Origin of the sequence: Providencia sp. PROV073 (genome assembly GCF_033688125.1) — a bacterium.
GTDB classification, from domain to species: Bacteria; Pseudomonadota; Gammaproteobacteria; order Enterobacterales; family Enterobacteriaceae; genus Providencia; species Providencia hangzhouensis.
Genome location: NZ_CP096353.1, coordinates 1,499,458 through 1,730,143 on the forward strand (window position 1 = coordinate 1,499,458; position 230,686 = coordinate 1,730,143).

Below are 230,686 nucleotides of genomic sequence, written 5' to 3' on the forward strand. Positions count from 1 at the left end.
AACTCATTTGGCCATCTTGTGGAAATCTTTTCTCCGCGATATTCATTTTTGCCAATATTTTTATACGAGCAATAATTTCACTATTAATTTCGTAAGGTGGAGAAGGAATAAAATATAACTTTCCATCGACACGTAATCGAATTTTTAACCCTTGCTTAGTCGGCTCAAGGTGTATATCTGATGAGCGTTTATGAACTGCTGTTTTTAATAGCTCCTCAACAAAACTAATCGCAGGAGATGAAGTGCTTAATAGTTCGGGTTCTGGAGATTGATAACTACTTTCTTCCTCTTTTATTTCATGTATTGTATTATTAAAATAATGGTCTATTTTTTCTTTTGGCCAAATATCATAGCATACAGGGACACTAGCAATAAATTTTAATGTGGCTATCAAGTTGTCATCTGGTTTTTTAACAACAGCTATAGATAACCGTTTTTGATTATAATCGATGATTATAATGTAATTTCTATCACATATACTCTTAAGTTCTTTATAAATAAACTGCTCGTTTTTAGTCATGTTCATATAAATACTTCCAGTTAAAACACAAAGGTTTTATTACATAATGACTTCAATTTGGCATTATCTTTGTTTTCGCAAACAACTGTCCAATTAAAGGGGTTGCCTATGCTAGGAAGGGTTGGTGTTAATGTGACTTTTAAGCCTGATAATGATTTGTCAGTAGAAAATGTAATAACCCCAGATTTAACTTCTATTTTACTAATGTATTTTCCAGTTATATTGGTAGGGATATCATCATTGCCTCCATTACATTGTGATAAACTCCCTCGATTAAAGCTACATATTTCAACACTGTTTTTATATGGGATAACAGTCTGGAGTACATCAGTAATTGCTGCTTTTTGCATATAGCTTTGATAGCCAGGGATAGCAATAGCACTTAGAATTGATATAATTGCAATTACTACCATAATTTCAATGAGTGAAAATCCTTGTTGATTCATAAATAAAACCTCCGTTGTTAAGTGAGGTTTCATCATAATTGTATTTTTAAGTTAAAATTAGAGTTTAAAAAAGGTAGTGCGAAACGATTTGTGATTTTTTATTGAAATGTACGTGGGGTTTCATTTTTCTTCGAGCAGCTTCGCAAAAAAAATAATAAAGAAAAATAGAGGCTGGAGTTCAGTTATAAATTAAGAGAAGATAAGTTTATATATTTTTTATTAGCGGGTAAATTGAATAAAGATATTATCCGCTAATAATTATAAAGTTAATAATTGTTTAATTTATTCTTATAATATCCCCAATCAAAAAATGGGCCAGGATCCGTTTTACGACCAGGAGCTATATTACTATGACCAGTAATATTATTTTTAATTAGTGGGTATTCAAGTATAAGTAAATTAGTTAAATAAGTAAGGGATTGATATTGTTCTTCTGTAAATGGTTCAAAATCAGTGCCTTCTAGCTCAATACCAATAGAAAAGTCGTTACATTTTTCTTGGCCTTGGTAGGAAGACTGCCCAGCGTGCCAAGCCCGTAAATGAAAGGGGACATATTGAATGATTGCACCATCACGGCGTATTAGGCAATGAGCTGAAACTCGAAGATGTCTGATTTCATTAAAAAATGGGTGTTCATCAGGGTTTAAAGTCCCTGTAAATAATTGGTTTATATAAGGGCCACCAAATTGTCCTGGAGGAAGGCTGATATTATGAATAACTAGAAGAGAAGGTATGGTATTAGAGGGGCGCTCATCATGATGTGGAGAAGGGATATGAGTCACATTATTTAGCCAACCATTGTGTATTTTCATATCGTTATCCATAGTATTCTCTTTTCTTTTTTGTTAACACTCGTTATCTGCGAACGAAAAGATTAGCATAGATGAAACAAAGCGAGTGCATATTTTGGAGTTAAAATGACTATACGGCGATATGATGAACAACAAAGACGTAAAATGCTTCTTGAGCGGTTACAGGTTGACATTCCTTTTATGGTCAGTGTTGCTTTGAAAGAAGATTTAGGTCAATCTGTTGATTATAAAAAAGATATTACTGGTCAGCTGTTAAATGTAGGTACACAAGCGAGTGCTCGAATTATTACTCGTGAACATGGCGTTTTCTGTGGGAAACAATGGTTAGATGAAGTTTTTCTTCAACTTGGTGGGCAAGTCAACATTGATTGGAAAGTTCAAGATGGTGAAACCGTTACCCCTAACCAAGTTCTCTGTGAGATGCATGGCCCATCACAAATTTTATTAACAGGTGAACGCACCTCTTTGAATTTCATTCAAACGCTTTCTTCTGTTTCAAGTATAACTGCCGAATATGTAAAACAAATCACAGGTACAAGAGCGAAGTTACTTGATACCCGTAAAACTATCCCTGGTTTAAGAACCGCTTTAAAATATGCGGTATTGATGGGGGGAGGGTTTAATCATCGTCTAGGTTTATCTGATGCTTACTTAATAAAAGAAAACCATATTATATCTGCAGGTTCAGTCGAGCGAGCTGTTGAATTAGCGCGTAGCGCCCATCCGGATGTCCCAATTGAAATTGAAGTAGAAAGCTTAGATGAGCTATTACGAGCTTTAAAAGCGAATGCTGATATCATTATGTTGGATAATTTTACTCCAGTTATGATGAAAGAAGCGGTAGTGTTAACGGCAGGAAAAGCGGCACTTGAAGTTTCTGGCGATGTCACATTAGAAACGATAAAAGAGTTCGCAGAAACAGGGGTTGATTTTATTTCTGTTGGGGCGCTAACCAAACATATTAAAGCCATGGATTTGTCTATGCGTTTTATTGATAAGAATAGGTAAGTGATCTGGTTAATACACTCAGGGTGCCTTAACTGGGCTCATTAATCTTAGTGTTATTGATGAGACCTATACATTAGTCACCTATTTACGTTAATGCGTTAAATAGGTGACTAACATCTGACTCACTCGTTACCAAATTGTATTTTGGCATTGATTTAACTATTTAATGGGTTACAACGAAATATTTTGTAGCTCCTAGCTAATCGAATCTCGAAACCTTATCGCATTTTCCGTGCCACCTATAAATTGAAATATTACAGTGCTATTTTATTTTCGACATCAATTTTATTCTAAAATAATAGATAGGCTTGAGTGTAATTTAATCAATAAAATTTGAGTTAAATTTAAAACCACTTGCAATTTTAACATTTCATTAACGTTGTTGTGTTCCAAACGAGTAAAGACTGCAATTAATGAGTTAATTTGATTTTAAACGCACTTATTTTAAATTTAAATTCATTATATTGGTTGCTTTAACGGTTCAGTTTTTGCATTTTAGCATAAAAAATCGTTTTTAATGTTAAAATATGTCATGTCAAATTGCATATTAAGTTATCAATTCATGCTAAATTTTAAAAAAAATTGTTAAGATTTGCAGGATTTTATGATTTAGCGCAAGGTCTTTATGGACAGATAGTGAATACTTTGTTACTTTATTAACCCATAAATAAATTGGTATTACCAATTAACACTGGGTAATACGTAATCAATAATTACTCACTCATGAATATGGCAGATTATGACTTACGGTAAAATTCGCCAACCAAAGTTATCAGATGTAATAGAGCAGCGTCTCGAACATCTTATTTTCGAAGGGACATTACGCCCTGGCGAAAAGCTGCCTCCTGAGCGCGAACTTGCAAAACAGTTTGACGTATCTCGACCATCAGTGCGTGAAGCAATTCAAACATTAGAGGCGAAAGGCCTTTTATCTCGCCGCCAAGGTGGTGGAACATTCGTGCAAAAGAAAATGTGGCAAAGCTTTAGTGACCCTTTAGCTCAGCTACTTGAAGGCAATCCAGAATCTCAATTCGATCTTCTTGAAACTCGTCATGCCCTTGAAGGTATTGCTGCGTATTACGCGGCACTCCGTGGTACAGATGAAGATCTCGAACGGATTCGCCAAAGCTATGAATTAATTAAGACAGCGCAAGAAAATGGCGGATTAGAAGCAGAGTCAGATGCAGTATTACAATATCAATTAATTGTCACTGAAGCTGCTCATAACGTCGTTTTGCTACATCTATTGCGTTGTATGATCCCGATGTTAGAACAAAATATTCGGCAGAACTTTGAGTTCTTATATACCCGTAAAGAAATGTATAAAGCAGTTAGTGAACATCGAGCACAAATTTTTGCCGCTATAATGGCAAGAGAACCAGAAAAAGCACGTGAAGCTTCTCATCGCCATTTAGCCTTTATTGAAGATTTACTGTTGGATATTAGCCGAGAGCAAACTCGCAGAGAACGTTCTTTACGTCGGTTACAGCAACATCCTGATTTGAATTGATAATATAGATCCTGACTGCTGCGTCTATATTATTGTGAATACTCTAATTGAGAGTTAAAGCGGCAACTACATCAGGGCCTATCTTCCCGCTGTTTTATAGCGACTGGGAAAATAGCAGGAAGATAGGCTCCACATAAACATATAAAATAGATAACAGATAAGGAATACACCATGTCAGATATGTTAAAAAATGACGTGGATCCGATTGAAACTCGCGACTGGCTACAGGCGATTGAATCGGTCATCCGTGAAGAAGGTGTTGATCGTGCTCAGTTTATTATCGAACAGGTATTAAGCGAAGCGCGTAAAGGCGGTGTTAATATTGCCGCTGGTGCATCTGGTCATTCTGATTACATCAACACAATTGCTGTTGAAGATGAGCCGGCATACCCTGGTAACATGGATTTAGAGCGCCGTATTCGCTCTGCAATTCGTTGGAACGCAGTGATGACTGTTTTACGCGCTTCCAAAAAAGACTTAGAACTGGGTGGCCATATGGCTTCTTTCCAGTCATCAGCAACTTTATATGAAGTGTGCTTTAACCACTTCTTCCGTGCACATAATAACAATGACGGCGGGGATTTAGTCTTCTTCCAAGGCCACATCTCTCCAGGTATTTACGCACGTGCGTTCTTGGAAGGCCGCTTAACTGAAGAGCAAATGAACAACTTCCGTCAAGAAATTGGTGGAAATGGTCTGTCTTCTTATCCACACCCTAAATTAATGCCTGATTTCTGGCAGTTCCCTACGGTATCAATGGGTCTGGGTCCAATTAATGCTATTTATCAAGCGAAATTCCTGAAATACCTTGATAACCGCGGACTGAAAGATACATCAGCTCAGCGCGTATATGCATTCCTTGGTGATGGTGAGATGGATGAGCCAGAGTCTAAAGGTGCAATTACTATCGCAACTCGCGATAAATTAGATAACTTAGTATTTGTTATCAACTGTAACCTGCAACGTTTAGATGGACCAGTTACAGGTAATGGTAAAATTGTTAATGAACTAGAAGGTATCTTTAATGGTGCTGGCTGGCAAGTTATCAAAGTTATGTGGGGCGACCGTTGGGATGAATTACTGCGTAAAGATACAAGCGGTAAACTTGTTCAATTAATGAACGAAACCTTAGACGGCGACTACCAAACCTTTAAATCACGTGACGGTGCATACGTTCGTGAACACTTCTTTAATCGTTACCCAGAAACTGCAGCATTAGTTAAAGATATGACTGATGATGAAATTTGGGCACTGAACCGTGGTGGTCACGATCCGAAGAAAGTGTACGCAGCGTTCAAAAAAGCACAAGAAACTAAAGGCAAACCAACTGTTATTTTAGCTCAAACCATTAAAGGTTATGGCATGGGTGAAACTGCAGAAGGTAAAAACATTGCTCACCAAGTGAAGAAAATGAACATGGATGGCGTTCGTCATTTCCGTGATCAATTCAATGTACCCGTTGCTGATGAGCAAATTGAAAAACTACCATACATTACGTTTGAAAAAGATTCCGAAGAGTACAAATATCTGCATGAGCGCCGTCAAGCGTTAGGTGGTTATTTGCCAGCTCGTCGTTCAACCTTTGATGAAAAATTGGATATCCCTGCACTGGCAGATTTCAGCCAATTATTGGAAGAACAATCTAAAGAAATTTCAACAACTATCGCGTTCGTTCGTGCGTTGAACGTTATGTTGAAAAACAAATCGATCAAAGAGCGTTTAGTACCAATCATCGCTGATGAAGCGCGTACATTTGGTATGGAAGGTTTATTCCGCCAAATCGGTATCTATAGCCCTAAAGGTCAGCAATATACTCCGCAAGACCGTGAGCAAGTTGCTTACTATAAAGAAGACTCGAAAGGTCAAATTCTGCAAGAAGGTATCAATGAGCTGGGAGCGGGTTCTTCTTGGCTAGCGGCTGCGACATCATACAGCACTAACAACTTGCCGATGATCCCGTTCTATATCTACTACTCAATGTTTGGTTTCCAACGTATTGGTGACTTGATGTGGGCAGCGGGTGACCAACAAGCACGCGGTTTCTTAATTGGTGGTACTTCAGGCCGTACAACACTGAATGGTGAAGGTCTACAGCATGAAGATGGCCATAGCCATATTCAATCACTGACTATCCCTAACTGTATTTCTTATGACCCAGCTTTCGCTTACGAAGTTGCGGTGATCATGCAAGACGGCTTAGAGCGTATGTACGGTGAGAAACAAGAAAACGTTTACTACTACATCACGACGCTGAACGAAAACTACCACATGCCAGCAATGCCAGAAGGCGTAGAAGAAGGTATCCGTAAAGGTATCTATAAACTGGCTTCGGTTGAAGGTAGCAAAGGTAAAGTTCAGCTGTTAGGTTCAGGTTCGATGATGCGCCACGTGCGTGAAGCCGCTGACATCTTGTCTGCTGAATATGGAATTGGTTCTGATGTCTATAGCGTGACTTCATTCACTGAATTGGCACGTGATGGCCAAGATTGTGAGCGTTGGAACATGCTGCACCCATCTGAAGCACCACGTGTTCCATACATTGCTCAAGTTATGAATGATGCACCAGCAGTTGCATCAACTGACTATATGAAACTGTTTGCAGAACAAGTTCGTACTTATGTTCCTGCAAGTGATTACCGTGTTCTGGGTACAGATGGTTTCGGTCGTTCAGACAGTCGTGAAAACCTGCGTCACCACTTTGAAGTGGATACATCCTATGTGATCGTTGCAGCGTTAGGTGAATTAGCTAAACGTGGTGAGATTGATGTAAAAGTCGTTGAAGAAGCGATTAAAAAATACAACATCAACCCAGATAAAGTTAACCCACGTTTGGCATAAGAGGTAAAAATCAATGTCTATTGAAATCCAAGTGCCTGATATCGGTGCTGATGAAGTTGAAGTCACCGAAGTGATGGTTAAAGTTGGCGACAAAGTAGAAGCTGAGCAATCGCTTATTACCGTTGAAGGTGATAAGGCTTCTATGGAAGTCCCATCTCCACAAGCGGGTGTGGTAAAAGAAATTAAAATTGCTGTTGGCGATAAAGTGACAACAGGCAAATTAATCATGGTATTCGAAGCGGAGGCGGGTGCAGCAGCGCCTGCTCCTGCAGAAGCCCCTACGGCTCCAGCGGCAGCGCCAAGCGCAGCTGCATCTAAAGATGTTGCTGTTCCAGATATCGGTGGCGATGAAGTTGAAGTTACTGAAATCATGGTTAAAGTCGGTGACAAAGTAGAAGCTGAGCAATCTTTAATTACTGTTGAAGGTGACAAAGCTTCAATGGAAGTTCCTGCACCATTTGCTGGAACGGTTAAAGAAATCAAAATTGCAACCGGTGATAAAGTTAAAACCGGCTCATTGATTATGGTCTTTGAAGTTGCAGGCGCAGCACCTGCGGCGGCACCAGCTGCACAAGCTGCTGCACCAGCGGCTCCAGCAGCATCAGCAATTAAAGATGTTAACGTTCCAGATATCGGTGGTGATGAAGTTGAAGTCACTGAAGTCATGGTAAAAGTGGGTGATACCGTTTCTGCTGAGCAATCAATCATTACCGTTGAAGGTGACAAAGCGTCAATGGAAGTTCCTGCGCCATTTGCTGGAACAGTTAAAGAAATCAAGATTGCGACTGGCGATAAAGTGAAAACTGGCTCGCTGATCATGACTTTTGAAGTGGCAGGTGCAGCGCCTGCAGCGGCTCCAGCAGCTCAACCGTCTGCTCCGGCTCCAGCGGCAGCTCCTGCACAAGCAGCGCCAGCGAAAGCAACTGACAGCAAAACTGAATTTGTTGAAAACGACGCATATATCCATGCAACACCGGTTATTCGCCGCTTAGCGCGTGAATTTGGTGTTAACTTAGCGAAAGTTAAAGGTACAGGTCGTAAGGGCCGTATCCTGCGTGAAGACGTTCAAGCTTACGTGAAGGATGCCGTAAAACGTGCGGAAGCTCCTGCAGCTGCGGGTGGTGGTTTACCAGGTATGCTGCCATGGCCGAAAGTGGATTACAGTAAATTCGGTGAAGTTGAAGAAGTTGAACTGGGTCGTATCCAAAAAATCTCTGGTGCTAACCTGAGCCGTAACTGGGTAATGATCCCGCACGTTACGCTGATGGAAGAAGTGGATACCACTGAAGTTGAAGAATTCCGTAAGCAACAAAACAAAGAAGCTGAGAAGAAAAAACTGGATGTGAAAATCACACCATTAGTTTTTGTCATGAAAGCTGTTGCTCGTGCTCTGGAAGAAATGCCACGCTTTAATAGCTCCATTTCTGAAGATGCACAGCGTCTGTTCCTGAAAAAATATATTAACATCGGTATTGCCGTAGATACTCCAAATGGCTTAGTTGTTCCTGTCTTCAAAGACGTTAACAAAAAAGGCATTTTAGAGCTATCTCGCGAACTGATGGAAGTTTCTAAGAAAGCGCGTGCAGGTAAACTGACTGCGTCTGATATGCAAGGTGGTTGCTTCACGATTTCAAGCCTTGGTGGTATCGGAACTACCGGTTTTGCACCTATCGTGAATGCACCAGAAGTTGCAATTATGGGACTGTCACGTTCTTCAATGAAACCTGTTTGGAATGGTAGCGAATTTGTTCCTCGCCTAATCCTGCCAATGTCACTGTCCTTTGACCATCGTGTAATCGATGGTGCTGATGGAGCTCGCTTCATCACCCTAGTAGGGCAATTAATGAGCGATATTCGCCGTTTAGTGATGTAAATAATAAGACCGGCGAATAGGCCGGTCTGTTTTATTTAGGCTGAGGCAGAATTTTTTGCTGCTGCTACGAAAGGTTGGGAGTTACATCACGAAATGAGCCTTTTCAGGGTGTTAACAATTCTGTAAACTGCTCTCGGTGTGTACTTTTCCAGTGGAAGATCGTTTATTCAGCAGTACCGCTGGACAAAACAAAAAGAGGTCATGATGAGTACTGAAATTAAAGCCCAAGTCGTTGTGCTTGGTGCAGGCCCTGCAGGCTATTCTGCGGCTTTCCGTTGCGCTGACTTAGGTTTAGAAACTGTTTTAGTAGAACGTTATTCAACCCTTGGTGGTGTTTGTTTAAACGTTGGTTGTATTCCTTCTAAAGCTTTACTCCATGTTGCAAAAGTGATCGAAGAAGCAAAAGCTTTAGCAGAACACGGTATCGTTTTTGGTGAGCCAAAAACTGACATTTCCAAAGTTCGCTTATGGAAAGAAAAAGTGATTAATCAGCTGACGGGTGGTCTGGCTGGTATGGCTAAAGGCCGTAAAGTTAACGTAGTTAACGGCTTCGGTAAATTTACAGGTGCCAACACGCTGGTTGTTGAAGGTGAAAACGGCAGCACAACTATCAATTTCGATAACGCAATCATTGCTGCGGGTTCCCGTCCAATTCAATTACCATTCATTCCACATGAAGACCCACGTATTTGGGACTCAACCGATGCATTAGAACTGAAAGAAGTTCCTGAGCGTCTGCTGGTTATGGGTGGGGGTATCATCGGTTTAGAAATGGGAACTGTGTATCATGCACTGGGTTCTCAAATCGATGTGGTTGAAATGTTTGACCAAGTCATCCCAGCGGCTGACAAAGATGTGGTTAAAGTATTCACTAAACAAATCAGTAAAAAATTCAATCTTCTGTTAGAAACTAAAGTAACAGCCGTTGAAGCGAAAGAAGACGGTATCTACGTTTCTATGGAAGGCAAAAAAGCTTCCGCAGAGCCGCAACGTTACGATGCTGTATTAGTGGCAATCGGCCGTGTTCCTAATGGTAAAAACTTGGATGCAGGCAAAGCTGGCGTTGAAGTTGATGACCGTGGCTTTATCCATGTCGATAAGCAAATGCGCACTAACGTTCCTCATATCTTCGCTATCGGTGATATCGTTGGCCAGCCAATGTTGGCTCACAAAGGTGTTCACGAGGGGCACGTTGCCGCAGAAGTTATCTCTGGTCTGAAACATTACTTTGACCCGAAAGTGATCCCATCAATCGCTTATACTGAGCCAGAAGTTGCATGGGTTGGTTTAACTGAGAAAGAAGCGAAAGAACAAAATATCAGCTACGAAGTTGCGACTTTCCCATGGGCAGCATCAGGCCGTGCAATTGCATCTGATTGCGCCGAAGGTATGACTAAGCTGATTTTCGACAAACAATCTAACCGTGTTATCGGTGGGGCTGTTGTCGGTGTGAACGGTGGTGAATTACTGGGCGAAATCGGCCTAGCAATTGAAATGGGTTGTGATGCTGAAGATTTAGCATTAACTATCCATGCTCACCCAACACTGTATGAATCAATCGGTATGGCTGCTGAAATTTACGAAGGTAGCATTACTGATTTACCAAACGCAAAAGCGAAAAAGAAAAAATAATTTTCTTTAATCGCATAGATAAATAGTATCTCTAGTATGCTGTTTATCACTAAAGCGAATTGAAGCCAATGTGGAAACTCATTGGCTTTTTTTGTTTTTGTGAATATAAACAATTAGTCACATGTTTCTGTTCTATTATTGATTAAAATAGATATTAATCATTTTATAAGTAATACGTTTTTAATTTTAAATGGCCGAATCTTTATTAATGATAACGGTTAGTTGACTATAAAAATATTAAATTCTAATTTCTTTATTCTGTTTTTTATAACTAATAAGGAAGTTAGTTTATGGATGGTGTGACAGACCTAGGTACAATAACGGTATGGGGAAGTAACTCTAGACCGCATTTCAATGATTGTTTTAATAATTATGATAATGCTCATGAAGATATTGATTTAACTGGGAGGTATGAAAAATTAAAAAGTATTTTACATGAAAATCTTTATGATAATATAAAACTAGCTGATATCCATGATGATGTTAATAATCACAAAATCGATACTTTTCAAGATTATTCTACTACAATTAAAAATGATTTAAAATCTAAACAAATATCAATTGAAAATAATTTAATTACCTTAAGAAAGGATATTGCGGAGATTGAAAAATCGCCTGGCTGGAAATTTATCATTGATCCACAAAAATATCCTTGTACATACAAATGGCATTTTCAATCTTCAGACTCCTCAGATTTAAAAATTTCAGCAATCTTTAAATTTCGCACAATTGAAGATAGGGACAGGCTCCTCGCAGAGGATTTTGACGATAATATACCCGGTATACCGAGATTTCCTTTTGATAATATAGATCTATATATAGATGCGGTTAATAAGCGAGCTGACCGTGATGCTAGAAATCAATTGCTCGAAATTAAGAGGCAACATAAAAGTATCACGGATAAAATTCAGTTTAATATAAATGAATTAAATAAGCTGAAAATAGCTCAAAGTAGTGTATTTGCCGTTCCCACACCGAATGTTCCTACATTACCTCATGGTGTTGGTTCAAACTCACAAGTAACACAAACAGCAGATAGCAGTATTGCAAAAGGTATCGAAAAGGCATTAGGTAATATTCGTGATGGCCTAGCGGAAACGTTTGATTGCTCTTTTGGTATGAGCTGCTCAAATGATTTAGATAAAGCAGCAAAAAATCCAAATGTTGGGAAACCTCATACTGGTGGCGACCAAATACCTGAGCAAGGGCGGACGGATACTGGCGGAGATCAAATACCTGAACATATAGATAATACGCATATAACCCCACTGCCTAATCAGATTACAGTAGAAGATATTGCCTATTTATCTGAAAACAAAAATAATATTAAAAATAAATGGCATCAGGGTAGTTTTAACTCTCCTGACGAATCATTACAGAAGCATTATGAAAAACATGGAAAAGAAGTTGGAGCGGGTAGTGTTGAGCAGTACAGAAACAAAGCTGAAGAATTTATCAAAAACTTAAAAGGTGCTAGAACAGTGAAAGTAAGAGGTGCGACTAATAATGTGACTCGTTATTATAAAAACGGGAAATATTTAGATAGAACATCCGAAGGAAAAATAATATCTTTTGGAAAACAATAATATAGAGGGATATGTTATGTGGCATGATTTAAATATTACAAAAGTGAGCTGTATAGAGAAAACAGTTGCTGAATTCACAGTTACTATGATCCCTATTTTGCCTTATGCCAAAATGAAGATAAAAATTTATGAAGATCAGTCGGGTTTTTTTACAGGTATGACGGATTTAGCAATAAAAAGAAAATTTGATGGTTGCCCCGAGTGCGCCATTGGACGTGGAAGTACCATTGAAAAAGCGTTAGAAGATACTATCCTCTATTTTAAAGAAATGTTGAGTCAAGATGGTTTTACTGAATTAACCGAAGATGATATTAGCTATACAGAGTGGTCTGATTTTTAAAAGTTTAAAGATCCCAGTTCGGTACTGGGATCTCTGCTAACAATTTTACTCATCCTCAGCTAACTGGATGATTAGCTGTCCGGTTTGGCTCGTGAGGGGTAGTGGCTACCTTAGGCAATATTCGGTATGGCTGCTGAGATTTACGAAGGTAGCATTACTGATTTACCAAACGCAAAAGCGAATTGAAGCCAATGTGGAAACACGTTGGCTTTTTTTGTTTTTGTGAATATAAACAATTAGTCACATGTTTCTGTTCTATTATTTATTAAAATCGATATTAATCATTTTATAAGTAATACGCTTTTAATTTTAAATGGCCGAATGTTTATTAATGATAACGGTTAGTTGACTATAAAAATATTAAATTCTAATTTCTTTATTCTATTTTTTATAACTAATAAGGAAGTTAGTTTATGGATGGTGTGACAGACCTAGGTACAATAACTGTATGGGGAACTCGATTACCTGTTGATAATAATACCGCTTTATATTTCGGTGATGGATATTATGAAGGATATAACAGTTATCTTGAAAGTTATAGACATGATATTTCACCTGAATGGTATCATTCCCTAAATGATTTTATGGATTACATGTCATATTGTGAATACATGGTTACTCCCATAGATATTGAGCCTTTATTAGACAAAAATGGAAAGGTTGATTTATCATCAAAAGAAAATATTGAAACAAAAAAGGGAATAATTAAAGAGCATATCGAGAAACAAAAATTATTTTTGGAAGAAGTTGAAGGATTTAATGAATGGAAATTTTTAAATAATCCAGAGAAATATCCTTTTGAACAAGAAATAATAATATCAGGCAGATTAATCAGAAAAGAGTATAAAACCTCAGCTGAGCTAGATAGCTTTTTAGTTGGATATAATGAGAATACCTATCTAGACAGTTTGAATGACAATTATAAATATGGAGATGGAGATGAAGAGATACTTGATAAGTCGGCAAGAGAAAGTATTGTTTCTGTTAAATATCTACATAGCAGATTAATTAATGCCATTGATGTTAATACAGAGAATTTGAATAAACTCAACTTTACTCAAAGTAGCATGTTTGCTATTCCCTCTCCGAATGTTCCTACATTACCTCATGGTGTTGGTTTAAATACGCAAGTCACACAAACGGCAAATAGCAACATTGCAAAAGGTATCGAAAATGCCTTAGGTAATATTCGTGATGGCCTAGCGGAAACGTTTGATTGCTCTTTTGGCATGAGTTGCTCAAATGATATAGATAAAGCAGCAAATAATTCAAATGTTGAGAAATTTCATACTGGTGGCGACCAAATACCTGAGCAAGGCCGGACGGATACAAGCGGAAACCAAATACCCGAACAAGGAAAAATTGATACGGGTGGAAACCAGCTTCCAGAACCGATCGAAAAACTGCCTGGAACATCTATTCCTGATACTCTATCTTTAGATAACCTCGCCTATTTAAACAAGATTACACAAGGTGAACATGCGGGAATCAGAAATAAAGAGGGGCGTCCAGTCAGTTCAGTCATTAATGATGTTCAAAAATCGAGGCCTTCAGATATCTTAATACAAGATGATGGTCGTTGGGTTGTAAAAGGTAATGACGGAAGAATACATCTAATTGAGCCTGATGGAGAAGTGGTCTCGTCATTTAAAAATAGTGATAAAAATACGGCTCAACGTACTAGAGATGGGCGATGGAATAGACCTAGTAATGAAAAACTAGATGAATTTAAAGAAAAATTTTCTGATTATGTGAGGTGGTAGGATGGATACATTAAAAATTAATTACATACCAGAAGCGGATGTAACTTTATTTGATATTCGTTTATCTGAATCGGAAATTGTAATTTATACAGATTGCTTAAATTACGTTTTAACTCATTTATCTGATGAGCAAATATATGAAAAAACGGAATGTTCAAATAAACAAGAGTTATCACATTACTTGACAGATCTAAAAAATTTAATGAAATCAATGGAACATAGAAGATACCTTCCTAATAGGTACAAAAATCTATAAAAAATAATGGCATAGTGGCTATTTAAAGAGCCACTATGCCAACAAATTTTAGTCTCTTACCTCAATCATTTTACTCGCTCTCAGCCAACCGGATGATCAACTGTCCGGCTTGGCGAGTGAGAGTATGTGGTTACTCACCTTAAACCCAAACTCACTCAATCACTTGCCGCTTAACGTGAGTTGTGGGCTGGGGTTTGGTTTACCTCGGTTGGGGGGAACCCATTGTATACTTTCTGGTTTTGACCACTGCTTCTTTAGCCGTCAGTGTTTTTACACTACAATCGTGCTTATTCTCAGCTGTGAGAGCATGGGACAAACATGTAACTAGGCCCGATGGCGTTTTTGAACCCTTAAATGATAATCCAGCACAAAAAAATGCTGCTGCCGAGAATTTCATCCGAGAAATCTTTAAAGATCCTAAAGTAGTTCGAAACGATTTAGGTGGTGGTGCATTTGAATATCGTTTGCCTAGTGAAAAAGGCGTTAGATATAATGCGGATGGCTCATTTAATACTGTGTTAGACCCAAAGAAGGCAATAAAATGAAAGATAATAAATTAGAACTATTTTTTTCAAGTCCAATGGAATATGAGAATCTAACGTTAGAGGTTCAATTAAATTGGGAGCGGGTTGCAGAAATTAATCAAGATAAAGGTGTAGATAATTTAGAAATTGAACTATTTGGTTCAGATTTATCCCACGGTTTTACAGCTAAAATGCCTTTAGATGATCTAATTTCAATATTGATTGAAGCCAGAGATACATTAAAGAAACAATGAATTTTTACTGAATGAGTAAAAATCCTTGCTCTACACAGGGATCTGAATTAACGGTCTTACTCGCTGTCAGCTAATGGGATGATTAGCTGTCCGGTTTGGCTCGTGAGGGGGAGTGGCTACCTTAGGGAATATTCGGTATGGCTGCTGAGATTTACGAAGGTAGCATTACTGATTTACCAAACGCAAAAGCGAAAAAGAAAAAATAATTTTCTTTAATCGCATAGATAAATAGTATCTCTAGTATGCTGTTTATCACTAAAGCGAATTGAAGCCAATGTGGAAACTCATTGGCTTTTTTTGTTTTTGTGAATATAAACAATTAGTCACATGTTTCTGTTCTATTATTGATTAAAATAGATATTAATCATTTTATAAGTAATACGCTTTTAATTTTAAATGGTCGAATCTTTATTAATGATAACGGTTAGTTGACTATAAAAATATTAAATTCTAATTTCTTTATTCTGTTTTTTATAACTAATAAGGAAGTTAGTTTATGGATGGTGTGACAGACCTAGGTACAATAACGGTATGGGGAAGTAACCCTAGACCGCATTTCAATGATTGTTTTAATAATTATGATAATGCTCATGAAGATATTGATTTAACTGGGAGGTATGAAAAATTAAAAAGTATTTTACATGAAAATCTTTATGATAATATAAAACTAGCTGATATCCATGATGATGTTAATAATCACAAAATCGATGCTTTTCAAGATTATTCTACTACAATTAAAAATGATTTAAAATCTAAACAAATATCAATTGAAAATAATTTAATTACCTTAAGAAAGGATATTGCGGAGATTGAAAAATCGCCTGGCTGGAAATTTATCATTGATCCACAAAAATATCCTTGTACATACAAATGGCATTTTCAATCTTCAGACTCCTCAAATTTAAAAATTTCAGCAATCTTTAAATTTCGCACAATTGAAGATAGGGACAGGCTCCTCGCAGAGGATTTTGACGATAATATACCCGGTATACCGAGATTTCCTTTTGATAATATAGATCTATATATAGATGCGGTTAATAAGCGAGCTGACCGTGATGCTAGAAATCAATTGCTCGAAATTAAGAGACAACATAAAAGTATCACGGATAAAATTCAGTTTAATTTAAATGAATTAAATAAGCTGAAAATAGCCCAAAGTAGTGTATTTGCCGTTCCCACACCGAATGTTCCTACATTATCTCATGGCGTTGGTTTAAATACGCAAGCTACACAAACGGCAAACAGCAACATAGTCAAAGGTGTCGAAAATACCTTAGGTAATATTCGCGATGGCCTAGCTGAAACGTTTGATTGCTCTTTTGGCATGAGTTGCTCAAATGATATAGATAAAGCAGCAAAAAATCCAAATATGGGAATGGAGTTATCTAATTCAGAAAAAGCAAAATTAGGTGGTAGTACTTCTGGTACACCGGATGGTTGGGAGCCAGAGGATGAGGAACATGCTCGCCATAAGGAACAGCAACAAAAGAATTTTGAAGAATTAGCGAGGGTTTATGATAAAGACTCGCCTTCTCAGACTATAACTATTGACGGTCAAACAATTAAACAAGGTGTAGGAGGAAATCGTTATTCAACGAGGATTTATGATAGTCAAAACTTAACAGGCCAACAGATATATAATTATGCTGAACAATTAGCTGCTCAACCCCTAACTAAGGTAAAAGATGGTATTTATACTGCCAAACTAACTGATGGTACAATGATAACCCTTAGGAGCGTATCTAGTTCGGCAGAACAAACAGGTGCTCGCTGGACAGTCCAAATAAGAAATAATCCAACTTTACGCCAAGTAGAGAACGGTCTTGGAAGAAACGCAGAGATCAAGTTTAGGTAATAAATAAGATGATATCAAATATTGAATATAAAACTATTGCTGAATACGCTGAAACCCAAGCCCTTGATGGGTTATGGGCGTATCTCACGCCAGATATGCTTCCTTCGCTCCATGCTATGTATGATAATTTTCCTTTTCAGGAAAGGAAAAAAATATTTTTTTGGTTCTTAGACAAGTTACTACGTGATGGAAAGTTAAAATTAGCTAAGTATGGTAAATTTTTAAGTGGTTCAATAGATGAACAATTACAGTGCTTCTATACTGCATTTCCAGAAACAGAAGAGCAATTAATTGATCAGTTTTGGTTTTTTGATGAAGAATGCCCTGGCGGAGCCGTTTGGATACTTAAAGATGGGACAGTAGAATGGACGTAGAACCATCAAGGGCAGATTCTATCTATGGAATGTTTAATTCCAGAACGGCTCCAAGCGAGCATTGATGAGTTAATACAGAAAAGCATCACCGTAATTTCACAAAGTGAAACCTTTGGGCGGCTGGTTGATAGAGAAATTAAAGTCGTGGAAGGCTAGTTTTGAGGCTGCAATTAACAGGTTATCCTCTAATATGGAAAAAGTTGTGCATTTTGATGAAATTATTAGTGATGCAAAAGGGCTATGGCTATCAGGGTTGTTTGGTTCAATCGTTGGTTGGAATCCAAACAAATCTTTCTATGAACATAGGATTATATTTTTCTCTATGATAAAAGCGTTATTAGATGAGCAAGTAATTAAATTTTGTTCTCCAGATGACCCTTTAGGTAGAGTTGTTCCGTATTGGAATGCTAATAGTCAAGAAATTGTTAATTATCTTGAACAGCACTGGCCTGAAAATGCTAAAGCAAAAGATGATGACGACTTGAACTTCTATTTTTATGAAATGCCAGCGATTTTATGGAAAGATGAATCTGGAAAATATATGGGATCCTAAATTTTCTATCTGAGCTGGTTTAAGTTCGTTCCTCTCATATACAAAGAATTGCTTAATTATCCAGATAATCAACTGCCTGTAAGGCATCTTTAATTTATTTAAACTGAATAGCCACCGACTTGATAGACACCTTTAAGTTAGACGATATAGCTCTTCTTTCAGAAAAACCACAGGTACCTAAACCGGGAATTAGTGGTAAAGAAGGAGCTAAAGATGTACCTAGTTGGGCTAAAGGAGAAAAACTATTAGTGGGTGAAAATGGCAATAAATTTGCCGAAAGGTTACTAGATGCTAAATACGGAAAAGGTAATTCATTGGAATTTATTCAAGTTTTGAACTTGCTCAAAAGGCTCAAGACAAGGTATCTAATCAACCTGGATTCATAGATTACCCTGATGGGTTTAGTATTAGTGAAGAAGTTCTAGATAGAGATGGTTGGGTTGATGGTTTTGTAGTTTAAAGTAATTAAAGAGAGAGTCCAGTTCTGTGCAGGGATCTCCTTAGCCGCTTTACTCCCCCTCAGCTAGCCGTATAATCAACAGTCTGGAGGGGGAGTGGCTACCTTAGGCAATACGTGATGGCCTAGCGGAAACGTTTGATTGCTCTTTTGGTATGAGCTGCTCAAATGATTTAGATAAAGCAGCCACAAATCCAAATGTTGGAAAAGAGTTATCAAATTCAGATAAAGTAGAGGTAGGGGGCTCTAAGGCAGGAGGACCGGAGGGGTGGGAACCTGATGAGTTCTCTATAAAAAATAATGGTCTTCCTTCTAAAGAAGAACTAAAGCAAGCAGCATCAGAAATCAATCGCAATGGTTTAACAAATGCCGGCAGATCGCTCCAAAAGCATGGAGGTAGGGAAGGATCTGCATACTCATATTCCAACCAAAAAGCTTCAGTATTGAATCAGGAAGCTAGAGCATTAATCGATGAAATATTAGATAATCCAAATGTAATAATAAGACCTAGAACTATTTATGAAAATAGGAAAAGAATTGAAGTGATTGATGCTAAATCACCTGATGGTCGGGTATTAAGATTTAGTATAGACGGTAAGAAATTTATTGGTTTTAGAGAGCCATAATGTTTGTAAATGATTGATGGGGGGATTTTATGTTGGAATACAGTGTTGGAAGTTCTTTAAGCCGAGATGATTTATATGCTGAGCTTTCCTTTAATGATGTTCAGTGGGGGGAAATTTCACTGTCTGAAGATAAAAAAGAGGTAAAAATTATTATTTATCCTGACTCGGATTTTTTAGAATTTAATTACAGTGAATTTTTATTATTGATAGAGAAAGCTAAAGATCATCTTTTACGTTTAGAACCTTTAGTTTAATTTCCGCATAAGCAGGTTGGTTCCTCCATTTTTTTGCGTGGGGGAACCAAAGTGGCAGAGTCATTAATGTGAAAATCAAACGTGGTTGGAGTAATAGGTGACTAGACTTAATTATAGTATTAGTGATAAACAGACTAGCAAATTTATAAGCTTATTAACGTTAGGTGTATTAACTGCATTAGATAAAAATTTGATATCGATTGATGAGGCAGAAGGATTTGTTTTCAAACCTTATTTGGCTAAATTCCTCGAGCAAATAGATTCTGATGAAAAATTAATAGAGATAATTAACCTAGGTTGCGAGTTGGAGGATGTTGAATGTTTAATTCCAGAACAACTTCAAGCTAGTATTGAGGAGTTAATACAGAAAACCATCACAGTAATTTCACAAAATGAAGATTTTGATCGGTTAATTGATAAAGAAATTAATATTGTTGATGACTAATTAAATGTTTAGAAAAAAATTAAAATACTTGATGAAAATATAAATATAAATATAAATATAAATATAAATATAAATATAAATATAAATATAAATATAAATATAAATATAAATATAAATATAAATATAAATATAAATATAAATATAAATATAAATATAAATATAAATATAAATATAAATATAAATTAGGGGTGGTCAAGGTTTAACTATGAAAATAGAACTGAGTCTACTGGAAGAGGCTATAGTAGCCATTTTCAAAGAGATGAAAGTACAGGGAATGGATAATATAGACTTAGATGCAGATTTTTATTGGAATGTGCCTTCTGAATCTATTTATGATATTTACAATGAGCCTACTCAGTTAGATATTGGGCAGTTAGAAGCTGATTATGAGATGCTATGTAAAGCTAAAGAAAATGAATTACTTATAAAGTATAACTTAAAAAATATATCAGCCATTCTTCGTTATTTATCAGAAAAACACGCAATATGATCTGACTTGATGATACTAAAGGTGTAAGCAAACGCTGGTTTGGCTATTGCTTACACCTTATCTACATCTACTAACTTTCAATCATGCGTGTAAGCTAAAACAAAATAATAGATATCAATAAGAAATCGCTATGCAACTAAAACCCTCTGCAATTTTAATTCATGTACCTGATGTTCAAGCGGGTTTGGCTTGGTATCAGCAAGCTTTTCCACAAGCAAAGGCAGAATACTTGCCTGACTTTGATTTCACCTTACTACATGTCGGAGACTTCACGATAGAAGTGGTGCAAGCGGATGAAAAAGTCAGTGAGGGTAAAAAAGGGACTGTATTGTATTGGCAAGTCGATGATTTTGATTTGGCTTTTGAGCATTTCACTCAACTAGGGGCAAAACTGTATCGCGGGCCAATGTTAATAGATGGTAACAACCGAATGTGCCAACTTGAAGACCCGTTTGGCAATTTAATTGGTTTAAAAGGGCAGTAAAATCCATTAAAACATTTAAAAAAATTAAAACCAATCGCAATGATTTACCTTATCAATTAGTAATATAAATAAAATTGCGATAAAAAATATAATTTGTGATAGCTGATGAAAAAAGGCACTAATTAGGGTGCTTTAAATTTTAAAATGCATTATAAAAAGTATGGTTTTTTCGGCGTTTTACGATGATTAATAGTATCTTAAGCTGAAAAATAACCAGTAATGAAGTGTTAAGGCGTAAAGTTAGTAGTTAAATGTTGCTTTCTTGTGAATGAATTAACATTACGTTTAAATTCTGCTATGCTGATCGCCCGAAGCTGGGCATAATTTTACCGCCATTGAGATTATGCGAGCAAATTCCTCTGACCTGGCACCGGATGATAATTTTGTCAGTATGGTGCAGAGAGCCGGGTATATAAATAACAAAGAAGCGAGGAGAACGTCGTGCTAGAAGAATACCGTAAGCACGTAGCCGAGCGTGCCGCTCAAGGGATTGTCCCTAAGCCATTAGATGCGTCACAAGTAGCTGCACTGGTAGAGTTACTGAAAAACCCACCCAAAGGTGAAGAAGATTTCCTGTTAGACCTGCTGACCAACCGCGTCCCCCCTGGTGTTGATGAAGCAGCGTACGTAAAAGCTGGATTTTTAGCCGCGATAGCTAAAGGCGAAACTTCCTCCCCTCTTATCTCCCCTGAAAAAGCCATTGAACTGTTAGGTACCATGCAGGGCGGATATAACATCCACGCACTGATTGATGCGTTGGATGATGAAAAACTGGCGCCAATCGCCGCTAAAGCACTTTCTCACACCTTACTGATGTTTGATAACTTCTACGACGTAGAAGAAAAAGCGAAAGCGGGAAATATTCACGCTAAACAAGTTATTGAATCATGGGCAGATGCTGAGTGGTTCAAAGAGCGTCCTGCGTTAGCTGAAAAAATGACCGTAACTGTGTTCAAAGTTACGGGTGAAACTAACACAGATGACTTATCGCCAGCGCCTGATGCATGGTCACGTCCTGATATCCCATTACACGCATTAGCAATGCTGAAAAACGCACGTGATGGTATTGAACCAGACGATGCGGGTAATGTTGGTCCAATCAAGCAAATTGATGCATTAAATAAAAAAGGCTTCCCATTAGCTTACGTGGGTGACGTCGTCGGTACCGGTTCTTCTCGTAAATCAGCGACTAACTCCGTGCTGTGGTTTATGGGGGACGATATCCCATTTGTACCAAATAAACGTGGCGGTGGGGTGGTATTAGGCGGCAAAATTGCACCAATCTTCTTTAATACGATGGAAGATGCGGGCGCATTACCGATTGAAGTGGATGTTTCTAAACTGAATATGGGCGATGTGATCGACATCTATCCATTTAAAGGTGAAGTTCGTAACCACGAAACCGGTGAACTACTAGAAACATTTGAATTAAAAACAGATGTGCTGATTGACGAAGTCCGTGCAGGTGGTCGTATTCCACTGATTATCGGCCGTGGTTTAACCAATAAAGCACGTGAATCACTGGGCTTAGAAGCGACAGATGTATTCCGTCACGCGAAATCCGTTGCACAAAGCAACCGTGGTTTCTCATTAGCACAAAAAATGGTTGGTCGTGCTTGCGGTCGCCCAGGTATTCGCCCTGGCGAATATTGTGAGCCAAAAATGACCTCTGTAGGTTCACAAGATACAACCGGGCCGATGACCCGTGATGAACTGAAAGACCTAGCTTGCCTTGGTTTCTCAGCAGATTTAGTCATGCAGTCATTCTGCCATACAGCAGCGTATCCAAAACCTGTTGATGTGACAACACACCATACCTTACCTGATTTTATCATGAACCGTGGCGGTGTTTCTCTTCGTCCGGGAGATGGTATTATCCACTCATGGTTAAACCGTATGTTACTGCCAGATACCGTTGGTACAGGTGGTGACTCACATACGCGTTTCCCAATTGGTATTTCATTCCCTGCGGGTTCAGGTTTAGTCGCATTTGCTGCGGCGACAGGTGTTATGCCACTGGATATGCCTGAGTCAGTATTGGTTCGCTTTAAAGGTGAAATGCAGCCGGGTATCACTTTACGTGACCTCGTTCATGCAATTCCACTATATGCAATCAAAGACGGCCTATTGACCGTAGAGAAAAAAGGTAAGAAAAACATTTTCTCTGGCCGTATCTTAGAAATTGAAGGCTTACCTGAGCTGAAAGTCGAACAAGCGTTTGAATTAGCGGATGCGTCAGCAGAGCGTTCAGCGGCGGGTTGTACTATCAAATTAGATAAAGCGCCAATTATCGAATACCTGCAATCGAATATCGTTCTATTAAAATGGATGATAGCAGAAGGCTATGGTGATCGTCGTACTATTGAACGCCGTATCAAAGGGATGGAAAACTGGTTAGCGGATCCACAACTGCTGGAAGGTGATGCAGATGCGGAATACGCGGCAGTGATTGAAATTGACCTCAATGATATCAAAGAGCCAATTCTGTGTGCACCAAATGACCCAGATGATGCACGTTTATTGTCTGATGTGCAAAACGAGAAAATTGATGAGGTCTTCATCGGTTCTTGTATGACAAACATTGGCCACTTCCGTGCAGCAGGTAAGTTATTGGATTCTCATAAAGGCCAATTACCAACACGTTTATGGGTTGCGCCTCCAACTAAGATGGACGCAGCACAGTTAACCGAAGAAGGTTATTACAGCGTATTTGGCAAGAGTGGTGCGCGCATTGAAGTCCCAGGTTGTTCTCTGTGTATGGGTAACCAAGCACGTGTAGCTGATGGGGCGACAGTCGTTTCCACTTCAACGCGTAACTTCCCTAACCGTTTAGGAACAGGTGCAAATGTTTACCTCGCATCAGCAGAGCTGGCAGCGGTAGCTTCTTTGTTAGGTCGTTTACCAACGCCAGCAGAATATCTGCAGTTTATGGATAAGGTTGATGAAACAGCGGCGGATACATACCGTTACCTGAACTTTGACCAGTTATCACAATATACCGAAAAAGCGGATGGCGTGATTTTCCAAACAGCGGTGTAATAAGGTAATATTAATAACGGAGGCTCCTAATGTTAGGGGCCTTTTTTAATTGGGTGTGTTCGCTAAATATATTCAGAAATTTCGATTAAATTTAAATCGACATCACGTAAGTAAATAGATCTAATTGCTCCAGTTGCACCAGTCCGATTAACTGGCCCTTCGATAATTTTTACACCTTGTTGTTCAATATGCTTTTGCACATCACACAGCGGTATATCACTAATAAAACATAAATCGAGCGCATCTGGTACAGGCAAGTGGGCTTTGGGTTCAAATTCTTTTCCATATTGGTGGATATTGATTTTTTGCTGCCCAAAACATAACGCATAACGCTGTTCACCAAAGGTAATAACTTCCATTTTTAACACCCGTTGGTAAAAGTCAATGCAGGCATCAAGGTTAGTTGTGGTTAGCACTATATGGTCTAAGCGATCGATCATTAGAGCTCCTATTGTTTTAATTATGACTATTTTAATTATTTTCTTATTTAATATTAAGTGAATTACGTGGCTTATGTGTTGAAATCGGTGCTTTACTCAATTTTATTTTTTCTGTTGGTAATACCTCTCAACAAAGCGGTTTGACTCGCGTTATACTAGGTTCAATAACGCAAGAGTAGAGGGACTGCATATGGACTACCAATTTTTCCAAGATATCACCGGAGCTATCTCCGCTAAATTCTCGATGGATCATGAGGCTATTGGATATTGGCTTAATGAAGAGGTTAAAAATAACCTTAGTCTGTTAGATGCTATTGAAGAAAACTATGAAAAAATCAAAGGAAGTGAAAAACAATGGGAGCTTATTGGCCACGAATATACATTGTTGCTTGATGATGAAGAAGTGATGATCCGCGCCAACCAATTATCATTTGAAACTGAAGGGTTGGAAGAAGGAATGAGTTATTATGATAATGAAAGTGTTGCATTTTGCGGCACTGATGACTTCTTATTAATGCTAAAAGATTATCGAATTTTTGTTATAGAAAATAGATAAAATAATTTTATTTAGTGATTTGTTTTGTGTTTTAATGAATCATCGCTATTATTTGCAATGTACGGCCAGCCATTAAACGTTTCGTTAAAGATTTATTGGTTGGGGTTAATATTGATAATTGGATCCTAAAGGGCATATATATATGAATACTGATGATGTTACAGGCGCGTTGAATGATGCAACGAATTGGTTTGTGGCGAACCAAGATCTGTTAGTTCAGTATGCTGTGAATATCGTGTCTGCTATCGTTATCTTGATTGTCGGGATGATGATTGCAAAATGGGTCGGGCGTGGTTTACATCGCGTGATGACCATGAAAGGCATTGATTCAACAGTGAGTGACTTTTTATCAGCGATAGCGCGCTATACCATTGTTGCATTCACCTTAATTGCTGTATTAGGGAAAGTTGGCGTACAAACAGCCTCTGTGATTGCGGTAATGGGGGCGGCCGGTTTAGCTGTTGGCTTAGCATTACAAAACTCGCTGGGTAACTTTGCCGCAGGTGTGTTGCTGGTGGTATTTAGGCCACTAAAAGCGGGGGAGTATGTCTCAATCGGTGCTGTTGAAGGTACAGTGCAAAATGTACAAATATTTTCAACTACGCTAAGAACCGCAGATGACCGTATTATTGTTATTCCTAATGGAAAGATCATTGCCGATAACATTATTAATACCAGTCGTGAGCCTAACCGTCGTCAAGATATTATTGTAGGTGTTGCTTACGATTCTGATATTGATGTGGTGAAAAAAGTATTAGGTGATATCGTCGCCGCAGATAGCCGTATTCAGCATGCTAAAGGCGTTACTATCCGTTTACATGATATGGCACCATCGTCATTAAATTATTTAGTGCGTTTTTGGACCACCAATGGTGATGCATGGCCTGTGTATTGGGACTTGCTAGAAGAGTTTAAGCGAGCATTGGATAAACATAATATTGGTATCCCATTCCCACAAATGGACGTTCATGTTCATAAACAAAATGCGCCTATCAAGCAAGATGCTGCAGAGTAATATTTAGAAAGTCATATTCAGCAGTTTCACTGAAAATAAGAGCCTGTCTTCGATGGGCTCTTATTCATTTCTCACTCCTATATTTTTCTTACCGAACCGTTTTTAGTTATAAGTCATACTTATGACCTATTAGACTTAATCATTTCCACTAATAATTTTTTCTCGTTAATATCCATGCATATTAATTGAATAAAAAGTTGGGATTAATGCATGTTTTCGATCTATTTACAGGGTGCACTGTTGGGTGCAGCAATGATATTACCTTTAGGGCCGCAGAATGCTTTTGTCTTACAACAAGGAAGCCGAAAGCAGTTTCATTTAATGAGTGCATTATTATGCGCTTTAAGTGATACCGTTTTAATTATCGCAGGTGTTTTTGGTGGGAGCGCTTTATTAAGCCAGTCTGAAATATTAATGCAATTGATTACATGGGCAGGCGTAGCATTTCTTCTATGGTATGGCTATGGTGCGTTTCGGACAGCACTCAGCCCTGATGAGGTCATACTTCAAACAGAAAGCCGTGCTATCACAAGATGGAAAGTGATTGTCACATTATTTGCCGTCACTTGGCTGAATCCTCATGTTTATTTAGACACTTTCGTTGTATTGGGTAGTGTGGGAGGCCAATTAGAAAGCCAGCTGAGACCTTGGTTTACGGCTGGAGCATTAACGGCTTCTTTTGTGTGGTTTTTTGCGTTAGCGATACTTGCAGCTTGGTTTTCACCCGTGTTAAATAAACCGCGTTCACAGCGTATTATTAACATTTTTGTGGGGAGTGTGATGTGGTTTATTGCATTTCAACTTGCAATACAGGGGCTTAAGGGACTCGGTTTGATTTCTCAATAACAATATATCTTCAACAGACAAGCAATAAAGTTCAATTTCTCATTATTCTGACTGTACTTTTTGTTTCATGTGTTACTGTTAAATTGAGCTCAGGGATAGTTTATTACCAATTATCCCTTTTTTAGCGATAAATAATTGCCTTGGGAGGTTCTGTGAAATTAAAATCTTTAGTTTTAGCTGCGATGGTAGCAGGTGCTGCGGTTCCTACCATGTCATTGGCTGACCCGTTACCTAATGGTCCACACATTACGACTTCGGGTAATGGAATAGTGAAAGCGACACCCGATATGGCGACGCTGAATATTCAGGTGGAAGTGACTGCTAAAGATGCGGCGGCTGCGAAAGCTGGGGTCGATAAGCGAGTTGCGGAGTATTTTGAGTTTCTTAAGAAAAACGGTATTGAAAAAGAAGATATTAATGCAGCAAATGTGCGAACTCAGCCTAAATATGATTACAGTAGTGTGAAACAAAAATCAACCATCGAAGGCTACACGGCAACACGTTCTGTTGAAGTGAAAGTGAAGAAATTAGACCAACTTAATGTCTTGTTAGATGGTGCTTTAGCCGCAGGTCTCAATGAAATCAACTCAGTACAGTTTGGTGTGGCTAATCCGCAACAGTATCGTGATGAAGCACGGTCTCAAGCGATTAAAAATGCGACAGAACAAGCTAATCTCTTAGCGAAAGGCTTTAATGTTCAGTTAGGCCCAGTGTATAGCATTAACTATAATGCGCCAGCTGCGGTGCCATATCCAATGGCAACAAGAAATTATGGTGGGGCGATGAAAGCCTCTGTTGCTCAAGACCTCAAGATTGATGAGACTTATGAACAACAGAGTATTGATTTTAATGACCAAGTTGATGTGGTATTTGAATTAAAACGCTAGTTTTTTGCGGGTTCATCTTCTTGTTTTAACATCTGGCGCCCAGTTTTTAATAGGGCGTCAGTCACTTTTTTCATCGTACGGCTTTCAGGTGCGAAGCGGTGCCAATAAAGCATGCGTCGCTGACATAGCCCTGGCGTTAAATCAACCAACTCACCATTCGCTAATTCACTTGCTATCTGCAAATGTGGGATCATACAGCAGGTAGAACCTTGTTTCGCTAACTGTACAAAGGCCTCTGAGGAGTTCACGATATGGCATGGAACACTGCCGGGCGACAACCCAAAGTTTTGTTGCACAAAGGCTTGGTGCATATCGTCTAAATGGTCGAAAGCAACCGCAGGCGCTTTTAATAACGAAGAGCGAGTCACCCCATCGGGGAAATATTTCGCTGCAAAGCCAGGTGATGCGACAAAAATATAGTCCAGCGCGCCAAGTTTATCGACCAAGCAACCCGGTAAGGCTTGGGGTTGAATACTGATAGCGCCTACCACTTCACCACGTCTTAAACGTTCTTGAGTTCGAGTTTCATCTTCTACCTGAATATTTAGCCGAATAGGGCTGTTGCCTAATACAGGGTTTAGGGCTGGAAGAAACCAAGTTGCCAAGCTGTCGGCGTTGACGGCAAGTGAGAGCAATAAAGGGGTGGAGCCACTATTTTCATCACCTAACCATTGTTCTTCTAACAATTCGACTTGATGAAGCAATGCTAGCAGTTTTTGCCCTTGTTCAGTTGGGTGTGGCGGAACGGTACGCACAAGTAGTGGCTGCCCAAATAGGTTTTCTAACTGCTTTATACGTTGTGACACAGCAGATTGCGTGATGCAGAGCTTTTGAGCTGCGCGCTCAAAGCCGCGTTCACGGATAACGGCATCCAGTGCTTGTAATGCGCGATAGTCAGGGCGCTTCATCAAAAAGATCTCCTTGTTGTTATTCTACCAAGCACTATGCCATATTTTTACAAATAACACTTAAAAATATTATTGTTGTGGCCTAAATCCCAAGAACCGTGACATAAATACAGCGAACAAAGCTGCAACTTATTGGGTGTCCGGTATATACTAGTTATTAATAACCTTAATCACGACTCAATTAAATCTTAAAAGGCATGAGCATGACTCAGGACGAATTAAAAAAAGCGGTAGGTTGGGCAGCACTTGATTACGTAAAACCGGGCACTATTGTTGGTGTTGGAACGGGCTCGACAGCTTCACACTTCATTGATGCATTAGCAACAATGAAAGGTCAAATAGAAGGTGCGGTATCAAGTTCAGAAGCATCAACTCAAAAATTAAAATCATTGGGTATTACGGTATTTGATTGCAATGAAGTGGATTCCTTAGATGTTTATGTTGATGGTGCTGATGAAGTTGACCATCACCTGAATATGATCAAAGGCGGTGGTGCGGCATTAACACGTGAAAAAATTGTTTCTGCAATTGCAAAAACCTTTGTTTGTATCGTTGACGAATCTAAGTTAGTTGATGTGTTAGGTAAATTCCCTCTGCCTGTTGAAGTGATCCCAATGGCGCGTAGCTATGTGGCACGTGAATTGGTTAAACTGGGTGGCACGCCAGAGTACCGTCAAAATGTGATTACAGATAACGGTAATGTGATTTTAGATGTCCATAATTTAAATATTATTGACCCAGTGGTATTAGAAAATACCATTAATGGGATTGCAGGTGTTGTGACCGTTGGGTTATTCGCGAATCGTGGTGCAGACGTCGTCTTGATGGGAACTGCAAACGAAGGCGTTAAAACCATCAAGTTATAATCTATATCGTATTCAATTTTTTAATAAGCCAGTGGAGTTATACCCACTGGTTTTTTTGTCTTACTGGTATTTTGTCATTAGTTTATGATTTGATAGAAGCTAAATTAATTAACCAGTTTTATTAATATCACCAATTTGAAATTTATTTTATTTTTTTTAATATCTAGCTATTTTGGTGATATATCTCACACAAATAGGCATTGTGCAGGAAAAATCCTTATTTTGTGTTATCACCCCTGATTTTCTACCATTTAACTTCTTTTTCTTCGCGCTTTTTAGCATCCATTAAGCAAACGGTTGTATTGCTACTGCGCTATTTTTTGCTATGTTGGTATACGCTTCATAGCTCAAGGTAGATGGATGTCATCTCTCTTGAGCTATGTTAGGCAAACACATATGTTCATCTGTTATAAATCTTAAGTACGTTCACGATAGGGTAGGGAAATGGTTAAGGTATCTTTGCAAAAAGACAAAATTAAATTTTTACTGCTAGAAGGTGTGCACCAAAGTGCGGTTGATAACTTAAAAGCTGCGGGCTACACCAATATTGAATATCACAAAAGTGCGTTATCCGACGAAGAATTAAAAGAAGCGATTAAAGATGCACGTTTTGTAGGTATCCGTTCCCGTACTCATCTTACTGAAGAAATTTTTGCAGCAGCAGAAAAACTTGTTGCAGTGGGTTGCTTTTGTATCGGCACCAACCAAGTTGATTTAGATGCTGCGGCAAAACGTGGTATCCCTGTATTTAACGCACCATTTTCGAATACACGTTCCGTTGCAGAAATGGTATTAGGCCAATTATTACTTTTACTACGTCGTATTCCTGAAGCTAATATGCAAGCCCACCGTGGTATTTGGGAAAAACAAGCGAAAGGCTGTTTTGAAGCACGCGGTAAGCGTCTTGGTATTGTTGGATATGGCCACATTGGTACTCAGTTAGGGATCTTAGCTGAGGGTATCGGTATGAATGTTTTCTTCTATGATATTGAAAACAAACTACCATTAGGTAATGCAACTCAAGTTCGTTCTTTAACTGAACTTTTGAATATGAGCGATGTGGTTAGCTTACATGTCCCTGAGACCCCAAGTACGAAGAATATGTTTGCTAAAGAACAATTCGACCGTATGAAGCCTGGTTCTATTTTCATTAACGCATCACGTGGAACAGTTGTGGATATTCCTTCACTGGCAGCCGCGTTGGAAAGCAAACATTTATCAGGTGCTGCGGTGGACGTATTCCCAAGTGAGCCAGCTGCAAATAATGACCCTAATGACCCATTTATCTCTGAATTAATTAAGTTCGATAATGTGATTTTAACGCCGCACATTGGGGGCTCTACAGAAGAAGCTCAAGAAAATATTGGGTTAGAAGTGGCTAGTAAGTTGGCGAAATACTCAGATAATGGTTCAACACTATCTGCGGTTAACTTCCCCGAAGTTTCCCTGCCTGTCCATACTGAAGATACCAACCGTTTCTTGCATATTCATGAAAACCGTCCAGGTATTTTGAACAGCATCAACCAAGTATTTACTGAAAATAACATTAACGTTGTTGGCCAGTATTTACGTACATCAGGCAACGTAGGTTATGTGGTTATTGATGTATTAATGCAAACGCCAAACCAAACAGATGAAGCACTCCAGAAATTAAAAGATTTGCCTGGAACCATTCGTGCGCGTTTACTGTTCTAAGTTACGCTAAAAATTGTGTGAAATAATGGCGCGGGTGTTTATGACCAGCGCCATATTTTTTGCGGCGTAATAATTTCGGGTAAAGGAATATCCCAGTGTGCGATGGGGAGTTTTTCTACTTGCTGGCAATTATGGGCAAGACCTATCGGATAAAAACCGGTTTTTTGCCAATTTGCTAGAGTCCTATCATAGAACCCACCTCCCATACCTAACCGTTGCCCTTGAGTATCAAAAGCCACTAATGGGATAAGCATGATATCCAGTTTCTCAAGTGGTAGCACATCTCTAACATCAAGCGGTGGTTCATCAATATTAAATCTGTTTTTAACGAGTTGGCTATCGGGGCGATAGTGAAGAAACAATAAATGGTGGCGACTAAAAGGATGCAAAACAGGGAGATAGACTTGTTTGCCTTCAGCCCAGAGCGCCTGAATAAGCGGTTTAGTATCAATTTCACCATCAAAAGAAAGAAACAACGCAATCGTGTTGGCTTGTGCTATTTTCGGGTGGTTTAATGCATTATGCATGAGTTGTTCCGCAGCGTCATATTGCTGCTGAGCGCTTAATTGACGACGTGCTTGGCGGATTGTTTGACGTACCTGCTGGCGTTGGGTCGAGAGGGAGTCTTGCATGTGATAACCTGTTATATATGCGATAAAAAACAGTTAACCAAGAAAGTAAATTACTTAAAGTATATCGCAAGATGAAAGGTTATGTAGAAAACAAATGAAAAATAAACAGGAACTTAATTGAGGGTCTCCAAGATGCCGTTGTAGGCTGTAACCCTTGAACCCTTGGTTCAAGGTGAACGCAGTTTAGCAACCTTTAGGCTTCCTGAGCGAATCAGGCATGCTCACCAGCGCCATAACCACATTCTATTTAGTTGAAATATCGGCTCAGGGGACTCGCCCACTCACGCGCATCTCAGAGAAATTTGGTTTGAGAACTTATCGTTACTCAGTGATTTCATTGTACGAAACTAGATTTAAAATGCAACCTTAATTTTGTATATTTTTTTCTACTAGTGTCTGATTAATAAGCAGATTTACTCTAGGGGCAATACCTGCCTCTCAGTAATTTTCACCTGATCGTGCAACGCTTGTTCGATTGTGTGCTGCAACATTTTTATTTTCTCTTCCATATTATAAGCATAATCACGCGTTTTTGTCTTTTCTTGTGCTAATTCGTGACAGACGTTCAATGCTACGATAAAAATAAGTTGTTCCATATTGGTCACACCGCTTCTATCTTTCAGATTTTGCAAGCGTTGTTCTAATTCTTTAGCCGACTCAAGAAGGGCTTCTTTTTGTTCTGATGGGCAGTTAACTCGCATTGAACGCCCGAAAATCTGGATGTCGACAGGTTGTGCGGACATGATACCTCCATACTGAATAATACTCGCCATAAATACATCATATTTGGCGCAATTAATAGATAAGACAAAAGCATACTGGTCTAGCGGCTATCCTTGATGGTAGCATATCACGAATCATAAGCTAACATGACGAATTCAGATGTCTATACAAAAATCTTTACCAAACTATGAATCACTGGACAAACTACTGCAACAGCACTCAATCGCACTTACTGCCGCGGAGATCCATGGTCTAATAACTGGGTTGATCTGTGGTGGGGGACGTGACCAAAGCTGGCAAACGTTAGTCCATGACCTTGCTAACGATGGTTTAGCTTTTCCACAAACCGTTTCACAGCCACTGCGAGAACTTTTTGATACCACGTTTGAAGCACTTGATGATAGCGAGTTTGCATTTACTATGCTATTTCCTGACGAAGACGCTTCTGTTTTTGACCATGCTGATGCGCTAGCTGGCTGGGTAAATCACTTTTTATTAGGTGTTGGTGTTACACAACCGAAACTGGCTGATAAAAAAGAGATAAGCGAGGTTATCACAGATTTACGCAATATTGGTATGCTTGGTTATGATGAAGACGAAGACCAAGAAGAACTCGAGCAAGCGTTAGAAGAAGTGGTGGAGTATGTCAGGGTGGCGGTGCAATTATGTTACATTGCATTGATTGAGCCAACTAAAGGCCAAGGCCCAACCGCAGTAGAAAATGATAAGCCAGTTCTTCATTAGTTTCTTTTAACGTGTAACGTGAGTTTTCAAAGCCACTTAACTTTATCGGACGATATTATATTATTGATAAAATTAAGTGCTTGAAAACGGGGTGTATCCAGTTTTAAGTCATTTCGCCAGTGTATGTTGTTATGTGATTGGTTAAACACAAGCAATATATTCAGCAATCTAATTATTCTGATAATAAGGCAAAAACGGTATGAATAAACAGGAATTTATTTCTCGTCGCAATGCATTATTGGCTCAAATGCAACCAGGCAGTGCAGCAATTATTTTCTCAGCGCCTCCTGCGCAGCGTAATGCGGATTGCGAATACCCGTACCGTCAACACAGTGATTTCCTTTATTTGACGGGGTTTAGCGAACCTGAAGCCGTATTAGTGTTGATTAAGAGCGATGAAAAACATAGCCATTCTGTTCTTTTTAACCGTGTTCGTGATTTAACTGCTGAAATTTGGTTTGGTCGCCGCCTTGGCCAAGACGCCGCACCTGAAAAGTTAGGTATCGACAAAGCGTTACCTTTCAATGAAATAGAAGAACAACTTTATCAATTACTGAACGGCCTCGATGTGGTTTATCATGCACAGGGGGAGTTTGCCTATGCCGATAAATTAGTATTTGATGCCTTAGATATTTTACGTAAAGGCAGCCGCCGTCACTTACGAGCGCCACAAACATTGGTAGATTGGCGGCCGATTGTCCATGAAATGCGCTTATTTAAGTCAGAAGAAGAAATTAATACTCTGCGTATGGCTGGGCGAATTTCTGCTCTCGCACACGTTAGAGCCATGGAAACTTGCCGACCTAATATGTATGAATACCAACTTTGTGGTGAGTTAGAACACGAATTTACTCGCCATGGTGCACGTTTCCCTTCGTACAACTCCATTGTGGGTAGTGGTGAAAATGCCTGTATTTTGCATTACACCGAAAATGAGAGCCTAATGAAGGATGGCGAATTAGTCTTGATTGATGCGGGGGCAGAATTTGAAGGCTATGCAGGGGATATCACGCGTACTTTCCCAGTAAATGGTAAATTTAGCCAAGCGCAACGTGAAATTTACGATATCGTCCTTAAAGCGTTAAATACCGCGTTAGAGCTATACCGCCCGGGAACCAGTATCCATGAGGTGACTCGTGAAATTGTTCGTATCAAAACAGAAGGTCTCGTCGCACTTGGAATTTTACAAGGCGATGTGGATCAATTGATCGAAAACAAAGCATATCAGCCATTCTTTATGCATGGTTTAAGTCATTGGTTAGGGTTAGATGTACATGATGTAGGTTTTTATGGCACAGACCGCGACCGTACACTTGAAGTGGGGATGGTATTAACTGTTGAGCCCGGTTTATATATTGCTCCAGATGCCGATGTGCCACCACAATATCGCGGTATTGGTGTACGTATCGAAGATGATATTGTTATCACCGAAAACGGAAATGAAAACTTAACAGATTTAGTCGTGAAAGACCCTGATGAAATTGAAGCCCTAATGGCGGCAGCAACGCACAATTTAGGGTAGCTGTCAGTCATCATAGAAAGGTAATAAACAACGCATGAATGTGATCATCGTGGGGGGCGGTATGGCGGGTGCAACATTAGCACTGGCGATATCATCCCTTAGCCAAGGAAAATTATCGGTTTCATTAATCGAGGCAGCTTTGCCTGATGGCAAACATCCGGGATTCGACGCACGTGCGATTGCGCTAGCCCACGGTACTTGCCAGTCGTTAGCAAAAATAGGCATTTGGCCTGCTTTAGCGGATTGTGTGACCCCCATTAATCATGTTCATGTGTCTGATAGAGGCCATGCTGGTTTTGTGAATATCGCAGCCGATGATTATCATATCGATGCTCTAGGCAATGTTATTGAACTGCACGAAGCTGGTGCCCGCCTATTTTCATTGTTACGTAAAGCCCCCGGTGTAACCCTTTATTGCCCTGCAAAAGTAGAAAATGTTTATCGTGAACAAGAGATTGTGACGGTCACCTTGGATAATGGAGATAAGGTGACAGGGGAATTACTGATTGCTGCGGATGGCAGCCATTCCGCGATTGGTAAAGCCTGCCATATGCAATGGCAACAGGACGATTATGGGCAAGTGGCTATTATCGCGAATGTGAAAACCGCCATAGACCCACAAGGCCAAGCCTTTGAACGCTTTACGGAATTTGGCCCATTAGCCTTGTTGCCAATGTCACAAGGCCGTAGTTCATTGGTTTGGTGCCATCAGCAAGAACAAGCTGACACAATCAGGTCTTGGGATGATGAGACATTCAAGGATAAATTACAGCAAGCATTCGGCTGGCGGCTAGGCGAAATCGTCATGGCCGGTAAGCGTCATTGTTATCCATTGGTATTACGTAAGGCGCTTAACCCTGTTAGTCATCGAGTCGTGTTAGTGGGGAACGCTGCTCAGACCCTGCATCCTATTGCGGGGCAAGGCTTTAATTTAGGTATCCGTGATGTGATGCAACTGGCTCACATTGTGGTAGATGCAAACGCGAAAGGGCAAGACATTGGCCGTTATTCATTACTCAGTCAATACCAGCAAGCCAGAGCGTTAGATAGAGACAAAACGGTTACGATAACCGACGGTTTGGTTCGTTTATTTGCGAATCGCTGTTTACCGCTTATTGTCGGGCGTAACTTAGGTTTAATGGCAATGGAAATGTTACCGCCAGCTCGTGATGTTTTGGCTCGCCAAACATTGGGTTGGGTTGCACACCAATAACCACGAAATAAAGAGGAATAAAAAATATGCAATCATTTGATGTGGTTATCGCCGGTGGTGGTATGGTTGGGTTGGCACTCGCTTGTGGGCTTGAAGGGAGTGGGCTCCGTGTTGCGGTAATTGAGACTCATCCACCCAAGGTACCATTTAGTGTAGCAGAGCCGCATGCATTAAGGGTATCTGCTATTAATGCGGCAAGTGAAAAGTTACTGACCCACTTAGGTGTATGGTCAACTATTAAAGGAATGCGAGCTTCTGCATATAATGGCATGGAAGTTTGGGATAACGATAGCTTTGGGCGTATTTCTTTTACCGCTCAAGAACGTAACCTGACGCATTTAGGGCATATTATTGAGAATAATGTTGTACGTGATGCACTATGGCAAAAGGCGTCTCAGCTTCGCGATGTGACATTATTAGCCCCCGCAACAATTAAAAAAGTGGTGTGGGGAGAAAATGATGTTTTCATTACGTTAGATGATGAAAACATGTTAACGGCACGGTTGATTGTGGGGGCTGATGGGGCAAACTCGTGGTTGCGTAGCCATGCTGATATCCCATTAACCTTTTGGGATTATGAACATACCGCGTTAGTTGCTACGATCCGAACCGAAAAACCTCACGAAGGCGTTGCTCGACAAGCTTTTGATGGTGAAGGTATTTTAGCGTTTTTACCATTAAGTGACCCACATCTTTGTTCAATTGTGTGGTCTCAATCTGCCACTGAAGCAGTTAGGCGTCAATCTTTAGAACCTGCTGATTTTAATAAAGAACTGGCGGTTGCATTTGATGTTCGTCTGGGTCTTTGCCAAGTGGAAAGTGAGCGATTAACCATTCCTCTCACAGGGCGTTATGCAAGGCAATTTGCAGCTCAACGCTTAGCTTTGTTGGGGGATGCGGCACATACCATCCATCCATTAGCAGGCCAAGGGGTTAACCTTGGGTTTATGGATGTGGCTATGTTGATTGGTGAAATTAAGCGTTTGCACCGCGAAGGTAAAGACTTTGGTCAATATTTATACTTGCGTGATTACGAGCGCAGCCGTAAGCACAGTGCAGCGTTGATGCTAGCTGGTATGCAAGGTTTCCGTGAATTGTTTGATGGCAATAACCCTGCGAAGAAATTACTTCGTGATATCGGGCTGGTTTTAGCGGACAGCTTACCGGGTGTTAAACCGCAATTATTGAACCATGCGATGGGGCTGTTTGATATGCCGAAGTGGCTGGAACAGTTACAAGTCGAAGACACTCTCTAAATCCCTTTCTGCAAAGGCACAATCTTATAAATTGTGTCTTTTTCTTTTTTAATTTCAATATACAAAGTGTCATCACTGGTTTCTGTATACGAAATAACCCTGCCGATCTTGTTTTAGTATGAATAGCAGACTTTTCTCTTTTTATCATGACTGAAAAAAACTAATTACATTCATTTTTCGCATTAGTTTTATTTATATTGGTGTGATGAGTTTTATTGGCGAAGCTATCATTTAAATTCTTTAATTGATGATATTTTGAGCTTCTAGACGCTAAATGTAAGGGTTTTGAGTGATCATTCTCAATTATTTAACAAAAAGCACTGGCAAAATCAGAGCGCAATCAGTAATACAGATGGATGGTCGCCCTATTTTTTTTTATAGAATAGAACTGCAAACAGTGGTAGGTTTTTTAAAAGTTATCGTTTGCGTCGGGTTAAAATTATCTCGCGACTTTGTTGCAGATGGGTAATTTTCACTACGCAATCACCCTGTCATATTAATTAATAATGTAAAGAGGGTATTCATGGTAAAGCAAACAACGCTATATGATGAACATATAGCCTGCGGTGCAAAAATGGTCGATTTTCATGGTTGGATGATGCCGTTGCATTATGGTTCGCAGATCAATGAACATAATTTTGTCAGAACCGAAGCAGGGATGTTTGATGTTTCCCATATGACTATTGTCGATTTACACGGGGAAGGCTGTCGCGATTTTCTCCGTTATCTTCTCGCCAACGATATCAATAAACTTACAGAGCAAGGTAAAGCCTTATATACATGCATGCTGAATGCTTCAGGTGGTGTTATTGATGACCTGATTGTGTATTACCTCGCTGATGACTTTTATCGTCTCGTCGTCAACTCAGCAACACGCGATAAAGACCTCGCTTGGATTGAACAACATGCTAAAGGTTATGCCGTTGAAATTCGTGTTCGCGATGACTTAGCGTTATTAGCTGTCCAAGGGCCGCAAGCACCAGAAAAGGTTCATTCATTACTGAGTTCGGAACAAAATAGCGCCATTGAAGGAATGAAACCATTTTATGGTATTCAAACTGGAGATTTGTTCATCGCAACCACGGGCTATACCGGCGAAAAAGGTTATGAAATTGCTATGCCTAAAGAGCAGGTCGTTGAATTTTGGCATAAACTGCTTAAGGCGGGGGTACACCCAGCGGGCTTAGGGGCGCGGGATACTTTGCGCCTTGAAGCCGGTATGAACCTATATGGGCAAGATATGGATGAAACGATTTCACCATTAGCCGCGAATATGGGCTGGACGATCGCTTGGAAACCAGAAGATCGCCAATTTATTGGCCGTGAAGCATTGGAAAAATTACGTGAACAAGGTACTGAAAAACTTGTCGGTATTGTGATGCGTGAAAAAGGTATACTGCGTGCAGGGCAAGTTGTCCGCTTTACTGATGAACTGGGGAAACTACAAGAAGGGGTAATAACCAGTGGCTCTTTCTCGCCAACCCTTGGCTTCAGTATTGCGTTAGCGCGTGTCCCGAACGGAATTCAAGACAAAGCAATTGTTGAAATCAGACAAAGAGAAATGCCAGTTGAAGTTGTTAAACCGGGCTTTGTCCGTGAAGGTAACTGCTTAGTGTAATTTGGGCGAATCTGATTAATAAATTTAAAAATTGAGAGGCTAATGATGAGCAATACACCTAAAGAATTAATGTACACCCGTGAACATGAGTGGCTGCGCGATGAAGGTAATGGTGAATTTACAGTTGGTATCACCGAACATGCGCAAGAAACGTTGGGTGACATGGTGTTTGTTGATTTACCCGAAGTGGGGACGGCGGTAAGTGCAGGTGATGACGTTGCAGTCGTCGAATCAGTTAAAGCAGCATCTGATATTTACGCACCACTGAGTGGCGAAATTGTGGCGGTTAATAGTGAGTTGAATGACGCGCCAGAACTCGTAAATGAACAGCCGTATCAAGAAGGTTGGATTTTCCGCATTAAAGCATCCGATACCGCAGAGCTGGCGGATTTGATTGATGCGGCGGGGTATACTTCTATGATTGAAGCCGAAGAATAGTTTATTCGTCATATTTTGTGTTGTGGCGGTGTTGGCTGCACTCGACAACTCGGGTCACATACTTGTGTATGTTCCCCAAGATTGTCTACGTTTGCCGCCTAGCCACAACGCAAACTATTTAGAATAAACACTTTTTAGTGATAGCCATAAGATGAGCTATTTAGAGGATTGATAAAATCTAATTAGTTAGAAACAAGAAACAACCGCAATATCATTGATTTTAAGCGTTATCTCGCAAGTTCCGTAATAACCGCCCTACAACTTATGCATAGCAGACAAAGGATGGGAACACAGATATGTCGATGTCACTGAGTCAATTAGAAAATCGTTCAGAATTCATTTCGCGCCACATTGGTTCATCAGAACAACAATTAAAAACCATGTTAGACACCGTGGGTGCAACGTCATTAGATGCCTTGATGGGCAAAATTGTCCCCAAAGCCATTTTGCTTGCAGAGCCGCCAAGAGTGGGAGGGGGAGCAACTGAACAAGAAGCTTTAGCGGAATTAAAAGCAATAGCGTCACTCAATAAACGCTACAAAAGTTATATTGGTATGGGATATGCCCCTGCTGTGCTTCCGCCAGTTATCTTGCGTAATTTATTAGAAAACCCGGGTTGGTATACCGCTTATACGCCATATCAACCGGAGGTGTCACAAGGCCGTTTAGAATCATTACTGAATTTTCAACAGTTAACTATCGACCTTACGGGGTTAGACCTTGCTTCTGCATCGTTATTGGACGAAGCCACCGCTGCGGCAGAAGCTATGGCGATGGCAAAACGGATCAGCAAACTGAAAGATGCAGAACGTTTCTTTGTGGCGGATGATGTTCATCCGCAAACTCTGGATGTTGTTCGCACACGTGCGGGGACTTTTGGTTTTGAAGTGATCGTGGATAGCGCAGAGAAAGCACTGGAACACGAAGGTGTTTTTGGTGTGTTACTTCAACAGGTTGGCACGACAGGTAATGTCCATGACTACAGTTCGCTATTTGCCCAATTAAAAGAGCGTAAAATTGTCAGTTGCGTTGCAGCAGATATGATGGCGCTAGTATTGCTCACTGCACCGGGTAAGCAAGGGGCGGATATTGTCTTCGGTTCAGCGCAGCGTTTTGGCGTCCCGATGGGGTATGGTGGGCCACATGCGGCCTTCTTTGCTTGTCGTGACGAATTTAAACGGGCAATGCCTGGACGTATTATCGGTGTGTCACGGGATGCAGCAGGTAATACCGCACTGCGTATGGCGATGCAAACCCGTGAACAACATATTCGCCGTGAAAAAGCGAACTCGAATATTTGTACATCCCAAGTGCTGTTAGCCAATATCGCAGCCATGTATGCGGTTTATCATGGGCCAAAAGGGCTGAAAATAATTGCAGAGCGTATTCATCGCTTCAGCACTATTTTTGCCAAGGCATTAGCAGACGCAGGTTTTACATCACGCCATAAAACTTGGTTTGATACGTTATGTATTGAAGTCGCTGACAAAACAGCGGTGCTAGCGCGTGCTGAAAAAGCCAAAGTGAATTTACGTACTGATATTCGTGGTGCAGTTGGCGTGACTTTTAGTGAAATCACGACTCGCCAAGATTTAAATGAATTGTTTGCGGTGATCACAGGTGTTGAAGCTAAGTTAGATTTTGAAAAACTAGACCAATCTGTTTCAGCGACAGAGCAAGCGATCCCAAGCTCTATGTTACGTGATGATGAAATTTTAGCTCATCCAAATTTTCATCGTTACCATAGTGAAACCGAAATGATGCGCTATATGCATAGTTTAGAGCGCAAAGATTTAGCCTTAAACCAAGCTATGATCCCTCTGGGTTCTTGTACGATGAAGCTTAATGCGGCTGCGGAAATGATCCCAATTACTTGGCCTGAATTTGGCGAGCTACACCCATTCTGCCCACCTGAGCAGGCTCAAGGTTATCACCAAATGATAGAGCAACTTTCCCATTGGTTAGTGCAATTGACCGGTTATGATGCTGTTTGTATGCAACCTAACTCAGGGGCTCAAGGTGAATATGCCGGTTTATTGGCTATTCGTCGCTATCATGAGAGTCGCAATGAAGGGGAGCGAAATATTTGTTTGATCCCGGCTTCTGCTCACGGTACCAATCCTGCCTCTGCGCATATGGCAGGTATGGAAGTGGTGGTAGTGCGTTGTGATGATGAAGGTAATATCGATTTAACGGATTTACGTGAAAAAGCTCAGCAACATAGCGAAGCTCTTTCTTGTGTGATGGTAACTTACCCATCAACCCACGGGGTATATGAAGAAAGTATTCGTGAAGTGTGTGAAATTATTCACCAATATGGTGGTCAAGTATATCTTGATGGTGCAAATATGAATGCTCAAGTTGGGTTAACAACACCGGGCTTTATTGGTGCGGATGTTTCTCACCTGAATTTGCATAAAACATTCTGTATCCCTCACGGCGGTGGCGGACCAGGTATGGGGCCTATCGGTGTGAAAAAACACTTGGCACCGTTCGTACCGGGGCATTCTGTGGTTGAGCAAGAAATGTTAACTGACCAAGGTGCGGTATCTGCAGCCCCATTTGGCAGTGCATCAATTTTGCCAATTAGCTGGATGTATATTCGGATGATGGGCTCTTATGGTCTACGTAAAGCTAGCCAAGTTGCTATTTTAAATGCGAATTATATTGCCAAGCGTCTTTCTGGCCGTTATGACATTTTATATACAGGGCAAGAAGGCTATGTTGCCCATGAATGTATTGTCGATTTACGCCCAATTAAAAGAGATACGGGTATCAGTGAGCTCGATATTGCTAAGCGCTTAATTGATTATGGTTTCCATGCGCCAACCATGTCTTTCCCTGTAGCAGGGACATTAATGATTGAACCGACAGAGTCTGAAAGCATAACTGAAATTGATCGGTTTATTGACGCCATGTTAGCGATACGCGATGAAATTGACCAAGTTGTGAAAGGGCAGTGGACACTAGAAGATAACCCTCTCGTGAATTCGCCTCATGTGCAAACGGAGCTAGCCGGGGAGTGGCCTCATAGTTATAGCCGTGAACTCGCAGCATTCCCAACAGCACAAACGAAAGCGAATAAATACTGGCCAGCAGTAAAACGGCTTGATGATGTGTATGGGGATCGTCATTTACACTGCTCATGTGTGCCGATTGAAGATTATATGTAGGAATATATCGCACACTTCCATTATATAATGTGAATTAAATACTCTTTAGGCTTGATTTCGGTGAGTTACTGAATTCAAGCCTTTATTTATTTAGGATTTATTTAACCTAAATATTGTGAGATACCCGTATAATTTTTACCTTGGTGTAGCTTTTCCACAGCACCTGTTTCTATAATGACTCGGTAAACCCCTCCATTAAGGTCAACCACATACATCAGTTGTGCAGGCTTATCATATGTGAGTCCAATAGCCTCTTTAAAACCACGGCTTATCACCTTGTAATGGCTTAATCCATCAGCAGAAATATTGGCACAATTTAAGCTATTACCATCGGGCTCAGCGCCTCTATCTGTCCAATATAAAATATGGTTTTCTTCATCAAGCAATAAATCAATAGGTTCGGGGAGGTCTTGAAGGAGCAATTGAATATCAGTTCGTTGATTGGCCGATTGTTGGATTTTAGGCGTTAATGGCACCCTAAAAATACGACCTAAATTACCTTTAGGGGTCCCTTTCTGAGTCCAGTAGATCCAATTATTTGTGACATCAACAGTAATGCCAACACATTGGTCTAATATATCTACTTTATTGTGTTTATCTCGGGGTCTTGCTACATGGACGAATAAATCAGAACCATCAATATTACATGATGAAACCATACCTCCTTCACGATCACACCAATATAATCGTTGATTTACTAAATCAAGATGCAATTGTTTTGGCGTTCTTATCTTTCCGTTGCCCAATAGTATTTTTCTGCCAGTACCATCAAAATTCATCACATTAATGGAGCCATCGTCAGCCTCATAATCTTCACCCATATTACTCCAATAAATTAATCGGTTAGCAGGGTCAACGGCAATACCATCAGGGGTTCCACCGAGTCCTTCGATAATTGGAATTGTTTGATGTGTTGATTTATTGAATTGAATTATAGCGGGTGAATGGACATCTAGAAGTAAAAGGTAAGGATTTGAATATTCATTGAATTTTTCCATTTTAAACCTCTTTGGCAAATGTTCAATGATAAAGATAGGAGCGATATTAATAATTGGCAAGTTATTAATATTGGTATTTCTATATAAGTCGAGATTAATAATTATTAAAAAATATAAAGTGGTTTATTATTTAAATCAAAATAATGAATTAGTGAAAAGTATATCTTGCTGTGGGTAATACACATAGATTAGATGAGTGTAACACGTTAAATAAAGCGGCTTTGTAGCCGCTTCTGACATAAATTACAGTAACCAGCCTTTTTGCTGAGCGAGTTCCAATTGTAATTTAAGTTGTTGATAAAATTCAGGTAGGATCTGCTGAATATAATCACATTTACTGAGGACTTGTTCCAGACGAATGTGGTTTTCGACCCAACTTTGGCCTTGATTATGCAGGTTCATCAGCATCGGCATCGCTCGGTCAATGGCATTCGCATAGACAGATTCCGGGGTTTCTAATGCATCATATTCATTCCACAGCGCTAACAGCGTTTCATTTTGCGGGCTAGGCAGTAAGTTAAAAATACGCTTAGCCGCTTTAACTTCTTCTTCATGAATAGCATCACGAGCGGCATTATCAAATACCAATACATCGCCTGCATCAATTTCAACAATGTCATGAACGAGGGCAAGTTTTATCGCATGTTCGATATTAATGCCTTGAACATAAGGTGCAAAACTCATTGCTGCAACGGCAAATTGCCAACTGTGTTCTGCTGTGTTTTCTTGGCGTTCACGGTTCAATAATTTATTCTTACGATAAACACTTTTGAGTTTATCTAATTCCATCAAAAATTGGACGACTTCGGTAAAAGCCCCAAAATTAACCACCTCTACGGGCTTGCTACCTAATGCAGATGACATAAAAACTCCAATTAATTCTCTTCTAATGAATAAGGTAATGGGGCGATAGCTAGATGACTTTGCTCATCACCCATAACACGGAAAACGCTATCCGCTTCCATATCGTTATTCATAATGACTTGCACATAGATTTCGCCGCTACCTAAGCGAATAGCAGCTAAAACAGTTCCTGTACGGCGCCATTTATCACCAAGCTGCCACTCCACACCTTCACCAACGACAGGAATAGTGGTACCTGTACCTTTTAAGGTGTACATCGCACGTTTATTTGCACCACGGAATTTTGCACGGGCAACCATTTCTTGACCGGTATAACAGCCTTTTTTAAAGCTAATACCATCAGGTAGGGCTTGTAAGTTGGTTGCTTGAGGTAAATGTTGGGCACTATTTTGTTGATCGATAACCGCAAAACCGGCTTCGATATCAAGGGCTAACCATTGTTCATCGTTGACCTGAATAGCACCTAAGGTTTGGGCCATTTTTTGTGCCGTTTCTTCGTTCGTGATCACTAAAAAACGCTCTGTGGGTAATGCAAAATGTAATATTGTGGAGGCGTCGTCTGTAACCACTTGGTTTTGAGCGTCAGGTAATGCAGTAAATAATGTTGCCAGTGCTTCTCTAGCGCCTTTACCCGCGACTCCGACTAATTTCAGTTCTGGTTTTTTTTCAAAGGTGACTTTCGAAAAAACAGCATATTTTTTCAGTTCGGCGAGTTGTGAGTCGGCAACGCTGGTTCTTAATAAATATGAGTAGCCATCTAAATGATGGAATAGGCGGAGGTCGCTCCACATCTTACCTTTAGGATCACAATGTGCTGTTAATGCATGTGATTGCTTGAGTGTGGCGATATCTGCGGTTACTTGGCCTTGCAGGTATTTTTCTGCATCGGCGCCGTGGAGGTGAATAAGTTCCCAGTTTTCCAGTGAAATCAAAACGAGTGGTAAAGACTGAGATCCGAGAGGGAATTGCTGTGTACTATCAATTTGGTTAGTCATGATTTCACCTGTTGTTCTTTGATAGATAAAGGTGCCTAATGGTAAAATAGCTAGATAACATTGCAAGTAGTTATTATGATGAAGCTGTATTATCTAATAGTTTTTTATCATCTGTTTGTAGAAAAACGGTATTTTACTACTAAAATTACAACAATGTAGTCTATAACATGTTTTCTTAGCGGATAATCTGTTAGAGTATGGAAAATAATCAATCTAATCAGTTAACTGCAAAAAAGGCCGTAGTAGAATGGATATTGAGAATAAAGCGCGAATTCATTGGGCATGCCGCCGTGGTATGCGTGAATTAGATATTTCAATCATGCCGTTTTTTGAGTATGAATATGATGACCTAACAGCTCACGATAAGCAGGTATTTGTCCGTTTATTAGAATGTGCGGACCCTGATTTATTCAATTGGCTAATGAATCACGGTCGTCCAGATGATGACGAACTTTTTCGTATGATTAAACTGATTCAGGAAAAAAATAAAAATCGTGGTCCTGTGGAAATCTAATCTCTCCATTTCATGGAAAACCCAACTGTTCTCAACCTGTGTTCATGGGGTCATTGGGATGTTTTTACTATTGGCTCCATGGTCCCCTGGTAACTCAATGATATGGTTGCCGCTATTAGTGGTTGTCGTTGCGAGTTGGGCAAAGAGCCAGAAAAATATCAGTAAAATAAAAGGGGTTGCTGTACTGGTTAATGGCAATAAGGTTCAGTGGAAGAAAAATGAATGGAGAATACTGAAAGCACCTTGGCTTACCCGCTATGGTATATTACTGACACTAGAAGCGTTACAAGGTAAACCACAAAAGCTCCATTTGTGGGTTGCAAAAGACGCATTGTCGGAAGAGAATTGGCGTAATTTAAACCAATTATTGCTGCAATACCCTGATATTTAGGCTACCAAAATCATAGGTGATAAATAAAATTGGTAGCCTGGTGTAGGGTAGGTAACCCTCACTTTGGGGGTTCACTGAGCAAGTACATATAAACTTGCATCATAATAGCGCTTCAATTTCCTGAAAAATCTGCACACACCACTGCGCAATACGTTCATCGGTCTGTTCAAACTGGTGGACTTCATCTAATGCCAGCCCAACAAACATATCACCAGTTTCATTGAGTGGTTTAGGGCTATCAAAGGTATAGCCTTCAGTTGGCCAGAAACCGACAAATTTAGCGCCAGTTGGTTTTAGTTGATGATAGAGCATGCCAAGGGCATCAAGAAACCACTCGCCATAATCTATTTGGTCACCCAGTCCATACATCGCAATGATTTTATTTGCGAGGTTAAGATTGGGAAGCGCTTCCCAAATTTCAAGCCAATCTTCCTGTATTTCACCAAAATCCCACGTAGGTATTCCCAAAATAAGAACATCATACTGTTCCATTTCTGTTGGCGGTGTATCGTTAACGTTATGCAATGTGACTAAATCATCGCCGAGAATATCACGTATTTTTTCTGCAACCATTTCGGTATAACAGGTACTAGAACCGTAAAAAAGACCTATTTTCATATATATTATTACTATGTCCAGCTATGGTTTTCATCACAAGAGAGATATTGTAACAGAAGCAGCCACATTCAGGCATAATAGAATCGTGTGGTATTATCTAAAGGAAGCTTATTTGTCGTGGAAACAAAACAACTTAATCCATTAATTGAACAATTTCTTGATACAATTTGGCTTGAACAAGATCTAGCCGAAAATACATTGGCTTCTTATCGTAATGACCTTCAACTATTAGATAAATGGCTTGATGCGCATCAGTTGCATTTAGAAAGTGTTCAATCAATTGACTTACAATCTTTTTTTGCAGAACGTATTGATTGTGGATATAAAGCAACCAGTTCAGCACGTTTATTAAGTGCGATGCGTAGGTTATTTCAATATTTGTATCGGGAGAAAATCCGTCTGGATGACCCTTCTGCGGTGATTGCTGCCCCCAAAATTCCGCAGCGTTTACCCAAAGATTTAAGTGAAAAGCAAGTTGAAGATTTATTAAATGCCCCTGCTACAGAAGATGCTTTAGAACTACGTGATAAGGCCATGTTGGAAGTGCTATATGCTTGTGGTTTGCGTGTTTCTGAATTAATCGGCTTAACTTTTTCAGATATTAGCTTGCGGCAGGGGGTTATTCGCGTTGTTGGTAAAGGCGATAAAGAAAGATTGATTCCCTTGGGGGAAGAGGCAATATATTGGCTAGAGAAATACATTGATGAAGGTCGCCCAGATTTATTAAATGGCAAAACTAGCGATATTCTATTCCCGAGTAAGCGTGGCACGAAAATGACTCGGCAAACGTTTTGGCATCGAATAAAATATTATGCAGTACTTGCACATATTGATAGCGAGCTACTCTCACCGCATGTTCTTAGACACGCATTTGCAACCCATTTACTCAATCATGGGGCAGATTTACGCGTGGTACAAATGTTGTTAGGTCATAGTGATCTTTCAACCACCCAAATTTATACTCATGTTGCTACTGAACGGTTACGAGTATTGCATGAGCAGCATCATCCAAGGGGGTGATGCATGATTAAAGGACTATCTATGAAACGCAAATTGTTATTATTGGCTGCTGCATGTATTGCGACTGTGACTTCCACGGTCTATGGGGCAACAGAAGAAAAAGTTATCCGTGATACTTTGGAAAAATACAACATGGTTGTTGAGGTAATTAAACCTTCGCCAATCGTTGGGCTGAATGTTGTTGAAACCACAACAGGGGTTGTTTATATCACTGATGATGGCAAATATTTATTGCAAGGGCCAATTTATGATATGAGCGGTAAAAACCCAGTCAATATCAGTAATCAGCCATTAATGAAAAAAGTAGAAGCGCTCAAAGATGAAATGATTATCTTCAAAGCCCCTCAGGAAAAGCATGTTGTGACAGTTTTTACCGATATTAGCTGTGGTTATTGTAAAAAATTACATGAATCTGTTGGTGAATTAAACAGCCAAGGTGTCACGGTGCGTTATCTGGCTTATCCACGCCAAGGTGCAGATAGCGACGTAGGAAAGAAAATGGCATCTATTTGGTGCAATGGCCTACAACAAAAAGCATTAACTCAAGCGTTTAAAGGTGAAGAAGTTGCCATGATTGAAGATTGCAAAATTGACCTAAGTAAACATATGAGTGTGGGTAATTTATTCAAAGTGACGGGAACACCAGCAATCATCCTACCGGATGGGCAATTACTGCCTGGCTACATGAAACCGGATGCCCTTGTTCAATTCCTCAACGAAAAATAGTTAATTATTGTGAATGTAGAAACACTCTTACAACAAAGACAGCAGCAAAGTTCTGCCGCTCAACTTCCTGGCTTGCCTGAGCTATTACAACGAATTTACCAGCATCGGGGCATCACGGATATCACTCAGTTAGAGCGCAAAGCAGCTAATTTATTGGATTATCGGACATTATCGGGTGTTGATAAGGCATTGCCCCTACTTTATCGTGCGTTAAATGAACATGAAGCTATTACTATTGTTGGGGATTTCGATGCAGATGGAGCAACCAGTACGGCATTAGCTATTAGAGCTCTAAAATCAATGGGATATAGAAATATCAATTATATCGTTCCGAACCGTTTTGAAAATGGTTATGGATTAACGCCATTGGTTGTTGAAGAAGCTCGTAAACGCGGAACGAATCTCATTATTACCGTTGATAATGGCATCTCATCCCATGAAGGGGTTGCAGTAGCTAATCAATATGGAATGAATGTAATTATTACCGATCACCATCTGCCGGGGGAAACTTTGCCTGCTGCGGATGCGATAATCAACCCGAACTTAAATGAATGTTGCTTTGCATCTAAATCATTAGCCGGGGTTGGTGTCACATTTTATTTAATGTCTGCCTTACGTGCATATCTACGTCAGCAAGGGTGGTTTGTGCAGCAAGGGCTAGCAGAGCCTAATTTAGCCGAGTACTTTGATTTGGTTGCATTAGGAACTGTTGCAGACGTGGTTCCTCTTGATACAAATAACCGCATTTTAGTTCACCAAGGGCTAAATCGTGTTAGAGCTGGGCGCTGTTGCGCGGGTATTAAAGCCCTCATTGAGGTTTCCAAACGTGATTTACCAAGACTAGTGGCAAATGATTTTGGGTTTGCGCTTGGCCCTAGGCTAAATGCGGCAGGCAGATTAGATGATATGTCAGTGAGCATTGAATTATTACTGACAGACGATATGGCGTATGCAAGGGAACTGGCAAATGAGTTAGATGGGCTGAATCAAACTCGCCGTGAGATTGAAGCGGGTATGCAGCAAGAAGCGCTCGTGCTTTTTAATCAATTCGAATACGGTGAAAGCCAGTTACCAAATGGCTTAGCCATTTATCATCCTGAATGGCATCAGGGGGTTGTCGGTATACTCGCCTCAAGGATCAAAGAACAATATCATCGTCCTGTTATCGCTTTTGCTCCTGCGGGTGATGGTTTATTAAAAGGTTCTGGGCGTTCCATTCAGGGTGTCCATATGCGGGATGCATTAGAACGGTTAAATACATTACAACCCGGGATTATGCAAAAATTTGGTGGCCATGCAATGGCAGCAGGCTTAACTTTGCATGTTGATCAATTTGACGCTTTTAAACATCACTTTGAATTATTGATGGGTGAATTAGTTCAACCTGAGCAATTGGCTGGGGTAATCTGGAGTGATGGCGAACTTTCACGCAATGAGTTTTGTTTAGAAACTGCGGAACTTATTCGAGAAAGTGGCCCATGGGGACAAGCATTTCCGGAACCTATATTTGATGGTGAATTCCAATTATTACAGCAAAGGCTTGTTGGTGAGCGCCATTTGAAACTTATGCTGGAACCTGTGAATGGTGGGCCAATGTTAGATGCAATTATGTTTAATATTGATGTTCGTCGATGGCCAGATAACAGCATCAAAAAAGCGAAAATAGCCTTTAAATTAGATGTGAACGAATATCGTGGACAAAAAAACGTCCAGCTAATGATTGAGCATATTTGGCCTGATTAAGCCTATCATAAACGGCGGAATAACCAGCAAATAGCGTTTGATGGCGCTATAAACATGAGATAAATTCCGCTATACTAAGCGGTTTGTGAATAAAAAATTATTTTTGACTAACCATAAGATATTGAAAAATGACGTTTGAAATAAACCCAGTAAAAAATAAGATTCAGGACCTGTCTGAACGGACAGTGGTTCTGAGGGGGTATCTTTGACTATGATGCCAAGAAAGAACGCTTAGAAGAAGTCAATGCTGAGCTTGAACAGCCTGATGTGTGGAATGAACCCGAGAGAGCGCAAGCCCTTGGTAAAGAGCGCTCATCTCTTGAAGCAATTGTTGAAACGATTGACCAGATGACGCAAGGCCTTGAAGATGTTGAAGGTTTATTAGAGCTTGCGGTTGAAGCTGATGACGAAGACACATTCAATGAAGCTGAAGCTGAACTAGAGCAATTAGAAGGCAAATTAGAGCAACTTGAATTTCGCCGTATGTTCTCTGGCGAATACGATAGTGCAGATTGCTACATTGATTTACAAGCGGGTTCTGGCGGTACTGAAGCTCAAGATTGGGCAAGTATGTTATTGCGTATGTACTTGCGTTGGGCTGAGTCAAAGGGCTTTAAAACCGAGATTATCGAAGAGTCTGATGGTGATGTTGCTGGGCTAAAATCGGCAACAGTCAAAATTATTGGTGACTATGCCTACGGATGGTTAAGAACGGAAACTGGTGTTCACCGTTTGGTGCGTAAGAGTCCGTTTGACTCAGGTGGGCGTCGCCATACTTCTTTTAGTTCTGCGTTTATTTATCCTGAAGTTGATGATGATATTGATATCGAAATCAATCCAGCGGATTTGCGTATTGATGTATACCGTGCATCTGGTGCGGGTGGTCAGCACGTAAACAAAACGGAATCAGCGGTACGTATCACACATATTCCAACCAATATTGTGACGCAATGCCAGAATGACCGTTCGCAGCATAAAAATAAAGACCAAGCTATGCGCCAGTTAAAAGCGAAGCTATACGAACTGGAAATGCAAAAGAAAAATGCAGACAAGCAAGCGATGGAAGAGAACAAATCTGATATTGGCTGGGGAAGCCAGATTCGTTCTTATGTCCTTGATGATGCAAGAATTAAAGATTTACGTACTGGTGTGGAAACGCGTAACACGCAAGCCGTACTGGATGGTGATTTGGATAAATTCATTGAAGCTAGTTTAAAAGCTGGCCTGTGAGGAAAAAATGTCTCAGGAACAACAAGGTGTTGAACAAGCACCTGATTTGAATAACGAACTTAAAGCACGTAAAGAAAAATTAGCGGCACTGCGTGAGAAGGGTATTCCATTTCCAAATGATTTTCGTCGTGAAGATATTTCCGATAAAATTCATGCACAATATGATGATAAAAACTCAGAAGAGCTTGAAGACCTAAATATTGAAGTGTCGATTGCTGGCCGTATGATGACTCGTCGTATCATGGGTAAAGCTTCGTTTGCAACGTTACAGGACGTTGGCGGACGCATTCAAATTTATGTATCGCGTGATGATTTAGCGGAAGGTATCTATAACGAACAGTTTAAAAAATGGGACTTAGGCGATATTTTAGGTGCTAAAGGTCGTTTATTTAAAACCAAAACGGGTGAGTTAACTGTTCATTGTCATGAAGTTCGTTTATTAACCAAAGCGTTGCGTCCATTGCCTGACAAATTCCACGGTTTATCAGACCAAGAAACACGTTATCGTCAGCGTTACCTTGACTTAATTGCGAATGATGAATCTCGTCATACTTTTATTGTTCGTTCTAAGATCCTAGCTGAAGTACGTAACTTTATGGTTAGCTACGGTTTTATGGAAGTGGAAACACCAATGATGCAGGTTATCCCTGGTGGTGCTTCTGCACGTCCATTTGTGACTCACCATAATGCATTAGATATCGATATGTATTTGCGTATTGCGCCTGAATTGTACCTCAAGCGCTTAGTTGTGGGTGGTTTTGAACGTGTATTTGAAATCAACCGTAACTTCCGTAATGAGGGGTTATCCCCACGTCATAATCCAGAGTTCACAATGATGGAACTCTATATGGCTTATGCGGATTACCGTGACTTAATCGCATTGACTGAAGATTTGTTCCGTACACTGACACAAAAAGTGTTAGGCAATACTGTTGTTCAGTATGGGGAACAAGAGTTCGATTTCGGTAAGCCATTTACTAAAATGACGATGAAAGAAGCTATTTGCAAATATCGTCTAGAAACGAATGTTGCTGATTTGGATGATATGGATAAAGCGGTGGCGATAGCTCAGTCTATCGGTATTAAGATTGAAAAGAGCTGGGGCTTAGGCCGCGTACAGTGTGAAATCTTCGAAGAAGTTGCAGAAAGCCACTTGATTCAGCCAACATTTATTACTGAGTACCCAGCTGAAGTTTCACCGTTAGCGCGTCGTAATGATGACAACCCATTTATTACCGACCGTTTTGAATTCTTCATTGGTGGTCGTGAAATCGGTAACGGTTTCTCGGAATTAAATGACGCAGAAGATCAAGCTGAGCGTTTTGCTGAGCAAGTACGTCAAAAAGATGAAGGTGATGACGAAGCAATGTTCTATGATGAAGACTATGTCACCGCATTAGAACATGGTTTACCGCCAACAGCAGGTTTAGGCATCGGTATTGACCGTATGGTGATGTTATTCACTAACAGCCATACTATTCGCGATGTTATTTTATTCCCCGCTTTACGTCCTAGCAAAGCTTAAATACCATTATGCCCGGTTAATTCCGGGCATATATTTACATTTATAAGCAATCAATATTACTCTCCTCATGTTTTATTCAAATGCTTCATTTTAGGTTAAAGATAAAACACCATTTACTAGACGTTAAATGAGTAACATGGAATAAAATCACTGAATAGTGTTTTTTGAGTGATTACGGCTATGTGAACGCTATATTTTTATTAAAAATAAATTTGAGTTACGAATCGTATCAATTTAATATAAGTAATTCCGACAGATAACTGCTATGCTTTATTACGTAGTTGGAAATTATGTAGCTGAAATGCCGATAAATTCGCTTTTTTATAACTGGCTGATTTTGCTTGTAATTTTTAATTGCTGTTAGTTTTTGGAATTGAATTAAGCAGGTTACCCATATTTTGAATGATGGCGGTTATTGCCATGTCACAGGTTTAAAGTGTGTCAGCAGCTTGATAAATGAAAAGTAGGTGTGTTTATTGTTAGCCATCATTTTATTTGTTAACAATTGTTACAGGGACAGAACTAAAATGAGAATTTACTTGAAAGGTATCTAATTGTTAGCAAGGTTTATTGAGCAACCTAATCGTTATCTGACATAAAATAATAAAAAATTCCGGTAAAGGTGTTAATTTGTCTCTTTATAAGGACTGCTAGCGGAAATTAGCTCATAAATTTAATAGAAATGTAGCAATAAAATAATTTTAAAACTAAAGTTAAGTTAATCTAAATTTATGAGATGACTCTATTTCTACATTCGGGCTTATAGAAAATAGCTAATTTTTAGCTTACACTAAGTTTTTTGGACATCATTATAATAGCGAAGAAAAGTGCTGGTAAGGTAACCATATGTTTTTAAAAAATAAATTTCATGTTGCATTTTTGCTTATAGCAGGTACAGCTCTTCTTTCAGGTTGTACATTTGGTTCAGACACATACAATACAGCAACACCGAATACCCCAAGTAAACAAACAGTCAATACGAGTACCACTCAGCCGGTAACACAATCGACTGTTGCTACCAATCCAGATCAGGTTGATAACTCTTATCCTGAATCTCAAAAAGTTTTAAACAGCGCAATTAACCGTACACCAGTTGCTTCTACAACTTATGGTGAAGCGGGTGCTGACCAGCAAACATTTGCTCATTTGAATACGTGTGTTAAAGAATTAAACGCGCTCAAAACACTATCACCAAAAGATTACAATCGCTTAGTAGGTTCATTTAAAGAAGTTAGCGAAATCAACCGTCTATATCGACAAGTTGAAGGGACTGCTAGCCCTGACACAATTGAACTCTTACAAATGGCAATAGAGTCTAAAACTAAAGTGTTGTGTGCAAAAGTTCGTTATAACTCAGTATTGTCTACCGAATCAACATTGAAGAAAATTAGTGGATTATGAGAATAAACCTTAGGCTTTGTGTGTCACTGGCACTTGTTACGACTTTTTTTAGTCATGCTCCAAAAGCAGAGCGCTTTAACAATGTAATTGATGATTTTGATACCTACCTTCAAATGGAAAAAGAAGGCAAAGTACAAGAGCAAAAACAACAATTGCCAGTTAATACACAAAACCAAGGTTATGATATCTTTTCTTCGCTATCTACCGTTCCTGCGCCAAAAGAGAAGCAAAAATCTGCGGCAGCGAATAAAGGAACTAAAGGCAAAACTACAGGGAAAAGTAAATCTGCTGCTACATCAACGAAGAAAGCAGATGTAGCGAAAGCAGACCCTGTAGAGCCAGAAAAAACGACTTTTCCTGAAGTGTGTGCGGTGGCGACAGAAAATGGCGTAGCGCCTATTTTATTGTCGTCTTACCCTTATTTTTTTCAAAGCAACCAATGGGATCCAGCTTATCTAGCAAAAGATTTTGCAAAGTATCAATTGGTTCTTGACCCACTCGGCTTATATTCATCTAAATTTGCTAAGCCAACAGGTATTAATACCTCTGCTTATCTTGAGCAACTGGCGCAATTAATTGAACGCCAGCAATTAACACATCTATATAAGTTTGGTATTGCTCAAGGAGTAGGCCAGCTTATTGCTTATAATCATTTACTCAATGATGATCAACTCGTTTCTGAACTCATTAATCATAATAAGAGTATTGCGCAATTAACGCAGACAATTACCGAAAAACAATTTGAGATTGATAAACTAAACGACGAAGTTCTGAAGAGTAAAGAGCATATAGCCCAGCTACAGGCGGTTGTAAATTCATCAGATGATCAGTCTTTAATTGACACGTTAAAGGCTAAATTGGCGGATGCCCAAAAAACAATTGAGCAAAAGCAAAATAGTCTTGAACAATTAAGTCAAGAAAATCAGCAAACCCAAGAAACGATTGCCCAGCTTGAGAAACAATTAAATGAAAGTGTTGTCGAACAAGCCCAACTTAAACAGCAATTAGCAGAGAAAGAACAACAATTTGCTACCGCAAATTTGAAAATTGAGCAATTAACCGCTGATATTGCAAAATTGGAGTCAGAGGCTAAAAATCAACTGCAACTTGTTGGTAATACTGATGAACAAATGAAGTCAGTGACAGCTGAACTTTTACAGCAAAAAGAGTTGTTAAAACAGAAAGAAAATGAATTAGCTACGGCTAAAAGTGAAAAAGATGATGTCCAATCTTCTTTGGTCGCTCAGCAAGAGAAAAGTAAATCATTAGAGTCACAAAACCAGCAACTACAAGCCCAGTTAGTCGAAAAAGAACAATTAGCGAAAAGCATTCAAGCTTCTTTGGCGGAAAAAACTGAACAAGCTGAGCAAAAAGTTGCATTAGAAAATGCCTTAAAAGTTGCCCAGGAACAGCTGAATTCATATCAAAGTACGCAAAATACGTTAGAAAAACAGTTAGCTCAAAGTGAAAAACAGCAAGCCGAGTTGCAGGCAAAACTCCGCCAGCAAGAGCACGATTACGTTACGGCACAGGCGCAACTGAAACAAGCGAACGCAGATCTACAAAAGCTCCAAGGGGAGATGGAAAAACAGACCGCCTTGATGAGCCAAGCCAGCGACCAACAAGTTAAAGCGTTGACCGCGGATTTAAACAAACAACTCGCTTTGCTGAAGCAAAAAGAAGACGGGTTGAAGAAAGCTGAAACGGAGAGCCAAACCACCCGTGAGGCGCTAGCCAAACAGCAAGCGGACGCAAAAGCGTTAGCGGAGAAAAACCAGCAGCTTGCTGCCGAATTGCAACAAAAAGCGCAACAAGCGGAAAAAATTCAAGCGTCCTTAGCCGAGCAGACGGCGAGGGCTGCCGAGCAGACGGCGAAGGCTGCCGAGAAGGTGGCGTTAGAAGCCGAACTGGCTGAGGCGAAAAAACAGTTAGCCGAGCACCAAACGGCGCAAAATGCGTTGTCCAAACAGTTTGCGAACAGTGAAAAACAGCAAGCCGAGTTGCAGGCGAAGCTCAACCAGCAAGAGCACGATTACGTTACGGCACAGGCGCAACTGAAACAAGCGAACGCAGATCTACAAAAGCTCCAAGGGGAGATGGAAAAACAGACCACCTTGATGAGCCAAGCCAGCGACCAACAAGTTAAAGCGCTGACGGCGGATTTAAACAAACAACTCGCTTTGTTGAAGCAAAAAGAAGACGGGTTGAAGAAAGCTGAAACAGAGAGTCAAACCACCCGTGAGGCGCTCGCCAAACAGCAAGCGGACGCAAAAGCGTTAGCGGAGAAAAACCAGCAGCTTGCTGCCGAATTGCAACAAAAAGCGCAACAAGCGGAAAAAATTCAAGCGTCCCTAGCCGAGCAGACGGCGAAGGCTGCCGAGAAGGTGGCGTTAGAAGCCGAACTGGCTGAGGCGAAAAAACAGTTAGCCGAGCACCAAACGGCGCAAAATGCGTTGTCTAAACAGTTTGCGAACAGTGAAAAACAGCAAGCCGAGTTGCAGGTGAAACTCCGCCAACAAGAGCAAAATTACGTTACGGCACAGGCGCAACTGAAACAAGCGAACGCAGATCTACAAAAGCTCCAAGGGGAGATGGAAAAACAGACCGCCTTGATGAGCCAAGCCAGCGACCAACAAGTTAAAGCGTTGACCGCGGATTTAAACAAACAACTCGCTTTGTTGAAGCAAAAAGAAGACGGGTTGAAGAAAGCTGAAACGGAGAGCCAAACCACCCGTGAGGCGCTCGCCAAACAGCAAGCGGAGGCAAAAGCGTTAGCCGAGAAAAACCAGCAGCTTGCTGCCGAATTGCAACAAAAAGCACAACAAGCGGAAAAAATTCAAGCGTCCTTAGCCGAGCAGACGGCGAAGGCTGCCGAGAAGGTGGCGTTAGAAGCCGAACTGGCTGAGGCGAAAAAACAGTTAACCGAGCACCAAACGGCGCAAAATGCGTTGTCCAAACAGTTTGCGAACAGTGAAAAACAGCAAGCCGAGTTGCAGGCAAAACTCCGCCAGCAAGAGCACGATTACGTTACGGCACAGGCGCAACTGAAACAAGCGAACGCAGATCTACAAAAGCTCCAAGGGGAGATGGAAAAACAGACTGCCTTGATGAGCCAAGCCAGCGACCAACAAGTTAAAGCGTTGACGGCGGATTTAAACAAACAACTCGCTTTGCTGAAGCAAAAAGAAGACGGGTTGAAGAAAGCTGAAACAGAGAGCCAAACCACCCGTGAGGCGCTCGCCAAACAGCAAGCGGAGGCAAAAGCGTTAGCCGAGAAAAACCAGCAGCTTGCTGCCGAATTGCAACAAAAAGCACAACAAGCGGAAAAAATTCAAGCGTCCTTAGCCGAGCAGACGGCGAAGGCTGCCGAGAAGGTGGCGTTAGAAGCCGAACTGGCTGAGGCGAAAAAACAGTTAACCGAGCACCAAACGGCACAAAATGCGTTGTCCAAACAGTTTGCGAACAGTGAAAAACAGCAAGCTGAGTTGCAGGCGAAGCTCAACCAGCAAGAGCACGATTACGTTACGGCACAGGCGCAACTGAAACAAGCGAACACGGATTTGCAGAAGCTGAAGAATGAAGTTGAAACAAAAACAGCTTTAATGAATCAAGCCAGCGACCAACAGATTAAAGCGCTGACGGCAGATTTAAACAAACAACTCGCTTTGCTGAAGCAAAAAGAAGACGGGTTGAAGAAAGCTGAAACAGAGAGCGAAACCACCCGTGAGGCGCTCGCCAAACAGCAAGCGGAGGCAAAAGCCTTAGCCGAGAAAAACCAGCAGCTTGCTGCCGAATTGCAACAAAAAGCACAACAAGCGGAAAAAATTCAAGCGTCCTTAGTAGAGCAGACGGCGAAGGCTGCCGAGAAGGTGGCGTTAGAAGCCGAACTGGCTGAGGCGAAAAAACAGTTAGCCGAGCACCAAACGGCACAAAATGCGTTGTCCAAACAGTTTGCGAACAGTGAAAAACAGCAAGCCGAGTTGCAGGCGAAGCTCAACCAGCAAGAGCAAAATTACGTTACGGCACAGGCGCAACTGAAACAAGCGAACACGGATTTGCAGAAGCTGAAGAATGAAGTTGAAACAAAAACAGCTTTAATGAATCAAGCCAGCGACCAACAGATTAAAGCGCTGACGGCAGATTTAAACAAACAACTCGCTTTGCTGAAGCAAAAAGAAGACGGGTTGAAGAAAGCTGAAACGGAAAGTAAAGTAACTCGTGAGGCGCTCGCCAAACAGCAAGCAGATGCAAAAGCGTTAGCGGAGAAAAACCAGCAGCTTGTTACGCAACTGAAACAGAAAGCGCAGCAAGCAGATAAGATCCAAGCATCTTTAGCAGAGCAAACTGCCAAATTAGCACAAAAAATTACGTTAGAGTCTGAATTAGCAACAGCGAAAAAACAGTTGGCTGAGCAGCAAGCAGCACAGAATGTTTTATCAAAACAATATGTTGAGAGCCAAAAGCAACAGCAACAATTGCAAGAAAACTTAAAACAAAATGAACAAAATTTTGTTAATGCTCAAAAACAATTGGAACAGGCTAATGCAGAACTGCTGAAATTACAAAAAGATGTTGAAAAACAAACAGCGCTAGTAGGTCAAGCAAGTGACAAGCAAGTTAAAGCGTTAACTGCGGACTTAAATAAACAAGTTACATTATTGAAAGAAAAAGAAAGCGCTATTGCCAAGTTAGAATCTGAGAAAAAATCAATTAGTGACGCTCTTGCTGCCCAAGAAAGTGAGAAGAAAAAACTTGACCAGCAAAACCAGCAATTTACTAAGCAGACTAAGGCTCAAGAAGACAAAATCAGCAAACTTGAAAGTGATATTGCGGCTAAAACAAAGAAACAGTCTGAAATTGAGCAAAAACTGACAGACACGAATAAACTTCTTGGTGATTTAAAAGCGAACTCTCAAAAAGAGTTGGCATTAGCACAAGAAAAATTGAAAAAACTACAAACGGAATTGGATTCAAGTAAATCCATTTCGAGTGATGAAGCTTTAAAATCACAAATTATGGCGTTAAATCGACAGATAACTCAATTACAAAATGAAAATGATGCATTAAAAGCAAGAGGTGGTTCGAAATCGAGTACTGGTCTGGCTGGGCGAATTCCTCCTAGCAAAGATGCAAAAGTGATTGCCGCAGAAAATGCGAAGAAAAACCAAAAAATTATTGAGCAAATTACCGCTCAAAAATACAGTAAGCTCGATAGCAATACTTACTATAAAATCATTCAAGTTGGCTCACCGATAAAAGACGTGAAAAACAAAGACGTGACTTTTATTATGAGAGAGCAATTAACTGACGGTAAGGTTACGGTGTTGTATACCGATCAAAACCCTGTCACATTACCTTATAATCAGTTACCTGCACCATTAAACTCCTTTGTCGAACGAGCAGGGGAAGGGGGAATGGTTAAAGTCTATATTAAACCTGAAGGTGGGTATGGCGTTGAAGGCATACCAGGTGAGGTACCACCAAACTCCATGTCAATTATTGATTTAAAAATAATCAAAGCGAAATAGCATAGCTTTTATTTAAGGTTATCTTAAAGGTAATTTGTCACTGAAAGGCAAATTACCTTTTTTGTGATGTATCAATCTGAAAGAAGTATAAGAAGTATAAGAAGTATAAGAAGTATAAGAAGTATAAGAAGTATAAGAAGTGAATGTGAATATTTAAAGGAAGGATTTGATGTTTGCCTTTCTGCCAGATTATAGTGAAGTTTAAACTTCTATAACTGACAGGGCATGAGTTAGAGTCTTACTGAGCGGTTAAGCTGCTATTCTTGACCGACTCGGTGTGTAGCCAAACCGTTTTCGATAAGTTTGGGTGAAGTAAGATTGACTTGAAAAGCCTGCTTCCATAGAAACCTCTACAATACTCATTGTAGTATTAATTAACAACTGGTGTGCATACATAATACGTTTTTCACTGATCCATGCGCGTGGTGACGTTGCATAAACGGTATTGAACAGTTCTTTAAATGTTGTTAATCCCATACCAAAAGTACGTGCGAACTCACTTAATTTCCACTCTTTAAGATAATTATTTTCCATAAACATTTGTAGACGTTCTATTTGGCGACTACTTAGCTGTCTAAAATTAGATAGCAATAAAGCACCTTGTTCACTGTAGCTTAGTAATAACAGTAATTCACTTACTCGGAGTGAGAAAATGACGTCAGGGTATTCGTTATTAACAAATGTATTTAAGCTTGATTTGATTTCTTCAATGAGAGGGGATGAATTAAATTTAATAATATCAGAGGGTAAGCCTTCATTGCGGTCTATTTCGCTTAATTCAGTGCCATGATTGGTGATGAAACTACGCAAAAAGTTATCATCCAAGGATATCCAAAGTAATTTGCAACTTGTTGTTTCAGTGAGCTGTAGTGAGTAAGCTCCCTGTTTGTGATATAAGATATCGCCTTCATTTAAAGATTGTGAGTTAGCTGGGGTTTCTAGTAACACAGAGCCTTGTTCTATGATTAAAAGCCCTTTAGTTTCTAAGTCAATAATGTTATGGGCCGCGTTACTATCAATGTTTATCTGTTTAATGAAGTGTCGATTTGGTGAGTTTATTGCTTGCATGACTATACCTTTTTAATCGTATTTAAATATAAATTCAAAATAAAATATTCAACTATTCCTATCTGGTGATATAAAGCATGGATGTTATTAGTATGATTGAAATTATATAAATCGATTAATTTTGTGTCACATTATAATTCTAAATATAAATAAATGTTTCTAAATATACTTTTTTCGAGTTGTTTGTGTGAATTGCTCGGTATTTTTTGTGTCATTGGTGGGGTGATTTAATTATTATACTTATAATTTTAATTAGTTTGGATTTTTAATCTGAATTGATAAAATTAGTCGTATGTTAATATGTTATCGTTTTTTACACCTAAACCGTGTTTTTTTTCTACTTTCTTCTTACTTATCATTTTTAGCATAGTAATATGAATTTTAGCTATGCTAATGATGATTCTAGATTTCGGCAAAACCATCATTTATTAATTTTATTAATGTAATTAATGGTTATTAATCTAAGTTATTTATTTTTTCAATCGATATGATTGATTTTGTTTGTTAAAATGTGAGGGGATTGCTGTTTATTTGTGACTTTAGTCTCATTTTTTAATTGATAGGTTTCTGTAATTGCTTTAATAGGTATTTTAAATATATATTTTTATAAATAGTTCCTTAGAGTTACTACTTGTTGTTCGCCATTTTTCAACATCTTTGTGCTTTATTATTTCTCCTCATGTTGTACTTTGCTTTAAATAGAGGACTAAGCTTGAGCTATAGGCTCACTAATTATGGCTCTTGTTTCTGAGTTGCTCGCTTGCTTACTTTAGCTGGTAAATCAGGGACTGGTTTACGATCATCAAGTAAATGACGTATAGCGAGAATTGGGTGATGGATTAACATCTTCGGGCCAGCCCAGCGCATAACTAGCTTCATCTGCTCTCTCATTTTGGGTTGGTAACAATGGATTGGACATTGTTTACATGCTGGTTTTTCTTCTCCATATCGGCATTTTTCTAATCTATTAACGGCATAGGAAAATAGTTTTTGATAAAAATCAGGTGATTCTGCTGGTGCTGGATAGGCTTTCTCATAGATTTTTATCATTTTTTCAATCGTTTTAATTTCACGGTGAATGCGTTTGCCAACCATAGAAACTTCTCTATAAAAACAAAACATATATTTAATATACAACTTATAACTGATTAATGATAATTTTTTTGTATTTTTATTGATGGGACTCAATAAAGTGGTGAGTTCTCGACGTAACAAAAGAGGGTAATAAAAAATTACCCTCTTATATTAGTGTGAAACAACACTAGCTAACGTTAAATGATCGATAAAATATCATTATCTTTTAGGATGTTAGCCCAGTTTTTGAATTTCATTATGTGTGAAAAACAACTAATACTATTATCGTGATAACCTATTGACTCGAGAGCATTATTTTTTGCATTTCATCTTTAAGATGTAATTTTTCTTTTTTTAGCTTAGCGACATGCTCATTGTAACCAGCACCAGAAGGCCCTTCTAATTTGCTGATTTCTTTGTCGAGTTGATGATGTTTTTCATAAAGAGTTTGAAAACGGGGATGTGTAGAGATTAATTTTGAAACTAAATCTTGATCTGCTGATAACATACTACCTCCTCAGAATATATTAAGCCTCAGTTTCAGTATAAACAGTGCATGCATTTTGTACATCCAAATAGCTTGTAATTTACATAATTTTTATTAGTTTTATGATCCTTCTACTAGAATTAAGTAGTATTACATGGCTTTTACCTGAGTTATCTATATTTTTGTAATTAAGAATCATCTATAGTGATAATTGCGGTGTAAATGACTTAACATGGATAAAAGACTGGTTTTAAAAATTAGTTTTGTGTTCTTAAATAGGAATAAATAATGAAAAAAGCGATTTTATCTGTAATGGCGGCGGCACTAATTTCATCTTGTGCAGTAGCAACGGAAGATTTGGAAAAGATCGCGCCATACCCAAAAGCAGAATCGGGTATGACTCGTCATGTGATTGAATTAACCAAGCAACAAAATGAAAATGACTTTATGGTTGAGTTAGTTATTGGAAAAACGATCAAAGCAGATTGTAACCGCCAATGGTTTATGGGTGATCTAGACAGAAAGACGTTGGAAGGCTGGGGCTATGATTATTATAAACTCGACGAAGTAAAAGGCCCTGCATCTACTATGATGGGATGCTCTGAGCCTGCAAAAGACCGTTTTGTGACGACTCAATTAGGCGATGATGCATTTGTGCGTTATAACAGCAAATTACCGATTGTGGTTTATGCTCCGAAAGATATGCAAGTAAAATATCGTATCTGGTCTACAGACGATAAATTAATTGATTCAGTTACAAAATAAATATTAAAGAAAATGCCGCATTTAGCGGCATTCAGACTGCTGACAAACATATTATGTTTGGCGGTAAGTCTAATAGGTTTTGAAAATAAATCAGGAAAATCAATTTATTGATTTTCGGCTGATAACACAAAGCGGGAAAAACCACGCTTTTATCCCGCTTTGTCAACAACCTCAAATGCCGCATTTAGCGGCATTTTTTATAGAAACCAATTTAGCGAATAACGAAGACAGATGTTTTCGCATGGCGCACGATTGCAGAGGCTGTTGAACCTAATAAATAGGTTGAAGTGCTTGGGTGATGGGAGCCTACAACAATGAGATCTGCGCTAATTTCTTGCGCATAATCTAAGATTTCATCTTTAGCTGAACCAATACCAATTTTGCAGTTAATCCGTTCATCAGCAACTTTGATATCTTTAATGACTTCTTCTAACGCACGCATTGCAAGGATTGAGCGTTCCGCAGAATCTTTGTTGCTTTCTGGTAATGCGGCAATTTCAATACCAAAAAATAACTCAAGGCTCGGAATAACGGATAGAAAATGAATTTCAGCTGAGCTTAGTTGCGCTAGTGCCTCAACGTGTTTGATGATCTCTTGGTTTAATTCATCTTCTAACAAATCAATAGGGACTAGGATTTTTTTATACATAGCTACCTCATTTTCGTATTATTTAAAATTAATTACAAAAGGTTATCTACAATATACTATAAGTTAAATGAAAAGTAATAAATGCTATAACGTGCGCATTTATAGCGATAATCTAAAAATGACATAGCTTCTTCTTTGAAAAGAAAGAATAATTATTATCAACTCTCAGTGTTATTTACAAATCACACAGAGACTTTTAACAAAATATATGCGAAGATTGCGGCAATTTGCTTAACTAATTGATTTAAATGTATTATTTGAATGATAATTGTTTTGTTTTTCATTAAAGAACCCATTTTATGACTATGAATAATGCTTCAACACAGAAAAAAAGTGATTTTGAAATCCAACAAATAAAATTTAAAGCCGCAAAAAAAAGTACCTTAGTCAGTGTTGTCGTAAATATTTTCTTATCGATTTGGCAGATAATTGTTGGTATTTTTTCTCATTCTTCCGGGTTAGTCGCTGACGGTATTCATACATTATCGGATTTGGTCGCTGATTTTGTGGTGCTGATAGCCAATAAGAAAAGCCACAAGAAGCCAGATGAAGACCATCCATATGGTCATTTTCGTTATGAAAATGGCGCTTCATTAATATTAGGTATTATTTTATTAATTGTGGGCGTGGGAATGGTTTGGTCAGCGATTGAAAAATTACTGAAACCTGAGTTAATTCCTGAAGTTCACTCAATTGCATTGATTGTTGCACTGATTGCTTTAGTCGCAAAAGAGGGGCTGTTTCGCTATATGTTGCATGTCGCGAAAAAAGTAAACTCCAGTATGTTAGTGGCGAATGCATGGCATGCTCGTTCCGATGCTGCTTCCTCCCTAGTGGTGGCCATTGGTATTGTTGGTAGCCTGTGTGGGTTTAAAATTTTTGACCCACTGGCCGCGTTGATTGTAGGGACATTTGTTTTTCGGATGGGGTTTAAATTCACCAATCAATCCATGCAAGATTTAATGGATAAAGGCGCAGACGAAGAAACTTTGCAGGAAATCCGTTCTGTTTTGGATAATATTAGTGAGTTATCGGGATACCATGATTTAAAAACACGTAAATCGGGTGACTTTTTATTGGTGGATGTGCATTTAGAGCTTGATGGAAATATGAGTATTACTGTTGGCCATGAAATTGCGGTAAATGTGCGTAAAAAATTGATGGAAAACCCATTAATTTTGGATGTTATGACCCATCTTGACCCGTATGACAAAGACGCTAAGCATTAATCACACATTTATTTTATTTTTCGATAAAAACCGAGCTTTAAAGTGGCTCGGTTTTTTATTGCAAGCTATTATGTAAAATCAACACATTAATTATTGCACCTGATTGATAACAAGGCGAAAATTAATAAGCAGTTTCAAGATGGCACAATAAGGTATTTGTTTCAAAATATAGGGCAAATGTAGCAAACCCCAAAAAATGCTCTCTATAGTGATTATTGAACGATTGAGGAAAAAATGCGGTTAACTCAAGAACAATGTCAGACATTTCGCGCCCCAAAGGTCATTGCCCTTACTAATCAAAATGGTATGAAGGTTATTCTCAGTAGCCTAGGAGCTAGTTGGGTTAGCTGTATACTTCCGCTAGCAACAGGAAAACGAGATGTTGTTTTAGGTTCACCCAATATGGCTAAACAGATGGAACAGGGGGTATACCTTGGTTCAATCGTTAGGCGAGTCGCTAACCGCATAAATAATTCACGATTCACGCTAAATGAACAGTACTATCAGCTTGCGAATAACCAAGGTGTACATTGCTTGAATGGTGGAAAACATAGTTTTAGCCATCGCATATGGGGTATTTTTCAACCAACACCTCAAAAAGCTGTTTTTTCTTTGACGTCGCCTGTTGGTGATCAAGGCTTTCCGGGGCAGTTAGACGTTGAAGTGAGCTATGAACTCACAGAAGATAATCAAGTCGTTATTCACCATACTTATCAATCGACAGAAGCTTGCCCTGTTAATCTTGCGAATCACATCTACTTTAACTTAGCGGGGGAGGACTCGGTCAGAACGGCTTTGGAACATGATTTATATATTGATGCAGACCAATATTTGCCGACATATATGGACGGTATCCCAACGGGAGAGTGGTATAACGTTGCAGATACAAATTTTGATTTTCGCCAAAGTAAACGGATTGGCCGAGATTTCTTACAAGATGATGACCAACGTCGAGTTGGGGGGTATGACCATACGTTTATATTAAACAATACATTAACCGATGGTCTGCAGACGGTGGCAACCCTCGGGGCACCAAGTGGTGATGTGCGGCTAAATATCGCAACCACGCAGCCTGCATTACATGTGTACAGTGGAAATAACCTGCTTGCAACGTCGGGGAAAACACGAACGTATGTCCCTTATTCAGGGGTAGTGATAGCAACTCAGTTTCCAGCAGATGCAATCAATCACCCTGAGTGGGGAGAACAATACAGTTCGATTGCATTTCCTCAACAAATGTATCAAAACCAAACGCGTTACCAATTTGTTTTCTAATAAAATAGTGAATATTCAGCGCCTCTATATTAAGGCGCTGAATTACTCGCCAGTTAATGCTCGCCAGTTAATAATTTCCTTAGTCTTAAATAACGAATAGATCCATATATTCATTGACGGGCATTTTTTCTAGCATTGGCTTATCGAGAGAGGCTTTTAGAATTCGAATTTGTTGAGCCTCTGGGAATTGCCTTGCTAAATTAATTCTAAATTTATTTAATAACAATGGTATCCCTTCTTTACGGCGGCGTTTATGGCCAACAGGATATTCGATAACAACTTCATCAAGCACTTGCCCATCCTTCAATGTAATGGTTAACCCATTGCTAATCGAACGTTTTTCAGGGTCATGATAGTCTCGGGTAAACTGTGCATCTTCAGTGCAATGCATTTTTGCACGTAATGCATCAATACGCTCATCTTTGGCAATATTATCTTCATAATCAGCAGCCGTTAAACGACCAAAAATTAATGGGATAGCGACCATATATTGAATGCAATGGTCACGATCTGCCGGGTTATGTAATGGGCCTTTTTTATCAATGATACGAATACAAGCTTCATGAGTGCGTATGGCAATAGACTCAATATCTTGAGCCGTTTTTCCTAATTTTTCGAGGGTTTGGTGGAGTTGTAACGCTGCCTCTACTGCTGTTTGGGAATGAAACTCAGCAGGGAAAGAAATCTTAAACAACACATTTTCCATAACATAGGAGCCATAAGGGCGTTGAAAACGCAGAGGTTGTCCATTAAATAAAACATCGTAGAAGCCCCAGGTTTTAGCCGTTAGCGCCGTTGGATAGCCCATTTCCCCTTTTTGAGCCATTAAAGCCAGCCGTACAGCACGGGAGGTGGCGTCACCTGCCGCCCATGACTTGCGAGACCCTGTATTGGGGCTGTGGCGGTAGGTACGTAAGCTGTGACCATCAATCCACGCTTGGGAAACAGCATTGAGAATTTGTTCTCTTTCCAGCCCCAATAGATGAGAAACAACCGCAGTTGATGCCACTTTGACTAAAATAACATGGTCGAGCCCGACTTGGTTAAAGGCATTTTCTAGTGCGATGCAGCCTTGAATTTCATGCGCTTTAATTAATGCAGTCAAAACATCTCTAATAACTAGCGGGGGCTTGCCTTTCGCAATGTTTTCACGAGAAAGCCAATCCGCAGTGGCTAAAATACCACCAAGGTTATCCGACGGGTGGCCCCATTCGGCAGCCAGCCAAGTGTCATTAAAGTCGAGCCAACGGCACATTGTGCCAAGATTAAATGCGCCTTGCACTGGGTCTAATTGAAATTGGGTGCCTGGGATTTTTGTGCCATTTGGCACAATCGTACCTGGAACGATAGGCCCTAATAATTTTTTACATGCAGGGTATTCAAGGGATTCCATACCGCAACCAAGGGTATCGAGCAGGCAATGATAAGCCGTATCATAGGCGAGGTCAGAAATAATTGGGTAATCCATTACATAATCAACAATATCGCTGATCACTTTATCAAATTCAATTTGTTGCGAACGCACGGTTTGTGTTGTCATTAGGTTACCTTTTAACGCTGTTCTATAGGAGTAAATAATTGATTTTCAGGACCAATATAGTTGGCTGAAGGACGAATAATTTTATTATCTTGTCGTTGCTCAATAATATGTGCTGACCAGCCAGCGGTACGTGCCATAACAAATAATGGGGTAAACATGGCGGTGGGAATCCCCATAAGGTGATAAGCCACAGCAGAAAACCAATCTAAATTTGGAAACATGTTTTTTTCACGTTTCATTACGGATTCAATTCGATCTGCGACGGTATAAAGGTGTCGATTTAGGCTCTGTTCTGATAACTGTAAAGCGACAGATTTGATAATAGGGTGGCGGGGGTCTGCGAGGGTATAAACGGGGTGGCCAAACCCAATGATAACCTCACTATTTTTAACGCGTGCTGTAATATCTTGCTCTGCTTCCTCCATTGAGGCATAACGTTGCTGAATTTCTAATGAAACTTCATTTGCCCCCCCGTGTTTTGGGCCACGCAAAGCGGCAATTGCACCTGTCATCGCAGAGTAAAAATCCGTGCCTGTTCCCGCAATAACCCTTGCTGCGAATGTCGATGCGTTAAATTCATGTTCTGCGTATAAAATTGCCGCAATATGCATAAATTTTTTCCATTGAGCAGGGGGCTTTTTACCGTGTAATAGATGCAAGAAATGCGCACCAATTGAATCATCATCAGTTTGGGTTTCAATACGTCTTCCATGGTGGCTAAAGTGATACCAATACAACAACATCGAACCCAGTGACGCTAATAAGCGATCTGCTATATCCCTAGCACCGGAAAAAGGGTGAGATTCTTTTTCGGGTAACACGCAGCCCATCATTGATACGCCTGTGCGCATGACGTCCATTGGGTGCGCGTTCGCGGGTATGGATTCTAACGTTTGTTTAACACTTGCCGGTAACCCTCGAAGAGATTGCAACTTTTCTTTATATGCAACGAGTTCGGTTGCTGTCGGCAGCCTTTCATGGATGAGCAAATGCGCGATTTCTTCAAATTCACATTGTGTGGCTAAGTCGTGAATGTCAAACCCGCGATAATGCAGGTCATTACCATTACGCCCAACGGTACAAAGTGCAGTATTTCCGGCTGTAATACCTGAAAGTGCAACGGATTTTTTAGGTTTAAATTGAGGTGTTTCAGTACGACTAAGTTGTTCATTCATCATTTATTCCTTGTAGGGACAGAGGCGATGCAACTTTTAGTAATGATAATTGCCTAAAAATTAAGATTTATTCTTGGAAAATAACGCATCCAGTTTTTGTTCATAATCGTAATAATGAATACTTTGATACAGCTCTTCTCGAGTCTGCATAAGTGGAATGACACTTTTTTGAGTGCCTTCTTTACGTAATGTTGTATAAACCTGTTCAGCGGCTTTATTCATGGCTCGAAACGCAGACAGCGGATACAGCGCAATGGCAATGTCAACACTGCGTAGTTCATCAAGAGTAAATAAAGGGGTTTGACCAAATTCAGTTAAATTGGCCAGTACGGGAGCGGAGGTATTACTTGTAAACTGTTGATACATAGAAAGCTCAGTAATTGCCTCTGGAAAAAGCATGTCCGCACCGGCTTCTAAGTAGGCTTGTGCACGTTCCAGTGCGGCATCAATGCCTTCGACCGCTAATGCATCGGTTCGAGCCATAATGACAAAGCTGCCATCGGTTCGTGCATCAACAGCCGCCTTGATGCGGTCGACCATCTCTTGTGTCGAAACAATTTCTTTATTAGGGCGATGGCCACAACGTTTTGCACCCACTTGGTCTTCAATATGCAACCCTGCCGCACCGGCTTTACAAAAGGATTTCACCGTGCGGGCGACATTAAAAGCAGAAGGGCCAAAGCCAATATCGGCATCGACCATAAGTGGTAAGTCACATACATCAGTAATGCGTCGAATATCAATTAAAACATCATCTAACGTTGAAATACCTAAGTCCGGCATGCCCAGTGACCCCGCAGCGACGCCACCTCCAGATAAGTAAATAGCTTTATAGCCAGCTTGTTTTGCAAGGAGCGCGTGGTTGGCATTGATAGTTCCAACGAGCTGCAATGGAGATTCTTGCTTGATAGCCTCACGAAATTTTTGTCCTGCACTAAATGACGACATAATAGCCTCATATGATGTTAATTAATTGTAATGAAATTGAGATAACTATAGTCATATAGCAATTGACGTGCCAATTTGGCTCTAAATTACATGGGTATGCAAATGTGTTTAAAATCAAACTGATATTGTTTTTTTTGATTTGTGACGGGAAAAACAATTTTAAAATAATCGGTTGGTGTGTTTCGTTGAAACAAGATATTGTCAATTGAAACATAAATGAAACATGGTAAGAAGGTATGGCGATGATGGAAAAACCGATTATTTGGACTGTTTCAGTGTCTCGGTTATTTACACTATTTCGAGATATCAGCCCTGAATTTAGTGAACAAGCGGAAATCACCCCACTAAACCTTGGTTTTGAGCAGGCGGTAGAGGCCGTGCATCAACGATTACAGGGTGGACATTGTGATGCCATCATTAGTGCAGGTTCAAATGGTGCTTATTTAAAAAGCCATGTTTCAGTTCCTGTTATTATCGTGAAAATTAGCGGGTTCGATGTCATGCAAGCATTGGCCAAAGCCCGAGAGATTAGCGATAAAGTCGGGATCATTAATTATAAAAAAACACTTTCCTCATTAGATGAATTTCAGCAACGTTTTGGTTTGCAAATTGAACAGCGTAGTTATGTCACCGCAGAAGATGCAAGATCTCAGCTTAAAGCATTAAAAGCAATGGGAATTTCCGTTGTTGTAGGGGCTGGGCTCATCATGGATTTAGCTGATGAAATGGGGATGACAGGGGTTTTTGTCTATTCCACACAAACCATACGACAAGCATTCTCAGACGCTATCGAATTAAGCCGAATGTCGAGGCGTGAAAACCATTCGCAAGACAAATATCTCCCTCCTAATCCCGCAAAAGTCCGTTATACCATTAATGACCTGATTGGTTCGTCATTACCGATGGAACGTGTTAGGCAAACTATTATGTTGTACGCACGTTCTGATGCAACAGTATTGATTCAAGGTGCGAGTGGAACTGGGAAAGAGATGGTGGCGCAAGCGATTCATCACGAATATACCTTATTTAATCAACATAAGCGCAGTAAACAGCAAATGCCTTTTGTGGCCGTGAATTGCGGGGCGATCCCTGAAACATTATTAGAAGCCGAATTATTTGGCTATGAAGAAGGTGCCTTTACTGGCTCTCGCCGGGGTGGCCGAGCAGGGCTATTTGAACTGGCGAATGGGGGAACACTGTTCTTAGATGAAATTGGTGAAATGCCGATTGCATTACAAACAAAATTATTACGAGTGCTCGAAGAGCGTTCTGTCGTGCGTGTTGGGGGGTATAAACCGTTAAAAGTCAATGTACGAGTCATTTGTGCGACTCATTGCGATTTAGATCGTTGGGTAAGAGAAGGGCATTTTCGTGCCGATCTATTTTATCGGCTTGGGGTATTGAGAATGCGAGTTCCAGCGCTCAATGAACGTGGCGATGATATTTTTGTATTAGCGGAGCGGTTACTTAAGTTAGCCTTTGCAGGCTTAATGCTGCCGTTGCCTTCTTTTCGTGTACAGCAGTTAATTGCGTGTAAACGCTTTTTTGTTGAGTATTCATGGCCCGGTAATGTGCGAGAACTTAGAAACTTAATGGAACGAGTTGCACTTTATTGTAGCGCATACCCCGAAAAGGCCATTAGTGAGGAAATGTTGGCGAGTCTATCTCCTGAGCGCAAATGGGATGCAATAAGCCATGAGGTTGTTATTGATAAAAATAAGGAACCGCTTACTGACGTGATGAATAGGTTTGGTGGTGATCGTAAAGCCGTAGCTCAGTACTTAGGTATTAGCAGAACAACCCTATGGCGACGTCTTTCTTTATTAGAGAAAGCAAATCAGGTAAATCATGATACTAAATAATAATTAATTTGTATTTATTCAGGGGGGATTTTGATTAAAAGGTAATGGATTAGTGAGAGTGCCATTAAGGAGATAATTAGGTTGTTTTTATTCATGGAATCATTGAATACTACTTGTTGAATTAAATTCATTCAGTCGTGTTCAGTGACAAATAAATTATTTTGTTATTAAGTGCTTTTAGGATTTTTTCCATATGACTTAAGTTGTATCAAATCGTAACAAAAAAAAGAGATGTTTATATCTATCTATTGGTTTGATTTTTAAGTGTTATTTTTGTTTTTCTTGTTGTTCTTTCACTAAATTCACCATCGTAAAAAACGTGATTTTTCTCACATAAATTATTTTGCTAGTCACCATTAGATTTTCTCATTTTAACTTCATGATTGAACGTTCTATATTGCGCTCAAATTAGTCCTATCTTTGTTTTTTTACTACTGCACTAATCGCCGAAATGTGTTCTTTCTTGGGAGCACAATGCTGTCGTATTCAACGATGTAGTTGCAGCGCATATTATTTATTTTGTTAGTTGGAGAGTGGGGCGTGAATCAGTCCACTACTATCATGCGCAAACGCGACAATGCATTCGTTCCTGTTGCAGGGTTAACGATTTTTGCTATTGCATCGGGTTATTTAATGAGCTTAATCCCATTATCGATGGGAAGTTTTGGTATTGATACGCAATATGCGGGTTGGTTAGCGAGTGCGTATTATATTGGTTTATTAATTGGCTCAATGTTAATTGAACCAATTATTGCCAAAATAGGCCATCGTCTTGCCTTTATTGGCTTTTTATTGATGCTTGCCGCGACAGTTATTGTACTGCCGTGGACCCCGACCATTGAAGCTTGGTTGCCAAACCGCTTAGTTGCAGGGGTTGCAGTGGCGGGGATTTTTGTGGTTGTCGAATCTTGGTTATTGATTGGCGATAATCCGAAAGAGCGTGCTAAACGTTTAAGTTTTTATATGACGTCATTGTATGGCGGAACCACTCTTGGCCAGCTTGCTATTGGTGTTATTGGAACCCATGGCGCTTATCCGTTTATGGTGGTATTAGGGTTATTATTATTAGCGGTAATGCCACCGTTATTAGTACGTCAAGGCCAGCCAGAAAGTGGTTCGCATCAAAAACTGTCGTTGAAAAAAATTGCTCGTTTAAGTAAACCTGCAATTATCGGTTGTATGGTTTCTGGTATTACCATGGGGACTATCTATGGGTTAATGCCGTTATCATTGAAAAAAGACCAATTCACCACCGACCAAGTCGGTGTGTTGATGGCTTCAATTATTCTTGGTGGGATGTTAATACAGCCAGTTGTTAGCAAATTATCTGTCTTAATGAGTAAAACCTTATTACTTGCGATGGTTTCATTATTAGGTGTTTTTGCTATGGGTGTTATTTATATTTCGAGTGACTACTTAGTTATGATTGTCGCTTTAGCGCTACTCGGTATGTCAACTTTTGCCTTATATCCTGTGGCGATAACGTTGGCATGTGATAACTTAGATTCCTCCTATATCGTCGCAGCAACACAAGTGATGCTGTTTAGTTACAGTATAGGTTCAGCAATGGGGCCTATCGCAGCAGGGACGTTTTTAGGCCAACATAATGGTTTAGTGAATTTCTTCTTTATTGTGCTGTTAGTGACTGCGATTTATATGTTAATTGCGAGCTTACGTCGTAAAGCCAGTGTGTTAGCAAATTAATTTTATCGACAAATAAAACTGCTAAATAAAAGGCTCTGTGAATTACTTACAGGGCCTTTTTGTCGTTCTAATTATTTCTTTTTATTGACGGTTGAAGGTGACAGTTGTGCTTCAATGGGTGAATGCTTTGTATTACGTACAATGCGTTGCTCCCAAAGCTCCCCTAATTTGAAATCCCATGATAGCGGTGATATTTCTGTTCTACCTGCATTTGGGGCAAATGTAAGTTCGCTGAAATACAAGGTATTTTCATCAGACATCAAAAAATCCGCACGGCAATAATCAAAAGGTGTGACGAGTATTTCCGCTAACCGTAACATTTCTTTGAATAGTGGTGGCTCAGATACGGGTTCCAACATGTTCGGATAACCAAAAGTCACGGGTTGTAACTGCCAGTTGATATCATAAATATTAATAAATTCATTGCCAAATTCGTCTGAGTAGTCAATCTCTGCATAGGCAGGCTTACCAGAGAAGCAATGGATCCTGCATGTTTCTGGTACTAACTTCCGGTTTTTATTAGCGAATAAATCAATATATTCTTCACACATAATTTGTGCGGGAATAGTTTTATAATGACGTTCTCGAGTAATATAGTAAAGGTTTTTAGTTAAATGAAAATCTAATTTATTTTTGGCTTTTAGCCAGTCAAAGTGTGCTTTATCGCGACAAATAATGCTACTACCACTGTCGTGATTGCATTTTAAAACGAAACGCTCTGGCAGTTTGTTTAGATCAATTTCATCGACACTTTTATAAGTGGCGATGATAGGTACTAAATATTCATTTCCTATTGTTCGTGAGATATATTCCCTTACCGCGAGTTTATCTGCAAATTGTGAATATAATGGATTTTTATCTCGCAACATTCTAAAATTTACTTTCTCATTAAAGCTTTTTGGGGCTTTAAAATCAGGGCGGTAATTGAGTTTTTTAGTAAATTTATTAGTGAGATATGTTTTGTCACTCATTATAAGTGTACGTAATTTTTTTATAAAATACTCTGCTTTTTTCATGCGAGCACCAACCATTCTAAAATTGTAGTGTGTAATTAAAATCTAATTTTTATTTGATTATATTTTTTATAACTTAAATAAAGCATCAATAAATGTAACGGTCAATTTAATAATTTCTTAATAAATAAATATTAAACAAAAGATAAATAATGTTCATTTTGTTAATAATAGCCGGATATCCGTACACTTTTATATCAATAATTCAATCGATCGTTTTAATTATTCGTCATTAATAATAAGGGTATTGTTTATTTAAAGTGTAACAAAAGTAAAGAAGATAGACCTTAAGGATTTATTTAGATAATGTCCCTCCTAAAATAAGGGAATAGAGGGGACATTTGAGAGAATTGTTATTTATAACTTACTAAGATGACTATTTTAATGGCGGCTGCCCCATCTTTTTTAGGAATCGTATTTGGGCCGCAACGAGTTGTTTGTAATCAATACAACGATATGGCATATCATATTGCTGCGCCAATTGGGCTAAGATGCGAGCTAAAGCAGGGTAATGGCGGTGATGCCAATGAGGAAAAATATGATGTGTAAGATGGTAGTTTAGTCCCCCAGTTAAACGCCATAAATAATGGGGGGTCGGTAGCCAGTCACAAGCCGTGACAAAATTATGATGGTACCAACCATGCTTGATCTGTTTATCTTCAGGCGCAGTGAAAAACTGCGTCTCTGCCCAATGTGTACCGAGTAATAAATAAATGACAAAAATGGATGCAATCATTTGGCTCAATAAGTAAGTGATAAGTATTGTTGTTAAGCTGATCCCATGGCTGTGAGCCACTAGCAGTGGGGTGCCAATCATTAATATTAAGTGACATACTTTGCTACCTAAAAATAGCGTCCAACCCAGTTTACCCTGTAAAACTTTCTGTGTTTTTAAGCGTGTTTTCCCTGTTCTGTCCGACCAATCAAAAACCAGTGCTATCCATGTGAGTGATAATGATGCAACGAAAGGCCAATAAATATGTTGATATTTCATGAAAGGCCGCCAGCGTTGAAATGGCGTTTGGCGGAATATACCATTTTCTTCAGTATCTAAATCATAATGCTCAATGTTGGCATAGTGATGGTGATAATGAACATGGCGTGTACGCCAAAACTCTGGCTCTAAACCTAAAGGTAATGTCACTAAACGGCCAAATAACCGATTTTTCCAGCTTGATTTAAATAAGGTATTATGACAGGCATCGTGCTGGCCAATCACATTCAATAGCATGATGAGTAAAACAAATACAAAATAGGATAATATGTAAATTGAGGTAGATGTTGTTATGAGTGTTGGCAGGTAACTCAGAAGAGCAAAAATAAACAAGATAGCAATTGCAGTAAGATCATATCGGCTGGCAAATACGTGATCTTGCTTAGTTTGCAGATATTCTTGACTAGCTTGTTTTAATGCAGCATGAAATTGTTGTTCGTTAGCATTTGCGAACTTGAGTTCGAAGTCAGTGTGATGCATGCTACTCTCATTTGAGGTTGTCTTCTTTTAATTAAAGAGTATATCTTCACTAAGTAAAGCGTCGCAAAATAAATATGAAGGGGGAGAAATATTTCGACTTATTCTGAATCAATTTTTATCAAGAATAATAATTTTTGGTATTTTGGACGAATATTTTTGAGAAATATCGATATAAATTGAGAATTTGTGCAAAGTAAACAATTAAATACGAGTTATCCATTAATTAAACTGATATATATTCTATAAAGTATTTGGTCAAAACACGTACTTATTAACTTTCTAAAATATAAAAACTAGCTACATCCTTGTAGAGTGATCCTTTAATATTAAGGTATCAGGGAAAAATGTGTCTGTCTGTAATAAATTATGTAAAAAGAATACTCAATCTAGTTTACTATGTTAATAATAAAATATAGTTATCATTTTAGATGGGTTTGTTTTAATTATTCATTATATTTATTTTGCCTAAGCTAAATTAGGAGCTTACCTATATTAATAATGTGTCAAAATGATGAAATAGTCACAGATAAATTATTTTTCGAATAAGGAATGTTATATGAAAAAAATACTGTTAATAATTTTATCAACACTGATTATTCCTGTGTCCGCTCAAGCAGGTTATCAATATTATGGTTGTGATAAAAAAATCTATCAACTAGAGAAACAGCTAAAATACGCCAAAATGCATGGTAACCGAAATAGAGTTGCGGGGTTAGAGCGCGCTATTTCAAATGTACAAAATAACTGTTACGACCATTATTCGGGGGCGACTGGGCCAACAAAATTAAATCATCGTTATAGCTTTACTGAAGCAGATCGTTTAGAGCAGCAGATAGAAGCATTACAAGATGAAATAGAACGCTTAAAAGCGGCTAAAAATTAACTCAATACGTAATATTAAAATCAAATATTATTTATAAGCTAAAAACCGTGTTGGATGAATTTAGCGCTATAGCTGCTTGTCGTAATTATTGTCATATTCACTTTAATTGTTGTCTAGCTATAGCGCATTGAATTAATCAGTGAAATAATAAGTTAACGTCGTTTTTTAATATTGTATACTTTTTATTATGGTTATTCGTCCTCATCAACACTGGTTTTTTCGGTTATTCGACTGGCATGGCTCTGTACTGTCAAAAATAACATTTCGGCTTTCTCTAAATATAATGATATCAATCGTAGCAGTACTAAGTTTCCAATGGTACGAGCGATTAGGTATACACTTAACAATAGCCCCCTTTAGCTTACTAGGGATTGCCATCGCAATATTCCTAGGTTTTCGCAATAATGCATGTTACAGCCGCTTGATTGAGGCTCGCACACTCTGGGCTTCGTTATTAATTAACCAAAGAAATATTCTAAGAAATATTAAAGGGTTATTACCTAATGATCAGGCCGCCCAAAAGGAATTTGCTAATTTGCTGATTGCTTTTGGTTGGAGCCTTAAACATGAATTAAGGAAAACCAGCCCAGTCATTGATATGTATAGGTTATTACCCCGTACTATTTTTGATGAGGTTATCCGAAGTCCGTTTCCCACTAGCCGAATATTATTGCAGATTGGCCTAAAGGTGGGGGAATTACGCGATAAAAAAGTCATCAGTGATGTACTCTTTCAAGCTATTAATAAAGATATTAATGCGCTATCGGAAGTTCTTGGCGGCTGCGAACGTATTGCGAACACGCCGATCCCGTTTGCTTATACACTAATTTTGCAGCGAACAGTTTACTTATTTTGTTCGTTACTTCCATTTGCATTGGTTGTTGACCTACATTATATGACGCCATTTGTTTCTGTTTTTATTTCTTACACTTTTTTAGCGTGGGATGCACTAGCCGAGGAACTTGAAGATCCTTTTGGGACTGCTGCAAATGATTTACCGCTGAATGCCATTTGTAATAGTATTGAACGCAATGCATTGGATATGTTGGATATTCAACCACTTCCCCCTCAGTACCAGCCAGATAAATATTTTAACTTGTTGTAGTGCTAATCTATTCATTCTTGAAGACAGTAGAGCGTGATATTCACGTTTTACTGTTTCTCCTTATTTCTCTTTCCTCTTTTTTCTTTTCTATCGAATATTATTTTGTCTTTTTGGGTCATACAAATCAGGAATTCTGTACAGATAATCTTATCAATACTATACTCCCCCTATGTATACTAAAGGGGCTTAAATATGCCACATTCCCCAAAAGAAAAAAAAGCAGTTCTTACGCGGGTCAGAAAGTTGAAAGGGCAATTGCTTGCCTTAGAGTCAGCCTTGGAAGATGAGGTTGAATGCGCCGCCATTTTACAACAAATTGCTGCTATTCGTGGGGCAGTTAATGGTTTGATGGCCGGGGTATTAGAGAGTCATTTGCGGGAAGGGCTTCAAGAGTCAGCAACAACACAGTTGCAAAAAGACTCAGTAGACGATGCCATCTCATTAATTCGTACCTATTTGCGGTAAATAAAGAAGGAATAACGATGAAATCACGTGCAGCAGTTGCATTTGGCCCTGGTGAGCCATTAAAAATTGTCGAAATTGATGTCATGCCACCAAAGGCTGGGGAAGTGTTAGTCAAAATTAGCCATACGGGTGTTTGCCATACTGATGCATTTACATTGTCAGGTGATGACCCTGAAGGGTTATTTCCTGTGGTATTAGGGCATGAAGGCGCGGGTGTTGTTGTTGAAGTCGGTGAAGGTGTAACTAGCGTTAGCGTTGGTGACCATGTCATCCCACTTTATACGGCAGAATGTGGAAAATGTGTTTTTTGTGAGTCAGGTAAAACAAACTTATGTGTCTCTGTTAGGGAAACACAAGGTAAAGGTGTGATGCCTGATGGGACCACACGTTTTTCTTACAATGGCCAGCCTGTTTACCATTATATGGGCTGTTCAACATTCAGTGAATATACCGTTGTTGCCGAAGTCTCTTTGGCTAAAATTAACCCTCAAGCCAACCATGAAGAAGTGTGTTTATTAGGTTGTGGCGTGACCACGGGTATCGGTGCTGTACATAATACGGCTAAAGTACAAGAAGGTGACTCAGTTGCAGTTTTTGGCCTCGGTGGGATTGGTCTTGCGGTTATTCAAGGGGCAAGGCAAGCAAAGGCTGGCCGTATTATTGCCATTGATACTAACCCGTCTAAGTTTGAACTAGCGCGCCAATTTGGTGCGACAGAATGTTTGAATCCTAATGATTTTGATAAGCCGATTCAGCAAGTGTTGATTGAGAAAACCCAGTGGGGAGTTGATCATACCTTTGAATGTATTGGTAATGTTAATGTTATGCGTGCAGCACTTGAAAGTGCACACCGAGGATGGGGCCAATCAATTATCATTGGTGTCGCAGGGGCAGGGCAAGAAATTTCAACTCGTCCATTCCAATTAGTAACAGGGCGGTCATGGCGTGGTACGGCTTTTGGTGGTGTGAAAGGCCGTAGCCAGTTGCCAAAAATGGTTGAAGATGCCATGAAGGGTGATATTGAGCTGTCTCCATTTGTGACGCACACATTGCCATTAGAGCGTATTAATGACGCATTTGATTTAATGCATGAAGGCAAATCAATCCGCACCGTTATTCACTATGATTAAGGAGTCTTTGATGGAGAGAATTGAACGCCATGCGTGTTTTGGGGGCTGGCAGGATGTTTATCAACATCAATCCACCGTGCTCGGCTGTGAAATGAAGTTCGCAGCTTTTCTACCACCACAAGCGAAAACAACCGTCTGCCCAGTGATTTATTGGTTATCAGGGTTAACCTGTAATGAACAAAATTTTATTACTAAGGCGGGAGCCCAACAATTTGCGGCAGAACATGGCGTGGTTATAATCGCACCAGATACTAGCCCTCGAGGGCCTGAGGTTGCTGATGACGAGGCTTATGATTTAGGACAAGGCGCAGGTTTTTATGTGAATGCTCTGCAAGCCCCGTGGAGTCATCATTACAGAATGTATGATTATATTGTGTCTGAGCTACCTGATTTAATCGAAACACATTTGCCTGTATCTGATAAACGTTCTATTTTTGGCCATTCTATGGGTGGACACGGGGCTTTAATGATTGGCTTACGAAATGCAGGCCGATATTCTAGTTTATCTGCATTTTCTCCTATTGTTGCTCCAACCCAAGTTCCATGGGGGCGCAAAGCCTTTATGGCTTATCTGGGGGAAGAAACAGCTAGCTGGTCTCAATATGACACTGTTGAATTAATCGGAAAAGCGGAGGCTATTCCACCTATTTTAGTGGATGTAGGCACTGCGGATCCTTTCTATCAAGAACAATTAAAACCCGAGTTATTTGCAGATATTTGTGACAAAAAGCAATTTGAATATCGTTTGAATTTACGTGATGGATATGACCACAGTTACTATTTTATTAGTAGCTTTATTGGTGAACATATTGAATTTCATGCACGCTATTTAAACGATAATAGCTGAGTATGGTAGTGTTAGATATATTGTAGGGTGAGGCCAATAGTTGGTTTCACCTTGCTATTCCTTAACGTTTTAATCATGCCTAAATCGCTACTCTAACCCTCCATGGGAGAGCTTGCTGATTGCTTTAATCGCACTGATTGCGACATCTTTATTTGGGTCATTACATAATTCAAGTAGTCGATTAATCGTATTATGTTGTTTCAGTCGTATTTTACAATCACCTAAAGCGGATATGGCAGCTATTTTTACATCATCATTTTTTCTTTTCGTTAAATCAAGTAATGTATTTATGACTTTGTTATCCATCTTTTATCCTAATCAGGGTATTAAGAAATAAAGTTAATTAAAATCCATTTGTTTCAAAATATTAATTTCAATGTAGAGATGCTACTAAAAGAAAGAATTTGTTAATATCAAAAAACACAACTAATATGGATATAGTATGATTAGGTTTGTGTATGAATAGGTAGCAAAAATCATACCTATTCATATATAGGGATTAGGAAGATTAAATAAGATTAATTAAAAAACCTGTGCTTTAACGGATTGATAAAAAATATTATTTGTATACTAAAAATGGTGGGAGAGTTTACTCAGTGCCTTTATTGCAGACACCGCAACATCCTTATTGGGATCTCTACAGAGTTCAATTAAACGGTTGATCGCATTTTGTTGTTCAACGGTCGCTTTATAATCACCTAATGCGGAAATAGCTGCAATTTTAACATCATCATTTCCACGATGCGTTAATTCAATTAATGTTTCAATAATGTTATTTTCCATGTAAACCCTTTGAAATACCTATGCGATACCAAGGTATTCTAAGTGAATTTACTTGAGATTTATTTTTGAAATTTAATGCTTTATTAATACATTATATAGATTTTACGCATTTTCAGGCTATTAACTATCTTATTAACTAGGGCGCATTAAGAGAGTAAGGATTATTGATATAAAAAATTTAAAATATTAAAAGACATTAGTTATCTATTAAAATAGATATGACTAAATAATTCTTTATTAAGGTAAAAATAATAAAGCACTTTACCTTTAAAATGAGTTAAATAAAGTGCTTATTAAGCCTGAGTTAGTGACGTAAATAAACGTGAGGCGTGTTATTTTCAGGGTGTTGAGTAACACCTAAGTCAGCTCGATACCAACGAGTTAAGTTTTCAGTCGTTAAAACATCGGTAGGGGAACCTTGAGCGACAAGCTTTCCATTATGAATTAATAACACTTTATCTGCATATAATGCGGTTAGATTAAGGTCATGTAATACACAGCAAACACCTAACGGTCGTTGACGTGTAAGTTGATGTAGTAACCGTAAGCTATGCTATTGATGATATAGGTCAAGCGCAGAAGTGGGTTCATCGAGAAACAAGCATGCGGGTTGAGCTGTTGGTTGCCATAATTGTGCTAATACTCGAGCTAATTGAACGCGTTGCTGCTCACCCCCTGAAAGTTGGCGGTAATCCCGCTGCCGTAATGATTGGCAACTGGTTTGTGCTAACGCTTCATTGATGGCGGTGTGTTTATATTCTGAACCATAGGGGGTTCTGCCCATTGCAACCACATCTTCAACAGTAAAAGCAAATTGCAAATGGCTATGCTGTTTCATCACAGCACGTTTTCGGGCTAACGCATTATGCTCCCAGTCAGTCATTGCTCGGCCTTCAATAAAGCATGTGCCATGAGTCGGGGTATTATAGCCTGTTAGTAATTTTAATAGACTGGATTTCCCTGCGCCATTTGGCCCAATGATCACCACAAATTCCCCTTGATCAATCGATAAACTCACATTATCTATAAGCGTCTTTTCACTGATTTTATATGATAAATTTTGTGCTTCTAACAAGAGCGATTTTGTTTGCATTTTTAGATCCTCCCCGAAGGCTGCCGTAAAATTAGCCATAAGAAGTAGGGGCCACCAATTAACCCTGTCAGTAAGCCAACAGGAATTTCAGCAGGTGCAACCGCAGTCCTTGCTACAGTATCGGCAATAAGTAATAAGCCCGCACCTACGATAGCGGAACCAGGAATTAACCAACGATGGTCTGGCCCGAGAGTCATGCGAATGAGATGGGGAACAACGAGACCGACAAAACCAATAACACCGCTCATGGCAACCGCACAACCAACTAACATGGCGCTAAGGAATAATAAAATAAACTTGGTACGCTCAACATTGAGCCCAAGGTAATGGGCGTCTTCGTCCCCTAATTGTAGGATATTAAGCTTACTTCCTTGTGTTAAACAGATAATACAAATAGGAAGAATAACTGAAGCGGCGATGGCCAATGATGCCCAGTCAACATTACCGAGCGTGCCCATCATCCATAAGCTAAATGTTCTGAGTTGTTGGTCATTGCTGATATAACTAAGAACACCGATGAATGACATACACAGCGCATTGATAGCGATACCCGCGAGAAGTAGTTTTGCGAGGTTACCATTTGATGAACGATTTAAGCTAAAAATAATAAAAGATACGGCTAGGCTACCAATAAAAGCAGCCGCGACATGGCCATAACCTTGCATCACGGTGGGTAATGAAACAGAGAAAACAATAAATGCGGCAACGGATAAAGCCGCGCCACTACTGATACCGAGTAAGCTAGGATCAGCGAGGGGGTTACGGAATAACCCTTGCATAATGGCGCCAGATACTGCTAAGGCAAGGCCAACTAAGATGGCAATTAACACGCGAGGAAGGCGGATATTCAGCCATATCTGCCAATCCGAGTCTGTGGCAGATGCCTGCCACAGTGCTTTTAATGAGAAGTTCATTGCGCCGGCATTCGACGCGATGAGAACTAAACCGCCAAGTGCTAACAATAATACGATAATCACCAAAAATGGGTTTTTAAAGCGACTCATTGGGATTTTTCTAATGCCTCACGTAGTTGTTGCATGACTTTAGGCGTACCTAAACTGAAAGTGAGCATACCGACGTCATCGACAACCAGAAGCGCTTTATTTTTCCCTGCGGGGGTCATTGACATTCCTTGTAATTTCCACACTTTTTCTATTCCACCTAATGATTTAATACCTTCTTTGGTAAAAATGATTAAGTCAGGTTGGCTTGACAGCAAGCCTTCTTGGGATAGAGGACGATAGCTGTCGAAGCTGCTCATGGCATTTTTTGCCCCTACCGCGTTAATGACACTGTCTGCCGCAGTGTGCCGTCCTGCTGCTAAAGGCATAACACCACCGTGACTCATGATAAATAAGACTTTTTTGTCAATAGGAGCCGTATTTACTTGGCTGAGCTGTTGGTTAAATTGATTAACTAATTGCTTCCCTTGCTCTGTTTTACCGACCACATTAGCGATGGTGGTAATTTTTTCTGGAATGGCTTCTAAACTCGGTTTCCCTGTTACCTTAATAATTTTTACGCCGCTTTTTTCGATTTGCGAAAGAGCCATTGAGGGTTTAGCTAACTCACTCGCAAGTACTAAAGTCGGGCGCATTGACAACACGCCTTCTGCGTTAAGCATACGCATATAGCCCACATCAGGGAGCTTGGTGGCTTGCTCTGGATGAAGGCTGGTGCTGTCACGGGCGACGAGCTGTTCCTGTGCTCCAAGTTCATACACAATTTCAGTCACATCACCTCCTAAGGTGACGATGCGTTCTGTTGCATAAGAACAAAAAGAGATAAACAGCGTTGATAAGATTAGAAGCCATTGTTTCATAATAAGTTACCTAGTTTTAAATGCGTGGTAATGCGGTGACTTGTTGGCGCCATTGCTCTTGCTCTGGAGTCCCTTCCGTACGCTGCCCATACATTTGTGCGATTTGATTTCCTTGGTTATCGAAGACTTCAAGGCTAGTCACATGGCCATCTTGTGTTGGCTTGCGTGTGACCCAGCATTCGGCAATACCATTTTCAATCATGTGCAAGGTGAAATCAGGATTGAAAATATTTAGCCACTTTAAGTCTGAACCTTCACTTTGATATGGCATGATTTTTTTGATTTCACCAGTAAAAATTTGCACACATCCGCGGTTGCCCACAAAAATCATAATTTCGTTTTGATCTTTGAACGCAGTGTTAATCAGCTGATTGAAGGAATCATTAGGCACTTTCCAAGCCAAATCATCGCTAACCGCAGAGAAAACTTGCTGGCGGCTGAGGTTGTTTTTCTTGAGTAGAACAAAAAATTGGTGAACGTCTGTCATGTTGCGCCATTCTTGTTCTAATTGTTGTTTTAGCTCTTCACTAACGGGCTGATTGGTAAATGCAGTTGCTGTTTCATGGATGAGCTCCGGGTTATCTTGGGTGGCATATTTTTCAATCAATGCCTGCCATGCCGCCATATCTGTTTCATCGGTGGTGTAAACTTTATGTAGTGCGTCACCTTGTTTATCAAAAAATTGGATACTATGACGCTCACCGTGTTTGCTGTCTTCCGTCAAAGCAAAGATAGCGTCCCAATGGCTGAAAAACATCCGTAAATCAAGGGCGCGAGGGTTTAAAATTAACCCACCGTGTGGGCTAAAGGTTGCATTGTCATAACGACCAACTTGCTCATGAACCACATATTCGTTACGGGTAATCGCTTTCACTTTCCCAACAGTGGCTAATTCTGTCAACAAAGTGGGGGCATCGACATTTAAACGAACAGCTTTGTCGTGACCAACACGACTATGCAGTAGCTGAGCTTCAGATACATTTAAATAGGCGGCGAGATCGCGAGCGTATTTGGCTTTGTTATCTGTTTTTGCTTGTTGGTAACGCTCGTAAAGTGCTGAATTCACGTTTATCTCCTTAATATTGTGTGAATTACCATTGGAAGCTGACAAGCAGCTTGGCATTACGTCCATCTTGAGGAATACCTTGTGATGAGTAGTATTCTTTATCAAATGCATTGCCTAACACGACACTGGTTCCTAACCCTTTGAGTTGTCCTTCACCTTGATAACTCACATAGAAGTCATGTACGGCATAGCCGGCTTGTTGTTCTGCTTTAGAGGCTTTATTGAATTCTGTATGGCGCGTAAACTCCCCTAGCCAGCCCACTGAAAAACCGCTGTCTGCAATAGGTACGGCCAGATTACTGGTGACAGAATCAGGTTTAATTGATGTTATTGATTTTCCATTAGATTCATCTTTTCCTTCAGTATGGTTATAAGCCAAACTCCAATTGAAATAGTCTGTTTTATAATCCATTGAGGCATCCCATCCCCAAATTTTGGCACGTTTAGTATTGATTGATGTGGTGTAGTTATTTTGCAAAATATATCTATCAACATTCACATATGTGTTGATGTAATCTTTCGCTTTGGTATCAAAATAACTGGCTTTAAATTGTAGGTTATCTCTTTCCATCAATAGGTCATCGAAACGCAGACCAAAACCATATTCTGCGGTACGGGTTGATTCAGGTTTCAGATTAGGGTTTGGTTTCCATCTATTAACGATTGGCCCCATTTGGAAGTGGACCTCGTCGTTATACATTTCCATCATAGAAGGGGCTCGGAAGGCTTCTGAATATGACGCAAATAGCATTGACCACTCTGTTGGTGTGATGCTAACGGCACCTTTAGATGACCATTTACCTTTTTTCACATCTTCATTGCCATCAGATGTCGCTTTATAGTGGTCATAGCGCGTACCGACAATAAAGGAAACAGGCAAATCTTTTAGGCTAATTTCATCTTGTAAAAAGCCGGATGCAAAGGTGATGTCCGCATCGGGGAATTGGGTGGTGTTTGCATAAGGAGTTTGTTTTTGCTTATAAGCTTCACTGCCGTAAGTCAGGTTATGTGATGCTAATGGCAAGTCATAAAAGTTAGAGCGGTTATCAGCTTTTATGCCATAAGTTTTTTGTGTACGACCTTCATAGGGGGTTCCTTGGCCTTTTGCCGTGATATTAATATCGGAGTAATAAGGCGTGACTTTAAAATTTAGCCATTCCTGTGAGCCCGGTTTCATTTGATAAGTTATCTGTGCATCACGTTGGCGAGTGGTACGGTTAACTTTTAGATTGTCACTCCCTACATTAATTTCTTGCGGGTTTTTCGGCTCATTGGCATCATTATTATAATAACGCACTTGGCCAGAAAGCTTTTGTGTATCATCGATTTGCCATGTTCCTTTTGCCAGCAGGTTACCAATGGTTTCCTTGTTTTTCATGTCATCGCCATTACTCATGCGGACATTACCGGTTTCTTTCGTGACAAAGCTGAATAGCCCATCAAGGTTATCACTACGGCCAAACGCAGTGCCGCCGAAACCGAAGCTATGATCGCCAGTAGCGGCTTCGGTAAAGACACGGAAACCGTGGTCTTGGCCTTCACGTAATAAGTCTTTGGCATCAACGGTTTCCCAAGCAATCACACCGCCCATGGCACCACTGCCGTAGAGTAGGGCAGAAGGGCCACGGATAATTTCAACTTGCTTAATCAGAGCAGGGTCGATAAAGGTGCCATTGACATGGCCTGTATCTGTGCCTTGGCGAATACCATCCACTAAGGTCAAAATGCCGCGTCGATCAAACCCGCGCATATAAATATCTTGCCCATTTGCACGGCTGGTACCGGTGACACCAATCCCGGGAACTTTACGTAAAATGTCATTGACGGTGCTGGCCGTTTGCGTTTCAGGTGAATTATTTTTGATCACCGTGACCATCATCGGGGTTTCGAAGCTGTCACGTTCGCTACCTGTCGCATAGACTGTCATCACATCATGATGATTTTTTTTTGGTGATGGTTCTGTTGTTTGTGCTTGAGCACTTGCTATCACGCCTAAGATGGCACTGGTTAGGACTGACATTCGCAAAACAGGGGACATAATTGTGATACTCCATATAGTTTTTATCTGTATTAAGCAGAGTGAATTCGTATTAATTGATAGCGATGTATTGGTCTGGAGGACCTGAATTCGGTATGACACAGGAAAAATTGCATGTAAGCGGTGTCTGAACATAGCAAGAGGAGTAAACAACTAATGAAGGTATAAAGCTGAGGTAATAGTCAGTAACTGGTTGGTGTTCAGCAGGACTATTTGGGATGTGGCACATTAACGCTACCGCTGCGCGATAGTCAGGTATCGAGTGGCTATCCTTGCTGATCCTATATTTAGTGGCACAAATGTGAAATACAGACGTCAGTTTAAACTCCATAAGAAACCTTTTCCTATGTTTAGATTAAGCTGGCTGCCTGGATAATTAACCTAGGTGGCTTGCGAATTAAGTTTTGGTACGACTTACTTTGGGTATGGCTTACTTAGTTAAGATCAACTTACCTGTACGAGTTTGTCTCAATTGATAAAGCTCGCCATTATGTTGAATTGAGACCTTACCGGCAGGGCCCAATAATTGTTGGCTTTCTATCACGTCAGTTTTAACGGGTTGTTTCGCCGTTTCGACGGTATTTTCTGCAACTGGGGCTGTCATATTATTTACCATACTAAGTTTGTTGATAATCGAAATGATATTGAGAATGATTATCTTTAGAATGATTGCCAATATCAAGTAATTTTCACAATCAAACAACAAAAGAGCCACAAAAAACTAAGTTCGTACGAAAAAACAGCATTAATCTAGTGGTTCCCCACTTACAAGGCTATAATTGAGTTTCTCTATTCATTGCATGGGTGAATAAAATGAAAATATTACTGTTAGGAGCGACAGGGCTTGTGGGAAGTCATGTTTTATCATTGGCACTTGCAGACTCTCGTGTGACTCAGGTGATAGCGCCAACACGACATGCATTAGCAGAACATGAGAAATTACAAGCACCTATTGTTGATTTTAACCATTTACCTGACGAGGCTGCGTTATGGGAAGTCGATGCTGTGATTTGCGCGCTCGGTTCAACCCTCAAAGCCGCTGGTTCAAAGGCGGCATTTCGTCAAGTGGACTACACCTATCCTTTAACCTGTGCAAGGCTAGCCAAAAAATGGGGTTGCTCGACATTTGTATTGACTTCTGCTTTGGGGTCAAACGCTAAGTCACCTTTTTTTTATAGCCGAGTAAAAGGGCAGCTTGAACAAGATTTAAGATCACTGGGTTTTGATTCTTTAACTTTAGTTCGCCCGAATGTGATTCGTGGTGACCGCCAAAAAGTGCGTTTGGGTGAAGTTGTTGTGATTCGTATTATTTCCTGTCTATCATCTATATTGCCCGCGAGCTGCCAAGTTAGCCCCGCAACAAATATTGCGAAGGCATTATTTGAGGCTGCAATAAATCCCACGAAAGGGGTTCGTGTTATTTCATCTAAACAGCTTATATAACACTGGCTAGTTCATTTTTGTTGGTTATGTTGTTTTTTTGTTTCACACACAAAAGCTTCAATTTTATGATGCCTGAAATGCTAACCGATTTAGGAATTACAAAAGTTAATATAGGGTTGGTAAACATACTGATTGATGACAAACATATTATGTTTGTCATCAACCTAAAGCCCACAAATGTGGGCTTTTACTCTTCGAAGGTTACCCCTGAATCTGTGCTAATGAACCGTATAAATTATAAAGTGTTTCATATTCATCTTGCTGATAAAATCGAATTTTATCCCAACAAAATTGCTTAGCGACTTCCACGGTAAAGCGTGTGGCATCGATTAACTCACTTTCATAACTTGCACCTGTTTCACTACCGGGGACAATCGATTTAGCCGTAATGGCAAGGCCAACAACAGGTGCCTGTGTTGCAATATGCGGTTGCATTATAGAATTAAAGTGATAAACACCGTTATCATAAGGAGAAATATCTTGTGTGGTGATAGGAAACGTCTTTGCCACATCTCCTGTTGCATACTCCAGTAAGCGAACTAAATCAGGTGCGACGCGTAAAATATAGCCTTGCATAGCCGTGGGAGAAATCGCAATCCCTCGGTGCTTAATGATGCTGTTTCCCTTTGATGTATCGATGGATAAAATAGCATCCATCTGTTTATCGACTTCATATTGGTTCATGGTATTAGATGAAACTGGCATCCCCATAAAATCGACAGGGTCATGAGGAGTAATCGAAACATGCGTGGCGATATGAGAGCTAATTATTACGTCCCCTTTGAGGCTCTGTCCCTTTGCCGCCATATCCAACAACTTCATCGCGCTGGCAAAAGCGACAATTGACCCATCAGCATCAGAAACTATTCCAATACGATTCGGTTGTGCCTGTTGTGCACCTAAACGACCGATAATGCCTAAAGTCGGGTAAGTGCCTCCACGGTGTTTGCCCTCAGAGCCTGGGATTAATACTTTTATAAAATGGCATAACTGACTTGTATCCTCTGGGGATTCATAAGGAATAGAAGTAACAGTGATGATGGCATCATTTGAGCCAACAGAATGAAGTAGCGCTGCCATTTTTTCGCCATCAACATCAGGGGTGTCTAATAAGTCATAAACTTGGCTTAGATAATTCAAAGACATTATTGCACTCCTTTAATAATATTTAATTTGAATGGCTTGTTGGTAGCAATTTCTTCAATCTTATTAGGTCCTCGTAACCATAGGGCATTTTGCTCACCTAAAATGGTGCCATGGTCGTTTTCAATAAATAATGCAGTTCCTTCATATAGTGCGATCAATTCTTCCATGGGGTTAATCGTTAAAAACTCATTTAATCTCTCTTCACGACTTTCCCCATTATGGCCAATTGGTTTACCAGAAATAAAATGCGGGTTAATTTGAAATGGGCAAATATTCAGCGCACTAAATGTAGGGGGTTGGACAATTGGCATATCATTGGTGGTGCGAATACTCGGTGTTGCAACATTACTGCCTGCACTCCATCCCATATAGGGAATGCTTTCATATTTAACTCGTTGTGGAATCAGCTCCACTATGTTGGCATCATATAGGCGTTTTAATAAGGCAAAGGTATTTCCGCCGCCAATAGCAATCGCTTGTGCTTGTTTAACTGCCGCAACAGGGTCGCTAAAGTGATGAATTGATGTTAATTCATAACCTAAAGCATTAAATACCGGTTTTACAATTGCTTCAAAATCATCAAAACTGAATGTAACTGCGGCATAAGGAATAAATAGAATATTTTGTTTTTTATGTTGTAATAAACGATGGATTTGTTCGCCCGCATGTTGTAAATAATTCATATTCCCCATACGTGAACTACTCATTAATAACGCATTAGTCATTGCTATATTCCTTTTTGATTTTTTTTATTGAATTAATTAATAAATCGATTTCTTTTTCACTATTAAAATAATGAATTGATAAGCGGGCCATTTTTTCTATTTGATAGAACTTTAAAATAGCGGTTGCCATAAAGTGACCTGATTCAATAATGATATTTTTAGCTTCTAATTTTTGCATTAATACATCAGAGGGGATTCCGTTAATATTAAATGGAATTATTCCTATTCGCTGGTGGCTATTATTAGGGCCATAAATTTCGACGCCAGAAAGTTGAGATAATTGCTGCATCGCATATTGAGTGAGTGTTTGGTTGCGATTCTCAATTTGTTCAATACCGATATTTACAGCATAGTCTAAAGCCGAATCTAAACTAATAATGGCCGGAACATTTGGGCAGCCCGCTTCAAAGCGTTTTGCTGTTTGAGGCAGAATAACGTCTCCTGTTTGTGGGTCAATTGAGCTATTCCACCAACCGACCAGTATGGGGGTTAATGATGGTACCAATGATTCACGAACAAACAGAATGCCACTGCCTTCTATCGCTCTTAACCCTTTTCGGCCACATGATGACATAAAGTCACATTGCCATTTTTGAACATTAACGTTATACATTCCAATGGCTTGTGAAGCACTAATATGGCTAAGTACACCATGCTTTCTGGCTATCTCACAAATAGCCTGCACAGGTTGAATTACCCCAGTTATGTTAGATAGCGCAACGAAACTGATGAGCTTTGTCTTAGAGGTTATCGCTTGCTCGATAGATTCAGGTGAAAGGACACCATAGCTATCCGCACTCACCTTAATAATTTTTATTCCTTTTTCATGCGCTAACAGTTGCCAAATTGCAATATTGCTGAGCATCTCAGTATCCGGAATTATCACTTCATCGCCAGCTTGCCAAGAAATACCTCTAGCAATCAAGCTGATAGATTCTGTGCCATTTTTGGTAAATGCAATTTCACTGGGCTTTGCACCGATAAATGCGGCCAATTTTTGTCGACAAATTTCAACTTGCTCATAGGTTTGCTTGCGGAAGCTCGGTAAATAAGTCCCTTGCTCTGCGGTTTTATCAAGATAGCGCTTTACTGCGTCTATTACCGGTTTTGGCGGTGGCGCAGCGGCTCCCGTATCAAAATAAGCGTAATGTTGTGAAACTAGAGTGTCTTTTTGCACTTGCGACCAGATATTCGTCATTATTATTCCCTATAAAGTTATTTAGCCCAGAAGGAAAGCAGTTTCGCTTTGAGGGTTGGCAGGAATGCTTTAGCCGTGGAGTAAAGAGCATCGCCAGCAATAAGCCCACCAGCGAAAGTTGAAATTTTATCGGAACTGATATTGAAGAAACGCTCAATGATAATTCGAACCGCGAGTGCAGTAAGAACCGTCCAACCTGCAATAGGGTAGTTAATCATCAAGCCAGTTGAGAAGAGTACGCCAATCTGGTTTTTAGCACCGCCAATTAACTGAATGATGGCACCCGGTATGGCCCACAACAACAACATCATTGCCACATTTGAGGAGCTTCCTGCTTGGATCGTAGCGGCATAAAGCCTTGATGCAGGAACGATTTTGTCTTGTTCGAAATAAAAATCGTAGGTAAGTGCAACAACCACCAAGGCGCAGCAAAAACCGATAATAGCGGCAAAATATTGTTGTTTTCTCCCATAATGTTCTGCAGATTGGTTTTTACCATAACCGCGGATCATAAACCCCGTTTTTAGGTCAAAACCCATATCGGCAAAAGCAGGGCCTGTCGCGGCACAAAACCCAACTAAAACGGCCAATGCTTCGGGGGGAAACCCCAGTAAAATACCAATCATCAATGAGATAAGAGCTGCTGCAGTTGCAGGAAACCAGCCAGAATGCATCGCAGCCATACCTACAATCATCTCTTGGATTAAAGCGGCTAAGGTCGCAAAAATGAGGAATCCAATAAGTTGTGGCAATGTCATAGTGACAAATATTTGGCTAATAAATGTGAGTGCTAATGCGGTTAAAAAGTAGAACGTTGCCCCTTTGATTAAGGTTGACTTGATACGTTTGCTACTTTGGCGTAATTCATCACTATCTTCGCTTTGTTGCTGACTATCTTTCTTGTTGCGAAATACAATGGTTCCGATTTGGATTAATGCGACGATACCTGCACCAATCATCACACCGTGTGGGACATAGTTTTCATATAAATTATAAGTAATTAGCCCTGACTCAGAAAAACCGCGAATGAGAAGTCCAACAGCAAACATGAATAACGCGAAAATACTGCCAATCAACGCGATCCCTGCGGATGCCATTGGGATACCAAAACCTGCACCGATGGCTCCAGCAGCAAAGCCTGTCAGCAATGCGCCAAGCCGCTTTCCACCTTTATTTCCTGCCCACAAAGTTTCTGCGGTGGCAACACCGGCAGGCCAAGATGCACTGGCAGGATAGGCGCGGGTATTAAACAAGCCATATAAAATCGTGCCATCAATGATAATCGCAACGAAAGCTCCAGCCATCATCGGATAAATTAATTCAGGCATACCCAATACCCAAGGCACACCAATGGCTACTATTAAACCATTTGCTGCAGCAAAGGTTGCTGCAGAGATGCTAGTTTGAATTAAATTTTGCGCATCGATAAATTTAAATGATGCGAATATAGAAAGTGGGACACGAGATAATAAAATGGCGAGAACAGCACCGATAATTGATGTGTTTGCGGAGATACCTAGTGTGACAATAATCTGAATACCAATAATAGCACCAACAAAAGATAATATAATTATTGCGATGAGTAGTGCTGGAGAAAAAATAGATACACGTACCTCAGTATCATTTTTATCATGAGATATATTCATAGAGTTACCTATTTTATTTTAATAATTAATAACTGCTTTTTATCTTATTATTTCACCATGGATTTAAAATATGGTAGATAATTTACTGGCTGTGGATTTTAATAATGGATAATACTCGGTTAAATTTTTACTTTGGCTTGATGCTGCAATGCATAACGAGCCTAATACCCCTTTTTCAAAAGAAAATATAGGAACGGATAACCCTTGTGTTCCTGCTAAATAAGCTTCTTTTGAATATGCATATCCTTCTTCAGCATAGAGACTTAATTGCTTTTTTAATAAGGTGTTATTTTGCAAATTATGTTTAGAAAGATATTCATCAATATATGAAATATCCATTGAGCTTAAAATGATTTGTGTAAATGGGGCTTCATGCAAGCTCAACGCTTCTCCTTCTTTAGATGTAAAGCGGATAAGATGGTCACTTTCTAAAATGAAATTACAAATAGCGATATCATTGTAACGGCGATAAATAAATATGGTTTCATGTGTTTTATCAGCGAGAGGGCGTAAGTAGTCACTCGCTAATTGTGAAAACTGGCGTGTGTTATTGGCTAAATGACCGATTTCAATACACCGCAAGCCTAATAAATATTCTTTATTTTTATTTTTTTGTAAGAAACCTTGCTCTTCTAGAATATTAAAACCCCGCTGTACGACGGAAGGGCTCTTATCAAGATGACGAGCTAACTCACGTACTCCCCATATGGGCTTGTTGATTGAAAAGTAATCTAACAAGGTTAATACGAAACCAGCAGATTGTAGTCGGTTATTCATAGCTTCCCCTGTTTATAATTAATTGAATTAGCACTATTGTTATATTTTTGTTCCTTATACGGGAACAGTGTGCCGTTTGGTAATACAAACATATTTAGATGAAACAATATGCAAAGTAAATGGTTTGTTGCATCTGTGTTAAGTAGGTCACTAAAACAGTTCTTATCATTTATCTTTTTTTTCTTGCTTTCCCTGTAACTATTTGAAATTAATCTATTTTTTTTTATTCTTTAGCTGTTCCTACTAGCGAAACAATCAAAAAGACGCAAATGGATAAATGAGTTATTGGTGAAAACAGGAGAATTTGTTTACCTTGAATGATCTTTTCCTGATGCGATTTATTTATGTGAGAAATAGATTATTTTATAATTTTGTGTAAACGTTTACACTAAGTCGAGATTGATCACAGAATCTTATCTAAACTCGTTGTTATACTCGGTAGCAATGACAAGTTGGAAGACAGAATGCAATTTAAGCAGTATTGGGGGAAGAGAGATGCAACAGGTTGAAATTCTAGTTACAGGCGGGCTCGGGTATATCGGTAGTCATACTTGTGTTCAATTGATAAAGGCTGGGCTATCACCAGTTATTATTGATAATTTGTGTAATGCAAAGCTAGAAGTGCTTAATCGTATTGAAAGATTAACCGGTGTGCGCCCAGTATTTTATCAGTGTGATGTTCGAAATGAGCAACAGCTAGCTCACATTTTTTCTTCTCATCAATTTCATTCAGTTATTCATTTTGCAGGGCTAAAAGCGGTTGGTGAATCAGTAGAAAACCCGCTTAGATACTATGATGTTAATTTCAATGGGACATTGGTATTAATGCGCTGTATGCAGGAAGCGAACGTGAAAAGTTTGATTTTTAGTTCGTCAGCAACGGTATATGGCGAGCCCAGTCGTTTACCTATCACCGAAGAGTTCCCAACGGGTAATACACAAAGCCCTTATGGCACCAGCAAGTATATGGTTGAGCGTTGTTTATCTGATTTATTTCACTCAGACCCGTTATGGTCATTAACATTATTACGTTATTTCAACCCAGTAGGTGCTCATCCATCAGGTTTGATGGGCGAAGACCCACAAGGGATCCCAAATAATTTAACACCTTATATAACCCAAGTTGCGGTAGGAAAAAGAGAAAAATTGGTGATTTATGGAAACGATTACCTTACGGTGGATGGAACGGGGGTTCGGGATTATATCCATGTCATGGATTTAGCAGATGGCCATGTTGCCGCTCTACAAAAGGTTGGTAATCAAGCAGGGGTACATTGCTACAATTTGGGCACGGGTAACGGCACTAGTGTTTTGCAAATGTTACATGCATTTGAAAAAGCAGTTGGAAAAGCCATTCCTTATGTGATTGAACCACGTCGTGCTGGGGATATTGCGGAATACTGGTCAACACCAGAAAAAGCGCACCATGAACTAGGATGGCAAGCGGAGCGAACTCTTGAGGATATGGCGACTGACAGTTGGCGCTGGCAATCAAATAATCCCAATGGTTATGAAGTTTAGGAGATGCATGAGATGAATATTTTGCCTTTTAACCCTTCGGATTGCCCTCATCGTCGCTATAACCCATTAACAGGCCAGTGGGTGTTAGTGTCCCCTCATCGAGCAAAACGCCCGTGGAGCGGCAAAGATGAAAAACCATCAATAGAAAATTTACCTCAATATGATGAGCATTGCTTCTTGTGCCCTGGTAATACAAGGGTTTCCGGGGAAGTGAATCCTAACTACCAAGGGACTTATGTATTCCAGAATGACCATGGTGCGCTATTAGCACAACCCTGCGCTCAACCTGATAATCAATCTGAATTGTTTCAATCACAATCGGTGAGTGGGGTTAGTCGAGTGATTTGCTTTTCGCCTGATCACAGTAAAACACTGCCAGAGCTGTCTGTACCTGAAATTGAAGGTGTTATCGAAACATGGCAGCAACAAGTTGCTGAGTTAAGTGAACGTTATGCTTGGGTTCAGGTTTTTGAAAATAAAGGGGAAATAATGGGGTGTTCTCAACCGCATCCTCATGGACAAATTTGGGCAAGTGATTTTTTACCGAATGAAATTGCACGTAAGGACCATTTTCTCACGCAATATTATCAACGTCATGGCAGCAACTTATTAATTGACTATATTAAAGCTGAGCAACAAGATGGCTCACGAATTGTTGTTGAAACTGAAGAATGGATTGCACTTGTTCCTTATTGGGCAGCTTGGCCATTTGAAACCCTGTTATTGCCAAAACAGCATATTCGCCGTATGGATGAAATGAATGAAGCCATTCGCGCAGACCTTGCTGTTGCGCTAAAAAAACTCACAAGCCGTTACGATAATCTATTTCATTGCTCTTTCCCATATTCTATGGGATGGCACTTTGCACCTTTTATTAATGAAAGCCAAAGTATCGAGCATTGGCAACTACATGCCTTATTTTATCCGCCATTACTGCGCTCAGCGACGGTAAAAAAATTCATGGTGGGGTATGAAATGTTAGCTGAAACTCAGCGAGACCTGACACCAGAACAGGCCGCACAACGTTTACGTGATGTGAGTGACTGCCATTATAAACAAAGTCAAACTACTAAATAATTCATCAAATTATAATTAACTTAGCTGTTTGCTGGGTTAACCAAATTACGCATTAAGGATAATTAAAAATGGAAACGTTAAAGCAAACTGTCGCCTCGTCGTTTGAAAAAACCTTTGGTTATCAACCTGAAATTTATGTTCAAGCGCCGGGGCGAGTAAATATTATCGGTGAACATACGGATTATAATGATGGCTTTGTTTTGCCTTGTGCGATTGATTACCAAACGATGACCGCGGCGGCTAAACGTGATGATCGTATTATCCGAGTCGTTGCGGCTGACTACCATAATGAATGTGACGAATTCAGTTTGGATAGCGATATTACATTTTTGCCTGAAAAAATGTGGGCAAACTATATTCGCGGTGTCGTGAAGTTTCTCTTACAAAGAGGGCTTTTATTCAATGGTTGCGATATTGCAGTCAGTGGTAATGTGCCGCAAGGCGCGGGGTTAAGTTCTTCAGCCTCACTCGAAGTTGTGATTGGACAAACACTTAAGGCTTTGTATCAATTAGATATTAGCCAGCAAGATATCGCGCTTAATGGCCAACAAGCTGAGAACCAATTTGTTGGTTGTAACTGCGGTATTATGGACCAACTGATTTCAGCGTGTGGTGATGAAGGCCATGCTCTATTGATTGATTGCCGCAGTTTGGCGCTATTTCCTATTTCCATACCTGATGATCTGGTTGTGATGATAATCAATTCAAATAAGCAACGGGGTTTGGTTGGAAGTGAATACAATACACGCCGCCAACAATGTGAAGAAGCCGCTAATTTGTTTGGGGTGAAAGCATTACGTGACATCACATTTGATGAGTTTTTACAGAAGCAACATCTATTATCGCCTATCGTTGCTAAGCGAGCCAAACACGTGATCAGTGAAAACGAACGTACTTTAGCGGCAGCAAAAGCATTAACACAAAATGATTTATTGCAGTTAAGTGAGTTAATGGCGCAATCCCATATTTCTATGCGTGATGATTTCGAAATCACCGTCAAAGAAATTGATACCTTAGTGGATATCGTTAAGTCCGTTTTAGGTGTTCAGGGTGGGGTACGAATGACAGGAGGAGGCTTTGGTGGCTGTGTGGTTGCATTGATGCAGCAGCAATGTGTTCAACCGGTGATTGACGCGGTAGAAGCGCAATACCAGAAAATGACAGGCCTACAAGCCGATATTTATGTTTGCCAGCCAAGCTCAGGTGCGAGTGTGGTAAGTTAAAACCAAATTAATAAATTGAAAAAAGTTGATATAACATGCTGTTTAATCAAGAAAAAAATCAGACGCCCAAAGTCGTAGAGTTAACCAATAAAAATGACATGAAAATTGTCCTGACAAGTTTAGGGGCAAGCTGGGTAAGTTGTATTTTGCCGCTAATACATGGGAGACGAGATGTTGTTCTAGGTTCACCAAATATGGATAAACAAAAGGAACAAGACGTGTATTTGGGCGCGACAGTCGGGCGCGTAGCTAACCGTATAGCGAATGCACGTTTTTCTATTCATGGTGAAAATTATTCAGTGTCAGCCAATCAAGAGCCGCATTGTTTACATGGTGGGCAGGACAATTTTAGTTATCGGATTTGGGCCATATCACAACCTAGTACCCAACAGGCTATTTTTTCACTCATTTCACCCGATGGTGACCAAGGTTTTCCCGGGGAATTGAAAGTTGAGGTAAGTTATGAATTAACGGATGAAAATCAAGTGATTATCCGTTATAAGCACCAAGCTACAAAGGCCTGTCCTGTAAACCTAACCAACCATACTTATTTTAATTTGGCGGGTGAAGGTAGTGAAAAGACAGCGCTAGATCATGCTCTTACGATTTACAGTGACTGTTATTTACCCACAGATAAAGCAGGGATCCCTAGCGGAGAGTGGCGTAATGTCACTGGTAGTTATTTTGATTTTCGCCAAAGCAAACTCATTGGCCGTGACTTTCTACAAGATCACGACCAAATTTCTGCTGGGGGATATGACCACACTTTTATGCTAGATACAGCCCGTATTGATGGGCGGCAAACGGTGGCATCGTTGAGTGCTCCTGAGGGAGACGTAAAGATGAATATTTCTACAACGATGCCTTCTATGCAGTTGTATACAGGGAATTATTTAGTTTCAGTTGCGGGTAAAACAAAATCTTATACGCCTTTTTCTGGGGTTGCATTTGAAACACAGTTTCCACCTGATGCTGTTAATCACCCTGAATGGGGAGAACGATACAGCCCGATTTCACAGCCTAATCAAATTTATTGTAGTGAAACCTGCTATCAATTTATTTTCTAAATCTATATATGATTAACACCGCATCTAAGCGGTGTTTTCTTTTTTGCACGATAAACCCATTATTTTACTTTAAATAATTTTAATATGCGTTATGCCATTGTTTTTAATTCTAGCTCATTGTTTAATAAGCCATCCTAATTGTAGAGGTGCACAATGGCGACAATCAAAGATGTGGCAAAAGAAGCAGGTGTTTCGGTTGCAACTGTTTCTCGAGTGATTAACCAATCACCGAAGGCAAGCCAAGCTTCTATTGCATCAGTAAAGAGTGCAATGAATAAGCTAGGTTATCGTCCCAATGCCGCTGCGCGAGCTCTTGTGAACCAAAGTTCAAATACCATTGGGGTGTTAGTTAACGATGTTTCCGACCCTTTTTTTGGCGTTATGGTCAAGGCCGTTGATGCTGTAGCGCATAAAAATGGTAAACATATTCTGATTTGTAATGGTTACCATAATGCCAAGGAAGAGCGCCAATCGATTGAGTTGTTGATTAACAACCGCTGTGATGCTTTGGTTATCCACTCTAAAGCCCTGGATGATGCTGAACTGCTTCAATATGCAAAAGAAGTCCCAAGTATGGTACTGATCAACCGCCATATTGATGAAATTGCAACCCGTTGTATTTCTTTAAATAACTACAAGGGCGCATATTTAGCGACAGAACATCTTATTCGACATGGGCATACTAAAATTGCGTACATTTCATCAAATCACCAAATTGAGGATGCGGTACAGCGTTTACAGGGTTATCGAGATGCGTTAAAAAATAATGGTATTCAACTGTCTGATAGTTATATTGAATATGGCGCTCCTTATGGGGAAGGTGGGGAGCAAGCGATGACTAACTTACTGATAAAATCACTCGAAATCACAGCGGTCGTGGGTTACAACGATTTTATGGCCGCGGGAGCCATCGCGGTATTAGATGAAAATGAAATTCACTCACCAGAACAGGTCTCGGTTATTGGTTTTGATGATGTGTTGATTGCCCGCTATATCCATCCACGCTTAACAACAATTCGTTATCCTATCCAAATGATGGCAGAAAAAGCCACACAACTAGCACTTTCTTTAGCGAGAGGGGAAAAAACGACAGGTGAAAGTTTGATTTACTCTCCGACATTGGTTCAACGTAATTCAGTTAGGCCTTTGCACGCCTAAGTATTTTATAGCCCATAGAGTTACGAAAATAAGTGTAAACGTTTTCATTAATATTTGATGAACTTCACGAATTTATTAAAATCTAGATTACTTCCTGGTGCCTTCTCTTCTATCACCTATGAAAATTTACATTAATTTCTGCTATTTAGTCCATTAAGTTAATTCTTTAGAGGATATTGTGAAAATATGTGATTCATCTAACGGTGATATTTTGTGGTAACGTTTACACTTACTTTGTTATCACTTGGCGAAGGAATTTGATTATGCAAACTGAAGGGGTTGGGTTAAGCACATTAGATTACGGAATATTCATTCTGTATGTGCTTATCATTATTAGTGTTGGTCTTTGGGTTTCTCGAGATAAAAAAGGGCAAAAGAAAGGTACAAAAGACTATTTTCTGGCAGGAAAAACATTACCTTGGTGGGCGATAGGTTCTTCACTAATTGCGGCAAATATTTCAGCAGAACAGTTTATTGGTATGTCGGGTTCTGGCTTCTCAATAGGTTTGGCCATCGCATCTTATGAATGGATGGCTGCACTAACTCTGATTATTGTCGCAAAATATTTTATGCCCGTATTTATTGATAAAGGTATCTTTACCATTCCAGAGTTTGTTGAAAAACGCTTTAATAAAACGTTAAAAACAATCTTAGCCGTATTTTGGTTGGCATTATTTATCTTTGTTAATTTAACTTCAGTTCTCTATTTAGGGTCGTTAGCATTACAAACAATCCTAGGTATCCCAATGCATTATGCTATTTTCGGCTTAGCATTATTTGCAGTGATTTACTCTCTTTATGGTGGGCTGTCTGCGGTTGCGTGGACGGATGTTGTACAAGTTTTCTTCTTAATCTTAGGCGGCTTTTTAACCACGATAATGGCGGTGAGCTATATTGGCGGTGATGCGGGGTTATTCGCAGGTATGAGCCGCATGGCAAGTGAAGCGCCTGCGCATTTTGAAATGATTTTAAGCCAAGACAACCCACAGTTTAGTAATTTACCCGGTATTGCAGTGTTAATTGGCGGTTTATGGGTTGCCAATTTATATTACTGGGGCTTCAACCAATATATTATTCAACGTGCATTAGCCGCTAAGTCTATTAATGAAGCGCAAAAAGGCTTGGTTTTCGCAGCATTTCTCAAACTTATTGTCCCAATCCTTGTTGTCGTACCGGGTATTGCGGCATTTGTGATAGTTTCTGACCCTGCATTACTGGCGGGATTAGGAACGATGGCACAAGAACATATGCCAACATTGGCCCAAGCGGACAAAGCTTACCCATGGTTAACACAATTCTTACCCGTAGGCGCTAAAGGGGTTGTGTTTGCGGCATTAGCTGCGGCTATCGTTTCTTCTTTAGCTTCCATGTTGAACTCAGTGGCAACTATTTTCACCATGGATATCTACAAAGAATACATTGCTCCATCAACCGCGGACCATAAATTAGTGAATGTCGGGCGGATTAGTGCAGTTGTTGCGTTAATCGTCGCATGCTTCATCGCCCCATTACTGGGTAACATTGGACAAGCTTTCCAATATATTCAGGAATATACCGGGTTAGTTAGCCCAGGTATCTTAGCGGTATTCTTATTAGGTCTATTTTGGAAGAAAACCAATGCGAAAGGCGCGATTATCGGTGTGCTGCTCTCAATTCCGTTTGCATTATTCTTAAAACTAATGCCGTTAGGTATGCCATTCCTTGACCAAATGATGTACACCTTCTTCTTTACTGCGGTGGTGATTGGTTTAATTAGCCTGACAACGGCAAAAGAAGATGACTGTGAAGGGGCTATTATCCTAACGTCGGAGACCTTTAAAACATCGACAGGCTTCAATATCGCATCATACGCAATTATGGTTATCTTATGTGTGCTATATGCGCTGTTCTGGTAATCCAAAACTTCTAACAAGCTGATAAGTAAAATGATAGCACGAGGCGGGAAAGGTCATTCCCGCCTTATTTTTTGCGTTTGTTAACTTAAATAATGACCTAATATTCGCATCGAGATCATTTTCGTTATTCTTGACTAATAATCTCCCTTCCTTATGTATGGTTAATTGTGTTTAATTTTATTTTTTTAATAACTATTTGTTATAAGCAAATATGCCAAATTGATTTTAATTTGACTTATTTTTAGGAATAATACTGAGACTTATTATTATTATCATTGGAACTATTTTGTGAAAAATTTAGGTTTATTTCGTTTACATCAGGTTGCCATTTTCACTCTGTTAGCGCTGGCTGTTCAAAACCAATCCATGGCAAATGAACAAAATAGCGACAAAAAAGACTCTTTCGTTGTTAGTGCACAAGCACTCAAAGTGAATACTGCGCTGCAAGAAACGCCAAAATCTGTTTCGATCATTACGGAACAAGATTTGACCATACATGCTCCGCAAAAAATTGATGAAGCACTTCGTTATACCTCGGGGGTTGTTGCACAACCTTATGGGGCTGATAATGATACGGATTGGTTCAAAGTTCGCGGTTTTGATGCCGCAACTTATTTAGATAATAGCCGGTTATATCGAGATGGCTACTACACTTGGCTACTTGAACCTTATGGATTGGAAAGTATTGAAGTCGTGAAGGGGTCATCAGCCGTTCTCTTTGGCGAATCCACTCCTGGAGGCGCTGTTAACTTAGTAACGAAAAAGCCATCTATTAATGCTAAAAATGAAATATTTTTAGAAGCGGGTAATAACGATCATCAAGCGCTAGGCTTTGATCTTTCTACAGCATCAGCCGATGCAGGTGCCCGCTACCGTTTAGTGGGAACGATGAAAAAATCGGATGGGGAACTCAAAGGCACGGATAATAAACGTATTTATCTGGCGCCAAGTGCGGCATTTGACTTGTCTGATCAGACTGTACTTACGTTAATGGGGACGTATCTGCACGATGATGGTACGCCCACGAATCCTTTTTTCCCAGCGGCGGGAACATTAATTCACTCTAATTACGGTAAAATTAAGCCATCAACCAATTTAGGTGAGCCTGATTACGATAAATACAAGCGGACTCAGTTCTCAGTGGGTTATTTATTAGAACATCAATTTAATGATGAGTGGCGTTTTGCGCAGCGTGTAAATTATGGTTACAACGACCTAACACTCAGAAGTGTTTATGCTTTCTTTAATGCAGACCCTACCGTGCAGGAATTGGGGCAAGGTATTGTTTTTCGCGATGGTAAAAACCAAAGTTTTAGTTTTGATAACAATATCGTCGGTGAATGGGATAGTGAGCGGTTTGAAAATACCTTACTTACGGGTATTGAATTCCAATATCATCAAACCAAAGGCGATGAACAGGATAATTATGCTTTTGGTAAAATTAACCCGTGGAAGCCAGTTTATGGGCACTATACCCCACTTGACCCATCAAATAACATTCATCGCACTATTGATAAAACACAAGCTAGTATTTATTCACAATACCAAACAAAGCTTGATAGCAAATGGATTGGGGTCGTTGGTGCACGTTATGATTGGGTAAAAACTGAAAATAAAGCACATAAAAAAGCAGAAGATGAGTCTAGAAATGATGGGCAGATGAGTTTAAATGCGGGCTTAATGTATATTGCTGACAATGGGATTTCACCTTATTTAAATTACTCTCAATCTTTTGAAGTTCAATCGACAATCGACCCAACAACCCAAAAACTGTATAAACCACTTAAAGGTGAGCAATTTGAAGCTGGTATCAAATATACACCTTATTTTATGGATGGTTATTGGAATATTGCTTGGTTCGATATCGAACAAAAAAATGCGTTAGTCACAACTCCTGAACACCCTGTTGCAACACAAACAGGTAAAGTCACTTCACAAGGTATAGAAACAGAACTATTTGCAAGTGTTACTGATAATTGGGATATTAAAGCGACATACACTTATACCAATGCGAAAACAGATCAAACAGGTGGTAAGGGACGTAAACAGGCTGGTATGATCCCCAAACATATGGCGACTGTCTGGACTGACTACGAAATTCCAATCGTGAGTAACCAGTCGTTAAAACTCGGAACTGGTATTCGCTATTATGGTCAATCAAAGGATAACCCAGCAAGCAGCAACCTTTCTGTTCCTAGTGCGACGCTCTGGGATATGGCCGCGATATATCAATTATCGAACAATTGGCAGTTCCAGTTCAATATGAATAACATCCTCAATAAAGAGTATGTTTCATCCTGTGATACCTGGTGCTATTACGGCCAATCGCGCTCATTTGTGTTACAAACAAAGTACACTTGGTAATTTTAAAAAAGGCATGCTAATAATGTTGGCATGCCTTGAGTCCTTTCTATGTTTCGATTAGCAAATATTAATATCGTTCGCGATCATCGTTCTATTTTATCTATAGATTCGTTAAATATACCCACAACAGAACTCACAGTGGTTCTTGGTCATAATGGTTCAGGAAAATCTACACTGGTTAATCTCCTTTCTGGGCAGATGGCACCGGATAGCGGGCAAATTGATTTAAATGGCACGAGTCTTTCTCAATATAAAACGAAAGAATTAGCGCAAAAAATCGCATATTTACCACAAAAACTGCCAGCCTCAGCGGGGCTGTCTGTGAAAGAACTTGTGCGGTTAGGGCGTTTTCCGTGGCGAGGTGCACTTGGTCGCTGGCAAGCTGACGATGAAATTATTATCCAACAAGCGATGGAGAAAGCTGGGGTTGAGGGGTTTTCCGCGAACTTAGCAGACAACTTGTCTGGTGGAGAGCGCCAGCGCGCATGGGTTGCCATGTTACTTGCTCAACAATCACCAGTTTTAATACTGGATGAACCGACTTCTGCATTAGATATTCACCATCAATACCAGTTAATGAATTTATTGAGTGAGCTTAATAAAGTTCATGGGATTGGTGTGATTGTGATCCTTCATGACCTCAACCTTTCTTTACGGTATGCAACACACATCGTGGCATTAAAAAAAGGGAAAATAGAATTTGAGGGAAAAAGCGTTCTTCTCCATGATGAAGCAAGGCTATCGTCACTCTACGATACTCCGATTAAATTAATACCACACCCTAGTTTTCCCGAGTCAGAACATCATAGGGTTGCTATCGTATGCGCTTAAGAATCAATTTGCTTGGCCTTATTTTATTAACAAGTACATTATTATGCTCATTTTATACACGGGCTTATTCTGTTACGGACAGTCGTGGTATTGTCGAGTTCAATTCGCCGCCTCAGCGTGTTGTGGTTTTAGATTGGGATTTGCTGGAACAGCTATTAACGCTTGAAATTACGCCTGTTGGGGCCACGGAATTAGAGAGTTACAAGCAATGGGTTGTTGACCCTGTTGTTCCTTCTTCGGTCAAAGAGGTGGGTACGCGAGCTGAGCCTAATTTAGAGCAAATTGCCGCATTGAAACCTGATGTTATTATTGCAAGTAGCGCGCAAGAAGATTTACTGCCTTTATTGGAAAAAATAGCGCCAGTCGTTTATTTATCAAATTTTGCACGTCAAGATGATTCAGGGCTTGTAGCCATTGCTCATTTTAAAACGTTGGCTCGCTTATTTGAGAAGACGTCTTTTGCCGATGAATATTTAGTGAAAATGGATAAACGTTTTGCTGAATTAAGATCACAACTTGAATGTGCTTTTACAACGAAGCCAAGTGTTGCTGTTATCCGGTTTTCAAGTTTAAGCACTATTTTTCTTTATACTGAGAATTCAACACTCAATTATGTTCTTGAACAGCTTGCATTAAAGCCTGCTATTTTAGTCCCCGCACGTCCTTGGGGAATAGAGCAGAGACGAATAAATTCATTGCAGTTTATAAATGATGGGTACGTGTTATACATCAAACCATTTGTAGAAGAAAAAAAACTGAATGATTCCATATTATGGCAGTCGATGCCTTTTGTTAAACAAGGGCGGATAAATAGTGTTCGTCCCGTTTGGAATTATGGTGGTGTCTTTTCCTTGCAATTAATGGCGGAAGCATTAACAGAAAGCTTATTACAGGTTGCTCCTCATAATGACAACTAAACAGCACTCAATACTATTTTTTGTATTAATGGTGATCGCGCTGATTAACCTTCAGCTCGAACCTGGGGTTACACTCAGTCAGCAATTATTTTTAGTTATCCATCCAGCTTCAGCCGATACATTTGCTGATTATTTTTATTTATATGGCCAATTACCACGCCTTGCTATGGCATTATTAGTGGGAGCAACTTTTGGTTTATTGGGCAGTTTGATGCAGCAATTAACACAAAATAATCTTACTTCACCACTAACGTTAGGTTCATCATCCGGTGCTTGGTTAGCATTAGTGGTAGTCAATATTTGGTTTAGTAACGAGATTGGGTTATATCAAACGCTAGCTGCGATGGTGGGAGCATTACTTGCATTTGGTTTAGTAATATTAATTGCAGGTATTCGTAATATGACAGGCATTCCGTTAGTTGTTTCAGGAATGGTCATAAATATTTTGTTTGGTGCTATAGCGACTGCATTAATTACATTAAATTCGCAATTTGCACAAAATATTTTTATGTGGGGAGCAGGAAATTTAGCGCAAGATGGTTGGCAAAAAGTGGTTGGTTTATTACCTTTATTGTTCCCTGTTATTATTATTATCTGTTTCGCCCCACGTATTTTGACATTATTGAAATTAGGCCATGAGGGGGCTAAAGCTCGAGGCTTATCCGTTTTACCAACTTTTTTACTTTTTATTGTTTTAGCATCTTGGTTAGTAGCGGCGACTATTTCAACTGTAGGGGTTATTAGTTTTATTGGTTTATTAGCTCCAAATATAGTACGGCGAATGGGTAATATGAGTACAAGGCAAGAGTTATTAAATAGTGCAGTTGTAGGGGCTATTTTATTGCTTCTTGCAGACAGCGGGGCAATCGCACTAACAAATTACCTTAATATTGTGGTTCCTACGGGTGTAATGACAGCTGCTATTGGTGCTCCTTTATTGATCTGGTTTAGCCGCCGAACAATGACAGCCCAAGATCAATTATCGATAGGGTTATTACCAACAAAAATAATACTTTCTAAAACCACGGTATCTATTCTTATTTTATTGTTAGTAAGTGGAGTTGTATTTTCCCTTTGCTTACAAACGAATGGTGAACAATATTATTGGCAACTGCCGTCAAGTTTTCAATGGGATATTAAATGGCCTCGTTTATTAGCGGCGACATTTGCTGGATTAGCCTTGAGTATTGCGGGGGTTTTATTACAAAGGATTATTTATAACCCGTTGGCCAGCCCAGACATTTTGGGGGTTTCTTCAGGGGCTACAGCGGCACTCGTTCTATTTAGCCTACTATTAGGCACGGCTATTCAAACCTCATTTTGGGGTGTTGCTTTAATCGGGAGCCTGATTGTATTAGGAATATTGTTATACCTAGGTAAACGGCACCAATACGCACCAGCAAGTTTAATTTTGACAGGGATCTGCCTAACGGCAACGTTAGAAGCTTTTGTTCAGTTCTTTTTAGCTCAAGGGACATTGAGTAGCTATCGGATATTATTATGGCTTTCAGGCTCAACTTATCGTGTGGAAGGGCAACAGGCCATTATTTTTTCAATCAGTGTTGTTGTATTAACGATATTAGCGATCACGTTAAATCGTTGGCTAGTTTTATTATCAATTAGTCGAACATTTGCACAGGGAAGAGGACTAAATTCACAATTAGCGACTATATTGCTATTAATCTTAGTTGCATTATTGTGTGCCTTTGTCACTTCCACTGTTGGCCCCATTGCATTTCTTGGTTTAGTTGCACCCCATATGGCTTTTTTAGTTGGCGCTAAAAAGGCGAAACAACAACTTATTATTAGTGGGTTGATCGGTAGTATATTAATGGTTTGGGCAGATTGGCTAGGCCAAATTATTATTTATCCAACACAGATTGCAGCTGGAATTTTTGTCGCTATTTTAGGTGGTGGATATTTTTTATTGCTGATGGCGATGAATAAAATCAAGTCATAATTTATGGTGTAAATGTGGTTAGTTAAAGCCTTACTCAAGGCGAGTTAACTAACACTAAACAATGAATTTTGGGTAGTGTTGCATTGAAGGTTGTTAACGAAGGTACGACTTCTGTATTGATCAAAATATGGGTTGATACAGGAGACAAAACCGCTTCACTAGAAAAATTATAGCGTCGTTTCTTATCCGTATTATTTCAATATCACAGCCCCAGAATGGAAGTAAAAAAGTGTGTTAAGTTGAGCCGCGTTCAATTAATTGCCATTCGAGGATTTCATGGCTGTCATCGAGCTGCGGGTGCTTAATTTTATTGATTAGCAGTTGAACGCTACGGATGCCAAATTGATGCATCGGCTGCACAATGGTACTTAATGGCGGTGTGGTTACTTCACCGAAGGGCACACCATCAAACCCTAACACAGCAATATCATTCGGAATATGCAATCCCTGCTGATGCAAAACACTCATTGCACCGCCTGCGATGACATCAGAAATCGCGAATACAGCATCGGGTTTGGGCGCATTTTGCAGTAACTTTTCCATGGCCTTCGCCCCCGCGGTGTAATCTAATTCTTCTACATACTCGATTTTACAATATTCAAAGCCAAGTTCAGTGAGTGCTTTTCGGTACCCTTGTTCCCGTTGTTGCGAATAGAGGTAACGCATATCACTGTTAATTAATGCAATGCGTTGGCGATTTTTCGCTGCTAAATGATAAACGCCTGCGCTAGCGGCTTGTGAATTATCAATAGTAACAGAAGAAGCACGAAATTCTGGATCCCCTTCACCACACTGCACCCACGGAAAATCCCCAATCATATCAGTAAGCCCCGGTAAACAACTCACAGCATCCATAGTGATGACGCCATCAACAACCTTACCTCTGAGTAAACTTAGATAAGCGGATTCACGAGTTGGATTGGATTCAGAATTACATAACAAAATATGATAGCCGTGGCGTTCCGCTTCTTCTTCAATACCACGTACAACCAATGAACAAAAGGGGTTAGTGATATTAGACACCAGCACCAATAGCATGCGACTACGCGAGGTTCGTAGCTGGCGCGCTAATAAATTAGGTTGATAATTACACTGAGCGATGGCGGCGAGAACTTTATCTCGAGTTGCGGGTTTTACAATATGTTGATCATTCAATACCCGTGAAACCGTTGCGGCAGAGACTCCTGCAATTTTCGCCACTTTTTCTATCGACATTGTTCACTTTTCCTTTTGTCTATTGCCATGCACAGTATGCAACATCGCGATGAAAAGTACGATTGATACAATCAACTTGTGATGCAGATTGCAAATTTATCTTTTAGATCATTATTGAACCATTCAGCTAGTTGCTGAAAGAAACAATTTGGCTATATTTTATAAATGAAATCGATTTCAGTAAAAATGTAATCGATTTCATTTTTGGATTTAGCTGCCATTTAGTGAAAAGCCTCATTTTATAAACATTAAAACATGAGAGGTAATGAATGGATATACAACTACAGCTTGCGAAATGCGCTGATCGGAGTGAAGTCGCGCATTTGATTTATCACTCAACGAATGTCTGGTATCAACAACATGGTTTAGGCGCAATATTTCAGTCTGCGCCTGAAGAGTGCTATTTATTTGTTGATGTATACCAACAACTTGATCCTGACTACCACTGGGTAGCCCGTGATTCACAACTCAATATTCTTGGCTCGTGTTTTTTTCACCCACGAGAAACACATTTGGGCCTTGGGATTATGAATGTCCATCCCGACGCATTTGGACAGGGTATTGCAAAGAAATTACTGTCCAAAGCGGATGAATTAGCCGGAAATTTACCCATTCGCTTAATTTCAAGTGCCCTGAATTTAGACTCTTATTCTCTTTATCGCCGCGGCGGTTTTACACCTTATGCAATTTACCAAGACATGGTGATTTCAGTACCAGAGCAAGGCGTGAATCTCCCTCGCTTGACCGAAGGAATTGTGCGAGATGCTCGAACCGAAGACTTACCGGCTATTTTACAATTGGAAGCGGATTTATTAGGTATTAGTCGTCAGCGGGATATTGAATATTTTTTAAATGACACCAGCGGGTTATGGCGAATTGCAGTCTGGGAACATAACCAGCGCATCGAAGGTTATCTTGCCTCTATCGCACACCCCGCATCGAGGATGTTAGGGCCCGGCTGCAGCTATCGTGATGAGGTAGCGCTGGATTTACTCGGTTGGATGCTAGACAAACATCATCGTGGTGCGATGCCAGTCGTTTTAGTTCCCACAGAGCGAAGCGCACTGTGCCAAGCGCTATTACGATGGGGCGGTAGAATTTGTGAATTGCATCTTGCGCAAGTCAAAGGTGCTGTGCAGAAACCAAGCGGCGTGGTTATGCCGTCCTTTTTACCTGAAAGTGGCTAATAAAAAATAGAAATTATTGGGGGTCTTATGGGTACGAATAGTCTTGCTCAAGGTGGTAAAAATACTGCCCATGTATGGGTAGTACCGCGATTGGCGTTAATGATGTTCCTTCAATTTTTTGTGTGGGGGGCATGGTATGTCACGCTAGGGGTTGTCATGGGGAAATATGGTTTATCAGCAATTATTGGTGATGCCTATTCGACAGGGCCCATCGCCTCTATTTTATCTCCTTTTGTACTAGGGATGGTGGTTGACCGTTTTTTTGCATCACAAAAAGTGCTTGGCGTGCTGCATCTCATCGGTGCCGGTTTGTTATGGATGATCCCAAGTTACTTTACGGGGGACCATAGCGGTCTGTTATGGATAATCTTTGGTTATATGCTTTGCTATATGCCAACTATTGCTCTTAGTAACAACGTTGCCTTTTATAGTTTACCGAACAGTGAGAAAGCGTTCCCAGTTGTGCGTGCATTCGGTACATTTGGTTGGATTGTTGCGGGGCTGATTGTCGGTTCAACAGGGTTATCAGATAGTACAGAAATTTTCACCTTGGCGGCAGCAGCTTCGTTGGTGCTAGCGATTTACAGCTTTACATTACCACACACGCCAGCACCAGAGCGTGGTAAACCTGTAGCGATGCGCGACTTGTTATGCGCAGATGCGTTTGCCATGCTCAAGCAACGTCATTTCTTAGTTTTCATCATTTGTGCAATGCTGATCTCTATCCCATTGGCGGCTTACTATGCCTATGCGGCGCCATTTGTTGCGGCGACAGGGTTTACTAACGTTGGTGGCGTGATGTCTTTAGGGCAGATGTCAGAACTGTTCTTTATGTTATTGATACCATTCTTCTTTGCTCGTCTTGGTATCAAAGTGATGTTGCTGATTGGGATGCTATCTTGGTGCTTACGTTATGTCATGTTTGCCTTAGGGATTGCTGAAGAACTGCGCTGGATGATTTATATCGGTATTTTCTTACATGGTATGTGTTATGACTTCTTCTTTGTTATTGGTTTTATCTATACAGACAAAGTTGCTGGTGAGAAAGTAAAAGGGCAGGCGCAGAGCTTGCTGGTCTTGTTTACCTATGGCGTGGGGATGTTAATTGGTTCACAAATCAGTGGAATGCTGTTCAATAGCATTGTCACAACGGAAGGCGCAGCGGCTCTGCCACAATGGCAAAGTTTTTGGTGGTACCCAGCGATTGGTGCGTTACTGATTGCCGCATTGTTCTTCTTCACGTTCAACTATAAAGAAAAGCCAGTGGAGGAGAAATAAGATGGCAAATTTACGCGTCTTAGTCGTTGGTTGCGGCAATATGGGAGCCTCTCATGCAGAGGCTTACCACCGAATGGAGGGCGTTGATATATGCGGGCTGGTGGCTCGTGGTCATTCAAAAGATGCTCTCAATGAACATTTAGGTGGTGAATATGCCACGTTTGATAATTACGAACAGGCATTAAAAGCAACGCAACCAGATGCGGTTTGCTTAACGACATACCCTGATACGCATGAAGCTTATGCATTGTTAGCACTCAAGGCTGGCTGTCATGTGTTTATTGAAAAGCCGTTATCCACTACGGTTGAAGGGGCTAAGCGCGTCATTGCTGCTGCTAAACAAGCCCATCGACAAGTGGTGGTGGGTTATATCTTGCGTCATCACCCATCATGGCAACAATTCATTCATCTAGCGCATGAGCTGGGTAAGCCATTAGTGATGAGAATGAATTTGAATCAACAAAGCCATGGGCAGATGTGGAATGTACACCGTAACCTGATGCAATCACTGTCACCGATAGTTGACTGTGGCGTTCATTATTTAGATGTGATGTGCCAAATGACCCAAGCTCAGCCAGTGAGTGTCAGCGCTATTGGCGCAAGATTGACCGATGAATTACCAGACAATATGTATAACTATGGTCAATTACAGGTTCGTTTTGATGATGGCTCAGTGGGTTGGTATGAAGCGGGTTGGGGACCAATGATCAGCGAAACGGCGTATTTTATCAAAGATGTTATAGGCCCTCGCGGTGCGGTTTCGATAATGGCTCGGCATGGAGAAGGAAATAGCGACAATGTTGATGGGCACACACGCACTGACTCTTTACGTATTCATTATGCAGAGCTTGATAAAAACAATGCTTTTAAACATCCCGACCGTTGGGTTGACTGCCAAGATGAGCCAGACCATTTGGCGCTGTGCCTAAGTGAACAACGTTATTTTATTCAATCGATTACGGAACAATTTTCATTAGAACAGCATTTACAAGACGCACTCAATAGCTTGCGAATTGTTCTTGCTGCGGATGAAGCTGTGCGTACACAGCGCACTGTGATTTTAGGGAGTGAGTCATGAAAACAATCCAAGGTCCAGGTATCTTTCTAGCACAATTTATTGGCGAGAAAGCCCCTTTTAACTCATTAGAAAGCCTTGCTGAATGGGCATCAAGCCTAGGTTTTACATATATTCAAGTGCCAACGATCGACCCACGTATCTTTGATTTAGACTTGGCAGCCACAAGCCAAACTTATTGCGATGAGTTGGTTGCCATGTTACAGCAATATGGTATTCAGATCAGTGAGTTATCGACTCATATACAAGGCCAATTGATTGCGGTACATCCAGCGTATGACACTGTTTTTGATGGTTTTGCCCCAGTGAGTGTCAGAGGTAATCCTCTAAAGCGCCAACAGTGGGCGGTGGAGCAACTCATCAAAGCGGCAAAAGCCTCGCAGCGCCTAGGGTTAGTTACGCATGTGACTTTCTCAGGCGCGCTGGCGTGGCCTTATTTTTACCCTTGGCCCCCTCACAATGCGCAACTATTTAACGAAGCATTTGCTGAACTTGCGCTGCGTTGGTTGCCTATTCTGAATGTGTTTGACGAGTGTGGCGTCGATGTATGTTACGAGTTGCATCCAGGGGAGGACTTACACGACGGCGTGACATTTGAGCGTTTTCTTGGGCTTGTGGATAACCACCCGCGTTGCCATATTCTCTACGATCCAAGTCATTTATTGCTCCAGCAAATGGATTATCTTGCGTTTATTGATTGCTATCATCAACGCATTCGCGCATTTCATGTCAAAGATGCGGAATATTCACCAAATGGCCGTAGCGGTATCTATGGCGGTTATCAATCATGGGTTGAGCGTGCAGGGCGTTTTCGCTCATTAGGGGATGGTCAGATTGATTTTGTATCTATTTTCAGCAAATTAACTCAGTACGGTTTTTCCGGTGTCGCTACAATGGAATGGGAGTGTTGCCTTAAATCCCCAGATGCCGGGGCGAAAGAGGGAGCCGATTTTATCGCCAATCATATTATTCCAGTGGTTGATCATGCCTTTGATGATTTTGCAGTGGTAGATACTAATCTTCAACAAATCAGAGCATTACTTGGGATCGTAAGTGATAAATAAAGGATAAGGCGATGAGACTAAAGCTGGGAATGGTTGGGGGCGGGGAAGGTGCATTTATTGGTGCAGTGCATCGATTAGCGGCTCGTATGGATGATGAGTTTGAGTTAGTTGCAGGCGCATTTTCCTCGAATGAAGAAAACGGTAAACGCACAGGGGAACGGCTGCACCTTGCGCCTGAACGATGCTACGCCAGCTATCAGCAAATGGCGCAAAGTGAAGTCGTACGTGATGATGGCATTGATGTTGTTGCGATTGTCACGCCTAATCACTTGCATGCCCCTATTGCCGTTGAATTTTTGCGCTCAGGTATTGACGTTATCTGTGATAAACCATTGTGTACATCATACTCAGAAGCTTTGCAGCTTGCTGATGTTGTGCGAGAAACGGGTAGGCAACTGATTCTCACGCATAATTACAGTGCTTATCCGTTAATTCGTGAAGCGCGCAGCCGGATATTAGCAGGGGAACTAGGAGAAATTCGTTATATTGAAGTGGAGTATTTGCAGCAGTGGTTAGCAACACGATTAGAGGAAACTGAAAACAAGCAGGCGAATTGGCGTACCGATCCAAAAAAAGCGGGGACGGGCTGTATCGGCGATATCGGTACTCATGCGTGGCAGTTAGCTTCATTCGTCACAGGGATGTTACCAGAGTCCATTCGTGCTGAACTCACATCAATGATCCCAGGAAGAGTGCTAGATGACGATGTGCGTGTGCAAATGCGTTATCACAACGGAGCAAAAGGGCGTCTATGGGCGAGCCAAGTGGCTTGTGGTGAAGAAAATGGGTTGCGACTACGCATATATGGCAGCCAAGGGAGTCTTTCATTTTCCCAAGAAAATCCTAATCAATTATGGTTAAAACCGTTTGATTCGCCCATGTACTGTGTGTCTCGGGGATCAATGTCTCAATGGGAGGAAAACCGTGCGATGTCAAGGGTTCCAGCCGGGCATCCCGAAGGATATTTAGAAGGTTTTGCACAGATTTACCGTGAGGCAGCAACACGTTTACGCGAGGGAGGTGGCGCATCACCGCTATTACCGGGTATTGAAATTGGCCTACAGGGGATGGCTTTTATTGATGCTGCAAAACGTAGCGATGATAACTGTGGTCAATGGATTGATTTTACGCAATATCGTTGCTCATCATAATCTCTGTGATGGATGGTATGAGGCTAATGTGAAATTGAGAGTACTATCACCGAGTTAAAAAAGAAACCCAGCCAGAAAATATGAAATTTGCTGACATATTATCATATTAATGAGTTGGTAGAATCCCGTTAATTACAGTTATAACCTCTGTGTAATATATTACCACACAGAGGCTGTAATAATGATTTTCTCTTTGTAATTGTCGTCATTTAATCCATTCTTGTTGAGTAATTTCGACACTCAATGAGTAATTGATTTAGAGAACAGCTGGATAATAACAATTCCCAGCGCAATGCATGCCAGACCAATTAATGCTGGAAAATCAAGTTTCTGTTTATAAACAAAAAACGATAATGCTGAAACAAGAAATATTCCTGCTCCAGCCCATATCGCATAGGCGATACCAATATTCATACTTTTTACAACTTGGGATAAGCCATAAAAAGAAATGGCATAACCAATAACGACAATAATACTGGGCACCAACTTGGTAAACCCATCAGACGCCTTCATCATGGTTGTCGCGGTTGTTTCAGCTATGATAGACACCATTAAGATTGCGTACACTTTCAGCATAAAAACCTCTTTAACTTATTTAACAAACATTCCAAAATGACAATTCTAAACTATGTTTGAGATAAAAATGTCATCATAGCTATGAAACTCAACGCCTAAGTAAGCGTTTATACCAAGGGACAGGAACAGGGTGTACAATAGCCCGCAAAGCACGTGCATAATCCATAATTAATCCTGGGGTCCATGCCATCATCAGCGCACGCCGACGAATTTGAGCCGCAATCCATAACTCTGGCATACAAAGTACATTTAAAATTCCGATAAAATCACTTCTCTTTTGCATAGACAAAACACCATCCAACGCAGCTTCCAAACCATATGCAACACTGCTGGAACAGTTTTGATATGTTAGGTTATAAATAGGATACTGGCGATATTTTTCCCAAAAACTCAATAAAGAAGCATAGTTATAAACATTGAAAACAATCTGTCTGTCAGATTCACACCATTCGGATGCTTCAGCTTGATAATTAGGCAAGAAACGCCCCGGAACGTTATTATCAGCGGTTGCTTTTAGTAGCCTGAAAAATTCTGAAGGAGAGCGATCAATATCTTCTTCAGGGTATAAGCTGATATAGAGGTGCGGATAGAGTTCTAGAGATGCATGCCCCGTAGAGATTACCCCCTCAGAATCAACAGCCGCAATATAACGATTAATAATTGGCCGTGGTACAGGACGTTGGTTTGCGGAGCCTTCGGGGGTCCAGATATGAACAGTCAAAATAGCATCTTGTTCAGTTGATCTATTTAAAGTAGGGGACTGTAGGTTCTCTGTCATTGGCCGCGTTGCCCCTTTTTTCTTAAACGACACAGGTAAAGGACGCATCAGTTCAAATATGGATGTTCCTCGTTGGATATGACGGGCTCGAAATGCTAACTTCAGGCATCCAAATCCACTTCCTATCATCAAAAAGCCGATGAAAAAAGAAATTGTTGCTTGGTGATGGGTAAACAGAAAAAAGGCAAACAGCATTTCAATTACGCCCCATAACAGGATTAATTGCCATCCAGGAAAACGTACGATCCAAGCTGATGCAACAACAAACAATCCGGTAATAAAAAAAACAAAACCGAACATCGCTGACAGTAATACATTGCTATATGTTTGATTAATTAAGATAACCAATGCACAGAATAAAAACAAACCACCTTTAAAGAAAAGTATCGTTTTTTGTGTCCCAATTCCACTTGAAGCGACACTTAATGTGATCAGACTTTCAAGTAACAATAGAAAACCAAACAAATGTATTGGAAAAAAAAGAATACCATCAATACCATCAATAAAAATAAAGATACCAATAAAACACCAAAGGAGCCCAATCCCCCAGAGGTAATGTGCTTTTCCTCTGATAAATTCGGCACCGAAAAGTAATAATGCAATTTGTAGCATCACTTATCCTTTGTTATTACATCAATTTTAGGATACTTCACCCAAAATAAACCAATTCCCAACAATCATTACTGGCTTGTTATGACTAAAAATAACACTTCCACGATCTTCTATATTCCACCAACGACCTTCTTTATCTTTCAGACAAAAGGTTATTATTGGAAGAGTGGTCTGAGCTTGCTCTTGTTCCCAATGTCGAGCGAGTTTTTCTCGGTCGTCAGGGTGAATAGATTCCATAATTTGTCTTAGAGCGGAAAGGGTTATTAAATCAGCCTTCGGATATGAACAATCTGTATTTCCCCATTCTATAGCACCATTATCTAGATTAAGTTGATATACTAGGTGCTGCGGTTTATAAGCCCCTTGTGTGTCATCAATTCTATGAGTACTTCGAGCGACAACTCGCAAAAAAACCATTAATAATGATATTACGGTCAAATATCCCTGTATTAACCACAGTGATTCATGGCGAAATAGGCCATGAAGGTAAAAAGGACCTTGCTGATTACGAGTGTAATAGATTGTAATAGTGGCAAGTATTAATAGTGCGATTGATCCTCCTCTGTTTCCCCATAGCATAGACAGGGTAACAGCAAGCAAAATAGGGATGCAGAGTAGTGATAATTTAGCAGTATTACGATGCTGATGAAAATAGGAATAGTATATCTGTATCGCAGTATCATTGAATATTAATATTGTGCTAATAATAAGAAGAATAAAAACAATACTTCCCCAAATTATATTAATTTTGAAAGAAGGCACCACCCTTTTGAAATGGGTATTAATTAGCCCCATAATCACTGTTGTCGCAAATATGTTGCCAGTAATATCAGCAATAAAACCATCCCAGAAAATATCATTAAGTGATGTATTATCAAACCAATACAAACTGATAGAAAATAAAACTGCATCTGCAAAACTGACAATTATTACTGCCGATAGCCATAACAATATTAGTTGCAGATCATCTCCTCTCTGAGCATACCTACGGACAATCCAAGCAATAGCAATACAAGAAAGTACAGCTAGAGCGGCGTATATAAGTGAAAGGGTGATTTGCTCATTATCGAAGCCATTCAGAATCAAGTTTAATACAACGAAGCCAATCAGTAATGGTAACCATTGGCGCTTGTGCATACATAAAAAAGCGGTTGTTGCGACTCCCGCAGGAAACCAGACAACAGAAATATCTGAATTCTCTGGTGTAAGTATTTCGGAGATTTCACCTGTTACGTAATAAAGTAATAGCCATCCTATTATTACGATTAGCGTGGTCTTATTTGATAGCAAGGATGTTTTCATAGTTTATTTCAGGTTATACATCATAAAGTTATGTTTGGCCTTATCTTAACGCAAAAAGGTCTACATCATTTCTCTTTTCAAAAAATATCAAAATGATATCTTGAGGTATAGCTATTATTATATTTTTTCCTGTATTTTTAGACACTTTTTATTTCTTATTTTAGTATGAGTTCGGCTCTGTAGGTACTTCAATGAACATTACGCTCCCAGTCAAAGCCAATAGCACCCCAAATCTGAATTTTTTAAAATATAAAACATGGCTTGTTGTTTTCATAGACAGCTATTCGTGAAAGATACCCAACGTCATATAAAGCAATACTCGAGCAATAATGGCAAAAATTGAACGTATTCACCACAATTAAAAATAGCTAACTATGTCCCGCAGGGAATTATGTGCTCAAAGGCGAGAGCTATACCAAAGCGGAAGGGGATATGCGGTGCCAAGCTAAGGCGAGTTATCAGTCATCGGGGGGATATGTAATAAACACAGCACTCAATAACGGGCTTAATACTAAGCTAAACACGAGTAGTGTTGACCAATCAACGGGCGAATCAACAACGAGTGTGATGAGCGAGAAGGCCGTCAGCGATGTATTACAAAACGCGGTTAACCTAAATACGGTCTATCCCGTTGGTATTGATGTGTGGTTCGCGCAAAACAAGAACCCCAATACGTTATTCCCTGGTACAAAATGGCAGTATATTGATGAAAACAAAACCATTAGTTTAGCCGCGACAAGTGGCTCGAATGTCTTCACACCAGGTGGTTCGGATTTAGTGACCATTGGTAAAGGCCATCTACCCGTAGTGCCATTAAAGTATTTAGGAACAACTGTAAGTAGCAGAGGGCATACTCATACCCGAGGAACGATGAATATCACGTGTGAGATTGGATATATCCGGAGTGATAATGCTATTCACTCTATGGCAACAGGCGCTTTTAGTCTTGCTAACGGGGGAACTGGCTATAATGGTAATAACACAACTAGCGGCTATAAATATGTATTTAACGCATCTAAAATATGGTCAGGTGAAACGTCTAATAGTGGAGCACACACGCATACCTATTCAGGTAACACGGAAAACCTCGGTTCAGGAACGGCCTTAACAGTTACCAACGCCTATACCATGTTGATGAGGTGGTATCGATTAAGTTAAGTGCTATTAGTAAATAAAAGTGTGGCGTGCATTGTAATATGCACACCACACTTAAATTAAAAGATTACTTGTTGCTCAATTGTTTTTTTGTTATCCATATCTACAATGAAATTAATGGATTTTATATTTTTAGGTGAAACTGGAATAGTGAAACCAACTAAATTCATACCATAAATAGAGTCTATCTTGTTATTCTCTTCAGTATGTATTCTATTTTTGTCATCCATTACTATTATTCTATAGCTTTCATTTGACATTAACTTTTTGTTATCAACAAGTTGTAGGGCTATAGTTGTTCCTTTTAAAAATCTATCTTTACCTAAGAATAGATTTGAAACATTTGTATTTGTTACATTAGGTAGTGGCAGTTTTATTCCATCTAAAATAACTGCGTAGTTATAGTCTATTTTATAGGTTTCAATCGGATGGCTAATATTAAAGTATTCAGCCATTGCATTAGGATTATGATATAAATCCATTTCGTCACCACCTCTGAAAGAGCGTGGATAGTAATACTCGGGTATCTTATCGGTTTTAGAATCACCAATTATTTCTTCGTTTATAGCATAAATTCTTATTTTCTCTTGAGTCGTTATTGTATTATATGAATAAACCATTTGAATATATGAAAAAATGAAACCACAAAGAGTTAAAATACCAATAAAATATGTAATTGCGATTCCTCTTTTATTTTTCATACTAAATGCGTATCCAATAGAAAAGGAGCATGAAATAACATAAAAAAGGTGAGCGCCACTCAAAGACCTAGTAGGAAATGTTGGGGATGCAACCATGGAAAATATACTTAAAAAGCCTAATACGATAAACAATAATGAAAGATAAAAGCTTTTTGACTTCTTTTCACCTACATAAGTTAGCAGTAAAAGTAATGAAGCAACTAGTACCCCCCACGTTTTAGTAAATGAATGTGAAAGTTTATCCGATAAAAAATATGTGATTTTTTCTATCGTACTGAGGGAGTAAAAGTCAGTGAAAAGAGCGGCTCGATGAAAATTACCAGGGCTCGAAATCAAAGTTACAAACCCAAGTATAACAAGTACAGATGAAAAGATAATAAGTCTGTTTTTATGTTTAAAAAAAACATAACAGGAGGTAATTACTGAAATGGCAACTATAATCCAACTCGTATTTTCATTACTGCATCCAGCAAAAAAAGAACTGATTATGAGAGGGATTAGGCACTTTTTATCATCAAGATAACGAAATAAAAAATAAAGATAAATAACAATAAATAAATTTGTGACAAGATAATTTGCTGCACCAACAACCCAAAAAACAATTTGACCAAGAGCTGGATTTGTAACCCAGTAAATTGAAAATAAAACAATAAACTGTAAAAAAAATGTTTTTTTACTTGTGTCAGAGTTACTACTTATTTTAGTAATTAAAAAGATCATCATTGTTAATACAAATGCAATCATACTATTTTTTAGTATGTTAGAGTCTGATGTAAGAACTAGAGTGCTAAAATAGTCTGATACAAATCTTCCACTCCATGAAAGGTAGTGAGATACATGAGCAGATAATGAATTTCCTTTAATATAATACACATAGTCATCAGAATGCATAGGTGTATAGTATTCGACTAAAAAAATAAGCGAAAAGACAATTAGGACACTTATGTAGCCTAAATTAATACGTTTTAAGTAGTTAGTCATTTTTGTTCTCAATATAATCTGTCTTTTTTAGCAAGTATCTAGGCCTTGCTTTGCTTTCAGTATAAATACGACCAATATACTCACCGAGTACACCAATACCAATAAGCTGAACTCCACCTAAAAATAGAATAGAAACAAGTAATGAAGGATAACCAGGAACAGGATTACCCCAAATTAATTTATCTACCATCATCCAACCACCATAGATAAAAGATGCAAAAGCAACAAATAAACCAATGTAAGTCCAAACGCGTAATGGAAAAGTAGAAAAACTCGTTATACCTTCTAAGGCTAAGTTCCATAATTTCCAGCCATTAAATTTACTTTCTCCAGCAGATCTTTCTGCTCTATTGTATTCAACAACATCAATTTTTCCACCCACCCATGAAAGGATACCTTTCATGAATAAATTACGCTCAGGTAATAATTTTATATATTCGACACTCTGACGAGATATCAACCTAAAATCGCCAACATTCTCTTCAATTTCAGGCGCGCTAATTTTATTATGGAGCTTGTAAAACCATTCAGCTGTTTTGCGTTTTAACCATGTATCACTAGTACGATTAGCTCTTTTTGCGAGAACAATATCTGCGCCTTGTTGCCATTTATCTATGAGCTGAGGAATAACATCAATAGGATCTTGAAGGTCTACATCAATAGGTATTACAGCTTCTCCAGTTGCGTATTCAAGGCCCGCAAACAAAGCCGGTTCCTTTCCAAAATTTCGCGTGAAGTTTAAAGGGATCACTAAAGGGTCAGCAATAGCTAGTGCATTGATAATATTTTCAGTGCTGTCCTTACTTCCATCATTTATGAAGACTATTTCGATATCATATTGATTAAGAATCGGGTGTTCTCTTACTGACTTATAAAATATAGGGATAGCTTCTTCTTCGTTATAAACTGGTACTACTAATGATATTTTCATTGTGGAGTATCTCTGAAAACAAAGATTTTGGAGTAAAGGAAACCTAATACGAGGCTAATCGAAGAAAAAATTATTAAAGTTGCTATAGGGGGGAATTGTAGTTGGTCTGAAACATAACCAGTCAAGTAACTTAATAGCCCCATAAATAAGGTAAATGATAAGTATCGTGCTGTAGTCGCTTTAGCTTTGAAGGTGAATTTTGCATTAGCAAAAAAGGAAAAACTGACAGCAGCTATGAAGCCTATTAAGTTAGCTATAGCTTGAGAGGTTGAAAGGAACACTGTCAGTAGCCCAAAAATGGACCAATGTATAAGAGTGTTTAAAATTCCAACCGAAAAGTATTTAGTAAATAACTTAATCATTTCAATCATTCGTATTGAGAAGAGAATAAGTAATTTAGTATACCTGAATATACCTACTGATGCAGCAAACTGATAAGGAGAGTTTATGTGAAATGTCGTGTTAGTCTTACTTTATTCTCCACCAAATTGTGAGACAGAAAAGCAAGCCTATATTATAAAATAGGGGAAATGGGATTTTACTACAGTACCACTACGAACTATTTATATTTTGGTATAAGTGTGAATGGTAGGTGTACTCAGAAAGCAATAAAAAAGCCCACTGAAGTGGGCTTTTAGTAACTTTCAAATGCGCGTGCATTTCACGTGCACTTTCTAGTCTTAATGTTGCCAGTGTCTAGTCCAACTGATTTTGCTAACTTCCTGTTTTTAAACCTGTTGTCCTATCACTGACCCACCAAATTTGGTGGGCTGGCGGAGTCTGAATTCGTCGCTTAACTAAATGATTTTATAGTGCTAATGTTCAATTCAACTTTTCAAAAGTGCCTAATAAGGTGCCTAAAAATATTTTGATTGATTTTTGTGCCTTTGAGTTAATGAGGCAGTTGTTCACTATTGTTTGGTATTTTATCATGTTATGTAGAAATTACTACTTTGCTTTTGATTCTGTGACTTGTGTTAATAGGAGCTAGAACTAAAAGGTAGCTCCATCTTCTTTTTGTTTGATAGCAAATCATTTTTTCGAATACTTGTTGAGATAAACAGCATATCTAAAAACTACAATCATACACACCAGCATATTTTGGAAGAATAATCTCGGCTTAACAAAAAAATAAAGCTATCAACAAATAAATAGCAGCACATCATTTTATGAAAAACAATGTGCCCCCATTTTTACATCCTCTCTCTTCCAGCAAAATGTTCATGCATCTTTTCTGTCATCACCCACAGCGCCTTATTCAATTTAATATCCCCATCAATACCATTCACCGAGCGAGTGCGAGCTCGCTTGCCTTTAGCGTTCCTACCCGATAATCCTCCCTTGATTAAATTCTCCTGTAAACGTTGATATACCGTCCACAGATCATCTTTCTTATCCTCCCAACGGCGAGGCTGTAATATTTGCGCTTCGGTAATAGGTTGATGCTCTTCACCAAAACGATAAGTCAAAGCCGCATGTGCTAAGGCTTGCTGTGCTGGTGGAGGTAACATGAGAGATTGCATTTGTTCGCGCTTTTCCGCTACCGTATCAAACGTTTCTAAAACTTCATAAGCCCCTTCAATCACCTTACCAACAACATCACCTTTGTGAGGGACACGCACTTCACCAAAGGTATCTCCACAAACTAAACCGTTCGAACATACAGCTCTAAATAGACCCGGCAACATTTGATAACTACTTGAACCATCATGGCTATTTAAAAGAATAATTTCAGGAACTTGTATTCCCGTAATTTGGTCATGACGACGTAGCCGTAACATATGCTTGGTGTGCTCTCGACGGCTAACATCACGTACACGAGTCTGGCAGGCAAAGAATGGATAAAAACCTTCTTTTTGAAGGCTATCGAGTAAGGTAATGGTTGGGATGTAAGTATATCGGTCACTTCTGGATTCGTGTTTTTCTTCAGAGAAAACACTGGGTACAGTACGGAACAACTCTTCAATCGTTAACGGGCGGTCACGACGAATGCTATTCGCCGCACCAAAGCGGGAGGCTAAACGAGACATAGGGGTTCTCCTCAGTGATAACACTGATAAATTAAAATAAGATAAAGGAAATAAGTGAGGTGATAAGCTGGTGGACGCTGTATTAATGCGTTATCAATAACTTAGTCAATTAGGCGAAAGATTTGAGCTTGCTCCGGATGCTGTATAGCGTAATCACGCAACAGGTAAAAATATTCCACCAGCACAGGGCTTTCGGTTTTAAATGACCAGATGCTATACACCAGTAAACAGACTGCAATACCAGCTGCCTCCGGGCTTAACTCAGCTTCATTTCCGTTATGCGGGTTAAACATTTGCAGGGAGGTTTCGAGCATATCAGGCCAGATAAATGCGCCGCCATTAGTCAGCATACTGAACTCCCAGAAAGCACCTTGATAGACCTCACACATCTTATCCATCAGATTAAAGATATCGCCTTCAATACGTTGCCAGTCTGGCACAGTACCAAAGTAAAAACGCCAGAAGGTACTACGACCACGGGAATTGACGAGGTTGGTTTTGATAACCGTTGATTCTTGCTCTTGTAAAGTAAACATAATAGAACTCCAATTCAGTCGATATTGATAGACAGTAATAAACAAAAAAGCCCTACACCTTGCGGTGCAGAGCTTTCTCGAAATGATAGGTATATTGAGTATCATTTTTAGTGACGCATTCTGATGATTGATTCACTAAAATAATATAGATATAAAAATAAATGTAAGTTAATTAATGGGTTAGTCTGATGATGCTTTTATAATGAATCAGATAATACGAAGGCGTAAATAAGGACGTGGTTAATCGATTAGATGGAAAATGGCGGAACGTTCTGGGTGTTGCGCCGCATAATCACGCAATTGATAAAAGCGATCGACGAGGATGTCACTTTCCGTTTGAAATGACCATAAACTGTACATCATCAAACACACAGCAATGCCTGCCGCTTCAGAGCTAACGTTCGCTTCATTGCCATTATGCGGGTTGAATAGCGTAAGCTCCTCTTGATTCAAATCGGGATAAATAAAAGCGCCGCCATTAGATAAAGTGCAATATTCCCAATACCCGCCGTGGTAGTCCTCACAAAACTGGCCCATGGTAGTAAAAATCACCACTTCAAAGGTTGAAAAGCCTTTAACGTTGCCAAAATGAGTTTGCCAAAAATGCGTGCGCTGGCGGTTGGAAGCGGGTGTTGAGATGATGGGTTTAAGTGTCATAAAAAAGCCCTTTTGTGGATGTTACGAAATAAAAAAGGCAGACCGATTGGTCTGCCGTTATGTTGAATCTACATTGAAATAGTTGAGTTTTAGTGGTCACTAAATAGCCCGTTGAGTAGTCGTTCAATGGCTCCCCCCAATAAGGTTGTGCAAGCAAGCGTCGCCCCAAGTCGAGCCGCTTGAATTTCCGTGTCGGAATACTTGCCTTCAAGCGCAAGTTGTTCATTGACCGTCTTCTGGGCGTAGTAGGTGATAGACACCAGTGTCACAACACTCACAGAGGTGGCGATAAGTTTAAAAATGGACATAGATTACCCTTTAGTCAGGCGTTCATTGAATATGAACGCCGAATAGTGTGTGAAAACTCAGTATTGATATCGGGCGATATCCGGTTTTTGAAAGGATTGTGTTTGGTAGTAAAATAACGCTTTTGCTATTCCGTTAATAATTTGAGGGGTTTCAAGTTTACCTTGATACGCCCATGCGACGGCATCTGTTCTTGCTAAACGGCTCAATGTTTTTTCCATCATAGGGGTAAAATCCTCCTGCCCTTGTTTATCCTCTAGGTTATACAGAACATGCGTTAGAACAGGCTTTTCAGGGTTAACGAGGCTCCAAATAAAAACTTGGGTGATTGACCAGTCGTGTGCATTTTGTTGTGCACGTTTTAGGTCTGTGATGTATTGCTCCGTGATTTGAATGGCTTCATTTTGCTGGTGTCTAAATTGTGTTAACGCATTGGCATTGTGTTGCTGAAGCTCAGAGACCTTTTTCCGGAGCATTGCCTCGACATTTTCCGTTTGGTTTAACCACGGTAATAAATACAGGCCAACATCAGGGGCGTGGTCATTCAATGTCTCCGTTAACGTATTCCATGCTTTAAGCTGGCGCTCGGCTTCCTCTGACGGAGTATAACCGGCATTAAATGCAATCGGTGTCGTCATTGCATAGGGCTGGTCAACATTGCCTCTGAGCAATGACCAGTCATGTTGGGACAGTGTTGTGATGAGCTGTAAAACCTGTGTAAGCCTCTGCTCCTCAAGGGTTGAATCTGTTTTCGGTGTTTCCGCATTGGCAAAGCGCGGTATGAATTTAGTCATACCGTCTATTGCCGTTTGATACCAGTTATTTAAATCGTGGTTAATGGCGTTTTGTAATGCCCCTTTAGCTAACTGACACTTATAGACCACCAAGGGCCTTTCTTGTTCATCCGTTAAGGTTTCCCATGTTGGCGAAACACAATCTTTACGATGGTTGAGTACCCCACCGAGTGTGACACTGCGGTCGTAATCATAAATCAATCCTTGAACACGCAAAATGTCTTGGGAAACAGTCTTAGCAGTCGTTGACGTTGAATCATCACATCCCAACAAGAGTGCGCTGCTGATGCAAACGGTATAAAAAATAGTTTTCATCTTAATACCTTATAATTTAACGAGTGATTGAATATATTGGTAATGGGGCAAGGCTTGAATAAACGCCTCTTCACATAACCGTTGGTTGAGGTCTTCACGATAACGAAAGCCCCGCGCCGTCATGACCACGTCTTGCAAGGCCATCACATCAAAGACATGAATGTGCTCCGCGATATCAGCGGCGAGATACCAATGACCGTGGTAATAAATCAACTTATACGGGGCAACGTTCGTGATGTTTTTTCCTTGGTGGGTAAATTGCAGTAAACGCCGTTTTACAATGGCTTGTGTTAGAATATAAAAGCCCCCGAACAGCGAGGGACGCTGCTTAGGTGGCGTGTGGTAGACAATAAACGGTGAATCAATTGTTGGGTCGAGCAGAACCGTCAGCAGCTTCCTGTCTAAAGCCGGAAACAGTGAGGTGACATGCGTAATGGCGGCAAAGCGCAATATGTCCTTATCGGTACGAAAGGGACGCTGTGATGCTGCCAATCGATAGCCACCTTGGTGATATTCCAAGTCCAGATACTGAAGGCGCTCATTAAAATCACGCCGCAGGGTACGAGTCGAGACATTGAGCTCTTCTGACAGCGCGGATAAATAAACGGTTTCTCCTCGAAATAATTGACTGATAATAAACGCCAACCGAGACGCAAGCCGGTCATGGCGAGACACAGATGTCGACATGATGTTGTCCTTATTAAAATAGCTCCGGCAAGCGGATAGAATGGGATTGATAAACCTTATTGTGATAAGGCCTTTTGTCGTAAGTACGCCACAATGATGCAGGCAGGAACAGTGACGCGATAAGCAGGACCCGCTAGGTCAGCGACAAGCCATGCCGAGCTCACCGCAAGACCAATCGGACCCGCAATCAAGGAAAGTGCTCGGTGTGCGGCAAAAAGCGTACCGAGTGTGGCTACCCCGCCGAGCGCATTAATCACACCAATGGCTGAGAGTGTGGCCACTTCCAGTGCAGCAATGCCAGAGGTACGGATAGCCGCTTGAACCGCAATCAAAATCAGTTGAGGAGTGGGGTTGGTGAGGTTAAGTTGCATATCACGAGAGAAGGCTTGTAGCTCTTCCGTGGTCAGCTCATTTAAGCTTTTTTCTAATACTTTCAATAACAAATTCAATTCCAAGGTTTCGGTATTCCCCTCCTTAGGATAATTGACATCAAGGTGGTCACAGACATCTTGTAAAATTTCACGGTACAACACGCCTTTATTGCCTCGGACGAGACTCATCAAGCTGTTGGCCCCAAAGGCTTGCAACTCTGCCGCAATCGACATCCAGTATTGCTGGTGCTCAGGGTGATAGAGTTGATATTCAGGTGAACTGGTTAAGGTTTCAGTCCAACGCTTTTGTCCGTCTTTGCTGTCATGAGTTAGGACGGACACAAGCAAGCCCAGTTCTTCATTGCTGCATTCACGTAAAAACGCTAAATCGGTATCTAATCGGTAAGTTGCCATCAGTGTGATTCCCTAGCTTTAAAAAGAGAACACCACGATAACAACCTCACCGGACAGGTTATGTCCGGCTATTTGACTTTTTTTCAAGAGAGAAATGAAGGGAAATGACAGGGTGTGTCACGAATGCAATTTAACTAATTGATATTCATTTAATTATTGGATTTCATATGAGTGATATATATCTGAAAAATATTTGATTAAGAATATTGATTATATTGTGAAGAACATGAGCTATAAAAACTCGTTTGAGTGTTAGAAAAAAAGGGAGATAGAGCGAGAATGATTGTAAATATATGTAAACTTTGATTCTGATGAAGAACAATACAATCCAATAGTTTTTTTCCTACTTGACGCAGGTTAAGGATTACTATTTATTCCCATAACTCAATGACAACGGACTAATGGAGTTTACATGAATCGATTTCCATTAAACGCTTTTCCTCAGGATCTAAAAGAGGTTATTTTAGATTTAAGAGAAGAAACACAAGCGCCTGAACCTTTAATTGCTTCTTCAGTACTGAGTGCGCTATCTTTGGCACTGCAAGATAAATTAGATATACAGGTCACTACATCTATACAGTCACCTGTTTCATTATTTTTTCTTGTTATTGCAAACTCGGGTGAACGGAAAACGAGTGTCGATAGACGTGTATTAGCGCCAATTTATGAGCACGATAGAATATCCGCACAGAACTATGAAGTTTTAATGGCCAAATATTCGGCGGAACATAAGATTTGGAAAGCTAAAGAAAAAGCCATACTAGCGAGTATTGAAAAAAAAGCTAAAAAGGGGCTAGCAACTGAATTAGAAGATGCTCAATATTTAGCTCACAGCAAATTGTGTCCTAAATTACCAAAGAATGAAAAGCGCATCTACAACAATGTGACACCGGAAGCACTGCAACTGAATATGTTTCTTCACCAATCCAACATTGGACTAATTGCTGATGAAGGCGCGAATATCTTAGATCGCAAAGTGATGAATGATCTTAGCTTTCTAAACTCAATCTGGGATGGGCACTCTTTTCAAGTTGAGCGAAAGACAATGCAAAGTTTTCAGATTGAAAATGGGCGGATCACTTTATCCGTGATGGTGCAACAAGCTATCTTTGAAGAATATTTAAAGAAACAAGGAATAAAAGCGAAGGGAAGCGGTTTTTTTGCACGTTGTTTACCTGTGTTAATTGATGAGCAATTATCGACACAAGGGTCACGCTTTATTCGCGATTATTCAAATAATCATCATACTTATATTGAACTATTTCATCAGAAAATATGTAGTTATTTAAAGGCGAGCTGTCAAGAGCATCGAGAATGTGTAGCTTTTGATCCTCAAGCTGAATTAGAGTGGAAAGGAATCTATAATGATATTGAAGAGCAATTAAGAAGAGGGGGAGACTACGAAAATATTAGGGATACGGCATCAAAGATGGCTAATAACATTGCACGTTTATCAGCTCTATTAAGTTATTTTGAACGGGGAACTGCTCCTATAGATAAAGTTTCTGTGGGGCAGGCTAAAGATATTTGCTTGTGGTATATGGAGCAAGCTAATAATTTATTTGGCGCACTCGAGTGGAATGAAGAGGTTAAATTATTAGATTGGTTAGATTATTTCTATCGTAGAGAAAATTGCAATAGTATACGTAAAAATGATATACGAAAATATGGTCCTAACTCATTAAGAAGAGGAAAACGATTAGATGTTGTTCTACAACGTTTAGAGCGTGAAGGTTGTATTGATATTGAACAATGTGAAAGACAAAGTTTGTGGGTCTGCCAAGGTCCTACTTTTTTTAACAATAGTTATACAAAAAAACAGTGGTTCAGAAATTAGACCCTGCTATTTCTGCTATTAGTAGCAAGAATAGCAGGGTGAAAATTTAAAAATAGGCCAAAGTAATATCAGAGTGAAATAATCACAATTCTGACGTTTTTCTAAGTTAATGAATGTCTATGGCTTTTGTTTTTCTCTAATCGTTAAGTTTTATCGTGTCGGTATAGTAATATATGTTTATCATTATATATGTATTATTAATGAATACATATATAAATTACTATATATATTTAATGATAATTTATAATTAATACCATTTCGTAGCTAATGGATTCTAATTCCATTAGCTAAATGTATGCTCAGTTAATTAATGAGGTGACATCTCTTATGCCTCATTGGTTATCATCATAATAATATAGATTGGAATAACATAATTACTGATACCGACACATCCTTTTAATATCTAATTAAGGAATGTCAAAATAAAGATGAAACCGTATACGTATAATGCGCAATATCAGCAAGCCTTCTCGGATGTGATTAATGATGCCGTACGAGAGTTTCCTCGTACGCTTGCATTACGAATCGATCTTCACTTTCCTTCTGATTACCAATATGGTGATTCAAATAAAGAGATAACGCGTTTTATCGAATCGTTGAAAGCAAAGGTTAAAGTCGCGAGTAAAAATAAAAATCACGATTGGGAACGTAACTGGCATAATCGTTTACGGTATATCTGGGTACGTGAGATTGGTGAACGTAATCATCGTAAGCATTACCACGCTTTATTACTGCTGAATAAAGATTTTTACTGGAGTGCAGGACACTTTGGATCAACGACCAGCTTAGCAGGACTGATCCAGCAAGCATGGTGTAGTGCGTTGGGCATTGAGCTAGACCAATACAAAGGGCTGGTTCATTTCACGAAAAACGGGATTTATGTACTCAATGTGAATAAACGTGAATATCTCCAACAATTGGCGAATTTACAGGGGCGTCTAGATTACTTAGCGAAAGACCATACAAAGAGCTATCACGATGGCTATCGGTCTATAGGGATGAGTCGTAGATAACTTATCTATAGGGATACTTTAGTGTTATTAGTTGACCACTTCAAGGGCAAGAGGATTTGCCCTCACAATGATTTTTTAGCTTCTATCAAATAATGTGCGTAGTTCAATAGGATAATAATTACTTATAAATGATTCTGCTTCACTCTTGCTCAATGGTTTCATATCGATATGTTTACCTGAACGAATACGAATACTCGAAACAGGAATGTGTACAACACCAGTTGGTGACCGATTGATAACAATCCATTCACCAGACTCCACAGTTTTTGAATGGAAAGGACGGTCAGCTATGAGCTGGCTACAGTAAAATATGTCTTTTGCAGGAACTTCTAGCTCTAATGCAATATCTGCCCAGTAGCAGTTTTGGTCGCCAAATGAGTTCAATGTATCCATTTCAATCTTAATTTCAGTAAGGCCTAATAATTCAGCGCAGCTTTTGAGTTTAAGTATTTTATCGACATAACCATTTTTATTGCTTAGTTCACGACGTATGAAGATAGTTTGAGCTGATATTTTAGCTAAGTGGAGTTGAGTGTGTTGATATAGCCGTAAAACTTCATCACATATTTTCTGAACTTTATCACTATCTAGCGTGCTCAATATTTCTTTTTCATTACGATCATAGTGATAGTTGAAGTAGTCAGTATAAATTCTGTCTTCCAGAAAGGGAGTCTTTGAATGTTTAAAGCTCTAGATAAAAAATAGGTTAGTAATGCGTACCCAAACCGCTTTCCACAATTAAAACCAGTAACTCGATTTGGATCATTAGAACATGCTTTTCCTATTCCGATACAGTCAAAAAGTAAATCATCTTGTATTTGAAATAGTTGTTCACTATTGCTTCTCGGGAAAATCTCATCTTGTCTTGTAACCATAAAGGTATTCATTGTTGGAAATCCTTTTGCTTAGAAATCTAGAACAATAATGACATAGGTTAAATACTTTTTTCTTAAGAATTTTCAATTCTACCTTTTTAAGAGTATTGAGCATACGTATGACTCTAAGTGAATATTTTTTTTGAATGTTAAAAGGTCGAGATTCATACAAAATAATACTAATTGTTCATTTATTGCGCGGTTGAGCTGAGCTTAAATTTTTACTCAAGCTCTGCTACTAGTATTAGAAAAAGAGAATACATATCCTGTATTTGGTCAACAAGAAATAGTTAAATCTATCAATTAAAAAAGGATATGTTATGAAAAATCAAATGGTTATTTTGAGAGTGAAGGATGTGATTAGCCGATTGAAAATCGGTAAATCAACATTATATGACTGGCTAAATCACAAGTCACCAAGGTTCAAAGGTGATTTTCCGAGGCCAGTTAAGATTAGCGAAACAATGGTTGGTTGGCTTGAAGATGAAATAAATAACTGGTTAGAAGCTAAAAAAAATAAAAGAGGGTAAAAGATAGATATGGCGGCTGCAATTGCCGCCATGAACTAATATTATTTTGATTTCTCAGAAAAAATGTTTTTTATTGATTGCTGATAATTTTTATTGGATTCTGAATCACCACTTTTTGGTCTAAACCAGGTCATTAAATTACTTCTAATTGTATCTTTATTGACTTTAAATGACGATTCTGTACCTTCTAGTTCTAATGATTTCTGTATTAACATTGGAATTATATCTTTAATGGCCTCACGATAAGACCTCCAATTCTTTTTATCAGGATCTGCTGTAAGGTAATCAATTACTTCTTTTTTCGTTTTTTCAGAATCTTGAGTTCGCTTATTTTTTGAGCCACGCCTTGAAAAGTCGGCTCTTCGCTCTTCCAAAGCTTTATCTGAAGTATTTCCGGACGGATATGAACTTAAACCATCACAATAACCAATACGATAGTAAGCATCAAGAAGATAGTCAAATGCTTGTTGTGTGTTGTGAGCTTGAAGTTCTAATTCCGATGCAGCATAAAGTCCTATAGCGTAATGAAGCTGTGATGAAGTGGTATTTTGGGTAATTGTATTGAAGTAGTAATCAGAGAGAACACCTTCATTATCTCTCATAAGAATACCATCTTCAGGATTAAAGTCATGTTCAAAATCAGGTTTATTAAACTTATTGACTTGTTTTTGGAAGCGATTTACAAGATTGTTGAATAAATCAATCGGGGGGGAATTTTGACTATTTTGTTTCTCTTGTTGATTCTGTATGATTTCAAGTGCTTTTGATTCAAATTTTTTCTTTATTTGAATAATTATAGTTTCCATTATTCTACTCCTATGAGGTTAACTTACTTTACTCTAGCTGAGCCATATGGTTATAACAGCCTGCTTGTTTTTTTGCTAATTTATTGAATAGAAATACATTATGAGCTCAAAGGTAATGTTTATAAGATCTTTTAATAAATAGGTGTATAAACTTCTTAACATATGCTTTTTGCGTCTCCTGTCGCTACCACTAGGCTTGTTATAAAGGTACAATCAGTTAACTTTTTTAATATTCAATGTGCTGATTACAATGACTAATAACAATTTCTCTTCAACAGCGGCATTTCTATGGTCAGTAGCTGACCTATTACGTGGCGACTTCAAGCAATCTCAATACGGACGCATCATTCTTCCTTTCACTCTACTAAGGCGCTTAGAGTGTGTCCTTGCAGCTACAAAGGCTGATGTTCTGGCTAAATATAATGCAGTAAAATCAATGCCGATTGAAGCGCAGGACAAACTACTTACCCATGCTGCTCAGTTAAGCTTTTATAACACCTCAAAAATGGATTTGAACCGTCTGGGTGAAACAGGCGTAGCGAATAATCTTCAGAACTATATTCAATCATTTAGCCCAAATGCCCGTGAGATTTTTGAGCACTTCGACTTTTTCAATACCAACGATAAATTGGAAGAAGCCGACCTGCTTTATAAAGTTGCAAAACGTTTTGCGACCACAGATCTTCACCCTGACACCATTAGCAACTACGGTATGGGTTTAGTGTTTGAAGAGCTTATCCGACGCTTTGCAGAAAGCTCGAATGAAACCGCAGGGGAACACTTTACCCCAAGGGATATTGTTGAGCTGACGACGTCATTGCTTTTCACTAACGAAGAAGAGTTAACCAGTTCGGGCTTAGTTCGCTCAATCTACGACCCTACAGCAGGCAAACGTTACATACCAAGTTTTAATCGCACACCATACATGTTTCAATGGTGACAAATTAGACTACTCTATGCTCAGAAGTAATTCCTTCCTGAACGGCATTGAGTCGTCGAAGGGGGAAATCAATGGCAAGCCTTGAGCAAATCAACTATCAGCCTCATCGAGCAGAAATATCGGACGGCTCGTTACAGTGGGCTCCACTAAAAAGAAAACCGATCAAAAATCTTCCCCAAATAGTCTGGGAAGATAATTCAACCTGGGCAGAAGCAAATCTTTGGGCCCTGGATCAGGCAACATCATCAAAACGGGATCTGAAAACCGTTCGATCCAATATGTCTCACCTGCTTGCCTACGCAAAATGGCTAGAAGCAGAGTCAATCCAATGGTGGCATTTCCCAGAGCGAGAAAGTGAGCGTTGCCTTGTTCGCTTTCGTGGAGCACTTGTTGCCGCCAGAAATAATGGTGAGCTTGCTCCAAGCACTGCTTCGCAGAGGATGGCAGCAGTCATCCGTTTCTATAAATGGACACAATCGCGTCGATTAATTTCACCAGAATGGCCAATGTGGGAGCAGCGATTTGTTGGAATCAAATTAACCAATCCGTTTGGTCTCGAACATACCATGCGAGTTGCCAGTACAGACCTTGCCATTCCCAATCGAAAGGTTGCTGGGGCCATACAGCTTGAGGATGGCCTTCTCCCAGTAACTGTTTCTGCAATGAAAGAAATTCTCGCGCTGGCAGATTGCAGCGCAACCGAAGAGCTTTCGCTAATGCTACGAATTGGCTTTTTCACAGGGTTGCGCATTGGCTCAATTACCGATCTGAAGGTTCAAACTCTTCACAACGCAACCCTGGTTCCTGAAGTCGGTTGGAAGCGATTAGCTGTTGGTCCTGGTGCTAGGCCAATGGTCTCAACCAAGTTTGGCGTTTCCGGTTCAGTGCCAATACCTGAGGAGCTTCTCGAAACACTTATTGCCTATTCCATGAGTACGAGAAGGCTGAAACGCCAAATGTTAGCGAGTCATGAAGATAGGGACCTACTATTCCTTACTCGCTATGGCAACTCGTACAGCGGAGATGATAGCCGAGCGGTTAACGTGGAAATGTCTCGTCTCCGATCATCTGGTAAAAGAGCTGGGCTGCAAGTGATGCGCGGTTTTCATTTCCATCGCACAAGAGCCACTTTTGCCACAGAGTTAATGCGCGTGGCGCTAAAGTTCATGCCAGTCGGTGATGCCATCCAGTTTGTAAGGGAGGCATGTTTGCACCGAGATGAAAGTACAACGATGAAATACATCAAGTTTATTGAAGCAAACAAAGCAATGTCAGATGCAGCGGAAGCTTTTTCGGAAGCCTTTATGGGATTGGCTAGAGGGCGTGCCAATGCATGAGTTAAATCTTACTTTCCCGGGCATGAGTCTTGGTACGCATCAAATCCCTTGGAACCTGAACATATTGCTTCATCATGGTGTTGCATGTGTACCGAGAAAAAATGCGATGGAATCGATACATCATTCCTCAGTCGATGATGTTGACGTTCTTCGAATTCCGATTGTATGCGCATTTCATGAAGCTATTTCCAGCATGATAAGTCAGGGGCGCTCTCGTTCACTTATCGAAGGCAGTCTGGAAGTGCTTTGGCGGTTCTTTGCATGCTCAGATACCAACTCATTGACTATGTCTCGAGATAAAGTGGTAACCAACTTCAAGAAATGGTCGGAATACCAGTTATATAGATCAAAAATCAAAAAGGAAGTGTCTGAAATTTACGTTTACAGACAGACTTCAAAGTTAGCCAATCTCATCGCTAGAGCCTTAAAACTTCCTGGAGCTAAGCCTGGCAGCGCACTTTTGATGCAAACAAGGATCAGAAAACCTAGCGCAAAAAAGAGCGTACTGACCAGCAGCGCAGATAAGCAAAATCTCAGCAGTACATTTGAGTTTGGTCATTGCCTGAGGTCGATCTGTGACGCCTTGGATTGTGCGACGGTCAGAGGACGGCTACCTATCCGTATTGCGCTGCAAGGCGGCAAGACCTTGGTGGTTGCAGGAAGCCTCCTTAATCCGGAAATGGATGTCGAATCTATAAAGTGCAGCACCGTCAGGAAAAATGCTGAGAAAGCCAGAGCGCCACTGATGGAGAGTGAAAGCCTTTTCGATCGGCATAAAAGATCGGGAATACTAAATCTGAGAATAGAATCTGAGCTTTTGATATTCATCGCACAAACAGGGATGAATCTGACTCAGGCATCAGCGCTTGAAAGAGAAACTTATCGTTGGAAGTCTAACGGTGACGATCTGGAGGTTTTCCGCGTATACAAGGGGAGACGCAGCGGCGAAGCTGTTTTTCGTTGCTATCGCTCTTATAAGGAACATCTCGAGCGATATTTGCAGTGGCTGAATGACACAGGGTTTGCTGAACACGATACCCGGCTTTTCCCTTTACAAAGTCGAGGCATGATTCGCGCAAAAGATTCAAAGATTGGATTCTACACATTGAAAGAATCCTTCAAGAAAATTGATGCTCGGATTTTAGGGCCACAGGAGCTGCGTAAAACCAGAGTAAACTGGCTACTCAGGCGAAGCAACGATCTCGAACTTACGGCTGAGCAAATGGCCCATGATAAGGAAGTCCTTCTCCGTGATTATGAAAGGCCACATCATCAATCAGCGACATCCGAAATAGTCCGGTTCCATGCATCAACAGATCCTGCTTATACGCCACCTGGGCCGGGTGTATGTATCGACAAAGATCGTGCCCCCGAGTCGATCAATGGTATAGCTAAAGAAGCGCCGAAACCGGACTGTACCAGCCCAGAAGGCTGTCTTTTTTGTACTAAGCATCGAGACGTTATGAGTCCTGATTATTGCTGGAAACTTGCCTCGCACGCAAAGATCAAGAGCCTGGAAGCAAACCTGTATAAACCACCGGAAAAGCAAGACATTCATCCTGCATACCGGGTTATTGAAAGAATAAACAAAAAACTTGAAGCAATAGCGTCTGGCAGCGAAATACGAGCAATGTGGGTAAGTGAATCTCAGGATTTGATTCGTGCCGGTAAATATCACCCCTATTGGAGTGGCCATATAGAGCTGATGGAGGTAATTGCATGAATTTGGCTTACTTCCCGGGATTGCAGATTGAATCGGCCTTATCAAAAGAAGATGCGCTGAATTTTAAACCTGACAGTTGGCCCCCTGCGCCGGATTTTCCTGCTGTGATAGATGCCTATGGCCATGTTGTGTCTCGATATGGTGACGTAAGATGGGATCTTTCACCTTGGTCTGGGCACACCCTCACCATTTACTTTGGGGATGGTTCTGGTCAGGGAAAAAGAGTTAGCCCTCAGAACGCGGAGTTATTGCGTAAAGTTGTAGCGTGGTGGCTTTGGGGCGAAGCGGCTATTCGTTCTGCCAAGGCATTGGTGTTTAAGTTTGAGACGATAAAACCCCTGTTTGTGGCCTGCACAGATGCCGGTATTCTGGCTACTGAGCTCTATAGATATCCCAAGGTCATCGAGAAGTTATCCGAATATTATAAGCAACGCGGAAATCGCTTGATTGAATGCCTCCATTCATTATTCATCGCACGAGAGACTTTAGGGTTTGTCTTGCTTGACGAAAGCGGAATTAAACTACTTAGCAGCGTATTAACAACGAATGATTCGACTCAGACAGCTTATATACCAGCGAGGATATGGAGTTATCAGGTTTCACGTCTTCGGGAATGCTTGGAAGACTTTCTGTTGCATCAAGAACAAGTTGAGGCCTGTTACGATTTTTGTTTGTCAGCTTATGCCAGAAATGCTGGAGGTCAGTTATCAAAATCATTTGGTGGCCTTGGCATCAATGGGCCATTTCGAAGCTCGCGTATAAGAGGAAAAAGCCGAACAGGAAGAGTTTTTTATGGTTTGTTTACAGAGACTGCAGAAGAGTTTGGTATATCGGAATTACTTGATCGCTGGGTATTGTTCAATAACGTTACTGGTATTAGATCACTTACTACTTACCTCTCTTTAATTAGCAGTGTTGGATTGGCTTATCTATTGAACTTTTCTTTGATGCGAATTGAAGAGGGCTCCAAACTTCGTGCTGATTGTTATGAGGTTGAACGTGATCAGTTAGGTGAAGATATTCACATGCTAAAAGGTGTAACAACAAAAACCATTGAGGATTCTGATGCTCGCTGGATTGTTTCACCTTCCGTTGAAATAGCTCTGAAAGCAATGAGAATCGTTGCTTTCATGCGGTCAAAGGCAGCAAGAGAGAACCCCTATTTAGAATTATCAAAGGAAGATGTCGAGAACCCAATTCTTCAATCTCTTCAGCATGAACCATGGAGCTCCAAAGCGCCTAAATCTCAATCAACCAAAAAGTACAAAAAGATTCGGTCATACGGTGACATCTCAAAAAACCTGTGGCCAAAACTCTTTGATGATAAGGAACTGACGATTACCGAAGCTGATCTGGAAATGGCCAATAGAATGACATTTGGCCTTGATCCAGAGAAGTTTGCCGTAGGCAAAGTTTGGCCTCTTGCCTGGCATCAATTACGACGCACCGGTGCTGTCAATATGCTTGCCAGTGGATTGGTGACCGAAGCGTCTCTTCAGTACCAGCTGAAACACGCCTCGCGCGCTATGAGCCAATACTACGGAAAAAACTACTACCGACTCAAAGAACCATTGAATGAGGAAGCTCGTGCCTATTACTTGCGTGAGATGTATCAATCAATGGTGCGGGAGTTTAAAGCGCTCCAATCTGATCAGTATGTTTCGCCACACGGTGAGAAGCGCAAGCAGCAGATCCTCTCTGAAATATCGGAGAAAGACCATGAGCAGTTGCTCAAGGCCGCAAAATCAGGACGGATCAGTTACCGTCAAACATTCCTTGGTGGTTGCGCCAATTCAGGCCCGCCTTGCCCGCTTGGAGGGATCAGCAATATCAGTTCCTGTATGGGATTTAGCAGCAATAAGCCATGCGCATCGGCATTGTTAGATAAAGCAAAGCTACCAATGATTAAACAGCTTAAAAACGTTATTACTATTCAGATCAGTGACGCTGCGCCAGACTCCCCTTTATATGAGTCATTACAAGCGCAATTAGAATCCGCAGAGCGAGCAATCCATGTTATCGAAAGCAATTGAACCAAGAAAAGTTAGCAAGGCCGAACTGAAATTCAGGGAGGCTTTCGAACGCCTCAAGGTGGGCAAGCCAGATATTCTGCCGAAAGGGACGCCACTCAGTCAGAACAATGTTGCCAAAGAAGCAGGGGTAGATCCTTCCGCCCTTCGCAGAGCAAGGTTCCCTGAGCTGGTTGCGGATATTCAAGCCTGGATAGAAAGCCATAAGGATGAAGCAGCGCAAAAATCGCCCAGACAGATGATGCTTGCGCAAAGATCGAGGAACCGAGATCTACTGGAAAAGGTTAAGGTGCTGGAAGAACAGCGAGATAAAGCCCTTGGGCAGTTGCTGGATGCTCAATTTCGGATACTGGAACTGACACTTGAGAACCAGCGTCTACAAGCTCAGCTACCGGCAAGTAATGTTCACTTCATTTCTAATTCGAAGAAGCCCTCATGATTAGTTGGCACAGGGCGTGGGCCTAAATCCGCTAAGAAATGAGATTTACGACCGGAATCTCCAAGGCGTCAGCGATTTGATGGATCTTTGTCAGAGTGATGTTTTGGTCACCGCGCTCTATATGCCCCATATAGCTTCTATCAATACCGGCTAAGTCAGCCAAAGCCTCCTGCGAGAGGCCTTTTTCTTTCCGTATCTTGCGAACCTTCTCACCAAAAGCGACCAGTCTTGGATCTTTCATATTTGTTCTGCCCAAAAGACAGAACTATCACCAAATGTTGGATATATCACCACGGGATATATCGCTCATTTTTGTTATTCTTAGGTAGTCTTAAATCTATCGACTGGGCTATTGGCGAGCATATGTGGAACGATAAGAAGCAAAAATATTGGGAAGCGATCCGAAATCACCCCGGAGTTAGTTATAAAAAACTTAGCAAATACAAGTTCCTACTGCAACTCGAAGGGCGGCAATGGTACTTTTGGCCCCGATCTGGGCGATACCAGCACGTGACCCAGGATGGAGGCATCTCGGAAGTGTTTATGGGAGAGCTGTCAGACTTCTATCACCGATACATGACTGGTGAACTTCAATTCCCGGAGAGTTTCGGAAAAATATGGAGCAAGACGGACGAAGAGGTTCTGTACGACATGATTGATTCTGCTTGCACTGTCCGGCAGATAGCAGTTGAACTGAAACGGCACCCGGTAAGCGTCATTAACAAGCTGGCAAAGTACCTGGACGATGACAGTATCCAGAATCGTATTACTCAAGATTTTTACGATGTCCCTGTACGGGAGCTAGTGCGGTGGGTGTAGACGAATTCTATCTCTAGGTAGCAATTCCTATTTATTCCCCCCTGACCTAGACGGCTTCTTTTGTTTGATAACGGGTAACAATATTGATCATCTGATGACAACCTTGTACTATTTCGACACTAAATCATTAACCTCAACAGAGTGCGGATAACGCAAATGAGTGAGCAAATAATGACAGTTAAGGATGTCGCATCGTATCTCAAGCTCAACGAGCGAACTGTTTACCGTATGGCTACGTCAGCGAAAATACCTGCCTTCAAAGTGGGCACATCCTGGCGTTTCAAGCGTGAAGACATCGAAAAGTGGATAGAAGAACAAAAGAATGACAGACAATAATAGGGAATTTCGGGGTGTTACTGGATAACAAAAACAGCGGCCACGTTGGTATCGAACTGAAAAAACATACCTTTTCTGGCTCCAAGCTCTCTGTTCTGTCGAGTCTATTTACCTTGTACGGTTTTGCCTCGCTGAAGCACGAGCTGAAGCAGCTGGAGTCAGCAAGGATCATTTTCAGCGAATGGGATTCGCTCAATCTGCAGAACTTGGTTGGTTCTGAATCAGAGGTTCGCCTGCTGAATCAGCTGCAACAAAAACGCATTGCCAGCGAGTTCTCGCAATGGCTGGCAAACAAGGCTGAAGTGAAAGCCAGTGTGCGGCCTCAGCCTGGGCAGAACATTATTCACCTGGGTGTACCCAAACAAACAGGCTCGCTTGAGCAAAGTTTTGTCATTAGCGGCAGTGCCACGCTCAGCCCAACCGGGCTCGGCGACGTACGCTGCGATTCGCTGCATATGAACATGGGCTTGTCTGACGCTGAGAGCACCCGGCAGCTTCTGGCGTGGTTTGATAATGTCTGGGCAGATGCACAGAGTCTTCGTGATATTAAGAATGACCTCATCGCCAAATTGGATAGCATCGCCGCCGATCAACCGGCCAGCTTTATCTATTTCCTTACGCTGTTTCATTTGTTCAAAGACTTCCTCGAAGACATCGACGAAGACAGCATCATCCGCAGTAAAACTGGCTTTAAAGATACCCTGGTCTGGAACAAACTCTACAAATTCCAGAAAGACGGTGTGCTGGGTGCAATAGACAAGCTCGAAAAGCACAACGGCTGCATCATTGCCGACAGCGTGGGTTTGGGTAAAACCTTTGAAGCCCTGGCTGTGATCAAATACTACGAACTGCGTAACGATCGGGTCCTTGTTCTATGCCCGAAAAAGCTTCGTGACAACTGGACCATGTACACGGTCAACGACAAGCGCAACCTGCTCGCAGTTGACCGTTTTAATTACGACGTACTGAACCATACCGATCTGACCCGACCGAAAGGCTACTCGGGCGAAATCAATCTGGAGACACTGAACTGGGCCAATTACGACCTGGTGGTCATCGACGAATCCCACAACTTCCGTAACACACCGAGCAAGGCGGAAGGTAAAAGCCGCTATGAGCGCCTGATGAACGATATTATCCGCTCAGGCGTCAAAACCAAGGTGCTGATGTTGTCGGCAACGCCGGTCAACAATCGCATGAACGATCTGAAAAATCAGGTCGCCTTCATTACTGAAGGTCGGGATGATGCGTTCGCCGAACAGGGTATCAAAAATATTGAATCCACCCTGCGACTTGCCCAGAAGCAGTTCAACCAATGGGTGAGCGAACCGGTCGAAAAGCGTACCACGGCGGCTTTGCTCGACATTATGAGTTTTGATTACTTCAAACTGCTCGATATCGTTACCATTGCTCGTTCCCGAAAACACATAGAAAAGTACTACGGCACCGAAGATATCGGCCGCTTCCCGACTCGCTTGCCACCGAAAAATATCTACGCCGACATCGATGCCTCCGGTGAGTTTCCGCCCTTAAAAGACGTTAACAAAACCATCAGGCGACTGTCCCTTGCGGGTTATTCTCCGCTGAAATTCGTGCGCGAAGCCAAAAAAGCCGAATATGCCCGTCGTTACGATAAAGCTGTGGGAGGTGGTAAAGGTGTATTCAAACAAGTAGACCGTGAAGAAAGCCTGATTCACCTCATGCGCGTTAATTTGCTCAAGCGTATGGAAAGCTCCATTCACTCGTTCACGCTGACGGCCACCAAGCTCGCTCAGCAGGTCGACCGACTGCTGGCCAAAATTGATGCCCACGAATCAGAAGAACTGACCGAGCTGAATATCGAGGATATTCACGACTTTGAACTGGAGTCCACTGAACTGGAAAGTTACATCGTGGGCAACAAAACCAAAGTGTTGCTGCAGGATATGGATCTGATTCGCTTCCGACAGGAACTGGAGGCTGACCGTGAATTTTTAAACCACATTGTCAAAACAGCACAAAGTGTGAATGCCGGTCGTGATGCAAAGCTGGAGCAGCTTAAACAGGCCATTGCACAAAAAGTGCGGAATCCACTCAACCCAGATAACAAAAAAGTGATCGTGTTTACTGCGTTCGCCGACACGGCGCAATACCTGTATGCCCATCTGGCGCAATGGGCGCATTCCGAATTAGGCATTCACAGTGCATTGGTGACGGGCGGCGGTACCAATAAAACCACCTTGACGGGCTTAGGTTCTGACCTCAATAACATTCTGACCGGCTTCTCGCCGGTATCCAAAGAGCGCAGCAAAGTCGACCCAACTGCCACTACCGAACTGGATTTGCTGATCGCCACCGACTGCATCAGTGAGGGTCAGAACCTGCAGGATTGCGATACGCTCATCAACTACGACATTCACTGGAACCCAGTACGCATCATTCAGCGTTTTGGCCGTATCGACCGTCTTGGCAGTAAAAACACGCAAATCCAGCTCATCAACTTTTGGCCCAACATGGAGCTGGACGAATACATCAACCTGGAAGCGCGTGTCTCCGGACGCATGGTCTTGCTGGATATCTCTGCAACCGGTGAAGAAAACGTCATTGATGAAAGCGCCAAAGACATGAATGACCTTGAATACCGGCGCAGACAACTGCAGCAACTCAAAGACGCGGTCGTCGATCTGGAAGACATGAGCGGTGGTGTATCCATTACCGACCTGACCCTCAATGATTTCCGCATGGATCTGTCAGGCTATATGAACGACAAAGCCCGCCTCACAACGCTGGAGCAAGCACCGCTAGGGCTGTATGCCGCCGTCAGTATTGACCAAGATCTGGCCGCCGATGACATTAAACCGGGCGTTATCTTCTGCCTGAAGAATATCCGCAGTGGTAAAGAAGCCGTTCAGGTCGATGATAACTACCCACTGGCACCGTACTTCCTGATCTACGTGACCGCAGATGCCGAAGGCAGCACGGTGGTTGAGCTGAATTTTACCCAAAGTAAAAAGATACTCGATCTGCTCAAGCGTGAAGCCTTTAAGCACAAAGCGCCCGATCAACTCGCTATTACTGAAGTTAACCGCATGACACGCCACGGGGGTGATATGAGCCACTTCCAGCATCTGCTGGCCGTTGCCGTCGATAGCGTTGCTGGGAAGAGCGAAGAAAAAGGCATCGAAAGCCTGTTTACCAAAGGCGGTACCGTACTGACTGCCACCTCCAGTCAGGGCATTGAAGACTTTATGGTGGTGTCGTACCTGATACTGAAAGCTGCTAGCGAAGGAGAAGGCTATGTCTGATCTGGGATTAGGCTTGCCACAATTCGAAGCCTTTCTGGAAGGCCTGAACGTGCCCAGTAGCTGTGTGCTCAATAAACCCCTGTTTAAAAAGATGTTTCAGCAGCATGCCGACCTGGATGCCAAAGACAAAAAGGCTCTGAAAGATGATGTTGATAAAATCCGCTGGCTCTACACCCTAAAGCCCAGCACCATCAATATCGCGCCTTTTTGTGACGACCTTCGTGATTATGGTGAGTTGGCGTTTCTGTATGTGGAATTAAACAATACCAAAAGTGCTGAACGAACTGGTCAGCTGATCAACCGGGCTGTACCTTACCCATTGGTGATCTTCTTTGTGAATACTGAAAGCAAAGGAACAGAAGCAACAGGCGAGCAACTGGCTATCTGCCTGGCTGACAAGCGCATAAACAAGGCAGATCAAACAAAGTGGGTCATCGAAGATTTTCAGCTATCGCCTTGGTTAGAACTCGGCAGCAAGTCTGAAAGCGAACAAGCGTTTGTTAACAGCCTGAACTTTACTGGCTTGCCACACAGTAATTTTTGGCAGTTTTACCAAGCCTTTATGTGCCGCATACAAGCGCTTCAGTGTGCTGAAATCAGTGGTCGATTTCATCTGGCAAGCGCTGAATCTGCCCAACACCAGGCAGACCAAATTAACCGTTATCGCAGTATCGAGAACGATATTAAAAAACTGCGTGCCCAGATCAAACAAGCAGAGTTCAGCCGGCAGGTTGTGTTGAATACCCAGATTAAACAGCAGGAACAGCGGCTCAAGCAGATCGCTGAAACCCTATAACCGAATTGAAATAGTAGAAGCTGAAATAAGCCGAAAACAAAAGAATTGAGAGGATACACAGTGAAAAACGTTATTCCAGAAGTGGATTCACAGAGCATGGACATAGTCGCCGACAACATCAGTAAACTCAAAGAACTGTTCCCAGAAGCTTTTAGCGAAGGCAAAGTCGACTTCGATGCGCTGAAAGAAGTGCTAGGTGACTATATCGATGGCCGTGAAGAACGCTACAGCTTCACCTGGAATGGCAAAAGCAAAGCCCGCATGCTGGCACAAACCCCAAGCACCGGCACTTTACGCCCCTGCAAAGAAGAATCCGTTGATTGGGATAACACTCAGAACCTGTTTATCGAAGGTGACAACCTCGAAGTGCTCAAGCTCCTGCAAAAGAGCTATCACAAAAAGGTCAAGATGATCTATATCGACCCTCCATATAACACGGGTAAAGACTTTGTTTATAAAGATAACTTCAAAGACAATATCAAAAACTATAAAGAGATCACCGGTCAGGTAGATGGTGAAGGAAGAAATCTATCAAATAATCCAGAGACCAGCGGACGCTATCACACGGACTGGTTAAATATGATGTATCCGCGCTTGAAGTTGGCTAGGAACCTTTTGAAAGATGATGGGGTTATATTCATATCTATCGACGATAACGAGATTGCCAATTTAAAAAAAATATGCGACGAAATCTTTGGAGAAGAAAACTGCCGTGGAATAGTTTCTAGGCCAACAGGTACGCCAAGTGGGCAAGGCTACGACATACTTGTGAATGAAATTGATTACGTTTTGGTCTATGCAAAAACATCTTCAGCTGCACTCCTAGGTCTTCCTTTCTCTAAAGAAGATGAAAAGATCTACGATCAAGAAGATCAATGGGGCAAGTATCTTACTCGATCACTTCGAAAAACAGGTGGTGAAGACCGCAGAGAAGATAGGCCCACGATGTATTACGCAATAAAGGACCCCGATGGAAACGATATATATCCAGTAGGTCCAACTGGGTATGAAAGTCGTTGGCGATGTGGTGAAGATTCGTATATCAAGCTTATTTCTGAGAATCGAATTGAATGGAAGAAGGGAGATGATGGTTGGAAGCCGTATCAGAAATTCTATTTAGAAGGAAGGCTTAAACAGCCTTCTAACCTTTGGCAGGGAATAGAGGGTAACAAAAAGGGTAGTTTGACCGTTAAGGGGTTGTTAAAAAGTAAAGTATTCGAAACTCCGAAGCCAGTTGGGCTTATTGAAAGATGTCTGCGAATATCTACCAAGTCCGATGATTTGATCCTGGATTTTTTTGCAGGTTCTTCAACAACTGCCCATGCAGTATACCAACTTAACGTAGAGGAAAGTTGCGGTCGAAAGTTTATTATGGTTCAGTTGCCCGAGGTTATTGAAAAAGATTCGCTCGCGTTTAAAGAAGGTTATAAAACCATTGCGGACCTCAGTAAGCAGCGTGTTCGACGAGCTTCCGCCAAAATCAAAGAAGAAAACCCAGATTACCAAGGCGACCTCGGTTTTAAAGTTTTCAAACTCGACTCTACCAATATCAAGCCTTGGGAGCTGGACTTTGATCTGACTGAGCAGGATCTGGAAGAGCAGATCTCCAATATCAAGCTTGATCGTAAAGAAGACGATGTGCTTTTTGAGGTGCTGCTGAAGTACGGCCTAGACCTGACCTTGCCGATTACAGAGCATAGCGTGGCGGGCCATAAGGTATTTGATATCGGCATGGGGGCGCTGATGATTTGCCTGTCAGACGACATTACCCTTGATGTCGTAGAAGGCATCGCTAAGCTCAAAGACGAACTGAAGCCAGAAATCATGCGAGTGGTATTCAAAGACGCCGGTTTTGCCGACGACGTGGTAAAAACCAATGCAGTACAGATTCTCAAACAGGCTGGTATTGAAGACGTAAGGAGCCTCTAAAATGAGCATGAAGATTCAGTTCGATGCCAATCTGGATTATCAGCGCCAGGCGATTGAGTCCGTTACGGGCGTCTTCGCCGGTCAGGAAATTTGCCAAACTAACTTCACTGTGGCACCTTTGCAATCCTGGGAGGAAGGAACGCTGTTTTATGGTACTCAGGAAGATAGCCTGGGTATCGGTAACCGCCTGCGCCTGCTGGATGAAGATATCCATGCCAATATCCGCAAAATACAGTTGAAAAATGGCCTCGCGCCGTCAGAAGATTTTGATTCAAAAGGCGGCATCAACCTGACGGTGGAAATGGAAACCGGCACAGGTAAAACCTACGTTTACCTGCGTACGGTTTTCGAAATGAACCGGCTCTATGGTTTTACCAAGTTTATTATCGTGGTGCCGTCAATCGCCATTAAAGAAGGGGTGCAGAAGTCACTGGAAATTACGGCGAATCATTTTAAAGAATTGTACGAAAACGTGGCTTTTGATTATTTCACTTACGACTCCAGTAAGCTGTCCGATGTTCGCAACTTTGCCACTAGCCCCGATATTCAAATCATGGTGATCAATATCGATGCCTTCCGGAAAAGCTTTACCGACCCGGAACAAGAGAGCAAAGCCAACATCATTCACCGGGCACACGACCGCATGACCGGTGCCAAGCCAATTGAGTTTATCCAGCAAACCAACCCGATTGTAATTGTGGATGAGCCGCAGAGCGTTGACACGACCGATAAAAGTAAAGAGGCAATCGCCTCGCTTAACCCCATGTGTACACTGCGTTATTCTGCAACACACGTCGAAAAGCATCATATGCTCTACAAGCTGGATTCAGTCGATGCCTACGAGCAAAAACTCGTTAAGCAAATTGAAGTGGCTGGCATTGAGGTAAAGGATGGCCATAACAAGGCCTATATCAAGCTGATTAGTGTGAACAACAAGAAAAGCCCGAACAGTGCCAAAATCGAAATTGATGCTCGTTTGAAGAATGGCAGTATTAAGCGTAAGGAAGTTACGGTAACCAGCGGAACGGATTTGCTGGATGCCAAGTACAGCGGTGGCCGCGACGTGTACGACGGCTACATCATTGATGACGTCTACTGCGAACAGGGCAATGAATACATCAGCTTTACCAGTAAGTCCGATATTCTGAAACTGGGTCAGACCTTGGGCGAAGTAGACCCGGATGAGTTTAAACGCCTGCAGATCCGCAAGACCATTGAAGAACATCTCGATAAAGAAATGCGCCTACGCCCACAGGGCATTAAGGTTCTGAGCCTGTTTTTTATCGACAAGGTCGCCAACTACCGCTGGTACGACGAAGACGGTAACCCGCAAAAGGGTAAGTTCGCTCTGATGTTTGAAGAAGAATACGATCGCGCCATTCGCAAACCCAAGTACAGCCAGCTATTTGAAGGTGCCGATCTGGATACGGCTGCGGATGGTGTGCATAACGGCTATTTCTCGGTCGACAAGAAGAAAGACAGCTCAGGCAACGAGATGGTGAAAGACTCATCGGGTAAAACCGCTGCTGATGAAAGCGCCTATAACCTGATCATGAAAGATAAAGAGAAACTGCTGAGCTTTGATTCGAAGCTGAAGTTTATCTTCTCTCATTCAGCGTTGAAGGAAGGTTGGGATAACCCGAACGTGTTCCAGATCTGCACCCTGAACGAAACCACATCTGTCATTAAAAAACGTCAGGAAATTGGTCGGGGCTTGCGTATCTGTGTAAATCAGAATGGTGAGCGGGTACACGGTTTTGCGGTGAATACACTCACCGTAATGGCCAATGAATCCTACGAGCAATTTGCAGAGCAATTGCAGAAGGAAATCGAAAACGAAGAAGGCATCAAATTTGGTGTGGTTGAAAAGCACCTGTTTGCCAATATCGTGGTGCTGGTTGATGATCACAATCACGAATACTTGGGTACCGAAGCATCCAAACAACTGTGGGATCACTTGCAGAGCGAAGGCCACATTGACAACAAGGGCAAAGTTCAGGATAGCCTCAAGGTATCGTTAAAGAGCGGTACTCTGGCGTTGCCGGAGGTATTCCAGCCCCATGCAGCACAGATTGTGTCGGTACTGAAAAAAGTATCCGGTAATCTGAACATCAAAAACCGTGACGACAAAGCCAAGGTTTCCCTGAACAAAGCGGTGTATCTGAGCCCCGAGTTTCAGGCGCTGTGGGATCGTATTAAATACAAAACCACGTTCCGCGTGGACTTTGATACCAACGCATTGATTGAAAAGTGCGCTGAAGAGATCAAAATTAACCTTCAGGTCGGCAAGGCTCGCTTCACCTATCGTAAGGCTAAGACTGAAATAGACCGTGGTGGGGTGCATACACAACAGGTTCAGGAAACAAGCAGCCTGTACGAATCGCGCGCGTTCGATTTGCCCGATTTGATTACTTATTTACAGAACGAAACCAACCTGACACGCCGCACCATTGTTACCATTATCAACAAAAGCGGTCGCCTGGAATCATTCAAGAACAATCCGCAGAAATTTATCGAGCAGGCCGCCAGCATCATCAAAAGCCAGATGCGCCTGTTTATCGTCGATGGCATCAAGTATCACAAAATTGGTGATGACCAATTCTATGCTCAGGAATTATTCCAAAAGAACGAATTGTTTGGTTATCTGAAAGACAACATGGTTAAGGCCGAAAAGTCCGTTTTTGACCATGTGGTTTACGACTCCGATATCGAGCTGGAATTTGCCTCGGCGTTCGAGTTAAACGACGATATTAAGATCTACGCCAAGCTCCCCGGATGGTTCAAAATCGATACGCCATTGGGTGGATACAACCCCGACTGGGCAGTGTTGATTGATCAGGATGGGAAAGAAAAACTCTATTTTGTCGTCGAAACCAAGAGCACGCTTTTCTCGGTGGAACGACGTCCGGAGGAAAATGCCAAAATCAAATGTGGTTATGCACACTTTGAAGCACTGGGTGATGACGTGAAGTTTACGGTATCTAATTCGATGGATGAGTTTTCAAGCAGGTATGCGTGAGCATTGTTAATTCACAGTTTTTGAAATGAACGATTTTAAAAGGAAGTCAAAATGAAACTTGGACTGGATCTGGAGAACTGTTATGGCATCAATAAACTGGTGCAGGAGTTAGACTTTACCAGAATTGATGGCGTTGACGGCGTGTGCTCTTTGTATGCGCCCAATGGAACATTGAAAACCTCTCTGGCCAAGACACTAAAGGACATTGAAGACGACAGGCAGTCAAAGGACGTTATCTTTCCTGAGCGAGCAACGAAACGAGTTGTTACTTTAGATGGCCAGCCAGTTGATGCTGGCCAGATAATGGTAATTAATTCATACGACGAAAGTTATAGCTCCAAGCAGGTTTCCACGCTATTGGTTAATGAGGCCCTAAAGCGTGACTATGACGAGGCCTTAAAAGAAGTCGATGATAAAAGAGCCCTGCTAATAAAGGAGTTAGCAAAGTCATCAGGAAAGCAGAACAAAGCGATTCCGGAGTTGATCTGTGAAGCATTTGATCGGCCGGAAAAGGAGTTTCTTGACCTGTTGGTTGAATTGAAGCTTCAGACTGCGCAAGATTATTCTAGTTTTGCCGAGTTTAAGTATGGAGATCTTTTTAATCCAAAGGTTCTGGATCTCGCTGCTACAGAGAGTTTCGAGCAGGAGTTGACTGGTTATGTGGAAACCTATGAAAAACTCATTAGCGAATCAGCGGTTTTGTCGAGGAGTTTCAATCACCAGAAAGCGGGAACTGTTTCTAAAAGCCTCTCCGATACAGGCTTCTTTGATGCATCTCATAGCGTCAATCTTTCAATTAATGGCCAAAAGCAAGAAGTAACTTCCAAAGACCGTTTAAATGAAATTCTGCAGGAAGAGCAGAATAAGGTTTTTCAGAATCCCGAACTGAAAGAAAAATTTAGCAAGGTCGATAAAAAGCTAACCACAAAAGAGACTCATGCCTTTCGAGATTTTATTTCAGAACACCAAGAGCTATTGCCGGAATATAAGGACGTAAAGGGCTTCAAGAAAAAGCTGATTACAGGCTATCTTCAATCACACCAATCAGTTTGGGATGACCTTGTCTCAACCTACAAGTCAAATCAGGAAAAAGTTAAATACATTATTGATCAAGCGAAGCAGCAGGAAACGATTTGGAAGGGCGTTGTCGATATATTCAACAAGCGATTTTCCGTTCCATTCAAGCTTAGGGTGGACAATCAGGATGATGTCATTCTTAATAACGCTGCCCCATCTATCGAGTTTGACTTTGATGATGGTCGCGGTGGTCAGCAGCAGGTTAAACATGAAACCTTGCTTGATACTCTAAGCCAAGGCGAGAAACGTGCACTTTACATCCTGAATGTTCTTTTTGAAATTGAAGCTAAAAAGAACGCAGGCGCACCGATATTGATCGTCATAGACGATATTGCCGACTCCTTTGATTACAAAAATAAGTATGCAATCGTTGAGTACCTTCGTGATATTGCTCAGGTTACACATTTCTACCTTTTGATTCTTACGCATAACTTCGATTTTCATAGAATTGTAGGTGGTCGAATAATTGGAAGCAGAAATCGCGTTGCGCGCAATAGGCGAATGCTGGCTACTAAGACATCGACGGAAATAAAACTTAATCCTGAAAAGTACCAGAATGATGTATTCGTCGCTTGGAAGCGAGATATGCATCAAAATGAGCATTACATGCTAGCCAGTATTCCATTTGTTAGAAATCTCGCTGAATACTGTGGGTACGATGCTCATTACTTAACACTGACATCACTGCTTCATCTAAAGGCAAATAGTCAAAACATCACGGTGCAGGAATTACAAGATATATATCGAGCTGTACTTGTAGATAAGCCTGCCTTGATCCTGCCAGATACTACATCACGTGTGATTGACAAGATATTTCAGAAGGCAGACGTATTATCAAGCGCTGCGCATGAGTCACCTGAGCTTGAATCCAAAGTTATTGTTGCAATGGCTATCCGGCTGAAAGCAGAGCAATTCATGATTGCCCAGATTAATGACCAAGCATTTGTAGATAGTATCGAATCTAATCAGACACGAGAGCTGTTTGATAAGTATGTTGAAATGCTTCCAGGTCACACAGACATCATACGCTTACTGGATCAAGTAAATTTGATGACACCAGAAAACATACATTTGAACTCATTTATGTATGAGCCAATCCTTGATATGTCTGCTCATCGTCTTTATACCTTGTACAATGAGGTGAAACAGCTTGGAAACTAATGGCAACGTCTCATTCTGAAGTCAACAATAGAGATGACGCGCAGGATGACAAGGTGGTGACAATATCACCAAAATGTCACCACTTAGAATGGTAACCTATGGACAATTTAAGAATCGCGTACGATGCAGAGGAATAATGGCCTAAAGCCATTGTCACCAGTAGTGAATGTTACGTGTGAATGGGAACAGGCGGCTTCTTATCGTCTGGTATGGAGTATGTCCACAAACTGAACGAGAAAGCTTCTTTATCCGCATTTGGTCAAGAGCTAAACCCAGAGTCATACGCAATCTGTAAAGCAGATATGCTGATTAAGGGGCAAAAGGTCGATAATATCAAGCTGGGTAACACCTTATCGAATGATCAGCTCCGCAATGATAAGTTTGACTATATGCTATCTAATCCGCCTTTTGGTGTGGATTGGAAGAAAATCCAAAAATACATCACTGATGAGCATACCCAAAAAGGTTTTGAAGGACGCTTTGGTGCAGGGTTACCTCGTGTGTCTGATGGTTCATTACTGTTTTTGATGCACCTGATTAGTAAAATGCGCCCTGAAAGCGACGGTGGTTCACGTATCGGTATTATCCTGAATGGTTCCCCACTTTTTACTGGCGGAGCGGGTAGCGGTGAGAGTGAAATTAGACGCTATATTCTGGAAAATGACTTACTCGAAGCGATTGTGGCACTGCCTACTGATATGTTCTACAACACGGGTATTGCCACTTATATTTGGGTGTTATCTAACCATAAACTAACTACTCGCAAAGGTAAGGTTCAGCTAATTAATGCGTCAAAAGAACGTGCTAAAACAGGTGGGCGTAGTGGTGGCGGTGAAGTTGAAGGCAATGATGAAAACGTGTTTTATGCTGCTATGCGTAAATCACTGGGCAGTAAGCGTAAAGAACTGACAGAAGAAGCGATTGAGACAATCGTGCAAATATACGGTCAGTTTGTAGAAAATGACTTTAGCAAAATTTTTGATTACAGAGCGTTTGGCTATCGACGAATTACGGTTGAACGTCCACTGAAATTAGCAATTTTCCCGAAAGATGCTATACGCCTCGAAGCTCTGCAAGCAGATAGTGTTTGGCAGAAAATGGATGAACCCATTCAACAAGCTATTCTTGATGCGCTTACGTCATTTGAAGCCGAAAAATATTTGTCTCGGGATAAATTCCTCAAACAGTTAAAAACTAAGCTGGCAGAAATTAAATTAAGTGCAGTACAGTTGAAACTGATCGTGAAACACCTTGGTGAGCACGATGATGAAGCTGAAGTGTGCAAAGCCAAAGGCCAGATTGAATCTAATCCTGATTTGCGTGATAACGAAAACGTACCACTCACTGAAAATATTGCTGATTACTTTGCTCGAGAAGTTCTTCCACACGTACCGGATGCTTGGATTGATGAAACCAAACTAGACCCGAAAGATGGTGAAGTGGGTATTGTTGGATATGAAATCCCATTTAACCGCCATTTCTATGTTTATGAGCCACCGAGAGCATTAGAAGAGATTGATGCGGAGTTGGATGTGATATCAGCTGAAATTATGCAGTTGCTGAAAGGGGTACATTCATAATGACGGGGCGTTATAAGGCGTATTCGGAGTATAAGGAGTACAACTCAGCATGGTTCGACTTTCTCCCAAGTCATTGGCAGTCAGTTAGCTTGAAGTGGACTTCACACCTTTATTCAGGTGGAACACCAAGTAAAGACAATTTATCGTTCTGGGAAAATGGTTCAATTCCTTGGTTAAACTCTGGCGCAGTGAACCAAAGCCTAATTGAAAAACCATCAGCATTTATTACTAGAGATGCTTTTAATAATAGTAGTGCCAAGTGGATTCCAAAACAATCGTTGGTAATGGCTTTAGCTGGTCAAGGAAAGACTAAAGGAATGGTTGCTCAACTAGCTATTGATTCTACGTGTAATCAGTCAATGGCAGCTATTGTTCCAAGTAAGGATATATCTTCTCGTTTTTTATTTTGGTGGCTAACTAGCAATTATCAAAAAATTCGAAACATGGCTGGAGGGGATCTGAGGGATGGTCTCAACTTAGAGCTACTAGGAAGTATCAGTTCTCCTATTTTCGACCGTAAAGAACAACAAAAAATCGCTAATTTCCTCGATCATGAAACAGCCAAGATCGACACTTTAATAGCTAAGCAAGAAAAATTGATTGAACTGATACAAGAGAAACGCCAAGCGGTGATTTCTAATGCTGTTACCAAAGGGCTTAACCCAGATGTTCCAATGAAAGATTCAGGTGTGGAATGGTTGGGTGAAGTGCCTGAGCATTGGGATAGATCCCGCTTAGGTTTTGAATGCTCAGTGAAAGCCCGACTCGGTTGGAAGGGACTCAAAGCTGATGAGTATGTACCTGAGGGTTATATATTTTTAGCTACACCAAACATCAAAGGTTCAGATATCGACTTTGAAAATGTTAACTACATTACAAAGCAACGCTACGATGAATCACCGGAGATAATGCTTCAAGAAAACGACTTGCTAGTTACAAAAGACGGTTCAACAACTGGTACAACAAACCTTGTTAGAAGCTTGCCAGAGCCAGCAACTGTCAATAGCTCTATTGCTGTAATAAGATCTAGAGGTAATATCCACCCAGAATATTTATACTACTTTTTTGTAAGCACTTATACACAAAACGTTATTAAAAGAATGCAAGGTGGAATGGGTGTACCCCATTTGTTCCAAGCAGATCTTCGTTGGTTTCACATTCTATTACCTTCAAATATTGAACAAAAATCTATAGCCAAGTATCTCGACATACAAACAGCTAAATGTGATTTGATAATTAAAAAAGCGACCAATGCGATTCAATTGATGAAAGAACGCAAAACCGCTCTTATATTAGCCGCAGTAACAGGCAAAATTGATGTGCGTGATTGGCGACCAAAAGGAATTCAATAATGAGTCGTTTTGAAAATAAAATTGATGCAAATAATCGTTCTATTTTAGAAGTGCTCGATAATAAAAAATACACCGTTGATTACTATCAGCGTGAATATAGCTGGGAGCAGACCCACATAGAGCAGCTTGTTACCGACTTGTGTAATGCATTTTTGGACAATTACGACCCAAAACACCAACGTCAAGATGTGGCTGATTACAACAGTTACTATTTAGGTCCCTTTGTCCTTAGTGAAAAGTCGGGTAAACGCAGTATTATCGATGGTCAGCAACGTTTAACGTCACTAACATTATTTTTGATTTATCTGAATAATAAACAACGAGAACTTGGTTTAAAAGAAGCTATTTCAGGTATGATTTTCTCTGAGAAATTTGGAGTAAAATCATTCAATATAGATGTACCTGAGCGTACAGCCTGCCTTGATGCCTTATTTAACCAAGGGGAGTACGTACCACCAGAAGATGCAGATGCCTCAACGGTTAACATGGTGGCTCGTTATCAAAATATCTGTGATGCATTTCCAATAGACCGCATTGATGAAAAAGTATTTCCGTTATTTATTGACTGGTTTAAAGAATTAGTTGTTCTTGTCGAAATCGTGGCATATAACGATGAAAATGCCTACACTATTTTTGAGACAATGAACGACAGGGGGGCTAAATTTAACCCCAACTGAAATGTTAAAAGGTTTTTTGCTATCGAAGTATCGCGATGATAAAAAGCGGCAAAAGGCTAACGATTTCTGGAAACAAACGGTCATTGACCTTAAAGCTTTTGATAAAGAAGAAGATCAACGTTTTATTCAGGCGTGGCTAAGAGCAAAATACGCTGAGTCCATCCGCCAAAGTAAAGCCGGCTCACTTAACGAAGACTTTGAAAAAATTGGTACTCGTTTCCATAACTGGGTTAGAGATAACCTATCCAAGATGAAGCTTGCTAAGGCAGGTGAAAATGAGTTTGATGCGTTTATTAATACCGAGTTTAAATACTACGTGAACGCGTATAAGCGTCTGCGTCAAGCAGAAGAAACGATAACGTCAGGACTCGATTCAATTCATTACATCTATCAATGGGGGATAGCAACCTCATTAAGTTATCCTTTGATGCTTGCACCGTTAAAAACGACAGACTCCATTGAATTAGCCAACAAAAAAATGAATCTTGTGGCGAAGTATATTGATATTTTCTGTGTTCGTAGAGCGATTAACTTTCGTAACTTCTCTGCCAGCTCGATTCGCTATACGATGTACAATTTGGTTAAAGAAATCCGTAATAAAGACTATAACGAGCTACTCGTTATTTTCGATAAAATGCTGAGTGATATGGATGAAAGATGGGATGGTTTTGATAGGTTTTGTCTACATGGGCAAAACGGTCGTTTCGTTAAGTACTTACTTTCACGTTTATCGAGTTATGTCGATAGTTTAGCTGGGGCAAATACAGACTTTTCGACCTACTATCATGCAACAAATGGTAAGCCTTTTGAAATAGAACATCTATGGGCGAATAACTTTGACGATCATAAAGATGAATTTGAACAACAAAACGATTTTTATGATGTTCGAAATAAGATTGGTGCTTTGGTACTACTTCCACGAGGCACAAATCAGTCATACAGTGATAAACCATATGTAGATAAGCTTCCTCACTACATTAAAGAAAACTTACTGGTTAAGTCACTACACCCATTAGCATATGAGAATAATCCTAACTTCAATAAACTATTCACCAACAATGGGTTAGCATTTAAAGCCCATTCAGAAATGAAAGTGGCTGATATCAAGGAACGTTGTGAGTTATATCGCCAGATAGCAGAACAAATATGGTGTTTGGAGGAAGCTAACTAATGTCTGATGTGGCACAAGAAAAAATATTCCAAAACGATATCCTTGACCAAATGCTGTCCCACGGTTGGTTATTAGGCGAATCGGGCAAATACAACAAAGAGCTTGCCCTTTATCCTGACGACGTTATTGCGTTTGTGAAAGCCACACAGCCAGAGCAATGGGATAAACTCGCGCAGCACTTTCCAAATACAACAGCTGAAGTGCTACTCAAATCATTAGAACAAGAACTTAAAAAAGAAGGTACACTCTGGGTATTGCGAAATAAGGTCAATAATCGAGGTGCTAAGTTTGATCTGTGTAGCTTTAAACCGGATCACGAGCTGAACCCAACGGCAACGGTTCGTTATCAGCGAAATATTTTACGTGTTGTGCCAGAACTGGTTTACTCACCCAATGGTTATGACGGTCGATTAGATTTAACGCTATTCGTGAATGGAATACCTGTTGCCACTTGTGAGCTTAAATCTGAGTTTAAACAATCAATTGATAATGCCAAAGTCCAATATATGAAGGACAGGCTACCTAAAGATAAGAAGACACATAAGTCCGAACCGTTATTGACTTTTAAACGAGGGGCACTGGTTCACTTCGCGGTTAGCCAGTACAACGTGGCAATGACCACAAACTTAAATGGCAAAAATACCTATTTCTTACCGTTTGACCGAGGGACAAGTGAAGGTGGTAAGGGGAACGATATCCCCGAAGATGGCAGCTATGCGACATCCTATCTTTGGAATGAAATTTTCCAAAAAGATAATCTGCTGCTTATCCTTGGGCGATATATTCACCTTGAAGTCAAAGATGTTGCAAATTTAGATGGTTCAATTAGCCAAAAAGAAACGCTGATCTTTCCTCGTTATCATCAGTGGTCGGTGGTCTCTACGTTGCTCAGAACCGTAGACAATGAAGGGACAGGGCATAAATACTTGATCCAGCACAGCGCAGGTTCAGGTAAATCAAACTCGATTGCATGGTTATCTCACCAATTAGCATCAAAACACTATGATATTGATCACCCTGAGCTTGATAAGCAAGCAGGGGATAAGGTATTTGATTCCGTTATTGTGATCACCGACAGAACGGTGTTAGATAGCCAATTACAGGATACTATTTATCAGTTTGACCACAGCGAAGGGATGATTGCTCGTGTTAACCGCGAAGAGGCTCAAGGCTCTAAATCCAGCCAATTAGCTGGGGAGTTAAAGGCTAGCACCTCTATTATTATCGTGACCATTCAAACTTTTCCTCACGTATTAGAAGCGATACGCCAAGACTCAACCCTTGCAGGCCGAAGCTACGCTGTGATTGCTGATGAAACGCATTCAAGCCAGACAGGGACAACGGCTCGTAAACTGCGAGAAGTCCTTATGGCAGAGCAATTAGATGGTGATGAAGAGCTAGATAGTGAAGATATGCTGCGTTTATCACTGGAAGCTCGTAAAGGCTCGAATAAACTCAGCTACTTTGCTTTTACGGCGACACCGAAGGCAAAAACATTAGAGTTGTTTGGTCGTAGACCCAACCCTGAAGAACCAGCAAGCGATACCAATAAACCTCAGCCTTTCCACGTCTATTCAATGCGCCAAGCGATTGAGGAAGGTTTTATTCTCGATGTTCTGCAAAACTACACCAGTTATCGAGTGGCTTACCAATTAGCGCATAAAAACCCAGATTTAGACCATGAGGTAGACAGTAAGAAAGCAGCATCGAAGATGGCAAAATGGGTTCGCTTTCACCCTTACAACATTGCTCAAAAAGTGGAAACTATCATTGAACATTTCAATGATAAAATTAAGCATTTGCTAGGCGGCGAAGCCAAAGCGATGGTCGTCACCAGCAGTCGCTTAGAAGCAGTACGCTACAAACTTGCTTTTGAAAAATATGTGCAAGATAAGGGCTACACCAACGTTAATGCGATGGTGGCATTTTCGGGGGAGGTGAATGATCCTGATTTTCCTGATCATCCTTTTACTGAAAATAATATGAACCCTAATCTCCGTGGTCGCGATATGCGTAAAGCATTCGATACCTCAGATTATCAAGTCATGTTGGTGGCGAATAAATTCCAGACAGGTTTTGACCAGCCGAAATTAGTGGCGATGTATGTCGATAAGCCATTAAAAGGTGTTGAGTGTATTCAGACGCTTTCGAGGTTAAACCGTACTTATAAAGGCAAAGAAAAAACCTTTGTGCTCGACTTCGTTAATGATCCTGAAGACATATTGGCAGAGTTTAAAGTGTATTTCCAAACGGCAGAACTAGCTGATGTCTCTGATCCAAACATTGTCTATGAACTAATGAAAAAGCTCGACAAGGTTGGTATTTATCAATGGCGAGAGGTTGAGATGTTTGTTGAAACGTATAACAACAAGCAAGCAAATCAAGCCAAACTCGCTAATTTGTGTAAGCCTGCTGTTGACCGCTTTTCTGTCCGTTACAAAGAAGCGTCGCAAGTTCTTCGAGCTGCACAATCGGAGCTGTCGAAGGCAAAAATTGAGAAGAACGACAAAAAAATTAAATATGCTGAAAATAGCGTAAAGCACGCGAAAGAAGCCCGAGATATTCTTGAGGTATTCAAGAAAGACCTCATCTCGTTTTATCGCTACTACGAATTTACGTCTCAGATTGTCAATTTTGATGATTATGAATTAGAAAAACTGAGTATTTTCGCCAAATATCTTCATCCGTTGCTGCGCCTCGATGTTGTGGAAGACGAAATTGATTTATCAGATGTGGTGATGACACACTATCGTCTTCACGAGCAACGCGAAGCCGATTTACAGCTTGGCCTTATGATTGGAGAAGAACCAAAGCCCTATTTGCCTGCGGCAAAAGAAGGCTCTGGTGCTGTGCCAAAAGATCCCAAAACTGAATTGCTCAACGAGATCATTCAGAGAATGAACGACTTGTTTATTGAAGATGGCTTATCTGAAAATGATATGCTCAACTATGCGAATACGATTGCAGGCAAAATCTCAGAAAATGAAGTCGTTATGGATCAGCTGCGCAGTAATACCAAAGAACAAGCTATGCTCGGTCAATTCCCTGAGTCAATCAACAATGCCATTATTGAGAGTATGGATATTCATAATGAGATGGCAATGAAACTCCTGTCTAACGAAGCAATAGCGAAAGGCTTTGCTGGATTGATGTTTGATGTGTTAATGAAGGGATTAGGAAAGGTAAGTGAAGCTCAACGTTAACATATGATAATTCACCATCTTGGAAATACGTTCAGGGTGGTGATGTATTTGTATACTTTGAATAAAGGTCTGTGGCAGTAGAAGATATGTGCCAAAAAGATTAAGTATTGAACGGCTATGGAGTCTGGCTGAAATGGCTATGTAAATACCCCATTTATAACACAGTCATCTCGTAGAATATTTATGCCGCACTTCGGTACTCAAATGGCGTCATGTCATTGAGTGAATCGTGCGGCCGTTCGTTGTTGTATAGCTCAATCCAGTCTTCGGTTATTTGCTTCACTTCGTTCAGGTTGTTGAAAATGTAGCAATTGAGTACATCATCGCGATAAGTTCGGTTAAATCGTTCAATGTATGCGTTTTGATATGGGCAACCGGGTTTAATGTAATCAATCATAATGTCATGTGCTTTTGCCCAATTTACAAACACTTCCGAGGTGAATTCGCTGCCATTATCAACCCGAATTTTCTCAGGGTAACCGTGCCACTCAGCAAGTTGGTCAAGATAGCGTATGACACGCAATGACGGCATGCTGGTCGCAATATCAATACCTAAAACTTCGCGATTAAAGTCATCAATAACGTTAAATGTGCGGAACCTGACTTTGTTGTGTAAGCTGTCACTCATAAAGTCCATTGACCAAGATTTTCCCAATGCATTCGGTGCAGCTAACGGCTCTGGGTTACGGTTGGGCAGTCGCTTTTTGCCTTTGCGTCGCAGGTTCAGTTTTAGCTCCTTATAAACGCGATAAACACGTTTGTGGTTCCAACTGTGGCCTAGCTTTCGAAGGCGTTTAAAGCACTTCGGGAACCCCCACCGATAATGCTTGTCGATTAAAGCATTCAAGGCATCAATGATTTCGTCATCATCGGTCAGCTTTGGCTCGTAATAGTAAGCGGTACGACTGATACCAACCACATGACAGCACTTCACTACGCTTGCGTTATACTGCACCTGTAACTCGTGTGCCCAGACTTTCCGTTCTGCCACAGGCGCTAGAGCTTTTTTATGATGTCTTCTTGCATCTGTGACTTGAGACTCAACTCAGCATACATCTGCTTAAGTCGACGGTTCTCTTCTTCAAGCTCTTTCAAGCGGCGCACATCAGACGCTTCCATACCGCCGTATTTTTCGCGCCATTTATAAAACGTTGAATTACTGATGCCGTACTTACGACAAATATCTTTCACCGGCATACCCGCTTCGGCTTCTTTTAAAATCGCCACAATCTGGCTTTCAGTCATGCGTTTGCTCATCGTAAAACTCCTTTGTTTTAGTTTACAAGAAATTCTACGAGTGAGCTGTATTATTTTACGGGATAGTTACAGCTATTGTATTCATTCCTTCACTTGTAGCACTGCTTGAATCTAAAGAGAACGAGGCTGGATATGAATTAACTCAGAGTGAGGTTGAGTCGATCCGCGATAATGCTACTACTTTTGAGTTGCCATCAGACATTGTCGACGATATGGACAAAAGCCGTGGCTATCAGGATCTCAATGCGAGTAATGTCTGGAATGATTGGTTAATTTACAAGAAAAATAAATGTTTATAAGAACATTTAAAGATCTGCCGAACTGAGTTTATTAAGATTACTGATGGAGTAGGTGAGGTGCAATACTGAACCCTACGTATTGCTTTAATTTAAAAGTGAAATTAGCAGGCATTCACACTAATACAGCTAAACTATAGTTAAATTTCAACAGGTCATCAGCTTCGGTATTTTGTTCTGTACCTCGCTCAACAATTTAACGAGTGTGATGTCCGCTATGAGCTGTGAGTTCAATCGGTGGATGCAACGCACTGGTTAAATCGTTCTGCTGATGATTCATAACCTAGCGTTTTTCTTGGACTCTCGTTGAGTTGTCTAGCGATGCTATTTAATCTTTGCTGGCTATGAACGGATACCCCCTTATAACTAAGTATATTCACTATCTTTCCAGCAGGATCTCTGACGTAGAAACGGCGCACACCCCAAGGCTCATCGGTTAAACCGTAAACGATAGGAAAGTTGTTTGCTGTAGCTCTTTCAAAGGTTTCATCGACATTGCTGACTTCAATCGAAAAGTCGGGAACAGGGGTTACCGAACCACCCTCCTCAGCAATGCTAATCTGCGTTTCTGCACTCTGCCCTGACATAAGCGTCACGATCCAGCCGTGATCCATGCCAACGGTCATACTGAAAAGTTTCGCATAGAAGCTACGCACTTCATTGATTGATGATGTGCTGATATTTGCCACGATGCGCAGAACTGTCATTGCAACCTCTCTACTTGGTAACTCTCAATTAAGATGGATACCCACTTCACCCCATAAGCGAACCTGAGCACTGCACGATCCGTTTCTGGCACAGGGCTGATAAACAACCCTGGCAAATCTTGAGTGTTCGCTTTGAGCGAGGAGCTGACTCTGATGAGATCTACTTATTCCTATTCATATAATGCAGTATGCTATGCACAATAGCACGATGAAAAAAAGCATTTCACTCACCTACCTATTGATAAATGAGAATAATTCATCATGAAAAACAGCCAATTCTGATTCAAAACCTTGTTCTAGAATTGTAAAAATATCCTCACGGGTAAGATTATGTTCTTTGCGTTTTTCCTGCAATTTTTTCCAATAAGCTTTAGATTTCGCATTTTCTGGCGCGACAGTTGGGAGATTGTACACTTCATTTTCTTCCTTATATTTCCTGAATATTTCATCTTCAATATCATTATAAGGGCTTATAATAACGTCTGAACGGTAACCATAGTCGGTTTTTGCATCACCGTCCAGAACGGCTATCGCGTCCTTGGATGGGCAGATGAAATTGGTTACTGCATTACGTTTCATCAAATCAACAACATTACTACACCCACCGATATAAATAACTTTAACTCGATTTTTTGTTTCCATAGTGGAGAGCTTAAAGTTGATATAAGACTCAAGCGTTACATCTTCGGTGAAGATGAATTTATCAAACCCGAGGAAACCAAACATTTCAAGTTGGATAAAGCTGTAAGAAACCTGGTTATGGTGGACTGTACCGTTTTCATTTTTCAGATAGATGATTGGAGTGCCATATTCATAGATGGTTTTCATGATAGGGAGAGAGTGAGTAGTAAAGAGTATTTTTATTTCCCTTTTTATGCAAATATCCCTTATCGCGCCCATAAGTGAGACCTGAGCTGAGGAATCAAGGGATACGTCTATTTCATCTATAATGATAAGTCGACTTGAAGAGGTTATCATCTTAAAAATACTGATAACAAAGAACTCTCCAGAACTGAAATAGTCCTCGCGTATATATCTGTTATTATCAAGCGGAAGAAAATAGTAGTTTACGCCCTTTATTTTTACGACTTTCAAATTCTGAAACTTGTTTATATCCTTATAAACAGAATTGAGAAAAACTATGAGCTCATTTGCGTTTTCATACTCTCCTTTTAAGTACTTCTCCCTCAGCGTCATATCGATGCTGCCCAATGAAGGAAAATCAGAAAAACGTTTACCATAAGGAATAGGCAACTCGACGTTCAGAAACGTTTCATCTCTGATAATATTCTTCGTATCAAGGTCTCCATCATTGAACCTGAAAGCATATACGTCTTCATTAATTTTAACATCAATCTGTGTCTTTTCACTGATGCTAAACACGGAAGATGTTTTACTGACGATCGCAGTGTCCTTAAGTAAAGCGAGAGCTTTAATGATGGACGTTTTACCCACGCCATTCTTACTTGTCATACAGATAATTGGATCGCGTGAAAAATCAAATGACACGCTGATTTGGGCTAAGTGCTGCAACGCTTTGATATCTACACTAACGATCATTTCAGCAATTCCTTGCCTCTGAGCAGCTTACTAATGATGGAGTTCCCATATTTTTTACGCAGATGAAACAGGTAGTCCTTGTCAATGCTGTTAATCTGACTCAGAACGCCTGCGATTGATAGAATCGATGCCGTTTCATCCATCTTAGTGTAATCCATTAGTTTTTTCCTGTCACTTTTGAGCAAGTGCAGCTTCACTTCAATATCCGTCTTAGTTGCTTTACTGACTGTCATTTTTCCGTCATTAAGTATGCTTATTCCCAGAATCTTTCGTTCATATTTTTTCGTGATTATTTTTGTTTTTTTATAATTGATGGATAGTTTCAAGAATTCGTCAGATGATAATATACTCGTGAGATCGCGAATAATTATATCTTTATCCATTTCATCCTGTGATGAAATAATAAGGTCATCTGAATAACGACTGTAAATATAGCCTCTCTCCTTACAATAGGACTCAATAGTATTGTCATAATCATAAAAACAGAAGTTGCTAATTGAGGGGGAACATGAAAAACCGACAGGTACACGGTTATTGATAGTACACAGATAAACAATCCGATCAATATTCTTTCTAACTTCTTCAGAGTCAACCGAACGTATATGTTCGCAGTATTTTGATAGAGTGTGAAATATGGATTTAGCACTGATAGAAGGAAAAAAATTCGATATATCCGTTTTAAATATATACTCACTATTGCAATGAGGTCGAACAGCGTTACCGATATTCACATCTTTCTGGTAAGAAAAAACAATATCTTTTCTCATAGGCATTTCACTGAACACAAACAGGGAAAGAAAAGTATGAATACTCTTAAGTCTGGCGGAACACTGGTAAAGCTCAACCTTACTTTTACTTAAGGGAATACGGGAGGTTTCATCTTCCATTCTTAGAGTATGAAAATCAGCGAAGTCTTTTTTGTTATTGAAGTAGGAATTAAAAACACTCTCCAAACTGTTATTCTTCATTCATCCTTTACCTATGTATGATCTGATGTTGTCATCAGAAATAGTTAACTGACTGAAGCACCTTCACATGGCCTGTAAATTATTAAGGCCCCCGCTAATTGCTTAACGGAAGCCTTAATAATTTATGAGACTAAACTGCCTATAGAGGCTTCCTAGTTGACCGGAGATACTCCAAAGTCAGAAGCATATAGTAACTATGGTCACTTCAACCCTCTTTGTCAAGTATTCCATTCCCAGAACTGATTTCTCCGTTGATAAACAAGCCTCGATAGATGCAACATCCGCTTTTGGCACAGGGCTGATAAACAGCCCTGATAGATTTATACTTCAATTGACTCAGAAATCTCCAATGCATCATCGACTTCAATGCCAAGGTAACGAACCGTGCTTTCCAGTTTTTTATGTCCTAGTAATAACTGAATTACACGAAGATTCTTTGTTTTCTGGTAGATCAGGTATGGCTTAGTTCTGCGCATAGAATGCGTGCTGTACAACGAATTATCAAGGCCTAGCTTTTCAATCCAACCATGAAAAATACGGTTGTATTGTCTGGTAGAGATATGTTGAGCAGAACCTACTCGGGATTGGAAAATATAGTCTGCACTATGCAAGTGAGCTATTCTTATCCATGCAGCAACTGAATCTCTAGTTCCTTTAGTCAGCTCAAATTGGACAGGACTACCAGTCTTTTGTTGTAACACTGTTGCTCTGCTGGAGACTGAACTGCCATATGCAACATCTGATACCTTCAATTTAACGAGATCACAGCCTCGAAGTTTACTATCCACGGCTAAATTAAACAAAGCTAAGTCGCGAATTTTCCCTTCTAATTCCAGTCTAATACGGATTCCCCAGATATGAGATATTTTAAGCGGTCGTTTTTGCCCAATGATACGATTTTTATTCCACGGTGACTTAGACATAATTAAATCTCCTATGATGTAGAGATTTAATTATGTCTGTTATCCCGAAAGAGAGAACATCGGACATCGGCTTGTTATCCGGAATGGCAATTGTTTTATAAACCTGCAGAATAGAACTCTGTCAGAAGCAACAAGAAAACTCCGCAGGCGCAAAACCTGATTAGGGAAATTATCCGCTACCGGAGTTATACCAAATTGCTACACGTCTTTTTTCAGGATCAGGACAATGTAGTAGAGTGTAGCCTTGATGAGATGATTCAGGCTGTGAACTTCACGGAATAGCAGCAGAGTTTTGCGCAGAAACTCCATAAAAGTAATATCTTCCGACTTAGTACGTTCCATACCTTCTTTAGCAGGGTAATAGGTAATGACTTGCGTTGATTCTTTATATTCGTATTTATAGTGTGCAATACCGTTCCTGAGCCTATTATCGATGGCTGTTATATTAATTGTATAAAAGCAATCGTCGATATACTGAATTTTCTGGCCTAAATCCACATCAGCAAATTTATTCAGAGAGGATAATTCTTTACGAAATTCGTTCTTCTTGTTCAACTTTAATGTCGCTTCAAATTCATTGTGATCACCTCGTTTTAGTAAATTATTCAGGCCTGCAAGAAGCGTTAACTGACGGGCGAAAACCTCTGCCAAGTCTTTGTAGTAATTATTGCATGTGTCAAAGTAAGCCGTTGATACGCGAGCGGGAACTGGTCGGTATTTCTCTACCTCAATGTAATCATAAAAGAGGGCTGGTCGTAATGGTAATTCAAGTTCAATAAGGCGTGGGTATAAGCCAAGACAATCAAAATGTAGGTTTTTTAGAAATTTATTATTAATAATTTCCTCAACAAAGCTGATGACGTTCTTTTTATGCTTCCCGTGAAGATGTTGATATAAAAGGGTAAAACCTTTGGACAATTCTTCGTTTTGCTCATGGATTGTAAAAGGCGATGACATAATCGATGTTGCTGTGTACAAGGATGCTAAAACGTCTTCTTTTTTATGACTTCTCAGCTTTTCCATAGGTAACTTCGCACACACTTTTTCAAAGTTATTTATATTACCTTTTTTGTATTGAGTAATAACTCTCTCTAACTCCCTTTGCAATGGATAGAGGCGATTCAACATATCAAGGCGTTGAGCTAAATGACCAAATTCATTTCTACCAATTTCACTCATTGCACGAAAAAAGTCGTCATTCCCTGCGTGTACTTACAAAAATAAACAGGGAAATCAAGGTGTAACTCAACGAAATGATTCTCACCTGTGAATGGTGCTTCAAAATCAATTATATCTGATGCGCCCGTGAGATCGTCTTTCTCAGAGCCGATTGTAAAAGTGATGCGTTCTTCACACTCTGGGCAGGCAAACTGAAAAGGCTGAATGTCCCTGTTAGACATCCCAATTCTGCAATCAATTAACGTTTCACAGGTATCACATTTAAAACATTTGCATATATTCATGTTTTTCCGTTGAAGTTAAATTTTCATCTTAATAAGTATATATTTTGGTTCATATTCTTCAGATACAAAAATTACAGCTATAGCCCCTGCATGGCCCAACTTCTCTCGAACAGGTAGATGACATTAGGTTAACCGATAATCATGCAAAACGCGATATATGCAGGCTCCTGGGGAAACTAGGTGGAATAGACTTCTATCGAGTGCTCACTGTTGGATCAAAGTACAATCGCAACTTCCGCTTCTGGCACAGAGCAGACATCTAGCTCTGTGTTGTTATTGTACCAGCTCAAATTTGAGCTGGTACAAATAAACTACCCAACTAGCGATATTCCTCTAATTCCGCCTTCAATAATGCTTCCCCTATCAGCCGATTCAATAAAATCAGCCCACCATTGCATCATAGGGCGTCTTTGCTCTAGGTAATCACTACGGTTATAGGCGCGTCTCACTTCGTTTTTATCAACGTGGGCGAGGGCGGCTTCGATAACATCGGGTGGGAAGCCTTGCTCATTGAGAGCGGTACTAGCAATTGAGCGTAAACCGTGTGAGACCAGTACACCGCCGAATCCGGCGCGTTTTAACGCGGCATTGACAGTTTGGCTGTTCATAGGCTGAGTCGGCTTAATACGGCTTGGAAAGATAAACTCACGATGACCACTGAGTGGTTTCATTAGCTCTAGAATAGCTAAAGCAGCGTCAGACAATGGAACGGTGTGCTCACGGTTCATTTTCATTCTAGCAGCCGGTATCTTCCATTCCTTGGTCTCAAAGTTGATTTCATCCCAACGGGCTTCAGCTGCTTCAGCAGGGCGGGATATGGTAAGTAGCTGCCACATAAACAAACATCTGGTAGGTAAGATAATATTAGCTGTACGCATTGTTTGCATGAGTTGCGGTAATTGCTCAGGGTGAATACTTGGCATATTTTTTTTCTTTGGTTTTTCAAAAGCCTTACCAATGTTGATACTTGGAACAGCATCAATTAAGCCAGTATTTTGAGCATAGATCATCACTTCGTTGATACGTTGACAAAGGCGACGAACAGTTTCTAATGCACCTCTGACTTGGACGGGCTGTATTGCTTGAACCAATATATGGGCTTTGATATCGGTAACGCTGATATCACCTATAGCGGGAAATACATCTCGTTCAAGTGAACGCCAAATATCGTTACCGTAATCTTCGGTTACGGTGGACTTCTTCACTTCCCACCAACGCTCAGCAACAAGTTGAAAGGTATTTGCCTTAGCTTCTAAGGTGTTACGGACTTGCTCTTTATGGTGATCTTGCGGGTCTATCTGTTTAGCGAGCAGTGTTCTTGCTTCAAGGCGATAACTACGTGCATCAGCAAGGCTGACGGCAGGGTAAGCGCCTAGGCTCTTTTTAGCTCGTTTTTTAGTGAGAGGGCGAATGTAGCGAAATGACCACAGCTTGCTGCCATTGGATTTAACCAATAGCTCTAATCCGTCGCCATCATAGAGGACATAATCACTCTGTTTTGGTTTTGCTGCATCGATCTCTTTTGCTGATAAGGGTTTGGTTTGTCTTGCCATTTTTGATGTTCCGTTGTTTTTAGGCACCTCAAAAACTATAAAGGTTAACGAGGTGCCTATCAAGGTGCCTAAGATGATTGGATTTAATTAGGTGACATCAGACTGCGCAGGACATAAAAAAGCCCGCAACTCATTGAGTTAGCGGGCTTTTCAGTCTTCTTTGGACGTCCTTAGAAGATAATTTGGTGGAGCTGGCGGGAGTTGAACCCGCGTCCGAAATTTCTACATCCTCGGTACTACATGCTTAGTCTAGTCTTTGAATTCATTTGCCAGCTGCGGACAGACACGCCACCAACAAACTATCCTGATTAAGTTTAACGCTTCAACCCCAGGCAAGGCATCCACGCGATCTCTTTTGGGTTTGACCTCTCTTGATCCCCGTCCTAAGAGCGGAGGCTAGGGAGAGAGGGCTCTAAGCAGGTTATTAAGCTGCTAAAGCGTAGTTTTCGTCGTTTGCGACTATTTTTTTGCGGCTTTTTACGAGGCCAACCGCCCCTCGGCATGCACCTTGGGTTTCGCAAATCCCGTCGAATCCAGAATCAGCCCCAAGTTGTTGAGCGCAGTATAACAGAAAAATACTCTATAAAGCTAGAGGTTAGCGGTTAGAATGTTTCATTATACGTGCTTTATCGAGTTGCCATTCACGTTCTTTAATATCAGAACGCTTATCGTGAGATTTTTTACCTCTGGCAACGCCGATTTTAACTTTACACCATGCATTTTTCCAGTAGAGAGAAAGTGCAATAACGGTATAACCTTCACGGTTAACTTTACCGTAAAGTGTATCTAATTCACGTTGATTTAAAAGTAATTTACGGCTACGAGTTGGGTCGCACACAACATGCGATGATGCAACAGTCAGCGGTGTGAAGTTTGCACCGAATAAATAAGCTTCGCCGTCCCTTAAAAGAACGTAGCTATCTCCAATGTTGGCTTTGCCCGCACGGAGTGATTTGACTTCCCAGCCTTGTAGGGATAGACCCGCCTCGAACTCCTCTTCGATAGAATATTCGTGGCGAGCACGCTTGTTCATAGCAATTGTTGCTGAACCGGGTTTATATGGTTTTTTCTTTGTCATAGTGCAATCATTATACTGTAAGCTGAGTTGAAAGAAATCTTTCTAAGCTGATATTTTTTTGATTGTGCAAATCTTGCCCTATGTGGGTTTTGTTTTTTGTTTAACCAATCAAAGATGGTATTATACGCTCAGTTTTTGGGGATAGGAATTGATATGCCACAGATTAGTCGCTCTGCGTTGGTCCCTTTTAGCGCAGAACAAATGTATAAACTCGTTAATGACGTTATTTCATATCCGAGCTTTTTGCCGGGGTGTGTGGGTAGCCGAATTATTAGTCATAGTTCTGAAGAAATGACCGCTTCTGTTGAAGTGTCAAAAGCAGGCATTAGCAAAACTTTTGTCACAAAAAATGTGCTAGAGGATAACAAGTGCATTCATATGCAACTTGTGGAAGGGCCATTTAGTAAATTAGCTGGTGGTTGGAAATTTATTCCTTTAAGCCCTGATGCTTGTAAAATCGAGTTTCACCTTGATTTTGAATTTACAAATAAATTGATAGAACTTGCATTTGGCAAAATTTTTAAGGAATTAGCTAATAATATGGTTCAAGCCTTCACTTTAAGAGCAAAGGATGTATACAGTGTCTGAGCTGAATATTGAAGTGACATATGCGCTTCCTGAAAAGCAATTTTTGCTATCAGTAAAAGTGAAAGAGGGGGCGACAATAGAAGAAGCAATACTAGCTTCTGGTATTTTAGCTCTTAGAGATGATATTGATCTTAAAAAAAATAAGATTGGTATTTATAGTCGCCCTGCTAAATTGACAGATTTAGTGCAAGATGGGGATCGTGTTGAGATTTATCGACCTTTGATTGCAGACCCAAAAGAATTACGTCGCAAACGAGCGGAAAAGTCTAAAGAAGTTAAAAATAAGTAAACCGATTATACGTAGCGAACCGAGCAAAGCTCGGTTTTTGTCTTTAAATTTATTTATACAAGTTGAGTCTAAATAAATTTTTAATAAAGATACTCATAATAACAACCCGCCTGAATAAGTCCTTCATAAAACAGGTTGTTACTATCACACTAGGTGGTTCTTAGTGTTTGTGGTTAGTCAGCTGTTTTAGTTTCTGATGCTTTTGTTTCAGCAGCTTCCATTGATTCCTGCGCGGCAAGATTTTTCTCGTTTTTGATGTCAGTAAGAATACCATTGCGATCAAAAATCAGAGTCAAAGTTTCTTGCTGAACTGGGTCATGCCCAAGTTCTTGACGGAAAACATAATACCAAGTCTGAGTACCAAACGGGTCAGATAACATTGGCGTGCCCAAAGTATAAGCGACCTGTTGCTGTGTCATTCCTTTTTGGATCTTAGCAACATCTTTCGCTGTGAGGTAATTACCTTGGTTAATGTCTGGGTGATAGACAAGACGTTCCATCATTGAACAGCCCGTAGACATTAATGCGAGTGATAGTGCGGCAGCAGTTAACAATTTATAACGCATGGATATCTCATTCCTTTTGGAGTCAGAACATCAATGATAATCGACATTGATACAATTTAAAACCTTCCTTATCGACTCTAAGACCACATGAGCGTAAAAAAGTTGTCAAAAATTATGCTGCAAGTAACTCTTTTGCGTTGGCTAGTGTATTTTTGGTGACTTCTGAACCTGCTAAAAGGCGCGCAAGCTCTTGTAATCTAGATTTTTTATCTAATAGCTGCATATGAGTTTCAGTTTCAACGCCATTAGTTTCTTTGCTTACATAAAAATGATGATGTCCACAACCTGCAACTTGAGGTAAATGCGTTACACACATGACTTGAGTTGATTCACCTAACTCACGTAATAACTTACCAACAATAGCAGCTGTTGGTCCGCTAATACCCACATCGACCTCATCAAAAATTAACGCTGGAGTATCCATTTTCTTAGCGGTAATAACTTGAATAGCTAGTGCGATACGCGATAGTTCACCACCTGAAGCAACTTTAGCGAGCGCCTGATGTGGCTGACCTGGGTTCGTTGTAACATTGAATTCTATCTTACATGCACCATCAACCTGCAATTGTTCTGGTATAAATTTCACATCAATAGTAAACAGACCATGAGGCATTGAAAGTTGATGCATACTGTTGGTAATTAGTGTGCTTAACTCTTGGGCATAATGCAGTCGCACATGGTGTAAACGCTCTGCACAAGCTAATGCTTTTTGATGATCGATAGTAACTTGCTCGTTTAAAGTTTCACAATCTTCATTTTGATTAGCAATTTGTTCTTGCTCAGTCAATAACTGTTGAAATAGTTCAGGTAGTGCCTCGGGGCTAACATGATGTTTTCGAGCTAAGCTAATTTGTTTAGAGATACGTTGCTCAAGTTCAAATAAACGGTTGGGATCAAGTTCGTATTGATCGCAATAATGTTTTATTTCATCACTGACTTCACTGACTTGTATTGATGCTTCTTCAAGCATATCGAGAAGTTCTGAAAATTTCGGATTGAGAGCAACGAGATCAGTCAATTCATTTTTTGCCATATTTAATAAACTAATGACGTTCGCATCATCATTTTCAGATAGTATGTGCGTGGTTGTTTGACCAATAGACAAAAATTGCCCATGATTAGCGAGTTGTTTATATTCTTGGTCTATCTCTTCAAATTCCCCTTGAACAGGAAGGAATTCGTTTAGCTCTTTTAGATGATATTCCAGCAACTGTTGTCGAGATTCACGCTCTTGTATCTCTTTTTGAAATACGGCTAATTGTTGGCAGGAGTCGTGCCATGTTTTCCATGCTTTTTTCATTTGAGCAAGTAGTTCTTGCTGGTTTGAATAGGCATCAAGCAGGGACTTTTGATGAGTGTTATCTAGCAAGAGTTGGTGCGCGTGCTGGCCATGAATTTGGATCAGTAATGTACCGAGTTCTCTAAGTTGTGATAAAGGTACAGAAACGCCGTTAATAAAACCTCGGGAACGGCCGTCAGGAGAGATAGTCCGACGTAATAAGCACTCATTTTGGTTATCAAGTTGGTGCTCAATAAGCCAATTAGCAGCCATCTCAGCATCAACTAAGGAAAAACGGGCACAAAGATCAGCACGCAGTGCACCAGGGCGTACCATATTGGCTTCCCCCCGATTACCTAAACATAGGCCAAGAGCATCAATAGCAATGGACTTACCCGCACCTGTTTCACCGGTTATGGCTGTCATACCATTACGGAAATCAATTTCTAATTCACGTACGATTGCAAAATTATTGATTGTTAGTTGGGTAAGCATCTGCGCTCTCCTGTAAAAATACACACCTGTGTTTTAATACAGTGTATGACTGTTTTTTTATACAGTAAAGAGGCAGAATGAAAAAATTAAAAAGTTTTTTTAGCCCAGCCTAATTTTGAACTTAACGTATTGAAATAATTGTAATCTTGTGGATGAACTAAATTAAGATTTTTATTACTACGTTTAACAATAACTTCCTCTCCATCCTGAATAGGGAGCATAATTTGGCTGTCACAGCTGACTTCATAATCAATATTTGTTCGTAAAAACCTCAACCGAATACTGCTGTCGCTGCTAATCACTAGTGGTCTGGAGGATAAGGTATGTGGAAACATTGGAACTAATACAATAGCATCCAAGTTCGGGGTTAAAATAGGGCCACCTGCGGAAAGAGAATAAGCTGTAGAACCTGTTGGTGTGGCGATAATCAAACCATCAGAACGTTGAGAAAAGGCAAATTTTTCATCAATGTAAACCTCGAATTCGATCATATGCGCAACTTTGCCTGGGTGCAGAACAATCTCATTAATTGCGGTGCTTTTACGTGCTTTTTGGTTAGCTTTAATGACTTGTGCTTCTAGTAAAAAACGTCTTTCTTCGCGGTATTTTCCTTCAAGAACACTTGAAAGTTGTTGCAATGCATTATCAGGGTCTAAATCAGTAAGAAAACCGAGATTACCACGATTTACACCGATCACTTTATTATTATACCGGGATAAAATACGAGCAGCGCCAAGCATATTGCCATCCCCGCCAACGACGACAACTAAATCAGCCTGTTGGCCTATTTCAGTTAATGTACCAGTGTTGGCATTATCTAATTTTAAATCTTTAGCAACTTGTTTATCGATAATGGCATGATAATTTTTTGAAATTAACCAATGGTATATTAATTCATGAGTTGCCAATGCTTCAGGATGCCTAGGGTGCCCGACAATGCCTATCGTTTTAAAATGTGGTAGTGCTGTATTATTGTCCTTTCGCATACTTTTTTGGCCTCTGATTGTATGACTTCCCTTGAATCCCTGTATTAGATCCCCATAATACTCTCATATATGGGATTAATGCTAAATACGCGGAGATATTCATGAGTAGTAAAGACCAAAACATGCATGATGAGCAAGCTTTTGAACAAAATGAATCACAAAAAGTTCAAGCTGAGCAAGAAGCCAGCGTTCAACAAGCTGATGAGTTACAAGCAGACGAACAAGCGTTAGCCGCGCGTATTGCTGAGCTTGAGCAACAGTTAGAAGCTTCACAAAAAACTGAACGTGAAGCGATGTTACGTGCACACGCCGAAATTGAAAATATTCGTCGTAGGACTGAGCAAGATATCGAAAAGGCACATAAATTTGCACTGGAAAAATTCTCAAATGAATTATTGCCAGTGATTGATAACTTGGAACGTGCAATAGAAGCTGCTGATCACGAAAGTGAAGAGTCTAAAGCGATGTTAGAAGGTTTAAATTTAACGTTAAAAACCTTTTTAGATGCAGTGGCTAAGTTCGGTATTGAGCCTGTCAGTGAAGTGAATGTGCCATTCAACCCTGAAGTTCACCAAGCGATGACGATGATTGAGTCACCTGATCACCAAGCTAATCATGTGATTGATGTGATGCAAAAAGGGTACACGTTAAATAACCGTTTACTCAGACCTGCAATGGTTATTGTGTCTAAATAATCGATGAAATGGGATACGTGAGTATCCCATTTTTTCTTGTCCGCAATTTGAAATTATTCGCTAATTACAGGTGTCCAATCTATAGGTTTTTTGCCTTGCTGAGCTAAAATTTCATTTGTTTGTGAAAAATGCCCACAACCTAAAAACCCGCGATGAGCAGAAAGTGGGGAGGGATGTGGGGCTTTCAGAACATGATGGCGTTTAGTATCAATAATTTTACCTTTTTTCTGGGCATGAGAGCCCCAGAGTAAAAAGATCACGCCCTCGGTATTTTCATTAATTGCTTCAATAACTTTATCTGTAAATGTTTCCCAACCTAAATGTGCATGGGAATGGGCATTGCCTTGCTCGACGGTGAGGACGGTGTTAAGGAGTAAAACACCTTGTTGAGCCCAACTGAGCAAGTACCCATGATTAGGCCTTTGAAAGTCACTAATATCTTTTTCTAGCTCTTTATACATATTGACTAATGATGGTGGTGGCTTAATTCCTGGGAGTACGGAAAAAGAGAGGCCGTGAGCTTGCCCTGGCCCATGGTAAGGGTCTTGCCCAAGGATAACAACTTTAATATCAGAAAGCTCGGTATACCTAAATGCATTAAAAACGTCGTCTTGAGCAGGATAGATAATTTTACCATTTTTGCGTTGTTCTGCTACATAAGCCAACGTTTCTTTGAAATAAGGTTTTGATTTTTCAGGGCCAATGACATCGTGCCACGTAATGGAGTTTGACATGAAATATTCCATAACAATGAATTTAAGAAGGAACAATTATATGAACCAGTTGATAGCTATAAGCTTACTGGTTCATGAGGGAGAGATAAAGCCCTGATATTGAGTATTAATCTTTAAAAAAAATTGAAAATATATAAAAATAGTTAAAAAAGTGAATTATGAATTTTGATTTAAATCATAATGTTGGGTTGGTTGAATTAGTTACTAAGCGGAATAATTGATAAATATCAAAGAAAATAGGGGATCTAGCTGGTATAAAATACCTATATACATTGGTTAGACCAAATATCCAATTACAAGTTTTCATAAGATTGATGGTTAATGTAGCTTCGATTTATTAAGCAAATCGAATGCAATCTAGCTCGAACGTGGAGGTCGACATGATTACAGGTATTCAAATTACTAAAACTGATAATGCAGCATTGATGAATTCGTTTTGGTTACTGGATGACGAAAAAAATGAAGCTCGTTGTGTTTGTGCGAAAGCCGATTATAACGAAGGGCAAATCGTTGCTAAAGACGAATTAGGTGCTTTTGAGTATCGTGAAGTTCCTTTAGAAATGAAACCAACTGTACGTGTTGAAGGTGGTCAGCACTTAAATGTTAACGTATTAAGTCGTGAAACATTAGAAGATGCAGTTAAAAACCCAGAAAAATATCCACAATTAACAATCCGTGTTTCTGGTTATGCAGTGCGTTTTAATTCATTAACGCCTGAACAACAACGTGATGTTATTACTCGTACTTTCACTGAAAGCTTGTAATAAATATTAAATGTAATTACATCTAGTAATGCATAATAAATTCTAAAGCCATTGTTACCAATGGCTTTTTATTTGTTCCTAATAAAGTTGATTATTTCCCACCTTGGTTATTTGTATTTCAATATTCTTCCAACAAATACACTTGTTAGGGAGAATTCATGTCACTACCAACACTACAAACATTATCAAAAAAAGATGAATATATTTTTGTTAGAGAAAACTTAAATATTTATTTGCAGCACCAACATCAAGAAATTAAACCTTGTATAACAGATTTATGGTCTAAAGAGATATTAAGAGAAGACTTCTTAGGAGGTCATGCACAACAAAATGACTATATTTTGGCTCTATTAGCACAAGGTGCTTATCATAAAAATTGGAGGAATATTCAGGGTGTTGAAAGATTAAGTAATAAAGAGATTTTTGATCTCGGAATTAATGCGGAACTATTAAACGACGAGCAAACAGGTTTTCAAGCTAATATCTGTCGATTTAATGATTTATATATTCTTTGTTTTGCGGGTACTAACGATATTATCGATTTTTACAGTAATATTCGTCAAGGCCTTGGTTTTTATGAGTCTCAATATTTTCAAGCTGTTGGTTTGATGAATGTTTTATTCAATGCAGTTAATGGAAACACAATTTGTACAGGGCACTCATTAGGTGGAGGATTGGCATCAATAGCGGCGTTAGCGAGTCAATCACCCTGTATCGCATTCAGTCCTGCAGGGCTGGCAAAAAATACTATTAATAATATTGGGATTGATTATCACGTTGCTGAAAAAATGGCACAAGAAGGGTTGATACGTTATTACACGGTGCAATATGATTGGCTCGATGGATTACAAAACTCTTTACCGATCCCTTCTGCGTTGGGAAATTGTATTAAAATGGCTTATAGCGAACATAGCTCTTGGAAAAATTGGTTACCCACCCGTTTATTAACAAGAAGTTTTATTGCTCATTCAATGCTTAAAATTATTAGGGTTATGTGCAAACATAAGCCATGGAATAATTGGAATGCAATCACAGGTGAATATAATAAGGTACAAGAAATACCACTAGAAATATTTCCAACTAAAGAAGAAAAACAGGAAATGAGTTGGCAGGAATGTTGTGAAAGTGCTATCAAAAAAGGAAATATAACGGAGTTTTCAGCACTTTTATCATTAGACCACAAACCTTGTGACATTAGTTTATTGGCACAACAATCAGTCAGAACAGTTAATGGGCAATTTATGGCAGCCCTAATGGAATCTCAATATGGTCAAACAATTAAAATGTTTCAATCCAGAGGCCAAAAAAGTATTTTGCATTTAGCTGCGCAAAATGGCCGTCTTATACAATCGCAACTTTTATTAAAAAATGGATTAACAGTGAATATTAAGGATAGTTTGGGGAACACACCTTTACATGATGCGTTAAATAGCCATGCACTTGATGTTGCTACATTACTATTGGAAAATGGAGCCGATTGGCGAATTAAAAATAATAAAGGCTTAGATTGTAAGGATATACTTGGTAGCCATATTATTAAGTATGATTTGCTAACTCATGAAGGCAAACAAATGCGAGATAAAGTTTTTCAAATGATGGGCTAAATAAAAAACGGGCCTAAACCCGTTTTTAGTGACTAGCTTTTATCGCTAGCTGTTGGTATAGAAGGGCTAGCAGGAGTACGACGTTTACCAATATTTTTCTTATCGCGATGGCGTACTTTTTCTTTTTTCTTAGCTTGTTCTTCTTTTTTCTTTTCTTTACGCTTAGCAAGCACTTTCTTCGACGGTTTTGGCTTATTTAGCATCGCTTCTGAAGGGGCTTTAGTTGTTGGACGTAAAGAATCAACCACACGAATTTTGATAGGTTCTTCAATATAACGAGTAATTTTACCCAATAATGGGAAGTCATGCGCTTCGACTAAGGAAATTGCGGTTCCTTTACGTCCAGCTCGGCCGGTACGGCCAATACGGTGCAAATACACATCTGCAGTTCTAGGTAAGTCAAAGTTAAAAACATGGCTAACGTTTTCGATATCTAAGCCACGGGAAGCAACATCTGTTGCAACGAGTACTTTAACTTGGCCATCAACTAGGCGACGTACCGCTTCATTACGCTTAGCCTGCGGCATTTCACCTTCAAGATAACAAGGTTCGATACCCGCTTCACGTAACCATTGGACTAATTCGCGCAAACGCTCACGCTTACGCACAAAGACGATAGCTTTGGTGACTTCATCTTGTTTTAACAAATGGCACAGTAATGCCGTTTTATGCTCTAGTGTGTCAGCACGGTAATGAAATTGCTGAATTTTTTTACGTTCACGGCGTGAAGGGTCGGCGTCAATTTCAATTGGGTCTTCTAATAAGCGCTCAGCAAAGTCACGAATAGCTTCGCCTTCAAGAGTTGCAGAAAACAGCATGGTCTGCTTGCGCCAGCGCGTTTCGCCTGCAATTGTTTCTATGTCATTGGCAAAACCCATGTCGAGCATGCGGTCAGCTTCGTCGAGGATCAAAATCTCAACTGCTCGGCAGTCAAAGTTTTCTTCTTTAATATATTGGAGTAGACGGCCTGTTGTTGCGACGACAATGTCTTGATTTTCGCTGAAAACTTCAGCGTGATTCATATAAGCAACACCACCCGTGATTGTTGCAATATCGAGGTGATTATGGGCACATAATTCTTTTGCTTGGTCAGCAACCTGCATGGCTAATTCACGAGTTGGCGTGACAACTAGAACGCGAGGTGGCCCTGATTTCTTTCTAGGGAAATCAAGTAAATGTTGGATCGCAGGTAGTAAAAACGCGGCGGTTTTACCTGTACCTGTCGGGGCTGAACCTAATACATCGCGGCCATCCATTGCAGCAGGAATAGCTGCCGCTTGAATCGCGGTTGGACGTTGATAGCCTTTATCTGAAAGCGCATCAATTAGGCTTTCATCAAGTTCAAGTTCAGTAAAAGTGGATGCAGTCATGATATACCTCTATTTGGGGCGCTGATTATAAACAGGTTAGCAAAATTGTTCACCTGAAAAAATCAGCTTTGCTCAAGTGTAACTGTTTTCACTGTGAACAGGGAGCGATATATCAATGTATGTGAGTGAAATATAGAGAAGATAAATAATTGAAGGAGGAAAGAGCTTTTCCTCCTTTATATGCTTATCTAACTTAGCTAAGTATATTAATTAACCATGTATGATAAGGAATACCAACTAAGTCAATGAGCACGGCACCACTGAGTGGCACAATCATGAAAGCTTTCATTGACACTTGTTTGTAACGTTCACAAACAGAGGACATATTCGCCATTGCATTTGGCGTCGCACCTAAGCCGTGCCCCATTAGGCCTGCACACATTACTGCGGCATCGTAGTTTTTGCCTAATAAGCGGAAAATGACAAAGACAACTAATAGAATTAAAATAATCACTTGCGCCAATAGAATGGTGAATAATGGCAAAGCAACAGCTTTTAGCTCCCATATTTTCAATGACATCATCGCCATAGTCAAAAATAGGCCAAGCGAAACTTCAGAGATAAGGTCAACCGACTTTTGGTTAATACGGAATAATTCTACTTGGTCATTAATATTGCGAATAACAATCGCAATGATCATTGCTCCAACATAGCTCGGCAAAGAAAACCCGGTTGCTTTGGTAAATTGCGCTGAAGCGAATTGACCAATAACCATAATTCCAAGAACAAGTGCTAGCATTTTTAAAAAGGCGTGAGCATCGATGGATTCAATTTTTCCAGCAATGGTTTCAGGAACTTGAACTCGCTCAACATTTTCATCAGCTTTAATCTGCACGTTAAATTTCTTAATTAAGAACGTTGCAATCGGACCACCAAGTAAACTTCCTGTAATTAGGCCGAATGTTGCTGCGGCAATTGCGGCAACCGTTGCGGATTGCACGCCAAAGCCCTCAGCCATGCCACCAAAGGCTGCTGCACCACCATGTCCCCCAGTAAGAGAAACGCCACCAGCCATGATACCAATAACGGGATCAACACCGAGTAAATGAGCAAGGCCTGCACCAAAGGTGTCTTGGAAAATAACCACAAACCAGCAGATAAACAGGTAGATAAAGAGTAACCGACCACCACTTTTTAAAATACGGAAGCTGCCGTCAATACCAATAGTGGTAAAGAAAGCGACCATTAAGAAGGTTTGTAAACTGGTATCAAAATTGATTTCGGCCAGATTAAATGATTTGAGCCCCCAAATAATCAAACTAACCAGAAAGCCGCCAATGACGGGAGAAGGGATACAAAAGCGCTGTAGCCATTCGATACGTTTCTTTAAGTGGATCCCCATGAGTAGGCAGATCACCGTTAGGAAGAGGGTGGAGAGTGTGTCGAGGTGTAGAATCATATTTTTCCCTTTTTAACTGTTGTCTTTCACGCTACAGCGTTGTTGGCCGCGCTCCGTTACCCTAGTCACATACTTTTGTATGCTCCTAGGGATAACGTCACTTGCCGCCTAGCTGTAACGCGAAATTCAATAGTTAAAAACCATTAAGTTATTGCGCTACAGCGTTGTTGGCCGCGCTCCGTTACCCTAGTCACATACTTTTGTAGCTCCTAGGGATAACGTCACTTGCTGCCTAGCTGTAACGCGAAATTCAATAGTTAAAAACCATTAAGTTATTGTGTTACGGCTAGTTTGATAATCAACTTCAAAGCTATTTTTATTGTGGTGTTTGAAAATTAATAATCTTAACAGCGTGAGAAACAGTGTATTTATCAGTCGAGTTGTTGTGTTGTTTTATTAGAATAAATATTGGTATATCAAATAAGCCGCGAGTTTGGCGGTATGGTTGTCAATATCAAATTCAGGATTACATTCTGCGATATCAAAAACCGCAATTTTTTGGCTGCTCTTGATAATGGCAAACAATTCATCAAAAATTTCAGTAGAAATGCCTTTTGGTGCTGGTGCACTAACGCCCGGCGCAATAGCAGCAGAAAATACATCTAAATCAACGGTGACATATAAATAGTCTACTTCGTCAATAAATTTTTTAATTTTTTCAATCGCTTGAGGTAGCTTGGAATAAGCGAGTTCTTTATCGCGGATATATTGGCAACCTAGCGTATCTGCGGTATCGAATAATACTTTTGTATTGCCATGATCTGCGATGCCTAAACATAAATATTTGAAAGAGCGTTGGTGTTGCTGGCACAACATGGCTGATTGTAAAAATGGAGTGCCAGAAGTGGCGACAGGGGCTTCACGCAAATCAAAATGTGCATCAAAGTTAATAATACCAATCGTTTTACCCGCTTGATGTTGTTCAACGTAGTCAAACAGGCCCTGGAAGCTCGCAAATGCAACTTCATGACCGCCGCCAAGGACAATCGGTTTTTGGTTATCAGCGAGGAGAGCGATAAGTTGGTCGGATAAACGGCGTTGTGCTGCTTCTAAATTGCCATCATCACAGCGAATTGTACCGACATCTTTGATTGCAAGTGGTTGATGAATAGGCAAACCTGCCAGTTGATGACGAATTGCATCAGGGCCTGCTTTTGCACCTTGGCGGCCTTTATTGCGTCGAACGCCCTCATCAGAAGCAAAACCAATTAATGCAAACTTGGCAGGTGTGTGTTTATTAATGACTTGGTGGATGCGCAAATGTTCTTGTGTTTCACCATCTGTGCGCCCTTGCCATTGGAAAGGTTGTGTCATAGTTACTCCAAGTTAATTAATTTAGTGATGTTATGCGCTGTTTGGCAGGTGTGCGTGATAAATTCATCCACGCGATGTGTAGAACGAAATTCAGGTGCCATAACTGAAACGACAGCTAACACATCATTACCTTTGAAAATCGGTGCAGAAACACCCAGTACGCCTTCATCGATTTCACTCACAGACATGCCGTAACCTTGTTTGCGTATCTGTTGTAAATCTTGTTGTAGCTTTATTTTTTGTTGTTCAGTGGTTAACTGCTTTGTATGAGCTTCAAGTACTTGGTTTTGATAGAGTTCATGACGAAAAGCTAACAATGTTTTCGCACTTGCTCCTTTAACTAAAGTATTGCCCCGGCCAATAATAAAAGAGCAGCGCAGCGCTTGTTCACTCTCAATCATGTCGACACAAATGGTCTCTCGTAAATTTGAGGTGATAATCGCCACGGTTTCTTGGGTTTTTTTCGCTAAAGTTTGCAGCTCTTGTTTAGACGCGCTCATCAATAAACTGTGGTGATAGTATTTTTCTTGATTTTTGATACTCTGCGAGCCAACACAGTATGTTCCATATTGTTTTGCGTGAGATACAAATTCCCAATCTATAAGAATTGTTAGTAAACGATAGACGGTTGATAATGGGATCTCTAACGCTGATGAGATAGACTGTGGCGTCACTGGAGATGCGCAAGTTGTGATGTAAGACAAGATGTCTAAGGTTCTATTTATACTGTTCATGGCATCTCCTTTTTTTCGAACTTATCAGTAAATTTTTTTCGTCTCAAATATAATTCTCATATTATGAGAATTATATTGTAGCAAATAGGTTAAATTATGACTTTTATTTGCTTAGTATGAGAATGTTCGAACAAGTATTAGTCAATTAGAGTGTTTGCATGTGTAAGCAAAAAAAGAATTACCGTAAAGGCGGTTTTACGTTTAAACAGTTTTTTGTGGCTCATGACCGATGTGCGATGAAAGTGGGGACGGATGGTGTGCTATTGGGGGCTTGGGCTCCTGTAGGCGGTGTTCAATCTGTATTGGATATAGGTAGCGGTAGTGGATTAATAGCATTGATGCTAGCACAAAGAAATGCAATGTTATGTGTTGATGCCGTCGAGTTAGATAATGACGCGGCAGTGCAAGCACAAGAAAATTTTATTGAATCACCATGGGCGGATCGTTTACATGTCATCAATCAAGACATTGTGAGTTACAGCCAGCTGTCATCGGTTCAATATGATTTGATTGTTAGTAACCCACCTTACTTTGAACCTGCGGTTGCGTGTCGGGATGAAAAACGAGACCAAGCGAGATATACCGCGACATTAACTCATGATGTATTACTCGAAAGTGCAAAATCCTGTCTTACATCTCATGGACTATTTTGTTTAGTGCTGCCCTATGAAGTTGGTGAAAAAATACAGAAGATGGCTGAGAATTCAGGTTGGTTTACCGCTTTTCGCGTCAATGTTAGTGATAAACCTACAACGGTCTACCATCGCATGCTATTGGGCATTCAACTGCAAGAGATACAAACACAAGTGACATCGCTGGCACTCAAAGATGAAAAGGGTGAGTATACCGATGAATTTTGTAAACTAATTCAGCCATTTTATGTGAAATATTAAAGCCGGCTCAAAGGCCGGCCCTAGCTCACGTTATTCAGGTTTTAAAATAGTGGGGCCTGAATTAGGAAGTGGTTCTGGGTAATCCAAGGTGTAATGTAATCCACGGCTTTCTTTGCGTTCTAATGCACAACGAACCATTAATTCAGCGACTTGAACTAGGTTACGTAATTCAAGTAAGTTATTTGAAATGCGGAAATTTGCATAGTAGTCGTGAATTTCTTGCTGCAATAGATGGATGCGACGCAGTGCGCGCTCAAGCCGTTTTGTAGTTCTCACAATTCCCATGTAATCCCACATAAATAAGCGTAATTCATGCCAGTTATGTTGAATAACAACCTGTTCATCTGAGTTATGTACTCGGCTTTCATCCCATTCAGATAAATAGGGGATTTCGTCGATCTGTTTAATCGTTTTATTAATATTTTCTGCCGCCGCCCAACCATATACCAAGCATTCTAATAGAGAATTGGATGCCATACGGTTTGCACCATGTAAGCCAGTGTAGCTCACTTCGCCAATTGCATAGAGATTCGTGATATCAGTCATACCCGTTTCATCGACAATTACACCACCGCATGTGTAATGGGCCGCTGGGACGATAGGGATGGGCTCTTGAGTGAGGTCTAACCCTAAAGTCATCAATTTCGCATAAATAGTCGGGAAATGGTTTTTAACGAAATCGCTAGGCTTATGGCTAATGTCCAAATACATGCAATCAGCACCAAGGCGTTTCATTTCATGGTCAATAGCTCGTGCAACAACATCGCGAGGAGCAAGTTCACCGCGATCGTCGTGATCTGGCATAAATCGGCTACCATCAGGACGCTTGAGGTAAGCCCCCTCACCACGTAATGCTTCAGTTAATAAGAAATTGCGTGCTTGTGGGTGAAATAAACACGTTGGGTGGAATTGATTAAATTCAAGGTTAGCAACACGGCAGCCAGCCCGCCACGCCATTGCGATACCATCACCAGAAGAAATATCTGGATTCGTGGTATATTGATAAACTTTAGCCGCGCCGCCCGTTGCTAGAACAATCGTTTTCGCTCGAATGGTTTCAACTTGCTCTTTTTGGCGGTTCCATACGTAAGCGCCTAAAATTCGTGGCGATTCAGCCTCATTAGAAAGGATAAGGTCGACGGCATTATAGCGTTCTTTAATATGAATGTTTGGGTGGGCAAAAGCGAGGTCAACTAACGTGGTTTCAACTTCTTTTCCTGTGGCATCAGCATGATGGAGGATCCGCCGATGGCTATGGCCACCTTCACGGGTTAAATGATACTGTGTTTCACCGCTTTCGGTAATTTCAGTATCGAATAAAACACCTTGGTCGATAAGCCATTGCACGCAATGTTTCGCATTGGAGGCAATAAACTCAACAGCTTCTTTCTGGCAGATACCTGCACCAGCAATTAGCGTATCTTCTACATGGGATTCGATGCTGTCAGTGTCATCAAAAACGGCGGCAATACCACCTTGTGCGTAATATGATGCCCCTTCGCTGAGGCTGCTTTTACTGAGAATGGTCACTTGATGAAAAGGGGCGAGCCGTAAGGCAGCTGAAAGTCCTGCGACACCACTCCCAATGATTAAAATATCAGTGTAATGCTGTGTGGATTCGTTCATAAGTGTTTGCATGTATATAATAGTATGTATTGAGTTTTTTATGTTAGCCTATCGAGTGTCCTATTGCTATTAGTGGATGGTTGTTAAGGCACAGTATATTGACCTAGCGCTATTTACGTATTCAAATGCTTTTAGTGTGATAGCTATCGCAATCGCGCCTAAAATCTGTATGCTGTCTTATAGGCCTGAAAGAATATTATAGGCAGTTGTTTTAATGAGGATCTTTAAGATCGTCTCAGTAATTTTTTTATCGGTTTTGTAAATTTTTGACTATTTTTTTAGATTAAATTGAACTTCAACGAGTTCTACTACTCAAAGTAGTGCTTGCTTTAGGAAGGGAGAACATGATCAAGTTAACATATTATCGGCCTGAATTCGGGAGATACTTCCTGGAATGAGCGAGCAACTGACCGACCAGATTTTGGTTGAAAAGGTACAAAAAGGCGATCAACAAGCTTTCAACTTATTGGTGATAAAATATCAGCATAAAGTCGCAAGCTTAGTATCCCGCTATGTACCGCAAGCAGATGTGCCTGACGTTGCGCAGGAGTCATTTATAAAAGCTTATCGCGCCATTGGTTCGTTTCGTGGTGACAGCGCATTTTATACTTGGCTTTATCGGATTGCGGTAAATACAGCTAAAAATTATTTAGTTGCCCAAGATAGACGCCCACCTGCGTCGGACTTGGAAGCGAGTGATGCAGAAAACTTTGAAACCGCTGGTGCCTTAAAAGAAATTTCGAACCCAGAGAACTTAATGTTGTCTGATGAATTAAAGAAAGTTGTTTTCCGGACCATCGAATCGCTGCCAGAAGATCTTAGAATGGCAATTACTCTCCGCGAGTTAGATGGTTTGAGCTATGAAGAAATCGCAGAAATAATGGATTGCCCTGTTGGCACCGTACGTTCTCGTATTTTTAGGGCAAGGGAAGCGATTGATAATAAAGTTCAGCCTCTGATTCAACAGTATTAGTCTGTTAAATCAGTCAATTAAATATAATTGTGATGCAATTAACTGAAGGTAATTGGGCATGCAAAGAGAGAAACTTTCCGCAATGATGGATGGCGAAGTACTAGACTTAGAACTGGTCAACGCTATTTCACGTGATTCAACGTTAAAACAACGTTGGGAGAGCTATCATCTTATTCGTGATACTCTGCGTAACGATACTAATGAAGTCATGCACTTCGATATTGCAAGTAAAGTTGCGGCAGCATTAGAGAATGAAGCTGTGCGTATTAATCCTCAGGTAGTTGTCGAATCGCAGCCAGAGCCTGCGACTTGGGGGGCTTTCCCATTCTGGGGTAAAATTCGTCCTTGGGCGAGCCAGCTGACTCAAATTGGTGTTGCAGCTTGTGTGTCTTTGGCGGTTATTGTTGGGGTTCAACAATACAACCAAAGTAATGCCGTTGACTCACCGGTTGATGAGCCAATGTTTAATACTATTCCTGTTGGTAGCGGGGCGCCAGTTAGCTTAAATATCTCAGATAACCAATTATTTGGTAATGAGCAGCAAATTCAACAAGTTGAGCAACAAAATCAACGTATTAATGCGATGCTGCAACAGTATGAAATTGAAAGACGCTCGATGCTTAACCAGCAATATCAAGAGTCTGTAAAACCTGCGTCTTCAGCAGGAGTTAAATTGCAATAATGAACAAATGGTTATCCGTCATCTGCCTGACGGGCAGCCTGATTATTTCTAATCAAGCTTCGGCATCTGAACTAGATGCCGATGTTCTTTTTAAAGAAATGGGAAATGCTGCCCAGAACCTCTCTTACGAAATGTCTTATATGACATTCAGTCCGCAATCAATAACACCTGTACGTTACCGTCATGCCATCATTAATGGTGAACCTGTTTCACAAATGATCCAAATGGATTCATCGCGTCGTGAAATTGTTCAAAAAGGCAATAGCATCAGTTACTTTGAACCTGGTTTTGATGCATTCAGCTTAAATGGTAAATATATAGTTGATAATTTACCATCAGTAGTTTTTGCCAATTATCAACAGATTAAACCTTATTATAATTTTATTGATGCAGGGCGGACCCACATTGGCGATAGGCCAGCATTAGTAATTCGCATAATATCGAAAGACAATTCTCGGTTTAACTATGTAGTATTGATCGATGAAGAAACGAAATTGCCATTACGTATCGACCTTCTCGATAATAATAGCCAAACATTAGAACAATTTCGTGTGATCTCGACGGTGCTAGATAGCCAAACAGTTAAGGATTCATTACTTGCGTTAAGTAAGGTGAATATGCCGCCATTATTGATTTCCCCTAAAAATGGAAATCCTTCCTTTAAGTGGCAAGTTGGCATGTTACCACCTGGTTTTGAAGAAATATCCCGTTCTTCGCGAAAATTAGCTGAAGATGACGTGGTAGAAACCGCAATGTTTAGTGATGGTTTATTTACCTTTTCTGTAAATGTGACAAAATCGACTAAAGGCCCGTTACTCGATCAACCGCTTCAAAATGGGCGTCGAACTATTTACACAATGACGCAAAAGCAAAATGTCATCACTATCATTGGTGAATTACCATTAGCAACAGCACAAGTGGTAGCAGGTAGTATTCAGTTTCGGGAGTAAATTATGGTAAAAGAGTGGGCAACAGTAGTCCGTTGGCAAAACGGTAGGGCTTTATTGCGCTATGGTTCTTCATCCGGCTGTGGTAGTTGCGGTGCTCGTAAAACCTGTGGTTCTTATGCTTTAAGCAAAATTGGGCCAAATACGGAACATGAATTAGAAATCGCAATTGAACAACCACTAGTTGAAGGGCAGAAAATTGAAGTGGGCATCCCTGAGGGGAGCTTAATTCGCTCAGCGCTGTTAGTTTACTTAACACCCATTTTGGGGTTGTTTATTTTTGCAGGCTTAGCGCAGGCGTTTGATTTTGAGCAGTTCTGGATAGCGATTTCAGGTGTAATTGGTGGTATTATTGGTTTTTATGTCGCGCGTAGGCTAGCGTCAAATTTGCGCGATGATGAAGCTTTTCAACCTGTTGTTTTACAGATAGGGTTGCCTCCGAGCGAGCTTTCAGTACAAATTAATTGTTAAATTTCAATATGTTGAATTAGAAGGTTAATTTGATATTATCAATAGAAAGGGGAACATATGTTTCCCTTTTTTGTGGATTAGAATTAATTAACATACAAATAGTATTATGGCTAATAAAGTCATTAACATATTTTGTCTGTTTTGAGTTAGAAATTACAATAGATTGATTATGGCTATAAGCGTGGTTGATGTGGTTTGTATTAATGATGAATTATGACGACTAACCTATTAACCTGATGCAGGTTTACAGTTGTTTTACATTGAATCTTTGTGTTAGCGGGTTCTTATATGTAAAATGCTGCTAATTAACAATCTTGTGATAATCATAGCATTTTAGTTTTGTCGCGATACTTGCACAAAACTGATTTTGTAAGGCAATTTAAAAGAAGATATTACCTTGAAAATCAATAATATAAGAAACTTTTCCATCATTGCTCATATCGACCATGGTAAGTCGACCTTGTCAGATCGCATTATTCAAATTTGTGGTGGCTTAACCGACCGCGAAATGGCGGCACAAGTTTTAGACTCGATGGACTTAGAGCGTGAGCGTGGGATCACTATTAAAGCACAGAGCGTGACGCTTGATTATAAAGCGTCAGATGGTGAAACTTACCAATTAAACTTCATTGACACCCCGGGTCACGTAGACTTCTCTTATGAAGTATCTCGTTCATTAGCAGCCTGTGAAGGTGCTTTGCTGGTGGTTGATGCAGGGCAAGGCGTTGAAGCTCAAACCTTGGCAAACTGTTATACCGCTATCGAAATGGATTTAGAAGTGGTTCCGGTTTTAAATAAAATTGATTTACCCGCTGCAGATCCTGAGCGTGTTGCTGATGAAATAGAAGATATTGTTGGCCTTGACGCGCATGATGCAGTTCGCTGCTCTGCAAAAACAGGTATTGGTGTTCAAGATGTGATTGAACGCCTTGTTAAAGAGATCCCACCTCCGATTGGGGATGCGGATGCGCCTTTGCAAGCACTTATTATTGACTCGTGGTTTGATAACTATTTAGGCGTTGTTTCATTGATCCGTATTAAAAACGGAACATTGAGAAAAGGCGATAAAATTAAAGTGATGAGCACCGGGCAAGTATATAATGCAGATCGCCTCGGTATTTTCACACCTAAGCAAATCGACCGTGATGTTTTGAGTTGCGGTGAAGTGGGCTGGTTAGTTTGTGCAATTAAAGACATCACTGGTGCCCCAGTTGGGGATACGCTAACAGGGGCTCGTAATCCAGCAGATAAAGCATTACCTGGTTTTAAAAAGGTTAAACCACAGGTTTACGCTGGTTTATTCCCAGTCAGTTCTGATGACTATGAATCATTCCGTGATGCACTAGGTAAGTTAAGTCTAAATGACGCGTCTTTATTTTATGAGCCAGAAACTTCTACTGCGCTAGGTTTCGGTTTCCGTTGTGGTTTCCTTGGCTTACTGCACATGGAAATCATTCAAGAACGTTTAGAACGTGAATATGACCTTGATTTGATTACCACTGCGCCAACTGTAGTGTATGAAGTGCAGCAGACCAATGGTGATATCGTGTATGTCGATAGCCCATCTAAGCTACCGGCATTGAACAATATTGAAGAATTACGCGAACCAATCGCAGAGTGTCATATGCTGATGCCTAAAGAATATTTAGGTAACGTTATTACACTTTGTATTGAGAAACGTGGCGTTCAGACCAATATGGTCTATCATGGTAATCAAGTATCGTTGACTTATGAAATCCCAATGGCAGAAGTGGTATTGGATTTCTTCGACCGCTTAAAATCAACGTCTCGTGGGTATGCATCTTTAGATTATGCATTTAAACGTTTCCAAGCATCAGACATGGTGCGTGTTGATGTTCTTATCAACAATGAGCGTGTAGATGCTTTGGCCTTGATCACTCACCGTGCGAATTCTCAATATCGCGGCCGTGAACTGGTTGAAAAAATGAAAGAGTTGATCCCGCGTCAGCAGTTCGATATTGCGATTCAAGCTGCGATCGGTAACCACATTATTGCTCGTTCTACAGTTAAACAACTGCGTAAAAACGTACTTGCTAAGTGTTATGGCGGTGACGTTAGCCGTAAGAAAAAACTGTTACAGAAGCAAAAGGATGGTAAGAAACGCATGAAGCAAGTTGGTAACGTTGAGCTACCACAAGAAGCGTTCCTTGCTATATTGCATGTTGGTAAAGACTAAGTTTACAAGGAGTCTCAATGGCTAACACCTTTGCCTTGATCCTAACACTGGCAACATTAATCACTGGGATTATATGGTGTTTAGACAAGTTTAAATTTGCACCTGCGCGTAAAGCAAAACTTAAGCAGTTACAGGATGCAACAAATGGCGCAGTGAGTGAGGCGGATGTGGCAAATGCTGTCCGCCGTCCATCATGGCTTGAAACAGGGTCGTCTATTTTCCCTGTGTTAGCGATTGTACTGATTGTGCGTTCATTTATTTATGAGCCATTTCAAATACCTTCAGGGTCAATGATGCCAACGTTGTTAGTTGGCGATTTTATGTTGGTTGAGAAATTTGCTTATGGTTTGAAAGATCCAATCACACAAACGACATTAATCGAAACAGGTAAACCGAAACGTGGTGATATCGCAGTTTTTAAATACCCTAAAGATCCTAATGTTGATTTTGTAAAACGAGTTATTGGAATGCCGGGTGATAAAATTATTTATAACCCAGATGCAAAAGAACTCACAATTTACCCTAATTGTGCAGATAACAAATGTACAGAGACCTTACCTATTGTTTATGGTCCTCTGGCGCCGAGTGAATGGACAATGTTCCTTGATATCGGTTCTGTTGTTGATAACCAAAAGGGCAATTATGAAATTCCATTAGACCAACCTCTACCAAGAAATGCATTGCGTCAATACGAACGTAGTGAAAAATTGGATACGGTTGAGCATCAAATTTTGATTATTCGTCAAGCAATTACGGAAGCAAAATATTTGCAACCAGGTATGCCAAAGAATGAATGGATTGTTCCTGAAAAGCACTATTTTATGATGGGTGACAACAGGGATAATAGCTCTGACAGCCGTATGTGGGGCTTTGTGCCGGAAGAGAATTTAGTTGGTCGCGCGGTATTTATTTGGTTAAGTCTTGATAAGCAAGAAAATGAATGGCCGACAGGTATTCGCTTTAGTCGAATTGGTCCACTATAATTTGGTTAGTGGGTCTAACTAAATGTTACAAATACGGGTTTTCGTTTGAAAACCCGTATTATCCGAAGCATTATTGTTTTACCCAGTGTACAATATAGATTAATTAATATTATTGGCTCCCCAATTATTAACTCTCCCATTTTAACTTATTGTAACTAATGGATTTTTATAATTAGTTTCACTGAGCTGCAAAAAATGCGGGAGGATTCGGAGTCAGTGCAAACGCAACAGTTTTGTAAAATGGTGCATTTTACAGGTCTGTTGCGTGTGCTTTTTTATCAAATAAAAATGGTTGGGCGCACATGAACCCCTCTTTAATAGAAAGATTACAACGTAAGCTTGGTTATCAATTCAAACAGAACGAGTTATTAATCCAAGCATTGACACATAGAAGTGCAAGCAGCAAACATAATGAACGCCTAGAATTTTTAGGTGACTCGATTTTGAGTTTTGTGATTGCAAATGACTTATACCACCGTTTTCCAAAGGTAGACGAGGGGGATATGAGTCGTATGCGAGCAACGCTTGTACGCGGAAATACATTAGCAGAAATCGCACGCGAATTTGAACTCGGTGAATGTTTACGTTTAGGACCGGGGGAATTAAAAAGTGGTGGTTTTCGTCGCGAATCTATCCTTGCTGATACTGTTGAAGCACTGATCGGTGGTATTTTTTTAGATAGTGATATCCAAACGATCGAAAGAATTATTTTAGATTGGTATCAAAGTAGACTGGTTGAGATCAGTCCGGGTGATAAGCAAAAAGACCCGAAAACAAGGTTACAAGAATATCTGCAAGGACGCCATTTACCACTACCTAATTATTTGGTTGTTCAGGTTAAAGGTGAAGCTCACGATCAAGAATTTACGATCCACTGCCAAGTCAGTGGTATTGACCAACCGATTAATGGCGTTGGCTCAAGCCGTCGTAAAGCGGAGCAAGCAGCAGCAGAGCAAGCATTGAAAATTTTGGAGCTTGAATGAGTGAATTACAATCCCACTGTGGTTTTGTTGCCATAGTTGGACGGCCAAATGTCGGTAAATCGACATTATTGAATCAATTACTGGGGCAAAAAGTTTCGATTACTTCGAGAAAGCCACAGACGACTCGCCATCGTATTATGGGGATCCACACAGAAGATAATTACCAAATTATTTATGTTGATACCCCAGGACTTCATATTGAAGAAAAACGTGCAATTAACCGTTTAATGAATCGCGCTGCATCCAGTTCAATTGGTGATGTTGAATTAGTTATTTTTGTTGTTGAAGGAACTAATTGGACCGCTGATGATGAAATGGTACTGACTAAGTTATCTAGCTTGCGTTGCCCTGTTATATTGGCAATTAACAAAATTGATAATGTGACTGATAAAACGATACTGTTGCCACATATCAGTATGATCAGTCAGAAAATGAATTTTTTAGATGTTGTTCCTATCAGTGCAGAAAAAGGTACTGGTGTGGATACAATTGCTAAAATTGTTAAACAACATATACCTGAAGCTATTCATCATTTTCCTGAAGACTATATTACTGACCGTTCTCAACGTTTTATGGCATCTGAGATTATCCGTGAAAAGCTCATGCGTTTCTTGGGTGATGAACTGCCATATTCGGTAACCGTCGAAATTGAACAATTTAAGGTAACAGAAGCGGGTATTTACCATATCAATGGCTTAATTCTTGTTGAGCGTGAAGGCCAAAAGAAAATGGTTATTGGTAACAAAGGGAGCAAACTGAAAACCATTGGTACCGAAGCGCGTATCGATATGGAAAGAATGTTTGATAACAAGGTACACCTTGAGCTTTGGGTTAAGGTTAAATCTGGCTGGGCTGATGACGAAAGAGCATTACGTAGCCTGGGTTATGTTGACGACCTAAAATAGTAGGTGGCAAAGTGAGTGGTTGGCAGCGTGCGTTTGTACTCCATTCAAGGCCTTACAGTGAAACGAGTTTATTGCTCGATTTTTTTACTGAAGGCGAAGGAAAAATACGCTTACTTGCAAAAGGCGCTCGCCGTAATCGTTCACCATTAAGGGGCTGTTTACAGCCCTTCACACCGTTGCTAATCCGTTGGGGGGGCAAAGGTGAAATCAAAACCTTAATTAATGCCGACCCTGTGTCTTTGGCTCTCCCTTTAACGGGAACCGTTCTATATAGTGGTTTATACCTTAATGAATTAACCGCACGTGTATTAGAATTTGGTACACCATATTCCTCACTATTTTTTGATTACCTCTCATGCTTACAGATCCTTGCCGCAAGTGAACACACCCCTGAATTTGCATTGCGTCGGTTTGAATTGGCTCTGCTTTCTTACCTTGGTTATGGTGTTGATTTTTTACATTGTGCTGGCAGCGGAGAGCCCGTTTCTGACACAATGACTTATCGGTATAGAGAAGAAAAAGGGTTTATTGGTAGCTTGGTTGTTGACCAGCTTAGTTTTACGGGTAAACAACTTAAGGCATTGGCGAGTCGAGAATTTCCTGACGCAGATACGCTCAAAGCAGCAAAACGTTTTACCCGACTTGCTTTAAAACCATATTTAGGCGGTAAACCTTTAAAAAGCAGAGAATTATTTCGACAGTTTACTTACTCGCCAGTTACACATAACAAACAGAGCTAAAATTGTTTTTCATTTTATTTTTTATCTAGTTTGTTACACCTCGATTACTACAATATATCCTTTTCTCATGTGTCTTTTTAGCGGAACTGGCTCTTTCAGACAATACATTTATTTCACTGGTACAAAATCTTACGAAGCGCTTCGCAAAAATAAAATACAAATACTGAAACAGGATATACAGATTGGAATTTGCTTCGAATGGTGAGAGATTTATTCCCTCAAAGGAGAAAATTACAGTAGGATAGGAGGTAGATGAGTTTGTTAGTGTTTATTAATGGGGAATAAAAAATGGCAGAGCTTTTGTTAGGCGTAAATATCGACCATATTGCAACGGTTAGAAATGCAAGAGGAACTCAATATCCAGACCCTGTACAAGCTGCATTTGTTGCGGAGCAAGCAGGCGCTGATGGCATTACAGTGCATTTACGCGAAGATCGACGCCATATTACAGATAGAGATATCACTCTGTTGAATGAAACTATTCAAACACGTATGAATCTTGAAATGGCGGTAACCGATGAAATGGTTGAAATTGCGTGCCGCATCAAACCTACTTTCTGCTGTTTAGTGCCAGAAAAGCGTGAAGAGGTAACCACTGAAGGTGGTTTAGATGTTGCGGGCCAAAAACAGAAAGTGGCTGATGCTGTAAAACGTCTGACTGAGGCGGGCATTCTCGTTTCATTATTTATTGATGCGGATCATCAGCAAATTGATGCAGCACAAGAGTGTGGAGCACCATTTATTGAAATTCACACAGGGGCTTATGCTGATGCTAAATCAGAACAAGAGCAAGAGTTAGAATTTCGCCGTATTCGTGATGGTGCCGTATATGCGGCGAGTAAAGGCATTAAAGTTAATGCGGGTCATGGTTTGACATACCATAACGTTCAACGTATTGCACAGTTACCTGAAATTTATGAGCTTAATATTGGCCATGCAATTATTGGTCGTGCTTTGTTTAGTGGGTTAGCTCAAGCGGTTACTGACATGAAAAAAATCTTATTAGAAGCACGTAAATAATGGCCATTGTTGGATTAGGAACGGATATTGTTGAGATTGCTCGAATTGAGTCGGTGCTTGAACGAACCGGTGATAGCCTGGCGAAAAGAATTCTAACTGAGAATGAATTAGCCCAATATCAACAGCAATCAAAGCCAGCTCGTTTTTTAGCAAAACGCTTTGCAGTTAAAGAAGCGGCAGCAAAAGCATTAGGAACAGGGATCCGTAATGGTTTAGCCTTTAACCAATTTGAAGTAACCAATGATAAATTGGGAAAACCATTATTAAGTTTAACTGGGGAGGCATTGGAGCTGGCGAATCGGTTAAAAGTTACGCATTACCATGTTTCTATTACCGATGAACGTCACTATGCATCTGCTACAGTTATCATAGAAAGTATTTCTTGAATCAATGTAATACCGAGCTGCCAGTAAAAATCACTGGCAGCATTTAAGGATAACTAGGTAAATAATTGGATATAAGTGAAGTTAAACCTAAATTTTATCGGCGTGATGAATTGCAACAAACTTATCCCAAAGCTGTTCTTCAGTTTCGATATGTTGAGGATCTGTGATGATTGTATTAGTAATTGGGCAAACGGACTGGCAAGTAGGTTTGTCGTAATGGCCTACACATTCAGTACATAGTGTTGAGTCAATTTCGTAAATTTCGTCACCCATAAATATTGCATCATTTGGGCATTCGGGTTCACACATATCGCAATTGATACAGCGTTTTGTAATTAATAAAGACATATCAGTGATTTACATTGTATTAAGTTAAAAACTAGTAACTTATACCTTGCACCTATTCGTTACTTTCGTTTGGTTCTTATATTTTTATGCCATGTATTTTACCTGCAAAGCCTGAAAAAAGTAACAACAAATCATAGTGTAGATGTTTTACATCATTTAAATGATAAATTTGTATTTTTAGCGTTCAATTTTTTGCTATACCAGAATATTGGTATCCTTTTCTGTTATTGTATTCACATCTGGATCGTTATTTTCTATTTTTAAATAATCAGTAAACTAGAATGTAATAATAAAGTGAATTAAGATAAGAATGTAAATATACCTATGCTAAATAATCGAAACTAGGGTGAAAGATAAGATTATTTATTTAAATAGACCTAATGTTAATAGTGTGGTGAAGTTTTAATGTTGATGATCTTATACCGCTTTTCTTTCTTTATTAAAATATGATTTTAAAGTTGATTATTTAAATAAGGGGCAAATTAATACCCCTTGTGACTAATTTAAGGTGTCATAAAATATACGTAATATAAGGAAGGTATTATATGATGCTATAGCTATGGGTTTTCCAGCTTTTATCTTTTTCAGCTTGACTGAATATATGGATAAGGCCATTGGCGATAAATAGAGTTGCCGATTGAATTGTACTTCCAACAGTAAATTCATCAACATAGAGTAGTTTTATGCCAGCTTTATCGTCAATTTCATATAATTCGACGATTTTCTCGCTTAAATTATATCCATATAAGTATTGTTTATTATCTACTGTATCATAAAATGCTTGAATATTACCAAGGTAGGATCTTAATTTGCCTTTTTGCGCAGGAGCATTTGGTTCAATTTTACCATTATCAGCCATAGCATAGACAACGTAAGTTTTATCTTTTGAGTGGCCTAAAAAATAATTACGTTTTGCGGCATTGAATGTCATTGTTGTTGGATAAAACTCTTCAAATGAACCGTCTTGTACCAATCTTCTAATGATAGCCATATATTTATTCCTTTTACTATTAATAATGAATAATAATTTGATTGCCTAGTTATCATAAATAAATAAGTTAGATTTAAAATAATCTTTATTATTAGTTCATTTCATATATCTAATAAATAGAATAAATATTCACAAAGATTGAAAGTTGTGATAAAAATAATAAAAAAGATAAAGGGTTGAAAATATGTTCGAAAATCTTGGTGTTCTTAACTTTTGGACTTACCTAGCTGGGCTTGTTTTAATCATTATCGTGCCAGGGCCTAATTCATTATATGTATTAAAAACAAGTAGTTCGAGTGGGACTCGGTTTGGTTATCGTGCTGCTCTAGGGGTATTTACTGGGGATGGGATATTAATTTTCCTGTCATTTATTGGTGTAGCTTCGGTAATCAAAGCTTCTCCAACATTATTTATGATAGTGCGTTACTTAGGGGCTGCTTATTTACTATATTTAGGTTGTAAGATTTTATATAGCACATTTATGCATAAGAATTCGAATCAAGACGGCACTGACACTATTTCAATTAAAACAGAAAACCATTTTACTCGTGCCTTAGTGCTGAGCTTAACAAACCCGAAAGCAATTCTATTTTATATTTCTTTCTTTATACAATTTGTTGATTTTAATTACTCTCATGCATGGGTGCCTTATCTTGTACTCGCGACGATCTTAGAATTAGTCAGTTTTTTATACTTAAGCTTATTGATTTTTAGTGGTTACTTGATAGCTCGTTTTTTACGTGAAAAGCAGCTCCTTGCAAAACTTGGAAATTGTACGGTAGGCGCTTTCTTTATGGGTTTTGCAGCTAAATTAGCGATTTTTAGCAATTAAAATTAGGTTGTTATTATAAAGGCAAAAGCATTTTAATTGCGGTCATTCTAACATTTAAGGATAATCACGTGTAAACGCATTGGTTAGAGGTAAGAGTGACACAAATAGAAATTGATGAGTATTGGATGCAACAAGCCATTGAACTTGCGCTAAAAGCACAAGATCTTGGCGAAATTCCTGTCGGTGCGGTCTTAGTGAAAGATAACCATTTGGTTGCCTCGGGGTGGAATCGTTCTATTATTGACCACAATCCGACTGCACATGCTGAGATTATGGCTTTGCAACAAGCAGGGCAAGAGCTATCAAATTATCGGTTATTAGATACCACCTTATATGTCACGTTAGAGCCTTGTATTATGTGTGCAGGTGCAATGATCCACAGCCGTATTAGCCGTGTAGTTTATGGTGCTAAGGACTTTAAAACTGGAGCTTGTGGTTCTTACCTAGATATCATGGGGCAAGCAGGGTTAAATCATTATGTGGATGTTACTGGTGGTGTTCTAGAACAGCAATGTTCTTCAATGCTGAGTGCTTTTTTTAAGCTGCGTAGAGCCCAAAAAAAAGAACAAAAGCGCTAATATGGTTAATTTTAGCGCTCCCATTTTATTTCAGCATGATTTATAACGGTTTCTCAGGTGCTTTTAGTGGTGTGATGGGCGTTTTATCATCGGTTTCATCGGTATTTTGCGATGGATGTAGTGAAAGCAAATACTTTCCTAATGGTAGTCTTTTTTCTTCAAGTGTTTTAGGTGGTTGCGTTGCAGAACTCATTTTACCTAAATGCGTAGTACTCACTTTTTCAGGAATAGGGGACTGATTTTGAATCGTTTGAGACTCAGCTGCTGTCAGGTTTTCTGGTGAAATTAAATAAATAAGTGATTTTTGTGCAATATCAAGTGCATGCTGTTTTCTTTCTTGGCTTTGTAAGTAACCAACTAAACTTTGATGATAACGACGAATATTCTCAACGTAACGATAAGCTTCGTGGCCACGTGCATAACCATAAGTGAGCTGTGAGTAATATTTTTTCTGTGTCAATAAAGGTAAGCGAGCTTTCACATCTAACCACCGGTTAGGGTCTCCGCCTAACATTTCAGTTAATTTACGTACATCCTGCATATGCCCATACCCCATATTATAGGCAGAAAGGGCGAACCAGATGCGGTCATCTTCTTCGATGGTTTCAGGTAAACGTTCCATAATATAAGCAAGATAAGCGGCACCACCCTTAATACTTTCTTCCGGGTCTAACCTGTCAGCAATACCCATTGTTGTTGCCGTTGGCTTGGTTAACATCATTAGCCCACGTACACCTGTAGGCGAAGTCGCTAAAGGGTCCCAATGGGACTCTTGCCATGCGATAGCTGCTAATAATTTCCAGTCAATCACCTGAGCATATTTTTCAAACAGCGGTTGATACTCGGGAAGTTTATTATCAATTGCCTTTATAAATGCCATTGTGTCGAAATAATCGAAGGATTCTACATGGCTAAAATATTTTTCATTAAGGCGTGCGAGTAATTCGGTTTCATGACTGAGATTGAAGAAGTCAAGTAACGCAGCGTCTAAACTGTTTTCTTTGCTACGTCGCATGTACCAAGTGATAGCATGTTCATCCAATAAATCAAAAGCCACGGCAATTTGAGGGTGAATACGTTGTTGTAGTGCAACCGCAATAGAGTCTTCTAACGTGTAGTCAACCTCGCCATCAGCAACCATTTCAAGGATTTGACTGGTATTGTATTTTGAAGTTTCTTCCCACTTTAGGTCTGGGTATTCTTTGGACAATTCTTTAAGTGTACTTGCATGAGCTGTGCCAGCGGTAACTAATAATTTACCATTAATTTCATTGAAATTTTTGGGACGGTTTGTTCCTTTGCGATATACAAGTTGTTGAGTAACATTAAGATAGCTTGGACCGGTTTTCGTTTTGGCTAAACGGTCTTTGTTATACAGCAGGCCCGCTACCGCGATATCAGCATCACCATTTTCAAGGTCATCGAATATTTGCTCGAATGTTGGGCGGATGGTTATTTTGAGTTTAACTCCTAGGTATGAGGCAAAGCCTTGAGCCAGCTCGTAGTCAAACCCGCGCAGCTGTTTTTGCTCATCAATATAGATTAGTGGCGAGCTAACGGCACTAATACGTAATTCACCTTGAGAAATAATTTTATTAATTTGTGAATTCTGCGTATTGGGCCAACGGACGTTAAAACCGATGACCATAGTAGCCAGTAGCGCGATGACCACGACAATTAAATAGTTAACTTTTAAGTTATTCAAATAATAGTTTCTCGTGCATTGACTGGTGCTGTATGTCCATAAAAGAGTATGGCTAAGTAATGGTTATAATTCCAGTAGTCGGCTATTTTGCTCAACATTTAGGAAGGGTGCAACCTATATTATCGTATTTAGCACAGAATAATATTTAACTAATCGCTTTATTTTTAATCACGCAAACGGTTTCGTATTGATGAACATTGCTCTATAATGTGTTCCGGTTTCCCTGCTTTCATGTTCAGGGCTGGCGTTTAAAAGAGAGAAATTAAGACGATGGAAATTTTGCGTGGTTCACCTGCTCTATCAGCATTTCGTATTACCCGCCTTTTGGCACTGTTTGTAGAAAAACAGCTTCCTGTCACGGATATCTATGCTGAGTATATGCACTTTGCTGAAGTTTCGGCGCCGTTGAGTGATGGTGAGCAAGGCAAACTGAGCAGTTTGTTAAAGTACGGCCCTTCTCTGGCAGAGCACGACCCATTCGGTAAGCTTATTTTAGTGACTCCTCGTCCGGGAACTATCTCTCCATGGTCTTCAAAAGCAACAGATATTGCACACAACTGTGGTCTTAATCAAGTCAAGCGTATTGAACGTGGGGTTGCTTATTATGTCCAAGGTGATGCACTGACCCAAGAGCAGTGGCATGAAGTGATCGCTATTTTGCACGATCGCATGATGGAAAGCATTTTCTCTTCTTTTGAACAAGCGAGCGCATTATTTGTGCAGCACCAGCCAGCACCAATGAAATCCATTGATGTGATTGCGGGTGGTCGTATTGCATTGGAAACAGCAAACAGGGAAATGGGACTGGCATTAGCTGATGACGAAATTGATTACCTGTTAGAGGCCTTTGTCGGGTTAAAACGTAATCCAACGGATGTTGAGCTCTACATGTTTGCTCAAGCAAACTCAGAACACTGTCGCCACAAAATCTTTAATGCAGATTGGGTGATTGATGGCGAAGAGCAGCCTAAATCGCTGTTTAAAATGATTAAAAATACGTTTGAAAAAACACCTGACCACGTTTTATCGGCATATAAAGATAACGCAGCCGTGATGGAAGGTTCGCCTGTTGGTCGTTTCTTCCCTGAGCCTGAAGGGCGCACTTACCGCTATCACCAAGAAGATGCTCATATCTTAATGAAAGTGGAAACCCATAACCACCCAACAGCGATTTCGCCTTGGCCAGGCGCAGCAACAGGCTCTGGTGGTGAAATTCGTGATGAAGGCGCAACAGGTCGCGGCGCGAAGCCAAAAGCAGGTTTAGTCGGTTTTTCGGTTTCTAACCTACGTATTCCTGGTTTTGAACAGCCTTGGGAAGAAGATTTCGGTAAACCAGAGCGCATTGTGACCGCTTTGGATATTATGATGGAAGGGCCATTAGGCGGTGCGGCATTTAATAATGAATTTGGTCGCCCTGCGTTATTAGGCTATTTCCGTACTTATGAAGAAAAGGTCAATAGCCACAATGGGGAAGAGTTACGTGGTTATCATAAGCCGATTATGTTAGCGGGGGGCATAGGAAATATCCGTGCAGACCACGTACAAAAAGGCGAAATTACGGTCGGTGCAAAACTCATTGTGCTCGGTGGCCCTTCAATGAATATCGGGTTAGGTGGTGGAGCTGCGTCATCAATGGCATCGGGCCAATCAGATGCAGACCTAGATTTTGCTTCGGTACAGCGCGATAACGCAGAGATGGAACGCCGTTGCCAAGAAGTCATCGATAGCTGCTGGCAACTTGGTGATGATAACCCAATTTTATTTATCCATGACGTAGGCGCAGGCGGTTTGTCGAACGCAATGCCAGAATTGGTCAGTGATGGTGGCCGTGGTGGGCGCTTTGAGTTACGTAAGATTCTCAATGATGAGCCAGGAATGAGCCCATTGGAGGTCTGGTGTAACGAATCTCAAGAACGTTATGTAATGGCCGTTTCACCAGAGCAGCTTCCTGTGTTCACCGCAATTTGTGAGCGCGAACGTGCGCCGTTTGCAGTGATTGGGGAAGCCACTGAAGAACGTCATTTGACATTAAATGATGAACATTTTGCTAACCAACCGATTGATATGCCACTGGATGTTTTATTAGGCAAAACGCCAAAAATGTTGCGTGATGTAAAAACATTAAAGGCGGAACCGGATTCATTAGACAGAACAGCGATTAATTTAAATGAAGCGGTGAAACGTGTCTTGCATTTACCAGCCGTAGCTGAAAAAACATTCTTAATTACCATTGGCGACCGAACCGTTACAGGCATGGTTGCTCGTGATCAGATGGTTGGCCCATGGCAAATTCCTGTCGCTAACTGTGCGGTAACGACTGCAAGTTTAGATAGCTACTATGGGGAATCCATGTCTATTGGTGAAAGAACGCCAGTAGCATTGGTGGATTTCGCTGCATCAGCACGCATGGCCGTGGGTGAAGCATTAACCAATATTGCATGTTCATATGTGCAAGATTTAAAACGCGTTAAATTGTCTGCAAACTGGATGGCAGCGGCAGGGCATCCAGGGGAAGACGCAGGTTTATATGAAGCGGTTAAAGCGGTAGGGGAAGAGCTTTGTCCTGCGCTAGGCCTAACCATCCCTGTTGGTAAAGATTCCATGTCAATGAAAACCCGTTGGCAGCAGGATGGTGAAGAGCGTGAAATGACGTCGCCACTTTCCTTAGTGATTAGTGCATTTGGCCGTGTTGAAGATGTCCGCTTAACAGTGACACCTGAACTAAAAACAGGTCATGATAATGCCTTGTTATTAATTGACCTCGGGCAAGGCCATAACGCGCTGGGCGGTTCTGCACTCGCACAGGTATATCGTCAGTTAGGCAATAAAGCCCCTGATGTACGTAGCCCTGAAGTATTGCTTGGCTTCTTTAATACCATTCAGAAGTTATTATCCGAGCAAAAATTATTAGCCTATCATGACCGCTCAGATGGCGGCTTATTCGTCACTTTAGTGGAAATGGCTTTTGCGGGTCATTGCGGTATTAATGTTGATATTAGCTCTTTTGATGAAGACACGCTCGCAGCATTATTCAACGAAGAGTTAGGCGCTGTCATTCAAATTAATGAAGCCGATAGAGCGTATGTGGCAGAATGTTTTGCACAAGCAGGGCTTGCAGGCTGTGTTCATTATTTAGGTTCTGCAATACAAGATGATGCCGTGATCATCAATAGCCGAGATACGGTTGTTTACCGCGAGTCTCGCAGTTTATTGCGCCAATGGTGGGCTGAAACGACTTGGCAAATGCAGCGCTTGCGCGATAACGAAGTGTGTGCCGACGAAGAACATACAATGAAACAGGATAATCAAGACCCAGGTTTGAATGTGAAATTGACTTATGACATTGAAGAAGACATTGCTGCGCCATTTATTTTGTCAGGTGTACGTCCTAAAGTAGCTGTTTTACGTGAACAAGGTGTGAACTCACATGTGGAAATGGCGGCAGCCTTTGACCGTGCTGGTTTCGATGCAATTGATGTGCATATGAGTGATTTACTCGCAGGTAACTTGTCTTTGGAACAATTCCAAGCATTAGTGGCTTGTGGCGGTTTCTCTTATGGTGACGTATTAGGTGCGGGTGAAGGTTGGGCAAAATCTATTTTATTCAACAATAAAGTCCGTGATGAATTTGAGACATTCTTTAACCGTGCTGATACTTTATCTCTGGGGGTATGTAATGGTTGCCAGATGATGTCGAACTTACATACGCTTATCCCAGGTGCTGAATTCTGGCCCCGTTTTGTACGTAACCGTTCTGAACGTTTTGAAGCACGCTTTAGCTTAGTTGAAATAGCAAAAAGCCCATCACTGTTACTGCAAGATATGACAGGTTCTCGTATGCCGATAGCGGTTTCTCATGGGGAAGGGCAAGTGGAAACCCGTGCAGCCGCACATTTACAGCAATTAGAAGATAATGGGCTGGTGGCAATGCGCTTCGTGAATAACTACGGTCAGGTAACTGAGCAATATCCAGCTAACCCGAATGGGTCAGTTAATGGTATTACGTCGGTGACCTCGAAAGATGGCCGAGCAACGATCATGATGCCGCACCCTGAGCGTGTTTTCCGCACTGTGAGTAATTCATGGCACCCTGAAAATTGGGGAGAAGATAGCCCGTGGATGCGCATTTTCCGTAACGCACGTAAGCAATTAGGTTAATAAATCACAAGTTCGATAGATTGTTGAAAAGGCCAGCTATTTTGCTGGCCTGAATTTTAATCGAGTGAGTTTTAAACGGAAAGGTCGGTTTTTGAGTCAGAATTATTCCTAATTACTATTTCCAAAAACGGTCAATTTGTTCCCTTAATGCTTCCGCCGTTTTTTTGCCTTTTTCGCCAACTAATGCACGGCCAGCAATAAAGGCTTTTGCATTGATACCATTAAATAAATGCAGGTCTTCTGGAACTATCCCGCCTGTAATTGAGAGTTCTAGTCCTAAATCAGACAGTTTGCGCATTTTTTCGATATCTTCATTGGTCCAGCCAATACCAGCGAGTTCTGCATCACGGGAACGATGGTAAATAGCTTGCGAAATGCCAAGTTCAACCCAATTTTTAGCATCGTCAAAAGTCCAATTACCATAGATTTCAATTTGGATTTCACGATTAAACTCATCGGCAACTTTTTTACAGGCAGCTATAGTGGCAATATGTGCCGCCGCTGATACTGTGATCCAATCTGCTCCCGCTTCAAATGCCATTTTCGATAAAATGGCTCCACCATCCGTGGTTTTCATATCGCAAACTAGAATGTGATTGGGATATTTTTGACGTAAAGTCGCGACCGCATTCATGCCTTCTGCAAAAGCTAAGATTGTGCCCACTTCAATAATATCAACGAAAGTGTGTACATTTTCAGCCACTTCGAGTGCAGCCGGTAAGTTGGTTTGGTCTAGAGCTATTTGGATCAAAGGCTTTGTCATTGTGATTGTCCTAAAATATTTTCATGTATGAGACGCGCAAGGCCATCACCATTGTTATCGGTAGCACAAACGAAATCCGCATGGGACTTCACGGTGTCATCAGCATTTTTCATTGCAACTCCTAAGCCTGCTAGCTTAATCATGGAGATATCGTTGTGATTATCACCAACAGCAATAACTTGCTTCGAGTCATAACCCAGAGAATGAAGATACTCAGCTAAACGCGTTCCTTTGTTATTGCTTTTCGCAGCAAAATCGAAACGGTTTGACCATGATTTTTCTGCATTAAAAGTTTGTTTTATCCAAGGTGAGTTTAAGAAGCGCTCTAACGTAGCCGGTTCACCTTCGACGACAAATTTCCAAATATAGTCAGCGTGCTGGACTTGTTCTTCAAATGAATCAATGCGATAAATTTTTGGCGGATGGGCCATGGTTGGGTCGTTAGCCCATTGCTCCATCGCGCTCATGTAATCGATGGGATCGATTTTTGAATACACCATGGCATCGGTGATATACATCACCATTTTCAGTTTGTCCTGTTGCGCCAGTTCAATAAAAGTGAGCGCGTTCTCTTTGGTGAGAGCATTGTGTGTGAGAACTTTTTCATTTTGGTAATCATAAATATAAGTACCATTGCAACAAATAATTGGCGTGGTTAAACCAAGCTCATCATAATAGGGGCGAGCTGCGGTATGATGGCGACCCGTGACTATCATGACATGGCATTGTTTTGCTGCTTTGTGAATGGCTTGTTTGACGGCTGGGTGGATAGTGTGTTCTTGAGTTAAAACTGTGCCATCTAAATCAAGCGCTAATACGTTATACATAGTTGATTACCTCTATTGCTAATTAATGATTCTTTTTTATTATCATTAAATTAGCATAATGCTTGGTCAATAACCTGATAAACATCATCAATGGTGCGGCAGCGACGTAATTTATCAAGATCGACACCGGTTTCACTGTTTTCATCATCGAGAACGCGAGTCACTTCCATCAAGCCTTCCATATGTTCATCTGATGAGCTACCCGCTAAGGTGATCAGCACATCAACGGGTTCATCCTCGCCATCAAAAATAATGGGTTTGTCTAGAGTGACTAAAGCAAAGGCTGTTTTTAGTACACCATCTTCAGGTCTTGCATGGGGAAGGGCCAAATTAGGCGCGATACAAATATAAGGCCCAAGTTTTTCGACGCTGCTGATGATTGCCTCATGATAACTGGGTTTTATCGCCCCCGAAGCGATGAGCAGGTCTGTACCTATCTTAATAGCATCACGCCAGTTATCAGCGGATGCTTTTAGCTGTATCGAATTATTGTCGATTAGTGATTGTTTAAATCCCATCATTGCCTTCCTATTTTTCAACGTTAAGGGAGTAGATACCGTTATGAGCGATATCTATTCCTATGACTTAGGCTATTTATTTCCGATAAAATTAGTATGTATGATATCGAGTAGTTCATCACCGAATGAGTTAGGGTTGAGCATATTTTGTACGCCAAGCACAAATTTCCCATCACCGGGGTCCATTTCTGAGCTTAAATGCTTAGAGGAAACGATAATATCAGTGGCTGTTAATTTTGATTTATAGTCAGATACGGCGCAGGAGTCCATGATGTGTGGGATCCCTTTTTTCTCAAGATACTGGCCAATTTTCATTTTCATCATCATTGACGAGCCTTGTCCATTACCGCAAACTGCTAAGATACGTACAGGTTTAGCGCCGCTATTTTCAAGTGGGGCTGCTTCAGCTTTCTCATTGATCTGAATTTCAGTTTTGGTTGGACTTTGTGCGTCTTCTTCAGCGCGTAATTTTTTTGCGGCAAAGTACATATAGACAAAGGAGAGGGCGACAACCACAAAGAAGAACATTTTAGAGAAAGACAAACCTTGCATAATGACAGGGAAAGCTAATGCCCAGTCGGCCATTCCCATCCAACCGCTAAATTCAGTACCTTGTCGATTGATAAGATCAATGGCCCAAGCGGAACCTAATATCTCGATAACGCCCATGACAAAACAGACTTTCATAACCGCTTTCCAGCCGCTAAAATGGTTTGCAAAGATACCAATAGTGGCGTTGGAGAAAAACATTGGGATAAAACCAGGAATAATCATAATTGGCGAGTTAAATGCCAACATACCCAGAACGGCAACAAATTGCCCAATTGCCCCCCACATAAAGCCAAACACCATCGCATTAGGTGAGAAAGCGTAGATTGCCGCACAATCGATAGCGAGCACAGCGTTGGGAATGACACGTTCGGAGATCCCTTTAAAGGCCTCAGAAAGCTCGGCAACAAACATTCGCACACCCGTAACAATGATTTGGATAGCAACGGCAAACTTTAAACCTGTTTCAATAATATAAATGGTCCAGTGGGTGGTCCCTGCCATGGTTTGCAGATTAGGTATACCAAAGGAAATTAAGATCACACCAAAGAATAAGGTCATCACAATGGCAGTAGCGGAAATACTGTCATGGAAGATATGCAGCCATTTGGGCAGTTTTAAATTATCAACACTGTCTTTTCTATCCCCCAATTTCGGGGAAACTTTGGTTGCTATCCATGAGGCAAACTGCTGCTGGTGGCCGATAGAAAAACCGGCACCGCCAGTAACTTCTTGCGTTGGCTTAAACATAATATTGGAAGAAATTCCCCAATACAGCGCCATTAATACCGCAGAATACAAAATGGTTTCCCACATGCTTGAGCCAAGCACAAAATAGAAAACAGCGATTAGGCCTGCTTGTTGAAACATAATATGCCCTGTCAACATAATGGTACGAATACCCGTGACGCGGCGAAAAAGGACTAAAACAATATTAATTGCGAGAGCTAATAAAACGGTATAGCCCACCCAAGAATAGTTATCACCCATGGCTTCCATTGTCGCCATCATTGACGTATATGGGTCAATAACTGAGCCCGTAAGTCCATGGTATTCAGACATTTTTTCTATTACGGGTTTAAAACTGGAAACTAAAGTACTGGCTCCAACGCCAACTAGCATAAAACCAACAATCGTTTTGATTGTCCCTTTGAGGATTGTCGTGCCATCGCGCTTTAATAGCCAATAACCAATAAATGTGACTAAGCCTAATAATAGAGGCGCTTTTGTCATTACTTGGCTGTAAAAAATATAGAAAGCGTCGTATAAAAAATCCATATTTTTACCTCTAATCAAATTGTATTTGTAATTTATCTGGGTCAGAGATGATTCATATTGATCGTATCTGGTGTTATTGCGATATAATCATTTAAAGGGGTTAAACAATCCCGCAAAAATCAAATGTGATCATATGTAATCACGAATTGCTCTTTTATGATTGTTTGCATTTGTCTGTTTTTTTACCAGTAAAAAAATAAATAAATGGCGACTTGATCACGTAAAATTTAAAATATCCATATATATCAATGTGATATTTTTACTTGAATCAAATATTGTTTTTTTGCATAAGCAAAGGTTGACAATATTAGATGAGATAAATAGAATCAAAACTAATCACTAGTAATCATTTTGAGTCATATGTCATCATGGTCGTGATTATTAACTAATAAGGCGATGATTATGAATGAAGTGCAAAGACACAATGAAATATTGTCGTTATTGGAAACGCATCGAGTGATCAATGTTTCTCATATAACCGAACAATTTAGTGTGTCTCCTGCAACTGCTCGTCGTGATATTTCAAAGTTAGATGGGCAAGGTAAATTGAGAAAAGTCCGTAATGGCGCAGAACGTATTGAAAATAAAAAGCGTAAGTGGACACCGTTAAACATCAATAGTACTGAGCACTATGAAGAAAAGTCTGAAATCGCAATTAAAGCGGCAGAACTTTGTCTTCCGGGAGAAAGCGCTGTAATTAACTGTGGTTCAACCGCGTTTATGTTAGGGCAGCAGTTGTGCGGTAAAAACGTGCAAATTGTGACGAATTATTTTCCATTAGCGAGTTATTTGATTGACCAAGACCATGATGACGTCATTTTAATCGGTGGGCAGTATAACAAAGCACAAAACATTTTTTTGAATCCTGCTTTGAACACGTTAATGGGCTATGCCGGTAACTGGATGTTTACTTCAGGTAAAGGATTAACGGAAGCTGGCTTATACAAAGCGGATATGTTAACTGCGGTAGCAGAGCAGCAAATGCTTGATCAAATTGATAAATTAGTCGTTGTTGTAGACAGTTCCAAAGTGGGTCATCGAACGGGAATGTTATTTTGCCCAGCTAATAAGATAGATGTTCTTATCACTGGAAGAAATGCCAATGCTGAGGTTATCAAAGCGATTGCCGAGCAGGGCACGCGAGTGATACTGGTTTAATTCCGTCGAATACCTGATTTTTTAATATAGACAAATTCAGCTGCCATGCCTTAATTTCTCGATTAAGGCATCAGGCTCCCTACATCTAAAATTCTAGAAAAGGTATTGTTACTATGAGCAAAGTAAATGAAATCACACGTGAATCTTGGATTTTAAGTACGTTTCCTGAGTGGGGAACGTGGCTAAATGAAGAAATTGAAAAAACGGTTGTTGAACCCAATACCTTTTCAATGTGGTGGCTGGGGTGCACAGGTATTTGGTTAAAGAGTGAGGGAAATACCAATGTTTGTATCGATTTTTGGTGTGGAACAGGGAAAAAAACGCAAAAAAATCCACTCATGAATAAGCAACACCAAATGATGCGTATGGGCGGTGTTGAAGCGCTACAACCAAACTTACGTACTGCGATTTTCCCTTTAGATCCGTTTGCGATTAAAGAAGTTGATGCGATTTTAGCCTCTCATGACCATGCTGACCATATCGATGTCAATGTCGCTGCTGCGGTAATGCAAAACTGTGGTGACCACGTTAAATTTATTGGCCCTCAAGCTTGTGTGGATTTATGGATAAAATGGGGAGTACCAACCGAACGTTGCGTTGTTGCCAAAGTCGGTGATGTACTGGAAGTGGGGGATATGAAAATCCGTGTGTTAGACTCATTTGACCGCACGGCACTAGTGACATTGCCACAGGGTGTTTCTTCTTATGATAAGCAAATTTTAGATGGTATGGATTCACGTGCAGTGAATTATCTGATTGAAACAACAGGTGGCTCTATTTATCATTCAGGCGATTCACATTATTCAAACTATTATGCGGCTCACGGTAACCGTTATCAGATTGATGTGGCATTGCTTTCCTATGGAGAGAACCCACGTGGTGTGACCGATAAAATGACGTCATCCGATATTTTACGTGCGGCAGAGTCATTAGATTGCGAGCGGGTTATTCCATTCCACCATGATATTTGGGCTAACTTCCAAAATGATCCGCGGGAAATTGAAGTCTTGTGGAATATGAAAAAAGAGCGTTTGCAATATAAATTTGCCCCGTTCTTCTGGCAAGTGGGTGGGAAATATACTTATCCAACAGATAAAGACCGCATGCATTATCAACATTTCCGCGGCTTTAGTGATATTTTCAAAAATGAACCTGAATTGCCATATAAAGCGTTTTTATAATTAATCCTGCTATTAAAAGCAGCGTTTAAGGAAACTTAGACGCTGTTTTTTTATTGTATTTAAAAAATATATATATTCAAATAATATGTACTGCCAATATATTTATTATCTATGTAGCATTATTTTTTATTAATCTACTGACGTTGACTGTCTTAATTTAATATTTTCTAATGTTAGTGTTATCAATGTAGATAACTTATCTGATTCAATAAAAATAATTTTTGCTGATTTAATTTCAGTTGTTAATGATGTTAAATTTAAAAACTTTTTAGAAAACCTAACAGGAAGTAAAGTAAATATTATATCAAACATGTACTTAAGCAAGTTTGATAAAGATGATTTTCTAACTACACATTGTGACTCCGATGATGGGATAGGTATTGTAATTAACCTAACAAAGGAATGGGAAGCAAATTATGGAGGATTAACGATGATTTTAGATAAGGATAAAAAGACAATTTTAGATACTTTTATCCCGTCATATTTAAATATTTTAATTTTTGATACAAAAAAAAGAAAAATCCCACATTTCGTTTCCACAGTGACATCTAATAGAACAAGTAAAAGAATGGCATTAGTTGTGAGGTATAATGAAGCAAATTAAAGTACTTCTTTGTGCTATTTTAATATCATTCATATGGGGGAGTGCATTTCCTATATCAAAACTAGCGATTGACCAAGTAGGTGTTTGGGCTTTTAGAATCTACTCCCTAATTATTTCAGTTATTTTTTTGTGCTTTGTTTTTTTCTTTTTTAGTCGGTGTCGGTTTAATTTTCGAGAGTTTGTAAACAGTATCCCACTTGGTTTTTTAAATGTTTTTTTAGTTCCTATATTAAATAGTTTGGCGTTAAAGTATACAGAAGCGGTAAAGGCATCTGTACTTGTTTATACAATGCCAGTAATGGCAACAGTTGTATTGGGTGTAATAAATAAACATATTGAAACTCGGTCAGTATTTGTATCTTTGTTATGCATTAGTGGTATTTTTATCTTTATATCACCAGTTGGTATAAGTATTGGTGAAATCATAATTTTATTAAGTGCATTTATGTGGGCGCTAGGAACTATTTTATCTGAAAAAATTACCATGAAAATAAACCTAACTTCAAAAGTATTTTATCAAAATATAGTATCATTTGTTTTTTTTATTTTATTAATTCCATTTTTAAATGTTGATTTAAACATATTGAGTAATATACATTCTGAATTTTTTATGAGTGTATATATACCAATTATCTATATGGGGATAGCTAATGGCGTGATTGTTTATGTTCTTTGGTATTATATGATAGGGTATGGTGGCGCAAAGCTTTCATCATACTCAATTCTTATTTCACCAATCATTAGTGTGATGATTTCATCCTATCTTTTAGATGAGACAATGACAATTTCGATGATAATCGGTATGTTATTTATTTTGTTAAGTATGTTAATTGTACTTTCAGAAAAAAATAAAAATTGATATTGAAGTCACCGATAATATGCTTTTAGTGATTATTTTCTTATGGGGCACATTCCCCCTCCGCCCTTATGGGTGAAGGGAGAATGTGCTATTCACAATGCAAGTTTCCCTTGTTACCTAATGACATTTTGTATTATTCAAAGAGTGAGATATTACTCAAGAATAAACATGCCGTATGGGTGGATCTGCAAATAGAGGTTTTCCCCGACAGAGGGTTGTAATTGAGTGGCATTAATTTGCAGCAACATTGATTGGCCATGCCAATCAACAGTGACTTCATATTGAGGCCCCATATAAGCAACATGAGTCACTGTACAGCGTTGGCTGTCTTCACCTTGTAAACTCAGCGTGATAGCTTCGGGACGAACCCCCACAGTTACCGCGGTTTTATCAGTAACAAACTGTTCTGGGCGTGGTAAGCGATAATTGAAAATATCCACGGAATCCGCACTGAGTGTCGCAGGGAAAATATTGGCATCCCCCATAAAGCTGGCCATAAATTTTGACGCTGGCTGGCGGTAGAGCTCTTGCGGTGAGCCGAGTTGCATGATTTTCCCTTTATTCATGACCAACACCATATCCGAAACCGCAAAGGCCTCGCTTTGGTCATGGGTAACATACAAAGAGGTGATATTAAACTGCTGCTGTAACTCACGGATTTTTTCACGCATGCTACGACGTAAATTTGCATCCAAGTTACTTAATGGCTCATCGAACAACAGCACTTTTGGCTTAAGGATCAATGCGCGAGCTAAGGCAACTCGTTGCTGTTGTCCCCCAGAAATTTGGTCGACAAAGCGGTCAGCAAAACCAGCTAAATCAACTAATTCTAATGCCTCGTCAACTCGTTTTTTTATTTCGGCTTTGGGTAATCCTAACATTTTTAAGCCATAACCCACGTTGTCCCCCAAGGACATATGCGGGAACAGGGCGTAAGATTGGAAAACCATACAGATATCGCGTTGTTGAATGGAACGGTCTGTCACATCTTCACCGTCAATAAACATACGGCCTTCAGTCGGTTTTTCTAAGCCAGCCACTAAACGCAATACGGTGGTTTTACCGCAGCCTGATGGGCCGAGTAGGGTCACCATGCTACCTTGCGGAATTGAAAGACTTAAATCATCGATGACGGTATTGTTGCCAAAGCGTTTAGTCACATTTTTTAGTTCAACAAAATGATGTTGTGTCATGTCAGTTACTCCATGATTACTGTGCATTTTTGGCTTTGGAACGTGAAACACGGGCTTCGCCAATCAAATAGTCAAATAAGAAAATAATTGCCAACATTACGACAATCAGGATTGAGCCATAGGCAATGGCAACGCCATATTCACCGTCTTCAACACGGTTCAAAATATAAGCCGTTGCGACGCGAGTATCTGGAGTAACCAAGAATACAATCGCACTGACAGTGGTGATCGCACGGACAAAGCTATAAATCAGCGCCGATAAAATGGCTGGGCGCAACAAGGGTAACAGGATAAAGAAGATGGTACGCATTGAACCCGCTCGTAAGCTGAGTGACGCTTCATCCAATGATTTATCAATTTGCCCTAAACCTGCAATACCAGCACGGATACCCACAGGGACGTTACGCATGGTCATTGAAATAATTACGATGGCAGCCGTTCCCGTTAAATAAAACGGTGAATCGTTAAAGGCTAAAATGTATGACACACCTGCCACGGTACCTGGAACAGCAAAACACAACATCGTCGTGAATTCGATGGTCTTTTTACCACGGAAGTCTTGGCGAACTACGATATAGGCAATTAGTAAACCAAGGATCGCGGTAATAGGTGCCGCAATACCTGCATACAGAAGCGTATCTAACAGTGACGGCCATGCACCATCACTCATACCCTGACCAAATAATTTAATAAAATTATCTAAGGTTAAGGTGTAATCAACACCCCAGTTCACGGTAAAGCTACCGTAGAAAATGCTACCGTATAACAATATGTTAAATGCAACCCAAATAGCTAAGAAGGCTGTTACAGTGGCAATTAACGATGTTGGTAACGGCTGAACATCACCACGGTAAGATTTCCCGGACACAGTGACATAGGAGCGTTTGCCTATCCACATATACTGAACGCAGAAGACTAAAAGTGAGAACACTAGTAGTGACGCACCCAAGGTACTGGCGGCTTGATAATCTAACTGCGACCCAGTGATATAGAAGTAAATTTGCGTCGCGAGTACGTCGAAGTTACCACCTAAAACTAATGGGTTACTAAAGTCAGCCAATGATTGCACTATGACGATTAAAAATGCGTTTGCCAAAGCAGGTTTCAGTAATGGCATAAATACATTAAAGAAAGTTTGGTAACGGTTGGCACGCAATGTATAAGACGCTTCTTCTAAAGATGGGTGAATGGTTTTAATCGCACCATCTAAAATCATGAATGACATCGGGGTGAATGCTAGCACTTGCGCTAACCAAATTCCCGTAAAGCCATATAGCCAGTTGGTATTTTCAAGGCCCATATAAGTAGCAAGGAATTCGGTAATATACCCTGAACGCCCCATCATCAATGTGACCCCTAGACCGACGACAAATGGGGGAGTGACGATAGGCAAAATAGAAAAAACACGGCCAATGATGGCGGAGCGTTTAGCAATACGTGTCGTATAAATAGCTAAAATCAAACCAAAGAAAGTACAGCCAGCCCCTACCGCTAACGATAAAAATACTGAGTTAATAATAACTTGGACAATATGCGATTGTGTCAAAATTGCCACAAAGGCGAATGGCGCAAAGTCTCCATTTCCATCAGTGAACATTGGGATAAAAATAGCGACACTTGGGAACACAATAAACAGGGTTATTAAAGCAACAACGGTGATCAGTGAGCCAATAACAAACTGGTCTCCACCGAGCCACTCAAGGCGGGTTAACGCCAATGTCATCACCATTCCCAAGGCGATAAATAGCACAATAGCTGAGTAACCTAACCCTTTTCCTTCAAAGTAGGAGGTTAAGATCACCACGGCGGCGGTGATAACAGCCACGCCAATATCGACGTAATGCCGTGTTTTATGATAACGATCCGCTGGTGTTAACGGGCGAATAAATAAAATAGAAGGTAATAAATACCAAAGCCAACTAATGTTTAGGCTACTCCAACCGTAAGCCGCTATGATCTCGTCTTGTGTTGAATCAAGTACGCCATAGTCTAGGCTCCAAGAAGGTAGTAACGCGAAACCTAGCCATGCAATCAGCAACCAAAAGAATATGCTATCCTTTTTGGTTGGGGTCGATAAGGTTAGGGTTTGAGACATAGTTCCCCCTAAGCTCGTCATATTTTGCGCTGTCACGGTATTGGCTTCACTCCGTTACCCTAGTCACATACTTATGTATGCTCCTAGGGATAACGTCACTTGCCGCCTAGTGACAACACTCATAATTTGAAGCTTAATTAAATTAATTTTTTATTTTAGTTAAGTAAGTGCTCAGTGCGGCGAGTTAACGCCGCACTTAATGCTATTTGCTCATTTTGACTTCAGTAACCCATTTATTGATAAGGTTTTTACGGACATCAGCATCACCGTATTTATCCATATCGTAATTAATTAGGTTCAACTCATTGAGTTTTAATGAAATAGGCGAGGACTCTGCCGTTGTGTTGGTTAAGATTTGGTAAGATTTCCCTTCTTTCCAGCTCAGCTCTTGAGCTTCTTTCGATAAGACGAAATCAACGAATAATTTGGCGTTGTCCATATTACGTGCGTTTTTCAGGATACTGATCCCGCCGATTTCATAGCCTGTTCCTTCACAAGGAGCGATGAGTTCTAACGGCGCACCGTTTTCCACTTCTAATGAATAATCATGTAAGAAGCCAATACCAATTGCCGACTCACCACGAGCCGCATTACGTGCTGGAGCAATACCTGACTTGGTATATTGTGATATGTTAGCATTTAATTTTTTTAGATAATCAAAGGCTTGCTCATTTCCCCATAATTGGTCGAAAGTGGCTAATGCAGTATAAGCTGTCCCTGAACTTTGTGGGTCTGCGATTTGAATTTCGCCTTTATACTCAGGTTTTGTTAAATCTTTCCAGCAAGTTGGGATCGGCAAACCTTTTTCTTTTAAGCGGTCTTTATTGACACCGAAGCCTAAAATACCGATGTAAACTGCGGAAGAATAGTTACCTTTACGTTTTGCTGGGTCTTGGAACTGCGGCATAATTTCAGACAGATTTGGCGACTTGTATGGCTCAAGTAAATCCATTTCTCCTGCTTGTGAATGAGGGTCTAATGTACCGCCATACCACACGTCAGCTTGTGGGTTACGTTTTTCGGCCTCAATTTTGGCTAAAGTACTGCCAGAACCGTTACGTACAAAGGTGGTTTTGACATCGTATTTCTTTGCAAAAGCTTGCGTCTCAGTTTCGCACATGGCGTTAGTGGCGCTACAGTAAACAACCAAACGGCCCGCAGCATTTGCAGTGGTAGAAATAGCCGCTAGTGATAAACCAGCAGCGATAAGCGTAGAGAGAGTTTTCAGTTTCATTTTCAGTCCTTTATTCAGGTTTTATTATCAGAGGGTGAAACAGTGCCTGCTAAATGCTCTCGCTTGCTGACATTGGCAATCAATAGAGGCATTAGCAGTAATCCCATCAAAGCCGCGGCACTGGCCAGTAAAGAAAACATTCCTGACCAACCATAATGTGCAATGACTTGAGAGAGTGGCCATCCCGCAATTGCCGCCCCTAAATAGGCGTACAATCCAAGATAGCCCGTTACCGCCCCAGCTGCTTTTTTATGACAATATTCTGTTGCAGCTAAGCCGATTAACATTTGAGGTCCAAACACAAAAAATCCGATAGCAAAGAAACATACAGCCAATAAAGCGTAGTGATGAATTGGCGTTAACCATAAGGCGCTAACTGAGACACAAAGCCCCAAAGAAAACAGTAGGATCATTGGCGCTCGTTGGCCGCGAAATAGGATATCAGAGCCCCAGCCAGAGCAGAGAGCACCTAATAATCCCCCCAATTCAAATAACGATAATGTTGCATTTGCACTGAGTAAATTAGTGCCATGTTTCTCTGTTAACCATAAATTCCCCCAATCGTTTATCGCCATGCGAATGAGATAAACCAAAATATAGGAGAAACCCAGTAACCAAATCATACGGTTAAAAATAATGGCATCTTTTAAAATCGTTAACATCGGCATGGGAGGGGACAAACGCTCTTGGCGTAACTCCAACACATCTTGTCGCCATTGCCCCACGCTTGGAAGCTGTTCTTCTTGTGGTGTGCCACGTAATTGGCGGCACAGCCATAACCCAATGATGACCCCAATAACGCCAGGGACAATTAATGCCATTTGCCAGCTGTACTGGGTTGCCAATAATGCCGTTAGCAGAGGCAGTAACATTCCCCCTAGGTTGATGGAAATATTCCACAGCCCCCACCAAAACCCACGTTCATTGCGTGAATACCAGTGCGTTAGAATGCGTGCGCAAGGTGGCCAGCCCCAGCCTTGAAAAAAGCCATTTAGTGTCCACACGATTAATAACGCCGGAAACGATAAGCAATAGGCAAAAATAATATTTAGTAGCCCTGTCATCACTAAGCCGACACCCATAAACCAACGGTATCCGGTGATATCGTGGAAAATTCCCGATAAAAACTTAGAAATACCGTAGGTTAAATAAAATGCAGTTGCTATCCAGCCAATATCGCTTTTATCGAGAAACAGCTCGTTTTGCATGACAGGCATCACGAAGTTAAAACTCTTTCGCGTAAGGTAAAAAGTGGCATAACCAATAATCATTGATAGCATTAAGCGGCGACGCCAAAAACGATACGTGTTATCCAGACTCAAGGTGTCTTTACCTGTCATAGGGCGGTTTCTCTTGTTAGGCAAAATGTAATCAAGTTTTTAACAAAAAGGATGAGAGAAGGTATTAGGGGGCTAGGAATTATTCCTAGTTTTGCGATGTTTTATCTCAAAATGTGGGCAAGTTAACACTTATTTGTGTTCCGTTTTGTGTGGTCAATGTCCAGTCACCACCTAAGGCTCGAACTCGCTCCTCAATACCGCGTAAACCAAAGCCACTCGTGCGTTTGCTAAATGGAATGCCAACGCCATTGTCATCAACAACTAGCTAGATCGAGTCACCTATTTGCTTAAGAGATATGTGAATTTGTGTGGCTTTTGCATGTTTACTGATATTGTTAAGTAATTCTTGGACGAGGCGATAAAGTGTAAATAAAACCGTTTCATTGATCGGCGTTTCTTGTAAGCCATAATGAAAGTGACATTGAATATTATTCTGTGGAAAAGAAAATTCAGTAATTAAGTGCTTAAGTGCATTTTCAAGGGACATTTCATCCAATACGGGAGGGCGCAATTGGCGTAATAATTGCCGCGTAGATTGGTGAATTTGCTGAGCTAGTTCATTTATTTGACTTGCTGCTTGGTGGCTGATGTCGTCAGACGCTGTTTTTTTCACTAGCATTGACTGAATTTGGATGGCAGTAATATTTTGCCCAATTTCATCATGCAACTCGCGAGCAATCGCTTTTTTGATATCTTCCTCGGTATGAACGAGTTGTAACATTAAGTCGCGTCGCGCTTTTAGCTCTTGCTCTAAGCGTTGTCGATAGCGCTGTAGGTTACTCGCCAGTTGTTTTTGTCGGCTAATTGCTATCCCAAGCCCGATGCCAATTAAGGCTTGGGAACTGAGAAACATTTCTAGCTCTTCTAAATCAACAAAGGCACCGTGAAATTGCCGTGCAAAAGTAATAATTAAACTGCCTAATAATGCAGAAAGTACGCCGCCCTGCCAACCATAGCGATAAGCCATAAAAACATTAGGAATAAAAACGAGTAGGACAATTAACCGCTCAATTTCGGGGGCAAAAAAGACTTGGGCACTCAACCCAACGACACAGAATAGAAAACACCAAACTATTAAAGAGGTTCGTAATTGTTTATCTGGCGTTCCATAATCAAGGAGCATTTGGTAGTGCTGCTCGTGGAGATATTCATAAATAAGGTAAACAAAAGGAGAGAGTAGTATTCCTCCGGTGAATGTTGTTAGGAATAATTGGCTAATGGAATAAGATGATAACCCACTGAATAATAAAGCATGTAATACACTATTTGCGGCGACACCTGCGAGCAATAATAGTAATCGTTGCCAATATAACGTATAGCGCCACCAAATGTTTTGAATGACGAAGGCAACACCGAGACTCAATAATGGAGATAACAGTAAAACAGGTTGGAAGAGCAGTTGCTCTGATGATAACCAAAAATTTAATATCCCTTCGCTGAGTAGTAGTGTTGGCCAGTAACGTCGCCACAGGATAATCATCAATGCTAGGCGCAAGCCTTGCGGAAGAAATAAAGTTGCTTGAAAACTGTTTTGACTTAAATAAAAGCCGATGATCCACAACCCAATCCATAACAGAGAATAGGTAAAAAATAGAAAGATGGACTGCAGTGTTAAACGTAAGCTTTTATTCATGCCGAAATTACCTTGATATTAGGTTATGCTCTAACGCGTAATGAACAAGGTCGATGGTGTTTTCGCATTGTAATTTGCCTAATATATTTGCACGATGCACATGCACAGTTTTATGGCTTAATTCAAGTTGCTCTGCGATCACTTTTACACTCAAGCCAGCAACTAATAAATCAAACACTTCTCGTTCCCGAGGCGTGAGTTCTTGTAGACTTTGCTGCTGTTGGGGTGAGTGGCGTAACGCTCTCATGGCATCGGCGCATAGGTAGCAGCCTCCTTGGTGTACTGAGCGAACCGCTTGCACTAATTCTTCAGGGCCACAGCGTTTAGTTAAATACGCACTGGCTCCAGCATCTAAAGCACTTTGCACAAAAGCGGGGGTATCATAAATACTCAAGATAATGGTGCGAAAATCCGGCTTTTTTTGGCGCAACCGTGATAAAAGTTGCAGGCCGTTCTCATCTGGCATCGAAATATCCATGATGGCAACATCAATATCTAAATTAAGCAAATTAGGCCAAGCTTCTTGAGCATTAGCATATTGCCCGATAACCGAAATATCAGGTTCAAGTGTTAATAGCTGTGCGAAGCCAGAACGCACAACCACGTGATCATCAACTAATGCGATTTTTATCATATTGTTTTTATCAATTTGATGAGTAGGGTGTGGGAAATCTTATATCAAGACGAGAAGAGATAAGCTACTAACATAATTTAAAATTCTGATATTCATCAGGTATTTTCTTTCATTATCCTGCTTTAGTGCTTTGATTGTATAAAGCAGGATAGCGGACGTTAAATGGGGTATGCTTCAATAATGGAAATATGACATTGTGTTGAAATAATTTGTTTTAATTGTAAGTTTGCTTGATTTAGCAGTGAATTGAACTCAGTTTCTGTGCGTTCATGGCCTTCATCAAATAAAACCATCTGTACTAAATCCATATTTTTACTGAAGTGGGGGTGATTGTCGTTGGTAACAATATTTTCAATGATTAGTAACTTAGAGTTAGGACTCATCGACTTTCTAATTGTTTTAAGTATCTTTATTGCAACAGTATCTGACCAATTATGAGTAATATACTTGAGTAAATAAATATCAGCTTCAGGGCAGGCTTCAAGAAATGAGCCAGCTTGGATGCTCCAACGTGTGGGGTCATCTAGTTGATTAAAAATATGTTTTTCTAATACTTGGGCTTTATCAAATAATATGACTTTTAATGTTAAATTTGCTTTCATAACCTCTAAAAGTAACCCACCACAGCCGCCGCCAATGTCTGCAACGAGAGCGTTATCTGGGAAACTATAACTTTCTACGACAAATGCATTTTCTAATTTACTTACAGACGAAATGCCTTCGTGGAAATTATCACTATCAGTAATTCGTTCATCCCAATATTCATAAAAACTCATTCCAAACATGCTGTTAAACAAATGGGGCTCAAACGCGCTGCGGTGTAACTCGCCTGCGGGTAACCAGAACGAAGGGTCAGTAAACATCAATACCGCTTGCCGTAATGAAAACGTATTCTTTTCAGATAAATATTGTGCGGCGGGTGTGAGGTCAAATTTGTTATCAGGGGTTAGCTTAAAAATATCTTTAGTGGCTAATAATCGTAATAATCGAGTGAGTTCTCGGGGATTTGCTCCCGTTTCTTTGGCGAGTTCTTCAGCTGTTTTGGAACCTGATTGTAATGCTTCTGCAATACGCAGTTTCACCGCGGCACGTAGTGCAGCTTGGTATAAATAGCCAATAGATTGCTCTAAAATATGTAAAGCTGGTTGAAGATCCTGCATAGGTAATGAGGGCATTTTATTCATAAATACACCTTAAACGAGAAAGTAACAATAAAATATAATGATTGGTAAAGTATCTCTGCTGTTTTTATTATAGATGGATTTAACCAAAGTCAAATATATCAATTATATATTGTTGTCTTGCTCTCTATCTTAATTAGTGCCTTACGGTAAATCATTAATTATTCTAATTTAATTTATATTAAGTGTATATTTAATGTGTGATTAAACGACAGTGTCTTAAATAAGAGACAAACACACTATAGCCGTGTCTCCAAAAGGCGACATTTATCTTATTGATATTTAAGGTATTTGAAAATGAGCTAATCGGGTGTCATAAATTAGCGACACTTAAGAAAAAACAGTAAGCGGGTACGGTGTATTAAAAAGTAGCTAAAGTGGGATTAAAAATAAATTTTGTTTTTAATCATGTAGATATAAAATTTCTTGAAAAGTTGGCACGGCTTGTGCATAATAATATTCAGTTGCTCATTCAACTTCTTATGTAGGTCCAAAATTAGTTGGGTACATACCACATAAACCAAGAATGACGCCAAAGTAAGGTGCCTACCGTCCAACAGCATAGATATTCGCCTTCGGGCCTTATCAAACACAGGGCGACACGTGGAGTGAGGCACCACCTATATGATTATCTTTAATGTAAAGACATAATCATATAAAAAGCATTATAGAAGTTGTTATCGCTGGCGGGGTGAAGGTCAATACTTCATCCCGCCTTCCTGTTTTATGCCCGTCATACTTCGAACCGCAGCGTTGTTACCTGCGCTCAGCTACCCGAATCACACACTTTTGTATGTTTCATAGAGATATCTTCTCTTGCCGCCCTATGCCCGTCATACTTCGAACCGCAGCGTTGTTACCTGCGTTCAGCTACTCTAGTCACATACTTTTGTATGTTTCATAGAGATATCTTCTCTTGCCGCCCTATGCCCGTCATACTTCGAACCGCAGCGTTGTTACCTGCGTTCAGCCACTCTAGTCACATACTTTTGTATGCTCCTAGAGATATCTTCACTTGGCGCCTAGCTGCAATCCGAATTATTTAGGGCATAGCTTAGTGTTTTATTTTTAAAGAAAAAACTAAAGAAAAGACGAAAGAATTCATTTAGTAAGACCTATCGATTCTTTTATGCTTTCGTTTATGCGAAAAAGGAACATCCGGAGCGTTGAACATACCTATCTGAAAATTATCATTTTTTACCAATTAACTTGGCACGTTCATTGCTTTTTGATTGTTACACTTAGTCTGATTTTAACGCTATGGGACACAGAATTTGGATTGTGCTTTTCGCATTACAGGGAGTTCTGCTACCATTGCAATACGTTTAATGGGTATGAGATGAATGTATTGAGTAAATGGCGTTTTTTCCCTCGCTCCTTGCGTCAACTAGTTGTGATGGCATTCTGGCTTGTATTACTTCCTTTATTAGTATTAGCCTATCAGGCATATCAAAGCCTAGAGCAACTGAGTAACCAAGCTGCCAATATCAATAAAACCACGTTGCTTGACGCACGGCGTAGTGAAGTGATGAGTAGCCTCGCCTTAGAAATGGAACGGAGCTATCGTCAATATTGTGTTTTGCAAGATGCTACATTGCATACTCAATATCAGAAACAGTTTGCAGACTACCAGCAAATGTTTGAACGTCAGCGAACGATCTTACCTACCTCGACAGACACTTCTGCATTGACTAAGACTTTGGATGTACTTAAAACGGTTGCGTGTGAAAACAATGAACCGACAGAAAAAATCACACGGGCTTTAGAACAATTTTCTGCCGAAAATGCCTCATTAGTGCAAGAAACTCGTGATGTGATTTTTAGCCGTGGGGAACAGCTGCAAAAAGCGATTGCGAATAAAGGCCAACTATTTGGTTGGCAAAGCTTAATTTTATTCTTATTAAGCGCATTGCTAGTGGCATTATTCACTCGGATGATTATTGGCCCAGTTAAAGCTATCGAACGAATGATTAACCGTCTCGGTACTGGGCGTACAATTGCGAATAATATTGAACGCTTTAAAGGCCCTAGGGAGCTACGGACAATCGCACAGCGGATTATTTGGTTAAGTGAACGACTCGCATGGCTTGAATCACAGCGCCACGAATTTCTACGCCATATTTCACATGAATTAAAAACACCTCTTGCAAGCATGCGTGAAGGAACAGAATTACTCGCTGATGAGGTGGCAGGGCCATTAACGGTGTCTCAAAAAGAAGTTGTAGAAATTCTTGATCACAGCAGTAAGCATCTTCAGCAACTTATTGAGCAATTACTTGATTATAATCGTAAGCTTGTCGATGACCCACCAGAAGCACAAATTGTTGATTTACAAAAACTCATTGAAGATATTGTTAAAGCACATAATTTACCAGCACGGGCTAAAAATATTAAAACAGAAGTGCGTTTAAAAGTAGACAGCTGTTTAGCCGAACCCTCACTTTTAGGACGGGTTATTGATAATATCTACTCCAATGCGGTGCACTATGGTGGCGAATCAGGTAATATTTGGATATCTAGTCGCCAAACAGGTAATAAGCTTCTGATTGAAGTTGCGAATACTGGGACGCCAATTCCTGAGTCTGAGCAAAGCATGATTTTTGAGCCGTTCTATCAAGGTTCACTACAAAGAAAAGGTGCTGTCAAAGGAAGTGGGCTAGGGCTGAGTATTGCGCAAGATTGTATTAAACAAATGGGGGGAGAACTTTCTCTCGTTCCCAACAAATCAGCAGATGTCTGTTTTAGAATTGAACTGCCTCTAACCGCAGAGAATGAATAATGGTAAATCGGTCTACAGGTGTTTGGGCGGTACTTTACCGTAACGCATCGTTAAGTAAATATAACCAAAGAGTACCTTATGTGATGAGACGTACAGGGCTCAATTTTGGGGCGGTTTTATTTTCCCTAATTTTAAGTGGATGTGTAGTAAAAAATGGTCAGTCACCACTCGAAACTCTGGCGCAAGTTGTTGTGCCTGAAGTTAAAGTCACAGACTACCGTTATACATCATGTGAATCTATTTGGAACAATGACCAGCCAACTGCACGGGAAAATGCATTATTTTGGTTACGAATGATGGACTGCGCAGATCGCACGGAAACCAGTCAAGCACGTGAAGATGCAGGTAAAATAGACGTAACAAATTGGTCGAGTGCATTTCAACAAAATATTTTGTTGAATTCTGCTGACCCGTCTATTGCAGAGCGCCGTAAAATGCTTGATAGCATAAATACGTACAGTTTGAATTTTCCCACAGGGGTACGTCCATTATTACAATTATGGCGTGAGCAACAAGTACAAATTATCAATCTGTCAGATGCAGGGGTTCGTTATAAACGCCTACAGCAAGAAATGGATACAAAACTCGACCGTCTAAAGGAAGATAATGCTAAATTGGCTTTTGAACTGAATACGACCTCCCGTAAGCTTGAAAATTTAACGGATATTGAACGCCAGCTTTCTTCTCGTAAGAAAAGCACCAACGAAACCGAAAAAGATGTAGAGAATGGGGTTGAAGGAGATAAGCCTATTTCCTCAGAAGAGCCAAAGCCTGATAGCAGCGCATCTTCTCCAGTAGAGCAAAATTCATCGGAGAATGAACAAAAATGACGAATCGTAAGTCAGCAAATTTATTGCTAGTTGACGATGACCCGAGCCTTCTTAAACTGTTAGGCATGCGCTTGAGTAGTGAAGGTTTTAAAGTCACTACAGCAGAAAGCGGCCCTGAAGCACTAAAAATCTTACAAAAAGAAAAATTAGATTTAGTGATCAGCGATTTACGCATGGATGAAATGGATGGTATGGCGCTTTTCGATGAGATACAAAAAGCCCATCCAAACATGCCAGTTATCATACTCACTGCTCATGGTTCTATCCCTGATGCCGTCGCGGCAACACAACGAGGCGTATTTAGTTTTTTAACTAAGCCAGTAGATAAAGACGCATTATATAAAGCAATCGATGAAGCTCTCGCGCTCTCTTCGACACCGATTAGCGATGAGGAGTGGAGCGCTGGTATAGTCACGCGTAGCCCCTTAATGATTCGGCTATTAGAACAAGCGCATATGGTGGCACAATCTGATGTTAGCGTGCTAATTAATGGGCAAAGTGGTACAGGTAAAGAAGTTTTAGCTCAGGCTATTCATAAAGCCAGCCCTAGGGCACGTAAGCCGTTTATTGCCATTAACTGCGGTGCATTACCTGAACAATTATTAGAGTCTGAATTATTTGGTCATGCTAAAGGGGCTTTTACCGGCGCAGTAAGTAACCGCGAAGGGTTATTCTTTGCAGCCAGCGGTGGTACGTTATTTTTAGATGAGATTGGCGATATGCCAATGCCATTGCAGGTTAAATTATTGCGAGTATTGCAAGAACGCAAAGTTCGCCCTTTAGGTAGTAACCGCGATTTAGATATTGACGTGCGAATTCTCTCCGCAACTCACCGTAATTTGCCTAAAGCGATGGAAAAAAATGAGTTTCGTGAGGACCTCTACTATCGCTTAAATGTGGTTAATCTGCGTATTCCTGCGTTAAATGAACGTTCTGAAGATATTCCATTATTAGCAAATCATCTATTGCGTGAATCTGCATCACGGCATAAACCTTTCGTGCGTAGTTTTTCCAGTGACGCCATGAAGTGCTTAATAACAGCGAGTTGGCCGGGCAATGTTCGTCAATTAGTTAATGTTATTGAACAATGTGTTGCATTAACAACGTCTCCTGTTATCAGTGAAGCACTCGTCAGCCAAGCACTTCAAGGTGAAAATACGGCCTTGCCGACATTTGTTGAAGCTCGTAATCAATTTGAATTGAATTATTTACGTAAGTTATTACAAATGACAAAAGGGAATGTCACCCAAGCTGCCCGAATGGCAGGGCGAAACCGCACAGAATTTTACAAATTACTTGGTCGACACGATTTAGAAGCCAATGATTTTAAAGAATAAATAAGAATTATTTACCACATGGTTGTTATCGATTACATTATGTGGAATAAGGCAATTCATATTCACGCTCCGGGAGAAAAAACACCTTATGAGCCGTAAGCTTAATATTTCACTAGCACAACTTAATTGGTTAGTCGGTGACATCGAAGGCAACTGCGATCGCATGTTGCAAGTTGTGAGTGAACAAGCACCAAACACAGATATTGTCATGTTTTCAGAGCTGTCTTTGACAGGGTACCCACCAGAGGATTTAATTTTCCGAGCTGATTTTGAGGACCGCTGTTTAGTACAACTCGACCGTTTGCAAAAAGCCAGCCAAGAAACGGCAATTATTGTTGGTCATCCATGGTATGAAGGGGATGATATCTATAATGCATTGTCTTTTTTCTATCAAGGCAAATTGCATGCACGTTATTTTAAACAAGAATTACCAAATTACGGCGTGTTTGATGAGCCTCGTTATTTCACCGCAGATGAAAAAACCTGTGTTGTTGAATTTAAAGGTTACCAGCTCGGCTTATTGATTTGCGAAGATATTTGGTATGACGAACCGGTTGATGCAGTAAAAGGAGCTGGCGCTGAAATATTACTGACAATCAATGCATCTCCTTATGATATTAATAAAGAACATATTCGAACTGATTTATTAGTCGATCATTGTAAACGCACTCATATGCCAATTGTGTATCTCAATCAAGTTGGCGGGCAAGACGAATTGGTGTTTGATGGTGGCTCAAAAATCATTGCAAACAAAGGCAAGCAAACCTTTAAATTGGAAGAATTTAAAGAGCAGGTTATCACAGTGCAATTTGATGAACTTGCATTGGTGAGCGAAGGTAGCGTATTTATTGAGAATGACCCTGTGGCGCAGGTATACCAAGCTTTAGTCATGTCTACTCGCGATTACATCAATAAAAATGGTTTTAATGGGGCTATTTTAGGGCTATCAGGCGGGATTGATTCAGGGTTAACAGTGGCTATTGCCGTTGATGCAATAGGGAAAGAGCTCGTGCAAGCGGTCATGATGCCATTCCGCTATACTTCTGAGATGAGTATCCACGACGCTAAAGAACAAGCTGATTTGCTTGGTGTTGAATTCGATATCGTATCTATCGAACCGATGTTTGATGCTTTTATGGCACAGTTAACGCCTATGTTTGAAGGAACCGCGGTTGATACAACTGAGGAAAACTTACAAGCGCGTTGCCGAGCCGTTATTTTAATGGCGATGTCGAATAAACGTCGTCGCTTAGTTTTGACTACCAGTAATAAAAGTGAGTCAGCGGTTGGCTACTCGACATTGTATGGTGATATGGCGGGTGGTTTTGACGTGTTAAAAGATGTGCCTAAAACCCTTGTCTTTGAGTTGGCTAAATACCGTAATACTATCTCTCCAGCAATCCCACAACGCGTGATTGATAGGCCGCCATCAGCAGAACTTGCGCCAGGGCAATTAGATCAAGACAGTTTGCCACCTTATGATGTGTTAGATGCATTATTAGAAGGCTATGTGGAAAAAGACTTGTCAGTTAATGACCTAATCAAACTTGGTTTTGATAAAGACGTGGTGCGCAAAGTTGTGCGCCTTGTTGATATTAATGAATATAAACGTCGTCAGGCGCCTGTTGGGCCACGTATTACGATGCGCAATTTTGGCAAAGACCGTCGTTATCCGATCACCTCAGGTTTTGGCCGTAAAAACTGGTCATAACAGGAATTATTTATGAAAAAAATTGATGCAATTATAAAGCCATTCAAACTTGATGATGTTCGTGAAGCGCTGGCAGAAGTGGGTATTACTGGAATGACAGTGACTGAAGTGAAAGGTTTTGGACGTCAAAAAGGGCATACTGAACTTTACCGTGGCGCAGAGTATATGGTTGATTTTTTACCTAAGGTAAAAATTGAAATTGTAGTACCTGATGACATCGTTGAAAACTGCGTCGAAACCATTATGCAAACTGCACAAACTGGCAAAATTGGTGATGGAAAGATCTTTGTTTATGATGTCGCTCGAGTGATCCGTATTCGAACCGGTGAGCAAGACGAAGAAGCAATTTAATAAATTAAGTTTGTATGAAAATGCGGTAACGGAAAATACACAGGAATGGGATTAGAATTGTGTATTTATTATGCGAGCCCGTTACCGCTAAATTAGAAAACTACGAATATTTAACTAGTTAACCCATTTTCTTCAGTTAATATGTTTCATAGAATGCTCTTCTAAACAGAAGAGCGTTTTTTGTGAATTAATTGAGGGGTAATACCTTGTGTGGTCCAAAACATTCATAGTGAATAGCACTGGTATCGACACCCATTGCAATTAGCTGCTTACCTACGTGCTGCATAAACCCAACAGGGCCACAGAAATAGAATTGCATATTCGGTTGCTCAATCCATTCACGTACCAATTCTAAATTCATTAAACCTTCATATTGGTAATCAAACCCGAGACGATCTTCCTCTCTTGGTTGATTAAACCAAATCGCGGATTGGCTGGTTTGCTGTTTTGCTAATAGTTGTTGAATTTCGTGCCTAAAGGCATGAACGGCACCATTTTCAGCGGCATGGAACCAATTAACTTGTGCGTTGTGACCTTGTTCTGTTAGATGATTTAACATGCTCAGCATTGGAGTTAAACCAACGCCTGCAGAGATCAAGGTAACAGGTGTCTGACCATCAACATCAATAAAGAAATCACCACATGGAGGGGCGAGCAGTACACTATCACCTTCATTTAATTGTTGATGTAAGAAATTAGAAACGGAGCCTTGTTCTTCACGTTTTACCGCAATACGGTAGCTACGGCCATTAGGTGCAGTGGTCAGAGAGTATTGGCGGATTTCTTGGTTTTCAAATCCCTGGTTGTTGACATAAATAGTGATATATTGGCCTGGGCGGTAATCAGCGACAGGTTGCCCATCGACAGGAACAAATTCAAAACTTGTAATCACATCACTTTGTGGTTGTTTTTGCGCTAATTTAAACTCACGTAAGCCCTCCCAACCTCCATTTTTATCCGCATTTTCTTGGTAAATTGCAGCTTCTCTACCAATAAAAATATCGGCTAAAACACCGTAAGCTCTTCCCCATGCATCAAGAACCTCTTGGCCTGGGTTGAGGAGTTCATCAATAGCCGCGAGTAAGTTTTCCCCGACGATTGGATAGTGCTCAGGTTTAATATTTAAGCTTACATGTTTTTGGGCGATTTTTTCGACAGCTGAAATAAGAGCTTCAGGAGTTTCAATATGCACAGCATATGCGCAGATAGCGTTGAAAAGGGCTTCTCGTTGGTCCCCATTCACTTGGTGAGTCATGTTGAAAATATCTTTTAATTCAGGATGCTGTTTAAACATCCGATCATAAAAATGCGCGGTCAGTTTTGGCCCTGTTTCAGCAATGGCAGGAATGGTTGATTTAACAATGGCAATGGTTTGGCTATCTAGCATACAGGTGCTCCTGAATTATTTTCATGTTCTCATTATAGTTATGGCAAAGGGCAAATTTTGCGATCTAAAAATATTCCTTTGTAGATTAGTTAGATAAATTTATTTCATCTCAGCTAATCCCTATTTTTTGCGAACGATGAAGGTGATTTATAAAGATGTATTTTAAATACAACTTATAATATTTACGTGTTTATGTAAAGACTCAAATCGGAAAAATAGGGTGGATTTAGGCACATAATGAGAAGGGAATAGCAAATCTGGATGTTTGTCCGTTAAAAATTAAAATTTGAGCTATTTTATAATGAAGCCTTCAGAAGCAAATGAAGTGAAAAAAATTAATGCAATCGTTTGCGTATATTTTTTCTTTAGGGCTATCTCAAGAGAGAAAAAGAGTTTACACTGTGTGTCATTGCGATGAATCGATTTTCAACCTATTGAATTGCTGAGGCAGGAGAAGCGAATGTTAAAGCGTGAAATGAATATTGCTGACTACGATCCGAAATTATGGGAAGCAATGGAGCAAGAAGTACAACGTCAAGAAGAACACATTGAATTAATTGCTTCTGAAAACTATACCAGTCCACGAGTCATGCAGGCTCAAGGTTCTCAGCTAACCAATAAATATGCAGAAGGCTACCCAGGCAAACGCTACTATGGCGGTTGTGAGTATGTTGACGTGGTAGAGCA

The 230,686-nt window shown here is 40.3% G+C and carries 199 protein-coding genes, 2 other RNA genes and 7 pseudogenes (2 of these 208 running past the window's edge); 122 read left to right on the forward strand and 86 right to left on the reverse strand.

Translation table 11 applies throughout. The features are described 5' to 3' along the window. From M1F17_RS06625 to ampD, 3 genes are all read right to left on the reverse strand, one after another. Positions 1-526, reverse strand: the 5' end (the start) of a protein-coding gene (locus M1F17_RS06625; protein WP_136134546.1) for an ATPase, T2SS/T4P/T4SS family. It extends 875 nt beyond the left edge of the window; the window shows 526 of its 1,401 coding nt (coding positions 1-526); the start codon lies at positions 524-526; its stop codon lies beyond the left edge, outside the window. A 14-nt stretch (positions 527-540) separates the two neighbouring features. After that, positions 541-966, reverse strand: a complete 426-nt coding sequence (gene ppdD, locus M1F17_RS06630; RefSeq protein WP_036958460.1) for a prepilin peptidase-dependent pilin — start codon at positions 964-966, stop codon at positions 541-543. Positions 967-1,232: 266 nt separating this feature from the next. Beyond that, positions 1,233-1,778, reverse strand: coding sequence for a 1,6-anhydro-N-acetylmuramyl-L-alanine amidase AmpD (ampD, locus tag M1F17_RS06635; RefSeq protein ID WP_036958527.1), 546 nt, complete (start codon positions 1,776-1,778; stop codon positions 1,233-1,235). Between the two features lie 105 nt (positions 1,779-1,883). Between ampD and nadC the strand changes: the two genes are divergently transcribed. The 23 genes and pseudogenes from nadC (at position 1,884) to acnB (ending at position 23,939) form a co-directional block, all read left to right on the forward strand. Beyond that, a complete protein-coding gene (gene nadC, locus M1F17_RS06640) occupies positions 1,884-2,786 on the forward strand; it encodes a carboxylating nicotinate-nucleotide diphosphorylase (protein WP_094961373.1) in 903 nt (300 codons plus the stop codon). Between the two features lie 739 nt (positions 2,787-3,525). After that, positions 3,526-4,296, forward strand: coding sequence for a pyruvate dehydrogenase complex transcriptional repressor PdhR (gene pdhR / locus M1F17_RS06645; protein ID WP_004261987.1), 771 nt, complete (start codon positions 3,526-3,528; stop codon positions 4,294-4,296). 171 nt (positions 4,297-4,467) lie between these two features. Continuing rightward, on the forward strand, positions 4,468-7,134 hold the full coding sequence (gene aceE / locus M1F17_RS06650; protein ID WP_004261984.1) for a pyruvate dehydrogenase (acetyl-transferring), homodimeric type: 2,667 nt from the start codon (positions 4,468-4,470) through the stop codon (positions 7,132-7,134). A 13-nt stretch (positions 7,135-7,147) separates the two neighbouring features. Then, the gene (gene aceF, locus M1F17_RS06655) at positions 7,148-9,007 is read left to right on the forward strand and encodes a pyruvate dehydrogenase complex dihydrolipoyllysine-residue acetyltransferase (protein ID WP_004261981.1); all 1,860 of its coding nucleotides are present in this window, start codon (positions 7,148-7,150) and stop codon (positions 9,005-9,007) included. 204 nt (positions 9,008-9,211) lie between these two features. Beyond that, the gene (gene lpdA, locus M1F17_RS06660; protein ID WP_094961375.1) at positions 9,212-10,639 is read left to right on the forward strand and encodes a dihydrolipoyl dehydrogenase; all 1,428 of its coding nucleotides are present in this window, start codon (positions 9,212-9,214) and stop codon (positions 10,637-10,639) included. Positions 10,640-10,929: 290 nt separating this feature from the next. Next, a complete protein-coding gene (locus M1F17_RS06665; RefSeq protein WP_318837325.1) occupies positions 10,930-12,225 on the forward strand; it encodes a hypothetical protein in 1,296 nt (431 codons plus the stop codon). 16 nt (positions 12,226-12,241) lie between these two features. Further along, entirely contained in the window at positions 12,242-12,565 is a 324-nt protein-coding gene (locus M1F17_RS06670; protein WP_144141005.1) for a hypothetical protein, read from the forward strand. A gap of 413 nt (positions 12,566-12,978) precedes the next feature. Beyond that, positions 12,979-14,328, forward strand: coding sequence for a hypothetical protein (locus M1F17_RS06675; RefSeq protein ID WP_226617328.1), 1,350 nt, complete (start codon positions 12,979-12,981; stop codon positions 14,326-14,328). Between the two features lies 1 nt (position 14,329). Further along, positions 14,330-14,584: a hypothetical protein gene (locus M1F17_RS06680; RefSeq protein WP_094962978.1), complete on the forward strand. Its 255-nt coding sequence runs from the start codon at positions 14,330-14,332 to the stop codon at positions 14,582-14,584. Positions 14,585-14,778: 194 nt separating this feature from the next. Then, complete coding sequence (locus M1F17_RS06685; protein WP_137018929.1) at positions 14,779-15,129, forward strand: hypothetical protein; 351 nt, start codon at positions 14,779-14,781, stop codon at positions 15,127-15,129. Further along, a complete protein-coding gene (locus M1F17_RS06690) occupies positions 15,126-15,362 on the forward strand; it encodes a hypothetical protein (protein ID WP_004265618.1) in 237 nt (78 codons plus the stop codon). Before M1F17_RS06685 ends, M1F17_RS06690 begins: the two co-directional genes overlap by 4 nt. Positions 15,363-15,496: 134 nt before the next feature. After that, positions 15,497-15,568 (forward strand): annotated as a pseudogene (locus M1F17_RS22565) (dihydrolipoamide dehydrogenase); the annotation flags it as partial. 290 nt (positions 15,569-15,858) lie between these two features. Then, positions 15,859-17,217: a hypothetical protein gene (locus tag M1F17_RS06695; protein WP_242439633.1), complete on the forward strand. Its 1,359-nt coding sequence runs from the start codon at positions 15,859-15,861 to the stop codon at positions 17,215-17,217. An 8-nt stretch (positions 17,218-17,225) separates the two neighbouring features. Beyond that, positions 17,226-17,591 carry a DUF596 domain-containing protein gene (locus M1F17_RS06700; RefSeq protein WP_094962980.1) on the forward strand — a complete coding sequence of 122 codons (366 nt, stop codon included), beginning with the start codon at positions 17,226-17,228 and terminating at the stop codon, positions 17,589-17,591. Between the two features lie 24 nt (positions 17,592-17,615). Then, positions 17,616-17,747 (forward strand): hypothetical protein, encoded by a 132-nt coding sequence (locus M1F17_RS06705; protein WP_255254425.1) that lies wholly within the window; start codon positions 17,616-17,618, stop codon positions 17,745-17,747. A 34-nt stretch (positions 17,748-17,781) separates the two neighbouring features. After that, positions 17,782-18,144 (forward strand): hypothetical protein, encoded by a 363-nt coding sequence (locus tag M1F17_RS06710; RefSeq protein ID WP_094962981.1) that lies wholly within the window; start codon positions 17,782-17,784, stop codon positions 18,142-18,144. 119 nt (positions 18,145-18,263) lie between these two features. Continuing rightward, positions 18,264-18,530: a hypothetical protein gene (locus M1F17_RS06715; RefSeq protein ID WP_094962982.1), complete on the forward strand. Its 267-nt coding sequence runs from the start codon at positions 18,264-18,266 to the stop codon at positions 18,528-18,530. A 226-nt stretch (positions 18,531-18,756) separates the two neighbouring features. Continuing rightward, positions 18,757-19,227, forward strand: coding sequence for a hypothetical protein (locus M1F17_RS06720; RefSeq protein WP_094962983.1), 471 nt, complete (start codon positions 18,757-18,759; stop codon positions 19,225-19,227). Between the two features lie 29 nt (positions 19,228-19,256). Next, a complete protein-coding gene (locus tag M1F17_RS06725) occupies positions 19,257-19,481 on the forward strand; it encodes a hypothetical protein (protein WP_004261965.1) in 225 nt (74 codons plus the stop codon). Between the two features lie 97 nt (positions 19,482-19,578). Beyond that, on the forward strand, positions 19,579-19,926 hold the full coding sequence (locus tag M1F17_RS06730) for a DUF3969 family protein (RefSeq protein ID WP_094962984.1): 348 nt from the start codon (positions 19,579-19,581) through the stop codon (positions 19,924-19,926). 205 nt (positions 19,927-20,131) lie between these two features. Next, positions 20,132-20,416, forward strand: a complete 285-nt coding sequence (locus M1F17_RS06735) for a hypothetical protein (protein WP_094962985.1) — start codon at positions 20,132-20,134, stop codon at positions 20,414-20,416. A gap of 130 nt (positions 20,417-20,546) precedes the next feature. Then, positions 20,547-20,900, forward strand: a complete 354-nt coding sequence (locus tag M1F17_RS06740; protein WP_094962986.1) for a VOC family protein — start codon at positions 20,547-20,549, stop codon at positions 20,898-20,900. A 441-nt stretch (positions 20,901-21,341) separates the two neighbouring features. Beyond that, on the forward strand, positions 21,342-23,939 hold the full coding sequence (gene acnB / locus M1F17_RS06745; protein ID WP_094962987.1) for a bifunctional aconitate hydratase 2/2-methylisocitrate dehydratase: 2,598 nt from the start codon (positions 21,342-21,344) through the stop codon (positions 23,937-23,939). Between the two features lie 62 nt (positions 23,940-24,001). Here the strand turns inward: acnB and M1F17_RS06750 are convergent, their stop codons facing one another. Further along, entirely contained in the window at positions 24,002-24,379 is a 378-nt protein-coding gene (locus tag M1F17_RS06750; protein WP_144141001.1) for a VOC family protein, read from the reverse strand. A 190-nt stretch (positions 24,380-24,569) separates the two neighbouring features. Here M1F17_RS06750 and M1F17_RS06755 point away from each other — a divergent pair, with 190 nt between their 5' ends. From M1F17_RS06755 to M1F17_RS06770, 4 genes are all read left to right on the forward strand, one after another. Beyond that, positions 24,570-24,935, forward strand: a complete 366-nt coding sequence (locus tag M1F17_RS06755; RefSeq protein WP_004261949.1) for a YacL family protein — start codon at positions 24,570-24,572, stop codon at positions 24,933-24,935. Between the two features lie 142 nt (positions 24,936-25,077). Continuing rightward, a complete protein-coding gene (gene mscS / locus M1F17_RS06760) occupies positions 25,078-25,950 on the forward strand; it encodes a small-conductance mechanosensitive channel MscS (protein ID WP_094962989.1) in 873 nt (290 codons plus the stop codon). A gap of 210 nt (positions 25,951-26,160) precedes the next feature. Continuing rightward, on the forward strand, positions 26,161-26,796 hold the full coding sequence (argO, locus tag M1F17_RS06765; protein WP_164455301.1) for an arginine exporter ArgO: 636 nt from the start codon (positions 26,161-26,163) through the stop codon (positions 26,794-26,796). Between the two features lie 152 nt (positions 26,797-26,948). Continuing rightward, a complete protein-coding gene (locus M1F17_RS06770) occupies positions 26,949-27,683 on the forward strand; it encodes an oxidative stress defense protein (protein ID WP_144140997.1) in 735 nt (244 codons plus the stop codon). Here M1F17_RS06770 and M1F17_RS06775 read toward each other — a convergent pair. Beyond that, complete coding sequence (locus M1F17_RS06775; RefSeq protein WP_004261934.1) at positions 27,680-28,591, reverse strand: LysR family transcriptional regulator ArgP; 912 nt, start codon at positions 28,589-28,591, stop codon at positions 27,680-27,682. The two genes, M1F17_RS06770 and M1F17_RS06775, sit on opposite strands and share 4 nt — an antisense overlap. A 203-nt stretch (positions 28,592-28,794) precedes the next feature. Here M1F17_RS06775 and rpiA point away from each other — a divergent pair, with 203 nt between their 5' ends. After that, entirely contained in the window at positions 28,795-29,457 is a 663-nt protein-coding gene (gene rpiA, locus M1F17_RS06780) for a ribose-5-phosphate isomerase RpiA (protein WP_318837326.1), read from the forward strand. A 444-nt stretch (positions 29,458-29,901) separates the two neighbouring features. Next, positions 29,902-31,152, forward strand: coding sequence for a phosphoglycerate dehydrogenase (gene serA, locus M1F17_RS06785; RefSeq protein WP_004261923.1), 1,251 nt, complete (start codon positions 29,902-29,904; stop codon positions 31,150-31,152). A 38-nt stretch (positions 31,153-31,190) separates the two neighbouring features. On the opposite strand, the gene M1F17_RS06790 is transcribed toward serA, so the two are convergent. From M1F17_RS06790 to zapA, 3 genes are all read right to left on the reverse strand, one after another. Then, complete coding sequence (locus M1F17_RS06790) at positions 31,191-31,784, reverse strand: 5-formyltetrahydrofolate cyclo-ligase (RefSeq protein ID WP_136135325.1); 594 nt, start codon at positions 31,782-31,784, stop codon at positions 31,191-31,193. A gap of 120 nt (positions 31,785-31,904) precedes the next feature. Further along, positions 31,905-32,086, reverse strand: a non-coding RNA gene (gene ssrS / locus M1F17_RS06795) — 6S RNA. Between the two features lie 111 nt (positions 32,087-32,197). Then, positions 32,198-32,527 (reverse strand): cell division protein ZapA, encoded by a 330-nt coding sequence (gene zapA, locus M1F17_RS06800; protein ID WP_004913067.1) that lies wholly within the window; start codon positions 32,525-32,527, stop codon positions 32,198-32,200. 139 nt (positions 32,528-32,666) lie between these two features. Between zapA and M1F17_RS06805 the strand changes: the two genes are divergently transcribed. The 7 genes from M1F17_RS06805 (at position 32,667) to gcvP (ending at position 42,471) form a co-directional block, all read left to right on the forward strand. Beyond that, a complete protein-coding gene (locus M1F17_RS06805; RefSeq protein WP_094962992.1) occupies positions 32,667-33,251 on the forward strand; it encodes a YecA family protein in 585 nt (194 codons plus the stop codon). 199 nt (positions 33,252-33,450) lie between these two features. Next, the gene (pepP, locus tag M1F17_RS06810) at positions 33,451-34,773 is read left to right on the forward strand and encodes a Xaa-Pro aminopeptidase (protein WP_004261898.1); all 1,323 of its coding nucleotides are present in this window, start codon (positions 33,451-33,453) and stop codon (positions 34,771-34,773) included. Positions 34,774-34,807: 34 nt separating this feature from the next. Next, the gene (ubiH, locus tag M1F17_RS06815; RefSeq protein ID WP_096863174.1) at positions 34,808-35,986 is read left to right on the forward strand and encodes a 2-octaprenyl-6-methoxyphenyl hydroxylase; all 1,179 of its coding nucleotides are present in this window, start codon (positions 34,808-34,810) and stop codon (positions 35,984-35,986) included. Positions 35,987-36,012: 26 nt separating this feature from the next. Continuing rightward, positions 36,013-37,242 (forward strand): FAD-dependent 2-octaprenylphenol hydroxylase, encoded by a 1,230-nt coding sequence (gene ubiI, locus M1F17_RS06820; protein ID WP_180312515.1) that lies wholly within the window; start codon positions 36,013-36,015, stop codon positions 37,240-37,242. Between the two features lie 523 nt (positions 37,243-37,765). Then, positions 37,766-38,860 (forward strand): glycine cleavage system aminomethyltransferase GcvT, encoded by a 1,095-nt coding sequence (gene gcvT / locus M1F17_RS06825; RefSeq protein WP_094962996.1) that lies wholly within the window; start codon positions 37,766-37,768, stop codon positions 38,858-38,860. A gap of 45 nt (positions 38,861-38,905) precedes the next feature. Then, positions 38,906-39,298 carry a glycine cleavage system protein GcvH gene (gene gcvH, locus M1F17_RS06830; RefSeq protein WP_036958523.1) on the forward strand — a complete coding sequence of 131 codons (393 nt, stop codon included), beginning with the start codon at positions 38,906-38,908 and terminating at the stop codon, positions 39,296-39,298. Between the two features lie 296 nt (positions 39,299-39,594). Next, complete coding sequence (gcvP, locus tag M1F17_RS06835; RefSeq protein WP_262961199.1) at positions 39,595-42,471, forward strand: aminomethyl-transferring glycine dehydrogenase; 2,877 nt, start codon at positions 39,595-39,597, stop codon at positions 42,469-42,471. A gap of 101 nt (positions 42,472-42,572) precedes the next feature. On the opposite strand, the gene M1F17_RS06840 is transcribed toward gcvP, so the two are convergent. From M1F17_RS06840 to ygfZ, 3 genes are all read right to left on the reverse strand, one after another. Next, on the reverse strand, positions 42,573-43,469 hold the full coding sequence (locus M1F17_RS06840; RefSeq protein ID WP_318837327.1) for a hypothetical protein: 897 nt from the start codon (positions 43,467-43,469) through the stop codon (positions 42,573-42,575). A 243-nt stretch (positions 43,470-43,712) separates the two neighbouring features. Further along, on the reverse strand, positions 43,713-44,333 hold the full coding sequence (locus tag M1F17_RS06845; protein ID WP_096863168.1) for an HD domain-containing protein: 621 nt from the start codon (positions 44,331-44,333) through the stop codon (positions 43,713-43,715). An 11-nt stretch (positions 44,334-44,344) separates the two neighbouring features. After that, entirely contained in the window at positions 44,345-45,328 is a 984-nt protein-coding gene (ygfZ, locus tag M1F17_RS06850; protein ID WP_196731664.1) for a tRNA-modifying protein YgfZ, read from the reverse strand. Positions 45,329-45,575: 247 nt separating this feature from the next. Here ygfZ and sdhE point away from each other — a divergent pair, with 247 nt between their 5' ends. Both sdhE and M1F17_RS06860 read left to right on the forward strand, forming a co-directional pair. After that, complete coding sequence (gene sdhE, locus M1F17_RS06855; protein WP_206276264.1) at positions 45,576-45,842, forward strand: FAD assembly factor SdhE; 267 nt, start codon at positions 45,576-45,578, stop codon at positions 45,840-45,842. Continuing rightward, the gene (locus tag M1F17_RS06860; RefSeq protein ID WP_036958456.1) at positions 45,823-46,233 is read left to right on the forward strand and encodes a protein YgfX; all 411 of its coding nucleotides are present in this window, start codon (positions 45,823-45,825) and stop codon (positions 46,231-46,233) included. The genes sdhE and M1F17_RS06860 overlap by 20 nt, the downstream gene beginning before the upstream one ends. A gap of 99 nt (positions 46,234-46,332) precedes the next feature. Here the strand turns inward: M1F17_RS06860 and fldB are convergent, their stop codons facing one another. Beyond that, on the reverse strand, positions 46,333-46,851 hold the full coding sequence (fldB, locus tag M1F17_RS06865; RefSeq protein ID WP_094963000.1) for a flavodoxin FldB: 519 nt from the start codon (positions 46,849-46,851) through the stop codon (positions 46,333-46,335). 117 nt (positions 46,852-46,968) lie between these two features. Between fldB and xerD the strand changes: the two genes are divergently transcribed. The 7 genes from xerD (at position 46,969) to M1F17_RS06900 (ending at position 60,024) form a co-directional block, all read left to right on the forward strand. Continuing rightward, on the forward strand, positions 46,969-47,871 hold the full coding sequence (xerD, locus tag M1F17_RS06870) for a site-specific tyrosine recombinase XerD (RefSeq protein WP_004261814.1): 903 nt from the start codon (positions 46,969-46,971) through the stop codon (positions 47,869-47,871). A gap of 21 nt (positions 47,872-47,892) precedes the next feature. After that, the gene (gene dsbC / locus M1F17_RS06875; RefSeq protein WP_164455307.1) at positions 47,893-48,597 is read left to right on the forward strand and encodes a bifunctional protein-disulfide isomerase/oxidoreductase DsbC; all 705 of its coding nucleotides are present in this window, start codon (positions 47,893-47,895) and stop codon (positions 48,595-48,597) included. 9 nt (positions 48,598-48,606) lie between these two features. Then, positions 48,607-50,340: a single-stranded-DNA-specific exonuclease RecJ gene (gene recJ / locus M1F17_RS06880; protein WP_164455309.1), complete on the forward strand. Its 1,734-nt coding sequence runs from the start codon at positions 48,607-48,609 to the stop codon at positions 50,338-50,340. 128 nt (positions 50,341-50,468) lie between these two features. Then, positions 50,469-51,570 (forward strand): peptide chain release factor 2 gene (gene prfB, locus M1F17_RS06885; protein WP_096863166.1). Its coding sequence is split into 2 segments (ribosomal slippage): positions 50,469-50,546 and positions 50,548-51,570, totalling 1,101 coding nucleotides; the frame shifts between segments, so codons are not numbered across the junction. Positions 51,571-51,577: 7 nt separating this feature from the next. After that, entirely contained in the window at positions 51,578-53,095 is a 1,518-nt protein-coding gene (lysS, locus tag M1F17_RS06890) for a lysine--tRNA ligase (RefSeq protein WP_318837328.1), read from the forward strand. Positions 53,096-53,941: 846 nt separating this feature from the next. Next, positions 53,942-54,496 carry a hypothetical protein gene (locus M1F17_RS06895; RefSeq protein WP_094963002.1) on the forward strand — a complete coding sequence of 185 codons (555 nt, stop codon included), beginning with the start codon at positions 53,942-53,944 and terminating at the stop codon, positions 54,494-54,496. A 20-nt stretch (positions 54,497-54,516) separates the two neighbouring features. After that, the gene (locus M1F17_RS06900; RefSeq protein WP_318837329.1) at positions 54,517-60,024 is read left to right on the forward strand and encodes a hypothetical protein; all 5,508 of its coding nucleotides are present in this window, start codon (positions 54,517-54,519) and stop codon (positions 60,022-60,024) included. Positions 60,025-60,273: 249 nt separating this feature from the next. Here the strand turns inward: M1F17_RS06900 and M1F17_RS06905 are convergent, their stop codons facing one another. The 3 genes from M1F17_RS06905 to M1F17_RS06915 form a co-directional block, all read right to left on the reverse strand. Next, positions 60,274-61,092 carry a helix-turn-helix transcriptional regulator gene (locus M1F17_RS06905; protein WP_164455313.1) on the reverse strand — a complete coding sequence of 273 codons (819 nt, stop codon included), beginning with the start codon at positions 61,090-61,092 and terminating at the stop codon, positions 60,274-60,276. 732 nt (positions 61,093-61,824) lie between these two features. Further along, complete coding sequence (locus tag M1F17_RS06910) at positions 61,825-62,187, reverse strand: nitrous oxide-stimulated promoter family protein (protein ID WP_004261780.1); 363 nt, start codon at positions 62,185-62,187, stop codon at positions 61,825-61,827. 274 nt (positions 62,188-62,461) lie between these two features. Continuing rightward, positions 62,462-62,674, reverse strand: coding sequence for a DUF465 domain-containing protein (locus M1F17_RS06915; RefSeq protein ID WP_004261774.1), 213 nt, complete (start codon positions 62,672-62,674; stop codon positions 62,462-62,464). A gap of 267 nt (positions 62,675-62,941) precedes the next feature. On the opposite strand from M1F17_RS06915, the gene eco reads away from it, so the two are divergent. Then, complete coding sequence (gene eco, locus M1F17_RS06920) at positions 62,942-63,418, forward strand: serine protease inhibitor ecotin (RefSeq protein WP_094962081.1); 477 nt, start codon at positions 62,942-62,944, stop codon at positions 63,416-63,418. 211 nt (positions 63,419-63,629) lie between these two features. On the opposite strand, the gene M1F17_RS06925 is transcribed toward eco, so the two are convergent. Further along, positions 63,630-64,067, reverse strand: a complete 438-nt coding sequence (locus M1F17_RS06925; protein ID WP_004261767.1) for a universal stress protein — start codon at positions 64,065-64,067, stop codon at positions 63,630-63,632. 299 nt (positions 64,068-64,366) lie between these two features. Between M1F17_RS06925 and M1F17_RS06930 the strand changes: the two genes are divergently transcribed. Next, positions 64,367-65,296, forward strand: a complete 930-nt coding sequence (locus tag M1F17_RS06930; protein WP_004261765.1) for a cation diffusion facilitator family transporter — start codon at positions 64,367-64,369, stop codon at positions 65,294-65,296. A gap of 234 nt (positions 65,297-65,530) precedes the next feature. Then, positions 65,531-66,571, forward strand: a complete 1,041-nt coding sequence (locus tag M1F17_RS06935) for a galactose-1-epimerase (RefSeq protein ID WP_094962082.1) — start codon at positions 65,531-65,533, stop codon at positions 66,569-66,571. Between the two features lie 85 nt (positions 66,572-66,656). Here the strand turns inward: M1F17_RS06935 and M1F17_RS06940 are convergent, their stop codons facing one another. The 3 genes from M1F17_RS06940 to prpB are packed head-to-tail and all read right to left on the reverse strand — an operon-like array spanning position 66,657 to position 70,234. Continuing rightward, the gene (locus M1F17_RS06940; RefSeq protein WP_094962083.1) at positions 66,657-68,111 is read right to left on the reverse strand and encodes a bifunctional 2-methylcitrate dehydratase/aconitate hydratase; all 1,455 of its coding nucleotides are present in this window, start codon (positions 68,109-68,111) and stop codon (positions 66,657-66,659) included. An 11-nt stretch (positions 68,112-68,122) separates the two neighbouring features. Next, on the reverse strand, positions 68,123-69,286 hold the full coding sequence (gene prpC / locus M1F17_RS06945; protein WP_144141730.1) for a 2-methylcitrate synthase: 1,164 nt from the start codon (positions 69,284-69,286) through the stop codon (positions 68,123-68,125). 60 nt (positions 69,287-69,346) lie between these two features. After that, positions 69,347-70,234, reverse strand: coding sequence for a methylisocitrate lyase (prpB, locus tag M1F17_RS06950; RefSeq protein WP_110592133.1), 888 nt, complete (start codon positions 70,232-70,234; stop codon positions 69,347-69,349). Positions 70,235-70,479: 245 nt separating this feature from the next. Between prpB and prpR the strand changes: the two genes are divergently transcribed. Continuing rightward, positions 70,480-72,096: a propionate catabolism operon regulatory protein PrpR gene (gene prpR / locus M1F17_RS06955; RefSeq protein ID WP_094962134.1), complete on the forward strand. Its 1,617-nt coding sequence runs from the start codon at positions 70,480-70,482 to the stop codon at positions 72,094-72,096. 561 nt (positions 72,097-72,657) lie between these two features. Further along, the gene (locus tag M1F17_RS06960) at positions 72,658-73,800 is read left to right on the forward strand and encodes an MFS transporter (protein ID WP_004261743.1); all 1,143 of its coding nucleotides are present in this window, start codon (positions 72,658-72,660) and stop codon (positions 73,798-73,800) included. Positions 73,801-73,871: 71 nt separating this feature from the next. Here the strand turns inward: M1F17_RS06960 and M1F17_RS06965 are convergent, their stop codons facing one another. Both M1F17_RS06965 and M1F17_RS06970 read right to left on the reverse strand, forming a co-directional pair. Further along, on the reverse strand, positions 73,872-74,816 hold the full coding sequence (locus M1F17_RS06965; protein ID WP_094962086.1) for an ATP-grasp fold amidoligase family protein: 945 nt from the start codon (positions 74,814-74,816) through the stop codon (positions 73,872-73,874). 373 nt (positions 74,817-75,189) lie between these two features. Beyond that, positions 75,190-76,287: a fatty acid desaturase family protein gene (locus M1F17_RS06970; RefSeq protein WP_094962087.1), complete on the reverse strand. Its 1,098-nt coding sequence runs from the start codon at positions 76,285-76,287 to the stop codon at positions 75,190-75,192. Positions 76,288-76,843: 556 nt separating this feature from the next. Here M1F17_RS06970 and M1F17_RS06975 point away from each other — a divergent pair. The 5 genes from M1F17_RS06975 to fghA all read left to right on the forward strand — a co-directional run bounded on the left by M1F17_RS06975 (position 76,844) and on the right by fghA (position 80,717). Next, positions 76,844-77,170, forward strand: coding sequence for a DUF1090 family protein (locus M1F17_RS06975; RefSeq protein ID WP_004261735.1), 327 nt, complete (start codon positions 76,844-76,846; stop codon positions 77,168-77,170). Between the two features lie 187 nt (positions 77,171-77,357). Continuing rightward, complete coding sequence (locus M1F17_RS06980; protein WP_094962088.1) at positions 77,358-78,275, forward strand: bestrophin family protein; 918 nt, start codon at positions 77,358-77,360, stop codon at positions 78,273-78,275. Positions 78,276-78,467: 192 nt separating this feature from the next. Beyond that, positions 78,468-78,740 (forward strand): formaldehyde-responsive transcriptional repressor FrmR, encoded by a 273-nt coding sequence (frmR, locus tag M1F17_RS06985; RefSeq protein WP_004261729.1) that lies wholly within the window; start codon positions 78,468-78,470, stop codon positions 78,738-78,740. Between the two features lie 17 nt (positions 78,741-78,757). Then, entirely contained in the window at positions 78,758-79,870 is a 1,113-nt protein-coding gene (locus M1F17_RS06990) for an S-(hydroxymethyl)glutathione dehydrogenase/class III alcohol dehydrogenase (RefSeq protein WP_004261726.1), read from the forward strand. A gap of 10 nt (positions 79,871-79,880) precedes the next feature. Continuing rightward, on the forward strand, positions 79,881-80,717 hold the full coding sequence (gene fghA, locus M1F17_RS06995; RefSeq protein WP_318837330.1) for an S-formylglutathione hydrolase: 837 nt from the start codon (positions 79,881-79,883) through the stop codon (positions 80,715-80,717). An 87-nt stretch (positions 80,718-80,804) separates the two neighbouring features. Here the strand turns inward: fghA and M1F17_RS07000 are convergent, their stop codons facing one another. From M1F17_RS07000 to hemP, 8 genes and pseudogenes are all read right to left on the reverse strand, one after another. Then, positions 80,805-81,023 (reverse strand): HEAT repeat domain-containing protein, encoded by a 219-nt coding sequence (locus M1F17_RS07000; protein WP_004261720.1) that lies wholly within the window; start codon positions 81,021-81,023, stop codon positions 80,805-80,807. 264 nt (positions 81,024-81,287) lie between these two features. Continuing rightward, complete coding sequence (locus M1F17_RS07005) at positions 81,288-81,500, reverse strand: HEAT repeat domain-containing protein (RefSeq protein ID WP_004261718.1); 213 nt, start codon at positions 81,498-81,500, stop codon at positions 81,288-81,290. Between the two features lie 304 nt (positions 81,501-81,804). Beyond that, positions 81,805-82,593 (reverse strand): annotated as a pseudogene (locus M1F17_RS07010) (heme ABC transporter ATP-binding protein). 2 nt (positions 82,594-82,595) lie between these two features. Further along, positions 82,596-83,597, reverse strand: coding sequence for a FecCD family ABC transporter permease (locus M1F17_RS07015; protein WP_094962090.1), 1,002 nt, complete (start codon positions 83,595-83,597; stop codon positions 82,596-82,598). Next, entirely contained in the window at positions 83,594-84,415 is an 822-nt protein-coding gene (locus tag M1F17_RS07020; RefSeq protein ID WP_094962091.1) for a heme/hemin ABC transporter substrate-binding protein, read from the reverse strand. Before M1F17_RS07020 ends, M1F17_RS07015 begins: the two co-directional genes overlap by 4 nt. Positions 84,416-84,431: 16 nt before the next feature. After that, positions 84,432-85,481 carry a hemin-degrading factor gene (locus tag M1F17_RS07025; protein WP_036958445.1) on the reverse strand — a complete coding sequence of 350 codons (1,050 nt, stop codon included), beginning with the start codon at positions 85,479-85,481 and terminating at the stop codon, positions 84,432-84,434. Positions 85,482-85,506: 25 nt separating this feature from the next. After that, complete coding sequence (locus tag M1F17_RS07030) at positions 85,507-87,519, reverse strand: TonB-dependent hemoglobin/transferrin/lactoferrin family receptor (protein ID WP_144140862.1); 2,013 nt, start codon at positions 87,517-87,519, stop codon at positions 85,507-85,509. A gap of 430 nt (positions 87,520-87,949) precedes the next feature. Beyond that, a complete protein-coding gene (gene hemP, locus M1F17_RS07035) occupies positions 87,950-88,123 on the reverse strand; it encodes a hemin uptake protein HemP (protein ID WP_226617232.1) in 174 nt (57 codons plus the stop codon). Between the two features lie 209 nt (positions 88,124-88,332). Here hemP and M1F17_RS07040 point away from each other — a divergent pair, with 209 nt between their 5' ends. After that, on the forward strand, positions 88,333-88,962 hold the full coding sequence (locus M1F17_RS07040) for an NAD(P)H-binding protein (RefSeq protein ID WP_144140864.1): 630 nt from the start codon (positions 88,333-88,335) through the stop codon (positions 88,960-88,962). Positions 88,963-89,163: 201 nt separating this feature from the next. Here the strand turns inward: M1F17_RS07040 and M1F17_RS07045 are convergent, their stop codons facing one another. The 5 genes from M1F17_RS07045 to M1F17_RS07065 all read right to left on the reverse strand — a co-directional run bounded on the left by M1F17_RS07045 (position 89,164) and on the right by M1F17_RS07065 (position 94,454). Then, a complete protein-coding gene (locus tag M1F17_RS07045) occupies positions 89,164-90,108 on the reverse strand; it encodes a DUF1177 domain-containing protein (RefSeq protein ID WP_094962095.1) in 945 nt (314 codons plus the stop codon). Beyond that, complete coding sequence (gene pepE, locus M1F17_RS07050) at positions 90,108-90,833, reverse strand: dipeptidase PepE (protein WP_094962096.1); 726 nt, start codon at positions 90,831-90,833, stop codon at positions 90,108-90,110. The genes M1F17_RS07045 and pepE overlap by 1 nt, the downstream gene beginning before the upstream one ends. Then, entirely contained in the window at positions 90,826-92,031 is a 1,206-nt protein-coding gene (locus M1F17_RS07055) for an aminotransferase class V-fold PLP-dependent enzyme (protein ID WP_094962097.1), read from the reverse strand. The genes pepE and M1F17_RS07055 overlap by 8 nt, the downstream gene beginning before the upstream one ends. A gap of 17 nt (positions 92,032-92,048) precedes the next feature. Beyond that, positions 92,049-93,677, reverse strand: coding sequence for an OPT/YSL family transporter (locus tag M1F17_RS07060; protein WP_144140868.1), 1,629 nt, complete (start codon positions 93,675-93,677; stop codon positions 92,049-92,051). A gap of 63 nt (positions 93,678-93,740) precedes the next feature. Beyond that, a complete protein-coding gene (locus M1F17_RS07065; protein WP_004261689.1) occupies positions 93,741-94,454 on the reverse strand; it encodes an IclR family transcriptional regulator in 714 nt (237 codons plus the stop codon). A gap of 495 nt (positions 94,455-94,949) precedes the next feature. Here M1F17_RS07065 and galE point away from each other — a divergent pair, with 495 nt between their 5' ends. The 10 genes from galE (at position 94,950) to fhuB (ending at position 108,467) form a co-directional block, all read left to right on the forward strand. Further along, on the forward strand, positions 94,950-95,975 hold the full coding sequence (gene galE / locus M1F17_RS07070; protein ID WP_144140870.1) for a UDP-glucose 4-epimerase GalE: 1,026 nt from the start codon (positions 94,950-94,952) through the stop codon (positions 95,973-95,975). A gap of 12 nt (positions 95,976-95,987) precedes the next feature. Beyond that, complete coding sequence (locus M1F17_RS07075) at positions 95,988-97,052, forward strand: UDP-glucose--hexose-1-phosphate uridylyltransferase (RefSeq protein WP_112307229.1); 1,065 nt, start codon at positions 95,988-95,990, stop codon at positions 97,050-97,052. A 68-nt stretch (positions 97,053-97,120) separates the two neighbouring features. Beyond that, positions 97,121-98,275, forward strand: coding sequence for a galactokinase (gene galK / locus M1F17_RS07080; protein ID WP_164455328.1), 1,155 nt, complete (start codon positions 97,121-97,123; stop codon positions 98,273-98,275). 35 nt (positions 98,276-98,310) lie between these two features. Beyond that, positions 98,311-99,342, forward strand: coding sequence for a galactose-1-epimerase (gene galM / locus M1F17_RS07085; protein WP_318837331.1), 1,032 nt, complete (start codon positions 98,311-98,313; stop codon positions 99,340-99,342). Positions 99,343-99,495: 153 nt separating this feature from the next. After that, complete coding sequence (locus M1F17_RS07090; protein ID WP_004261677.1) at positions 99,496-100,500, forward strand: substrate-binding domain-containing protein; 1,005 nt, start codon at positions 99,496-99,498, stop codon at positions 100,498-100,500. A gap of 263 nt (positions 100,501-100,763) precedes the next feature. Continuing rightward, the gene (locus M1F17_RS07095; protein WP_036958441.1) at positions 100,764-102,395 is read left to right on the forward strand and encodes a sodium/sugar symporter; all 1,632 of its coding nucleotides are present in this window, start codon (positions 100,764-100,766) and stop codon (positions 102,393-102,395) included. Between the two features lie 288 nt (positions 102,396-102,683). Continuing rightward, complete coding sequence (locus M1F17_RS07100) at positions 102,684-104,759, forward strand: TonB-dependent siderophore receptor (RefSeq protein ID WP_318837332.1); 2,076 nt, start codon at positions 102,684-102,686, stop codon at positions 104,757-104,759. Between the two features lie 48 nt (positions 104,760-104,807). Then, complete coding sequence (locus M1F17_RS07105; RefSeq protein ID WP_004261670.1) at positions 104,808-105,590, forward strand: ABC transporter ATP-binding protein; 783 nt, start codon at positions 104,808-104,810, stop codon at positions 105,588-105,590. Continuing rightward, positions 105,581-106,507, forward strand: a complete 927-nt coding sequence (locus M1F17_RS07110) for an iron-siderophore ABC transporter substrate-binding protein (protein ID WP_318837333.1) — start codon at positions 105,581-105,583, stop codon at positions 106,505-106,507. Before M1F17_RS07105 ends, M1F17_RS07110 begins: the two co-directional genes overlap by 10 nt. Next, positions 106,497-108,467 carry a Fe(3+)-hydroxamate ABC transporter permease FhuB gene (gene fhuB / locus M1F17_RS07115; RefSeq protein ID WP_096863338.1) on the forward strand — a complete coding sequence of 657 codons (1,971 nt, stop codon included), beginning with the start codon at positions 106,497-106,499 and terminating at the stop codon, positions 108,465-108,467. Before M1F17_RS07110 ends, fhuB begins: the two co-directional genes overlap by 11 nt. 234 nt (positions 108,468-108,701) lie before the next feature. On the opposite strand, the gene M1F17_RS07120 is transcribed toward fhuB, so the two are convergent. Next, complete coding sequence (locus tag M1F17_RS07120) at positions 108,702-109,682, reverse strand: LacI family DNA-binding transcriptional regulator (protein ID WP_196724436.1); 981 nt, start codon at positions 109,680-109,682, stop codon at positions 108,702-108,704. 269 nt (positions 109,683-109,951) lie between these two features. Between M1F17_RS07120 and M1F17_RS07125 the strand changes: the two genes are divergently transcribed. The 5 genes from M1F17_RS07125 to M1F17_RS07145 are packed head-to-tail and all read left to right on the forward strand — an operon-like array spanning position 109,952 to position 115,437. Further along, positions 109,952-110,869: a GNAT family N-acetyltransferase gene (locus tag M1F17_RS07125; protein ID WP_318837334.1), complete on the forward strand. Its 918-nt coding sequence runs from the start codon at positions 109,952-109,954 to the stop codon at positions 110,867-110,869. 27 nt (positions 110,870-110,896) lie between these two features. Further along, on the forward strand, positions 110,897-112,147 hold the full coding sequence (locus M1F17_RS07130; protein ID WP_206277583.1) for an MFS transporter: 1,251 nt from the start codon (positions 110,897-110,899) through the stop codon (positions 112,145-112,147). 1 nt (position 112,148) lies between these two features. Beyond that, on the forward strand, positions 112,149-113,225 hold the full coding sequence (locus M1F17_RS07135) for a Gfo/Idh/MocA family oxidoreductase (RefSeq protein ID WP_318837335.1): 1,077 nt from the start codon (positions 112,149-112,151) through the stop codon (positions 113,223-113,225). After that, a complete protein-coding gene (locus M1F17_RS07140) occupies positions 113,222-114,286 on the forward strand; it encodes a sugar phosphate isomerase/epimerase family protein (protein ID WP_004261652.1) in 1,065 nt (354 codons plus the stop codon). The genes M1F17_RS07135 and M1F17_RS07140 overlap by 4 nt, the downstream gene beginning before the upstream one ends. 11 nt (positions 114,287-114,297) lie before the next feature. Beyond that, on the forward strand, positions 114,298-115,437 hold the full coding sequence (locus M1F17_RS07145; RefSeq protein ID WP_272515261.1) for a Gfo/Idh/MocA family protein: 1,140 nt from the start codon (positions 114,298-114,300) through the stop codon (positions 115,435-115,437). A gap of 240 nt (positions 115,438-115,677) precedes the next feature. Here the strand turns inward: M1F17_RS07145 and M1F17_RS07150 are convergent, their stop codons facing one another. The 3 genes from M1F17_RS07150 to M1F17_RS07160 all read right to left on the reverse strand — a co-directional run bounded on the left by M1F17_RS07150 (position 115,678) and on the right by M1F17_RS07160 (position 118,705). Continuing rightward, on the reverse strand, positions 115,678-116,010 hold the full coding sequence (locus tag M1F17_RS07150) for a DMT family transporter (protein WP_371021498.1): 333 nt from the start codon (positions 116,008-116,010) through the stop codon (positions 115,678-115,680). A gap of 91 nt (positions 116,011-116,101) precedes the next feature. After that, positions 116,102-117,403 carry an HdeD family acid-resistance protein gene (locus M1F17_RS07155; protein WP_164455338.1) on the reverse strand — a complete coding sequence of 434 codons (1,302 nt, stop codon included), beginning with the start codon at positions 117,401-117,403 and terminating at the stop codon, positions 116,102-116,104. 27 nt (positions 117,404-117,430) lie between these two features. Beyond that, positions 117,431-118,705 (reverse strand): MASE1 domain-containing protein, encoded by a 1,275-nt coding sequence (locus tag M1F17_RS07160; protein WP_136134887.1) that lies wholly within the window; start codon positions 118,703-118,705, stop codon positions 117,431-117,433. Between the two features lie 393 nt (positions 118,706-119,098). Here M1F17_RS07160 and M1F17_RS07165 point away from each other — a divergent pair, with 393 nt between their 5' ends. Then, positions 119,099-119,863 (forward strand): phage tail protein, encoded by a 765-nt coding sequence (locus M1F17_RS07165; RefSeq protein WP_112307238.1) that lies wholly within the window; start codon positions 119,099-119,101, stop codon positions 119,861-119,863. Between the two features lie 56 nt (positions 119,864-119,919). On the opposite strand, the gene M1F17_RS07170 is transcribed toward M1F17_RS07165, so the two are convergent. The 10 genes from M1F17_RS07170 to M1F17_RS07215 form a co-directional block, all read right to left on the reverse strand. Next, positions 119,920-121,542, reverse strand: a complete 1,623-nt coding sequence (locus M1F17_RS07170; RefSeq protein ID WP_180312525.1) for a DUF6056 family protein — start codon at positions 121,540-121,542, stop codon at positions 119,920-119,922. Continuing rightward, positions 121,535-122,473, reverse strand: a complete 939-nt coding sequence (locus M1F17_RS07175; protein ID WP_112307240.1) for a glycosyltransferase family 2 protein — start codon at positions 122,471-122,473, stop codon at positions 121,535-121,537. Before M1F17_RS07175 ends, M1F17_RS07170 begins: the two co-directional genes overlap by 8 nt. Then, entirely contained in the window at positions 122,470-122,835 is a 366-nt protein-coding gene (locus M1F17_RS07180; protein WP_112307250.1) for a GtrA family protein, read from the reverse strand. The genes M1F17_RS07175 and M1F17_RS07180 overlap by 4 nt, the downstream gene beginning before the upstream one ends. Before the next feature lie 831 nt (positions 122,836-123,666). Beyond that, positions 123,667-124,503 (reverse strand): DUF932 domain-containing protein, encoded by an 837-nt coding sequence (locus M1F17_RS07185; RefSeq protein WP_131680581.1) that lies wholly within the window; start codon positions 124,501-124,503, stop codon positions 123,667-123,669. Between the two features lie 101 nt (positions 124,504-124,604). Next, positions 124,605-125,039, reverse strand: a complete 435-nt coding sequence (locus M1F17_RS07190) for an antirestriction protein (RefSeq protein WP_131680580.1) — start codon at positions 125,037-125,039, stop codon at positions 124,605-124,607. A 240-nt stretch (positions 125,040-125,279) separates the two neighbouring features. Further along, positions 125,280-125,696: an antirestriction protein gene (locus tag M1F17_RS07195; protein ID WP_131680579.1), complete on the reverse strand. Its 417-nt coding sequence runs from the start codon at positions 125,694-125,696 to the stop codon at positions 125,280-125,282. A gap of 89 nt (positions 125,697-125,785) precedes the next feature. Next, on the reverse strand, positions 125,786-126,004 hold the full coding sequence (locus M1F17_RS07200) for a hypothetical protein (RefSeq protein ID WP_109912629.1): 219 nt from the start codon (positions 126,002-126,004) through the stop codon (positions 125,786-125,788). Between the two features lie 57 nt (positions 126,005-126,061). After that, complete coding sequence (locus M1F17_RS07205) at positions 126,062-127,111, reverse strand: hypothetical protein (RefSeq protein ID WP_131680578.1); 1,050 nt, start codon at positions 127,109-127,111, stop codon at positions 126,062-126,064. Between the two features lie 9 nt (positions 127,112-127,120). After that, entirely contained in the window at positions 127,121-127,798 is a 678-nt protein-coding gene (locus M1F17_RS07210) for a helix-turn-helix transcriptional regulator (RefSeq protein ID WP_131680577.1), read from the reverse strand. A gap of 56 nt (positions 127,799-127,854) precedes the next feature. Next, positions 127,855-128,583, reverse strand: coding sequence for a DUF3944 domain-containing protein (locus M1F17_RS07215; RefSeq protein WP_094963210.1), 729 nt, complete (start codon positions 128,581-128,583; stop codon positions 127,855-127,857). 412 nt (positions 128,584-128,995) lie between these two features. Between M1F17_RS07215 and M1F17_RS07220 the strand changes: the two genes are divergently transcribed. Together M1F17_RS07220 and M1F17_RS07225 are read left to right on the forward strand one after the other, a co-directional pair. Beyond that, positions 128,996-130,420: a YfjI family protein gene (locus M1F17_RS07220; RefSeq protein WP_131680576.1), complete on the forward strand. Its 1,425-nt coding sequence runs from the start codon at positions 128,996-128,998 to the stop codon at positions 130,418-130,420. 428 nt (positions 130,421-130,848) lie between these two features. After that, positions 130,849-131,433: an inovirus Gp2 family protein gene (locus M1F17_RS07225; RefSeq protein WP_131680575.1), complete on the forward strand. Its 585-nt coding sequence runs from the start codon at positions 130,849-130,851 to the stop codon at positions 131,431-131,433. Between the two features lie 75 nt (positions 131,434-131,508). On the opposite strand, the gene M1F17_RS07230 is transcribed toward M1F17_RS07225, so the two are convergent. Next, complete coding sequence (locus M1F17_RS07230) at positions 131,509-132,033, reverse strand: hypothetical protein (protein ID WP_131680574.1); 525 nt, start codon at positions 132,031-132,033, stop codon at positions 131,509-131,511. 595 nt (positions 132,034-132,628) lie between these two features. Between M1F17_RS07230 and M1F17_RS07235 the strand changes: the two genes are divergently transcribed. Further along, entirely contained in the window at positions 132,629-132,838 is a 210-nt protein-coding gene (locus tag M1F17_RS07235; protein ID WP_131680573.1) for a helix-turn-helix transcriptional regulator, read from the forward strand. Between the two features lie 41 nt (positions 132,839-132,879). Here M1F17_RS07235 and M1F17_RS07240 read toward each other — a convergent pair whose 3' ends face one another. Continuing rightward, positions 132,880-133,644: a hypothetical protein gene (locus tag M1F17_RS07240; RefSeq protein WP_131680572.1), complete on the reverse strand. Its 765-nt coding sequence runs from the start codon at positions 133,642-133,644 to the stop codon at positions 132,880-132,882. Between the two features lie 250 nt (positions 133,645-133,894). Here M1F17_RS07240 and M1F17_RS07245 point away from each other — a divergent pair. The 5 genes and pseudogenes from M1F17_RS07245 to M1F17_RS07265 form a co-directional block, all read left to right on the forward strand. Beyond that, positions 133,895-134,533, forward strand: a pseudogene (locus tag M1F17_RS07245) (type I restriction-modification system subunit M N-terminal domain-containing protein); the annotation flags it as partial. Between the two features lie 98 nt (positions 134,534-134,631). Then, positions 134,632-135,921, forward strand: coding sequence for a tyrosine-type recombinase/integrase (locus M1F17_RS07250; protein ID WP_239407500.1), 1,290 nt, complete (start codon positions 134,632-134,634; stop codon positions 135,919-135,921). Next, on the forward strand, positions 135,914-137,644 hold the full coding sequence (locus M1F17_RS07255) for a hypothetical protein (protein WP_318837102.1): 1,731 nt from the start codon (positions 135,914-135,916) through the stop codon (positions 137,642-137,644). Before M1F17_RS07250 ends, M1F17_RS07255 begins: the two co-directional genes overlap by 8 nt. Then, the gene (locus M1F17_RS07260; RefSeq protein ID WP_131680569.1) at positions 137,641-139,677 is read left to right on the forward strand and encodes a hypothetical protein; all 2,037 of its coding nucleotides are present in this window, start codon (positions 137,641-137,643) and stop codon (positions 139,675-139,677) included. Before M1F17_RS07255 ends, M1F17_RS07260 begins: the two co-directional genes overlap by 4 nt. Continuing rightward, positions 139,658-140,113 (forward strand): hypothetical protein, encoded by a 456-nt coding sequence (locus M1F17_RS07265; protein ID WP_131680568.1) that lies wholly within the window; start codon positions 139,658-139,660, stop codon positions 140,111-140,113. Before M1F17_RS07260 ends, M1F17_RS07265 begins: the two co-directional genes overlap by 20 nt. Positions 140,114-140,144: 31 nt before the next feature. Here the strand turns inward: M1F17_RS07265 and M1F17_RS07270 are convergent, their stop codons facing one another. Further along, positions 140,145-140,354, reverse strand: coding sequence for a helix-turn-helix domain-containing protein (locus M1F17_RS07270; protein ID WP_113594272.1), 210 nt, complete (start codon positions 140,352-140,354; stop codon positions 140,145-140,147). Positions 140,355-140,476: 122 nt separating this feature from the next. Between M1F17_RS07270 and M1F17_RS07275 the strand changes: the two genes are divergently transcribed. The 12 genes and pseudogenes from M1F17_RS07275 (at position 140,477) to M1F17_RS07330 (ending at position 160,517) form a co-directional block, all read left to right on the forward strand. Continuing rightward, positions 140,477-140,932, forward strand: coding sequence for a hypothetical protein (locus tag M1F17_RS07275; protein ID WP_207392883.1), 456 nt, complete (start codon positions 140,477-140,479; stop codon positions 140,930-140,932). A gap of 156 nt (positions 140,933-141,088) precedes the next feature. Then, entirely contained in the window at positions 141,089-141,268 is a 180-nt protein-coding gene (gene mads1, locus M1F17_RS07280) for a methylation-associated defense system helix-turn-helix domain-containing protein MAD1 (protein WP_039532421.1), read from the forward strand. Between the two features lie 14 nt (positions 141,269-141,282). Then, positions 141,283-144,552 carry a helicase-related protein gene (locus M1F17_RS07285; protein ID WP_131680567.1) on the forward strand — a complete coding sequence of 1,090 codons (3,270 nt, stop codon included), beginning with the start codon at positions 141,283-141,285 and terminating at the stop codon, positions 144,550-144,552. Next, positions 144,545-145,348, forward strand: coding sequence for a DUF4391 domain-containing protein (locus M1F17_RS07290; protein ID WP_131680566.1), 804 nt, complete (start codon positions 144,545-144,547; stop codon positions 145,346-145,348). The genes M1F17_RS07285 and M1F17_RS07290 overlap by 8 nt, the downstream gene beginning before the upstream one ends. 60 nt (positions 145,349-145,408) lie before the next feature. After that, entirely contained in the window at positions 145,409-147,277 is a 1,869-nt protein-coding gene (locus M1F17_RS07295) for a site-specific DNA-methyltransferase (RefSeq protein ID WP_131680565.1), read from the forward strand. Position 147,278: 1 nt separating this feature from the next. Then, on the forward strand, positions 147,279-150,296 hold the full coding sequence (locus M1F17_RS07300) for a type III restriction-modification system endonuclease (protein ID WP_207392880.1): 3,018 nt from the start codon (positions 147,279-147,281) through the stop codon (positions 150,294-150,296). Between the two features lie 51 nt (positions 150,297-150,347). After that, the gene (locus M1F17_RS07305) at positions 150,348-152,534 is read left to right on the forward strand and encodes a hypothetical protein (protein ID WP_131680564.1); all 2,187 of its coding nucleotides are present in this window, start codon (positions 150,348-150,350) and stop codon (positions 152,532-152,534) included. 182 nt (positions 152,535-152,716) lie between these two features. Beyond that, positions 152,717-154,114 (forward strand): annotated as a pseudogene (locus M1F17_RS07310) (class I SAM-dependent DNA methyltransferase); the annotation flags it as partial. Further along, positions 154,114-155,466, forward strand: a complete 1,353-nt coding sequence (locus tag M1F17_RS07315; protein ID WP_131680563.1) for a restriction endonuclease subunit S — start codon at positions 154,114-154,116, stop codon at positions 155,464-155,466. The pseudogene M1F17_RS07310 and the gene M1F17_RS07315, both read left to right, overlap by 1 nt. Then, positions 155,466-156,143 (forward strand): DUF262 domain-containing protein, encoded by a 678-nt coding sequence (locus M1F17_RS07320; RefSeq protein WP_318837336.1) that lies wholly within the window; start codon positions 155,466-155,468, stop codon positions 156,141-156,143. The genes M1F17_RS07315 and M1F17_RS07320 overlap by 1 nt, the downstream gene beginning before the upstream one ends. A gap of 16 nt (positions 156,144-156,159) precedes the next feature. After that, positions 156,160-157,314 (forward strand): DUF1524 domain-containing protein, encoded by a 1,155-nt coding sequence (locus M1F17_RS07325; protein ID WP_318837337.1) that lies wholly within the window; start codon positions 156,160-156,162, stop codon positions 157,312-157,314. Next, the gene (locus tag M1F17_RS07330; protein WP_318837338.1) at positions 157,314-160,517 is read left to right on the forward strand and encodes a type I restriction endonuclease subunit R; all 3,204 of its coding nucleotides are present in this window, start codon (positions 157,314-157,316) and stop codon (positions 160,515-160,517) included. The genes M1F17_RS07325 and M1F17_RS07330 overlap by 1 nt, the downstream gene beginning before the upstream one ends. 181 nt (positions 160,518-160,698) lie before the next feature. On the opposite strand, the gene M1F17_RS07335 is transcribed toward M1F17_RS07330, so the two are convergent. From M1F17_RS07335 to smpB, 11 genes and pseudogenes are all read right to left on the reverse strand, one after another. After that, positions 160,699-161,774 (reverse strand): IS3 family transposase gene (locus M1F17_RS07335; protein ID WP_413242978.1). Its coding sequence is split into 2 segments (ribosomal slippage): positions 160,699-161,525 and positions 161,525-161,774, totalling 1,077 coding nucleotides; the frame shifts between segments, so codons are not numbered across the junction. A gap of 526 nt (positions 161,775-162,300) precedes the next feature. Beyond that, a pseudogene (locus M1F17_RS07340) lies at positions 162,301-162,426 on the reverse strand (IS30 family transposase); the annotation flags it as partial. Positions 162,427-162,501: 75 nt separating this feature from the next. Next, positions 162,502-162,777, reverse strand: a pseudogene (locus M1F17_RS07345) (glyoxalase); the annotation flags it as partial. A 231-nt stretch (positions 162,778-163,008) separates the two neighbouring features. Further along, positions 163,009-164,337, reverse strand: coding sequence for an AAA family ATPase (locus M1F17_RS07350; protein ID WP_131680560.1), 1,329 nt, complete (start codon positions 164,335-164,337; stop codon positions 163,009-163,011). Next, positions 164,334-165,305 carry a reverse transcriptase domain-containing protein gene (locus M1F17_RS07355; RefSeq protein WP_131680559.1) on the reverse strand — a complete coding sequence of 324 codons (972 nt, stop codon included), beginning with the start codon at positions 165,303-165,305 and terminating at the stop codon, positions 164,334-164,336. The genes M1F17_RS07350 and M1F17_RS07355 overlap by 4 nt, the downstream gene beginning before the upstream one ends. A gap of 320 nt (positions 165,306-165,625) precedes the next feature. Then, the gene (locus M1F17_RS07360) at positions 165,626-166,228 is read right to left on the reverse strand and encodes a tyrosine-type recombinase/integrase (RefSeq protein WP_131680558.1); all 603 of its coding nucleotides are present in this window, start codon (positions 166,226-166,228) and stop codon (positions 165,626-165,628) included. 198 nt (positions 166,229-166,426) lie between these two features. Beyond that, a complete protein-coding gene (locus tag M1F17_RS07365) occupies positions 166,427-167,407 on the reverse strand; it encodes a hypothetical protein (protein ID WP_239407491.1) in 981 nt (326 codons plus the stop codon). Then, positions 167,404-167,628 (reverse strand): hypothetical protein, encoded by a 225-nt coding sequence (locus M1F17_RS07370; protein ID WP_239407490.1) that lies wholly within the window; start codon positions 167,626-167,628, stop codon positions 167,404-167,406. The genes M1F17_RS07365 and M1F17_RS07370 overlap by 4 nt, the downstream gene beginning before the upstream one ends. Before the next feature lie 374 nt (positions 167,629-168,002). Then, a complete protein-coding gene (locus M1F17_RS07375; RefSeq protein ID WP_131680557.1) occupies positions 168,003-169,244 on the reverse strand; it encodes an integrase in 1,242 nt (413 codons plus the stop codon). Positions 169,245-169,427: 183 nt separating this feature from the next. Beyond that, positions 169,428-169,791, reverse strand: a transfer-messenger RNA (tmRNA) gene (gene ssrA, locus M1F17_RS07380). 48 nt (positions 169,792-169,839) lie between these two features. Further along, positions 169,840-170,322 (reverse strand): SsrA-binding protein SmpB, encoded by a 483-nt coding sequence (gene smpB / locus M1F17_RS07385; RefSeq protein ID WP_004265004.1) that lies wholly within the window; start codon positions 170,320-170,322, stop codon positions 169,840-169,842. A 153-nt stretch (positions 170,323-170,475) separates the two neighbouring features. On the opposite strand from smpB, the gene M1F17_RS07390 reads away from it, so the two are divergent. Beyond that, positions 170,476-170,910 carry a type II toxin-antitoxin system RatA family toxin gene (locus tag M1F17_RS07390; RefSeq protein WP_036959027.1) on the forward strand — a complete coding sequence of 145 codons (435 nt, stop codon included), beginning with the start codon at positions 170,476-170,478 and terminating at the stop codon, positions 170,908-170,910. After that, positions 170,894-171,199 (forward strand): RnfH family protein, encoded by a 306-nt coding sequence (locus M1F17_RS07395; protein ID WP_004265002.1) that lies wholly within the window; start codon positions 170,894-170,896, stop codon positions 171,197-171,199. The genes M1F17_RS07390 and M1F17_RS07395 overlap by 17 nt, the downstream gene beginning before the upstream one ends. A gap of 173 nt (positions 171,200-171,372) precedes the next feature. Here the strand turns inward: M1F17_RS07395 and bamE are convergent, their stop codons facing one another. The 3 genes from bamE to nadK form a co-directional block, all read right to left on the reverse strand. Beyond that, a complete protein-coding gene (bamE, locus tag M1F17_RS07400) occupies positions 171,373-171,765 on the reverse strand; it encodes an outer membrane protein assembly factor BamE (RefSeq protein ID WP_004265001.1) in 393 nt (130 codons plus the stop codon). 112 nt (positions 171,766-171,877) lie between these two features. Further along, positions 171,878-173,539, reverse strand: a complete 1,662-nt coding sequence (gene recN, locus M1F17_RS07405; protein WP_144140241.1) for a DNA repair protein RecN — start codon at positions 173,537-173,539, stop codon at positions 171,878-171,880. A gap of 86 nt (positions 173,540-173,625) precedes the next feature. Then, positions 173,626-174,525 (reverse strand): NAD(+) kinase, encoded by a 900-nt coding sequence (gene nadK, locus M1F17_RS07410; RefSeq protein WP_164455432.1) that lies wholly within the window; start codon positions 174,523-174,525, stop codon positions 173,626-173,628. Between the two features lie 101 nt (positions 174,526-174,626). Between nadK and grpE the strand changes: the two genes are divergently transcribed. Then, complete coding sequence (grpE, locus tag M1F17_RS07415; protein ID WP_004264998.1) at positions 174,627-175,220, forward strand: nucleotide exchange factor GrpE; 594 nt, start codon at positions 174,627-174,629, stop codon at positions 175,218-175,220. Between the two features lie 53 nt (positions 175,221-175,273). Here the strand turns inward: grpE and ung are convergent, their stop codons facing one another. Further along, positions 175,274-175,954, reverse strand: a complete 681-nt coding sequence (gene ung, locus M1F17_RS07420; RefSeq protein ID WP_110591984.1) for a uracil-DNA glycosylase — start codon at positions 175,952-175,954, stop codon at positions 175,274-175,276. A gap of 380 nt (positions 175,955-176,334) precedes the next feature. Here ung and grcA point away from each other — a divergent pair, with 380 nt between their 5' ends. Then, a complete protein-coding gene (gene grcA, locus M1F17_RS07425; RefSeq protein ID WP_036959024.1) occupies positions 176,335-176,718 on the forward strand; it encodes an autonomous glycyl radical cofactor GrcA in 384 nt (127 codons plus the stop codon). 158 nt (positions 176,719-176,876) lie between these two features. Beyond that, positions 176,877-178,322, forward strand: a complete 1,446-nt coding sequence (locus M1F17_RS07430; protein ID WP_164455434.1) for an ankyrin repeat domain-containing protein — start codon at positions 176,877-176,879, stop codon at positions 178,320-178,322. 32 nt (positions 178,323-178,354) lie between these two features. On the opposite strand, the gene srmB is transcribed toward M1F17_RS07430, so the two are convergent. The 4 genes from srmB to M1F17_RS07450 form a co-directional block, all read right to left on the reverse strand. Further along, the gene (gene srmB, locus M1F17_RS07435; RefSeq protein ID WP_004264992.1) at positions 178,355-179,692 is read right to left on the reverse strand and encodes an ATP-dependent RNA helicase SrmB; all 1,338 of its coding nucleotides are present in this window, start codon (positions 179,690-179,692) and stop codon (positions 178,355-178,357) included. Positions 179,693-179,885: 193 nt separating this feature from the next. Beyond that, positions 179,886-181,091: a sodium/glutamate symporter gene (gene gltS, locus M1F17_RS07440; RefSeq protein WP_318837339.1), complete on the reverse strand. Its 1,206-nt coding sequence runs from the start codon at positions 181,089-181,091 to the stop codon at positions 179,886-179,888. A gap of 396 nt (positions 181,092-181,487) precedes the next feature. Then, entirely contained in the window at positions 181,488-182,405 is a 918-nt protein-coding gene (gene hutG / locus M1F17_RS07445; RefSeq protein WP_112308258.1) for a formimidoylglutamase, read from the reverse strand. A gap of 2 nt (positions 182,406-182,407) precedes the next feature. Beyond that, positions 182,408-183,139, reverse strand: coding sequence for an IclR family transcriptional regulator (locus tag M1F17_RS07450; RefSeq protein WP_004912819.1), 732 nt, complete (start codon positions 183,137-183,139; stop codon positions 182,408-182,410). A gap of 158 nt (positions 183,140-183,297) precedes the next feature. On the opposite strand from M1F17_RS07450, the gene trmN reads away from it, so the two are divergent. After that, positions 183,298-184,032 (forward strand): tRNA(1)(Val) (adenine(37)-N(6))-methyltransferase TrmN, encoded by a 735-nt coding sequence (gene trmN, locus M1F17_RS07455; protein WP_094961686.1) that lies wholly within the window; start codon positions 183,298-183,300, stop codon positions 184,030-184,032. Between the two features lie 30 nt (positions 184,033-184,062). On the opposite strand, the gene nadB is transcribed toward trmN, so the two are convergent. Then, on the reverse strand, positions 184,063-185,658 hold the full coding sequence (gene nadB, locus M1F17_RS07460; protein WP_165879569.1) for an L-aspartate oxidase: 1,596 nt from the start codon (positions 185,656-185,658) through the stop codon (positions 184,063-184,065). A gap of 394 nt (positions 185,659-186,052) precedes the next feature. Between nadB and rpoE the strand changes: the two genes are divergently transcribed. The 11 genes from rpoE to acpS all read left to right on the forward strand — a co-directional run bounded on the left by rpoE (position 186,053) and on the right by acpS (position 195,945). After that, entirely contained in the window at positions 186,053-186,631 is a 579-nt protein-coding gene (gene rpoE / locus M1F17_RS07465; protein WP_004264984.1) for an RNA polymerase sigma factor RpoE, read from the forward strand. 58 nt (positions 186,632-186,689) lie between these two features. Next, positions 186,690-187,313, forward strand: coding sequence for an anti-sigma-E factor RseA (gene rseA, locus M1F17_RS07470; protein WP_110591977.1), 624 nt, complete (start codon positions 186,690-186,692; stop codon positions 187,311-187,313). Then, positions 187,313-188,263 (forward strand): sigma-E factor regulatory protein RseB, encoded by a 951-nt coding sequence (gene rseB / locus M1F17_RS07475; protein WP_004264982.1) that lies wholly within the window; start codon positions 187,313-187,315, stop codon positions 188,261-188,263. Before rseA ends, rseB begins: the two co-directional genes overlap by 1 nt. Positions 188,264-188,266: 3 nt before the next feature. Further along, positions 188,267-188,731, forward strand: coding sequence for a SoxR-reducing system protein RseC (rseC, locus tag M1F17_RS07480; RefSeq protein WP_004264981.1), 465 nt, complete (start codon positions 188,267-188,269; stop codon positions 188,729-188,731). Positions 188,732-189,134: 403 nt separating this feature from the next. Then, the gene (gene lepA / locus M1F17_RS07485) at positions 189,135-190,928 is read left to right on the forward strand and encodes a translation elongation factor 4 (protein ID WP_036959062.1); all 1,794 of its coding nucleotides are present in this window, start codon (positions 189,135-189,137) and stop codon (positions 190,926-190,928) included. A 17-nt stretch (positions 190,929-190,945) separates the two neighbouring features. Beyond that, positions 190,946-191,911: a signal peptidase I gene (gene lepB, locus M1F17_RS07490; protein WP_004264979.1), complete on the forward strand. Its 966-nt coding sequence runs from the start codon at positions 190,946-190,948 to the stop codon at positions 191,909-191,911. Positions 191,912-192,213: 302 nt separating this feature from the next. Then, positions 192,214-192,894 (forward strand): ribonuclease III, encoded by a 681-nt coding sequence (rnc, locus tag M1F17_RS07495; RefSeq protein ID WP_004264978.1) that lies wholly within the window; start codon positions 192,214-192,216, stop codon positions 192,892-192,894. Further along, the gene (gene era / locus M1F17_RS07500; RefSeq protein WP_004264976.1) at positions 192,891-193,799 is read left to right on the forward strand and encodes a GTPase Era; all 909 of its coding nucleotides are present in this window, start codon (positions 192,891-192,893) and stop codon (positions 193,797-193,799) included. The genes rnc and era overlap by 4 nt, the downstream gene beginning before the upstream one ends. 11 nt (positions 193,800-193,810) lie before the next feature. Further along, positions 193,811-194,539, forward strand: a complete 729-nt coding sequence (gene recO / locus M1F17_RS07505; RefSeq protein ID WP_004264975.1) for a DNA repair protein RecO — start codon at positions 193,811-193,813, stop codon at positions 194,537-194,539. 288 nt (positions 194,540-194,827) lie between these two features. Continuing rightward, entirely contained in the window at positions 194,828-195,559 is a 732-nt protein-coding gene (pdxJ, locus tag M1F17_RS07510) for a pyridoxine 5'-phosphate synthase (protein WP_004264974.1), read from the forward strand. After that, a complete protein-coding gene (acpS, locus tag M1F17_RS07515; RefSeq protein WP_140172293.1) occupies positions 195,559-195,945 on the forward strand; it encodes a holo-ACP synthase in 387 nt (128 codons plus the stop codon). Before pdxJ ends, acpS begins: the two co-directional genes overlap by 1 nt. Before the next feature lie 87 nt (positions 195,946-196,032). On the opposite strand, the gene M1F17_RS07520 is transcribed toward acpS, so the two are convergent. Both M1F17_RS07520 and M1F17_RS07525 read right to left on the reverse strand, forming a co-directional pair. Further along, on the reverse strand, positions 196,033-196,293 hold the full coding sequence (locus tag M1F17_RS07520) for a YfhL family 4Fe-4S dicluster ferredoxin (protein ID WP_036959019.1): 261 nt from the start codon (positions 196,291-196,293) through the stop codon (positions 196,033-196,035). 541 nt (positions 196,294-196,834) lie between these two features. Next, positions 196,835-197,284 carry a hypothetical protein gene (locus M1F17_RS07525; RefSeq protein ID WP_004264971.1) on the reverse strand — a complete coding sequence of 150 codons (450 nt, stop codon included), beginning with the start codon at positions 197,282-197,284 and terminating at the stop codon, positions 196,835-196,837. A gap of 184 nt (positions 197,285-197,468) precedes the next feature. On the opposite strand from M1F17_RS07525, the gene leuE reads away from it, so the two are divergent. Together leuE and tadA are read left to right on the forward strand one after the other, a co-directional pair. Next, complete coding sequence (leuE, locus tag M1F17_RS07530) at positions 197,469-198,116, forward strand: leucine efflux protein LeuE (protein ID WP_164455444.1); 648 nt, start codon at positions 197,469-197,471, stop codon at positions 198,114-198,116. Positions 198,117-198,211: 95 nt separating this feature from the next. Beyond that, positions 198,212-198,694 carry a tRNA adenosine(34) deaminase TadA gene (tadA, locus tag M1F17_RS07535; protein WP_004264969.1) on the forward strand — a complete coding sequence of 161 codons (483 nt, stop codon included), beginning with the start codon at positions 198,212-198,214 and terminating at the stop codon, positions 198,692-198,694. A 40-nt stretch (positions 198,695-198,734) separates the two neighbouring features. On the opposite strand, the gene mltF is transcribed toward tadA, so the two are convergent. Then, a complete protein-coding gene (gene mltF / locus M1F17_RS07540) occupies positions 198,735-200,399 on the reverse strand; it encodes a membrane-bound lytic murein transglycosylase MltF (RefSeq protein WP_050763803.1) in 1,665 nt (554 codons plus the stop codon). Between the two features lie 270 nt (positions 200,400-200,669). Here mltF and purL point away from each other — a divergent pair, with 270 nt between their 5' ends. Continuing rightward, positions 200,670-204,557 carry a phosphoribosylformylglycinamidine synthase gene (purL, locus tag M1F17_RS07545; protein ID WP_318837340.1) on the forward strand — a complete coding sequence of 1,296 codons (3,888 nt, stop codon included), beginning with the start codon at positions 200,670-200,672 and terminating at the stop codon, positions 204,555-204,557. Between the two features lie 115 nt (positions 204,558-204,672). On the opposite strand, the gene M1F17_RS07550 is transcribed toward purL, so the two are convergent. From M1F17_RS07550 to M1F17_RS07565, 4 genes are all read right to left on the reverse strand, one after another. Further along, the gene (locus M1F17_RS07550) at positions 204,673-205,320 is read right to left on the reverse strand and encodes a 3-keto-L-gulonate-6-phosphate decarboxylase UlaD (protein WP_094961693.1); all 648 of its coding nucleotides are present in this window, start codon (positions 205,318-205,320) and stop codon (positions 204,673-204,675) included. Beyond that, complete coding sequence (locus tag M1F17_RS07555) at positions 205,317-206,147, reverse strand: Cof-type HAD-IIB family hydrolase (RefSeq protein ID WP_318837341.1); 831 nt, start codon at positions 206,145-206,147, stop codon at positions 205,317-205,319. The genes M1F17_RS07550 and M1F17_RS07555 overlap by 4 nt, the downstream gene beginning before the upstream one ends. Positions 206,148-206,197: 50 nt before the next feature. After that, entirely contained in the window at positions 206,198-206,665 is a 468-nt protein-coding gene (locus M1F17_RS07560) for a PTS sugar transporter subunit IIA (protein WP_036959017.1), read from the reverse strand. A gap of 72 nt (positions 206,666-206,737) precedes the next feature. Beyond that, positions 206,738-208,492 (reverse strand): PTS ascorbate-specific subunit IIBC, encoded by a 1,755-nt coding sequence (locus tag M1F17_RS07565; protein ID WP_318837342.1) that lies wholly within the window; start codon positions 208,490-208,492, stop codon positions 206,738-206,740. Positions 208,493-208,894: 402 nt separating this feature from the next. Here M1F17_RS07565 and ulaR point away from each other — a divergent pair, with 402 nt between their 5' ends. From ulaR to M1F17_RS07585, 4 genes are all read left to right on the forward strand, one after another. After that, entirely contained in the window at positions 208,895-209,650 is a 756-nt protein-coding gene (gene ulaR, locus M1F17_RS07570) for an HTH-type transcriptional regulator UlaR (RefSeq protein ID WP_036959016.1), read from the forward strand. A 113-nt stretch (positions 209,651-209,763) separates the two neighbouring features. Continuing rightward, complete coding sequence (gene ulaG / locus M1F17_RS07575) at positions 209,764-210,831, forward strand: L-ascorbate 6-phosphate lactonase (RefSeq protein ID WP_004264959.1); 1,068 nt, start codon at positions 209,764-209,766, stop codon at positions 210,829-210,831. 310 nt (positions 210,832-211,141) lie between these two features. Further along, positions 211,142-211,435 (forward strand): 2OG-Fe(II) oxygenase family protein, encoded by a 294-nt coding sequence (locus M1F17_RS07580; RefSeq protein ID WP_094961698.1) that lies wholly within the window; start codon positions 211,142-211,144, stop codon positions 211,433-211,435. Then, positions 211,422-212,294 (forward strand): DMT family transporter, encoded by an 873-nt coding sequence (locus M1F17_RS07585; RefSeq protein ID WP_318837343.1) that lies wholly within the window; start codon positions 211,422-211,424, stop codon positions 212,292-212,294. Before M1F17_RS07580 ends, M1F17_RS07585 begins: the two co-directional genes overlap by 14 nt. A gap of 152 nt (positions 212,295-212,446) precedes the next feature. Here M1F17_RS07585 and fbpC read toward each other — a convergent pair whose 3' ends face one another. The 7 genes and pseudogenes from fbpC to M1F17_RS07620 all read right to left on the reverse strand — a co-directional run bounded on the left by fbpC (position 212,447) and on the right by M1F17_RS07620 (position 221,607). Continuing rightward, the gene (gene fbpC / locus M1F17_RS07590) at positions 212,447-213,487 is read right to left on the reverse strand and encodes a ferric ABC transporter ATP-binding protein (RefSeq protein ID WP_036959014.1); all 1,041 of its coding nucleotides are present in this window, start codon (positions 213,485-213,487) and stop codon (positions 212,447-212,449) included. Between the two features lie 16 nt (positions 213,488-213,503). After that, positions 213,504-215,582: an ABC transporter permease gene (locus tag M1F17_RS07595; RefSeq protein ID WP_094961701.1), complete on the reverse strand. Its 2,079-nt coding sequence runs from the start codon at positions 215,580-215,582 to the stop codon at positions 213,504-213,506. 202 nt (positions 215,583-215,784) lie between these two features. Next, entirely contained in the window at positions 215,785-216,816 is a 1,032-nt protein-coding gene (locus M1F17_RS07600; RefSeq protein WP_094961702.1) for an ABC transporter substrate-binding protein, read from the reverse strand. 14 nt (positions 216,817-216,830) lie between these two features. Further along, on the reverse strand, positions 216,831-218,156 hold the full coding sequence (gene uhpC / locus M1F17_RS07605; protein WP_036959008.1) for an MFS transporter family glucose-6-phosphate receptor UhpC: 1,326 nt from the start codon (positions 218,154-218,156) through the stop codon (positions 216,831-216,833). A 106-nt stretch (positions 218,157-218,262) separates the two neighbouring features. Beyond that, positions 218,263-219,789: pseudogene (locus tag M1F17_RS07610) on the reverse strand (MASE1 domain-containing protein). A 7-nt stretch (positions 219,790-219,796) separates the two neighbouring features. Beyond that, a complete protein-coding gene (locus tag M1F17_RS07615) occupies positions 219,797-220,423 on the reverse strand; it encodes a response regulator transcription factor (protein WP_164565093.1) in 627 nt (208 codons plus the stop codon). Positions 220,424-220,581: 158 nt separating this feature from the next. After that, positions 220,582-221,607 (reverse strand): methyltransferase, encoded by a 1,026-nt coding sequence (locus M1F17_RS07620; RefSeq protein WP_144140266.1) that lies wholly within the window; start codon positions 221,605-221,607, stop codon positions 220,582-220,584. A gap of 1,336 nt (positions 221,608-222,943) precedes the next feature. On the opposite strand from M1F17_RS07620, the gene M1F17_RS07625 reads away from it, so the two are divergent. From M1F17_RS07625 to glnB, 5 genes are all read left to right on the forward strand, one after another. Then, complete coding sequence (locus tag M1F17_RS07625; protein ID WP_036959006.1) at positions 222,944-224,383, forward strand: sensor histidine kinase; 1,440 nt, start codon at positions 222,944-222,946, stop codon at positions 224,381-224,383. After that, positions 224,383-225,213: a two-component system QseEF-associated lipoprotein QseG gene (gene qseG / locus M1F17_RS07630; RefSeq protein WP_004264939.1), complete on the forward strand. Its 831-nt coding sequence runs from the start codon at positions 224,383-224,385 to the stop codon at positions 225,211-225,213. The genes M1F17_RS07625 and qseG overlap by 1 nt, the downstream gene beginning before the upstream one ends. Next, a complete protein-coding gene (gene glrR / locus M1F17_RS07635; RefSeq protein ID WP_004264938.1) occupies positions 225,210-226,550 on the forward strand; it encodes a two-component system response regulator GlrR in 1,341 nt (446 codons plus the stop codon). The genes qseG and glrR overlap by 4 nt, the downstream gene beginning before the upstream one ends. An 88-nt stretch (positions 226,551-226,638) precedes the next feature. Continuing rightward, positions 226,639-228,261 (forward strand): NAD+ synthase, encoded by a 1,623-nt coding sequence (locus M1F17_RS07640; RefSeq protein WP_272674781.1) that lies wholly within the window; start codon positions 226,639-226,641, stop codon positions 228,259-228,261. A 12-nt stretch (positions 228,262-228,273) separates the two neighbouring features. Further along, positions 228,274-228,612 carry a nitrogen regulatory protein P-II gene (gene glnB, locus M1F17_RS07645; protein WP_004912721.1) on the forward strand — a complete coding sequence of 113 codons (339 nt, stop codon included), beginning with the start codon at positions 228,274-228,276 and terminating at the stop codon, positions 228,610-228,612. Positions 228,613-228,799: 187 nt separating this feature from the next. Here the strand turns inward: glnB and hmpA are convergent, their stop codons facing one another. Next, a complete protein-coding gene (gene hmpA / locus M1F17_RS07650; RefSeq protein ID WP_004264934.1) occupies positions 228,800-229,999 on the reverse strand; it encodes an NO-inducible flavohemoprotein in 1,200 nt (399 codons plus the stop codon). A 460-nt stretch (positions 230,000-230,459) separates the two neighbouring features. On the opposite strand from hmpA, the gene glyA reads away from it, so the two are divergent. Next, positions 230,460-230,686: the 5' end (the start) of a serine hydroxymethyltransferase gene (gene glyA, locus M1F17_RS07655; protein ID WP_004264933.1), read on the forward strand. It continues 1,027 nt past the right edge of the window; the window shows 227 of its 1,254 coding nt (coding positions 1-227); it begins with the start codon at positions 230,460-230,462; the stop codon falls past the right edge of the window.

What these genes read in the sequence shown, in the direction of transcription:
- M1F17_RS06735 (WP_094962985.1), top strand. Translation starts at nt 20,132, where the DNA reads ATGAAAATAGAACTGAGTCTACTGGAAGAGGCTATAGTAGCCATTTTC.
- lysS (WP_318837328.1), top strand. Translation starts at nt 51,578, where the DNA reads ATGTCTCAGGAACAACAAGGTGTTGAACAAGCACCTGATTTGAATAAC.
- M1F17_RS07170 (WP_180312525.1), bottom strand. Translation starts at nt 121,542, where the DNA reads ATGACTAACTACTTAAAACGTATTAATTTAGGCTACATAAGTGTCCTA.
- M1F17_RS07275 (WP_207392883.1), top strand. Translation starts at nt 140,477, where the DNA reads ATGTGGAACGATAAGAAGCAAAAATATTGGGAAGCGATCCGAAATCAC.
- gltS (WP_318837339.1), bottom strand. Translation starts at nt 181,091, where the DNA reads ATGATTCTACACCTCGACACACTCTCCACCCTCTTCCTAACGGTGATC.
- M1F17_RS07395 (WP_004265002.1), top strand. Translation starts at nt 170,894, where the DNA reads ATGTATACAGTGTCTGAGCTGAATATTGAAGTGACATATGCGCTTCCT.
- M1F17_RS07145 (WP_272515261.1), top strand. Translation starts at nt 114,298, where the DNA reads ATGAGACTAAAGCTGGGAATGGTTGGGGGCGGGGAAGGTGCATTTATT.
- M1F17_RS06790 (WP_136135325.1), bottom strand. Translation starts at nt 31,784, where the DNA reads ATGCAAGACTCCCTCTCGACCCAACGCCAGCAGGTACGTCAAACAATC.
- M1F17_RS06925 (WP_004261767.1), bottom strand. Translation starts at nt 64,067, where the DNA reads ATGTATAAAAAAATCCTAGTCCCTATTGATTTGTTAGAAGATGAATTA.
- M1F17_RS06960 (WP_004261743.1), top strand. Translation starts at nt 72,658, where the DNA reads ATGCGCAAACGCGACAATGCATTCGTTCCTGTTGCAGGGTTAACGATT.
- gcvH (WP_036958523.1), top strand. Translation starts at nt 38,906, where the DNA reads ATGAGCAATACACCTAAAGAATTAATGTACACCCGTGAACATGAGTGG.
- pdhR (WP_004261987.1), top strand. Translation starts at nt 3,526, where the DNA reads ATGACTTACGGTAAAATTCGCCAACCAAAGTTATCAGATGTAATAGAG.
- M1F17_RS06680 (WP_094962978.1), top strand. Translation starts at nt 14,330, where the DNA reads ATGGATACATTAAAAATTAATTACATACCAGAAGCGGATGTAACTTTA.
- ygfZ (WP_196731664.1), bottom strand. Translation starts at nt 45,328, where the DNA reads ATGACTAACCAAATTGATAGTACACAGCAATTCCCTCTCGGATCTCAG.
- M1F17_RS07235 (WP_131680573.1), top strand. Translation starts at nt 132,629, where the DNA reads ATGAAAAATCAAATGGTTATTTTGAGAGTGAAGGATGTGATTAGCCGA.
- M1F17_RS06710 (WP_094962981.1), top strand. Translation starts at nt 17,782, where the DNA reads ATGGAAAAAGTTGTGCATTTTGATGAAATTATTAGTGATGCAAAAGGG.
- trmN (WP_094961686.1), top strand. Translation starts at nt 183,298, where the DNA reads ATGTGTAAGCAAAAAAAGAATTACCGTAAAGGCGGTTTTACGTTTAAA.
- smpB (WP_004265004.1), bottom strand. Translation starts at nt 170,322, where the DNA reads ATGACAAAGAAAAAACCATATAAACCCGGTTCAGCAACAATTGCTATG.
- M1F17_RS07120 (WP_196724436.1), bottom strand. Translation starts at nt 109,682, where the DNA reads ATGTCGATAGAAAAAGTGGCGAAAATTGCAGGAGTCTCTGCCGCAACG.
- bamE (WP_004265001.1), bottom strand. Translation starts at nt 171,765, where the DNA reads ATGCGTTATAAATTGTTAACTGCTGCCGCACTATCACTCGCATTAATG.
- lpdA (WP_094961375.1), top strand. Translation starts at nt 9,212, where the DNA reads ATGAGTACTGAAATTAAAGCCCAAGTCGTTGTGCTTGGTGCAGGCCCT.
- M1F17_RS07175 (WP_112307240.1), bottom strand. Translation starts at nt 122,473, where the DNA reads ATGAAAATATCATTAGTAGTACCAGTTTATAACGAAGAAGAAGCTATC.
- M1F17_RS07255 (WP_318837102.1), top strand. Translation starts at nt 135,914, where the DNA reads ATGCATGAGTTAAATCTTACTTTCCCGGGCATGAGTCTTGGTACGCAT.
- M1F17_RS07520 (WP_036959019.1), bottom strand. Translation starts at nt 196,293, where the DNA reads ATGTCTTTATTAATTACAAAACGCTGTATCAATTGCGATATGTGTGAA.
- M1F17_RS06695 (WP_242439633.1), top strand. Translation starts at nt 15,859, where the DNA reads ATGGATGGTGTGACAGACCTAGGTACAATAACGGTATGGGGAAGTAAC.
- nadK (WP_164455432.1), bottom strand. Translation starts at nt 174,525, where the DNA reads ATGCGAAAGGACAATAATACAGCACTACCACATTTTAAAACGATAGGC.
- glnB (WP_004912721.1), top strand. Translation starts at nt 228,274, where the DNA reads ATGAAAAAAATTGATGCAATTATAAAGCCATTCAAACTTGATGATGTT.
- M1F17_RS06750 (WP_144141001.1), bottom strand. Translation starts at nt 24,379, where the DNA reads ATGATCGATCGCTTAGACCATATAGTGCTAACCACAACTAACCTTGAT.
- M1F17_RS07200 (WP_109912629.1), bottom strand. Translation starts at nt 126,004, where the DNA reads ATGTCCATTTTTAAACTTATCGCCACCTCTGTGAGTGTTGTGACACTG.
- M1F17_RS07330 (WP_318837338.1), top strand. Translation starts at nt 157,314, where the DNA reads ATGTCTGATGTGGCACAAGAAAAAATATTCCAAAACGATATCCTTGAC.
- M1F17_RS06725 (WP_004261965.1), top strand. Translation starts at nt 19,257, where the DNA reads ATGTTGGAATACAGTGTTGGAAGTTCTTTAAGCCGAGATGATTTATAT.
- M1F17_RS06940 (WP_094962083.1), bottom strand. Translation starts at nt 68,111, where the DNA reads ATGACAACACAAACCGTGCGTTCGCAACAAATTGAATTTGATAAAGTG.
- grpE (WP_004264998.1), top strand. Translation starts at nt 174,627, where the DNA reads ATGAGTAGTAAAGACCAAAACATGCATGATGAGCAAGCTTTTGAACAA.
- ampD (WP_036958527.1), bottom strand. Translation starts at nt 1,778, where the DNA reads ATGAAAATACACAATGGTTGGCTAAATAATGTGACTCATATCCCTTCT.
- hmpA (WP_004264934.1), bottom strand. Translation starts at nt 229,999, where the DNA reads ATGCTAGATAGCCAAACCATTGCCATTGTTAAATCAACCATTCCTGCC.
- rseC (WP_004264981.1), top strand. Translation starts at nt 188,267, where the DNA reads ATGGTAAAAGAGTGGGCAACAGTAGTCCGTTGGCAAAACGGTAGGGCT.
- pepP (WP_004261898.1), top strand. Translation starts at nt 33,451, where the DNA reads ATGAATAAACAGGAATTTATTTCTCGTCGCAATGCATTATTGGCTCAA.
- ubiI (WP_180312515.1), top strand. Translation starts at nt 36,013, where the DNA reads ATGCAATCATTTGATGTGGTTATCGCCGGTGGTGGTATGGTTGGGTTG.
- M1F17_RS07040 (WP_144140864.1), top strand. Translation starts at nt 88,333, where the DNA reads ATGAAAATATTACTGTTAGGAGCGACAGGGCTTGTGGGAAGTCATGTT.
- M1F17_RS07135 (WP_318837335.1), top strand. Translation starts at nt 112,149, where the DNA reads ATGGCAAATTTACGCGTCTTAGTCGTTGGTTGCGGCAATATGGGAGCC.
- M1F17_RS06700 (WP_094962980.1), top strand. Translation starts at nt 17,226, where the DNA reads ATGATATCAAATATTGAATATAAAACTATTGCTGAATACGCTGAAACC.
- hemP (WP_226617232.1), bottom strand. Translation starts at nt 88,123, where the DNA reads ATGACAGCCCCAGTTGCAGAAAATACCGTCGAAACGGCGAAACAACCC.
- galM (WP_318837331.1), top strand. Translation starts at nt 98,311, where the DNA reads ATGCTGTTTAATCAAGAAAAAAATCAGACGCCCAAAGTCGTAGAGTTA.
- M1F17_RS07130 (WP_206277583.1), top strand. Translation starts at nt 110,897, where the DNA reads ATGGGTACGAATAGTCTTGCTCAAGGTGGTAAAAATACTGCCCATGTA.
- M1F17_RS07555 (WP_318837341.1), bottom strand. Translation starts at nt 206,147, where the DNA reads ATGTATAACGTATTAGCGCTTGATTTAGATGGCACAGTTTTAACTCAA.
- argO (WP_164455301.1), top strand. Translation starts at nt 26,161, where the DNA reads ATGTTTTCGATCTATTTACAGGGTGCACTGTTGGGTGCAGCAATGATA.
- frmR (WP_004261729.1), top strand. Translation starts at nt 78,468, where the DNA reads ATGCCACATTCCCCAAAAGAAAAAAAAGCAGTTCTTACGCGGGTCAGA.
- pdxJ (WP_004264974.1), top strand. Translation starts at nt 194,828, where the DNA reads ATGGCAGAGCTTTTGTTAGGCGTAAATATCGACCATATTGCAACGGTT.
- M1F17_RS06915 (WP_004261774.1), bottom strand. Translation starts at nt 62,674, where the DNA reads ATGTTATCAGCAGATCAAGATTTAGTTTCAAAATTAATCTCTACACAT.
- fghA (WP_318837330.1), top strand. Translation starts at nt 79,881, where the DNA reads ATGGAGAGAATTGAACGCCATGCGTGTTTTGGGGGCTGGCAGGATGTT.
- serA (WP_004261923.1), top strand. Translation starts at nt 29,902, where the DNA reads ATGGTTAAGGTATCTTTGCAAAAAGACAAAATTAAATTTTTACTGCTA.
- M1F17_RS06965 (WP_094962086.1), bottom strand. Translation starts at nt 74,816, where the DNA reads ATGAAAAAAGCAGAGTATTTTATAAAAAAATTACGTACACTTATAATG.
- M1F17_RS07595 (WP_094961701.1), bottom strand. Translation starts at nt 215,582, where the DNA reads ATGTCTCAAACCCTAACCTTATCGACCCCAACCAAAAAGGATAGCATA.
- M1F17_RS07375 (WP_131680557.1), bottom strand. Translation starts at nt 169,244, where the DNA reads ATGGCAAGACAAACCAAACCCTTATCAGCAAAAGAGATCGATGCAGCA.
- M1F17_RS06690 (WP_004265618.1), top strand. Translation starts at nt 15,126, where the DNA reads ATGAAAGATAATAAATTAGAACTATTTTTTTCAAGTCCAATGGAATAT.
- galE (WP_144140870.1), top strand. Translation starts at nt 94,950, where the DNA reads ATGCAACAGGTTGAAATTCTAGTTACAGGCGGGCTCGGGTATATCGGT.
- M1F17_RS07560 (WP_036959017.1), bottom strand. Translation starts at nt 206,665, where the DNA reads ATGGGATTTAAACAATCACTAATCGACAATAATTCGATACAGCTAAAA.
- M1F17_RS07060 (WP_144140868.1), bottom strand. Translation starts at nt 93,677, where the DNA reads ATGAATATATCTCATGATAAAAATGATACTGAGGTACGTGTATCTATT.
- mads1 (WP_039532421.1), top strand. Translation starts at nt 141,089, where the DNA reads ATGAGTGAGCAAATAATGACAGTTAAGGATGTCGCATCGTATCTCAAG.
- M1F17_RS07320 (WP_318837336.1), top strand. Translation starts at nt 155,466, where the DNA reads ATGAGTCGTTTTGAAAATAAAATTGATGCAAATAATCGTTCTATTTTA.
- M1F17_RS06935 (WP_094962082.1), top strand. Translation starts at nt 65,531, where the DNA reads ATGCGGTTAACTCAAGAACAATGTCAGACATTTCGCGCCCCAAAGGTC.
- era (WP_004264976.1), top strand. Translation starts at nt 192,891, where the DNA reads ATGAGTGAATTACAATCCCACTGTGGTTTTGTTGCCATAGTTGGACGG.
- M1F17_RS07140 (WP_004261652.1), top strand. Translation starts at nt 113,222, where the DNA reads ATGAAAACAATCCAAGGTCCAGGTATCTTTCTAGCACAATTTATTGGC.
- M1F17_RS07045 (WP_094962095.1), bottom strand. Translation starts at nt 90,108, where the DNA reads ATGTCTTTGAATTATCTAAGCCAAGTTTATGACTTATTAGACACCCCT.
- M1F17_RS07620 (WP_144140266.1), bottom strand. Translation starts at nt 221,607, where the DNA reads ATGAATAAAATGCCCTCATTACCTATGCAGGATCTTCAACCAGCTTTA.
- M1F17_RS07585 (WP_318837343.1), top strand. Translation starts at nt 211,422, where the DNA reads ATGAAGCAAATTAAAGTACTTCTTTGTGCTATTTTAATATCATTCATA.
- fldB (WP_094963000.1), bottom strand. Translation starts at nt 46,851, where the DNA reads ATGAAAATAGGTCTTTTTTACGGTTCTAGTACCTGTTATACCGAAATG.
- M1F17_RS06805 (WP_094962992.1), top strand. Translation starts at nt 32,667, where the DNA reads ATGTCTATACAAAAATCTTTACCAAACTATGAATCACTGGACAAACTA.
- recN (WP_144140241.1), bottom strand. Translation starts at nt 173,539, where the DNA reads ATGCTTACCCAACTAACAATCAATAATTTTGCAATCGTACGTGAATTA.
- M1F17_RS07000 (WP_004261720.1), bottom strand. Translation starts at nt 81,023, where the DNA reads ATGGATAACAAAGTCATAAATACATTACTTGATTTAACGAAAAGAAAA.
- M1F17_RS07625 (WP_036959006.1), top strand. Translation starts at nt 222,944, where the DNA reads ATGAATGTATTGAGTAAATGGCGTTTTTTCCCTCGCTCCTTGCGTCAA.
- M1F17_RS07185 (WP_131680581.1), bottom strand. Translation starts at nt 124,503, where the DNA reads ATGTCTCGTTTAGCCTCCCGCTTTGGTGCGGCGAATAGCATTCGTCGT.
- ubiH (WP_096863174.1), top strand. Translation starts at nt 34,808, where the DNA reads ATGAATGTGATCATCGTGGGGGGCGGTATGGCGGGTGCAACATTAGCA.
- M1F17_RS07155 (WP_164455338.1), bottom strand. Translation starts at nt 117,403, where the DNA reads ATGCTACAAATTGCATTATTACTTTTCGGTGCCGAATTTATCAGAGGA.
- pepE (WP_094962096.1), bottom strand. Translation starts at nt 90,833, where the DNA reads ATGACTAATGCGTTATTAATGAGTAGTTCACGTATGGGGAATATGAAT.
- rpiA (WP_318837326.1), top strand. Translation starts at nt 28,795, where the DNA reads ATGACTCAGGACGAATTAAAAAAAGCGGTAGGTTGGGCAGCACTTGAT.
- M1F17_RS07210 (WP_131680577.1), bottom strand. Translation starts at nt 127,798, where the DNA reads ATGTCGACATCTGTGTCTCGCCATGACCGGCTTGCGTCTCGGTTGGCG.
- M1F17_RS06705 (WP_255254425.1), top strand. Translation starts at nt 17,616, where the DNA reads ATGGAATGTTTAATTCCAGAACGGCTCCAAGCGAGCATTGATGAGTTA.
- M1F17_RS06990 (WP_004261726.1), top strand. Translation starts at nt 78,758, where the DNA reads ATGAAATCACGTGCAGCAGTTGCATTTGGCCCTGGTGAGCCATTAAAA.
- M1F17_RS07580 (WP_094961698.1), top strand. Translation starts at nt 211,142, where the DNA reads ATGTACTTAAGCAAGTTTGATAAAGATGATTTTCTAACTACACATTGT.
- M1F17_RS07240 (WP_131680572.1), bottom strand. Translation starts at nt 133,644, where the DNA reads ATGGAAACTATAATTATTCAAATAAAGAAAAAATTTGAATCAAAAGCA.
- ulaG (WP_004264959.1), top strand. Translation starts at nt 209,764, where the DNA reads ATGAGCAAAGTAAATGAAATCACACGTGAATCTTGGATTTTAAGTACG.
- M1F17_RS06895 (WP_094963002.1), top strand. Translation starts at nt 53,942, where the DNA reads ATGTTTTTAAAAAATAAATTTCATGTTGCATTTTTGCTTATAGCAGGT.
- rseB (WP_004264982.1), top strand. Translation starts at nt 187,313, where the DNA reads ATGAACAAATGGTTATCCGTCATCTGCCTGACGGGCAGCCTGATTATT.
- M1F17_RS07055 (WP_094962097.1), bottom strand. Translation starts at nt 92,031, where the DNA reads ATGACGAATATCTGGTCGCAAGTGCAAAAAGACACTCTAGTTTCACAA.
- M1F17_RS07195 (WP_131680579.1), bottom strand. Translation starts at nt 125,696, where the DNA reads ATGACACTTAAACCCATCATCTCAACACCCGCTTCCAACCGCCAGCGC.
- M1F17_RS07355 (WP_131680559.1), bottom strand. Translation starts at nt 165,305, where the DNA reads ATGAAGAATAACAGTTTGGAGAGTGTTTTTAATTCCTACTTCAATAAC.
- M1F17_RS07270 (WP_113594272.1), bottom strand. Translation starts at nt 140,354, where the DNA reads ATGAAAGATCCAAGACTGGTCGCTTTTGGTGAGAAGGTTCGCAAGATA.
- M1F17_RS07305 (WP_131680564.1), top strand. Translation starts at nt 150,348, where the DNA reads ATGAAACTTGGACTGGATCTGGAGAACTGTTATGGCATCAATAAACTG.
- M1F17_RS07550 (WP_094961693.1), bottom strand. Translation starts at nt 205,320, where the DNA reads ATGACAAAGCCTTTGATCCAAATAGCTCTAGACCAAACCAACTTACCG.
- zapA (WP_004913067.1), bottom strand. Translation starts at nt 32,527, where the DNA reads ATGTCCGCACAACCTGTCGACATCCAGATTTTCGGGCGTTCAATGCGA.
- grcA (WP_036959024.1), top strand. Translation starts at nt 176,335, where the DNA reads ATGATTACAGGTATTCAAATTACTAAAACTGATAATGCAGCATTGATG.
- M1F17_RS07365 (WP_239407491.1), bottom strand. Translation starts at nt 167,407, where the DNA reads ATGAGTGAAATTGGTAGAAATGAATTTGGTCATTTAGCTCAACGCCTT.
- M1F17_RS06845 (WP_096863168.1), bottom strand. Translation starts at nt 44,333, where the DNA reads ATGTCATCTGCATTAGGTAGCAAGCCCGTAGAGGTGGTTAATTTTGGG.
- fhuB (WP_096863338.1), top strand. Translation starts at nt 106,497, where the DNA reads ATGACAACTAAACAGCACTCAATACTATTTTTTGTATTAATGGTGATC.
- M1F17_RS07125 (WP_318837334.1), top strand. Translation starts at nt 109,952, where the DNA reads ATGGATATACAACTACAGCTTGCGAAATGCGCTGATCGGAGTGAAGTC.
- M1F17_RS06740 (WP_094962986.1), top strand. Translation starts at nt 20,547, where the DNA reads ATGCAACTAAAACCCTCTGCAATTTTAATTCATGTACCTGATGTTCAA.
- M1F17_RS07160 (WP_136134887.1), bottom strand. Translation starts at nt 118,705, where the DNA reads ATGAAAACATCCTTGCTATCAAATAAGACCACGCTAATCGTAATAATA.
- M1F17_RS06975 (WP_004261735.1), top strand. Translation starts at nt 76,844, where the DNA reads ATGAAAAAAATACTGTTAATAATTTTATCAACACTGATTATTCCTGTG.
- M1F17_RS07065 (WP_004261689.1), bottom strand. Translation starts at nt 94,454, where the DNA reads ATGAATAACCGACTACAATCTGCTGGTTTCGTATTAACCTTGTTAGAT.
- M1F17_RS07450 (WP_004912819.1), bottom strand. Translation starts at nt 183,139, where the DNA reads ATGAACAGTATAAATAGAACCTTAGACATCTTGTCTTACATCACAACT.
- purL (WP_318837340.1), top strand. Translation starts at nt 200,670, where the DNA reads ATGGAAATTTTGCGTGGTTCACCTGCTCTATCAGCATTTCGTATTACC.
- ulaR (WP_036959016.1), top strand. Translation starts at nt 208,895, where the DNA reads ATGAATGAAGTGCAAAGACACAATGAAATATTGTCGTTATTGGAAACG.
- M1F17_RS07300 (WP_207392880.1), top strand. Translation starts at nt 147,279, where the DNA reads ATGAGCATGAAGATTCAGTTCGATGCCAATCTGGATTATCAGCGCCAG.
- M1F17_RS06970 (WP_094962087.1), bottom strand. Translation starts at nt 76,287, where the DNA reads ATGCATCACACTGACTTCGAACTCAAGTTCGCAAATGCTAACGAACAA.
- M1F17_RS07525 (WP_004264971.1), bottom strand. Translation starts at nt 197,284, where the DNA reads ATGGCTATCATTAGAAGATTGGTACAAGACGGTTCATTTGAAGAGTTT.
- aceE (WP_004261984.1), top strand. Translation starts at nt 4,468, where the DNA reads ATGTCAGATATGTTAAAAAATGACGTGGATCCGATTGAAACTCGCGAC.
- gcvT (WP_094962996.1), top strand. Translation starts at nt 37,766, where the DNA reads ATGGTAAAGCAAACAACGCTATATGATGAACATATAGCCTGCGGTGCA.
- M1F17_RS07220 (WP_131680576.1), top strand. Translation starts at nt 128,996, where the DNA reads ATGAATCGATTTCCATTAAACGCTTTTCCTCAGGATCTAAAAGAGGTT.
- acpS (WP_140172293.1), top strand. Translation starts at nt 195,559, where the DNA reads ATGGCCATTGTTGGATTAGGAACGGATATTGTTGAGATTGCTCGAATT.
- M1F17_RS07615 (WP_164565093.1), bottom strand. Translation starts at nt 220,423, where the DNA reads ATGATAAAAATCGCATTAGTTGATGATCACGTGGTTGTGCGTTCTGGC.
- M1F17_RS07215 (WP_094963210.1), bottom strand. Translation starts at nt 128,583, where the DNA reads ATGGCAACTTACCGATTAGATACCGATTTAGCGTTTTTACGTGAATGC.
- M1F17_RS07260 (WP_131680569.1), top strand. Translation starts at nt 137,641, where the DNA reads ATGAATTTGGCTTACTTCCCGGGATTGCAGATTGAATCGGCCTTATCA.
- M1F17_RS07360 (WP_131680558.1), bottom strand. Translation starts at nt 166,228, where the DNA reads ATGTCTAAGTCACCGTGGAATAAAAATCGTATCATTGGGCAAAAACGA.
- eco (WP_094962081.1), top strand. Translation starts at nt 62,942, where the DNA reads ATGAAAAAAGCGATTTTATCTGTAATGGCGGCGGCACTAATTTCATCT.
- hutG (WP_112308258.1), bottom strand. Translation starts at nt 182,405, where the DNA reads ATGACACAACCTTTCCAATGGCAAGGGCGCACAGATGGTGAAACACAA.
- M1F17_RS07290 (WP_131680566.1), top strand. Translation starts at nt 144,545, where the DNA reads ATGTCTGATCTGGGATTAGGCTTGCCACAATTCGAAGCCTTTCTGGAA.
- qseG (WP_004264939.1), top strand. Translation starts at nt 224,383, where the DNA reads ATGGTAAATCGGTCTACAGGTGTTTGGGCGGTACTTTACCGTAACGCA.
- M1F17_RS07390 (WP_036959027.1), top strand. Translation starts at nt 170,476, where the DNA reads ATGCCACAGATTAGTCGCTCTGCGTTGGTCCCTTTTAGCGCAGAACAA.
- M1F17_RS07370 (WP_239407490.1), bottom strand. Translation starts at nt 167,628, where the DNA reads ATGTCTAACAGGGACATTCAGCCTTTTCAGTTTGCCTGCCCAGAGTGT.
- M1F17_RS07110 (WP_318837333.1), top strand. Translation starts at nt 105,581, where the DNA reads ATGCGCTTAAGAATCAATTTGCTTGGCCTTATTTTATTAACAAGTACA.
- M1F17_RS07005 (WP_004261718.1), bottom strand. Translation starts at nt 81,500, where the DNA reads ATGGAAAATAACATTATTGAAACATTAATTGAATTAACGCATCGTGGA.
- M1F17_RS07180 (WP_112307250.1), bottom strand. Translation starts at nt 122,835, where the DNA reads ATGATTAAGTTATTTACTAAATACTTTTCGGTTGGAATTTTAAACACT.
- M1F17_RS06755 (WP_004261949.1), top strand. Translation starts at nt 24,570, where the DNA reads ATGGACTACCAATTTTTCCAAGATATCACCGGAGCTATCTCCGCTAAA.
- M1F17_RS06980 (WP_094962088.1), top strand. Translation starts at nt 77,358, where the DNA reads ATGGTTATTCGTCCTCATCAACACTGGTTTTTTCGGTTATTCGACTGG.
- M1F17_RS07105 (WP_004261670.1), top strand. Translation starts at nt 104,808, where the DNA reads ATGTTTCGATTAGCAAATATTAATATCGTTCGCGATCATCGTTCTATT.
- rnc (WP_004264978.1), top strand. Translation starts at nt 192,214, where the DNA reads ATGAACCCCTCTTTAATAGAAAGATTACAACGTAAGCTTGGTTATCAA.
- lepB (WP_004264979.1), top strand. Translation starts at nt 190,946, where the DNA reads ATGGCTAACACCTTTGCCTTGATCCTAACACTGGCAACATTAATCACT.
- prpB (WP_110592133.1), bottom strand. Translation starts at nt 70,234, where the DNA reads ATGTCGTCATTTAGTGCAGGACAAAAATTTCGTGAGGCTATCAAGCAA.
- dsbC (WP_164455307.1), top strand. Translation starts at nt 47,893, where the DNA reads ATGAAACGCAAATTGTTATTATTGGCTGCTGCATGTATTGCGACTGTG.
- uhpC (WP_036959008.1), bottom strand. Translation starts at nt 218,156, where the DNA reads ATGACAGGTAAAGACACCTTGAGTCTGGATAACACGTATCGTTTTTGG.
- prpC (WP_144141730.1), bottom strand. Translation starts at nt 69,286, where the DNA reads ATGAATGAACAACTTAGTCGTACTGAAACACCTCAATTTAAACCTAAA.
- srmB (WP_004264992.1), bottom strand. Translation starts at nt 179,692, where the DNA reads ATGACTGCATCCACTTTTACTGAACTTGAACTTGATGAAAGCCTAATT.
- M1F17_RS07430 (WP_164455434.1), top strand. Translation starts at nt 176,877, where the DNA reads ATGTCACTACCAACACTACAAACATTATCAAAAAAAGATGAATATATT.
- M1F17_RS06665 (WP_318837325.1), top strand. Translation starts at nt 10,930, where the DNA reads ATGGATGGTGTGACAGACCTAGGTACAATAACGGTATGGGGAAGTAAC.
- fbpC (WP_036959014.1), bottom strand. Translation starts at nt 213,487, where the DNA reads ATGACACAACATCATTTTGTTGAACTAAAAAATGTGACTAAACGCTTT.
- aceF (WP_004261981.1), top strand. Translation starts at nt 7,148, where the DNA reads ATGTCTATTGAAATCCAAGTGCCTGATATCGGTGCTGATGAAGTTGAA.
- M1F17_RS06840 (WP_318837327.1), bottom strand. Translation starts at nt 43,469, where the DNA reads ATGGAAAAATTCAATGAATATTCAAATCCTTACCTTTTACTTCTAGAT.
- M1F17_RS07020 (WP_094962091.1), bottom strand. Translation starts at nt 84,415, where the DNA reads ATGAAACAATGGCTTCTAATCTTATCAACGCTGTTTATCTCTTTTTGT.
- ppdD (WP_036958460.1), bottom strand. Translation starts at nt 966, where the DNA reads ATGAATCAACAAGGATTTTCACTCATTGAAATTATGGTAGTAATTGCA.
- gcvP (WP_262961199.1), top strand. Translation starts at nt 39,595, where the DNA reads ATGTCGATGTCACTGAGTCAATTAGAAAATCGTTCAGAATTCATTTCG.
- M1F17_RS06930 (WP_004261765.1), top strand. Translation starts at nt 64,367, where the DNA reads ATGACTATGAATAATGCTTCAACACAGAAAAAAAGTGATTTTGAAATC.
- M1F17_RS07090 (WP_004261677.1), top strand. Translation starts at nt 99,496, where the DNA reads ATGGCGACAATCAAAGATGTGGCAAAAGAAGCAGGTGTTTCGGTTGCA.
- M1F17_RS07565 (WP_318837342.1), bottom strand. Translation starts at nt 208,492, where the DNA reads ATGGATTTTTTATACGACGCTTTCTATATTTTTTACAGCCAAGTAATG.
- sdhE (WP_206276264.1), top strand. Translation starts at nt 45,576, where the DNA reads ATGGATATTGAGAATAAAGCGCGAATTCATTGGGCATGCCGCCGTGGT.
- M1F17_RS06910 (WP_004261780.1), bottom strand. Translation starts at nt 62,187, where the DNA reads ATGGTTGGCAAACGCATTCACCGTGAAATTAAAACGATTGAAAAAATG.
- M1F17_RS07190 (WP_131680580.1), bottom strand. Translation starts at nt 125,039, where the DNA reads ATGTTTACTTTACAAGAGCAAGAATCAACGGTTATCAAAACCAACCTC.
- M1F17_RS07095 (WP_036958441.1), top strand. Translation starts at nt 100,764, where the DNA reads ATGCAAACTGAAGGGGTTGGGTTAAGCACATTAGATTACGGAATATTC.
- nadB (WP_165879569.1), bottom strand. Translation starts at nt 185,658, where the DNA reads ATGAACGAATCCACACAGCATTACACTGATATTTTAATCATTGGGAGT.
- leuE (WP_164455444.1), top strand. Translation starts at nt 197,469, where the DNA reads ATGTTCGAAAATCTTGGTGTTCTTAACTTTTGGACTTACCTAGCTGGG.
- M1F17_RS07265 (WP_131680568.1), top strand. Translation starts at nt 139,658, where the DNA reads ATGTTATCGAAAGCAATTGAACCAAGAAAAGTTAGCAAGGCCGAACTG.
- ung (WP_110591984.1), bottom strand. Translation starts at nt 175,954, where the DNA reads ATGTCAAACTCCATTACGTGGCACGATGTCATTGGCCCTGAAAAATCA.
- M1F17_RS07350 (WP_131680560.1), bottom strand. Translation starts at nt 164,337, where the DNA reads ATGATCGTTAGTGTAGATATCAAAGCGTTGCAGCACTTAGCCCAAATC.
- galK (WP_164455328.1), top strand. Translation starts at nt 97,121, where the DNA reads ATGGAAACGTTAAAGCAAACTGTCGCCTCGTCGTTTGAAAAAACCTTT.
- M1F17_RS07205 (WP_131680578.1), bottom strand. Translation starts at nt 127,111, where the DNA reads ATGAAAACTATTTTTTATACCGTTTGCATCAGCAGCGCACTCTTGTTG.
- M1F17_RS07640 (WP_272674781.1), top strand. Translation starts at nt 226,639, where the DNA reads ATGAGCCGTAAGCTTAATATTTCACTAGCACAACTTAATTGGTTAGTC.
- M1F17_RS06720 (WP_094962983.1), top strand. Translation starts at nt 18,757, where the DNA reads ATGAGCTGCTCAAATGATTTAGATAAAGCAGCCACAAATCCAAATGTT.
- M1F17_RS06775 (WP_004261934.1), bottom strand. Translation starts at nt 28,591, where the DNA reads ATGAAGCGCCCTGACTATCGCGCATTACAAGCACTGGATGCCGTTATC.
- rseA (WP_110591977.1), top strand. Translation starts at nt 186,690, where the DNA reads ATGCAAAGAGAGAAACTTTCCGCAATGATGGATGGCGAAGTACTAGAC.
- M1F17_RS07600 (WP_094961702.1), bottom strand. Translation starts at nt 216,816, where the DNA reads ATGAAACTGAAAACTCTCTCTACGCTTATCGCTGCTGGTTTATCACTA.
- rpoE (WP_004264984.1), top strand. Translation starts at nt 186,053, where the DNA reads ATGAGCGAGCAACTGACCGACCAGATTTTGGTTGAAAAGGTACAAAAA.
- M1F17_RS07075 (WP_112307229.1), top strand. Translation starts at nt 95,988, where the DNA reads ATGAATATTTTGCCTTTTAACCCTTCGGATTGCCCTCATCGTCGCTAT.
- M1F17_RS07315 (WP_131680563.1), top strand. Translation starts at nt 154,114, where the DNA reads ATGACGGGGCGTTATAAGGCGTATTCGGAGTATAAGGAGTACAACTCA.
- M1F17_RS07015 (WP_094962090.1), bottom strand. Translation starts at nt 83,597, where the DNA reads ATGAGTCGCTTTAAAAACCCATTTTTGGTGATTATCGTATTATTGTTA.
- nadC (WP_094961373.1), top strand. Translation starts at nt 1,884, where the DNA reads ATGACTATACGGCGATATGATGAACAACAAAGACGTAAAATGCTTCTT.
- glrR (WP_004264938.1), top strand. Translation starts at nt 225,210, where the DNA reads ATGACGAATCGTAAGTCAGCAAATTTATTGCTAGTTGACGATGACCCG.
- M1F17_RS07030 (WP_144140862.1), bottom strand. Translation starts at nt 87,519, where the DNA reads ATGTCCCCTGTTTTGCGAATGTCAGTCCTAACCAGTGCCATCTTAGGC.
- M1F17_RS07225 (WP_131680575.1), top strand. Translation starts at nt 130,849, where the DNA reads ATGAAACCGTATACGTATAATGCGCAATATCAGCAAGCCTTCTCGGAT.
- mscS (WP_094962989.1), top strand. Translation starts at nt 25,078, where the DNA reads ATGAATACTGATGATGTTACAGGCGCGTTGAATGATGCAACGAATTGG.
- prpR (WP_094962134.1), top strand. Translation starts at nt 70,480, where the DNA reads ATGGAAAAACCGATTATTTGGACTGTTTCAGTGTCTCGGTTATTTACA.
- M1F17_RS06905 (WP_164455313.1), bottom strand. Translation starts at nt 61,092, where the DNA reads ATGCAAGCAATAAACTCACCAAATCGACACTTCATTAAACAGATAAAC.
- M1F17_RS06670 (WP_144141005.1), top strand. Translation starts at nt 12,242, where the DNA reads ATGTGGCATGATTTAAATATTACAAAAGTGAGCTGTATAGAGAAAACA.
- M1F17_RS06675 (WP_226617328.1), top strand. Translation starts at nt 12,979, where the DNA reads ATGGATGGTGTGACAGACCTAGGTACAATAACTGTATGGGGAACTCGA.